The organism is Streptomyces violaceoruber (genome assembly GCF_033406955.1).
GTDB classification, from domain to species: domain Bacteria; phylum Actinomycetota; class Actinomycetes; order Streptomycetales; family Streptomycetaceae; genus Streptomyces; species Streptomyces violaceoruber.
This window is the reverse complement of record NZ_CP137734.1, coordinates 4,035,840-4,262,946: the sequence shown is the minus strand read 5'-3', so window position 1 is coordinate 4,262,946 and position 227,107 is coordinate 4,035,840. Positions and strand designations below refer to the sequence as shown.

The following is a 227,107-nucleotide window of genomic DNA, read 5'->3' as shown; positions in this document are numbered from 1 at the left end:
CGCGCGGACCGGGGGCCGGGACGGCTCACGGATCACTCGTCCTCGGCGAGCGTCAGCTCCACACCGCCGACGAAGCCGGCCGACAGGTTGTAGATGAACGCGCCCAGCGTGGCCAGGGCCGTCGCGAGGACGACGTCGATGACCGCGATGATCGTGGTGAACATCAGCACGTTGGGCAGCGACAGGAAGGACTGCAGGTCGAAGCCGTTGGACTCGTTGGAGCCGGTGGCCTCGGAGATCGTGCCGCCGACCGTCGAGAAGACGCCCATGGCGTCCATGACCATCCACAGCACGGCGGAGGCGACGATGGTGCAGATGCCCAGCGCGATGGAGAGCAGGAAGCTGACCTTCATCACCGACCACGGGTCCGCCTTCGACACGCGCAGGCGCGCCTTGCGGACGCGGGGCGTGGTGCGGGCGCCGGTGCGCGGGCGGCGCACGGCGGACGCGTTGCCGCCCTGGGTCTGGTTGCCGCCCTGGGTCTGGTAGGCCTGCGGCGGGTGGTAGGGCCCGCCGGGCTGCTGGGGCTGCCGCTCTCCCGGCAGCGGCGAGGCCGCCTGCTGAGTCCGCTGGCCTCGGGTGTCCGTCACAGTTCCCCCCTGGGATCCATGCGTTGAGGACGAGCTCCCCGAGTGCGAGTCGGTCGCTCCGTCGTCGATCTTGCGCAGTTGAGTCGTGTGCGAATCCGTCGCACGCGCGGCTGAGCCACGGCCGCCGCCGCCCGTTTCCGTACCCGAGGGGGTACCGGCCGATCCGGCGCCCGTGGCTCCGCTCACGATGACTCTCTCCTCGTGCTACTCGGCCGAGGGCGCCTCGCCCTCGTCCGTGCCGGTGGTCGCGGCACCCTCGGCGGTCTCGTCGACGGCCACATCGCCGTCGACCTCCTCCGCCTCGCGTCCCGCCTCGGCGTTGCGTGCGATGCCGACGACGGCATCGCGCTTGCCCAGATTGATCAGTTGAACGCCCATGGTGTCACGGCCGGTCTCCCTGACCCCGTTGACTCGCGTACGAATCACACCGCCCGAGAGCGTGATGGCGAGGATCTCGTCGTGCTCCTCGACCACCAGCGCGCCCACGAGCGACCCGCGGTCCTCGACGATCTTGGCGGCCTTGATGCCGAGGCCGCCGCGACCCTGGACGCGGTACTCGTCGACGGAGGTCCGCTTCGCGTAACCGCCGTCGGTGGCAGTGAACACGAACGTACCGGCTCGAACAACATTCATCGAGAGCAGCTCGTCCCCTTCGCGGAAACTCATGCCCTTGACGCCCGAGGTGGCACGCCCCATCGGACGCAGTGTGTCGTCCGACGCGGTGAACCTGATCGACTGCGCCTTCTTGCTGATCAGCAGCAGATCGTCCTCGGCGGAGACCAGTTCGGCGCCGATCAGTTCGTCGTCGCTTCCGTCCGCCTGTTCCCGCAGGTTGATCGCGATGACACCGCCCGAACGCGGCGAGTCGTAGTCCTTCAGCGGCGTCTTCTTCACCAGGCCGGCCTTCGTGGCCAGGACCAGGTAGGGCACCGCCTCGTAGTCGCGGATCGCACGGATCTGGGCGATCGTCTCGTCCGGCTGGAAGGCCAGCAGGTTCGCCACGTGCTGGCCGCGCGCGTCCCGGCCGGCGTCGGGCAGCTCGTAGGCCTTGGCGCGGTAGACGCGGCCCTTGTTGGTGAAGAACAGCAGCCAGTGGTGCGTGGTGGACACGAAGAAGTGGTTGACGATGTCGTCTTCCTTGAGCTTCGTGCCGCGCACGCCCTTGCCGCCGCGCTTCTGCGCCCGGTAGTCGTCGGTCTTGGTGCGCTTGATGTAGCCGCCACGCGTGACCGTGACGACGATGTCCTCCTCGGCGATCAGGTCCTCGATGGACATGTCGCCCTCGTACGGGATCAGCTTGGTCTTGCGGTCGTCGCCGTACTTCTCGACGAGCGCGGTCAGCTCCTCGCTGACGATGCCGCGCTGGCGGACCGGGGAGGCGAGGATCTCGTTGTACTCGGTGATCTTCGCCTGGAGCTCGTCGTGCTCCCGGACGATCTTCTGCCGCTCCAGGGCCGCCAGGCGGCGCAGCTGCATCTCCAGGATGGCGTTGGCCTGGATCTCGTCGATCTCCAGGAGGTCCATCAGGCCGCCGCGCGCGATCTCGACGGTGTCACTGCGCCGGATGAGCGCGATCACCTCGTCGATGGCGTCCAGGGCCTTGAGCAGGCCGCGCAGGATGTGCGCCCGCTCCTCCGCCTTGCGCAGCCTGAACCGCGTACGGCGGACGATGACCTCGATCTGGTGGTTCACCCAGTGGCGGATGAACGCGTCCAGGGACAGGGTGCGCGGCACGCCGTCGACCAGGGCCAGCATGTTGGCGCCGAAGTTCGACTGCAGGTCGGTGTGCTTGTACAGGTTGTTCAGGACGACCTTGGCGACCGCGTCCCGCTTGAGCACGATCACCAGGCGCTGGCCGGTGCGCGAGGACGTCTCGTCACGGACGTCCGCGATGCCGCCGACCTTCCCGTCCTTCACCAGGTCGGCGATCTTCTGCGCCAGGTTGTCCGGGTTGGTCTGGTAGGGCAGCTCCGTGACCACCAGGCACTGGCGGTTCTGGATCTCCTCGACCTCGACGACCGCGCGCATGGTGATCGAGCCGCGGCCGGTGCGGTACGCCTCCTCGATGCCCTTTCGGCCCACCACCAGGGCGCCGGTCGGGAAGTCGGGGCCCTTGATGCGCTCGATCAGCGCGTCGAGCAGTTCCTCGTGCGAGGCCTCGTAGTTCTCCAGGTACCACTGGGCGCCGGCCGCGACCTCGCGCAGGTTGTGCGGCGGGATGTTGGTCGCCATGCCGACCGCGATGCCCGCCGAGCCGTTGATCAGCAGGTTCGGGAAGCGGGCGGGCAGGACGGTCGGCTCCTGGGAGCGGCCGTCGTAGTTGTCCGTGAAGTCGACGGTCTCCTCGTCGATGTCGCGGACCATCTCCATCGACAGCGGCGCCATCTTGCACTCGGTGTACCGCATGGCCGCGGCCGGGTCGTTGCCCGGCGAGCCGAAGTTGCCGTTGGAGTCGACCAGCGGCATCCGCATCGACCAGGGCTGCGCGAGGCGGACCAGGGCGTCGTAGATGGAGGAGTCGCCGTGCGGGTGGTAGTTGCCCATGACGTCGCCGACGACGCGGGCGCACTTGTAGAAGCCGCGCTCGGGGCGGTAGCCGCCGTCGTACATGGCGTACAGCACGCGGCGGTGCACGGGCTTGAGGCCGTCGCGGACGTCCGGCAGCGCGCGCGAGACGATGACGGACATCGCGTAGTCGAGGTACGAGCGCTGCATCTCCGTCTCGAGCCCGACGGGCTCGACACGCATCGCCAGGGCATCACCCTCGGGCGTGGTCACAGGAGTGTTCTCGTCGGTCATTGCTGGTGAAGATCCTTCCTGGTGCGGTCAGCTGAGACCGACTCAGATGTCGAGGAAGCGGACGTCCTTGGCGTTGCGCTGGATGAACGCGCGCCGGGCCTCGACGTCCTCGCCCATCAGCACCGAGAACAGGTCGTCGGCCTGCGCGGCGTCGTCGAGCGTGACCTGGCCGAGCACGCGGTGCTCCTGGTCCATGGTCGTGATGCGCAGCTCCTCGGCGTTCATCTCGCCGAGACCCTTGAAGCGCTGCACCGAGTCCTCGCGGATGCGCTTGCCGGCCTGGCGGCCCATCTCGATCAGCGCGTCGCGCTCGCGGTCGGAGTACGCGTACTCGAAGTCGTCCCGGCCCCACTTGATCTTGTACAGCGGCGGGCGGGACAGGTACACGTGCCCGGACTCGACCAGCGGCCGCATGAAGCGGAACAGGAAGGTCAGCAGCAGGGTGTTGATGTGCTGGCCGTCGACGTCGGCGTCCGCCATCAGGATGATCTTGTGATAGCGGAGCTTCTCGATGTCGAAGTCCTCGTGCACCCCGGTGCCGAACGCGGAGATCATCGCCTGGATCTCCTGGTTCTGCAGGATCCGGTCGATGCGCGCCTTCTCGACGTTGAGGATCTTGCCGCGGATCGGGAGGATCGCCTGGTACTGCGGGTTCCGGCCGGACTTGGCGGAGCCGCCGGCGGAGTCGCCCTCGACGATGAAGATCTCGCACTTGGTCGGGTCGTTCGACTGGCAGTCGGACAGCTTGCCCGGCAGCGAGGCCGACTCCAGCAGGCCCTTGCGACGGGTCAGGTCGCGCGCCTTGCGGGCCGCCACGCGCGCGTGGGCCGCCTGGATGCCCTTGCGGATGATGTCCGCGGCCTCGTTGGGGTTGCGGTCGAGCCAGTCCGTCAGGTGCTCGTAGACGACCTTCTGGACGAAGGTCTTCACCTCGGTGTTGCCCAGCTTCGTCTTGGTCTGGCCCTCGAACTGCGGCTCCGCCAGCTTGACCGAGATGATCGCCGTCAGGCCCTCGCGGATGTCGTCGCCCGTGAGGTTGTCGTCCTTCTCGCGCAGCAGCTTCTTGTCGCGCGCGTACTTGTTGATCAGCGAGGTGAGCGCCGCGCGGAAGCCCTCCTCGTGCGTGCCGCCCTCGTGCGTGTGGATGATGTTGGCGAAGGAGTACACGCCCTCCGTGTAGCCGCCGTTCCACTGCATCGCGACCTCGAGGGACAGGCTCTTGTCCTTGTCCTCGGCCTCGAGGTCGATCACGGTGGGGTGCACCAGCTCTCCCTTGCGGGAGTTGAGGTACGTCACGAAGTCGACGATGCCGCCCTCGTAGTGGTACGAGACGCTCTTGACCTCGTGCTTCTCGTCCTCGCCCGCCTCGTCCGCGCCGGCGGTCGCCTTCGCCGACTCGCGCTCGTCGGTGAGGTTGATCTTCAGGCCCTTGTTGAGGAAGGCCATCTCCTGGAAGCGCCGGGAGAGCGTCTCGAAGGAGTAGTCGGTGGTCTCGAAGATGTCGCCGTCGGCCCAGAAGGTGACCGTCGTGCCGGTCTCCTCGGTGGCCTCGTGCCGGGCGAGCGACGCCGTGGGGACGCCCAGCTTGTACTCCTGCGTCCAGCGGTAGCCGTCGGTCTTGACCTCCACGGCCACCCTCGTGGAGAGGGCGTTGACGACCGAGACGCCCACGCCGTGCAGACCACCGGAGACCGCGTAGCCGCCGCCGCCGAACTTGCCGCCCGCGTGCAGCACGGTCAGCACGACCTCGACGGCCGGCTTCCCCTCGGAGGGGACGATGCCCACCGGGATGCCGCGGCCGTTGTCGACGACGCGGACACCGCCGTCGGGCAGGATCGTGACGTCGATCGTGTCCGCGTGACCGGCGAGTGCCTCGTCGACGGAGTTGTCCACGACCTCCTGCACCAGGTGGTGCAGGCCCCGCTCACCGGTTGAACCGATGTACATACCGGGTCGCTTGCGGACCGCGTCCAGACCCTCGAGGACGGTGATGGCACTGGCGTCGTACGACGCGGAAGCATCGCCGTGCGAGGTGCTCACCGCGTCGTTCACGCCGGTGTCGGTGGACGGGTTGTTCTCGTTGGGGTTGCCGGAATCGGCCACGAAGCGCCCTTTCTGGCACAGCACGAGCCGGGCTCGTCGGCAGGTTGCCGGAGCGGCTGCGGCATGTTGCGTTGGTAAGCCTTGATCAGCGTTGCTCAGCTAGTCCCGGACGGTCCCCACAGTCGGGGCGGGATTCTCTCTCATTCTACCGGTACCACTGACACTGATGGGGGTTTGCCGGTACCTGAGTCCGCATGTGCCGCCCTGAACGAGGCTCGTCCGACTCCCGATATGCGGATGGGGGCCTCAGGAGGCTCACAACGGCACTCAGCGCTTCGGGGCGTCAACCCTTTGCTACTTGGGAGTCAGATCGGGACGCGCGCTCACGCACGGGGGTACGGCGCGGCACGCGCCGACGGTTCACGCCGCCCGTCGCCGCCGTTTTTTGTGAGGTACATCACGCATCCCTGACGGGGTGCCAGAACGCCCGCACATCACCCGTAGGTGTCCCCCGGACCCTGGCTCCCGGGGGCCCGCAACGGCCCGTACCGCCGGCCCGGCCCGCCCGGGCCACCCGGTCCGAGAACCTTGATCATCCGTACCGACCCGTGCCCCAGGTCCTCGTTGAGGCGCGCCACCAGTGTCGGCGCGAGCAGCCGCAGGTTCGTCGCCCACGCCGTCGAGTCGCAGCGCACCACCAGCACCCGCTCGTCCTCGTCGTACCGCTCCGGCACACAGTGCTTCGCCACGTCCGCACCGACGATCTCCGGCCAGCGGCCCATCACCCCGCCCACCGCGGCCGGTGTCTCCCAGCCGCGCTCGGTGATCAGCCGGTTGATCGCGGAACCCAGCGCCATGGGGTCACGGCCGTCGGCCCGCGCCCCGGAGCGCAGGCCCCCGCGCCGCGCCTGCTTCTTCTGCTGGGCCGCGTCCCCACGCGCGCGTGCCGCCTCCCGCGCCGCCCTGAGCGCCACGCGCGCGAGGTCGACGCCGGACGGCTCCGGACCGCCGCTCGCGCGCTCGCCGGGGGACTGTCCGGGGCCCGGCTCCGGTGCGTCCGCGCTCATACGCGCTCCACCGTGCCCTCCGCCACCGTGAACCGCGCCCCCGCGAGCACATGCGGTACGTCGTCGTCGACCGCGGCCGTGACCAGCACCTGCTCCCCGGGCGCCACCAGCTCCGCCAGCCGCTCCCGGCGCCGCGCGTCCAGCTCGGCGAACACGTCGTCCAGCACCAGCACCGGCTCGTTCCCCTCGGCCCGCAGCAGGTCGAACGAGGCCAGCCGCAGCGCCAGCGCGTACGACCACGACTCGCCCTGGGAGGCGTAGCCCTTGGCGGGCAGCGAGCCGAGCTTGAGCAGCAGGTCGTCCCGGTGCGGACCGACCAGGGTGACGCCCCGCTCGATCTCCTGCTTGCGCGCCTCGGCGAGCGCCGCCATCAGCTGCTCGTACAGGTCCTCACGCGTGTGCGCCTCACCGGGCGCCGACGGCTTGTACTCCAGGGCGACCGGGCCCCCGCCCGGGGCCAGCTGCTCGTACGCCTTGTCGGCCAGCGGCTGCACGGACGCGATCAGGTCCAGGCGCTGGGCGAGCAGCTCGGCGCCCGCGCGCGCGAGGTGCTGGTCCCAGACGTCGAGCGTGGACAGGTCCATCGTCCGGCCGCCGTGCCGGCGGGCGAGCGCGGCCGACTTCAGCAGGGTGTTGCGCTGCTTGAGGACCCGGTCGTAGTCCGAACGCACTCCCGCCATCCGCGGGGAACGGGCGGTGATCAGCTCGTCCAGGAAACGGCGCCGCTCGCCCGGGTCGCCCTTCACCAGCGCGAGGTCCTCCGGCGCGAACAGCACGGTGCGCACGATGCCGAGCACGTCACGCGGTTTGACCTGCGAGGACCTGTTGACGCGGGCGCGGTTGGCCCGGCCCGGGTTCAGCTCCAGCTCGATCAGCTGCTGCCGCTCGCCCTGCCGGACCTGGGCCCGGATCACGGCACGCTCGGCGCCCATGCGCACCAGGGGGGCGTCGGAGGAGACCCGGTGGCTGCCGAGGGTGGCGAGGTAGCCGACCGCCTCGACCAGGTTCGTCTTGCCCTGCCCGTTCGGGCCGACGAAGGCGGTGACGCCCGGGTCCAGGGGCACCTCGACCCGGGCGTACGAACGGAAGTCGGCCAGCGACAGATGCGTGACGTGCATGGTCGTGCGCCGACCTCCCCAGCGTTCCGGTTACTTCTTCTCGACCGCGTGGCCGCCGAACTGGTTGCGCAGCGCCGCGATCATCTTCATCTGCGGCGAGTCGTCCTGGCGGGACGCGAACCGCGCGAAGAGGGAGGCCGTGATCGCGGGCAGCGGCACCGCGTTGTCGATCGCCGCCTCCACAGTCCAGCGTCCCTCACCGGAGTCCTGTGCATAACCCCGGAGCCCGTCCAGGTGCTCGTCGTCGTCGAGCGCGTTGACCGCGAGGTCGAGGAGCCAGGAGCGGATCACCGTGCCCTCCTGCCAGGACCGGAAGACCTCGCGGACGTTCTCCACGGAGTCGACCTTCTCCAGCAGCTCCCAGCCCTCGGCGTAGGCCTGCATCATGGCGTACTCGATGCCGTTGTGGACCATCTTCGCGAAGTGGCCCGCGCCCACCTTGCCGGCGTGCACGGCACCGAAGTCGCCCTCCGGCTTGAGGGCGTCGAAGACCGGCTGCACCTTGGCGACGTTCTCCGCGTCGCCGCCGTACATCAGCGCGTAGCCGTTCTCCAGGCCCCACACGCCCCCGGAGACGCCGCAGTCGACGAAGCCTATGCCCTTGGCCGCCAGCTCCTCGGCGTGCTTCTCGTCGTCCGTCCAGCGGGAGTTGCCGCCGTCCACGACCACGTCGCCGGGCTCCAGCAGCTCGCCGAGCCGGTCGACGGTGGCCTGGGTGGCCTCGCCGGCCGGGACCATCACCCACACCACGCGCGGGGCGCTGAGCTTGCCCACAAGCTCTTCCAGGCTGTGGACGTCGGCGAGGTCCGGATTGCGGTCGTATCCGACGACGGTGTGGCCCGCGCGGCGGATCCGCTCGCGCATGTTGCCGCCCATCTTGCCGAGGCCGACGAGACCGAGCTCCATCAGTTGCGTTCCTTAGGTGTGCGAGGTGGCAAGGCGGCACCTCCGAACCCGCCGGACGGGTGCCGCGGCACTTTCGTACCCGCGTCGAGCCTAAACCCGCACGCCCGTGCACAGCTGTGGGCATACGCGCTCAGACGTATGCCCCCACCTGCGGGTTCGTCCCCACCCTGTGGACAGCCGCCGACGGCGCCACCGGCCGGCGGGCGACGGTCCGCGGACTCAGCCGCTCAGCCGCTCAGCCGCTCAGCCGCACCGGCATGATCAGGTACTTGTAGGCCTCGTCCGCCTCGGCGTCCACCGCGGGCCTGCCGCTGAGCAGCGCCGGCTTCGTGGAGGTCGTGAAGGACAGCTGGGCGACCGGGGAGTCGATGGCGCTCAGACCGTCCAGCAGGAAGGTCGGGTTGAAGGCGATCGAGATGTCGTCGCCCTCCAGCTGCGCGTCGACCCTTTCCACAGCCTGTGCGTCGTCGCTGGAGCCGGCCTCCAGGATGAGCACGCCCTGCTCGAAGCTGAGCCGCACCGGGGTGTTGCGCTCGGCGACCAGGGCCACGCGCTTGACGGCCTCCACGAAGGGGGCGGTCTCGATCACGGCGACGCTGTTGAACTCGGTCGGGAACAGCGTCTTGTACTTCGGGAGGTCACCCTCCAGCAGACGCGTCGTCGTCCGGCGGCCCGCGCCCTCGAAACCGATCAGGCCCTCGCCCGCGCCCGAACCGGACAGCGCCAGGATCACCTGGTCACCGCTGGTCAGCGCCTTGGCGGTGTCCTGGAGCGTCTTGGCGGGCACCAGGGCGACCGCGGAGATGTCCGGGTTCTCCGGCTTCCACAGGAACTCGCGGACCGCGAAGCGGTAGCGGTCGGTGGAGGCCAGCGTCACCGAGTCGCCCTCGATCTCGATGCGCACACCGGTCAGGACGGGCAGCGTGTCGTCGCGGCCCGCGGCGATCGCCACCTGCTGCACGGCCGAGGCGAAGACCTCGCCGGGGACCGTGCCGGTCGCCTCCGGCATCTGCGGCAGCGCCGGGTACTCCTCCACCGGCAGGGTGTGGAGGGTGAACCGCGAGGAGCCGCAGACCACCGTCGCCCGTACACCGTCTGTGGAGATCTCCACCGGCCGGTTGGGCAGGGCGCGGGAGATGTCGGCGAGCAGACGGCCGGAGACGAGGACCGTGCCCTCCTCCTCGATCTCGGCCTCCACCGACACCCGCGCCGAGACCTCGTAGTCGAAGCTGGACAGGCTCAGCTGCCCCTCCTCGGCCTTCAGCAGCAGGCCCGCGAGGACCGGCGCCGGCGGACGGGCCGGGAGGCTGCGAGCCGCCCAGGCCACTGCCTCCGCGAGTACGTCGCGTTCCACCCGGATCTTCACTGTTGCCGCCTCCTGCTGTTGCCGGCGCTGCTCGCCCTGCTTCGCCTTCGTCGTCTGACCGGTGTCGCCCGCCGCTGTGAGGGGCAGAACACCGGGGACCAGTCTGACGCACCCCACTGACAGTAGGTGCCGTTCGGGGTCAAGTCGTGACGAGGCGCGGTCGGGCCCGAGAGGCCGAGTTGTACACAGGACCCGCTTCGAAACGAATTCCGCTCTCTCTCTAGTCGTCAGTAGTAGTAGGGCCTGTGGATACCGTGGATAACCTCGTTTGCCCAGGTCAGAGCAGGAATTTTGTCCACGGGTCCTGTGGGCGGAGCCGGTGGACAACCGGGCGTATCTGTGGAGAACAGAAAGTTCTGCACACACCGTGCACAGGGAGAGGCGACTTCTCCCCAGCGCCGTCCCCAGCTTTACCCACGTTTCCCACAGCCCAACCAGGCAGCCCGGTGTGACGGCTTTCACTCGACGCGGTGACAGGGCGCGTCACGTTGCCGAACAGTGGACAGGCATGTGGAGAAGCTGGTGATCGCTGGGGACAACACCGTCCAGCCTGTGGGTTGTCCGTGGACAACTGAATGCACAGCCTGTGGATCATTTCTTTGTCCACAGCCTGTGGAGATCCTTCGTCCACGAATCCACAGGGACCTGACCTGCCCTGATGATCCCTCACCAGGCTGGCCTGTGGACAGGATCGGGACAACTTCCCAGTCCCCAAGGTGTGGACGGAAAAAACTGGCCGAATCTGTGGAGGACGGCCGTAACCCGGCGGGGATTCGAACAGCGGACAGGACAGCCGTACGAGCCGGTGGAGACGCGGGGACGTGCGAGGGGGCATGCGAGGGGGCATCCGGGGGGACAGCCCGGGGGTTACCCAGGGGCATGGGAAAGGCGCCCCCGGGGTCCCGGAGGCGCCTTCGTGACCGGTGGGGGCGGTCGTCAGCCGTTCTTGATGCGGTTGGTCAGCTCGGTCACCTGGTTGTAGATCGAGCGCCGCTCGGCCATCAGATTGCGGATCTTGCGGTCGGCGTGCATCACCGTGGTGTGGTCCCGGCCGCCGAACAGTGCGCCGATCTTCGGCAGGGAGAGGTCCGTCAGCTCGCGGCACAGGTACATGGCGATCTGCCGGGCCGTCACGAGCGCGCGCCCCCGCGAGGTGCCGCACAGGTCCTCGACGGTCAGTCCGAAGTAGTCCGCGGTCGCGCCCATGATGGCCGTCGAGGTGATCTCGGGGGCCGAGTCCTCGCCGCCGGGGATCAGGTCCTTGAGGACGATCTCGGTGAGGCCCAGGTCCACCGGCTGCCGGTTGAGCGACGCGAACGCCGTCACCCGGATCAGCGCCCCCTCCAGCTCGCGGATGTTGCGCGAGATCCGGGAGGCGATGAACTCCAGTACCTCCGGCGGGGCGTTGAGCTGCTCCTGGACCGCCTTCTTGCGCAGGATCGCGATGCGCGTCTCCAGCTCCGGCGGCTGGACGTCGGTGATCAGGCCCCACTCGAAGCGGTTGCGGAGCCGGTCCTCCAGGGTCACCAGCTGCTTGGGCGGCCGGTCGCTGGAGAGCACGATCTGCTTGTTGGCGTTGTGGAGGGTGTTGAAGGTGTGGAAGAACTCCTCCTGCGTCGACTCCTTGTCCGCGAGGAACTGGATGTCGTCGACGAGCAGGATGTCCATCTCGCGGTAGCGCTTGCGGAAGCTGTCGCCCTTGCCGTCGCGGATGGAGTTGATGAACTCGTTGGTGAACTCCTCCGAGCTCACGTACCGCACGCGCGTGCCGGGGTAGAGGCTGCGCGCGTAGTGCCCGATGGCGTGCAGGAGGTGCGTCTTGCCGAGTCCCGACTCCCCGTAGATGAACAGGGGGTTGTAGGCCTTGGCGGGTGCCTCGGCGACGGCGACGGCCGCCGCGTGGGCGAAGCGGTTCGAGGCGCCGATGACGAAGGTGTCGAAGAGGTACTTCGGGTTCAGCCGCGCGGTCGGCTCGCCCGGGCCGGTGGCCGGCGCCGGCTGGGCCGCCAGCGGTCCGGGCGCCCCGGTGGCCGGACCGGGGCCGACGGGGCCGCCTCGGTGGACGTGTCCGGATCCCGGCGGGGGCTCGGGCAGGTCGCGGCGCGGACCGCGCTGGTCGTAGTCGCCCCGCTGCTGGTCGTAGTCGCCGCGGGGCTTGTCGTAGTCACCCCGGGGCTGCTCGTACTCACCGCGGGCCTGTTCGTAGTCGCCGCGCTGGGCGTCGTACGACGGGCGCTCCGGGGGCTGCGGCCGGTAGTCCTGCTGGTACGAGGTGCGGTTCTCGTGGGAGTACGGGGGCGGCGGCTCCTGGCCGTACGGCTCCTGGTTCGGGGACGCGTAGGGGTCCCGTTCCGGGAAGCCGAGGCGCTGCTGCTGCCAGCCGTAGTCGTCCTGCTGCGCGGGGCGGGGCCAGGAGCCGGGCTCGGGGCGCTGGTACTCCTGCGGATAGGCGGGCCGGGCGGTGGGGAGCTGGTCGGCGCGGTTGCGGCCGTATCCCTCGTACTCGTCGCGGTCGCGGTACTCCTCGCGGCCGCCCTGGCCGGGGGCGGGGAGCTCGGGCTCCTCGTAGCGGTGCTGGGGGCGGGAGGGCGGCGACTGGGGCGCCTGCGGAGCGGGGCCGGCGGGTTCGCCCGCGGTGTCGTCGACGGTGATCGCGATGCGGATCGGGCGCCCGCACTCGCGGCTCAGGGTCTCGCTGACGATCGGCGCGAGGCGGCCCTCCAGTACGCCCTTCGCAAATTCGTTCGGTACGGCGAGCAGGGCGGTGTCGGCGACCAGCGCGAGCGGCTGGCAGCGCCGGATCCAGTGCTCGTCCTTCGACTCGACGCCCTGCCCGCGGCCCTCTCCGAGAAGTTGCTCCAATACGCGTGGCCACACTGCGGCAAGATCGGCAGGTACGTCAGCCACAGGGCACGCTCTCTCACGAGTCCCTCGAAGGTGTGATTCGGGGACGGGTCGGGATGAAACTCGGGTGGGGCAGGGATAAGGGAACGAATCGGAGTCCAGTCACGGTAGTCAGCGCGACGGGTAGGGTTCAAGTTGTTGTCCCCAGCCTGTGGACAAGTGTCTCCCGGTCACCGCTGGTTTGACCGAATGGCGCAGTCGCACGTACCGTAACCAGGTCGAGTTGTCGATGGCTGCTGCCGCCTGCCTCCGATGGGCACAGGTCACGTCCAAGGTGATCGAAAAAGCGGTGCACTCGGGCGTAACGCGAGCTACTCGTGGGCGCACGGTGACAGCCAGGACGGCACCCCGCCAACACCCGAATCTTTCTGGAGCCCCCGAGTGAGCAAGCGCACCTTCCAGCCGAACAACCGTCGCCGCGCGAAGACCCACGGCTTCCGGCTGCGTATGCGTACCCGTGCCGGCCGCGCGATTCTCGCGACCCGCCGCAGCAAGGGTCGCGCCCGTCTGTCCGCCTGATCCCGGTCAGGTCATGACATCGTGCTGCCCACCGAGAACCGGCTGAGGCGGCGCGAGGACTTCGCGACCGCGGTACGACGAGGTCGCCGGGCCGGCCGCCCGACCCTCGTCGTCCACCTTCGAAGCGGTGCCACGGACCCGCACGCGCCTGGGGAGAGCGCTCCCCGGACACGTGCGGGTTTCGTCGTGAGCAAAGCCGTGGGTGTCGCGGTCGTGCGCAACAAGGTGAAGCGCAGGCTTCGCCATCTGATGCGCGACCGGATCGACCTGTTGCCCCCCGGTAGCCTGGTAGTCGTACGAGCGCTGCCCGGTGCGGGTGACGCCGACCATGCACAGCTGGCCCGAGACCTGGACGCCGCCCTGGCGCGGCTACTGGGAGGGGGCGCGCGATGAAGTACCCGCTGCTGGCTCTGATCAAGCTCTACCAGTGGACGATCAGTCCGCTGCTGGGGCCGGTGTGCAAGTACTACCCGTCGTGTTCCCACTACGGCTACACGGCCATCGACCGGCACGGAGCCGTCAAGGGCACGGCACTCACCGCTTGGCGCATCCTGCGGTGCAATCCGTGGTCGCTGGGCGGCGTGGACCATGTTCCGCCGCGCAAGCGTCCGCGGTGGCACGAAATGCTGCGTGCCGCCTGGCGGGCACGCAAGGGCGGGACCTCCGCCGCCGAACCGGCCACCGAAGGAAGGCCTGCTCATCCGAGCTCGTCCGATCCTTCGAGCCCGGCCGCAGAGACCTCGCCCCATGCCCAAGGAGCATGATTAGTGGACACGATTGCCAGCCTCTTCAGCTTTATCACCTGGCCCGTCTCCTGGGTCATCGTCCAGTTCCACACGGTGTACGGGGCGATCTTCGGACCTGACACCGGATGGGCCTGGGGCCTGTCCATCGTGTCCCTGGTGATCCTCATCCGCATCTGCCTGATCCCGCTCTTCGTGAAGCAGATCAAGGCGACGCGCGGGATGCAGACGCTCCAGCCGGAGATGAAGAAGATCCAGGAGCGCTACAAGAACGACAAGCAGCGTCAGTCCGAAGAGATGATGAAGCTGTACAAGGAGACGGGTACCAACCCGCTCTCCTCGTGCCTTCCCATCCTGGCGCAGTCCCCGTTCTTCTTCGCCCTGTACCACGTGCTCAACGGCATCGCGTCCGGCGACACCATCGGCAAGATCAACCAGCCCCTGCTGGAGAGCGCCCAGAAGGCGCACATCTTCGGTGCCCCGCTGGCCGCGAAGTTCACCGACGGCGCGTCCAAGGTGGAATCCCTCGGTGCCTCGCTGACGGACGTCCGGGTCATCACCGCGGTCATGATCGTGCTGATGTCCGCGTCGCAGTTCTTCACCCAGCGCCAGCTGATGACCAAGAACGTCGACACCTCGGTGAAGACGCCGTTCATGCAGCAGCAGAAGATGCTGATGTACGTCTTCCCGGTCATGTTCGCCGTCTTCGGTATCAACTTCCCCGTCGGTGTCCTCGTCTACTGGCTGACCACCAACGTGTGGACCATGGGCCAGCAGATGTACGTCATCCGCAACAACCCGACGCCGGGCTCCAAGGCGCAGGCCTCCTACCTGGAGCGGCTGCACAAGAGCGTCACCGAGCACGGCAGGACCCGTCGCCGGGGCGAGAAGGCCATCGTGAAGGCCATCGTCGCCAAGGGCCGGGACCGCAACGAGGCCGAGCGCAAGTTCATCAACGGTCTGAACAAGGCGGGCCTGGCCGCCCAGGCCGACGGCAACGTGGTGAAGAACGACGCCGCCGTGGCCGTCCAGAGCGAGGACGGCTCGACCGTGACAACCACGGCTCAGCCCAAGCGCCAACAGCCCAAGCGGCAGAGCAAGTCCCAGCGCCAGGCCAAGCCCGCCGGTGAGGCCGAGCCGAAGACGTCGCTGACCAAGTCGGACGAGCCGCAGGACGCCGAACCGGCCGGCAAGCAGGACGCCAAGCCTGCCGCCGGTGCCAAGAAGCCGGCTCAGAAGTCCGGCGGCGGTGGCCGCAGCAAGGCCCAGTCCGGACAGCGCAAGGGCCCGCAGCGGCCCAAGTCCCCGTCGAAGAAGTAAGAAGGAGTCCATCCCGTGACGGAAGGCACTATCTCCGCCGCTGCCGAGGGTGCAGACACCCTCACTCGCCTCGAGCAGGAGGGCGAGATCGCCGCGGACTACCTGGAGGGTCTGCTCGACATCGCCGACCTCGACGGCGACATCGACATGGACGTCGAGGCCGACCGTGCCTCCGTCTCGATCATCAGCGACAGCAAGAGCAGGGACCTGGAGAAGCTGGTCGGCCGGGACGGTGAGGTGCTGGAGGCTCTGCAGGAGCTCACACGCCTGGCCGTGCACCGCGAGACCGGTGACCGCAGCCGCCTGATGCTCGACATCGCGGGGTACCGCGCCGACAAGCGCGCCGAGCTGTCCGAGCTGGGTGCCAAGGCCGCGGCCGAGGTCAGGAGCAGCGGCGAGTCCGTGCGGCTGAAGCCGATGACGCCCTTCGAGCGCAAGGTCGTGCACGACGCGGTCAAGGCCGCGGGACTGCGCAGCGAGTCCGAGGGCGAGGAGCCGGAGCGCTTCGTCGTCGTGCTTCCCGCCTGATCGGTTCTCTCGTTCCCCGGCCCCGTCTGTTGCGCAGGCGGGGCCGAATTTTGTCAGCCTGATAGTTCTGGTGGTTCTGGTTCCGGCGCCCGGTGCGCCGGTGCCATACGGAAGGACGGTCCCCGTGTCGGAGGCAGCGGAGCTCCCCCCTGTACCCGAGCAGGCACGTGATGTGTTCGGTGATCGCTACGCGGACGCGGTCCGCTACGCGGAACTGCTTGCCGAGGCGGGGGTGAAGCGTGGTTTGATCGGCCCGCGAGAAGTACCCCGGCTCTGGGAGCGGCACCTGCTGAACTGCGCGGTGCTTTCGGAGGTTGTGCCCGAGGGAGTGACGGTGTGCGACGTCGGCTCGGGAGCCGGCCTGCCCGGTATCCCGCTGGCGCTGGTGCGGGAAGACCTGAAGATCACCCTTCTCGAGCCGTTGCTGCGCCGCACGAACTTCCTGACCGAGGTCGTGGAGCTGCTGGGCCTGGACCATGTCACCGTGGTGCGGGGCCGGGCCGAAGAGGTTATGGGCAAGCTGCCGCCGGTCCATGTGGTGACGGCCCGTGCCGTAGCTCCGCTGGACCGCCTCGCCACCTGGGGCATCCCCCTGCTGCGTCCGTACGGGGAGATGCTGGCCCTCAAGGGCGACACGGCCGAGGAGGAGCTGAAGGCGGCGACCGCGGCGCTGAGCAAACTCGGTGCGGAGCAGACGTCCATCCTCCACGTCGGAGAGGGCGTCGTGTCTCCCCTGTCCACCGTGGTGCGAGTAGAGGTGGGCGAGAGCCCCGGTGGTGTGCGCTTCGCCGCCAAGCGGGCCAAGGCCGCACGGACCGGCCGGACGCGTCGGCGCCGCGGATAGCGTCCGGCTTCGCTCGGATGGTCAGTCGTACTCCACCCGGGCCGTACTCCACCCAGGCCGTACTCCACACAAGCTGCCCTGCTCACGCATGCCGGAGTGTCGCGGCAGTTCGGCATCAGCGGCTGTGCATCGTGTTTCACGTGAAACGTCGCTCACTGCTGCACGGCATCATCAGCCGCGGCCGCGCCGCGGCCGACCCCCGCGACCGGAAGCCTCTAGGGTCGCTCGGGGAGGGCACGGAGTTGTCCACAGAGGTGGATTTCTCCACAGAAGACCAGGCCTCACTGGTTCATGACCCCAGAGGCATGGGAGGCTCTGTTCATTGCGAGCCTGAAGTCGAGGAGAGTGAATCCTTGCGGTCCGACGCCAATATCGCGGGACCGATGACCGATCCGGTCCCCGGTCCCCGTACCGAGTCGATGGGGGCGGATGTTTCACGTGAAACACCGCCTCCGATGGACGACACGCCGATCGGTCGTGCTGCCCAGCTGGCGGTGGAGGCTCTGGGCCGCGCCGGCGAGGGGCTGCCGCGACCCGAGCAGACCCGGGTCATGGTCGTAGCGAACCAGAAGGGCGGTGTGGGCAAGACGACGACGACCGTCAATCTTGCCGCGTCACTCGCCCTGCACGGTGCGAGAGTCCTGGTCGTCGACCTCGACCCGCAGGGCAATGCCTCCACCGCGCTGGGGATCGATCATCACGCCGATGTGCCTTCCATCTACGACGTGCTGGTCGAGAGCCGACCGCTCTCGGAAGTGGTCCAGCCGGTCCCCGATGTCGAGGGTCTGTTCTGTGCGCCCGCCACGATCGATCTCGCCGGTGCGGAGATCGAACTGGTCTCGCTGGTCGCTCGCGAGAGCCGCCTCCAGCGAGCGATCACGGCGTACGAGCAGCCGCTGGACTACATCCTCATCGACTGCCCGCCCTCCCTCGGTCTGCTGACCGTCAATGCCCTCGTCGCGGGCCAAGAGGTGCTGATCCCCATCCAGTGCGAGTACTACGCCCTGGAAGGGCTGGGGCAGCTGCTGCGCAACGTCGACCTGGTGCGGGGCCATCTCAACCCCACGCTGCATGTGTCGACGATCCTCCTCACCATGTACGACGGCCGGACGCGGCTCGCGTCGCAGGTCGCTGACGAGGTGCGCAGCCACTTCGGCGAGGAGGTGTTGCGGACGAGCATTCCCCGCTCGGTCCGTATCTCCGAGGCTCCGAGCTACGGGCAGACAGTACTGACCTACGATCCAGGATCAAGTGGAGCCCTCTCCTATCTGGAGGCGGCCCGTGAGATCGCGCTGAAGGGTGTGGGCGTCACCTATGACGCGACCCACGCCCACCTCGGCGCTCAGAACGATCCGAGCATGGTGGAGGGGACCCAGTGAGTGAGCGACGGAGGGGGTTGGGTCGTGGCCTCGGTGCACTGATCCCCAACGCCCCGACCGAGAAGTCGGTTGCCTCGGCGGCCTTGGGGAGCGCGGCTTCTGCGGCCCCTGGGGCGATGCCGCTGCTGCCGAACGAGCGTGGGGTGGCCGCGGCGAAGGTGGCCACGCTTCAGCATGTTTCACGTGAAACCGAAGAGCTGACGGCACCCCAGGGCGTCGAAGGGCTTCGGCCGCCCATGGGGGCGCACTTCGCCGAGGTTCCACTCGACGCCATCACGCCGAACCCGAAGCAGCCGCGCAAGGACTTCGACGACGACGCGCTGGCCGAGCTCGTCACCTCCATCCGAGAGGTAGGACTCCTCCAGCCGGTTGTCGTTCGGCCGACGGAGCCTGGGCGCTATGAGCTCATCATGGGCGAGCGCCGCTTCCGCGCCTGCCGAGAGCTGGAGCTGGACGCCATCCCGGCGATCGTGCGGGCGACGGAGGACGAGAAGCTCCTTCTGGACGCGCTCCTGGAGAACCTGCACCGCGCTCAGCTGAATCCGCTGGAGGAGGCCTTCGCCTACGACCAGTTGCTGAAGGACTTCAACTGCACGCATGACCAGCTGGCGGACCGTATCGGCCGCTCCCGCCCGCAGGTGTCCAACACCCTGCGTCTGCTGAAGCTCTCCCCGAAGGTGCAGAACCGGGTGGCCGCAGGTGTGCTCTCCGCGGGGCACGCGCGAGCCCTCCTGTCCGTCGACGACCCGGAGGAGCAGGATCGACTGGCGCATCGCATCGTGGCCGAAGGGCTCTCGGTGCGGTCGGTCGAAGAGATCGTGACCCTCATGGGGTCCCGGCCGCAGAAGCCGCAGCGAGCCAAGGGCCCGAGGGCCGGCTCTCTGGTCTCCCCAGCGCTGTCGGACCTCGCGACGCGGCTCTCGGATCGCTTCGAGACGCGTGTGAAGGTCGACCTGGGTCAGAAAAAGGGCAAGATCACCGTGGAGTTCGCCTCCATGGACGACCTTGAGCGGATCCTCGGCAGTCTCGCTCCCGGAGAGGGCCCCGTGCTGCAGAAGGGCCTTCTGGAGGGCGAGGACGAGGACGGGGACGCCGAGTCCTGACTCCGGTAGGCGGAGCGTCCAGGGGCGCTCCGACTGCCGTAGGAGCGGCACAGGGCGGACTGTGTCCGGTGCATACCGGAACACGGTCCGCCCTTTGCTTTGCGTCGGTGTCGGGTCCACCGCATCGTGGATACGATGCGAGCGGGAGAGCGTTGTCACCTGGCGGTACCTCTGGGAGGAAGGCAGGGGCCATGCGAACGATGAGCCGCACCGAATGGGTGAGCGCGGGCTTGGGGCTGGGCGCGGTCGGTGGGTTCATCGGCAGCCTGCTCAGGGAACGGAGCGCTCTGACAGCCGCCCGCGACGCGGCAGGGGAAGGAAGCGAGGAACAGCCTTCATGGGGCGCAGGCTCGTACCGCTCACGCTGGACAACCTTCAGGACCTTCCCCAGCGCTGTCGCTCGTGCGTCTTCTGGGAACTGGACCCCGTCAGCGGCGAGGCCGCGGTAGAGGCCGGTACGGCGGCCCTGGAGAAGGAGTCCTGGATCTCCGCCGTGCTGCTGGACTGGGGATCCTGCGGCCGAGTGGTCTACGTCGACGACGTGCCGGTGGGCTTCGTTCTCTACGCACCGCCCGCGTATGTGCCGCGCTCGGCCGCTTTCCCCACCAGCCCGGTCTCCTCCGACGCGGTTCAGTTGATGACCGCGTTCGTGATGCCGGGGTACCAGGGCCAAGGGCTGGGCCGGGTGATGGTCCAGACGGTCGCCAAGGATCTCCTGCGTCGTGGCTTCAAGGCCATCGAGGCGTTCGGCGATGCCCGCTGGAAGGAGCCCGCCTGCGTTCTGCCGGCGGATCATCTCCTGGCGGTGGGCTTCAAGACGGTCCGACCGCATCCCCGGCATCCGCGGCTGCGGTTGGATCTTCGCTCCACGCTGTCCTGGAAGGAAGACGTGGAGATGGCACTGGACCGCCTGCTGGGCGCCGTGCAGAAGGAGCCGGTGCTGCGGCCGCTGTAGCTCGGCACCGGAGACCGCTGTACACCAAATGGGCCGACCCGTTCGGGTCGGCCCATTCGTGTTTCACGTGAAACGTCAGTCGGCGATCGTCAGTCGGCGATGAAGTCCTCGAGGTCGCGGACGATCGCGGCCTTCGGCTTCGCACCGACGATGGTCTTGGCGACCTCGCCACCCTGGTAGACGTTCAGGGTCGGGATGGACATGACGCCGTACTTGGCGGCCGTACCCGGGTTCTCGTCGATGTTCAGCTTGACGATCTCGATCTTGTCGCCGTACTCGGCGGCGATGGCCTCGAGGGACGGCGCGATCTGGCGGCACGGACCGCACCAGGCGGCCCAGAAGTCCACCAGGACGGGCTTGTCGCTCTTGAGGACGTCCTGCTCGAAGGAGTCGTCAGTCACATGCTTCAGGGTGCCGGCCACGGCGGGCTCCTAACTGGTTGGTGCGGGGGATGGGGTGGTCAGACGGCGGTCTTCTCGGGCTCCGCCTTGTCCTCGTCGCTGAGGGCGGCGAGGAAGCGCTCGGCGTCGAGCGCGGCGGAGCAGCCGGTGCCCGCAGCGGTGATCGCCTGTCGGTAGGTGTGGTCGACCACGTCACCAGCCCCGAAGACACCCGTCAGGTTGGTGCGCGTCGAGGGCGCGTCGACCTTCAGGTAGCCCTCCGGGTCCAGGTCCAGCTGGCCCTTGAAGAGCTCGGTGCGCGGGTCGTGGCCGATCGCGATGAACAGGCCGGTCACCGGCAGATCGGAGAGCTCGCCGGTCTTGACGTTGCGCAGCTTCAGGCCCGCAAGCTTCTGGTCGCCCTGGACCTCGGCGACCTCGCTGTCCCAGACGAACGAGATCTTGGGGTCGGCGAAGGCACGCTCCTGCATCGCCTTGGAGGCGCGCAGGGTGTCCCGGCGGTGGACGATCGTCACGGACTTCGCGAAGCGGGAGAGGAAGGTGGCCTCCTCCATCGCGGTGTCCCCGCCGCCGATCACGGCGATGTCCTGGTCCTTGAAGAAGAAGCCGTCACAGGTCGCGCACCAGGAGACACCGCGACCGGACAGCGCGTCCTCGTTCGGCAGGCCGAGCTTGCGGTGCTGGGAGCCGGTGGTGACGATCACGGCCTTGGCCCGGTGGACCGTGCCCGCGGTGTCGGTGACGGTCTTGATCTCGCCGCTGAGGTCGACGGCCACGACGTCGTCCGGGATCAGCTCGGCACCGAAGCGCTCCGCCTGGGCCCGCATGTTGTCCATGAGCTCGGGGCCCATGATGCCGTCCTGGAAGCCGGGGAAGTTCTCCACCTCGGTGGTGTTCATCAGCGCTCCGCCCGCGGTGACGGCACCCTCGAACACCAGCGGCTTCAGGGACGCTCGCGCGGTGTAGAGCGCCGCCGTGTAGCCGGCGGGCCCGGAGCCGATGATGATCACGTTTCGGACGTCGCTCACGGCTTCATTCCTCGTCTCTGGACTGCGTCTTCAGGGCCGGGTGGAGCTGCACTCGGAACTCTCACCCCACCTAACGGATCCTACGGGGCGCGCATTCCCGCTGTGCCCGGGCACACGGCGGCAGGGCACAGCTCGCCTTGCGAGAGGGTGGAAGGGCCGCTACGAACGCGCGTAGGAGTGCTCGAGAAGGATCTTGGCTTTGCCCACCGCGGGCTGATCCACGCACGCCGTCTCGACGATGTAGGCGGTGACCCGGGTGTCATTGGTGGCGTCGGGCAGTACCACCAGCAAGGCTTCCCTGCCCTTGTAGACGCCCGGCTCCGTGGCGATCACAGCGTCGTCGCGGCCGATGCCCTTGCGGATGCACTCGGGGACGGTCGGCTGCTTGAAGACATGGTTCTCGGCGGTCTCGCCACCGTTCTCGGACTCCATGCCGAAGCTGCGCGGTGTGCGGGATCCGTTCTCGGCACTGCCGTCCGCGACGAGGTTGGTGACCCTGTCCCTGAGCCGGCCCTCGGAGAAGGTGTCCGCGATCGCGGTCTGCTGCTCGCGGGCGGTGTTGCCGGAGGAGCTGTCCTCGGTGAGGGAGGAGACCACGACCGAGCCGATTCCGATGGCGGCAGCGGCGGCCACGGCGCCGAGGACAGCGATCCTTCGTCGCCCGCCTCGCCGGCGGTCCTTGCGGTCGGGGCCCGTGGAGGAGGGGCGGGCGTGCCCGGCGGGCCGGTCGGCGTGCGTCGATGTTTCACGTGAAACACGTGTGCCGTCGGCGATCCCCAGCGGTGGCTCGGCTGCCAGAGCGGCGTCGATTCGGGCGGCCACGTCGTCCGGCATGGGTGCCGGGGCAGGCAGGGTGCCGAGCAGTCCTTGGATCTCCGTGAGCGAGGCGTAGACGTCCGCGCAGAGCTCGCAGCTTTCCAGGTGCTGTCGTACTTCGGTGGTCCGTGTGGTCGGGAGGAGGCCTTCGGCGAGGTCGGCGATCTCCGCGACATCCGGGTGCCCGGTCATGTCTGTCGTCGACGACGTCACGCTCGTCCACCTCCGCCCTTCACTGCGGTTGAATCGCCCGACCCTGCTTCCGACGGTCCCGCTGCGGGTGGGACGGATGCCCCGTGCGTCCGGTTCCGTTCCGGGCCGGGCTTCCTGCTCTCCCCGCTGCCGTCCGGACGCAGGTGGGTGAGCAGCGGAAGGAGCCGGGCTCTGCCCCGGGCACAGCGGCTCTTGATCGTTCCGGTCGGTACGTCGAGGATGCGGGCGGCCTCCGCGACGGGGTAGCCCTGCATGTCGACGAGGACGAGAGCGGCTCGCTGGTCGGCGGGCAAGGTACCCAGGGCCTCCAGTAGCTGGCGGTGCAGGTCGTTGCGCTCCGCGGGAGCGGAGGCCGACTCGTGCGGCTCCAGCAACTGCTCCAGGCGTTCGGTGTCGTCGACGGGCGCGGTCTTCCGCGAAGCGGCCTTGCGGGCACGGTCCAGACAGGCGTTCACCGTGATCCGGTGCAGCCAGGTGGTGACGGCCGCCTGCCCGCGGAAGGTGTGGGCGGCCCGGTAGGCGGAGACGAGGGCGTCCTGGACGGCGTCGGCGGCCTCCTCACGGTCCCCCAGCGTCCGCAGGGCCACCGCCCAGAGCCGGTCGCGGTGACGGCGCACAAGCTCACCGAAGGCGTCGGGGTCGCCCTCGACGTGGCGGGCGAGCAGCTCCTGGTCGGTCACACCGTCATGACTCGCGCCGCCCGCCATCACACCCCTCTCCCTGCGGTAGGTGCCGTCAGCTGGTCACCTTGATGTCGGCGACGCGGCCCCGGAACTGCCCGTCCGTCACCGGCAGCTTGGTCAGCCAGACCAGAAGGTAGCGGGTCTTCACCGCCTTGTCCGGCTTGAGGTCCACCGTCGTACCGTTTCCACCGGCGATCTTCTGGTAGCCCTCGAAGGACTGCGGCTCCGAGTCCGTGGCCCCGGCGGAGCGGAGCTCCACCGAAGTGTCGCCACCGAACGTCAGGGCCACCTTGCCGACCTGTTGCACTTTGCCGAGGTCGACCACGATGCCCACACCGGGCTTCAGCCGCCCGAAGTCGGCGCTCGCGTAGTGGCTCGTCTGCCAGTAGGTTCCGGGGTCGCCGTCGTAGGCCTTGCCGACGTTCTCCGGGTATTCGGACCCGTCTGATCCGAACGGGTCGTAGTCGTGCGCGCCCGCGATGCTGATCGGTCGGCTGACCGGCTCCTTCGGGCTCTTGTCGTTGTCGCCGTCCACCGTCTGCGTCTGGTTCGGGTCGTCGGCCTTGCCGCCCCGTTCCATGAGGGCGTCCGCGAGCTGCCAACTGCCGAGGCCGAGCGCGGCGATCAACAGGGCCGACACCCCCCACTTCAGGGCCTTGCCGGTACGGCTCTGCAGCGGGGGCGGCGGCGTCGGTACGGGCTGAGTGACACCGGGGTGCGGTGCAGGGCGGCTGTACCCGCCCTGCTGGTAGGGCGTGCGCTGGTACTGGGGCGGTGCGGTGTACGCCGGCTCCGGCGGGCGGATGCGCGGCATCTCGCCGATCGCCTTCACCAGTTCCTCCGGCGTGGTGCACGGGGACTCGTGCCGGGAAGCGGTGGCACCGTCGTTGGCGAGCGCCCGCATCGCCAGTTCGGACAGGCCGCGGTGGACGCCGGCGCGTACCTGGTCCGGCGGGATCAGCCCGATGTCCTTGGGCAGACCTGCCAGACCGTGCGCGTCGCTCTCGTACGGCCAGCGCTGGGTGAGCGTGGCGTACAGCAGGGCTCCGATGGCCTCGGTGTCGGTGCGCTGCGGAGTGTCGGAACTGATGCCGCGCAGTGCGGCGTTGACGGCCAGCCCGCGGATCCGCCACTGGCCCGTCGACGTACGCAGCACCGCGTTGGGGCTCAGACGAAGATGGGCGAGGCCCTCCCGGTGCGCGGCCGCCATGGCCGACGCGACCTGACTGACCATCTGGTAGGCGTCGTACACCTCCAGCGGCCCGGCGGCGAGGAGAGCGGTCAGCTCGGTGGCGTCCGGGAGCCACTCGTGCACGACGTAGACGAGGTCGTTGTCCTCGACGGCGTCCAGTACCTGGACGAAACGGGGATCGCCGAGCAGGGCGGAGGAGCGCGCCGCGGCCAGCACGGACCGGGCGCGCGCGTGGTCCGCGGGGAGGAGGTGGACTCCGACGGCGCGGCGCAGCTTCTCGTCGACGGCCCGCCAACTGCTGAAGCCGTCCAGACGGGTGACGCACTCCTCGAGGCGGTAGCGTCTGGCGAGCTTGTGCCCGCTGTGCAGTTCGGGTGGCGAGGTCTTGCCGGGTTCCTCGCTCGTGGGGTTCCCCTGTGCCTCGTCGCTGTCCGTGTCCCGCTCCCGGTTGTTGGCCACCCCGTCGGCCGTGGACTGGTCCGCCTGTGCGGTCAGCGGCTCATCGCCGCTGGTGTCTGCCACGTCGACGGCAGCTGTGCTCCGTTCCGCCACCGTCGTTCCTGCCTCCCCATTCCGTGCGCGTCGGCCGACTTCCGATCCGCGCGTCCGACGCCGAACCCAATTGTGCCCACAGTCCGCCGCTAAGCACGACACACAGCGGCGGACGATGGTTGTGCGCCTACCCCGGGTCTCAGCGTCCCAGGCGTCCGCGCACCATGCCGACCAGAGAGTTGACCTCTTCGATGCGCATGCGGCGGGCGGCGACGAAGAAGACACCGAACAGGAGCACTCCTCCGGCCAGCAGCGCGGCCAACGATCCCACGACGCCCTGGCCGAGCGAGCGGCTGATCGCGTAGCAGGCGGCGCCACCGATCAGGGCGGCCGGGACGGACGCGATGCACAGCCGGGCGTACGTGCGCAGCACCCGTGCGCCGTCCAGGTCCCCGCCGAGCCGCTTGCGCAGCCTGCGCCAGGCGATGCCCACGCCGATCACATAGGCCAGGCCGTAGGAGGCGGCCATGCCGACGACGGCCCAGCGCGAGGGCAGCAGGAGGTAACACAGGCCCGAGGCGGCGGCGTTGACCACGGCCACGATGACGGTGTTGTAGAAGGGCGTGCGGGTGTCCTCGTAGGCGTAGAAGGCGCGCAGGACGACGTACTGCACGGAGTACGGGATGAGGCCGAGACCGAAGGCCATCAGCATGTAGCCCATGTTGGTGGCTTCGCTGGTGCCCGAGGAGCCGAACATGAGCGTGCACATCGGGATGCCCAGCGCGACGAAGCCGAAGGAGACGGGAACGATGGCCACGGCTGTCGTGCGCAGGCCCTGGGAAATGTCGTCCCGGACCGCTCCCCCGTCCTCCTCGGACGCCGAGCGGGAGATCCGGGGCAGCAGGGCGGCCATCAGCGAGACGGTGATGATGGCCTGCGGCAGGCCCCAGATCAGCTGTGCGTTGGCGTAGGCCGCGAAGCCGGTGCCGTCGACGGGTGAGGCCTTGCCCGCAGCGGTGGAGAGCTGGATGACGATCATGGCGCCCGCCTGGTTGGCCAGGACGAACAGGACCGTCCACTTGGCGAGGGTGATGGCCTTGCCGAGCCCGTGCCCCCTCCAGTCGAAGCGCAGCCGGAGCCGGAAACCCGTCTCCCGCAGGTACGGGATCATGGCCAGGGACTGCACGATGAGTCCCAGCAGCACCCCGATGCCGAGCAGACGCTCGCCCTCCGGCGGGATGCTCGTCACCTTCATGCCCGAGGTTTCCGCGGTGCCGTAGACCCAGATGAACAGGCCGAGGGTCACGATGATGACGATGTTGTTCAGGACCGGGGTCCACATCATCGCGCCGAACCTGCCGCGGGCGTTGAGGACCTGCCCCATCACCACGTGCAGGCCCATGAAGAAGATGGACGGCAGGAAGTAGCGGACGAAGGTGATACCGACCTCGTTGGCGGCCGGGTCACTGGCGACGGGGTTGGACAGGAGCCGGATCAGCAGGGGCGCGGCGAAGACCGTGATGACTGTCAGCGCGCCCAGCGCGACCATGACGAGGGTCAGGAGGCGGTTGGCGAAGGCCTCGCCCCCGTCCTCGTCGTCCTTCATGGCTCGGACGAGCTGCGGCACGAAGACCGAGTTGAGACCGCCGCCGACGGTGAGGATGTAGATCATCGTGGGCAGCTGGTAGGCGACCTGGAACGTGTCGCCGAGCAGACCGACGCCGAGAGCCGAGACGATCAGCGCCGACCGGACGAACCCGGTCAGCCGCGACACCATCGTGCCGGCCGCCATCACGGCGCTCGACTTCAGCAGACCCCCCGCGCGCCCGCCCTTCTTGGGCGCGGCCTGGCTGGCCGCGGGCGCGGGCTCGGGCTCCTGGAGGGGAGCCTCGGCCGCCTCGGGTGAGGGAGCCACCGCGTACTGGCCGGGTGCGGGCGCCGCGTGCTGCCCGGGCGTCGCAGCGGAGCCGCCGTACTGGGCGGAGCCGCCGTACTGACCGTGTGTCTGAGCGTTCCCGTACGGATCGGGCCCCTGGTGCCCGCCGTACTGGCCCGGCGGCGGTGGTGGTGGCGCGCCGTACTGGCCCGGCCCCGCCGCCCCGCCGTACGGCCCCGGTGCGGGTGCGGGTGCGGGTACGGCGGCCTGGTCGTCGTACGAGGGGTGGCCGCCGCCCTGCTGCTGGTCGCGGAACAGGTGCGCGAAGGCGTCCGGCTCGTGACGCTGGTCTCCGGCCTGGCCGACCAGGTCGTCCACGCCCACGAACTGGGTGGTCCGAGGGTCGTCGCCGTACGGCAGGTACTGCGTCGGTCCCTCCGGCTCCGGGGCGGGCGTCTGGGCCCACACCCGGGGATCGGGGGCATAGGGCGACTGGGAGGGCTGGGAGTACAGCGGCTGCTGCGGCGGGTACGTGCCCGGGGGCGGCGGGGGGTGCGCGGCGCGGTCGTAGAGCGCCTCGGAGACCGGATCCTGGGCGGAGAGGTCCTGGGCCCGGTAGGGATCCTGGTCGTAGGCGTCCTGGAGGTACATGTCCGCGGGCGGCTGCGGCGGCGTCTGGCCGGGGTCCGGCGGCGGGCCCTGGGGGTGACCCGAGCCGTCCGCGGCCTGACCGCGGTCACCGTCGTACGGCGCGTTCATGGTTACCCCACCTCATCGTCCCGGGCCGACCGGCCACGACATCCTCAACGGTCCACTCTCTCACCCGTGCCGGACGGGTCGTCGCTTTCCGCTGCGGTGTCCGGTGTCGGGTCACTCGGCTGCTCCGGAGAGTCGTCGGCGTTCTCCGAAGCCTGCGACTCTCCGGAATCACCCTCGTCGCCCTCCGCGCGGTCCTCGCCCGGCTCCGCCTTCTCGGCGGCACGGGCCGCAGCGCGCTTGCGCTGCGTGTACATCCGGAAGCCGGCGAGGACGAGCAGCAGGACACCGCCTCCGATGACGAGCATCACGGTGGCCGTGATCTCGGTGACCTTCACGTCGAAGGTGACCGGCTTGCCGTACGGCCGCCCGTCCGTCGTGTACAGCTGGGCGATCACCGTCGCCCGGCCGTTGGCATTGGCTGACGTGGTGAACTTCACCGACTGGCTGTGGCCGCCGGAGACCGAGATCGGCTGCTCCTCGTAGCGGGCGCCGTCGATCTCGAGGCGGGTCGGGTTCGTCGAGGTGAGCCGCAGGACCAGGGGGCCGACGTCCTGGACCAGGTTGTTCTGCACCGTCACCGGGATGGTGGCGCTGCGGCCGGAGAGCTTCGTCTCCGACTTGTCGATCAGTCTGACCCGGCCGGTCAGCCCGTCGAGGTACGACTTCACTCCGGCGCGGAACGACTCCGCCTCGGCGGCCCGGCCGCGCCACGACACGGACAGCTCCCGGTTCAGGGCGCGTCCGAAGGGGGTCACCACCCGGGACGGGTCCGAGAGCACGACCTTGAAGCTGTCCAGCGCGTCCTGCGTCCGCGCGCTCTCCACGAACGCCGACCGGGGCAGCTCCTTCTTGCGCAGCGCCGAAGGGTAGGAAGAGATGCCCGGGACCTTGGTGGCGGCGTCCGGATCCGGCTTGGCCGCGGCGGCCGCCGCCAGCTTCTGGGACTGGGACCACGTGCCGCTCTGAAGGGCCCGCAGCCCTTCGGCCATCGCGCGCGCCTGGCTCCCGGAGGGCGTGCGCTGCGGAGCGATGACCATGCTGCGCTGCTTGTCGGTCTGCAGGCCCAGGCCCAGGCTCTGGGCGAGGAAGCGCTGCACGGCGAGCGTGGACGCGGACGCCGTCGTCAGGTCGCCCTCGAACGCCGTGGACATCCGGGCGTCGGCCACCACCGCCGTGGTGCCGCCACCGATGGGGCGGGCGGCGGACGGTGTGTACGGCAGGGCGTCGGTCTCCTGGAGGCTGTCGCTGCGCGCGATCACCTTGTCGGCGCCCGCGGAGGTGGCGACCTTGACGATCGACCGGTCGACGGCGCCTTCCACGGGCCAGGCGAACTCGGTGCTCGGCCTGACGTGGAGGATCGGCTCGACGGTGTTGGCGACGACGTCCGTCGCCTCCTTGAGCTGACTCAGCGAGCCGGTGACGTCCGTGCCGTTGTGGGCGAGGGAAGCCAGGTCGGGGTCGGCGAAGGGGAGGGCGACGACCTCCTCGTCGGCCACCGCGTCCTGCAGGTCGGCGAGCCACTGCTTGGCGACCGTCTGGTGGGTGCCGGCGGTGGTCTGGTCCCCGTCCCGGACGCGGTAGCTGCCCGTCATCGCGTCGACGGAGGCCAGCAGGTCCGGGTCGACCACCCAGGTGACGTCGAGGTCCTTGCCCAGCGTCACCATCTGGTTCAGGCGGCCGCCGGGGGAGATCTCCTTCGCCAGGTCGTCATTGAGGAAGACCGGGGTCTGCTCCTCGTTCGGTCCCGTTTCGGCGGCCATGTGCGTCGTCGAGACGAGTGGCCACAGCGCCGTGGTCTTGGTCTTGGTGTCGGCCTCGTCGGGCTGCCAGGGCAGGAAGGTCCGCCGGATGCCGAGGATCTGCTCCCACGGCTGCGCGGAGGTCTCCCCGGACAGCGAGACCGCGAATTCGTAGACGCCGTCGTTGCCGAGGTTCAGCTCGTCGACCGGCACCGAGATGTTGAAGTGCTCCGCCACGCCGGGAGTGAGCTTGGAGAACTTCTCCGTGTACTTGTTGTCGATCTCCGGGGAGATGGAGCCCTGGAGATCGTCGCTGTCCTTGGCGATCGCGTCGACGGACGAGCGGGTGTCGAGCGGTGGGCCCACGCGCAGGCCCACGTGGGCGTCGGTGACGGTCCGCTTGCCGTGGTTGGTCACGGTGCCCGACACGGTCACCGTGTCCCCGTCCGTGGGCGCGGAGGGGGTGAGCGAGTCGACGGCCACGGCCACCGAGCCCGAGTCGGAGTCGGCCAGGGCCGCGGTCGCCTCTTCGGCGTGCGCCGAGCCGGCGGCGGGCAGCTGGACCAGACCGGCCAGCAGCGGCGCCCCGGCGAGCAGCGCCGTGGTGCGCCGGAGCCACCGGCGGGCAGGTGAGGCACTGGTCCCCTGGAAGTCTGCCGCCTCGGCCACGCGCTCGCCCGTCCCTCGTCGTGATCAGTGGTCGTCGGAATGTGCGTCCACGCATGGTAACGAGGTGCGCCGAGGGGAAGTGCCGCGGACTACGTCACAAGATCCGCTGCCAGGGCCGGGCTTCCCCCTATGTGCGCCTATAAAGGGAGCGGTACGAAAGCGGGGGATTCGGTGCGCGCTCCATGGGGCGCCCGTCTCCGCCAAGGCCACGTACCCTGTTTTGTTGTGCCGAACGCCAACGAAGTCAGCCCCAGTGTCCTGAGCCAGGAGCAGCACCGCGCGGCGCGTGAGCCGCTGCGGGTCGCCCCCGTCGCCGACGATCTCGCCCGCCGTTTCCAGGAGGCCGGGTTCTCACTCGCGCTGGTCGGCGGCTCGGTCCGGGACGCCCTGCTCGGGCGGCTCGGCAACGATCTGGACTTCACCACCGACGCCCGCCCCCAGGACGTTCTGAAGATCATGCGTCCCTGGGCGGACGCGGTCTGGGAGGTCGGGATCGCCTTCGGCACGGTCGGGGGGCAGAAGGACGGCTGGCAGATCGAGGTGACCACCTACCGCTCGGAGGCGTACGACCGCACCTCGCGCAAGCCCGAGGTGTCCTACGGCGACTCCATCGAGGAGGATCTCGTCCGGCGTGACTTCACGGTGAACGCGATGGCCGTCGCGCTTCCGGAGAAGGTGTTCATCGACCCGCACGGCGGACTCGACGACCTCGCGGCCCGTGTGCTGCGCACTCCGGGTACCCCCGAGGACTCCTTCTCGGACGACCCGCTGAGGATGATGCGGGCCGCGCGCTTCGCCGCGCAGCTCGACTTCGAGGTGGCGCCGGAGGTGGTCAAGGCCATGCACGACATGGCCGGGCGCATCGACATCGTTTCCGCGGAGCGGGTCCGGGACGAGCTGAACAAGCTCATCCTCTCTCCTCACCCGCGCAAGGGACTGAGCCTGCTGGTGGAGACGGGTCTAGCCGAGCGGGTCCTGCCCGAGCTGCCGGCCCTGCGGCTGGAGCGTGACGAGCACCACCGGCACAAGGACGTCTACGACCACACCCTCATCGTCCTGGAGCAGGCGATGGCCCTGGAGAGCGAAGGACCGGACCTGACCCTTCGTCTGGCCGCCCTGCTGCACGACATCGGCAAGCCCCGCACCCGCCGCTTCGAGAAGGACGGCAGGGTCTCGTTCCATCACCACGAGGTGGTCGGGGCCAAGATGACGAAGAAGCGCATGATCGCGCTCAAGTACTCCAACGACCTGGTGAGGGACGTCTCACGCCTGGTCGAGCTGCATCTGCGCTTCCATGGCTACGGCACGGGCGAGTGGACGGACTCCGCGGTCCGCCGCTACGTCCGGGACGCCGGGCCGCTGCTCGACCGACTTCACAAACTGACGCGGTCGGACTGCACGACGCGCAACAAACGCAAGGCTTCGGCCCTCTCCCGTGCGTACGACGGTCTGGAGGATCGGATCGCGCAGCTTCAGGAGCAGGAGGAGCTCGACGCGATCCGCCCGGACCTCGACGGCAACCAGATCATGGAGGTCCTCGGTGTTCGTCCTGGGCCGGCCGTCGGGCAGGCATACAAGCACCTGCTGGAGCTTCGCCTGGAGAACGGGCCGATGGAGCACGACGCGGCGGTGGCAGCACTGAAGGAATGGTGGGCTCAGCACCCGGACAACGCATGAGAACGGGCGGCACGTTTCACGTGAAACGTGCCGCCCGCGGGTCATGTTTCACGTGAAACATGACCGTGAAGCAGAACACGGAGAGTGGTCTGTGCCTCAGGCCTCGCCGAGGCAGAGCAGGAACTCTTCACCGTCGCCGGTTTCGGCGTAGAAGCCGGTGGCTCCGTCGACCTTCCGGCACTCCGTCTCGGCGGTCACCGACGTGAAGTGGCCCTTCACCTTCGACAGCACCTTGCCCTCGGCGTCCGAGGAGGAGCAGTCCACGACCTCCATGCGGTCCGAGGACGACGACGCGGACTTCAGGCAGTCACCCACGCCGGCCTGGTCGGCGTCGTCCCGGCTGGCGATGTAACCGCCGACCGCGACACCCACGACGACCACCGCGATGACGATGTTCTTGATCGTCTTGAAGCTCGGCTTGCGGCGGGCCGGCTGCGGCGGCACCGGGGCGTACGGCGCGCCCTGCTGCGGGAAACCGGGCTGACCGGGCTGGCCGGCCTGCTGCGGGAAGCCCGGCTGCCCCTGGGCGTAGGGGTTCTGACCCTGAGGCTGCTGCGGAGCCTGCGGCTGGTTCTGCGCGAACGGGTTGCCCTGGGGCGGCGGCTGGGTGGTCACTGGGGGTCCCCCTGAAATAGGTGCGTGTCGCGGACATGCCGCGAGATAAGACGCACGTAAGCTACCGGGTCCCACTGACAACTCTGTAGTCCGGTGGGGCTCTGTGTCACTGATGTGACACTTGCCGGCTCTCAAACCGGGCCATAGCTGCCGCAACCACTCCGTAGATCGCGGCGACCGTCACGACCAGCGGCACCGACCGGCCGTCCGGCGGCAGCATGAGCGCGGCCACCCCGGCCGCGCCGACGAAGGCCACGTTGAACAGCACGTCGTAGACGGAGAAGATCCGGCCCCGGAAGGTGTCGTCGACCGAGGACTGCACGACCGTGTCGGTCGCGATCTTCGCCCCCTGTGTCGTCAGGCCCAGCACGAACGCGGCAGCGAGCAGGGGCGCCGCTGCGAACGGCAGGCCCAGTGCCGGCACCAGCACGGTGGCGACCGCCGCGCACACGGCCATCCAGCGGCCGGGCCCCAGTCGTCCCGCCGCCCAGGGGGTGACCACCGCCGCCGCGAAGAAGCCCGCCCCGGAGACCCCCAGTGCCAGCCCCAGCAGGGCGAGTCCCTCGTCCGTGTCCGAAGTCAGGGAGTACCGGCACAGCATCAGCAGCATGACCAGCAGGGCGCCATAGCAGAACCGCATCAGCGTCATGGCCGCGAGTGCCCAGGCCGCTTCCCGGCGGGCGGGGGCGGCGAGGTGACGCACGCCCGCCACCAGGTCGCGGGCGGTGCCGTTGAGCGCCGAGGTCAGCCTGGGCGGCCCGAGTGCCCGGTCGGGGCCCAGCAGTTCCACGGCGATCCGCAGCGACGCCAGGGCTCCGCACAGATAGAGGCCGGCGCCGAGCAGCACCACGGCGGCGTCGGAGTCCGAGACCACGAGGCGTACGACGAAGGCGAGGCCGCCGCCTGCCGTGGCGGCCAGGGTGCCGGCCGTCGGGGAGAGCGAGTTGGCGATCACCAGGCGTTCGGCGTCGACCACCCGTGGCAGTGCGGCGGACAGGCCCGCGAGCACGAAGCGGTTGACGGCCGTGACGCAGAGTGCCGACACGTAGAAGAGCCAGTCGGGGACGGAGGCGATCATCAAAGCCGCCGTCACCGAGGCCAGCGCGGCGCGCAGCAGGTTGCCGTACAGGAAGACCTGGCGGCGGCGCCAGCGGTCCAGCAGCACACCGGCGAACGGGCCCACCAGGGAGTACGGGAGCAGCAGGACCGCCATCGCGGAGGCGATCGCGGCGGGCGAGGTCTGCTTCTCCGGGGAGAACACGACGTAGGTGGCGAGTGCGACCTGGTAGACGCCGTCGGCGCCCTGGGAGAGCAGGCGAACGGCGAGCAGGCGCCGGAACCCCTTCAGGCGCAGCAGGACGCGCAGGTCACGGACGACGGCCATGGGGCACAGCCTCACATACGGGAAGGGTCCCCGGGTCATGCGACCCGGGGACCCTCGACAGACCGGGGTCAGCGGCTGATCAGCGCTCGACCTCACCCGCGATGAACTTCTCGACGTTGGCGCGGGCCTCGTCGTCGAAGTACTGGACCGGCGGGGACTTCATGAAGTAGCTCGACGCGGACAGGATCGGGCCGCCGATGCCGCGGTCCTTGGCGATCTTCGCGGCGCGCAGGGCGTCGATGATGACACCGGCCGAGTTCGGGGAGTCCCAGACCTCGAGCTTGTACTCCAGGTTCAGCGGGACGTCACCGAAGGCGCGGCCCTCGAGGCGGACGTAGGCCCACTTGCGGTCGTCCAGCCAGGCGACGTAGTCCGACGGGCCGATGTGGACGTTGTCCGCACCCAGGTCGCGGTCGGGGATCTGGGAGGTGACGGCCTGCGTCTTGGAGATCTTCTTGGACTCCAGGCGCTCACGCTCGAGCATGTTCTTGAAGTCCATGTTGCCGCCGACGTTCAGCTGCATCGTGCGGTCCAGGACGACGCCCCGGTCCTCGAACAGCTTCGCCATGACGCGGTGCGTGATGGTGGCGCCGACCTGCGACTTGATGTCGTCGCCGACGATCGGGACGCCCGCCTCGGTGAACTTGTCCGCCCACTCCTTGGTGCCGGCGATGAAGACCGGGAGGGCGTTGACGAAGGCGACCTTGGCGTCGATGGCGCACTGGGCGTAGTACTTCGCCGCGGCCTCGGAACCGACGGGCAGGTAGCAGACCAGAACGTCGACCTGCTTGTCCTTGAGGATCTGGACGATGTCGACCGGCGCCTCGGCGGACTCCTCGATGGTCTGGCGGTAGTACTTGCCGAGACCGTCGTGCGTGTGGCCGCGCTGGACCTGGACGCCGCTGTTCGGCACGTCGCAGATCTTGATGGTGTTGTTCTCGGAGGCGCCGATGGCGTCCGCGAGATCCAGGCCGACCTTCTTGGCGTCCACGTCGAAGGCGGCGACGAACTCGATGTCACTGACGTGGTAGTCGCCGAACTGGACGTGCATCAGGCCGGGGACCTTGGCCGCCGGGTCGGCGTCCTTGTAGTACTCGACGCCCTGCACCAGCGATGCGGCGCAGTTGCCCACACCGACGATGGCTACGCGAACCGAACCCATTCCGGTTGCTCCCTGTGTGTACGAGTGAGGCCCTGACTGGGCGCTCACGTGGCGGTGTCGCCGGGCGTATCCGGCCGGGAGTCGTCTCCCGGCCGGGGCAGGCCGCCCGTCGCTCCAGATGTCGTGTCCTGTTGAGCGGTCCCCTCGGCGGCGGAACCTCTGAGGTCCCGCCCCGCCCGCTCGCTCTCGATGAGCTCGTTCAGCCAGCGCACTTCGCGCTCCACGGACTCCATTCCGTGGCGCTGCAGCTCAAGCGTGTAGTCGTCGAGTCGCTCCCGGGTGCGGGCCAGTGAGGCCCGCATCTTCTCCAGGCGCTCCTCCAGCCGACTGCGCCGACCCTCGAGCACGCGCATGCGTACGTCTCGCGACGTCTGCCCGAAGAACGCGAAGCGGGCGGCGAAGGTCTCGTCGTCGTACGCGTCCGGGCCGGCCTGGGAGAGGAGCTGCTCGAAATGTTCCTTACCGTCGGCCGTCAACCGGTAGACGATCTTGGCGCGGCGTCCCGTGAGGGAAGCGGCGGCCTCGCCGACGTTCCCCGGTTCCTCGATCAACCAGCCGTTGGCGACCAGCGTCTTGAGGCAGGGATAGAGCGTTCCGTAGCTGAACGCCCGGAACACACCCAGTGACGTGTTGAGCCGTTTACGCAGCTCGTAGCCGTGCATCGGGGACTCGCGGAGCAGGCCGAGTACGGCGAACTCGAGGATGCCGGATCTCCGGCTCATCGTCGCCTCCTCTCGCCCTTATGCCGTGCTGATGTATCGAGTCGATACATCAGCACGATAGAACGAGCTTCTGCGTGCGACAAGAGGGGAACTGGTGAACGGGGTCACATCAGGGTTTCATCGCGAGCAAGTTGCCTGATTTGAGGTGAACTTCGGGCCGCGGGGGTTTTGACGGTGCGTAGTGTGTGCGCCATGCAAACCACCGGGAACCGAGTGACGTCTGGGGGCGTCCCTGTCCCCGGTGCAGTACGGGTGAATGCGGAAGGGGCCGCATCCGTACTTCGGGGGGACCGGAAACCAGCCGCCTTTACCAGGCGCGCAAAGGTGCGCCTGCCCGAGGAGTAGTCGTTCGATGAGCGAGCACCGTCGCAAACCGCCGCCGCCGCAGGGAGGCGGACGTGCCGCGGCCCGACGCGGTCAGTCCGGTTCGTCCTCCGGCCGCCGTGCGGCACCGCGAGGCGCCACAGGGTCTCCGTCCGGCTCGTACGGTCCGGAGAACGAGGAGAGTGCGTACGGGAGCCGCGCCGAGGCCCGGCGCGCGGCACAGCGGAACGGGGGCGGCCGTCGCAGAGCGGCCGAGCCGGGCCGCGGCGGCCGGCGAGGGGCGCCCGGCGGTCCGGCGGGGCCCGGGCGGGGCCGGGCCGCGGCGCCCGGCAAGAAGCGCATGATCGACTACCCGCGCCACAACAAGGACGGGTGGCAGCGCTGGGTGCCCTCCTGGAGGCTCGTCTCCGGGCTGTGCATCGCGTTCTTCGGCTGCCTGGTCGGCGCCGCCGGCATCGCGTACGCCATGGTGAGCGTTCCCGTCATCGACGAGAGTGCCACCGCGCAGAACAACGTCTACTACTGGGCCGACAACACCCAGATGGTGGCCACGGGCGGTGACCGCAACCGCCAGAGCGTCAATCTCTCGCAGATTCCCAAGGCGATGCGCTATGCCGTCATCTCGCAGGAGAACAAGACGTTCTACTCCGACAGCGGCATCGATCCCAAGGGCATCGCCCGCGCCGTGTTCAACATGGCCAAGGGCGGGGACACCCAGGGTGGCTCCACCATCACCCAGCAGTACGTCAAGAACGCGATGCTGAACGACCAGTCGCAGACGATCTCCCGCAAGGTCAAGGAGATCTTCGTCTCGATCAAGGTCGGAGCCGAGGAGCCGAAGGACAAGATCCTCGAGGGCTACCTCAACTCCGCCTACTACGGCCGCGGTGCCTACGGCATCCAGGCGGCCGCCCGGGCGTACTTCAACGTCGACGCCGTCGACCTCAACCCGGGACAGTGCGCCTTCCTGTCGGCGGTGCTCAAGGGCGCCACCTACTACGACCCGGCGGGCTCGATCGCGATCGACCCGGCGGCCACGCCCGACGCCAACAAGAAGCGGGCCCAGTCCCAGATGCAGGACACCCTCGACAAGATGGTGGAGTACGGGCATCTGAGCCAGGCGGATCGGGCCAAGTACACCGAGCTCCCCACCACGCAGAACCCGCAGTCGAACGCGAAGCTGGGCGGCCAGATCGGCTACCTCGTCAGGCTCGCCAAGGCCTCCGTGGTCAGGAGCGGCGCGGTGACGGAGCAGCAGCTGGAGAAGGGCGGCTACTCGATCTACACGACCTTCGACAAGAAGAAGGTCGACGAGATGGAGAAGGCGGTCCAGAAGGTCTACAAGGAGAAGATCGACCCCAAGAAGCGGCCCGAGAAGGACACGCACGTCCAGTTCGGCGGGGCGTCCATCGACACCAGGACCGGGGCCATCAAGGCCATCTACGGTGGCCAGGACGCCACCAAGCACTTCACCAACAACGCCGACGTGACCGGTGCCCAGGTCGGTTCGACGTTCAAGCCGTTCGTGCTCGCGGCCGCGATGAAGTGGGGCGTGCGCGACCCGGACCTCGGCCCGGTCCAGGCCCAGGACGAGCGCACCGTCGTCTCCCCCAAGAGCCTCTACAGCGGCAAGAACGACCTGAAGATCAATAACTATGACGGGTCGATCTGGGAGAACGAGAAGGGGGAGCAGTGGCGTCAGGAGAACGACGGTCAGGACAACGTCGGTGACCCGCCGGACTACATGATCGACCTTCGTGAGGCGATGCGGGAGTCGGTGAACTCCGCCTTCGTGCAGCTCGGCATGGACGTCGGTCTGGACAAGGTGAAGGAGTCCGCCGAAGACGCGGGACTCCTGGAGGACAGCCTGGCCGGCGCCGGCTACCCGTCCTTCTCCATCGGTGTCTCGGACCCCAGCGCCATCCGCATGGCGGGCGCGTACGCCACCTTCGCCGACAGCGGCAAGCAGCGCGAGCCGTACTCCGTCACGAAGGTGACGAACAAGGACGGCACGCTCTACACGCACAAGGTCGAGGAGAAGCAGGCGTACACGGCCAAGGTCGCGGACAACGTGACGGACGTCCTGAAGACCGTCGTCGAGAAGGGAACGGGCTCCAACGCCCAGTTGCCCGGCCGTGAGGTGGCCGGCAAGACCGGTACCACCGACGGCAACAAGTCCGCCTGGTTCGTCGGCTACACCCCGCAGCTGTCGACGGCGATCAGCATGTACCGCTACCCGGACGACGAGTCCATCAAGGACCGAACGTTCCTGGAGATGTTCGGGACCGGTGGCGAGAAGAAGATCCACGGTGCCTCCTTCCCGTCCACGATCTGGCAGGACTACATGTCCGATGCGGTCAAGGGCATGAAGGTGGAGAAGTTCCCGAAGCCGGAGCCCATCGGTGAGGTCATCAACGACGCCCCGTCGCCGACTCCGACTCCCTCCCCCTCTCCGTCCGCTTCCGAGACCGAGGAAGTCAGCCCGTCGCCGTCCCCGTCGCCCAGCGACACGCAGACCAGCCCCTCGCCTCCCGCGCCGACCGAGTCCTGCGATTTCTGGGACATCAACTGCGGCAACGGGAACAACGGCGGCAACGCCAACGGAGGCAATGGGCCGGGCGGTTCCGAGGGGAGTGAATCGCCTTCTCCCTCGGCCACCGCGACAGAAGGAGAGGGCGACGGCGGCGGAAACACGCGTGGAAACACCATCTGGGGCACGAACGGCTAGCCGAAAGGTCCCGAGCAGGGGTGTTTCACGTGAAACGCCCGCACGTTCCACGTGAAACAGGGGCCGCCGCATCCACGAGGGTGCGGCGGCCCCGTCGTGTTCTCAGCCTCGTACGGCAGGATGTGCCCCATGCCCAGTGCAGAATCGACGCCAGCGAGCGTGCACGAGCCGGACCCGGTGCGGCCGACCACGGAGGACCCGGTCGCCGCAGCCGGCAGTGAGCTGATCGGCGGCCCGCTGGGACGACGTGCCCTGCTCGGTACGTCCTGGTGGACCCCCGTCCGAGTGATCGCGCTGGTGGCGATCGGCATGTTCGCCCTCGGACTGGTCCAGAAGGCACCCTGCTACAACGGGGCCTGGTTCTTCGGAGCCAGCTCCCAGTACACGCACGCGTGCTACTCGGACATCCCGCACCTCTACCAGGGCCGCGGTTTCGTCGACGGGCTCGTGCCGTACTTCGACAAGCTCCCCGGCGACATGGAGTACCTGGAGTACCCCGTGCTGACCGGCCTGTTCATGGAGGTCGCGTCCTGGCTCACGCCGGGCAGCGGCAGCATCCAGCACCAGGAACAGTGGTACTGGATGGTCAACGCCGGGATGCTCATGGTCTGTGCGGCCGTGATCGCCGTGTGCGTGACCCGCACACACACCCGGCGCCCCTGGGACGGTCTGCTGGTCGCCCTGGCCCCCGCCTTCGCGCTGACCGCCACCGTCAACTGGGACCTGCTGGCCGTCGCCCTGACGGCCGCCGCCGTCCTCATGTGGTCCCGGGAGCGTCCGCTGGCCTTCGGTGTGCTGCTGGGCCTGGCCACGGCCGCCAAGCTCTATCCCTTCCTCATCCTCGGGCCCCTGCTCGTCCTGTGCTGGCGTGCGGGCAAATGGCGGGCGTTCGCCACTGCGCTGGGGGGTGCGGCCGGCGCCTGGCTGGTGGTGAACCTGCCGGTGATGCTCTTCGCCTTCGACGGCTGGTCGAAGTTCTACACGTTCAGCCAGGAACGGGGCGTGGACTTCGGGTCCTTCTGGCTGATCCTCGTCCAGAACTCCGACAACCCGCCCAGCACCGAGACCGTCAACACCCTCGCCACGCTTCTGATGCTGCTGTGCTGCGGCGCCGTCGCGGCGCTCACGCTGACCGCCCCTCGGCGCCCGCGGTTCGCCCAGCTCGCCTTCCTGATCGTCGCGGCGTTCATCCTCACCAACAAGGTCTACTCACCGCAGTACGTGCTCTGGCTGGTGCCGCTGGCCGCGCTGGCCCGGCCGAAGTGGCGGGACTTCCTGATCTGGCAGGCGTGCGAGGTCGCCTACTTCCTCGGTATCTGGATGTACCTCGCGTACACGACCAGTGGGGACGCCCACAAGGGATTGCCCACGGACGGCTACCACTGGGCCATCGGCCTGCACCTGCTGGGAACGCTGTTCCTCTGCGCCATGGTCGTGCGCGACATCCTGATGCCGGACCGGGACCCGGTCCGGCGGACGGGTGACGACGACCCGTCGGGCGGTGTGCTGGACGGTGCGGAGGACGTCTTCGTCCTGGGCCCCGCGGCTCGGACCGAGCGGCCCACGGCCCACTTCGAGGGGCCCCAGGTGCACTGGGGCAAGGGCCGGCAGCCGAACGGTTCGGCCTGAGCGAGCGGGTGAAGGGCCGTACACGAGGATCACAAGGACGTCGTGTACGGCCCTCTCGTCGGCGGAGCCTGCTCGCTAGCGATCGAGGATGCGGTCGAACTGCGTGGTGGTGTGCCGAAGGTGGGCCACCAGTTCGTCACCCACCTGGGGCTCCGACGCGTCCGAGGGAACGAACAGGATCGACACCTGCATGTGCGGCGGTTCCGCGAACCAGCGCTGCTTGCCGCTCCAGACGAACGGCGAGAGATTCCGGTTGACCGTGGCGAGGCCGGCCCGGGCGACCCCCTTGGCACGCGGCATGACGCCGTGCAGCGCCTTCGGGGCCTCCAGCCCCACCCCGTGCGACGTACCGCCCGCCACGACCACCAGGAAGCCGTCCGAGGCGGCCTTCTGCTGCCGGTAGCCGAACCGCTCGCCCTTGGCGACGCGCGTGACGTCCAGGACCGCCCCGCGGTACTCGGTGGCCTCGTGGTCACCCAGCCACAGCCGGGTGCCGATCCGGGCGCGGAAGCGGGTCTGCGGGAACTGCTGCTGGAGCCGGGCCAGTTCGTCGGCCTTGAGATGGCTGACGAACATGGTGTGCAGCGGCAGCCGGGCCGCGCGCAGCCGGTCCATCCAGCCGATGACCTCCTCGACGGCGTCCGAGCCGTCGGTACGGTCCAGCGGCAGGTGGATGGCGAAGCCCTCCAGCCGGACGTTCTCTATGGCGGCGTGCAGCTGCGGCAGGTCCTGCTCGCTGATGCCGTGCCGCTTCATCGAGGACATCACCTCGATGACCACGCGCGCGCCCACCAGGCCGTACACCCCGTCGATGGACGACACCGAGCGCACGACCCGGTCGGGCAGCGGAACGGGCTCCTCACCGCGGCGGTACGGCGTGAGGACCAGCAGGTCGCCGCCGAAGAAGTCCTTGATCCGGGCGGCCTCGTAGGTGGTGCCGACGGCCAGCACGTCCGAGCCCAGCCGCGTGGCCTCCTCCGCCAGCCGCTCGTGACCGAACCCGTAGCCGTTGCCCTTGCAGACCGGGACCAGTCCGGGGAACTGCTCCTGCACGTGCTTGTGGTGCGCCCGCCAGCGCGCGGTGTCGACGTAGAGCGTGAGCGCCATGGCCGGACCTGGAACCTTTCTCGTGGCTGTCAGAGGTGCGGATCGGGGATGGGCGGTGCGGTCAGCGGCGCGACATGTAGATGTCGAGCGCCTTGTGGAGCAGCTTGTTCAGCGGGAAGTCCCACTCGCCGAGGTACTCGGCCGCCTGACCGCCCGTACCCACCTTGAACTGGATCAGGCCGAAGAGGTGGTCGCTCTCGTCCAGGGAGTCGGAGATGCCGCGCAGGTCGTAGACGGTGGCGCCCAGCGCGTAGGAGTCGCGGAGCATGGCCCACTGCATGGCGTTCGACGGCCGGACCTCGCGACCGATGTTGTCGGAGGCGCCGTAGGAGTACCAGACGTGTCCGCCGACGACCAGCATGGTCGCCGCCGACAGGTTGACCCCGTTGTGCCGGGCGAAGTACAGCCGCATGCGGTTGGGGTCCTCGTTGTTGAGGGCCGCCCACATGCGCTGGAAGTACGACAGCGGGCGCGGCCGGAAGTGGTCGCGCACGGCCGTGATCTCGTACAGGCGCTGCCACTCCTCCAGGTCGTGGTAGCCGCCCTGGACGACCTCGACACCGGCCTTCTCGGCCTTCTTGATGTTGCGGCGCCACAGCTGGTTGAAGTTCTTGTGGACCTCTTCCAGGGAGCGGTTGGCCAACGGCACCTGGAAGACGTAACGGGGCTGCACGTCGCCGAAGCCGGCGCCGCCGTCCTCGCCCTGCTGCCAGCCCATGCGGCGCAGTTTGTCGGCCACTTCGAACGCGCGCGGCTCGATGTGGTCCGCCTCTATGTCCCGCAGCCGCTTGACGTCCGGGTCCTGGATGCCCTTCTTGATCGACGTCGCGTCCCAGCGCCGGATGATCACCGGCGGGCCCATCTTCACGGAGAAGGCGCCCTGCTGCTTGAGGTGCGCCAGCATCGGCTCCATCCAGTCCTGGAGGTTCGGCGCGAACCAGTTGATGACCGGGCCCTCGGGGAGGTAGGCGAGGTAACGCTTGATCTTGGGAAGCTGCCGGTACAGCACGAGACCCGCACCGACGAGCTCACCGGTCCGGTCGTCGAACCAGCCGAGGTTCTCCGAGCGCCATTCCGCCTTGACGTCCGCCCATGCCGGGACCTGCATGTGACTCGCCGCCGGCAGGCTCTGGATGTAGGCCAGATGCTGCTCGCGACTGATGGTCCTCAGGGTCAGGCTCATTCGGGGCGCTCCTCGGGCTGGTGTGTCCCCATGGGTACAGGGGCTCCGGCTCTCGCGCGAAGCCTACTGCGCCCTGTGAGCGCCCCGTCCGGCGTACGGCTGGAAGGGCTTGTCCGGCGGGCGGCCGGCGGTGCGGATCAGCCGACGAGCCCACCGTGGTAGATGCCGAAGAACAGACCGAGTGCGGACGCGCCGAGTCCGAGTACCAGGCCGAAGCGCTCCCGTGTCGTCACGGACACGTACTGGCCGTACCCGCCGGTCAGGACGCCCAGCAGCCCCGCCCAGGAGGTCAGGACGTGCAGTCCCCGGAAGCTCGCGGTGGCCAGGGCGAGCACCCCGAGCACCACGGTCACGGCCAGCAGTGCGTCCTGGAGCGGGTGTCGTTTGCCGTCGGTGGCCAGCAGGCCGGTCCGGGGCCTGGCGGGTCGCATGATCTGTGCCATGGAGAACCTCCTGCCGAAGGCAGTGTGTTTTAGCCCTCACATCCCTGACTATCGATTGTGTCCCCTCGGGGCCGGATTTCAACCGCAAGGCGACGGCCGGGTACGCTGTACCTTCCGCACCGGTGTCTGTTGCCGGCCCCGGCCGGGCCACCTCCTCGGAGGAGGCCCGACTGTCAGTGGGTCCTGGTTTACTCGTTGATGCTGGTGCGAACGCATCGCAACCCTCCTGCCACGGAACGACCGTGGCCGTTGAGTCCAAAGGAGGTGGGTTCCACATGCGTCACTACGAGGTGATGGTCATCCTCGACCCCGATCTCGAGGAGCGCTCTGTCTCCCCGCTGATCGAGAACTTCCTCTCTGTCGTCCGTGACGGCGGCGGAAAGGTCGAGAAGGTCGACACCTGGGGCCGTCGTCGTCTCTCGTACGAGATCAAGAAGAAGCCCGAGGGCATCTACTCGGTCATCGACCTGCAGGCCGAGCCTGCGGTCGTCAAGGAGCTCGACCGCCAGATGAACCTGAACGAGTCGGTCCTCCGGACCAAGGTCCTCCGTCCCGAGATGCACTGAGCCTTCCCGCTCAGCTGATCCCGGGATTCGAGTAGCAGCAACCAAGCAGCCAGAGCAGCAAACCCGCCGAGAGGTTCCCCATGGCAGGCGAGACCGTCATCACGGTCGTCGGCAATCTTGTCGACGACCCCGAGCTGCGCTTCACCCCGTCCGGTGCGGCCGTCGCGAAGTTCCGCGTCGCGTCGACTCCCCGCACCTTCGACCGCCAGACGAACGAGTGGAAGGACGGCGAAAGCCTCTTCCTGACCTGCTCGGTCTGGCGTCAGGCGGCGGAGAACGTCGCCGAGTCGCTCCAGCGAGGCATGCGCGTCATCGTGCAGGGCCGGCTGAAGCAGCGGTCCTACGAGGACCGTGAGGGCGTCAAGCGCACGGTCTACGAGCTGGACGTCGACGAGGTCGGCGCCAGCCTGCGCAGCGCCACGGCCAAGGTCACCAAGACCTCGGGCCAGGGCCGCGGCGGCCAGGGCGGTTACGGCGGCGGTGGCGGCGGCCAGGGTGGCGGCGGCTGGGGCGGCGGCCCCGGTGGCGGCCAGCAGGGCGGCGGCGCTCCGGCCGACGACCCCTGGGCGACTGGCGGGGCTCCCGCCGGTGGCCAGCAGGGTGGCGGCGGCCAGGGTGGCGGCGGCTGGGGCGGTGGCTCCGGCGGCGGTGGCGGCTACTCGGACGAGCCCCCCTTCTAAGGGACGGGCTCTACCCACACTTCTTGATCACACAGGAGAAACATCATGGCTAAGCCGCCTGTGCGCAAGCCGAAGAAGAAGGTCTGCGCGTTCTGCAAGGACAAGGTCACGTACGTGAACTACAAGGACACGAACATGCTGCGGAAGTTCATTTCCGACCGCGGCAAGATCCGTGCCCGCCGCGTGACCGGCAACTGCACCCAGCACCAGCGTGACGTCGCCACGGCCGTGAAGAACAGCCGTGAGATGGCGCTGCTGCCCTACACCTCCACCGCGCGATAAGGGAAGGGTGACCGAAACATGAAGATCATCCTCACCCACGAGGTCTCCGGCCTCGGTGCCGCGGGCGACGTCGTCGACGTCAAGGACGGTTACGCTCGCAACTACCTGATCCCGCGGAAGTTCGCTATCCGCTGGACCAAGGGTGGCGAGAAGGACGTCGAGCAGATCCGTCGTGCTCGCAAGATCCACGAGATCCAGACCATCGAGCAGGCCAACCAGGTGAAGGCCCAGCTCGAAGGTGTGAAGGTCCGTCTGGCCGTCCGCTCCGGCGACGCCGGTCGTCTCTTCGGTTCCGTCACCCCGGCCGACGTCGCTTCGGCGATCAAGGCCGCCGGTGGCCCCGAGGTCGACAAGCGCCGCATCGAGCTGGGCTCGCCGATCAAGACCCTGGGCGCCCACGAGACGTCCGTGCGTCTGCACCCCGAGGTTGACGCCAAGGTCAGCATCGAGGTCGTCGCTGCCTGAGCACTGCTCTCGCTGAAGCGATGAGAGGGGCCGCATCTCCCGTAGGGGGATGCGGCCCCTCTTCGTGACCGTGCTCGAAGCCGTGTTTCACGTGAAACGGTCAGCGCGTCGCCCCGGTGACGATCCAGCGTCCCGATCGGGTACGCAGCCACAGCGTCACCAGACGCATCGCCATCATCAGCGTCATGGCTGCCCACAGGGCGGTGAGCCCTCCGCCGAGGGTCGGGACGAGAAGCGCCGCGGGAGTGAAGACCGCCAGAGTGAGCAGCATGGCCCAGGCGAGATAGGGGCCGTCGCCCGCACCCATGAGGACCCCGTCCAGGACGAAGACCACACCGCAGACCGGTTGCGCGACGGCCACGATCACCAGCGCGGGCAGCGCGGCGTCCGTAACCATGGAGTCGCCGGTGAACAGGGGCAGGAACACCGGGCGGGACAGCACCACGAGCAGACCCAGTACGACCCCGACCGCGACGCCCCACTCCACCATCCTTCGACATGCTTCGCGCGCACCCTGGGCGTCGTCCGCGCCCAGATAGCGGCCGATGATGGCCTGCCCCGCGATCGCGATGGCGTCGAGGGCGAACGCGAGCAGGCTCCACAGGGACAGGACGATCTGATGTGCGGCGATGTCGGCGTCGCCGAGGCGGGCCGCCACGGCCGTGGCGATCATGAGGATCGCCCGCAGGGAGAGCGTGCGCACCAGCAGTGGCATCCCGGCCTGAGCGGAAGCCCTGATGCCGACCAGGTCCGGGCGCAAGGAGGCACCGTGTTGTCTGGCTCCCCGGACGACCACCCACAGGTAGACCGCGGCCATGCCGCACTGGGCGATGACGGTGCCCCAGGCGGAGCCCGCGATGCCGAGTCCGGCGCCGTAGACGAGCAGGACGTTGAGGACGGCGTTGGCGATGAAGCCGGCCACGGCTACATAGAGAGGGGTCCGGGTGTTCTGCAGTCCCCTCAGGACACCGGTCGATGCCAGCACGACGAGCATGGCGGGGATGCCGAGGGAGGAAATCCGCAGATACGTCGTGGCGTAGGGGGCCGCGGTGTCGGATGCGCCAAAAAGCTCCACGAGGGAGGGGGCCGCGGGCAGGAAGACCGCGACGACGGCGGCGCCGAGCAGCAGTGCCAGCCAGATGCCGTCCATGCCCTGACGGATCGCTGCTTGCAGGTTGCCCGCGCCGACGCGGCGCGAGACGGCCGCAGTGGTGGCGTAAGCCAGGAAGACGAACACGCTGACGGCCGTGGTGAGCAGGGCCGAGGCGATGCCGAGTCCGGCGAGCTGAGCGGTTCCGAGATGGCCGACGATGGCACTGTCGGCCATGACGAAGAGGGGCTCGGCGACGAGCGCGCCGAAGGCCGGAACGGCCAGCGCGACGATCTCTCGGTCGTGGCGGCGCCGGACGGTCCGGGTGCGCGCGGGTGCCTGTGTCATGAGCACCAATCTAATCGTCCACAGGTAAGAGATGCAAAGCTTTTGCGGCCCTTACATCCGATCTCGAACCGTGTCCTTCTGGGTACGGTTCGAAGTGATCTTGGTCCGACTGGGAAAGTTTTTCTTCTGCACAGGCGGTGGATGGTAAAGGCGCAGCTCAAGGTAGGTTTTCAGGTCGTGATGCGGGCTTGTTCACAGGGCTGTCCACCGGCTCGTGCACAGGTTTCGCGGAGTTCTCCACAGCATCTGGCCGCTCGTCCACATGGCCTGTGGATAACCAGATTGGCTGACGGTGCCCGCAGGCCTACGGTTATCCGGCGCCCGCTCCGTCCGTCGGCCGGTGAACCCTCACAAAACCGACGCGCCAGAACCGGAGTTGGGCGTCTTATTTGTCAGTGCCGTGCCGTAGAAATGAGGGGCACGGCGAGGTCCGCTCGGCGGACGGGAGGAGGTGGCTCGGTGAGCATTTCCGAGCCCTTGGACGACCCGTGGGCCGACAGCGGTCCCAGTGATCGTCTGCCTGCTTCCCGCCGCCGCACTGAGGGTGGCCGCGGCCGGGACGAACAGCACGAGCGCGGCCCGGACAGCGGGTGGGACGGCGGTGGCGCGGCCTTCGAGCGGGTGCCGCCGCAGGACCTGGACGCCGAGCAGTCCGTGCTCGGCGGGATGCTCCTGTCCAAGGACGCCATCGCCGACGTCGTCGAGATCCTCAAGGGCCACGACTTCTACAAGCCGGCCCACGAGACGGTCTACCAGGCCATCCTCGACGTCTACGCCAAGGGTGAGCCCGCCGACCCCATCACGATCGCCGCGGAACTCACCAAGCGCGGGGAGATCAACAAGGTCGGCGGCGCCTCATACCTGCACACCCTCGTCCAGACGGTGCCGACGGCCGCGAACGCCGCGTACTACGCGGAGATCGTGCACGAGCGGGCGGTGCTGCGCCGCCTGGTCGAGGCCGGCACCCGGATCACACAGATGGGGTACGCGGCCGACGACGACGTCGACGAGATCGTCAACCGCGCCCAGGCCGAGATCTACGCCGTCACCGAGCAGCGCACCAGCGAGGACTACCTGCCGCTCGGCGACATCATGGAGGGCGCGCTCGACGAGATCGAGGCGATTGGGTCGCGCAGCGGCGAGATGACCGGTGTGCCGACAGGGTTCACGGACTTCGACTCGCTGACCAACGGCCTGCACCCCGGGCAGATGGTCGTCATCGCCGCACGTCCCGCGATGGGCAAGTCCACCCTGGCACTGGACTTCGCGCGGGCCGCCTCGATCAAGAACAACCTGCCGAGCGTCATCTTCTCGCTCGAAATGGGGCGCAACGAGATCGCGATGCGTCTGCTGTCCGCCGAGGCCCGCGTCGCGCTGCACCACATGCGGTCCGGCACGATGACGGACGACGACTGGACCCGGCTGGCGCGCCGGATGCCCGACGTGTCGGCCGCCCCCCTCTACATCGACGACTCCCCCAACCTGTCGATGATGGAGATCCGCGCCAAGTGCCGTCGCCTCAAACAGCGCAACGACCTCAAGCTGGTCGTCATCGACTACCTCCAGCTGATGCAGTCCGGCGGTTCGAAGCGCGCCGAGAGCCGGCAGCAGGAGGTCTCGGACATGTCCCGTAACCTCAAGCTGCTGGCGAAGGAGCTGGAGATCCCGGTCATCGCGCTCTCCCAGCTGAACCGTGGTCCAGAACAGCGCACCGACAAGAAGCCCATGGTCTCCGACCTGCGTGAGTCCGGTTCGATCGAGCAGGACGCCGACATGGTCATCCTGCTGCACCGCGAGGACGCCTATGAGAAGGAGTCACCGCGCGCGGGCGAGGCGGACCTGATCGTGGCCAAGCACCGTAACGGTCCGACGGCGACGATCACGGTCGCCTTCCAGGGCCACTACTCGCGCTTCGTGGACATGGCACAGACCTGACAGTGGGCCGGGTGGGCTGTCGTGACCCCCGCTGCGGACGGTCCCACGGGGAAATCGGCTCGACGTGCGGTGCCCCGGTCGGTGGACTGGGCACATGACGACATCTCAGGGAGAGCTGCTCCCCACCACCCGGCGGGCGCTGACGCACCGGATCGCCGTGGCCCAGGCGGAAGGGCGAACGCCGTCACTCGTCGCGGCGGTGGTCCGGGGCGGGCGGGCCGTGTGGCACGGTGCGCGGACCTCGGTCGACGGGCACGGCCCGGACGAGAACGTGCAGTACCGGATCGGCTCGATCACCAAGACGTTCACCGCCGTCCTCGTCCTGCGGCTGCGCGACGAGGGCGTGCTCGACCTCGGGGATCCGCTGGAGAAGCACCTGCCGGGCACCGGGGCGGGGGAGGCAACGATCGCCGAACTGCTCGCGCACTCGGGCGGGCTGGCCGCCGAGTCACCGGCGCCCTGGTGGGAGCGGACACCGGGCTCGCTGCGCCCCGAACTCGCCGATGTGCTGGGCAAGCAGCCGCTCCTGCACCCGGTGGGCCGGCGGCACCACTACTCCAACCCGGGCTACACGCTGCTCGGCGCGCTGGTCGAGAAGTTGCGCGGCGCTCCGTGGGAAGAGGTGCTGCAACGGGAGGTGCTGGACCCGCTGGAGCTGCGGCGTACGGGCACCCGGCCCAGCGCCCCGCATGCCGGTGGCTGGGCGGTGCATCCATGGGCCGATGTGATGCTTGCCGAGCCTGTCGAGGACCTCGGGCGGATGGCCCCGGCCGGCCAGCTCTGGTCCACCACCGGGGACCTGGCGCGGTTCGCCGTCTTCCTGACGCTGGGGGACGACCGGGTGCTCGGGGCGGCGACCGTGCGCGAGATGCGGGCTCCCGCCGCCCCGGCCGAGTCAGCGGATGTGGTGGACGGCGCGGCCTACGGGCTGGGGCTGCAGATTCAGCACCGGGACGGACGGCTGCTCGTCGGGCATTCCGGGTCCCTGCCGGGATTCCTGGCCAACCTCACGATCGGCGTGGAGGACGACGTGGCCGCGGTGGTGCTGACCAACTGCACCTCGGGGCCACTGCTTGCCGGGGTCGGGGCCGATCTCGTGCGCATTGTCGCCGAGGCGGAGCCGCGGATTCCCGAACCGTGGCGCCCACTGCGGGAGGTCGATTCAGCCGTACTGGAGTTGGCGGGGCAGTGGTACTGGGGGACGCATGCCTTCGCCCTGCGGCTGACGCCCGACGGAGGGGTCTCGCTGGGGCCGCTGTCCGGCCAGGGGCGCCGTTCACGCTTCCGGGCGAACGGTGACGGCAGCTGGACGGGACTGGAGGGGTATTACGCGGGGGAGTCGCTGCGTGCGGTGAGGCGTCCGGACGGCACCGTCAGTCATCTGGATCTCGGGTCGTTCGTCTTCACGCGTCAGCCGTACGACGAGGGCGCTTCCGTGCCGGGTGGAGTGGACCCGGAGGGATGGCGGGGGATCGGCTAGCGGCCGTCTGAACAGAAGCGGCCCTGTTTCACGTGAAACAGGGCCGCGCGCCGCGTGTGACGGAAGTGGTGCACTCAGAGCTGGAGTTTGAAGCCCGTGTGCGAGGCCTCGAAGCCGAGGCGCTCGTAGAAGCGGTGGGCGTCGGTACGCGTCTTGTCGGAGGTGAGCTGCACCAGGTGGCAGCTCTGCCGCCGGGACTCGTCGATCGCCCACTCGATCAGCTGTGTGCCCAGTCCGCCGCCTCGTTCGTCACGGTGGATGCGTACCCCTTCGACGATCGAGCGGGTCGCGCCGCGCCGGGACAGTCCGGGGACGATCGTCAGCTGGAGCGTGCCGACGACACGACCGTCGCGCACGGCCACCACCAGATGCTGATTCGGATCAACCCTGAGGCGTTCGAAGGCGGCCAGATACGGACCCAGGTCGTCCGGTGACTCGCGCCGTGCTCCCAGCGGGTCGTCGGCGAGCATCGCGACGACCGCCGGGATGTCCTCGGCGGTGGTGGGGCGTATTTCGAGATCTCCCATGCCTGCACTCTAGAACCGGGCCGACGCCAGGTTGCCCGGACAGGCTCTAGGCGGGCACCGGTGCCTTCAGGGTCTCCACGGCCCGGACCAGTGGGGCCAGGTCGGGGTTCGCCGCCGCGTCGTCGAGGGCCTCGCGCAGGGCGGTGTCGTTGGTGGGCCGCGCCTCGTCGAGCAGTTGCAGGCCCGCCGGGGTCACGTTGGTGTAGATGCCGCGCCGGTCGGTGGGGCACAGGTAGCGCTCGAGCAGGCCGCGGTCCTCGAGCCGGGTGACCAGCCGGGTGGTGGCGCTCTGACTGAGGACGACGGCGTCGGCGACCTGCTTCATCTGCAGATGTCCCCCGTCGCCGTCGTGCTGGCGGCTGAGGACGTCGAGCAGGGAGTACTCGCGGACGCTCAGGTCGTGCCCGGTCTGCAGAGCGCGCTCGATGTGTGCCTCGATCCTCCCGTGCAGCAGGGAGAGGGCGCACCAGCCCTGGGAGAGGGCGGTGAGCGCGGGGTCCGTCGCTGTCATGTGGATCCTCCGTCCAGGAGTGGCTGAGACCAGGGTAGACCAGGCACGCGATTGTCAGCGCTTGCATATAGCCCGCGTGTGCAATTATTGTGATCGAATGCAAAGCGCTCCTGCAATCGTTTGGGAAGGTGTCCCCTCCATGCCTCTCGCGCTTCTGGCCCTCGCGATCGGGGCCTTCGGGATCGGAACGACCGAGTTCGTGATCATGGGTTTGCTGCCCGAGGTCGCGAGCGACTACGGGGTCTCCATCCCCACCGCCGGCTACCTGGTGACCGGGTACGCGCTCGGTGTGATGCTCGGCGCCCCGCTGATGACCGTGCTCGGTACCAGGGTTCCGCGCAAGCGGATGCTGATGCTGCTGATGGGCCTGTTCATCGTCGGCAACCTGCTGTCCGCCCTCGCCCCCGCCTTCTCGGTCATGCTGATCGGCCGCGTGGTCGCCTCGCTCGCCCACGGCGCCTTCTTCGGCATCGGATCGGTCGTCGCGGCCGGTCTGGTCGCTCCGCACAAGAAGGCCGGCGCGATCGCGATGATGTTCACCGGGCTGACCGTCGCCAATGTCGTCGGCGTCCCGCTGGGCACGCTGATCGGACAGACCGCCGGCTGGCGCGTCACCTTCGCCGTCGTCGCCGCGCTCGGCGTGGTCGGCCTGGCCGGAGTCGCCAAGCTGGTCCCCGACCTGCCCAGGGCCGAGGGCGTGCGACTGCGCCACGAAATGGCCGCGTTCAAGAACGTGCAGGTCCTGCTCGCGATGGCCATGACCGTCCTCGGCTTCGGCGGGGTCTTCGCGGCGATCACCTACATCGCGCCGATGATGACCCATGTCGCGGGCTTCGACGACGGCTCGGTCACCTGGCTGCTGGTCCTCTTCGGCCTCGGCATGGTCGGCGGCAACCTCGTCGGCGGCCGGTTCGCCGACCGCGCCCTGATGCCCATGCTGTACATCTCCCTGGGCGCCCTGTCCGTCGTACTCGCCCTCTTCACCCTCACCGCGCACGACAAGATCGCGTCCGCCGTGACCATCGTCCTGATCGGTGCCCTGGGCTTCTCCACCGTCCCGCCGCTGCAGAAGCGCGTACTGGACCACGCGCACGGCGCCCCGACGCTGGCCTCCGCGGTGAACATCGGCGCCTTCAACCTCGGCAACGCGCTCTCCGCCTGGCTGGGCGGGGTCGTGATCGCGGCCGGCTTCGGCTACACCGCCCCCAACTGGGTCGGCGCCGTGCTCGCCGCTGCCGCGCTGGTCCTCGCCGTCCTCTCGGCCGCCCTGGAACGGCGCGGAAGCGCTCCGGGCTCGGTCGTCGCGGCTTCCGCGTCCTCCACCGAACAGCGGGCCGCCGCCGTCCGCCACTGACCGTCGCCCCGGCCCCTGGGGGTGCGGGGCCAGGGCCGTCCCCGCACCCCCGCGGCCACCACCCCCGCGGCGCCACCGCCTCGGCGGCCACCGAGGCACCGCACCACCCGGCACGACCAAGGAGAAAGACCCATGAGCACCACCGCTGTCACCCCGCTGACGACCCAGGACGCCGAAGCGCTCGTCACCGCGGCCCACCACGCCGCCGAGGCGGCCGGTGTCACGGTCAGCGTCACCGTCCTCGACGCCGGCGGCCATCTGCTCGCCTTCCGGCGCGACGACCGGGCCGTGCTGATCTCCGGTGAGACCAGCACGCGCAAGGCCTACACGGCACTCCAGCTGAACGCTCCCACCGCCGACCTGGTCGACGCGGTGCAGCCCGGAGGCCTTTTCCACACCCTGCCCACCGCCCTGGACCGGCCGCTCCTGTTCCTCGCGGGCGGCGTGCCCGTGCACCGCGAGGGCCGGCTGATCGGAGCGATCGGGGTGGGCGGTGGCGCGCCCGACCAGGACCACGGGTTCGCCTCGGCCGCCGTGCGGGCGCTCGCCTGACCCTCGTCCGACGGCAGCGGCCGCCGCACGGACGGCGGCGCGGTCACCGACCCGACGGCCGGTTCCCGGGAGACCCGGGAACCGGCTTCGTCGTCCCGGAAGTCCTCCCTGCGGGTGTCAGCCCGCCGCGACCGTCAGCGGCGCGAAGCGCCGGGTCCAGTCCCCGGGCAGTTCGGTGATCCCGTAGGTCATGACGGCGTTGGGGGCGATGCCGGCGAGGCCGCGCTCCTTCACCCACGCCAGCAGCTCCTCGTGCCGTACGTCGATGTCCGTGCGCAGCGGTCGGTCGGTACGGGCGGCGAGCGAGCCGATCAGGGCCTTGGCCGTCTCGGTGTCACGGGCGATCAGCGGGCCCACCACGTGGGTGTCCATGTTCGGCCAGGCCGCGGCGTACCCGATGATCCGGCCGTCCTCCTCGGCGACACGCAACTGGTCGGCGAAGGCGGGCAGCCGCGTGACGATGGGAGTGCGGTCCGCACCGAAGACCTCCTCGTCGAGCCGGAGGACCGCGGCGAGGTCCTCGGCCGTGGCCGCGCGGGTGACGGTCTTCGGTTCCGGGCCGCCCGGGACGAAGCGGCCCCGCACCATCTCCGCCCCGCCCGTCACCTTGAAGCCCAGCTCCTCGTAGAGCGGCCGGCCGAACGGTGTCGCGTGCAGCGTCAGCGGAAGGGTCCCCAGCTCGGAGACGATGTGACGCATAAGACGGCGTCCGACGCCTTGGCGCGCGTGCCGCTCGGCGACCAGCACCATGCCGATGGCGGCGAGCGAGGGGCGTTCCTGCGGTCCGTACTCGGTGACGGTGCAGGCGGCGACGAGACCGCCGCCGGGGTCGTCGATGCCGTACCCCTTTCCGGCGGTGAGGAGGAACCCCCACTTGTGCTCCTCCCGCGGCCACCCCCGGTCCTCGGACAGGTCGGCGCAGGCGGTGAGATCGCGGAGCGTCAGACGGCGGATCGGAGCAGAGGCGAGGAAAGGTGTCGGCACGCAGGTCAGGCTGTCCGACGGCGGCCTCCCGCGTCCACCTCTTTCCGGTGGAACCTGCGAGCTTTCGGCCAAGTCGGTTCAGCCGAGGTCGGGTGCGTGCAGCGCACGCACACCTTCGATGTTGCCGTCCAGGTAGTGCCGCAGGGACAGCGGTACGAGGTGGACGGAGGCGATCCCGACCCTGGTGAACGGCACCCTGACGATCTCGTACTCACCGGCCGGCTCATCGATCTCGGGGCCGTGCCGCAGGGACGGGTCCATGGATTCCAGGTGGCAGACGAAGAAGTGCTGCACCTTCACTCCGGTCGCGCCACCGTCCTCGCCGATGTGCTCGACGGTGTCGACGAAGCAGGGCACCACGTCGCTGATCTTGGCGCCGAGTTCCTCGTACACCTCACGGTGCAGGGCGTCCACGACGGTGGTGTCGTCCGGTTCGACCCCGCCGCCGGGAGTGACCCAGTAGGGGTCGACACCGGGCTTGGTCCGCTTGATCAGGATCAGGTGGTCGCCGTCCAGCAGGACGGCGCGAGCGGTGCGCTTGACCACGGGTCGGACGGTCATGGGAGAAATGTGGCCCGGCTGGTTCCACGTGAAACATCGTGACGCGCGACCGGTTCGTGAGTCCGTCGGCTCAGTTCCAGTCGGCGGCCGCGCGCAGCAACCACTCGTGGGCGCGGGCGATGTGCGGCATCGCCAACGTGCCGGTGCGCACCACCAGGAAATACGTCCGCAGCGGTGGAACCGGCGGATCATGCAGGGCGACCACGTCACCGCGTTCCAGCGCCTCCGCGCACAGATAGCGCGGCAGGACGGCGAGCCCGGCGCCCGCGACCGCGCAGGCGAGAACAGCACGCAGGTCGGGGGCGACGACCGTGGCCGGTGAGGCCGGACGGGCGTCGAAGACGGAGGCCCAGTAACGGGCGACGAAGGGCAGTGACTCGTGCACTTCGACCACGGGGACGTGTTTCAGGGCGGAAGCATCGGTGTCGCGGACGTCTTCGACGCCCGCGCGCTCCGCCCAGTGCGGCGTGGCGACCAGGACGTGCACTTCGTCGCAGAGGGGAGTGGCGGTGTGCAGCGCCCCGCGTGGACGAGCGGTGCCGATGGCCAGATCGTGATGCCCGGCCGCGAGGCCCTCCAGGGTCTCCTCGGCGTTCCCGAACGAGGCGCGCAGGGCGAAGGCCTGGCCGTCCTCGCCGGTGAGCTCGCCGAGCGCGGGCAGCGCCCGTTCGGCGGTGAACTCGGGCGGTCCGGCCAGGTGCAGGGTCCGCAGGGTGGAGTCGTCCTCCAGCCCGGTCTCGGCGATCTCCACCAGGGCGTCGAGATGCGGTGCGGCCTTGTGGGCGAGTTCGTCGCCGATGGTCGTCGGGGTCACGCCGCGGGCCTGTCGAAGGAACAGCGGGCGGCCGAGCTGACGCTCCAGCGTGCGGATCTGCGAGGTGACGGCGGGTTGCGAGAGGCCGAGCAGAGCGGCCGCGCGGGTGAAGGAACCGGCCCGGTGCACGGTGACGAAGGTGCGGAGCAAGGCCAGATCCACGGAAAAACCCGCCCCTCTTCTGTTCTTCTCCAGCCCCCGCCCGTCCTCCACTATAAATAAGTCGATAGGTCGCTGTCGCTACGGTGATTGGACACTGACACTGAGTCAACTAGCCTTGTGCGCGCGGTTCTTCGCGCGCGGAACCGGAGGACGGTCCGAGCCACGAGGGGGGAGGCTCGGACCGTCCGTAGACGTCCGTAGAAGTCCGTAGACGTCCGTAGACGTCATTGGGCCGACGTCAGCGAGTCGCCGTCATTCCGTCGTTTCGTCCAGCGCGCGCAGCAGATCGGCCACCAGGTCGTCGGGGTCCTCCGCGCCGACGGAGAGCCGGATGAAGCCCTCCGGCACCGCGTCGCCGCCCCAGCGCCCGCGCCGCTCCGCCGTGGACCGCACCCCGCCGAAGCTCGTCGCGCCCTCGACGAGGCGCAGCGCGTCGAGAAAACGATCGGCACGCGCGCGCGAGGGCAGCGTGAAGGAGACGACACAGCCGTAGCGCAGCATCTGCTGCGAGGCGACCTTGTGGGACGGGTCGTCCGGCAGCCCGGGGTACCGCAGGCCGGTGATCTCGGGCCGGGTGCGGAGGGCTTCGGCCACCTTGAGCGCGGTGGAGTCCTGCCGGTCCACGCGCAGCTGGAGGGTGGCGATCGAGCGGTGCGCGAGCCAGGCCTCCATGGGGCCGGGAATCGCACCGACGATCTTGCGCCAGCGCCGAACGGCGGCCATCGCCCCGGCGTCGCGGCCGGCCACGTAGCCCAGCAGGACGTCTCCGTGGCCGGTGAGCTGCTTGGTTCCGCTGGCCACCGAGAAGTCCGCGCCGAGCTCCAGCGGGCGCTGCCCGAGCGGGGTGGCGAGGGTGTTGTCGACGGCCACCAGGGCACCGCCCGCGTGCGCCGCCTCGACGAGCCGCCGTACGTCGCACACGTCGAGCCCCGGGTTCGACGGCGTCTCGATCCACAGCAGCTTCGCCCCGTCCAGGACGTCGAGCTGCGCGTCCCGGCCGGTCGGCGCGGTGCGCACCTCGATGCCGTACGCCTCCAGCTGCGCCCGGACCAGTGGCAGCGCCTGATAGCCGTCGTCGGGCAGGACGGCCGTGTCGCCGGCGCGCAGCTGCGAGAAGAGCACGGAGGAGATCGCGGCCATGCCCGAGGCGAAGACGAGTGTCTCCACGCCGGCCTCTCCGGGCGCCTCCAGCTCGCCGATGGCGCTCTCGAGGCGGGTCCAGGTCGGGTTCTCGTCGCGGCCGTAGGTGTACGGCCCGGTCGGATCCCCCGGCAGGTGGAAGTGGGCGGCGAACACCGGGCCCGGCAGGGTGGGTTCGTGCTTGACCGGTTCGGGCAGCCCGGCCCGCACCGCGCGCGTGCCGTCACCGGGAGCGGAAGCGGATCTCTCCCCGCCCGTACCGGCGCTGTCGTTGGTAGCGGAATCGCTCATGCCGCCCGTCCTTCCACTTGCTCGCGTACCGCGGCGAGCAGTCCGGTGCTCGCCGCCTCCACCATCTCAAGGCATTCCTCGAAGCCGTCCCGGCCCCCGTAGTACGGGTCCGGGACGTCCAGGTCGCCGCCCGCGACCGCGGGGTCGTACGACCGCAGCAGATGCACCTTGGCCGCGTCCCGCTCCGTGGGGGCGAGGCGCCGCAGGGCCCTCAGATGACCGGCGTCGAGGGCGACGACCAGGTCGAGGCGGGAGAACCAGGACTGCTGGAACTGCCGGGCCGCGTGATCGAGGCCGTAACCGTGGTCCGCCAGCACGGCCTCGGTGCGCGGGTCTGCGCCCTCTCCCTCGTGCCAGCCGCCGGTACCGGCGCTGTCTGCCTCGACGAGGTGGCCGAGCCCGGCGTCTTCCACGCGCGCGCGGAAGACGGCCTCGGCCATCGGGGAGCGGCAGATGTTGCCCGTGCACACGAAACAGACGCGGTAGGTCATCGGGATCAGTCCCCGTCGGGCAGGAACGCGTTGAGGGCCCAGGAGACGATCGAGACGATCAGGCCGCCCAGGACGGCGGTCCAGAACCCGTCCACGTGGAAGCTCAGGTCGAGCTTGTCGGCCACCCACGACGTGAGCAGCAGCATCAGGGCGTTGACCACCAGCGTGAACAGGCCGAGGGTCAGGATGAACAGCGGGAAGGTCAGCACCTGCACGATCGGCTTCACGACCATGTTGACCAGGCCGAACACCAGGGCGACCACGATCAGCGTGAGGGTCTTCTCCCCGGTGCTGCCCCCGGTCAGGGTGATCTTGTCGAGCAGCCACACGGCGACGGCGAGGGCGCCGGCGTTGGCGATCGTCTTGACTAGGAAATTCTTCATGTGTCTGATCGTGGCAGACGCGATCGGACACGAACGGCGAGGCAGGGGCGGACGAGGCGATGAAGGCATTCCGGCTGGACGAACTGGAGGCGGAACGCGCCGCCAACGACGGTGCCTACCTGCAGTTCCTGCGGGAGCGGAACATGTCGGTCGGGCTGTACGCCCTCGACGCGGGCACGACCGACCCGCAGAAGCCGCACGCGCAGGACGAGGTGTACTTCGTGGTGAGCGGACGGGCGGCGATCACCGTGGGCATGGAGACCACCCAGGTCGCCCGCGGCAGCGTGGTCTACGTGCCGGCCGGCGTCGCCCACAAGTTCCATCACATCAGCGAGGACCTGCGGGTCCTGGTGGTGTTCTCTCCGCCGGAGAGCTGAGACACGGTCCCGGGATTCCCTAGGGGATCGGTCAGGGGGAGACAAGGGGCGCGGGGCCCCTGCCGTGGCGCTCGCCGCTCTAGCATCGAGGGCAGGACATCAGAGGATGCACAGGATTCCCCGAAAGGTGAGGCAAGGGCGATGCGAGAGATCTTCACGGGACTGCCGTGGTGGGTGAAGTGGATCGCGGTGCCGGTCATCGCCCTGGTCGTGTTCGGCGGACTGATCGCCAGCGTGGTCGGGTTCGTGGTCGGACTGCTGTTCAAGCTGCTGGTCTTCGTCGCGCTCGTCGGCGGACTGATTTATGTCGTACGCAAGTTCATGTCGAGCTCGTCGTCGCGCAGCGACTGGTGAGAGACGTGGGACACCGGTGGCGGTAACAGGAACCACCGGTTCCCTCGGGCGAGGGAAGTTTCCCGGACGGACCGTCGGTGAGCGGTGACCGACGGTTAGAGTCCGGAACTCCACGCGGGGGCGACTCCGCGAACGGCGCACCCCCCACCCGTGTTCGCCGCACGGGCCGCCACCTCGCGTTCCGGGAGTGATCCTTGGCCACGGCTGACACCGCATTCGCTCAGCTGCACGCCCTTCCCGTGCAGCCCTGCCCGACGTCTCGGACACCCCCCGCGTCGCCCTCTGCCGACCCGCCGTCCGCGACTCTGATCGGCTCCGTGCAGCGGGCGATGCGCCTGCTCGAACGCGTCGCCGAGCACGAGTACGGAGCCCCGGCCAAGCAACTGGCCCGCGAGACGGGGCTGGCGCTCCCCACGGCGTACCACCTGCTGCGCACCCTGGTGCACGAGGGCTATCTGCGCCGGGAGAAGGGGCTGTTCTTCCTCGGTGAGGCCGCCGAGCGGCTGAGCGGCAGCGGGGCCGAGCAGAAACGTCGCAGCACGGTGGTCGACACCATGGCGCGCTGGCGCGACGCGATCGGCGTCCCCGTGTACTACGCCACGTACCGGGACGGCGAGATCGAGGTCATGTGCGTCTCCGACACCCCGGGCACTCCGGCGGTCGAGGAATGGGCGGACTTCCGGGAGACGGGACACGCACACGCCATCGGGCAGTGCCTGCTGTCCCAGCTGGACGACGACGCGCGCCGCGACCACCTGGACCGCTACCCGGTGCAGCCCCTCACGCCGTACACGGTGCGTGACGGCCACAGTCTCCTGAAGCGGCTGGAACGCATGCGCCGGATGGCGCCGGTGGCCGAGCGCCAGGAGTACGCGCTGGGGACGGTCTGTGCGGCGATCCCGATCACCGTCGGCACCACGGCCGCCACGATGGCCATCTCACTGCCCCTTCACCAGGCGGACCGTTTGCTCCCCGCGGCTCAGCGGTTGCAGAACGAGGTGGGGCGGCGTCTGGGGTCGCTCGCGCTCTCTATCAGTATCTGAAAACTCACTCCTTGTGATCTGGTGTGTACGTTGAGCAAGATGCCATCAGTGTTAGAGGTTTGATTCCCGGACAGTCGACGGCGAATGACGGGGTAGGCGAATGGGCGAGTCCGTACAGGCAGAGGTCATGATGAGCTTTCTCGTGTCCGAGGAGCTCTCTTTCCGCATCCCGGTGGAGCTGCGCTACGAGACCCGGGATCCCTATGCCGTACGCCTGACCTTTCACCTGCCCGGAGACGCGCCGGTGACCTGGGCCTTCGGCCGGGAGCTGCTGGTCGACGGGGTGGGCCGGCCGTGCGGCGACGGTGACGTGCGCATCGCGCCGGTGGAGCCGGAGCCGCTGGCCGAGGTGCTGATCCGACTTCAGGTCGGCAGCGACCAGGCACTGTTCCGTTCCTCCGCCGCGCCCCTGGTGGCCTTCCTCGACCGCACCGACAAGCTGGTGCCGCTGGGGCAGGAGGGCGCGCTCGCCGACTTCGACAGCCACCTCGACGAGGCCCTGGACCGCATCCTGGCGGAGGAACAGAGCGCGGGCTGAACCGTTCCGGCAGCCGTGCGGTCGCCGGCGTGACGCTTCGCCGGACGCGTCAGCGCTTGCGGCGACGGCCTCGCCCGCCACGGGCCGGGGCACTGGCCCCGCCACCCGCCGTCGCCACCTGGGCCGGTCGTTCGGCCGGGCGGTCCGCCGACACGACCAGGGCGGCGAGGGCGGTGGTGACCGGCACGGAGGCCACCAGCCCGATCGAGCCGACCAGCGTCCGCACGATCTCCTCCGCGACCAGCTCGCTGTTGGCGACGGTCCCCACACCGCTCTGCGCGATCGAGAACAGCAGCAGCAGGGGCAGTGCCGCGCCCGCGTAGGCGAGGACGAGCGTGTTCACCACCGAGGCGATGTGGTCGCGGCCGATGCGGATGCCCGCGCGGTACAGGCCGCGCCAGCCCATCGTCGGGTTGGCCTCGTGCAGTTCCCACACCGCCGACGTCTGGGTGACCGTCACGTCGTCGAGGACACCGAGCGAACCGATGATGACGCCGGCGAGCAGCAGACCGCTCATGTCGATGGACGGGTACAGGCCATGGATGAGGCCGGTGTTGTCGTCCGTGTTGCCGGTGAGCGCGGCCCAGCCGATGAAGAGCGACCCGAGCACGCCGATCAGCAGCAGCGAGATCAGGGTGCCGAGCACCGCCACGGATGTACGGGCCGACAGCCCGTGGCACAGGTACAACGCGATCAGCATGATGGCGCTGGACCCGATCACCGCCACGACCAGGGGGTTCGAACCCTGCAGGATGGCGGGCAGGATGAAGAAGTTCAGGAGCAGGAAGCTGATGGCAAGCGAGACCAGCGCCATGAGTCCGCGCAGCCGTCCCACGACCACGACGGCGAGGGCGAAGATGCCGGCGAGCAGGGCCAGGGGGAGCCGGCGGTTGATGTCGGTCACCGAGTACTGCAGGTCCTTCGGCGCGGAGGGCTCGTAGGCGACCACCACCTGCTGGCCCTCGTGCAACTGCCGTGACTGGTCCGGCTGCACGATCTCCTCGAACGTGCGGCCCTTGTCGTCACCGGTGTCGACGCGGATGGTCGCCCGCTTGCAGTCGCCCTTCGCCTGCTGCACCGCGGAGGAACCCTCGGCGGTGGATGTGTCGCCGGTCGGGACACCGCCCGAGGCGTTGACGGACTGGCAGCTCAGTTCGACCACCTTGGTGACGGTGGCCTGCTGCGTCTGCCGGTCGAAGCCGACGCCGGTGCGCTCGTGCGACGGTGCGCCCCCCGGCCACAGCACCGCGAGCCCGACCAGGACGGCCGCGGTGAAGGGGATCAGGATCGCGGCGATGACCTTCCGCAGATGCCGGGAGACGGGAGCCGCCGGTCCGTGACTGTGCGAGTGCCCGTGCCCACCGCCCCCACCGTGCCCACCGCCCGCACCGTGGCCGCTGCTCGCACCGTGCCCACCGCCCGCACCATGTCCGCCGCCCGCGTCGTACCCGTGGTCCGCATCGTGGCCGTAACCCGTCTCATGTCTGCCGGCGTTCGCCTCGGAAGCGACGCCGGGGGCGTGGCCGGCCGCCCGGCCGTCGCCCTCTTCGGCGTTCGGTCCGCGGCGGGGCCGGCGCGGTGGAAAGGAGGGGGGCTGCGGTGTGGTCACCGCCCGATCATCGCAAGAACGAGGGGGGCCCTCTGTTCACCGCGCCCGAATGGGCGCTAGCGTGGAGGCACCTTTGTACACGCGGGAGCTCGGAGCACCGGGCTGAGAGGGCGCTGACCTCCGTCCCAGCGATGTTTCACGGGAAACGTCACCGAAGTCGAGTGACGTATCCCACGAAGCGTCGACGGACGGAAGCCGCTGCGTCGACCGCCGAACCTGTTACCGGGTAATGCCGGCGTAGGGAGTAGGTCTCATGACCATCAAGGACGCACGCACGCCTGCCTCCACGCAGAACACCGCCCAGGCGGACACCGCGGAGAACACGGACACCGCGGAGGACACCGAGGCCGGGAAGTCCATCGGCTGGCACAAGGCGTACGTCGAGGGCTCGCGCCCCGATCTGCGGGTGCCGGTCCGTCAGGTGCACCTCACCAACGGGCAGTCGGTCACGCTCTACGACACCTCGGGCCCGTACACCGATCCGCTCGTCGGCACCGATGTCCGCAGGGGCCTCGCACCGCTGCGGGAGAACTGGATCATCGCCCGCGGCGACACCGAGGAGTACGCGGGCCGCCCCGTCCGGCCCGAGGACGACGGAATCAAGCACACCTCGCCGCGCGGCGGCCTGCGCAACCTCGACGCCGTCTTCCCCGGCCGCCCGCGCCAGCCGCGCCGGGGCCGGGACGGCAACGCGGTCACGCAGCTCGCCTACGCGCGACGGGGCGAGATCACCCCGGAGATGGAGTACGTGGCCGTCCGGGAGAACGTCTCCCCGGAGGTGGTCCGCGAGGAGATCGCCGCGGGGCGTGCCGTGCTGCCCGCCAACATCAACCACCCCGAGATCGAGCCGATGATCATCGGCAAGCGGTTCCTGGTGAAGGTCAACGCCAACATCGGCAACTCGGCGGTGACGTCCTCCATCGAGGAGGAGGTGGACAAGATGACCTGGGCGACCCGGTGGGGTGCCGACACGGTCATGGACCTCTCCACCGGCCGCAACATCCACACCACCCGCGAGTGGGTCCTGCGCAACTCCCCCGTTCCCATCGGAACCGTGCCGCTCTACCAGGCCCTGGAGAAGGTCGACGGCCGCGCCGAGGAGCTGACCTGGGAGATCTACAAGGACACCGTCATCGAGCAGGCGGAGCAGGGCGTGGACTACATGACGGTCCACGCGGGCGTGCGCCTGCCGTACGTGCCCCTCACCGCGAACCGCAAGACCGGCATCGTCTCGCGCGGCGGCTCGATCATGGCGGCGTGGTGCCTTGCGCACCACAAGGAGTCGTTCCTCTACGAGAACTTCGAGGAACTCTGCGAGATCCTCGCTGCCTACGACGTCACCTACTCCCTCGGCGACGGCCTGCGTCCGGGGTCGATCGCGGACGCCAACGACGAGGCGCAGTTCGCCGAGCTGCGCACGCTCGGGGAACTCAACCGGATCGCCAAGCGTTGCAACGTACAGACCATGATCGAGGGCCCGGGACATGTCCCGATGCACAAGATCAAGGAGAACATCGACCTTCAGCAGGAGATCTGCGATGAAGCTCCGTTCTATACGCTCGGCCCGCTGACGACGGACGTCGCGCCGGCGTACGACCACATCACCTCCGGCATCGGTGCCGCGATGATCGCCTGGTGGGGCACGGCCATGCTCTGCTACGTCACGCCCAAGGAACACCTGGGCCTGCCCAACCGTGACGACGTCAAGACCGGCGTCATCACCTACAAGATCGCCGCCCATGCCGCCGACCTCGCCAAGGGTCACCCAGGTGCACAGGAGTGGGACGACGTGCTGTCGGACGCCCGGTTCGAGTTCCGGTGGGAGGACCAGTTCAACCTGGCCCTCGACCCCGACACGGCACGGGAGTTCCACGACGAGACACTGCCGGCCGAGCCCGCCAAGACGGCCCACTTCTGCTCGATGTGCGGGCCCAAGTTCTGCTCGATGAAGATCTCCCAGGACATCCGCCGGCAGCACGGGAGCAGCAAGGGCGAGATCGAGGAGGGCATGGCGCAGAAGTCGAAGGAGTTCGCGGCGGCGGGCAACCGCGTGTACCTGCCGATCGCGGACTGAGCGAACCGGCGCGGGAGGGGGACAGGCCGCAGGGTCGGCCCTCTCCCCGTCGGGGGGTCCTGCTCGGCAGACTGGGCGCATGACAGCCACCTCCCTGAGCAAGGGTGCCAACGTCGCCGTCGACTCCCCCGCGGTGCGCGCCGAACTCGTGTGGTCCCCCGGACCGGGCGTCCCCGAGGTCGACGCCTCCGCCCTGCTGCTCACCTCGGCCGGGCGGGTACGGGACGACGCTGACTTCGTCTTCTACAACCAGCCCCGCCACACGTCCGGCGCGGTGGGCCACCTGGGCAAGCGGGTCGGCCCCGGCGCGAACGCGGGTCTCACGACCGATGCCGTCGAGGTCGATCTGCGCGCGGTCGAGGCGGCGGTCGAACGCATCGTCCTGTGCGCCTCGGCGGACGGCGGCACCTTCGGCCGGGTTCCGGGGCTGTCGCTGCGGCTGCTGGACGCCGCTACCGGTACCGAACTGGCCCGGTTCGACATCACGGCCGACACGGAGACCGCGCTGGTCGGTGGCGAGTTGTACCGGCGCGCAGGGACGTGGAAGTTCCGTGCGGTGGGACAGGGGTACGCCTCCGGGCTGGCGGGACTGGCGACCGACTTCGGCATCACCGTGGACGACGACGCTCCCCCGACGGCGCCCGCCACCCCGGCCACCGCCCCGCCCACGGCTCCTCCGGTGCCCGCCCCGCCGACGACGGCCGTACCGCCACCGCCACCGGCCTTGGCGTCGCCACCGGTCCCGGCGCCGGCTGCCACCGGCCCCCGGCTCACCAAGGGCGAGGAGCGCCTCCCCGTGGACATGCGCAAGCGGCTGTCCCTGCGCAAGGAGCAGGTCGCGGTCAGCCTGAGCAAGCACGGGGCGGCCGGGATCACCGCGCGCGTCGTCCTCGTACTGGACGCCTCCGGGTCGATGTCCTTCCTCTACTCCAAGGGCGTCGTCGCGGACGTCGTGGAGCGGATGGCCGCCGTCGCCGCGCAGTTGGACGACGACGGGGAGATGCAGGCCTGGACCTTCGCCTCCAACCCGGCGCGCCTGCCCGACCTGCCTCTGGGTGACCTGCCCGAGTGGCTGCGGCTGCACGTGCGGGTGGGGGAGATCAGCCTGTTCCGGCGGGGCAGGAAGAAGGGCCTGCACCCCGAGCAGGTCGACATGCGGGCGGTGGGCATCCAGAACGAGGAGCAGAAGGTGATCGCCGAGGTCCGGGCCTTCGTCCGGGCCAACCCGGCACCGGTCCCGACCCTGGTGCTGTTCTTCTCCGACGGCGGTGTCTACCGCAACGCCGAGATCGAGCGGGAGTTGCGGGAAGCCGTGGAGGAACCCGTCTTCTGGCAGTTCGTCGGGCTCGGGCGCTCCAACTACGGGGTGCTGGAGCGGTTCGACACCCTGCCCGGCCGCCGCGTCGACAACGTCGGCTTCTTCGCCGTCGACGACATCGGCACCGTACCGGACCCGGAGCTGTACGACCGTCTGCTGTCCGAGTTCCCGTCCTGGGTCACTGCCGCCGGCCGGGCGGGCATCCTCTGAACCGCTGCCCGCCCGTGCCGGTGGCTACTCGGTCCGGTGTTCCGGGCCACCGAAGTCCGGGCTGCTGTAGTCCGGGCTCGAGTAGCTCGGACGCGGGCCCGCGTCGGGGCCGCCGTCGGGACTGGTGAACCCGGGACGGCCGTAGCCCAGGTGCGGCATACGGCTGCTGCCCGGGGCCGCCGGTTCCGTGCGGCGCAGTGCCGCCGTGCCCGGGTCGCTGAGCGCCTCCCGGAGGAAGGGCAGTATGCCGCGTTCCAGCAGGGCCTCGTGCCAGGCGTCCCTGGCCCGGGCCACCTCCTCGTCGCGTGCGTCGTAGAAGCCGGACTCGGCCGAGGGGCGGTTGCGCAGCGCGGTGAGCAGCAGCCCCACCGCGGCGACGAGGATCGCCACCACGGTCACGGCGCCGAACACCCATCCCGTGGTGAGCATGGTCTGCGCGAAGGTCTGCCCCGGGTCGAGCATCTTCAGGAGATAGCCGACCAGCAGGAATATGGCCGCGGCGGTGCCGGCCAGGACCGGCGCCAGGACGGCGACCACGGCGACGGCCCCCGCGCCGGTCGCCTCGGCCATCTCTCCCATGGTGGCGGCGAGTCCCCCCGCGCTCGTGCCCTGCTCCTGGGAGCCGGACTCGCGCGTGGCGGGCGACGGGCCCGAGGACGCCGGGTGGCGCAGTTCCTCGCGGACCTTCACGTAGTGCTGGTACTCGGTCGTGGCCGCCGCCGTGATGAGGGCGGTGGCGTTGAGTGCCATGGTGCGCAGTTGTTCGGAGTTGAGCCGCTGACCGACGGCGGCCAGCTCCGGGCGGTGTGGTGCGGAGCGCAGCGCCTCGTCGAGGACCCGCTCGTACTCCTGGCGGTCCTCGCTCGGCAGGTGCTGCGGAACGCTGTTCATGTGCATCCCCCGATGCTCCGTAGGGCTTGGGGCTCGCATGCCAACGAGCCGTCGGGCAGAAACGGAGGGGAGCCTGCTACGGATAAGCCGATGGTAGAGCGGTGACGGTGGAGGGTGACAGGGGGTTTCCAGAAATTGGGTGCCGCTCTGTACCGTCGGCACCCCGAAAAAGCCGCGCGGTGAACGGTCAGACGCTCAAGGGAAGTTGCTGGACCAGCAGCTTTCCGGCCATGGTCACGCCGCCGTCCATCGCGATGGCCAGGCCGTCCGCGTAGACGTGCGGTCCCTCGACCACGGTGCGGGTGTCGTCCTCGCCGTCCTCGGAGCCGACTTCGCCCAGCAGGTAGGGGATGGGGCTGTGGCCGTGAACGATCCGGGTGCCGCCGTACGTATCGAGCAGTGAGCGCACGGCGTCGGCGCCGCCCTCGTCGCGGAAGGAGAAGCGTTTGGTGAACTTGCGGAACAGGTCCCACACCTCCTCCGCGTCGTTGCGCGTGATCGTCTCGCGGACGGTGTCGTTGACCTCTTCGATGGAGCGGCCGTAGTCGAGGTAGGTCGTGGCGTCCGAGTGGACCAGGAGATGGTCGTCGACCTCCTCCATGGCGTCGAGGCGGGCCATCCACTGCAGGTGGTGGTCCTGCAGGCGGTCCATGTCGGTCTTCTGGCCGCCGTTCAGCAACCACGCGGCCTGGAAGGTGGCGGTGCCCGCGCCGGAGTTGACGGGCGTGTCGCCGAACCGCTTGGCGCCGAGCAGCAGCAGTTCGTGGTTGCCCATCAGCGCCTTGCAGTAGCCGCCGGCCGCGGCGGCCTCGGCGGACAGCCGCATCACCAGGTCGATGACGCCGATGCCGTCCGGGCCGCGGTCGGTGAAGTCGCCGAGGAACCACAGCCGGGAGGTGCCCGCGCACCACTGGCCGGCGTCGTCGACGAGGCCCTTCTCCCGCAGGGCGGCCAGCAGTTCGTCGAGGTAGCCGTGCACGTCGCCGACGACGAACAGGGGCCCCTGCCCGGTCGCGGGCTGCTGCGCCGCCGCCGGTGCGGGGTCGACCGTGACCTGGACCGTGTCACCCCGACGGATGACGGGCAGATCGCGCTGTGTGGGCGTGTAGCCCTCGGGCAGGGCCTCCTCGAGCCCCTCCTCGGAGGGCGGCGCGGACTCGCCCGCGTGCGTGCCGGGGGCAGCGTACGGAGCGGTCTCGTGGACGTACGCGGGTACCCGGAAGTCGCGCACCGTCGCCGTCCGCTCCACCTCGGGTCCCTGACCGGCCCCCTGAGTCATCGACCCCTCCACCATCGCGCCGCATCTGCACCGCTTCGGACTGCCTGGTCGCAGCGGCCCGCGGTGTGTGGGCCCATCATAGGAATGCGGATCGCGCTGTGTGATGACCCAGGGGTGGTGAATCGGGCCAGGACTCCGGTTCGCTGCGGCTTTCGCCCCGATTGGGCCCGGCTTCGCCCGTCCGCCGACCGTGGCCCGGCCGTGTTCCCGCCGTGTTCCGGAGGTGGCCCCGCCGTGTCCCGGACGTGCCGGACGTGGCCCTCGCCGCCCTGTTTCGCCGTCGTTCCGCGTTGTCGTGGTTCGCCGTTCTCCGGCTGTTCCGCCACGCCCCCCGTACCGGCCGGGTCGTGCGTACGGCCGCGACCCGGTCCCGCGTCCGGCGCCCCGGGGGACGCCGGACGCGCCCTACTCGCCCTCCGGCGACCGCGGAGGGCTGACCGTCGTACGCGGCGGGCGCCGCTGTGACGAGGTACGCACGATCAGTTCGGTCGGTATCACCTGTTCGACCGGCTGGTCGGAGTGCAGCCCCTCGATCGCGTCGATGAGGACCTGGATCACGGCGGTGCCGATGCGGCGGGGCTTCAACGACAGGGTGGTGATGGGGGGCTCGGTGCTGGCGTACACGGTGGACTCGCTGCAGCAGACCAGCAGCAGGTCCTCGGGGACGCGCAGACCGTAGCGGCGGGCGGCGGCGAGCAGGTCGGTGCCGTTGGGATCGAACAGTCCGTAGACGGCGTCGGGCCGGTCGGGGCGGGCGAGCAGCCGGTCGGCGGCGACCGCGCCGGCGCACGGGTCGTGCGCGGGGTAGGCCTCGTAGACCGGGTCCTGGCCCACGCGCTCGCACCAGCGCAGGTAGGCGGTGGTCGACAGATGGGTGTACGTGTCGGTCGTGGTGCCGGTGAGCAGGCCGATCCTGCGCGCGCCGGCGTCGGCGAGGTGGTCGAGGATGCCGAGCACGGCCGCCTCGTGATCGTTGTCGACCCAGGCGGTGACCGGCAGGGAGCCTGCCGGGCGACCGTCGGAGACCACGGGTAGTCCCTGGCGGACCAGTTCGCTGACGACCGGGTCGTGGTCGGAGGGGTCGATGACGACCGTGCCGTCGAGCGCGACGTTGGACCACACGTCGTGGCGGGACGTCGCCGGGAGGATGACGAGGGCGTAGCCGCGGGCGAGCGCGGCGGACGTGGCGGCGCGCGCCATCTCGGCGAAGTACGCGAATTCGGTGAAGGTGAAAGGTTCATCCCCGTACGTCGTCACGGTCAGGCCGATGAGTCCGGACTTGCCGGTGCGGAGCGTGCGGGCGGCGGCCGAGGGCCGGTAGCCCAGTCGGTCGGCGACCTCGCGCACATGGCGCCGGGTGGCATCCGGGAGTCGGCCCTTGCCGTTGAGGGCGTCGGAGACGGTAGTGATGGATACTCCGGCGGCGGCGGCCACGTCCCTGATACCCGCCCGGCCCGGCCGACTGCCTCGACGTGAGGTTTCCGCGCGGCTCACCTGGTGCTTCCCTGCTGCTGTCATGGCGAGCCGATAGTAGGGCTCATGGGGTGGGGTAGTGCGGACGCATATGCACGCGTTGACAGTCACGTTTCTGCAAGATCATTAATGCTTAACAGCCTTGGAAAGCAAGCCAGTTGGCCCCGCCCACCCCATTACCTGACGTGTTGGCCAGTGAGTGCCTGCGGGGTGGTGGATGTTGCGAAGAGGTCTCAACTCACCTGCACGAGGGATGCGCGCCACGGCGTGAGCCACCGGCGCGTAGATATATGTGCGGCGCGCCCCCCGAATCGTGCGCCTTCGTGCACTGATGCCCCTGATGCCAGTGTGACGGACGAGGTCTGCCCCACCCCGCCCGTCTCTCCCGCCTCTACGCAGCGGCGGTGAATCCTCATAAGGTGAGGAGTATTCGATGCCGGTGGTGGTCACGAGGAGGACTGCGGTGAGCGAGACGAGCCCCAAGCTGCGCGCCGAGCTGGAGGGGATTCCCACCTACAAGCCGGGCAAGCCCGCCGCGGCCGACGGTCCGGTGGCCTACAAGCTGTCCTCCAACGAGAACCCCTACCCACCACTGCCGGGAGTGATGGAGACGGTGACGGCCGCCGCCGCCTCCTTCAACCGCTACCCGGACATGGCCTGCACGTCGCTGATGGCCGAGCTGTCCGACCGCTTCGGCGTGCCCCTGGCCCACCTGGCCACCGGCACCGGATCGGTCGGTGTGGCCCAGCAGCTGATCCAGGCGACCTCGGGCCCCGGCGACGAGGTGATCTACGCCTGGCGCTCCTTCGAGGCGTACCCGATCATCACGCAGATCAGCGGCGCGAGGTCCGTGCAGGTACCGCTGACGCCGGGCGAGGTGCACGACCTGGACGCCATGGCGGACGCGATCACCGACCGCACACGGCTGATCTTCGTCTGCAACCCCAACAACCCCACGGGCACGGTGGTACGGCGGGCCGAGCTGGAGCGGTTCCTGGACCGGGTGCCGAGCGACGTGCTGGTGGTCCTGGACGAGGCCTACCGCGAGTTCATCCGGGACGCCGAGGTCCCGGACGGCGTCGAGTTCTACCGTGAGCGGCCCAACGTGTGCGTCCTGCGCACCTTCTCCAAGGCCTACGGCCTGGCGGGGCTGCGGGTCGGCTTCGCGATCGCCCACGAGCCGGTGGCGGCGGCGCTGCGCAAGACGGCGGTGCCCTTCGGGGTCAGCCAGATCGCGCAGGAGGCGGCGATCGCCTCGCTGCGCGCGGAGGACGAGCTGATCGGCCGGGTCGGTTCGCTGGTGTGCGAGCGCGCCCGCGTGGCCGACGCGCTGCGCGCGCAGGGCTGGACGGTGCCGGAGAGCCAGGCCAACTTCGTCTGGCTGCGACTGGGAGAACGCACGCTCGCCTTTGCGAACGCCTGCGAGCAGGCCGGCGTGGTCGTCCGCCCCTTCGCGGGCGAGGGCGTGCGCGTGACGGTCGGGGAGAGCGAGGCGAACGACATCTTCCTGAAGGTGTCGGAGGAGTTCCGCAAGGAGCTGTAGCCCCGAACGGGGCGGGACGACGAGGCGCGGGACGGCAGGTGCCGTCCCGCGCTTTCGCATGCGGAGGGGCCATCGCCCCCCGGACTCAACGGTCTGTTGAAGTTCCGGCAGAGGGGTTGACGTCACAGGGGACCCCCCTTCCGGTGTCGAAAAGCTGTAGGTCATAATTGCTTGTGAATGTGAACGCGTTCACAAGCGTGGGCCCGATTGCGCCCGCGATGGGTGTGACAAACACGCTCAAACCGCCGCTGACCACGGCGGTGTGGCGATGTGAGGAGAGTGAAGACGTGGACCTGGCTCTGGCGCCGGAGACGCTGGCGCGATGGCAGTTCGGCATCACGACCGTCTACCACTTCCTGTTCGTCCCGCTGACGATCTCGCTGGCCGCCCTCACGGCCGGACTGCAGACCGCCTGGGTCCGCACGGAGAAGGAGAAGTACCTCAGGGCGACCAAGTTCTGGGGCAAGCTCTTCCTGATCAACATCGCGATGGGTGTTGTCACCGGCATCGTGCAGGAGTTCCAGTTCGGCATGAACTGGTCCGACTACTCCCGCTTCGTCGGCGACGTCTTCGGCGCCCCGCTCGCCTTCGAGGCGCTGATCGCCTTCTTCTTCGAGTCCACCTTCATCGGCCTGTGGATCTTCGGCTGGGACAAGCTGCCCAAGAAGATCCACCTGGCCTGCATCTGGATGGTCTCGATCGGCACGCTGCTGTCGGCGTACTTCATCCTCGCGGCCAACTCCTGGATGCAGCACCCCGTGGGCTACCGGATCAACGAGGAGAAGGGCCGCGCCGAACTCACCGACTTCTGGCAGGTCCTCACCCAGAACACCACCCTCAACCAGGTCTTCCACAGCTTCTCGGCGGCCTTCCTCACGGGCGGTGCCTTCATGGTCGGCATCGCCGCCTTCCACCTGATGCGCAAGAAGCACATCCCGGTGATGCGGACCTCGCTCCGGCTCGGCCTGGTGACCCTGGCGGTCGGCGGCCTGCTCACCGCGGTCAGCGGCGACACCCTCGGCAAGGTCATGTACGAGCAGCAGCCGATGAAGATGGCCGCCGCCGAGGCCCTGTGGGACGGCGAGAAGCCGGCACCCTTCTCGGTCTTCGCCTACGGGGACGTGGACAAGGGGCACAACAAGGTCGCCCTGGAGGTCCCCGGGCTGCTGTCCTTCCTCGCGCACAGTGACTTCGAGTCCTACGTGCCCGGCATCAACGACACCAACAAGGCCCTCCAGGAGCAGTTCGGGCCCGGTGACTACAAGCCCATCGTCCCCGTCGCCTACTGGGGCTTCCGGTGGATGATCGGCTTCGGCATGGCGTCCTTCTCCCTCGGCCTGCTGGGCCTGTGGCTGACGCGGAAGCGGTTCCTGCTGCCACCGGCCCTGCGCACCGGGGAGGACGAGGTCCCGCACCTGGTGCTGTTGAAGAAGCCGCTCGGGGCGAGGCTCACCCGGATGTACTGGCTGCTGGCGCTGTGGACGATGGCGTTCCCCCTGATCGCCAACTCCTGGGGCTGGATCTTCACGGAGATGGGCCGGCAGCCCTGGGTGGTCTACGGCGTGATGCAGACCCGGGACGCGGTCTCCCCCGGCGTCTCCACGGCCGAGGTCATCATCTCGATGTCCGTCTTCACCCTGCTGTACGCCGTCCTGGCCGTCATCGAGGTCAAGCTCCTGGCGAAGTACGTGAAGGCCGGACCGCCCGAGCTGACCGAGGCCGACCTCAATCCGCCCACGAAGATCGGCGGCGATCTCCGTGACGCCGACAAGCCGATGGCCTTCTCGTACTAGGCCGAGGGAGCTGCACAGTCATGGAACTGCACGACGTCTGGTTCGTTCTGATCGCCGTCCTGTGGACCGGCTACTTCTTCCTGGAGGGCTTCGACTTCGGAGTGGGGGTGCTGACCAAGCTGCTCGCCCGGAACCGGGCCGAGAAGCGGGTGCTGATCAACACCATCGGCCCCGTGTGGGACGGCAACGAGGTCTGGCTGCTCACGGCCGGCGGTGCCACCTTCGCCGCCTTCCCCGAGTGGTACGCCACGCTCTTCTCCGGGTTCTACCTGCCACTGCTGGTCATCCTGGTCTGCCTGATCGTCCGCGGGGTCGCCTTCGAGTACCGCGTGAAGCGGCCCGAGGAGAACTGGCAGCGCAACTGGGAGACGGCGATCTTCTGGACCTCGCTGATCCCCGCGTTCCTGTGGGGCGTGGCCTTCGGCAACATCGTCCACGGCGTGGAGATCGACCGGGACCTGGAGTACGTCGGCTCGGTCTGGGACCTGCTCAACCCGTACGCCCTCCTCGGTGGTCTGGTGACGCTGACGCTGTTCACCTTCCACGGCACGGTGTTCACCGCGCTCAAGACCGTCGGTGAGATCCGTGAGCGGGCGCGGACCCTGGCGCTGCGGGTCGGCCTGGTCACGGCCGTGCTGGCCCTCGCCTTCCTGCTCTGGACGCAGGCCGACAGCGGGGACGCCAAGAGCCTGGTCGCCCTCGTGGTGGCCGTCGCCGCCCTCGTCGCCGCCCTGATGGCGAACCAGGCCGGTCGTGAGGGCTGGTCGTTCGCCCTGTCCGGCGTCACCATCGTGGCGGCCGTGGCGATGCTCTTCCTGACGCTCTTCCCGAACGTCATGCCGTCGACGCTGAACGCGGACTGGAGCCTCACCGTCACCAACGCCTCGTCCAGCGCCTACACGCTGAAGATCATGACCTGGCTGGCCGTGATCGCCACCCCGGTCGTCCTGCTCTACCAGGGCTGGACGTACTGGGTGTTCCGCAAGCGCATCGGCACCCAGCACCTCGCCGACGCCGCGCACTGAGTCCCGGGATGCGTTTCACGTGAAACGAAGCGAAACCTCGGAACGCATCCCGCCGGGCAGGAAGGCCTGTTTCACGTGAAACCCATCGATCCACGTCTTCTGCGGTACGCCCGCGCCACCAGGCTCTTCCTGGCGGCGGTCGTCGCCCTGGGTGCCGTCGGGGCCGGACTGCTCGTCGCCCAGGCCATGCTCATCGCCGAGGTGGTGGTCGGCGCCTTCCAACACGGCACGACGGCCGTCGGACTCCGCACCCCTCTGCTGCTGTTGGTGGCCGTCGCCTGCGGCCGGGCGCTGGTCGGCTGGCTCACCGAACTGGCCGCGCACCGCGCGAGCGCGGCGGTGAAGTCCGAGCTGCGGGGCCGGCTGCTGGAGCGGGCCACCGCGCTCGGCCCCGGGTGGCTGGGCGGACAGCGGACCGGCTCCCTGGTCGCCCTCGCCACCCGGGGCGTCGACGCCCTCGACGACTATTTCTCGCGCTATCTGCCGCAACTGGGCCTCGCGGTGGTCGTGCCCGTGGCGGTGCTGGCCCGCATCGTGACCGAGGACTGGGTCTCGGCGGCCATCATCGTCGGCACCCTGCCCCTCATCCCGGTGTTCATGATGCTGATCGGCTGGGCCACCCAGTCCCGGATGGACCGCCAGTGGCGGCTGCTGTCGCGGCTGTCGGGACACTTCCTGGACGTGGTCGCGGGACTGCCCACGCTGAAGGTCTTCGGCCGGGCCAAGGCGCAGGCCGAGTCGATCAAGCGCATCACCGGCGAGTACCGCCAGGCGACCATGCGGACCCTGCGGATCGCCTTCCTGTCGTCCTTCGCGCTGGAACTGCTCGCCACGCTGTCCGTCGCGCTGGTCGCCGTCACCATCGGCATGCGCCTGGTCCACGGGGACATGGCGTTGTACGACGGCCTGGTCGTGCTCGTCCTCGCGCCGGAGGCCTATCTGCCGCTGCGGCAGGTGGGGGCGCAGTACCACGCGGCGGCCGAGGGCCTCGCCGCCGCCGAGGACATCTTCTCGGTGCTGGAGCATCCGGTACCGGCGTCGGGGACCGGCCCGGTTCCGGCGGACCATGCGCTGCGCTTCGAGGGCGTGACGGTCCGCTATCCAGGACGCGCCGAGGCGGCCGTCACGGACGTGGACTTCACCGTCGAGCCCGGGGAGACGGTCGCGCTCGTCGGTCCCAGTGGAGCGGGCAAGTCGACGCTGCTGAACGCCCTGCTCGGCTTCGTTCCCCCGACCGGGGGGCGGGTCCGGGTCGGGGGAGCCGACCTCGCCTCGCTCGATGTCGCGCAGTGGCACGCCCGCGTCGCCTGGGTGCCCCAGCACCCGCACCTGTACGCCGGCACCATCGCGGAGAACGTACGGCTGGCCCGGCCCGACGCCGACGACACCGCCGTCCGCCGGGCCCTGCGGGACGCGGGCGCCCTGGAGTTCGTGGACGCGCTGCCCGAGGGCACGGCGACCGTCCTCGGGGAGGACGGAACCGGCCTGTCCGCGGGACAGCGGCAGCGGCTGGCGCTGGCCCGGGCGTTTCTCGCGGACCGGCCGGTGCTGCTGCTCGACGAGCCGACGGCGGCCCTGGACGGAGCCACCGAGGCGGAGGTCGTGGACGCCGTTCGCAGGCTGGCGCAGGGGCGTACGGTCCTGCTGGTGGTGCACCGTCCGGCACTGCTGGAGGTCGCCGACCGGGTGGTGCGGCTGGACGCGCCGGCGGGCTTCGGCCGGGCCGAGGGCACCAGCGGGTCGCCGGTCGCCGCGCAGGACGGCCCGCGCACCGCCGCTCCGGGTCCCTTCGACGAGCCGGTCACCGCGTCCGTCGAGCCCGCTGAGCCCGCAGCGAAGGCGCGGGGAGGCGTGCTGTCCCGGGTCCGCGCCATGTCCGGCGCCCGGCGCGGACGGCTCGGCCTCGCGCTGCTGCTCAGCAGTCTGGCGCTCGGCAGCGCCGTCGGCCTGATGGCGACCTCCGGGTACCTCATCTCCCGGGCTTCCGAGCAGCCGCCGGTGCTGTACCTGATGGTGGCCGTGACGGCGACCCGGGCCTTCGGCATCGGGCGGGCCGTGTTCCGCTACGCGGAGCGGCTGGTGTCGCACGACGCCGTGCTGCGGATGCTGGCCGACACGCGGGTCGCCGTGTACCGGCGGCTGGAGCGGCTGGCCCCGGCCGGGCTGCGGCACAGCCGCCGGGGCGACCTGCTGTCCCGGCTCGTCGCCGACGTCGACGCCTTGCAGGACTACTGGCTGCGCTGGCTGCTGCCCGCCGGAAGCGCACTGGTCGTCTCCGCCGCCTCGGTCGGGTTCACGTCCTGGCTGCTGCCGGAGGCGGGCGTCGTGCTCGCGGTCGGCCTGCTCGCGGCCGGTGTCGGTGTTCCGCTGCTCACCGCGGCCGTGGCACGGCGTGCGGAGCGCCGGCTGGCCCCCGCCAGGGGTGTGCTCGCCACCCGGGTGACGGAGCTGCTCACCGGTACCGCCGAGCTGACCGTCGCCGGTGCTCTGCCCGGTCGCGCCGCCGGGGCCCGGCGGGCCGACGGCACTCTCACCCGGATCGCCTCGCGCGCCGCCACGGCCACCGCGCTGGGCGACGGGCTCACCGCCCTGGTCTCCGGCCTGACCGTCGCGGGCGCCGCCCTCGTCGGAGTCCAGGCGGTCGCCGACGGCCGACTCGCCGGCGTGGCCGTGGCCGTCGTCGTCCTGACCCCGCTGGCCGCCTTCGAGGCCGTCCTCGGACTGCCGCTCGCCGTGCAGTACCGCCAGCGCGTGCGCAGGAGCGCCGAGCGCGTGTACGAGGTGCTCGACGCGCCGGAGCCCGTGCGGGAGCCTGAGGTGCCGAGGCAGGCGCCCGCCTCGCCGTTCCCGGTGGTCGTCGAAGGGCTGGCCGCGCGTCACCCCGGGCAGGACAGGGACGCGCTGGCGGGGCTGGACCTGACCTTGGAACAGGGACGCCGCGTCGCCGTGGTCGGACCGTCCGGGTCCGGCAAGACGACCCTCGCCCAGGTGCTGCTGCGCTTCCTCGACTCGGCGGCGGGCTCCTACACGCTGGCCGGTGTCGACGCCTACGCCCTGGCCGGCGACGACGTACGGCGCCTCGTCGGACTGTGCGCCCAGGACGCGCACCTCTTCGACAGCTCGGTCCGCGAGAACCTGCTGCTGGCCAGGAAGGACGCCACCGAGGCCGAGCTGCGCGACGCGCTGGGGCGGGCCCGGCTGCTGGAGTGGGCCGACAGCCTGCCCGACGGTCTGGACACGCTGGTCGGCGAGCACGGGGCCCGGTTGTCCGGTGGTCAGCGCCAGCGGCTCGCCCTGGCCCGGGCGCTGCTCGCCGACTTCCCCGTCCTCGTGCTCGACGAGCCGGCCGAGCACCTCGACCTGCCGACCGCCGACGCGCTCACCGCCGACCTGCTGGCCGCCACCGAGGGCCGTACGAGCCTGCTGATCACGCACCGGCTGGCGGGGCTGCGGGCCGTGGACGAGGTGATCGTCCTGGACCGGGGCCGGGTCGTGCAGCGCGGTACGTACGCGGAGCTGGCGGCCGTGCCGGGGCCGCTGCGGGAGATGGCCGGGCGGGAGGCGGCGGCGGAACTGCTGGTGGGAGCGGTGTGACCGGCCGACCCGGCCTCGGATCCGAGGCCGGGTCGGCCCCGGATCCGGAAAAATCTTCCGCAATACGACTTTCCTGAACAAAAAGGTCTCATTAGGCTCGGGTCATGCCCCCAGCGCCGCCTCCCGGCTCCCCGCCGCCCCGTGCGGAGGCCTCGGCCGAACTACTGGCCCGGGTGCCGAAACTGCTGGACGCCATGCGGTCCGTCGGCAGCGGACTCGAGCTGCGCTCCACGCTGCGCCGGATCTGCGAGACGGCCGCCGACCTGGCGCACGCCCGGTACGCGGCCATCGGCGTCGTCGACGAGGACGGCGACGGCCTCGCCGACTTCGTGCACCACGGCCTGGACGAGGCGACGGTACGGCGCGTCGGCCACCTCCCGGACGGCCGCAAGGGACTGCTCGGCGCGCTCATCCGCGATCCCGAGCCGGTCCGGCTGACCGACCTGACCCGGGACCCGCGCTCGTGCGGCTTTCCCGAGCACCATCCGCCGATGCGCGGTTTCCTGGGTGTCCCCATCCGCGTGCAGGGCGAGATCTTCGGCAACCTCTACGTGACCGACAAGCACGCGGGCGAACCCTTCGACGACCACGACCTCGCCATGGTCCGGGTCCTGGCCACGGAGGCCGGAATCGCCATCGGCAACGCGCGACTGTACGAGGCCGCGCAGCAGCGGGAGCGGTGGATCGACGGATCGGTCGCCGTCACCACCGCCCTGCTGTCCGGCGGCGACACGGACGACGCCCTGCAGACCGTTGCCGAGCAGGCCCGCCGCCTCTCCGGCGCGGCCGCCGGGATCGTCCTGCTGCCGGCCGACGGGGGCGGCCTGGAGATCGTGGCCGTCGACGCGCCGCATCCCACCAACGCCCTCGGCGCGGTCATTCCACCGGAGAACGGCATCGTGGCGGAACTGCTCGCCGGACGGCCCGTGTTCGTGGACGACGCCGCCACCGACCCCCGCCTGAACGCCGGCCCCGCGCGCTCCTACGGCCCGGTCATGCTGGTGCCGCTGTGCCGGGACGGGAAGGTCCTCGGGAGCCTGGTCATGCCACGCGCCCGGGGAGAGCGCCCGTTCACCCGGACGGAGCGCGCGCTCGGCGACCGGTTCGCCTCGCAGGCCGCGCTGGCGCTCACGATGGCCGAGGCCCAGCGCGACCGGGAACGGCTCGCCGTGTACGAGGACCGGGACCGGATCGCCCGGGACCTGCACGACCTCGTCATCCAGCGGCTGTTCGCGACGGGGATGATGCTGGAGAGCGCCCAGCGCGGGTCGGCCGTGCCCGAGGTGCGCGACGGGGTCGGTGGAGCCGTCGACGAACTCGACGTCACCATCCAGGAGATCCGCTCGGCGATCTTCGCGCTCCAGCAGCCGGCCGAGGCGCCCACGGGACTGCGCACCCGCGTACTGCGCGAGATCACCATGGCCGCCGCCCCGCTGGGCTTCACCCCCTCGCACCGTTTCGTCGGCCCGGTCGACACCGCCGTCGGCGACGTGACCGGCAAGAACCTCATCGCCGCGCTGCGCGAAACCCTCTCCAACGCCTTCCGGCACGCCCACGCCGAACGGATCGAGGTGGTCGTGGACGCGACGGCTACCCTGCGGGACGGCCGGCCGGGCGTCCGGCTGACCGTCGCGGACGACGGTGTCGGCGTTCCCGAGGGCGGCCGGCGCAGCGGCCTGCGCAATCTGGAGCGCCGCGCCGAGACCGTGGGCGGCGCCAGTCGGCTCGGGCCGGGCATCGGGGCGGGCGGCGGCGGCACGACGGTGCTGTGGGAGGCGCCGTACTGAGCGCCGCCGACGCCGCGTTGCCCCGTGTGCAGCAGCCGCGCTGAGCCGTGTGCAGCAACGGGTCCCCCACTCGTACGACCTGAACGAGACTCCGGACGCCGCGCAGGTCCACGATCGCTGACATGCGCTCATCCCGCCGTCGTCCGCTGCTGGTTCCGGTGCTGCTGTGCGCACTCGCCCTGCTCGCGGCCCGCCCCACCGACGGCATGGACGGGGACACCAGGCCGGGCGCCGGTCTCGGCCCGCAGGTGGCGCGGCTGTACGAGGACGCGGCGAAGGCCACCCGGCAGTACGAGGACGGGCGGCGAGAGGCCGAGGCGCAACGGTCGAAGGCCCTGGAGTACGAGCGCCGGCTCGACGGGCAACGGCAGAAGATCGACGCCATGCACGAGGACCTGGGCCGCATCGCCCGCGCCCAGTACCGCGACGGCGGCGGGCTCCCGCTCACCGCGCGGATGCTCCTCGCCGACGACCCCGAGGAGCTGATGCGCGGTCAGCGGGCCGTCTCCCGGGCGAATCTGGCCGTCGACCGGGCCATCGGGAAGAACCTGCGGGCCGAGGCGCGGCTCGCCGACCAGGAGGCCGGGGCGCGGGCGGCCTGGCAGGCGCTGGAGAAGCGCAACGCCGGCCTGGCGAAGCTGAAGAAGGAGATCGAGAGCAAGCTGGAGGTGGTGCGGTCCCGGCTGGAGGGGCAGGCGGACTCCTCCGTCGCGGCCGGCGCGTGCCCCGGCGCGGTCCGCCTCGACCAGCCGGACGTGCCCTCCGGCCCGTCCTGGGTGGCCCCGGTCGAGGCCTACGAGCTGTCGGCGTCCTTCGGCAGCGGCGGGTCTCGGTGGGCGCACCGGCACACCGGCCAGGACTTCGCGGTGCCGGTCGGGACACCGGTGCGGTCGGTCGGCACGGGCCGGGTCCTGAAGGTGTCCTGCGGCGGGGCCTTCGGCATCCAGGTCGTCATCGAGCACGCGGGCGGCTACTACACGCAGTACGCCCATCTCGCGGCCGTCGCCGTCGACCAGGGCGACCGGGTCGACGCCGGGCAGTGGATCGGCCAGTCCGGCAGCACCGGCAACTCCACCGGCCCCCACCTGCACTTCGAGGTCCGGGTCACCCCGGACATGGGCTCGGCACTGGACCCGGTGCCGTGGCTGTCACAGCGCGGGGTGCCGCTGTGACGGCGCGGGACCGGGCGGCCCGCCGGGGCGGCGGGTCAGGTCAGGTCCGCCAGCATCCGCTCGATCACGACCGCCACGCCGTCGTCGTTGTTGGCGACCGTCCGCCCCGAGGCGGCGGCGATCACGTCCGGGTGCGCGTTGCCCATCGCGTACGACCGTCCCGCCCAGGTGAGCATCTCGACGTCGTTCGGCATGTCGCCGAAGGCCACGACCTCCTCGTGCGAGATGCCGCGCTCGGCGCAGCACAGGGCGAGCGTGCTGGCCTTGGAGACGTCGGGGCCGCTGATCTCCAGCAGGGCGCTGGGGCTGGACCGGGTGACGTTGGCGCGGTCGCCGATGGCGAGGCGGGCCAGCGTGAGGAAGCCGTCGGGGTCGAGCTCCGGATGGAAGGCGAGGATCTTGAGGACGGGCTCGGTGGCGGCGCGCCCGCCCGGCGCCAGGATCTCCTCGGCGGGCAGAAGGTCGTCGGGGACCTCCATGTGCAGCTTCGGGTACGCCGGCTCCTGGTGGAAGCCGTACGTCTGCTCGACCGCGAACACCGTGCCGGGCGCCGCCTCCCGCAGCAGCCGCACGGCGTCCAGCGCGTTCTCCTGCGGCAGCTCGCGGACCTTCACGAACCTGTGACTGCCGGGGCCGCCGTGCAGGTCGACCACGGCGGCACCGTTTCCGCAGATGGCGAGGCCGTGCCCGTGGACGTGGGCGCTGACGACGTCCATCCAGCGGGCGGGGCGTCCGGTGACGAAGAAGACCTCGATGCCTGCCTTCTCCGCGGCGGCCAGCGCGGCGACCGTACGCGGCGAGACCGACTTGTCGTCGCGCAGCAGGGTGCCGTCGAGGTCGGTGGCGATGAGTCGCGGGCGGGTGGCGGCGGCCGGGGGCTCGGGCTGTCGGGTCGCTGAGGTCACCCGGTCATTGTCACGCATATGCGTGCACGCCCGTGCGCGGCTCCGCACATATGTGAGCTACGGCTCTCCTGCCCGGCTCCCGGGCCCCGGTCGATTCCAACGCCCTCATTCCTTCAGCTGAGCCAGTGCCTCCATCGCGATCCGCTCGAAGACCTTCTCGTCCGCGGCGAAGTCCGAGTCCGGGATCGGCCAGTGGACGACCAGCTCGGTGAAGCCCAGGTCGCGGTGGCGTCCGGCGAAGTCCACGAACGCGTCCACGGACTCCAGCGGGCGGCTGCGCTCCGGCGTGAAGCCGGTGAGGAGGACCCGGTCCAGCTCGCCCACCTCGCGGCCGATCGCGGCACAGGCGTCGGCCAGCCGGTCGCCCTGCTGCCGCAGCGCACGGTCCGACTGCTGGGGGGTGCCGTTCTCGAACAGTTTGGGGTCTCCGGTGGTCACCCACGCCTGGCCGTGGCGGGCGGCGAGTGCCAGTCCCCGTGGACCGGTCGCGGCCACCGCGAAGGGCAGCCGGGGCCGCTGCACACACCCCGGGATGTTGCGGGCCTCGTGCGCCGAGTAGAAGTCGCCCTCGTACGACACCGCGTCCTCGGTCAGCAGCCGGTCGAGCAGCGGCAGGAACTCGCCGAGCCGGTCCGCCCGCTCGCGCGGCGTCCACGGCTCCTGGCCCAGCGCCGTGGCGTCGAAGCCGGTGCCGCCCGCTCCTATGCCGAGGGTGATCCGCCCGCCGGAGATGTCGTCGAGGGAGATCAGTTCCTTGGCGAGCGTCACCGGATGCCGGAAGTTCGGCGAGGTGACCAGGGTGCCCAGACGCAGCCGCTCGGTGACGGACGCGGCGGCGGTCAGGGTCGGCACGGCACCGAACCACGGGCCGTCCCGGAAACTGCGCCAGGAGAGGTGGTCGTAGGTGTAGGCGGTGTGGAAGCCGAGCTGCTCGGCGCGCGTCCACGTCGAACGGCCGCCCTCGTGCCAGCGGCGGTACGGAAGGATCACGGTGCTCAGGCGCAGACTCATGACTCCGAGCCTAAGCGGCCGTCCCCCGGTTTCACGTGAAACGGCCTCCGTCGTCACCGTACGCGACTGCTCAGCCACGGGGTGAGGAGGAGCATCGACACGTGCTCCTTGTGGGCCCGGTCGCCCGGCAGCGGAACGATCAGGCGGTATCCGGGCGGGAAGCGGCGCCCCTGGACGTAGGCCAGGCCGCCGAAGACGGAGCGCAGGAACGCGGGCACGTCGTCGCGCTCGACATCGGGAAACTCCACGTTCTCGACGGTGAGCAGGGCGTCGCCCTCGTGGAAGAGCCGGACACTCACCCGGGGAACGCCGCCGAACTCGACGAACGCCTCGTGCGGGAGAGAGCCGTCGGCGTCGGTGGTCACCCCCACCCCGGCGGCGCTGTGGCGGGAAGTCTGGTCGGCGCCGATGTCGTCGGTGACCTCGATCTCCAGCGCGTACTCCTCGGCGACGGCGCGGAGGGCGGTGACGGCGGACTGGGTGGTGGGCAGGTGCTCCATGCCTTCGATCATGCGGGGTCAGTGCGGAGCGGGAAAGCGCAGATAGCGGGACGGCACGTGCTGCGTCAGCCAGACGCCGTTCGCGCTGACGTGGAAGACGTGTCCGTCGCGGTGCATGGCGGCGGCGTCCACCGGGAGGACGACCGGCCGGCCGCGACGGGCCCCGACCCGGGTCGCGGTCTCGCGGTCCGGCGAGAGGTGGACGTCGTGCCGGTTCATCGGCCGCAGGCCCTCGGCCCGGATGGCCTCCAGATGCCGGGCCACGGTCCCGTGGTAGAGGTACGGCGGCGGGGTGGCCACGGGCAGCCGCAGATCCACGTCGATGCTGTGGCCCTGGCTGGCCCGGATGCGGGTGCCCTCCACCGCGAAGCGCCGCTTGTCGTTGGTGGCGACCACGTGGTCGAGCTCTTGGCGGGTGAAGGGAAAGCCGTGCGCCGCCGCCGCGGCGACGAGTGCGTCGATCTCGACCCAGCCGCCCTCGTCGGGCGTGAGCCCGATCCTCTCCGGCTGGTGGCGCAGGTGCTTCGACAGATACTTGGACACCTTCACCGTGCGTTCTTGTTGCATGGCATCAGCTTGCCTAGTGAGACGCGCGTCACGCGATCGATTTTGCCGCCGGCGTTTGATCCACAGTCAAGTCGGGTTATCCACAGGCTGATTGCCGGAATCTGTGGAAACTACAGGGGCGGCTTCACCCGAGCGAGGCGCCGCAGCATCCGGGGTGCGAACCGGGACATGAGGTGGGCGCCGCGCGCCTCCGGCGTCACCGGGACCACCGCCCTGTTGCGCACGACCGCCTCCAGCACGGCGTCCGCCACCTTCTCCGGCGGGTAGTTGCGCGCCCCGTACAGCCGTGCGGTGCGCTGCTGCCGGCGCTTCTCCTCCTCGGCGTCCACGCCCGCGAAGTGCGCCGTGGAGGTGATGTTGGTGTTGACCAGGCCGGGGCAGATCGCCGTGACGCCGATGCCCCGGTCGGCCAGCTCGGCGCGCAGGCACTCGCTCAGCATCAGCACGGCCGCCTTCGAGGTGCCGTAGGCGGGCAGCACCCTGGAGGGCTGGAAGGCCGCCGCCGACGCGGTGTTGACGATGTGGCCGCCCTGCCCGCGCTCGGCCATCTGCCGGCCGAACAGACGGCAGCCGTGGATCACGCCCCACAGGTTGACGTCGAGGACCTTCTTCCAGTCCTCCGGCGTCGTGTCGAAGAAGGAGCCCGACAGACCGATCCCGGCGTTGTTCACGAGCACGTCCACCACGCCGTACTCGGCGGCGACCCTGGCCGCCAGCTTCTCCATGGCCTGCTCGTCGGAGACGTCGACGGCCTCCGCCCAGGCGGCCCGGGCACCGATCAGCCGGGACAGCTCCGCGGTCCGGGCGGCGGCCTCGGCGTCCCGGTCGACGGCCACCACACGCGCTCCGGCCTCGGCGAACGCGAACGCCGTCGCCCGCCCGATGCCGCTGCCCGCACCGGTGACCAGGACCAGCTGCCCGCCGAAGCGGTCCGCGTACTTCCCGTTCGCCGCCGTCTCGGACCGGCCGTCCTCGGTCGCGGTGACGAACTCCGTGATCCAGTCCGCCAGCCGGTCCGGCCGGGTGCGCGGCACCCAGTGCTTCGCGGGCAGCGTGCGCCGGGTGAGCCGCGGCGCCCACAGCTCGAGGCCGTCGTAGAGCCGCTCCGACAGGAACGCGTCGCCCAGGGGCGTGATGAGCTGCACGGGCGCGTGCGCGTAGGCGTCCTCGCGCGGCCTGCGCAGCCGGGGCCGGACGTTGTCCCGGTAGAGCCACGCCCCGTGCGCGGCGTCCGACGGCAGGGACGCGGTCGGGTAGTCGCCGCCGGGCACCTTCTCGACGCGCTCCAGGATGCCCGGCCAGCGCTTGCCGAGCGGGCCGCGCCAGGCCAGCTCCGGGAGCACGGGGGTGTGCAGCAGGTAGACGTACCAGGACTTGGCGCCCTGGCCGAGGAGCTGTCCGACCCGGCGCGGGGTGGGACGCCTGAGGCGCTTGTTGATCCAGTGCCCGAAGTGGTCGAGGGAGGGCCCGGACATCGAGGTGAAGGAGGCGATGCGCCCCTCGGTGCGCTTGACCGTGACGAACTCCCAGGACTGCACCGAGCCCCAGTCGTGGCCCACCAGGTGCACCGGGCGGTCCGGGCTGACCGCGTCGGCCACCGCCAGGAAGTCGTCCGTCAGCTTCTCCAGCGTGAAGCCGCCCCGCAGCGGGCTCGGCGCGCTCGACCGGCCGTGGCCGCGGACGTCGTAGAGGACCACGTGGAAGCGGCCGGCCAGGCGGGCGGCGACCTCGGACCAGACCTCCTTGCTGTCCGGGTAGCCGTGCACCAGGACGACCGTGGGCCGCCGCGGATCGCCCAGCTCCGCCACGCACAGCTCGACCCCGCCCGTGCGCACCCGGCGCTCCCGCGCACCCTCCAGCACCGTCATGTCTCCTCCGCCCAGCGCCGCACGTGCGGCAGATCGTCGTCCAGCCAGAAGGCGCTCTCCTCGGGATCCGCGGAGTCGGTCACGACCAGGATCTCCTCGAACTTCGCGCCCGTACCCCGGAAACCGAGGTGGGGTTCGACCGCCCACAGCCCCGGGTGGGGCGGGTGGTCGGAGAAGCGGTAGGGCGACCACAGCGGGGACCAGCCCTCGCGGTGGCCGTGCAGCGCGTCGCTCGCCAGGCCCTTGAGCGCCTGCGTGCCGAAGCCGAACAGGCGCGGGGCCGGCCGCCGTTCCCGCACCCGGTCCACTTTGTGGGCGATGACGCCGAAGGGATAGGCGCGGTGCCGGTTGGCACAGCCCTGGCGGACCATGAGCCGGTCCACGTCCTCGTAGATCTCCCGCAGCGGCCTGCGCTCGCGCACCTCGCGCAGGATCAGCTCGCGGTGCGCCGCCAGGTCGGCCGCCAGCCGGTGCTGCACCGGGTTGGGGCCAAGGGCCCCGGAGTAGCCGATGTCGGCGGTGAATCCCCGGTGCACCGGGGCCAGGTCCAGGATGAACGGCATGCCCGGCTCCAGCCGGCGGTTCGTGGGGAAGAACTGCAGCGGTACCCGGAAGCCCGTGAACGCCGTGCGGTCGCCGAACCAGGCGAACGGCAGGTGGAACCAGTCCCGCACGCCCCGCTCCCGCAGCCACGCGCGCTGCATCCGGGCCGCGTCGCGCTCGGTCACGCCCGGCTCCAGCCGGGCGGCCACGGCCTCGGCGCACTCGTAGGCGAGACGCTGCACCTCGCGGAACCCCCGCAGCTCCGCGCCCAGTCCGGCCGTCGCCGTCGCCGTCGCCGTCGCCGCCGTCGTCGTGCCATCCATGCCGTGCCACCCCCGTCCCGCCGTCCCGGCGCGGTCCGCACCGGCCGTGCTACTCGCCCGTAACTCGACGCCGCCGAATCTCCCAGTTGTTAGACCCAACGTCAATAGGGCGGCCGGCGCGGCCTCGGAAGCCGGTGCCGTGGCCCTCAGGTACGGCATCCCCTACGGGCCCGTACTACTCGAGACGGACGCCAAGACGGCTCTGCGGTCTGACGACCGCAGTGGCGGACGTCACTACTGTCATTGACGTGACTGTGATCGCGACCGAAAGCCTGAGCAAGCGGTTCCCCCGGGTGACCGCGCTCGACCGGCTCTCCGTGGACGTCGGACCCGGTGTGACCGGACTCGTCGGTGCCAACGGCGCCGGCAAGTCCACCCTGATCAAGATCCTGCTGGGTCTGTCTCCCGCCACCGAGGGCCGGGCCGAAGTGCTCGGACTCGATGTCGCCACCAAGGGCGCCGACATCCGCGAGCGGGTCGGCTACATGCCGGAGCACGACTGCCTGCCACCCGACGTCTCGGCCACCGAGTTCGTCGTCCACATGGCACGCATGTCCGGCCTGCCGCCCACCGCCGCCCGCGAGCGCACCGCCGACACCCTGCGCCACGTCGGCCTGTACGAGGAGCGCTACCGCCCCATCGGCGGCTACTCGACGGGCATGAAGCAGCGCGTGAAGCTCGCGCAGGCCCTCGTGCACGACCCCCAGCTGGTCTTCCTCGACGAGCCGACCAACGGCCTCGACCCGGTCGGCCGCGACGAGATGCTCGGCCTCATCCGCCGCATCCACACCGACTTCGGCATCTCCGTCCTGGTCACCTCGCACCTGCTGGGCGAACTGGAACGCACCTGCGACCACGTCGTCGTCGTGGACGGCGGCAAGCTGCTGCGCTCCAGCTCCACCACGGACTTCACCCAGACCACCACGACCCTCGCGATCGAGGTCACCGACACCGACGAGCACCCCGACGGCACCCGCGCGGTGCGCGAAGCGCTCGACGCGCGCGGAGTGAGCGTCCAGGACGGCAGCGGCCTGCCCGGCGCCGGCCGCGTCCTGCTGCTCACCTCGGCGGGCGAGGAGACCTACGACCTGGTCCGCGACGTCATAGCCGACCTCGGCCTCGGCCTGGTCCGCATGGAGCAGCGCCGGCACCACATCTCGGAGGTCTTCACCGACAGCGACGCAGCACGGAAGGAGGCGGTCGGCCATGGCAGCTGAACAGCCCACAGCCACGGTGCCGGGTGACCAGACCCGCATCCACAACATCGGCTACCGCAGTTACGACGGCCCCCGCCTCGGCCGCGCCTACGCCCGCCGTTCGCTGTACTCGCAGTCCCTGCGCGGTTCCTACGGCCTCGGCCGCTCGGCCAAGTCCAAGGTGCTGCCGATGCTGCTCTTCGTGGTGATGTGCCTCCCGGCGGGCATCATGGTCGCGGTCGCCGTCGCCACCAAGGCCAACGACCTGCCCGTGGACTACACGCGCTACGCGATCGTCCTGCAGGCCGTCATCAGTCTCTACGTCGCGGCCCAGGCCCCCCAGTCCGTCTCGCGCGACCTGCGCTTCAAGACCGTGCCGCTGTACTTCTCGCGGCCGATCGAGACCTCCGACTACGTGCGCGCCAAGTACGCCTCGCTGGCCTCGGCCCTGTTCATCCTCACCGCCGCACCCCTGCTGGTGCTCTACGTGGGCGCGCTGCTCGCCAAACTCGACTTCGCGGACCAGACCAAGGGGTTCGCCCAGGGACTGGTCTCCGTGGCACTGCTCTCCCTGCTCTTCGCCGGCCTCGGCCTGGTCGTCGCATCGGTCACCCCGCGCCGCGGCTTCGGCATCGCGGCCGTCATCGCCGTCCTGACGATCACCTACGGTGCGGTCTCCACGCTCCAGGCCATCGCGGACGTCCAGGGCAGCTCCGGGGCCGTCGCCTGGATAGGCCTGTTCTCGCCGATCACCCTCATCGACGGAGTGCAGTCCGCCTTCCTGGGCGCCACCTCCGCCTCCCCCGGCGGGGTGGGCCCGAGCAACGGCGAGGGCGCGGTCTACGTCCTCGTCACCCTGGGCCTGATCGCCGGTGCCTACGGCCTGCTGATGCGCCGCTACAAGAAGGTGGGACTGTGACCACGCTGAACATCGACCACGTCTCCCGCTGGTTCGGCAACGTGGTCGCCGTCAACGACATCACCATGACGATCGGCCCCGGCGTCACCGGCCTGCTCGGCCCCAACGGAGCGGGAAAGTCCACCCTCATCAACATGATGGGCGGCTTCCTGGCCCCCTCCACCGGCAGCGTCACCCTCGACGGCCAGCCGGTCTGGCGCAACGAGGACATCTACAAGCACATCGGCATCGTCCCCGAGCGGGAGGCGATGTACGACTTCCTCACCGGCCGCGAGTTCGTCCTCGCCAACGCCGAACTGCACGGGCTGGGGGCCAGGGCGGCCGACGAGGCCCTCGCGACCGTGGAGATGGCCTACGCCCAGGACCGGAAGATCGCCACGTACTCCAAGGGCATGCGCCAGCGCGTGAAGATGGCGTCCGCCCTCGTCCACCAGCCGTCGCTGCTCCTGCTCGACGAGCCGTTCAACGGCATGGACCCGCGCCAGCGCATGCAGCTGATGGACCTGCTGCGGCGGATGGGCGACGAGGGCCGCACCGTGCTGTTCTCCTCGCACATCCTGGAAGAGGTCGAGCAGCTCGCCTGGCACATCGAGGTCATCGTCGCCGGACGCCACGCGGCCAGCGGCGACTTCCGCAAGATCCGTCGCCTGATGACCGACCGGCCGCACCGCTACCTGGTGCGTTCCAGCGACGACCGGGCCCTCGCGGCCGCGCTGATCGCCGACCCGTCGACCTCCGGCATCGAGGTCGACCTCGCCGAGGGCGCCCTGCGCATCCAGGCGGTCGACTTCGGCCGGTTCACGGTCCTGCTGCCGAAGGTCGCCCGCGACCACGGCATCCGGCTGCTCACGGTCTCGCCGTCCGACGAGTCCCTCGAGTCCGTCTTCTCGTATCTCGTCGCGGCGTAGGAGGCCGAAGAATGTACGACCCCACAGTCGCCCGACTCACCTACCGGGCCCTGCTCGGCCGCCGCCGGGCCCTCATCCTGGGCGTCCTCCCCCTGCTGCTGCTCGTCATCGCCATCGCGGTGCGCGCGCTCGCCGGAGCCGACGACCAGACCTCGGTCGACGTGCTGGGCGGGTTCGCCCTCGCCACCATGGTGCCGATCATCGGCGTCATCGCCGGTACCGGCGCCATCGGCCCGGAGATCGACGACGGCTCGGTGGTGTACCTGCTGTCCAAGCCGATCAAGCGGCCGACGATCATCTTCACCAAGCTGATCGTCGCCATAGCCGTGACGATGGTCTTCTCCGCCGTGCCCACGCTGCTCGCGGGCCTGATCCTCAACGGCAACGGCCAGCAGGTCGCCGTCGCCTACACGATCGCCGCGCTGGTCGCCTCCATCGCCTACGCCGCGCTGTTCCTGCTACTGGGCACGGTGTCCCGGCACGCGGTGGTCTTCGGGCTCGTCTACGCCCTCGTCTGGGAGGCCCTGTTCGGCTCCCTGGTACCGGGGGCCCGCACGCTGAGCGTCCAGCAGTGGTCGCTGGCGGTGGCCCAGAAGGTCGCCGACGGGAATCTGGTGACCTCCGACGTCGGTCTGCCGACCGCGACGGTGCTGCTCGCCGCGGTGACCGTGCTCGCCACCTGGTACGCCGGCCAGAAGCTGCGGTCGCTGACGCTCGCCGGGGAGGAGTGACCGCGAGCCGTCGGGAACGCGGCGTACGTCCGCTTTAATCGGTGGCGCCCGGCTTCCCGTGGCGGCACTGTGGTGGATGCACGAGGACGGACGGCACCGGCGCGACGGGAGGCCGCTTCGAGCACGCGGGTCACCCCGCGTGGGCCGACCGACGGGGACGCCGGCGCCGTCCGGACCGTGTGCCGGGGCCACGTCGAGGAGCCGGGCCCCGCGTCGGCATCAGGCCGACAGACGCTCCAGGACCACCGCGATGCCGTCCTCGTCGTTGGAGGACGTCACCTCGTCGGCCACCGCCTTCAGCTCCTCGTGGGCGTTGGCCATCGCCACACCCCGGGCCGCCCAGCCGAACATGGGGACGTCATTGGGCATGTCGCCGAACGCGATGGTGTCCGCGGCCTTCAGACCGAGCCGGCGGGCAGCCAGCGACAGACCCGTGGCCTTCGACAGCCCCAGGGGCAACAGCTCGACGACGCCCGCCCCGGCCATGACGACCGTGACGAAGCCGCCCGCGGCGTGGCGGGCGGTCTCGGCCAGCTCGTCGTCCGACAGGGTCGGATGCTGGATGTAGATCTTGTTCAGCGGTGCCGACCACAGGTCGGAGGCGTCGGTGAAGGGCACGGCCGGCAGGTCGCCCCCGACCGCGTAGCCCGGGCCGACCAGCACGTCGCCCTCCAGTCCGTCCCGGCTCGCCGCCAGGTACAGCGGACCGGTCTCCGCCTCGATCTTGGCCAGCGCCACCCCGGCCAGCTGCCGGTCCAGGGTCACGGAGGTCAGCAGCCGGTGCTCCCCGGCGTGGTACACCTGCGCGCCCTGGCCGCAGACGGCCAGCCCTTCGTAACCGAGGTCGTCCAGGATGTGCCGGGTCCACGGCACCGCCCGCCCGGTGACCACGATGTGGGCCGCGCCCGCCGCGGTGGCCGCGGCGAGAGCGTCACGGGTGCGCCGCGAGATCGTGTCGTCGCCGCGCAGCAGGGTGCCGTCGAGGTCGGTGGCGATCAGCCGGTAGGGGAAGCCCCCGGCGGAACCGGTGCCGGGGACCGCGGCGGTGCCGGTGTCAGTCACTTGGCCACCGGCTCCAGGACCTCCCGGCCGCCCAGGTACGGGCGCAGCACCTCGGGAACGCGGACCGAGCCGTCGGCCTGCTGGTGGTTCTCCAGGATCGCCACGATGGTGCGCGGAACGGCGCACAGCGTGCCGTTGAGCGTGGCCAGCGGGCGCACCTTCTTGCCCTCGCGGACGCGGATCGACAGCCGGCGGGACTGGAACTCGGTGCAGTCCGAGGTCGAGGTCAGCTCGCGGTACTTGCCCTGGGTCGGGATCCACGCCTCGCAGTCGTACTTGCGCGCGGCCGAGGAGCCCAGGTCGGCCGAGGCCACGTCGATCACCCGGAACGGCAGCTCCAGCGACGTCAGCCACTGCTTCTCCCACTCCAGCAGGCGCTGGTGCTCGGCCTGCGAGTCCTCGGGGAGGACGTAGGAGAACATCTCGACCTTGTCGAACTGGTGCACGCGGAAGATGCCCCGGGTGTCCTTGCCGTGCGAGCCCGCCTCGCGGCGGAAGCAGGGCGAGAAGCCGGCGTAGCGCAGCGGCAGGCGGTCCCCGTCCAGGATCTCGTCCATGTGGTACGCGGCGAGCGGCACCTCGGACGTGCCGACCAGGTACAGGTCGTCCTTGTCGAGGTGGTAGACGTCCTGGGCGGCCTGGCCGAGGAAGCCGGTGCCGGCCATCGACTGCGGGCGCACCAGTGCCGGGGTCAGCATCGGCGTGAAGCCGGCCGCCGTGGCCTGCGCGATCGCCGCGTTGACCAGCGCCAGCTCCAGGAGGGCGCCCACGCCGGTCAGGAAGTAGAAGCGCGAGCCGGAGACCTTCGCGCCGCGCTCCACGTCGATGGCGCCGAGCAGCTGGCCCAGCTCCAGGTGGTCCCTGGGCTCGAAGCCCTCGGCGGCGAAGTCGCGGTGCGTGCCGTGCGTCTCCAGCGTGACGAAGTCCTCCTCGCCGCCGACGGGCACGTCGGGGTGGACGAGGTTGCCGAGCCGCTGGAGCAGCTCCTGGGTCTCGGCGTCGGCCGCGTCGCGCTCGGCGTCGGCGGCCTTGACGTCGGTCTTGAGCTGCTCGGCCCGCTTGAGCAGCTCGGCCTTCTCGTCTCCGGCGGCCTTGCCGATCAGCTTGCCGAGGCCCTTCTGCTCGGCGCGCAGCTCGTCGAAGCGGACGCCGGACGACCTGCGCCGTTCGTCGGCGGACAGGAGGGAGTCGACGAGCGCGACGTCCTCTCCACGGGCGCGCTGCGAGGCGCGCACACGGTCGGGGTCCTCACGGAGCAGGCGAAGGTCAATCACGCGGTCAAGGCTACCGGTGCGTGGTGTCGGGTCTCGACCCACTATTGCCGTACGCGGGCCGCACATCCCCTTCGGCGGGTCAATGAAGCGCTGCGGAATCCCCGGATCGAGGCGCCCCACGGGCGCCGGGTTGACCGGATTTCCTTGTGGAGAAAGGGACTTGGGGCGTGATTGTCCACAGGAATCCACGGTCCGGAAAAGTTATCCACAGGGTGTGCGAAAGATCTGTGGATGCACGGAAGTGATCATTCCTCAGTCCGGGAATCGGGCCGTCCAAACCCTCCAGGTCCCCACTTTCGAGTGGAAACGGGGCACCCGGTGTCACTCCGGAGAAGGGGGTGCAAGAAACAGGTGGACGAAGGGTGGCCTGTCCCCCCGTGGGCGAAGCAGGGAACTGTAGGCGGATATGTCGACTGAATGCCCCTTCGTTGTCGACTTGTCCCCAGGTCGAGAAGCGGACCTGTGGATAACTTCTGTGGACAACGAAAATCAGCCGATAGGCCCGAGGGTCAGAACCGGCCGTCCTGGCAGCGCGCCACCCAGTCCGCCGCCGCCACGAACGCCTCGTCCGAGGTGCCCGGACGCAGTGCGTCCACATCGGCGGGCGTGACCTCCGCACGCGGATACGACCCCAGATAGCGCACCTGGAGGCAGGTCCGCTTCAGGCCCATCAACGCGTCGGCCACCCGTCGGTCGGAGATGTGTCCCTCGGCGTCGATGCAGAAGCAGTAGTTGCCGATACCCGCACCGGTGGGCCGGGACTGCAGCAGCATCAGGTTGATGCCCCGGGTGGCGAACTCGCCCAGCAGATCGCGCAGGCCGCCGGGGTGGTCGTCGCGCTGCCAGAGCACGACGGACGTCTTGTCCGCCCCGGTCGGTGCCGCGGGCCGGGCCGGGCGGCCCACCAGCACGAAGCGCGTCTGGGCGTTCTCCGCGTCGTGGATGTCGGCCTCCAGCACCTCGAGGCCGTAGCGCTCCGCGGCGAACTCACCGGCAAAGGCGGCGTCGTACCGCCCCTCCTGCACCAGCCGGGCACCGTCCGCGTTGGAGGCGGCCGACTCCCAGGCGACGTCCGGGAGGTGCGCCTTGATCCAGTTGCGGACCTGGGGCTGCGCCGCCGGGTGGGCGGTGACCGTCTTGATGTCCGACAGCTTGGTGCCGGGCCGGACCAGCAGCGCGAAGGTGATGGACAGCAGCACCTCGCGGTAGATCATCAGCGGCTGGCCGGCGACCAGCTCGTCGAGGGTGGTGGTGATGCCGCCCTCGACGGAGTTCTCGATCGGCACGAACGCGGCCTCGGCCTCGCCGGTGCGCACCGCGTCGAGCGCGGACTGCACGGAGACGTACGGGACCAGTTCCCGGGTCGCCGTCTCCGGGAGAGTGCGCAGGGCGACTTCGGTGAAGGTGCCTTCAGGGCCGAGATACGCGTAACTGGCTGGCATGTCCTCACCCTAATGGGCTCTGGGACACCCGGCTCACGCCTCTCGCACAAGCCCCTCCGCGGGGTGATACGCCCCCGGATTCACCCCTCCAGCAGCCGCTGACCCACGTACTCTCCCTCCGCCGCCCCGCCCGGCACCGCGAACAGGCCGCTCGCCTCGTGCCGGATGAACTGCGACAGCGCGTCGCCCCGGTCCAGCTTGCGCTGCACGGGCACGAACCCCCGCAGCGGATCGGCCTGCCAGCAGACGAAGAGCAGGCCGGCGTCCGGGACGCCGTCGGCGTCGAAGCCGTCGTGGTACGAGAAGGGCCGGCGGACCATCGCCGCGCCGCCGTTCTGGTCGGGGCGGGTGATCCGGGCGTGGGCGTTGATCGGAACGACGAGTTCTCCGGACCCGTCCGTCTTCTCCAGGTCCATCTCCGTCGACTCGGTGGCCCCGCTCCCTCCGGACAGCGGCGCCCCGTCGGACTTCCGGCGCCCGATGACGTCCTCCTGGGCCTTGAGCGACAGCTCCTCCCAGTCGTCGAGGAGCATGCGGATGCGGCGTACGACGACGTAGGAGCCGTTCGCCATCCAGGCCGGGCCCCCCTTCCCGGCCTCGGGCTCCTCGGGGACGAAGATCCGCCGGTCGAAGTCGGCCTCGCCGGGCTTCGGGTTGCGGGTGCCGTCGACCTGGCCCATGAGGTTGCGGGCGGTCATGGGGTGGGCGGTGGCGCCGGGGGAACGGTTGAAGCCGTTCATCTGCCAGCGGACCCGGGCGGCCGCCCCGGCGTCCCGCTGGATCGCGCGCAGGGCGTGAAAGGCCACCAGCGCGTCGTCCGCGCCGATCTGTACCCACAGGTCGCCGTTGCTGCGGTTCTTGTCGAGGTGGTCGGAGGAGAAGTCGGGGAGCGGGTCGAGCGCGACCGGGCGCTGCTTTTCCAGCCCGGTCCGGCCGAAGAAGCTGTGCCCGAACCCGAAGGTGACCGTCAGCGAGGAGGGCCCGGCGTCCCGGGCCACGTCCGTGTCACGGCTGCCGGCCGGCTCGCCCGCCATCAGCCGCCGGGCCGTGTCGGACCAGCGGCGCAGCAGCGCGGCGGCCTCCTTGCGCCCGGCGCCCGCCGCGAGGTCGAAGGCGACGAGGTGCCCGCGGGCCTGCATGGGAGTGGTGATGCCGGGCTGATGTTTCCCGTGAAACATCGCCCGCTCGCTGCCGAGCGAGGTGAGGGGGGTCGCGGCGGACGAGGGGGCGGCTGCGTAGCCCGCGGCGGCGCCCGCCGCGCCGAGGACGAGCCCGGTGGCACCGGCGGTGCCGAGCAGCCGCCGGCGCGATACGCCCTCGGGGGCGGTGGCGGCCCCGGGGTTGTCGGAGTCGAGCGGTCCGGGCGTCCCGCGGGTCGCCTCGGGGGACCGGGTCTGCGGAATGGACTGGTCGGGCATGGTGCGGTTCAGCCGATCTGCGTGTTCTTGGAGATGGTGACCTGGTCGATGTCGGAGGTCCGCACGGTGACGGCGACTTCCCAGTCTCCGGCCATCGGGATCTGCACTCCGCTCGCCGACCAGTGGCCGGTGGTGATGTGGTCGGGGGCGACGGGCAGCGGCCCGATGCTCTTGGCCTTCTGCGTGAGGGCCACCTTCACCTCGGGAAGGTCGAAGGCGGTCCCGTCCGGGCGCTCGACGTAGAGGTGCATGTCGTTGGCGCCGACCCGGGCGGGGTCGAGTTCGACCCGTACGACTCCCTTGCCGTTCTGGGCGCCGGTGTCGAAGGGCATGTCCAGCGTCACCGCGCCGGTGGAGGGGGCGGAGGCGGCCGCGGAGGACCCGCCGGCGGCCTTGGCCTCCTCCTCGGTGCGGCCCGGTTCGGTCTGGGTCAGGACGGTGGTCACCACCAGCAGGACGACCGCGATGCCTGCCTCGGCGAGCACGGAGCGGCGCAGCCCGAAGCGGTTCGGATCGGCGTCCCGTTGCCGCTTCTGCCGGGCGGCGTCCACGGCCGCGCGCTGCCGGGCGAGCTGTGCGGCGCGCGGTGAGCCGCCCGACCCCTTCGCGGTGCCTGTGCCCTTCGCGGTGCCGGAGCCCTTCGTGGTGCCGGACGCCTTCTGGGCGACCTTTGCGTTCCCGGAGGCCTTCGTGCCCGCCTTCGCGGACGCTGTTCCGGAGGCCTTCGTGCCCGCCTTCGCGGACGCTGTTCCGGAGGCCTTCGTGGACGCCTTCCCGGCCCCCTTCTCCGCGCGCCGTGCAGCCGCAGCCCCGGCGACGGCGGGTGCCGCCTCCGCCAGCTGTGCCGTCCACCGCCGCGAGAAGTGGGCGACGCCGACGAGTACGGCGACGAGCCCGATCTTCACCAGGAGCAGCTGCCCGTACCGGGTGTCGGTGAAGGCCGTCCAGGAGCCGAGCTGGCGCCAGGACTGGTAGGTGCCGGTCACCACCAGCGCGATCACGCTGCCGAAGGCGACGCGCGAGAACCGGCGTACGGCGAGGGCGGGCACCGGTGTGTCCGCCGGACCGCGGTACAGGGCGACGAGCAGCGCGGTGAGCCCGCCGAGCCAGGTGGCGACGGCGATCAGGTGGACGACGTCGACCGGCATGGCGAGCCCGGCCTGGAGGCCGACGGAGGCGTGTTCGGACATCGCCCAGGTCGCCGCGAGGCCCGCCGCCACGACGCTCCCGCCGACCGCGAGCCCGAAGGTGAGGTCCCGCTTCTCCTCGTCCTCCCGTTTGTCGTACGCGCCGAAGAGCACGGCGATGAACAGCGCGGCCGCCGCGAGCAGCAGCAGCCGGGAGACCAGCGCGGCGCCGGGCTTGGTCTGCAGCACCTCGCCGAGCAGGTTGAGGTCGAAGACGTCGGCGAACTTCCCGGAACCGGTGTACGAGCCGCGCAGCAGGAGGAGCAGGAGGGTGGCGGCGGTCAGCGCGAGCCACCCGGAGACGACGACCCGTTGCAGGACGCGCACCCCGGAGCCGCGCGGCCAGCAGGCGAGGACGAAGGCCGCACCGCCCACCAGGACCGCGAACCCGGTGTAGGACACGTACCGTCCGACGCCGTACAGCCCGCCGACGAAGCCGCCGCCGGCCGACTGCCCGGAGACGGCGACCGAGGTCTCGGAGGGGGCGCCGACGGAGAAGGTGTAGGCGCCGGCGACCGGGTGGCTGTCGGCGGAGACGACCTGGTAGGTCACGGTGTACGTGCCGTCGGGCAGCCCGGCGTGCAGTTTCACGGAGTACGTGGCGCCGCCCGTGCCGGACGGCTTGCCGTCGTCGACGCGCTCGCCCCTGGGATCCAGGACGCGCAGTGAGTCGTCGTCCATGGAGACCGACTCGGAGAAGGTCAGCGACACCTGGGCCGGAGCCTTGTCGACCACCGCCCCCTCCCGGGGGTCGCTGCCGGTCAGCGCGGCGTGCGCGGAGGCCGGTCCGGCGCCGGCCAGCAGCGCGCAGGCCGCGGCCAGGAGCAGCAGCACCAGGGTCCGCAGGCGCGGGGCGATGGTCTGCGTCAAGGTGGTCCCTCCCTCAGTGTCCGGAGTCTTCGGAGTGTCCGGAGTGTCCGGCGGTGGGCTGGTAGGTGGCTGCCTTCACGGGCAGCTTGACCGCGACGGGGTCGGAGTGGGCGAAGTGCAGTTCGACGGCGACGGACTGCCCCTGCTTCGGCTGTTGCTTCAGCTTCTCGAACATCAGGTGGTTTCCGCCGCTCTTGAACACGAGTTGACCGTGCGCGGGGACCTCGATGCGGTCGACCTCCTTCATGGTCCCGTCGACGGTCTCGTGCACGGTGACCTCGCCGGCCTCGCTGGTGACGGAGGTCAGTTCGTCGGCCGAGTCGCCCTCGTTGGTGATCGTGAGGAATCCGGCCGCCATCGAGTCGGACACCGGCTGCGGTATGTAGGCGGCGTCGACCGAGAGTTCGGCGCCGGGGGACGCGGAGTCGGCGCCGGAGTCCGAGCCGCCGCACCCCGCGAGCGTGAGGGCGCCGATCACCGCGACGGCGGCTAGTGCGGGGCGTCGCCTCACGGGGCCTCCCGCGAGCCGTCTCACGGGACCTTCCGCGAGCCGCCTCACGGGTTCTCCCCCTTGATGAGCTTGGGGAGGTCCTTGGTGTAGTCGTCGACCGTGGCGTCCTCGCCGTACAGGACGTAGCCCGCGTCGGACTTCGGGGAGAAGGCGACGACCTGGGTGCCGTGGGTCGAGACGATCTTGCCGTCCTTGTCCTTGGTCGGCGGGTCGATCGAGATGCCGAGCGTGCGGGCGCCGGCCTGGATGGTGTCGAACTCGCCGGTGAGGCCGACGATCTGCGGGTCGATGCCCTTGAGCCACTTGCCGAGCGCGGCCGGGGTGTCGCGCTCCGGGTCGGTGCTGACGAACACGACGCGGAGCTTGTCCTGCTCCGCCTGGGAGAGCTGCTTCTTGGCCACGGCGATGTTGTTCATGGTCAGCGGGCAGACGTCGGGGCAGTGGGTGTAGCCGAAGTAGATCAGGGTGGGCTTGCCGGCGGTCTGCTCGCGGAGGTCGTACTTCTTGCCCTGGGTGTCGGTGAGGACCAGGTCGGGCTTCTCGAACGGCTTGTCGAGGACGGTGGCGGCCTGCTGGCTGTTGTCCTCGGAGACCACGGTCACGGGCTTGTCGCTGTCGGCGCCGCTGCCGCAGGCGGACAGCGTCAGGCAGGCGGCGGCGAGCAGGGCGGCCGTGGCGAACGTCTTCTTGCGCATAGAAAAATGTCCCAGATGTGAGGTGCTCCGGTGCGCGCCGGGGCCCGTCGGAGGACCGACGGACGGTGTCCGGCGCGCACCGGACGAGATGATGCGCCGGCGAGGTCACGCCGACGCACCGGCACGGCGCTGTTACGCCGCCGCGCCGGAGTTGCGCCGCCGGCCGGCCAGCACGCCGTACGCGACGCCCGCGGCACCGACGACGATGCCGACGATGCCGAGGACCCGGGCGGTGGTGTCACTGCCGTCACCGGAGCCGGAGTCCGACGACGAGGCGTCGGCGGCGGTGTTCTGTGCGTCCGCCCCGGTGTCCTCGGCCTTGGCGTCCGAGGAGCCCGACGCGCCGTGGGCGTCGTCCTCGGCGGCGGACAGCTTGAGCACGGGCGCCGGGGTCTCGGGCTCCTCCTGGCCCTCCTGCGGCACCTCGATCCAGCGCACGACCTCCTTGTTGGAGTACGTCTGGATCGCCTTGAACACCAGCTGGTCGGCGTCCTCGGGCAGCGCGCCGATGGAGACCGGGAACTTCTGGAAGTAGCCCGGCTCGACACCCTTGCCGTCGGCGGTCCAGGTCACCTTGGTGACGACCTCGGTGATCTGCTTGCCGTGCGACTCCAGCGGCTTGGCCGGCTTGGCCTTGGTGACCTCGGCCTTCCAGCCGGGGACCGGCTGCGGCATGACGGACGCCAGCGGGTGGTCGGTGGGGAAGTTGACCTCCAGCTTGGTGGTGGAGGCGTTGTCGCGCTCGTTGGGGACCTTGAAGTCGACGACCGCGTAGCCGCCCTTGGCGGCCGCGCCCTCCGGCTGCACGCTGACGTGCGCGAAGGCGGGGGCGGACAGGGCGAGAACGGCGATGCCGGACACGGCGCCGACGGCGGCGATACGGGAAGCCTTCATGGACGGAGTACTCCGCTTCGTGGGGACACCGGTGCTGGGCCGGTGCCGAGTGACGGGAGGAATGCGCGCATGCGCGCGTGCCGCACGACGGCGGCCCCTCCCGAAGCGGGACGGCGGTCGCGTCGTGTCAGGCGGCGAGGGCGAACGCGTCACTCGGCGGGCCGCGCCTGATGACGGTGTGCTGGAGCGCGGTGGTACGGGGCCGGGGCGGCACCCACAGGCCGGGACGCGGCGGACGCGGACCCGTGCCGGGGGCGCCGGCCAGCCCGGCGTGCAGGGCGCGCACCAGGGAGAGCGCCGCGCGCAGGGCGCGCACGAAGGCCGCTTCGGCCATGGACTGGGCCGAGTGCGCCGACAGTTCGACGAGCCGGGCCACGGCCAGGTCCCCGCGGCGCAGCAGCCAGCCGGCGGCCAGGGCGGCGAGGACGTGGACGAGCAGCATCGGCAGGGACGGCAGCAGTGCGGCGGAGGCACCCGCGGTGGACAGGGCGTCGGCGGAATGCTGCGCCGTGCCCGCGCCCGTGGGGACGTCCGGCGCGATCCGCGCGTCGGTGAGGATCCGATGGGCCTGGGTCGGGCTGATGGCCGCCGCGGTGGTTCCGCAGACCAGCCGTGCGGCCTGCTGGACCAGGGAGGCGTCGGACAGCGCGCCCGTCCCGCCGCCGGACCCGGCGGCCGCAACGGACGCGGTGGCCGCGGCGGTGCCGTGCTGGCCCAGGCCGAACAGGGTGTGCAGCGCGGTCTGTCCGACGGTGAGCAGTACCGCGATGCCGGGCAGCGAGCGCCGGCGGCCGGCGAGCGGCACGGCGACCAGGACCACCCCGAGGAACCCCGCGCCCAGCGACCACGGCGGAACGGTGGCGCAGGAGGCGAGGGTGTGCCCCGCCGCGGCCAGCACGACGCAGACCGCGGCGAACACCGCGGCCCGCAGGATCCGGAGATCGTTCCCGGAGCGCGCCGTTGGCGGGTGGGGGGCAGTCATGGCGGGCTCATCATCGCACTCACGGCCCGCACGCCGTACGGCAGGTCCGCAAGGTGCCGTACGACCGGAAAGCGGAGACAGGCACGGAAGATCACATTCTGTTCCGGGCCGCCTCGCATACACCGGTCGGCGGCGGCGACGCATCCGCCAGATGAGCGGTGTCACGGGTGCGGCGTGCTTACGCCACGCCGTGAGGGGCAATACGTATCGGTATGTCGAGCCGCGGCCGGGAGGCTGGAGCATGAGCATCTGGTGGTCACTCCATTTGCGGCGCGAGGCTGCGAGCGTGCCCCTGGCCCGCCGCCTGCTGATCGGCACCATGGAGACCGCGGGCGTGGACCCGGACATCTCCTTCGACCTCTCCGTCGCGCTGAGCGAGGCCTGCGCGAACGCCGTCGAGCACGGCGGGGACGACGGCTCCGGCGGCCCCGGCGAGGCGTACCGGGTCACGGCCTACCTGGACGGCGAGCGGTGCCGGATCGAGGTCGCCGACACGGGCCCCGGTTTTCCCGCTCCCGCCCCGGGCGGGCCGCACGGCGCGGGTCGCCCGGCGTCCCCGGAGGCGGAGAGCGGTCGCGGCCTGTGCCTCATCCGGGAGCTCGCCGACCACGTCCACATCGGCAGTGCGCCGGGGCGGACCGGTGCCGTCGTGAGCTTCGACAAGGTCCTCAAGTGGCGCGAGAACGCCCCGCTGGTGGCGGTGTGACCGCAGGGCCCGGACACGCCGACGGCCGGGCACCCGCGCGGGTGCCCGGCCGTCGTACGGCGGGTGCCGGTCAGCCCTTCAGCGCTGCCATCCACTCCTCGACCTCGTCCGACCGGCGCGGCAGCCCGGCGGACAGGTTCCGGTTGCCGTCGGCGGTGACGAGGATGTCGTCCTCGATGCGCACGCCGATGCCCCGGTACTCCTCGGGCACGGTCAGGTCGTCGGCCTGGAAGTACAGGCCCGGCTCGACGGTGAGCACCATGCCGGGCTCCAGCGTGCCGTCGACGTACGACTCGATGCGCGCGGCGGCGCAGTCGTGGACGTCCATGCCGAGCATGTGGCCGGTGCCGTGCAGCGTCCAGCGGCGCTGCAGACCCAGCTCGAGGACGCGCTCGACGGGGCCCTCGACCAGGCCCCACTCGACGAGCCGCTCGGCCAGCACGCGCTGGGACGCGTCGTGGAAGTCGCGGTACTTGGCGCCCGGCCTCACCGCCGCGATGCCGGCCTCCTGGGCGTCGTACACGGCGTCGTAGATCTTCTTCTGCAGCTCGCTGTACGTGCCGCTGATCGGGAGCGTGCGCGTCACGTCGGCGGTGTAGTACGTGTGCGTCTCCACGCCCGCGTCCAGCAGCAGCAGGTCGCCGGAGCGGACCGGGCCGTCGTTGCGGACCCAGTGCAGGGTGCAGGCGTGCGGGCCCGCGGCGCAGATGGAGCCGTAGCCGACGTCGTTGCCCTCCACACGCGCGCGGAGGAAGAAGGTGCCCTCGATGTAGCGCTCGCTGGTCGCCTCGGCCCGGTCGAGGACCTTCACGACGTCCTCGAAGCCGCGCACGGTGGAGTCGACGGCCTTCTGCAGCTCACCGATCTCGAACTCGTCCTTGACCAGGCGGGCCTCGGACAGGAAGACGCGCAGCTCCTCGTCGCGCTCGGCGGTGACCTTGTCGGTCAGGGCCGCCTCGATCCCGGCGTCGAAGCCGCGCACGACGCGCACGGGGCCGGTGGCCTCGCGCAGGCTGCCGGCCAGTTCCCGGACGTCGGAGGCGGGGATCCCGTGCAGCTCTCCGGCCTCGGCCAGGGAGTGGCGGCGGCCGACCCACAGCTCGCCCTGCCCGTCCAGCCAGAACTCGCCGTTCTCCCGGTCCGAGCGCGGCAGCAGGTAGATCGTCGCGGCGTGGCCGTCGCCCTCGGGCTCCATGACCAGGACGCCGTCCTCGGTCTGGTTGCCGGTCAGGTACGCGTACTCGACCGAGGCGCGGAAGGAGTACTCCGTGTCGTTGGAGCGGGTCTTCAGGTTGCCCGCGGGGATCACCAGGCGCTCGCCGGGGAAGCGGGCGGACAGGGCGGCGCGGCGGGCGGCGGTCTCGGCGGCCTGGGCGATGGGCTCCAGGTCGTGCAGCTCGGTGTCGGCCCAGCCGGACTGCATGTTCTCGGCCAGCTCGTCGGACACGCCCGGGTACAGGCCGTTCTTGCGCTGCTTGATGGGCTCCTCGGTCTCCTCCGGGGTCTCCGGGATCGCCGGATTCTCCGGTGTGAGCTCCTCCGCCACGGTCATCCTCCTCGATACGGCACTGGACCACCCCCCATCGTACGGTCGTACGGAAGGGGGCCCAGGGCCGAAGGGCCTGTTACGCCCCGTGCGCTACCGTCCGTTATGCGTGGCGTGCGGGGCGTCAGTGTCCGCTATTCGAACCTGACGGCCAGCAGGACGACGTCCTCCTCGGAGTCCGCCTCCGCCTTCCCGTCGGGCAGCACCGTGCGCAGCACGTGCTCGACGACCGCGTCCGGGTCCTGCCGGGCGGCCCGGGGGACGCCGGCCGCCGCGGCGTGCAGCCGGGCGAAGGCGCGGTCGGCCCGGTCGCCGGTGCGGTGCAGCAGCCCGTCGGTGTAGAGCAGAACCGTCTCTCCGGGTTCGGCCTGGAGCTCGACGCTGGGCGCCTCCCAGCAGGCGAGCATGCCGAGCGGCGCGGAGAGGGAGGTCTCGACGAACTCGGTGCGCCGCTCCCCGATCAGCAGGGGCGGGCTGTGCCCGGCGCCGGCCAGGGTGATCCGGCGCAGCGCGGGCTCGCAGTAGCCGAACAGCGCGGTGGCCGAGCGGGCCGGCTCGGTGAGCCGCAGCAGCAGCTCCAGGTCGGACAGGACGGCGACCGGGTCCTCGCCCTCCATCACGGCGTACGCCCGCAGCGAGGCGCGCAGCCGGCCCATCGCCGCGACCGCGCTGGGCCCCGACCCGGTGACGGACCCGACGGAGAGGCCGAGCGCCGCGTCCGGCAGCGGCAGCGCGTCGTACCAGTCGCCTCCGCCGAGCGGGCCGGTGCGGTGCCGGGCGGCGAGCTGCACACCGGGCACCCGGGGCAGCCGGGAGGGCAGCAGTTCCTCGGCCATTGTCGCCATGGACGTGCGGGTGCGCTCGACCTCCAGGAGGCGTGCCAGGTGCGGGGCGGCGTACCGGACGTACAGGCCGGCGAGGTGACGCTGCCGTTCTCCCGGTTCGGCGGGCTCGTCGTAGAGCCAGACGGCGGCGCCGAGGCGCGGGGTGCCCTCGGCGGACAGAGGAAGGGCGTAGCTGGCGGCGTAGCCGAGGCGGGCGGCGACCTCGCGGTGGCGGGGGTCGAGGGTCTTCTCGGCGAGCAGGTCGGGTTCGGCGATGCCGTCCTCGTCGACCGGCGGTCCGTCCAGAATCCGCCCGTGGGGCAGGGCACTTCGGGGCACGGTCTCGATGTGGCCGAGATCGGCGCGGGCGAGTCCGAGACCGACGGTGGTGTCGGGGCCGAGGCCGTCGGCCGGTTCCAGTACGACGAGCCCGCGGCGGGCCCCGACTAGGGCGGCTCCGGCGCGCAGCACTTCCTGGAGGCCCTCGGCGAGGGTGCCCGTATGGACCAGGCGTTCGGTCAGTTCGTGCAGGGTCGTGAGGTCCGAGACCCAGCCGGCGAGCCGGTCCTGGAGCAGGGCGCCGGGGGCACAAGGGGTGCCCGAGGCGTCCGTGACGGCTGCGGCGTCCGCCGTGCGGGACTCGGCCGCCGGGGAGGTGCCCGCGGCGGCGGGCGCGACAGTGTGTGCGGGAGCCGGGACCGTTGAATCGATTCCGGCCACTTTCGCAGGGTGCGGGGCGTTCATGGCGTCCGGCCTCCCGACCGGCGCTTACTGCTCAAAAGCATCGCAAACCCCCATGTCATTCTGCGCCGCCAGCAGTGTCTCCACATGTACACGCACTCGTAAGGGGATGTCCAGCATTGTCCTGCCGGGATTCCTGGTGTCCATGAGGTGCGAGCGGCCTCCTTCTCGACCCCTTGCGGAAAAGCGAAATTGGCTTGAAACTGCCCCAGAGGACACCTTGTTGCGGTCGACTGGGGGTGCTTCACGGAGCGTCACAGCGGTCGTGATGGGTACGTACTCGGAGAAGGCCGGGGGTGGTTGGGGACCACCTGGAACCCGGCGACGGACCCGGGCGTCCTATCCACCGACGACCGTGCCCCATCCTCCCGTGGCGGAGGCGAAGAGAAATACGCGCGACGGCAAAACGCCAGACTTCGCCACCCCCGCGCCACGCCGTTGCTTTTGCCAGACGCGGTGGCCGGTACCGTCACGAAGTCAGTGCTCGACCGTGCTCGACCCACAGGGGTTTCCCTTGCCCTTGGCGGAGGTGTTCCTCGTGGGAACGCCGCTCGGCAGGGGTGTGATGCGCCACCAGCAACGCACAGCGAAGTGATCGACACATGGTGTGAAGTGACCACGGTGTTGCCAGGCGTGCAACGGAAAGGAACGAGCGCTCATGCGCGAGATCCTCGGAAGGCGACGCAGGCTCCTGTCCCAGCACGACGACGGGCAGCCTGAGCTGATCGGCGCGGCCCTGACCTACGCGACACAATGGCAGTGGCCCGTACTCCCGGGCGCGGCGCCGGACCCGCGGTCGCGGTCGCGCTGCGGCTGCCCCGACCCCGAGTGCACGGTGCCGGGCGCTCATCCCTTCGACCCCGGTCTCCTCGCGGCGACCACCGATGCGCGCATGGTGCGCTGGTGGTGGGCCAACCGGCCGACCGCGCCGATCGTCCTGGCCACCGGGGGCGGCGCCCCGTGTGCCGTCTCCCTGCCCGCCCTGCCGGCCGCCCACGCCCTCGCCGCGCTCGACCGCGCCGGGCTCCGGCTCGGCCCGGTCGTCGCCTCGCCCTCGCGCTGGTCGCTGCTGGTGAGGCCCTACTCCATGGAGCAGCTGGGGGAGCTGCTCTACGCCAAGGACTTCGTCCCCGGCTCCCTGCGCTTCCACGGCGAGGGCGGCTACCTCGCGCTGCCCCCGTCCGAGACCGGCACCGGCACCGTCCGCTGGGAACGGGCGCCGTTGCCCGGCTCCGCCTCGCCCTGGGTGCCCGACGTGGAGGCCGTGGTGGACGCGGTGGTCGACGCCCTCACTCGTACGGGTGTGAGCGCGCCCGAGTTGTAGGCGTGCCCGGCGCGCGCCGGGTCCGCGCCCGCCCTCGGTCGTTATCGTCCGCCCCATGCCGCTTCATGCAGGGGAGCACCGTGCCGTCGGACCGCAGCGCGCCGGGACGTGCCGCGGTGGGCCGGACCGACGGCGGATCCGTCTGTACGGGCTCGCGGGGATCGTGGTGTGTGCGGTCGTACTGCCGTTCGCGGTGGCGTCCGCGGGGCCGCCGGGCGACGGCACGGACGGGGAGCCCGCGGTGACGGTCCCGCTCCTCGCCCGGGGCGGTGACGGCAAGGCGTCCGCGGTGCCGGCCACGGAGGGGGCCGCCCCCGTCCGTTCGCCGCTGCCGCCCGGCCCGGCGCTTGCCGCGCGCTGCGGCCCCGAACTCACCTCCCCCGCGGGCGTCGAGGCGCAGACCTGTGTCCTGGCCCGGGGTGCGGAGACCTGGGCGCGGACCTACTACCGCAACGCCACCGGCGGCCCGCTCGAGAGCGTACTGAGCCTCATGGGGCCCAACGGGCGCAGCGTGCGGATGCGCTGTGCGGTGGGCGCCGAGGACGAGCCGGGCTCCTGCGAGACGCCGCCGGAGAGCACCGGCGGCGCGGGCCGCGGCGGGTTGGCGGGGTACTCCGCGGTCGCGGAGTTCGCGCGCCTGGCCGGGTACGGGCCGCTGCTGCTGCGTGCCGGGAGCGGTGCGGAGGGTGAGAGCAACCACCCTGCGGGAACGGGGAGTTGACCGGCGACTGCGGCGCGTGTGCGACCGGGGGCAGGAAAAGACCCGGTTGCTGGCGACGGGGGATGCACCAGCAACCGGGCTACTCGAACGGTAACAAGAGATCGGCGGTTAGCAAATTCGATCTCCTGTTTTCCGGTCACCGACTGGCCTGTCTTTACCGGGAGTTGTGACCGGTGTCACCCGTCCACGGACCGCCGCTCCGGCTGACCGGTCGGTCAGCCGGGGGCGGGCGGTGCGGCTGTGCGTCAGCTGAGAGTGACCTGTCGGTTGGTCAGTCCGCCGCGCGCCCGGCGCTCGTCGTGCGTGAGCGGAGCATCCGTGGCCAGCGCCTCGGCGAGCCGCTCGGCGAACTCCGCGGCCGGCTTCTCGATGTCCTGCGCGGTGACCTCGCTCGGCAGGTCCCACACCGGCACCGTAAGACCGTGGGCGCGGAAGGAGCCGACGAGGCGGGTGCCCTCGCCGAGCGACGACCGGCCCGCCGCGTGCAGCCGGGCCAGAGCGTCCAGAAGCCGCTCCTCCTCGTGCGGCATGACCCAGCGCAGGTGGTTCTTGTCCGGGGTCTCGCACCAGTAGGCGGCGTCGACCCCTTGCAGCCGGACGGTCGGGATGGCCGCGGCGTTGGCCCGCTCCAGGGAGGCGGTGACGTCCGGCGTGGCGTTCTCCGGGTCCGGCACCCAGAACTCGAAGCCCGAGTGCACCTCCGGCTCGAAGGCACCCTCGGGGGCGAGCAGGTCCTGCAATCGCGGACCGTCGGCCGGCGCGCGGCGACCCTGCACCGGGGTGCCCGGGTCGGCGGTCAGCGCACGCGCGAGGGTGTCGGCGAGGTCGCGGCTGATGTCGCCGGACGCCGTGTCGTTCTGCAGGCCGAGCAGGACCGAGCCGTCGTCGCGGCGCAGTGCGGGCCAGGCCATCGGCAGCACCGTGGCCAGCGTGACGGAGGGGACGCCCTCGGGCAGCCCGTCCCGCAGGGTCAGCTCGACCGTGGCCGCCGGCACCAGCTCCCGCAGCGCCACCCAGTCGCACTCACCGGCCAGCCCCTCGAACGGGCGCTGCACCAGCGCGGTCGTGGCCTGTGCGGCGGTCCGGCCGTGACAGGCCTTGTACCGGCGGCCGCTGCCGCAGGGGCAGGGCTCGCGGGCACCGACGACCGGGACCTCGGCATCGTCGAGCTGGGGCCGCTTGGCCTTGGTCTGGGGTCGCTTCTTGGCCATCGTGGGTGTCTCCCGGTTACGGCTCTACTCGTACGGGCGCGAGCCTAGCCGTTCCCGCACCGGTCGACGGGACCCTATGGACGACGGGCCGCCTGTGGACAACTCGCCCCGCCCCACACGGAACGCGGGCCGCCGGGCCGGGCGGGGGCGTCGAAGAGGTCGGCCCGGACCGTCGAACGGGACGACCCCGGCCCGGCGCACGACGGGTCGGATCCGGCCGTGGAGGGGTGGGTCGTCCTCGGCCGTGGAAGGGTGGGTCGGCCTCGGCCGTGGAGAGGAGGGCGGGCCCGGGTCGCCGCACGGTGGGTCGGATCCGGCCGTCGGGGGGGGCCTCGGCCGTCGGGGGCGGGTGTGCCCCGGTCGTCGAGAGGTGGGTCGGCTCGGGCCGTCGAACGGCCGGACCGCTCGGGCTCCTGGGCAGCCGGTCGCCCTTCGCCGTCGTACGGCGGGTCGCCCTCGGGCGTCGTACGGCGGGTCGCCCTCGGGCGTCGACCGGCGGGTGGGCCCACGGGTCGTCGGTAGGCCGGTCACTCCAGGTCGTCGTGTCGGTAGGCCGGTCACCCCGGGTCGTCCCGCCGGGAGGCCGGTCGCCCCAGGTCCTCCCGTAGGGAGGCCGGTCATCCCAGGTCGTCGAAGGCGTCGGCGAAGTCCAGGCCGGGGATCTCCGACACCGCGGGTGCCGAGATCCGGGCGGCGAAGTCGTCGCGCCGGTGCCCGGCGTCGGGGTCGTGCACGTCGTCGTGGACGACGACCCAGACCGTGACTTCCCCGCGGGCGTCGTCCCGTACGCCCCAGTCGTCGGCGAGCGCCGTGATGATGTTCAGCCCCCGGCCGCCGTGCGCGGTGACCGAAGGGGTCGCCGGAGCCGGGCGGGTCGGGCCGCCTCCGTCCGTGACCTCCACGAGCAGCCGGCCGCCCGCGTCCACCTGCCACGCGGCCCGGACGTCGCCGTCCCCGGCCAGGGCGTCGCCCAGCGGGCGGCCGTGCTTGCACGCATTGCTCAGCAGTTCGGAAAGGACCAGTACGGCGTCGTCGATGACCGATTCCGCCACGCCACCCCTGCGCAACTGATCACGCATGCGGTGTCTCGCTTCCCCCACGCCCGCAGGGCCATGGGGCACGGCCATGCTCGACGACGTGGGCACTTCCTGTGCCACCACCAACGCCACCCCCGAGACCTCCTTCGCCCCACGCCACGGTGTGGATGCCCCATCGCCCTGAGCCGGAAACCGGCCGAACCCCGCACGGTGACGCATTCGACACGGTCGAACACGTACCGAACGCGCCGGAGCACTCCCTGTAGTCACCTGGCTGGATCTGGTCGGTGTGGCCGAGACCGGAGAATGGGCCAGCCGGGCCGCCGGGTCAAGAGCCGTGGACGAATCAGCGGCCGAGGTGGTCCAGGACCGCGCGCGGCCGGTTGGTGATGATGGCGTCCACGCCCAGGTCGGAGCAGAGATCCACGTCGGCGGTCTCGTTCACCGTCCACACGTGCACCTGGTGGCCGGCCCGCTTCAGGCGCTCGATGTAGGCCGGGTGATTGCGCACGATCCGCATCGAGGGGCCCGCGATCCGGACACCCGCGGGCAGCCGCCCGTCGCGCAGCCGGGGCGAGACGAACTGCATCAGATAGACCGTCGGCAGCGTCGGCGACGCGGCCCGCACCCGGTGCAGGGAGCGCGCCGAGAAGCTCATCACCCGCACCGGGGAGTCCTCGGCCGAGTCCGGGGCGTCGAGTCCGAACCGCTTCAGGAGCAGCAGCAGCCGCTCCTCCACCTGCCCCGCCCAGCGGGTCGGGTGCTTGGTCTCGATGGCCAGCTCCACGCGCCGCCCCGCGTCGGCGACCAGTTGCAGCAGGCGCTCCAGGGTCAGGACGGAGGTCTCCTCCCGGTCCTCGGGCCGGTGCTCCCAGTCGGGCTGCTCGTCGCGGGTGCGCCAGAACTCCCGGGTCCGGCGGGCGCCGAAGTCCAGGGCGGCGAGGTCGGCGAGCTCCAGCGCGGACACCGCGCCGCGGCCGTTCGACGTACGGTTGACGCGCCAGTCGTGGACGCAGACGAGGTGGCCGTCGGCGGTCAGGCGCACATCGCACTCCAGGGCGTCTGCCCCGTCCTCGATCGCCTTCCGGTATGCGGCCAGCGTGTGCTCGGGCGCCTCCTCGGAGGCACCGCGGTGGGCGACGACCTGGATCCGGTGCTGTCGTGCGTGGGTCACCGCGTCATGGTGCCACCGCGGGCGGGTAGACGTGCCATCGGCGGAAAGGACAATGTGTCCGTTTAGTCTTGGATGACCTATGTAAAGGACAGTCGGGGACCCACAGCAACCGCTTATGGTGCTCTGACGGCCCGTGGGAAAAGCTGATGGCATACAAAATCAACCAGCACATCCGCATCGCGCCGGACCGTGGAGCAGCGCGTGAGCGTGGCTGGTGAGCGCGACCAGGGTGAGCGACAAACAGCCGTGGAACGAGGAGAGAAGCTGTGAGCACCGAGAACGAGGGCACCGCGGTACCCCCCGCCCCGTCCGCACCTCCCGTGCCGGTGGATGCTCCCGCTGCCTCCGCCCAGCCCCCCGCGCCGCACCAGCCCCCGGCGGCCACACCCGAGGCCCCGGCGGCTCCCCCCGCCCAGGCCCCGGACCCGGCGTCCCACGGCTCCACGGCTCCCGACGCCTCGTGGCCCCCGCCCCAGCCGCCCGGGTCCCCGGCGCAGCCGGCCGGCACCCCGGCGCCGACCCCGACGTACGGCGCGGGCGGAGACAACGGCTACGGCGGCAGCTTCGCCGGCGACAACGGCACCGGCAGTGACAACGGCACCGGCAGTGGCAACGGCACCGGCTTCGGTGACGGCCCCGGTGAAGGGGCGGGCGGCGGAGCGGGCGGCTGGGGTGCGGGCGGCTGGGGCGCCTCGTACCAGCAGCCCGCGCCGAAGCCGGGCCGCGGACGTGGCGGTGTGCTCGCCGGTGTCCTGATCGCCGCGCTGGTCGCGGGCGGCCTGGGCGGCGGCCTCGGCTACACCCTGGCCAGGAACAACGACGAGAGCGGCTCCACGACGGTCTCCGCCTCCGACACCGGCGGCTCCGTCAGGCGCGACGCGGGCACCGTCGCAGGCGTGGCGGCCAAGGCGCTGCCCAGCACGGTCACCATCCAGGCCGAGGGAAGCAACGGCGAGGGTGGCACCGGCACCGGCTTCGTCTTCGACAAGGAAGGCCACATCGTCACCAACAACCACGTGGTGGCGGAGGCGGTCGACGGCGGCAAGCTCAGCGCGACCTTCCCCAACGGCAAGAAGTACGACGCCGAGGTGGTCGGCCACGCCCAGGGCTACGACGTCGCGGTCATCAAACTCGAGAACGCCCCCTCGGACCTGAAGCCCCTCGCCCTCGGCGACTCCGACAAGGTGGCCGTCGGCGACTCCACGATCGCCATCGGCGCCCCCTTCGGCCTGTCCAACACCGTGACCACCGGCATCATCAGCGCCAAGAACCGCCCCGTGGCCTCCAGCGACGGCAGCGCGGACAGCAAGGCGTCCTACATGAGCGCCCTGCAGACCGACGCGTCGATCAACCCGGGCAACTCCGGCGGCCCGCTGCTGGACGCGCAGGGCAACGTCATCGGCATCAACTCCGCGATCCAGTCGACCGGCAACGGCGGCTTCGGCACCGGCCAGGCCGGCTCCATCGGCCTGGGCTTCGCGATCCCGGTCAACCAGGCGAAGTTCGTCGCCCAGCAGCTGATCAAGAGCGGCAAGCCGGTGTACGCGAAGATCGGTGCCTCCGTCTCGCTGGAGGAGACGACGAACGGCGCCAAGCTCACCGAGCAGGGCGTGGGCGGCTCCGACCCGGTCGAGAAGGGCGGCCCCGCCGACGACGCGGGCCTCAAGCCCGGTGACGTCATCACCAAGCTCGACGACCGGGTGATCGACAGCGGCCCGACCCTGATCGGCGAGATCTGGACCCACAAGCCCGGCGACGAGGTCACCGTCACCTACGAGCGCGGCGGCAAGCAGCACACCGCCGAGGTCACCCTGGGTTCGAAGCTCGGCGACGACTGACGCCGCCTTCCGCACACCACGATCAACCACTTCGCCACCGGGGCCGGGCCTCCGGTGGCGAAGTGCATTCAGTGAGGCAGGCGCCCGATCCGCGCCGATCCGCGCCGCGGCGCGGGACCGGACACCGCGCTCCGGGCAGGCTCAGATCACGAGGACCCGGCGCCCGCGCGTGTGACCGGCCTGGCTGTCGATGTGCGCCGACGCGGCCTCGGCGAGTGAGTACGACTTCTCGACCGGGATGTGGAGCTTCCCGCGGGAGATCAGGTCGACGGCCTCGGCGAGCGCCGCCGGCACGCTTCCGGCCACACCGGAGAACCGGACGCCGAACTCGGGCGCCCCCAGATCGGCGATGCTGACGACCCGCTCCGGACTCCCGGTCAGCTCGACCAGCTCGCGGATCACACCCGAACCGGCCAGGTCGAGAGCGGCGTGCACCTCGCCGAGCCGCCGTACCCGCTCGACCCAGCCCTCGCCGTACGTCGTGGCGACGGCACCGAGGTCGCGCAGGTACTCCTGGTTGGCGGCACCGGCCGTACCGATCACCGTGACGCCGCGCTCGCGGGCGATCTGCAGCACCGCCGACCCGACTCCCCCCGAAGCCCCGCTGACCAGCAGCGTCTGCCCGGGCCGCACACCGACCTCCCGCATGACGCGCAGCGCGGTCTCCACCACGGAGGGGTACCCGGCCGCCTCTTCGAAGGTCAGCCCCTCCGGCATCCGCGCCCAGGCCCCGAGCACGGCGAAGTCGGCGTAGGTGTCGGCGCCCTCCCCGAACACCCGGTCCCCGACCTCGACCCCGGTGACCCCTTCGCCGACCTCGTCCACCACACCGGCGGCGTCCAGCCCGACCCCGGAGGGCAACTCGACCGGATGGGCCCCCAGCACCTGCCCTTCCCTGACCCGCCAGTCGACGGGATTCACGCCCGCCGCCCGTACGGCGATGCGTATCCGACCAGGCCCCGCGTGGGGCTCCTCGGCGTCGACCAGTTGCAGAACGTCCGGACCGCCGAACTCGGCGAAGCTCACTTTCCTCATGCCGCCGAACGTATCACTAACGGATAGCTTTTCATAACGGTTACTGTTTCCTACCTGCTAGCCTGCGCGTCATGACCGTGCAGCAGTCGGGCCGCCGTGAGCGCAAGAAGGCCGCGACCCGCCAGAAGATCGCCGACACCGCGCTGCGGCTCTTCCTGGAACGCGGGTACGACGCGGTGGGCATCCGTGACGTGGCCGCCGAGGCCGACGTCGCCGTCACCACGCTCTTCTCCCACTTCGCCTCGAAAGAGGCCCTGGTCTTCGAGCAGGACGAGGACTTCGAGCACCGCCTCACGCGGGCGGTCACCGACCGGGCCCCGCACGAGCCGCTGATCCCCGCTCTGCGCCGCGAGATCCTGGCCCTGGTCCGGCACTGCACCGCGGACAGCGCGGCCCCGATCTGGCGGATGATCGACGCGTCCCCGGCCCTGCGGAAGTACGACGAATCGGTCCGCCTGCGCCACGCGGAAGCCCTGGCCACGGCCATCGCCGCCGACCCCACCCGCACCCGGAGCGAAACCGCCGCCCGCACCCTCGCGAGGTTCGTGATCGACGCCTACTCGCTGTCCCGCGAGGCCCCCGATCCCGAGGCCGCCCTCGACGAGATCTTCCCGATGATCGAGGCAGCCTGGGCGGCGGCCCGCCCTCCCCACCCCACGTGAGCCCCGCCCGCCGCACGGGGCCGGTAGGCTGTACCCGCTCCGCCCCGGGCGGGACGGCGCGCGGGTGGGTTGCCCGAGCGGCCTAAGGGAACGGTCTTGAAAACCGTCGTGGCGCAAGTCACCGTGGGTTCAAATCCCACACCCACCGCGGTATGTGACGGCCCCTGACCAGGCGTTGTGGTCAGGGGCCGTTGTCGTTGCGGTTGTGACAGGGCTGTGACCGGAGGTGTGGCTTCCGCCATGGTCGGGGTGCGGTGGGGCTGGTGGGGTGGGGAGATGCGAATTCCCCCGTTCCACACGGCGTTGGCGGTCTCCGGTGTTCTTGTGGCCGGTCTGGTGTTGGGCGGCTGCGGTACTGAGTCCGCCGGCTCCGCGGCAGGAGGTGGCGGGGAGACGACGGGGCCGTGTGCGGGCGGTGCCGCCGCCGACGACGGGGCTTCCGGCGGCGCGAACGGCGCCGGTGAAGAGCGGGACGGGGTCCGGGTCGTCGGGACGGTGGAGCGGGACGGGGCCGGGGTGAACGCTTCGCCCAGTGGGCGGGCGAGTCAGCGGCCCGGGGTGTCGGTGACGGCGGACAGTCTGCCGGGGGCCGGGGGAGCGGCCGGGCCGTGTGTCGTCCAGTACGACGTGACCAACCCGGGGGCCGAGCCCTTCACGTACACCATCACCTTCTCCCTGATGGACGAGCAGGGCCGGGCGATGTCGAATGTCGAGGAGACGGTGGCCTCCGTGGGGGCGGGGAAGACCGTGCGGAGGACTCTTGAGCACGGTGGGTATCCGGGCGGCGGGGTGCTCGATGCCGGGCGGGTGCGGATTCTCGACGTGGAGCGGGTGCCCTCCGACGAGGCGCCGGCGCCCGCGAGTTCCTGTCCGGCGTCCGGGCTGCGGCTGACCGCCGACCAGGGCGACGCGGCGATGGGGCTGCGTGTCGTGGGGCTGCACCTGGAGAACTGCGGGAGCCGGACGTACTCCCTGGAGGGATATCCGGTGCTCCAGTTGCTCGACGCCGAGCACCAGCCGGTGGACGGGATCGAGATCCTGCGCGGCACCGACGGCATCCCGATGGCGGGCGGGGACGAGGGGCCGCCACGGCCGGTGACGCTGCGGCCCGGGGAGTCCGCCGTGTCGGGGCTGGCGTGGCGCAACACCACCGAGTTCGGCGCGGCGGTGACCGTGCCCTACGTCAGGGTCCGGGCCGAGGCCGGTGCCGACCCGGTGACGGTCGCCCCGCACCTCGACCTCGGCACCACCGGCGAGCTGGGGGTCCGGCCGTGGCGGAAGGACGAGACGGGGGCGGGCAGGGGCACGGGGGAGAGCGGCAGCGGACGGCCGGGGGCTCAGGGTCCGTACGGCATGCCTTCCAGCTCGTAGTCCTGTGCCAGGGACGTCCAGTCGACCTGCCGCAGGGCGGGGTCCGTGTCGTACGGGTCCGGGACCCGGGTCGTCGGCTGGAACCAGATGACGGTCAGGCCGGAGCGGTGGGCGACCGGGTCCTTGGCCGGGGCCAGGGGCATGGAGGAGAAACGGCCGAGGCAGGCCACGCGCGGGAGCGTCTCGACGGGACCGAAGGCGCCCGCGTACTGGTCCGGGTACTCGCGCGACGGCGGGATCAGGTGCACCGGCACGGTGGGGGACAACCCGGCGGCGGTGTGCAGCAGTGCCCGGATGCGCAGGTCGTTCACGGGACGGCACGGGTAGCCCGCCGGCATGTCGCCGTAGGTCGGGGTCAGGCGCAGCTCGGTCAGCTCGACGCTGCGGCCGCAGGACAGGACGATCCTGGTCAGCGACAGGGTCGGCACTCTGGGACGGTCGTGCATCGGGGTCTTTCGGTTGCTGTGCCGGGTGGGTCGTGTCGCGTGGGGGCGGACTGCGGACTGCGGACTGCGGACTGCGGGGCTCCGGGTCCGTCAGGGGTGTCGGCCCGTCATGCGGGCCGCCGACGCGATCGTCGCGCGGGCCTCGCGTTCGGTCAGGCCGGTGGTCCGGGCGGCGTCCAGCAAGGGGGCGAGGAGGGCCGCGCCGACGCCGTTCTCGTAGGCGCGGCAGGCCGCCCAGAAGAGGCGGGTGTTGCGCTGGCCCTCGTGGGCGGCCAGGACGAACTGGACGAGGCCGCGCCCGTCGCCCGCCGGTTCGCCGTCGGCACGCCGGACGGGGGGCGGGAGCAGCAGGCGCAGGAGCGCGGGCGGACAGGGCGCCGGCCTGAGGTGGGACGTGCCGGGGGCGATCGTGTAGGCGCCGTGGCGGGTGCGGGAGCCGGGGCCGACGAGGTAGCCGCCGGCGCCCCGGATGTCGATGCCGGGGGCGAGGCGGCCCGCCGAGTTGGGGACGACGTGGTCCGGCGGGCCGGTCAGCCAGAGGTGGCGGCCTCCGCTGGGGGTGAGGACGACGACCGTGGGCGGGATCGTGAACAGGTGGCGCAGGGCCAGTTCGCGCAGGGCGGTGGCGGAGTCCGTCTGCGCCGCCGCCGACTTCGTGTCCAGGTCGACCCCGATCAGGTGGTGCGGCGGAAGGCCGCAGGCGATGCCGTAGCCCGTGGCCCACGGGGCGGCGGCGAAGAGCGCGCGGACGCGGTCCGGGTCGGTGGAGGCGTCGTGGACACCGTGGCCGAAGCGGCCGCACTCGCCGCGGCAGGCGAAGGGCTCGGAGGCCGGGGCGTCGCGGTGCGGGGAGCGCAGCGCCGGGAGCTTCGTCCGGGCCAGCGGGATGACGGCCAGTCCGCGTTCCGCGGCTGACAGGGCGTGTGCGAGGGCCAGCGTCGTGGCCCGCCGGTCGGTGGTGGCCATGGGTCTATGTTCGTACGTATGTTCGAGAAAGGGAAGGGTGAGGGGTGCGACACGCCGGGGAGGGAGGAGTGCGGGGAGAAACTGGCGGAACGCTTCACCTCTTGCGGGGCTTGAGGTGGAGTCGTCCGTGCTGTCCCGGCATGGGGAAGAAGGGAAGCAAAGGGGTTTATCGACTTGTCCTCACGCTTGAGGGCGAATCAGGGCTTCCGGGGTGGTTCGCCGGGGATTCGGTGGGCAACTCTGATCACGCGACGTCGTGCCACAGCGTCGAGGTGGTTGGCCAACTGCCTTGACATAAGCCCTAGTTCACTTACTTCTCGCGTTGTCGGCTGGAAGCCGGTGCGCACTTGTTCTGGAGGAACAACATGGCAAGCATCCGTACCGCCCGTGTCGTCGCCGCCGTCGCCGCCCTTCCGCTCGCCGCCGCTCTCCTCGGCGGGGTGGCGACGGCGGACAACGGCGCCTTCGCGGACGACGGATCGAACGCGACCGCCGCCAGCGCCTCCGCGGGCATCATCGGCAGCGGCGTCGGCGACGACAACAACGGCAACTCGTCCACCACGCAGCAGCAGGCGGTCGGCTCGGGGGCCTCGAACCAGAGCAACACCGCGCAGGTCGACGGCTCCGCCTTCACGTCGATCAACCAGGGCAACGACAACGTGGCCGTCACCTTCTCCCCGCTGTGGTGGTGAGCTGAGGGGCCCGGCGCGGGTGCGCTGCCGCGCCGGTCCCTCGGTACTTGTGCGGGTGTGCTTCATGGGGTCGCAGTGCGTCCGGGCGACGGTACTCAGGTACCGTCGCCCGGACGTTTCTCGTGCCCGCGTCGACCAGGCCCGCGTCGGCCAGGCCCGCGTCGGCCACGCCCGTGCCGATCAGGCCCGCGTCGGCCGTGCCCGCGCCGGCCGTGCTGCGGATGCCGGGCCGTCCTCGCCGGGTGTACGCCTCGCGGGGGCATCCGGGCCCCCGGCCGGTGCACGCCCCGCGGGGGCATCCGGGCTCTCGCCGGAGCGCGCCCCGCGGGTACTCCGGGCCCCCACGGGTGCTCGCCTCGTGCGAACCCTCAGGGGTCAACCCGCAGTACCCCTCCTCCCCCACTCCACCTACAGGAGGTGGGGCCAACACCACCCCTACAACCTGAGGCGGACTCGGCTTCGGGACCTGCGGCCGATCCGCCGGGTGCCCCCTCGCTCATAGCGTTGAGCCATGACCACACCCGTCTGCACCAGCGCTTCGAACGCCGCCACAGCCATGGCGCCGGCCACGGCGAGGACCACCGCACCGGCCGCGTCCACGGCACGGACGCAGACCTTCCCGTACCCGTCGTTCTCGTCGTACGTGAAGGCGCGCCAGCCGGTGCTGCTGCGTACCGCCCGGTCGCTCACCGCGAACCCGAGCGACGCGGAGGACCTGCTGCAGACCGCGCTCACCAAGACGTACGTGGCCTGGGAGCGCATCGAGGACCATCGCGCCCTGGACGGCTACGTGCGCCGGGCGCTGCTGAACACCCGGACGTCGCAGTGGCGCAAGCGCAAGGTCGACGAGTTCGCCTGCGACGAGCTGCCCGAGCCGGAGCCCGTGTCCGGGGGCGACGACCCGGCGGAGCGGCAGGCCCTGCACGACGCGATGTGGCGGGCGATCATGAAGCTGCCCGCCCGGCAGCGCGCGATGGTCGTCCTCAGGTACTACGAGGACCTCAGCGAGGCCCGTACGGCCGAAGTGCTCGGAGTTTCCGTGGGTACGGTGAAGTCGGCCGTCTCCCGGGCCCTCGGCAAGCTCCGCGAGGACCCTGAGCTGGGGTTCGTTCGGTAATGATCCGGTATGTGAACGCCCGGTGGGATCGCGTATTCGGCGCCGCCCACTGATCGATCACCCGGGACTAGTGACATACCGCGCGGTATGTGCGCAGAATCAGCGCAACCCTTACCGCCGCGTAGGCAATGTCGCCCCGGGAGGACACCGTGCTGAGCACGATGCAGGACGTACCGCTGCTGATATCGAGGATCCTGACCCACGGGTCGGCCATCCACGGCAGCTCGCAGGTGACCACCTGGACCGGTGAGGACGAGCCGCACCGCCGCTCCTTCGCCGAGATCGGTGCCCGCGCCGCCCAGCTGGCGCACGCCCTGCGCGAGGACCTCGCCGTCGGCGACGACGAACGCGTGGCGACCCTCATGTGGAACAACGCCGAGCATGTCGAGGCCTACTTCGCGATCCCCTCCATGGGCGCGGTCCTCCACACCCTCAATCTCCGCCTCCCGCCCGAGCAGCTGGCCTGGATCGTGAACCACGCCGCCGACCGGGTCGTGCTCGCCAACGGTTCGCTGCTGCCGCTGCTCGCCCCGCTGCTGCCGCACCTGAAGACGGTCGAGCACGTCGTCGTCACCGGGCCGGGCGACCGCTCCCTGCTGGACGGGGCCGCCGTCCAGGTGCACGAGTACGAGGACCTGATCGCCGGGAAGCCGACCGCCTACGACTGGCCCGAGCTGGACGAGCGGGCCGCGGCCGCCATGTGCTACACCTCCGGCACCACCGGCGACCCCAAGGGCGTGGTCTACAGCCACCGCTCCATCTACCTGCACTCCATGCAGGTCAACATGGCCCAGTCGATGGGCCTGACCGACCAGGACACGTCGCTGGTCGTGGTCCCGCAGTTCCACGTCAACGCCTGGGGGCTGCCGCACGCCACCTTCATGACCGGCGTGAACATGCTGATGCCGGACCGCTTCCTGCAGCCCGCGCCCCTCGCCGCGATGATCGAGGGCGAGCGGCCCACGCACGCCGCCGCCGTCCCCACCATCTGGCAGGGCCTGCTGGCCGAGCTGACGGCCAGGCCCCGCGACGTCTCCTCCCTCACCCAGGTCACCATCGGCGGCTCGGCCTGTCCCCCCTCCCTCATGGAGGCGTTCGACGCGCTGGGCATGCGGGTCTGCCACGCCTGGGGCATGACGGAGACCTCGCCGCTCGGCACCATCGCCCGGCCGCCGGCCCACGTGGTCGGGACGCCGGAGGAGTTCGCCTACCGCCTCACCCAGGGGCGTTTCCCGGCCGGCGTCGAGGCCCGCCTCACCGGTCCCGGCGGCGAGCGCCTGCCCTGGGACGGCGAGTCCGCCGGTGAGCTGGAGGTGCGCGGCAACTGGATCGCCGGTGCCTACTACAACGGCCCCGGGGCCGATCCGCTGCGTCCCGACGACAAGTTCAGTGCGGACGGCTGGCTGAAGACCGGTGACGTCGGCACGATCTCCCCGGACGGGTTCCTCACCCTCACCGACCGGGCCAAGGACGTCATCAAGTCCGGCGGCGAGTGGATCTCCTCGGTCGAGCTGGAGAACGCGCTGATGGCCCACCCGGACGTCGCCGAGGCCGCGGTCGTCGCCGTACCGGACGACAAGTGGGGCGAGCGTCCGCTGGCCACCGTCGTCCTCAGGGAGGGCGCCAGCACCGACTTCGCCGCCCTGCGCACCTTCCTCGCCGAGGACGGCAAGATCGCCAAGTGGCAGCTCCCGGAACGCTGGACGGTCATCGAGACGGTGCCGAAGACGAGCGTCGGCAAGTTCGACAAGAAGGTGCTGCGCCGGCAGTACGCCGAGGGCGGTCTCGACGTCACCCGGCTCTGACCCCGCCGGTACGCTTCCCGCCGGGCGGGCCACCACGGTTCCCCGCCCGGCACCCGCCCGCCGCTTCCGTCCTTACCGAGCGGACCGCACAGATCGCGCAGATCGCGCAGATCGCGCAGACCGCGCAGGGCGTACGGCCGTGGCCGTCCACCCCAGCACCAGCCAGGCCCCCGCCACCGCGCACACGCCGCCCCAGCCCCAGTGGCCGAACGCGGGCCCCGCGAGGGCCGAGGCGAGCGCGCCGCCCGCGAAGCCGGCGACGACGTACGCCGTGTTGGCGGTGGCCGGGGCCGAGGTCGTGGTGAGGGCCAGGGTCTGGTTGGCGACGTGCGAGGCGACCAGGGCGGCGTGCACCAGGACGGCGGCCGCGCACAGTGCCGCCATCACCTGACCGCCCAGCCAGAACAGCGGCACCGAGAGGGCGGCCAGCGCGTACGCGGACCGTACGACCTTGGCCGCGCCGAACCGGTCGACCAGACCCCCGGCGAGCGGCGCGACGACACTCGCCGCCAGCCCGAACAGGCCGAACAGTCCGGCCGCGGCGGTGGTCATGCCGTACCCCTCGCCCTCCGTGAGCAGCAGGGCCAGCGAGGTCCACAGGGCGCTCCAGGCGCCGTACATCCCCGCCTGGCGCACGCACGCCCGCCACAGGTCGGGCGAGCGGCGCACCAGTCCCGGTATCGCGACGAGCCCGGCGAACAGCGGGCCCCGCCGCTGCCGCCGCTCCACCGGCAGGATGTACGCGGTCGCCAGCCCCAGTACGGCGGTGAGGACGGCGGCGCCCACGAACACCGCCCGCCAGCCGAAGGCCTGCCCGGCGAGGCCGCCGAGCACCCGGGCCGCGACGACGCCGGTGAACAGGCCCGCGATGACGGCCGCGACGTGCCGGGCCCGGCGGTCGGCGGGAGCGCGCTCGGCGACCAGCGGGACCAGCAGCTGCGGTACGACGGTGGCGGCCGAGGCGACCAGGACGGCGCCGGCGAGCGCGCCGGTCCCGGCCGACGCGGCGGCGGCGAGCAGGGCGGCGGTGGCGACCAGCGAGAGGGCGGCGACCAGGCGGCGCCGGTTCACGCTGTCCCCGAGCGGGGCGAAGAAGAGCAGGCCGGCCGCGTATCCCAGCTGGGCGACCGAGGCGAGCCAGGCGACCGCCGACGGGGTGGAGCCCATGTCGTGGGCGATGAGGGGGAGCAGCGGCGCCGCGAGGTAGATGTTGGCGGCCGTCACGGCGGTGCACAGGGCGATCAGGGGGAGGAAGAGCCGGGCGGCGGCGCCGGACGGCCCCTTCCCGGAGGGCTCCCTCCTGGCGGCCGGAGTGGACGTGGGGGCGGGAGTGGTGGAGGACGGCGAAGACGGCATGGGCGGGGCGACTCCTTCGAGCACGCACTAACAACTAACTGGTTGGTTGGAAGTAACCCGAGGAGTCTCACCCGCATTCCCGAAGTGTGTCAACCAAATAGTTGGTTACCTCGCCGGCCCGGCTACCCTGGCCCCATGGCAGCAAGGGACCCCGAGGCCACCAAGGCCCGGATCTTCGAGGCGGCGGTGGCGGAGTTCGCCCGTCACGGCATCGCCGGCGCGCGCATCGACCGCATCGCGGCCGAGGCCAGGGCCAACAAGCAGCTGATCTACGCCTACTACGGCAACAAGGGCGAGCTGTTCGCGTCCGTCCTCGAGAAGAAGATGCTCGACCTCGCGATCTCCGTCCCCGTCGACCCGGACGACATCGAGGGCTGGATCGACCGCCTCCTCGACTACCACGCCGCCCACCCCGAGCTGCTCCGCCTGCTCTTCTGGGAGGGCATGGAGTACGGCACCGCCGAGCTGCCGCACGAGGCCGAACGGCAGGAGCACTACGCCCGCAAGGTCGCCGCCGTGCGGGACGGCCAGGAGCGCGGCGTGATCACCGACGCCATCCCGGCGCCCGACCTCCTGTTCCTGCTGGTCGCGATGGCCAACTGGGCGGTCGTGGTGCCGCAGATGAAACGCATCCTGGTCGGTGGCGGGGACGCCGACACCGACGGCCTGCGCGACTCGATCAAGAAGGCGGCCCGCCGCATCGTCGACCGGTGACACGGAGGGACCCGTCGGCCGGTGCCGCCGCGGACGCCCTCAGTTGGTCCCGATCCGCGAGAGCAGCTCGACGATCCTGGACTGCACCTCAGCGCTGGTGGAACGCTCCGCCAGGAACAGCACCGTCTCGCCCGAGGCCAGCCGCGGCAGGTCGTCCTGGTCGACGGCGGCGGTGTAGACGACCAGCGGGGTGCGGTTGAGCTGTCCGTTGGCGCGCAGCCAGTCGACGATCCCGGCGGACCTCTCCTGCCGCCGCTGCACCCGCATCAGGTCCATCACGACCAGGTTCGGCCGGAACTGCCCCGCCAGCGTCACCGCGTCGGCGTCGCTCGCGGCCCGCGCCACCTGCATCCCGCGCCGCTCCAGCGTCGAGGTCAGCGCCAGCGCGATCTCCGCGTGCTCCTCGATCAGCAGGACGCGCGGCGGATGCTGCTCGCTGTCCCGCGGCGCGAGCGCCTTCAGCAGGACGGCCGGATCGGCACCGTAGGCGGCGTCCCGCGAGGCCTGCCCGAGCCCGGCCGTGACCAGCACCGGCACCTCGGCCGCCACCGCCGCCTGCCGCAGCGACTGGAGTGCCGTACGCGTGATCGGCCCGGTCAGCGGGTCCACGAACAGCGCGGCCGGGAACGCCGCGATCTGCGCGTCGACCTCCTCGCGCGAGTTCACGATCACCGGCCGGTAGCCGCGGTCGCTGAGCGCCTGCTGCGTGGAGACGTCCGGCGCGGGCCACACGAGCAGCCGGCGCGGGTTGTCCAGCGGTTCCGGCGGCAGCTCGTCGTCCATCGGCTGCGGGCGCGGCGGATCGGCCACCTCGACGGCCCCGCCGGGTCCGTCCAGCGGTTCGGGTCCCTCGGCGGCGTTCCGGTCCGGCGCCCCTATGGCGTACGACCGTCCGGCGCCCTCGGTGACCGGCGCGAGGCGTCCCTGACCGCCGGCCAGGGACGGCTGGTCCGGGGACTGCCTCGGGGGCTGCGGCGGGGCCTGCTTCTTCGGCTGCGCGCCCGGCGGCTGCTCCGCGGGCGAGTGCGGGCGGGCCGACGGCGCCGTCCCGCCGGCGGCCGGGTCGGGCGGCGTGCCCAGCTTGCGGCGCCGGCCGCCGCCGCCCGGCTGGTGCGGGGCGGGAGTGGCCGACGGCTGCTGCACCTGGACCGCCTGCCGGTTGAACGGCACGCCCTGGCCCAGGGTCCGCACGCTGATCGCCCGTCCCTGCGTCGAGTTCGGGTCGACGGGCGCGGAAGCCTCGGCGGGCAGCGGCTGCGCCGCGCGAGGGGCGGGCGCGTTCTCGGGCGGCAGCGGGGTGCCCCGGCTCGGCGTGGTGGCGGGCACGCCCTGCGGGGCGGCAGGGGCGGCAGGGGCCGCAGGCGCCGGTGCCGCACCGGGCGGTACGGGGGCGCCGGGCGGTACGGGGGCGCCGGCACCCTGGATGTCCGCGGCGGCGGGCCACGGCTGCGGCGCGGGCGCGGGCTGCCCCGGGGCGGCGGGCGCCGCGGTGTCGGCACCGGACTCGGCGGGCCGGGGTGCCTGTGCCTCGGTACCGGTCGCGGCCGGGGCGGGCACGGGGGCTCCCTGCACCGGCGGCGCTCCTTGTACCGGGATGCCCTGTGCGGGCGCACTCTGCGCCTGGCCCTGGCCCTGGCCCTGAGCCTGGCCCGGCACCGGTTCGTCGGCCGGGCGGGCGGCCCCGGCCCGTCGGCGGCGTCCCGTGGGCGCCTCGGCGGGGTGGGGCTGCGGCGGCGTGTGGTCCTCGGACTGGTCGTGCGATACGGCGTCGTGACGGCCCTCGTCGGGCACGGCGTCACCGGGAGCGGCGGGTCCCGGCACCCGGACCCGACCGGGCTGGACCTGCCCCGGTTCCTGAACCCGTCCCTGAGCCTCTGCCGTCCCCTCGGAAGGACGGTCGGCGTCGGCGCCGGCGGGCGGCAGGGCGAACACCTGGCGCGGAGCGGCCTCCTGCGCCGCGGCGCGCTCGTTGGCGGAGGCCAGGGCACGGCGTCGGCGCCCCGTCGGCCGGTCGGCGGCCTCCGGGTCTGCCGGGTTCGACTCGCCGGCCTGCGCGGGCAGCGCCGGAGGCAGGGCGTGCTGCTCACCGCCGTCCTGCCCCGCCCGGCGTCCGGAGGGCGCGGGGACGCCCTGCGGCGGCACGGTCCCGCCCAGGCCGGTGTTGGACGCCGCGGCCCCGCCGCCGTGCTCGCCGGCCATGACGACGGCACCCTCGGACACCCCGCCGAGCGCGGCCTGGGGCACCCCGGCCACCTCGGCGCCCGAAGTCTCCGCGGGCCGTCCCCGCCGACGCCCGGTACCACCGGCCCCGGCGCCCGCACCGGGCCCCGCCTGCGCGGGCACGGGCAGCGGAGCCGGTACGTCGCCGCCCTGTCCCTGTCCCTGAGCGCTGATCTCGGCCCCGGCCTCGGCCCCGGCCTCGACCCCGGCCCCAGCCTGGGCCCCGGCCTGGGCCGCGCGCCTCCTGCGCCGCCCGGTCGGTGCGGAGTTCTCCGCCTCGGGCCCGGCTCCGGCGTCGCCCGGTGCCCCGGCGACCCCGCTCTCCAGGAACGCGTCGACGGAGGCCCGACGGGCCCGCCGCCGCCCGCCCCCGGAAGCTGGTTCCCGAACGGCCACGGTGCCCTGCGCACCCACGCCACCGGCCGAGTCGGCAGCGGCGTCCGGCACGGCGGGGGCGATCTGCGCGAGCTCGGCACCCTGGGCGGTGACGGCACCCGCCCCGCCGCCGATCGGCACCTCCAGCACGAACGCGCTGCCGCTCATGCCCGGCACGTCGTGCGTCTGCAGCACGCCACCGTGCGCCCGCACGATCCCGCGCACGATCGGCTCGTGCACCGGGTCTCCCCCGGCGTACGGCCCGCGTACCTCGATGCGCACGACCTCGCCGCGCTGCGCCGCCGCGACCACGACGGTGTTGTCCAGGTAGCCGCCCGTCGCCGACACGGGCGAGTTGCCGGTGGCGTCGACACCGGCGACGTCCGCGACGAGGTGCGCGAGCGCGGTGGCCAGCAGCCGGGGATCGACCTCGGCCTCGATCGGCGGCGCGTGCACGGCGAACTGCACCCGCCCCGGGCCGATCAGCTCCACGGCGCCGTCGACACCCGCGGCGACGACGGCGTCGAGCATCACCTTCGTGCGGGCGACCTGTTCGTTGCCCACGTCCAGGCGCTGGTAGCCGAGGACGTTGTCGATGAGGGTGGTGATGCGCGAGTAGCCGGCCGACAGGTGGTGCAGCACCTGGTTGGCCTCGGGCCACAACTGCCCGGCGTCGTCCGACGCCAGCGCGGCCAGCTCCCGGCGCAGCTCGTCCAGCGGCCCGCGCAGCGAGTCGCCGAGGAGGGTGAGCAGCTGCTCGTGCCGCCCGGCGATCGCCTCGTACCGGTCCTTCTCCCGCTCGCCGAGGGCGGCGTAGCGGTCGGCGTCCGCGGCGAGCTCCTCCGCGTGCTGCTCCTTCAGCTCCTCCAGCTCGGCGGCGTGCCGCTGCCGCAGCCCGGTCAGCTCGGCGGCGTGCTCCTCGGCGAGCCGCTCCAGTTCCTCGGCGTGCCGCCGCTCCGCCTCCTCGTGCTCCTCGACGAGGGCGTCGTAGGGGCGCCGGTCGGTGAAGGTCATCACGGCGCCGACGAGCTGGTCGCCGTCGCGCACGGGTGCGGTCGTCAGGTCGACCGGCAGCTGGTCCCCGCTCTTGGCGAACAGCACCTGCCCGCGCACCCGGTGCTTGCGCCCGGAGCGCAGGGTGTCGGCGAGCGGCGACTCGTCGTACGGGAAGGGCGAGCCGTCGGCACGCGAGTGCAGGACCAGGGTGTGCAGCTCGCGCCCGCCGAGTTCACCGGCCCGGTAGCCCAGGATCTGCGCGGCGGCCGGGTTGACGAGGACGATCCGCCCGTCGGTGTCGGTGCCGACGACGCCCTCGGAGGCGGCCCGCAGGATCATCTCGGTCTGCCGCTGCGAACGGGCCAGCTCGGCCTCGGTGTCGACGGTGCCGGAGAGGTCGCGGACGACCAGCATCAGCAGCTCGTCGCCGGTGTAGCCGTAGGTGTCGTAGGCCTGCTGGCCGGTCTCCAGGTTGGCGCTGGTGACCTCGACCGGGAACTCGGAGCCGTCGGTGCGCCGCGCGACCATCCGCGTCGGCTTGGTGCGCGCCCGCGGGTCGATGTGGTCGGGGCGCCGCATGGAGCCGGGGATCAGCCGCGAGTCGAAGTGCGGCAGCAGATCCAGCAGCCCCCGCCCGACCAGCGCGGTGCCCGGCGTCTCGAACGCCTCCAGCGCGATGGTGTTCGCGTTGACCACGGTGCCGTTCGCGTTGACCAGGACCAACGCGTCCGGCAGCGCGTCCAGTATGGCTGCGAGGCGAGCAGTGCCTCGGGATGGCCTGCTGCTCACGAGACGCTTCCCTCCTGTTACCGCACTTGCCGACCGCCTGGGCCATCTTGCCAATCGGCCCGCAGCGTGTCACGCGAGGGAGTCTAAGGGTTGGGGCCCCTCGGGCGGCGTGGGATGGGACGGAGGTCGCACGAGGAAGTGACGTAGAACGTGTGACCGGTCACCGTCCGGGCCCTACGACCGGGCCGGGGCCCCCACCTCGGGCAGCAGTGGGACCATGCGGTCCCACCGGGAGATCTCGCAGCCGTCGCGCCGGTCGTACGTCGCGTCGACGGGGCGTCCGGCCCACGTGCCGGTGACGCGCGCGGTGGCGGGGCCGCCGTACTGCATGGTGCAGACGGCGCCCTCGGGTACCGGCGCGAAGACCTCCTGGCCCCACCGGGTGTCGCGGTCGACGACGGCACAGGCGCCCTCCGTGTCGGGGTGGTCGCCGCCGACGGGGTGGCAGTACAGCTCGTACGTGCCGTCCATGCCCGCGCCGGCGTCGCGGACGGTGACCGTGAGGTGGTCACCCTCCGGAGCGGCGGGACCGGCGCCCGCGACCGCGGCCGAGGGCGCGGCACAGACGGAGGCGAGGGCGGCGGCGGACAGGGCGGCGGCGCCGAGGAGGCGGGCGGCGGGGGTGCGGGTCACCTGGAACATGACCTGACCAACGCGCCGGCCGCCCGGACGTTGCGCACCGGACCGGTGGACTAGGCCGTAAGGGCTTTGCTCTGCGGCCTGCCCGCCTAGTACCGTGGGGGCCGATTGGTGACAGCGCGCTCAACTGTGTCATCATCGGCACGCGCCACTCGCGCTCGCCCGCGAGACGGTGATGTTGTCTGGAGGCGTCGCCTAGTCCGGTCTATGGCGCCGCACTGCTAATGCGGTTTGGGTCTTAAAGCCCATCGAGGGTTCAAATCCCTCCGCCTCCGCACGAACACGGAAGCCCCGGCCCACCCGGCCGGGGCTTCTGTGTTGCCGACCGCCCGCAACCGGCATTTGCCCAGGTCACAAGGGGTGCGGCCAATGGATTTCACATGACGGCGGCAGTCATGTAATGTTCTTCCTGTCGCCGCGAACGGGCCGGAAGGCACGGGAGCGGCGGTAAAACTGAACAAGACAAGCACTCGTAGCTTAACGGATAGAGCATCTGACTACGGATCAGAAGGTTGCAGGTTCGAATCCTGCCGAGTGCACAGCAGACCAGAGGCCCTAAGGATCACTCCTTAAGGCCTCTGGCTTTTGCGTTGACGGCAGTGTTTGACGGTAACCGGGTTTGCGGACCGATCAGACAGCCACTGGGACACCCGCCGAGCCGCCGTCATCGTCCGGATCGTTGCCGTCACCTCTCAGGGCATCCCCCATCCGGTCGAACGCCGAGCGCTGCGAGTCAAGGCGGCCCGCCTACGGCGGTCCGCGCGCGCTGGCGGCCGGGGGCCGCCGCCGCTCCCTGTCTCCGCCACCGCTGCGCCGGCCCCCGGCCACTCAGCGCGCAACACCGCCAAGGCAGGCAGCCAGGCCACGAAGCAACTCGCCCAGCCCGAGCACCAGGACCACGACCAGGTCCAGGCCGAGCCCGAGTAAGCACGACCCGGCCGCCCGGATGCCCGCCGTTTCAAAACCGGGAAGCGTGGCTGATGCCGGTACGGGTTGCTGGAGGCACACGTGACGGGTGCTCGTTCGGCGCACGCGCCGCCGTGGCTGACTTTCGGTGGCACCGGTCAGAACCGGGCGCCCAGTGACTGGCCTTCAACCGCTCATCCTCTCCAACTCAGGAACCGTCGAGGGGGTTGTAGCCGCACCCGAATCGGAGCACGCCGACCACCCCGGTACCATCGGCACCGGGGTCCTGATCAGGGCTTCCGCAACCGGACCACCCGGAATGCTGTCCAGGCTGAGGGTGGTCCGGTCATTTGTTGTCGGTGTCCGCGCACGTGACGCGAGATGAGTCGGGGCTTCCGGATCAGATCAGCGCTTTGCCCACCTCGTAGATGGAAGGCCGATCTCCCGGCGCATGGCTGAGCATGGCATCGACCAGTTCGCCCAGTTCACCGGGCACCTTCACGGGCCGACGCCGACCGTTGGCCACTGCCTCTCTCTGCACGGAGCGCGGAGCGTCGTCCGGGTACTCGACTGCCCGCCAGCCCGTGGCGGAGATGAGCAGCGAGGCTCCGAGCGCGTAGACGTCGGCTTGCTGTGTCGGCTCCGCTTCCCCGGTGTCGAGCACGCTGCGCGCGATCTCCGGCGCCTCGTAGTGGACGAGGCAGCCGCGGAACGGGAAGTCGTACCCGCTGGGCACCTGCCCGCCCTGGGCGAGGGCGAGGTCGATGAGGCGCGTTCGTTCTGGCCCGACGATGAAGTGCGCGGGCTGCACATCACCGTGAGCCCAGCCGCGTACATGGAGATCAGCCAGGGCTTCGACGCAGCCCAGCGCCACGCTGGTGTGAGGCTTGACGGACGAGCCCGCCCTACGGCATGGCTCCCACAGCCTGTAGAGGTCTGGCCCTTCGTGCCACGGCTGGAAGTTCCACGTGCCGCGCTCCCATTCGCCGTACGCGACAGCGTCGAGGCCGAGGCGATGCAGGACAGCGCCCTCGCGTGCGGGCGCGAGCGCGGTCCATGGCTGGGCAGGCCATTCGGCCGTGGCCGCGATCGGATAGCCGAGCTTCACCGCGAAGTGGCCCCGGTGGCTCTCCACCTCCCAGACCGTGGAGCCTCGACGATCGATGACGATGCGCTGAGTCGTGGGCATGAGCGCGTCGAGCACCATGATCGGCAGTTCAGGGGTCGGGCCGGACAAGATCTCTTCTCCCTCCGGGCGAACGCGGCCGACCCCGAGTCGAGGCCGGCCGCGCCGCTGTTGTCGTGAGCTACGCCTGACCGTACGGTCGGCCACAGTCGGAGTCGCACTGTGCGAGGTTCGTCCCGTCCACGGTCCACAGGTCGTCGAAGACCACGAACCCGGCCGCCTTCACGGCATGCGCCGAAGCAGCGACCTTCTCCAGGTCGCGGCCCCCTCCACCGGGCTTCGGGTTGTGGTGCAGGAATCGGCCGGCGTACCGCTCACACAGCCCGGCGTACTCCTTCGTGTGCAGGATGAGCGCGTGAAGCCCGAGGTCGACGTCGTCGGACGGGACCATGGGCACGGTCGCGGTGGCCGCCGTGACGAGGAACGCGACCGCCTGGTCCGCGATCCGCCCAGCGCGCTCGGGGGACTGCCCGTTGTGGACGACCACGAAGCGGGCCACGCTCTCGAACAGTTCCTCGCCAGCCACCGCGAGACCGGTCTTCTGATCGTTCGCTGTTGCCGTCATGTGCAATCTCCTCAGGTGAGGTGGTGCAGGGCATGTACAACGCGTCCCGATCGGCGAGCTCGGCTCAGAGACGATCGGGAAGCGGGCTTGGAGGCCGGCCCGGACGGGGACGGGGGAGCCGGGAGGTCGGCACCCGTCCGGGGCGGCCGGTCTACTGGCCGCCGGTCCCGAGGGCCATACCGATCACCAGGCCGCACGAACCGCTGATGCAGATGATGAACAGGACCCCGGCATACCGGCCGACGGCGCGCATCACAGCGGGACCTGACTGTCGAGGTTCCGCACCGCCAGGCGTGCGCTTAGTTCCTCCCGCGCACTGGGGGCCACCACGTCGCCCGGCATGGCCTCCCACTCCCTGCCGCCACGAACCGGCCGCATCTGCACGCGACCACTGATCTCGCCCATGACGACGCCGATGCGCCCGGTGGCACTGTCTTTCGCCAGTTCACCGATGACTGGTCTGGTCTGCTGATTGCTCGCCATGCCGACGAGCTTCCTGCCGACAGGCAGGACGTCGGAACCACGGACAAACACCACTTCGGGACGTCCCGCGTCGGGTAGAACGTCCCTAGTGCCGTCCCCGGTTGGTAGGAGAGATTGAAATGGCAAACGAGAGGTTACGTGCGGCCATGGCGGCCGGCGGCTGGACGTACAACGCCCTCGCGGACAAGGTCGAAGTCGATCCCAAGTCCGTCGAACGATGGGTCAACCTGGGGCGTACGCCACGTCGTGCCACGGCCATGTTGGCAGCAGAGACGCTAGGAGAAGACGTGCACGCTCTATGGCCATCGCTCAGGCAGGCACGCCCCGCCCGCGCCGTCAGTCCGGAACTTGTGGCCCTCTACGACCAGCGTGCGGACATCCCCGTCTCCACCTTCGTGGACATGCTGACCCCGGCACGCGAGCAGATCGACGTGCTGGTGTACGCAGCCGTGTTCCTGCACGAGGCGTACCCGCGGCTCAACGAGCTCTTGAAGGAGCGGGCGGCCGAGGGCTGCGCAGTCCGCATCGCAGTCGGCGACGCGGACAGCACCAACGTGCAACAGCGCGGCGACGAGGAGAAGTTCGGACACGGAATCCAATCCCGGTGCCGTCTCGCGCTGATGCACTACCGCCCACTCATCGGGGTACCGGGCATCGAGGTCCGGACTCACGCCACGACGCTCTACAACTCGATTTACCGGGCCGATGATCAGGCACTGGTCAACGCCCACGTCTGGGGCGTGAACGCCTACAAGGCCCCCGTGTGGCACCTGCGCCGGAACGGGGAAGGCGGCATGTTCGACACCTACGCCGACAGCTTCGACGCGGTGTGGGCAACCGCGACGCCAGTACGAGAGAAGTGATCATGGCACGCACCGAGTACTACGACGAACCAGACGCCCCCAAGCCGAACAGTCTGGTCGTCGCCGCGTCCGCAGTAGTCACCGACAACGAGGGCCGCATCCTCCTCCAGCGCCGACGGGACAACGATCTCTGGGCACTACCCGGCGGCGGCATGGAGATGACCGACTCACTCCCGGGAACGGCTGTCCGCGAGGTGAAGGAGGAAACGGGCCTGGATGTCGAGATCACCGGACTCGTGGGCACGTACACCGACCCACGCCACATCATCGCCTACTCGGACGGTGAGGTGCGCAGGCAGTTCAACGTCTGCTTCACCGCCCGTGTGGTCGGCGGCCAACTCGAGATCTCGGACGAGTCCACCGAGCTGCGGTTCGTGCAGCCAGCGGAAGTTGCACAACTGCCGATGCACCACACGCAGCGGCTCCGGATCCGTCACTTCCTGGAGCACCGTGAGCAGCCCTACCTCGGCTGATCGAGACCTGCGACACCCGCTTTAAGCGTGTAACCCCGTGTCTACGGTCGGCCCTCGTCGTACCCGTGATCAGCGCCCGCTGCGCAGTTGCCCACACGATCTGGCACGCGAAAGGCGCAGCCCGTTCGGGCCCGTGAACCCCGGGCGGAAGCTCGGTACTGGAGGTCTGAGCTCAGCCAGTGACAGGTAGCCAGGCGCGTGCGCTCTGCGACCAGGAGAGTCCGAACTACCTCAAGTCGCGGGGGAGGCTCTTCACCAAGCCGAGCGACCTAAGATCGCTCCAAATCCATCGGAACGCGATATTCGTTGCAGGTCGACTCTCCCATATGTGCAGAGCCGTCTGCGTCCAGCCATGAAAGGAAAACGGCGCTCTCTCCGGGTTGTCAATATGAAACCTCCGCAGGTATGGCTCATACTTCTCATACTCTTGCGGTATCCGCACTTCCCTTGACTGAGCAATGATAATGTCCACACGATTCTGACTCGATTCCGTATCTGCGAGCGGGATCAGGCAATAGTCAAGCACCGGACCGTCCGTGAATGAATCGCCCTCGCCTACGTGCAAGGCTCCCTTCAGAGTTGCCGGCAAGAGGGAAGCATGGTTCAGAGTGAAAGTGAAATTTCGAAATAGCGTGCTCATCATTTCAGCATACGCGTCGAGGGCGCGGGCGTAAACGAAACAGGTCAATTCATGCAGCCGCTCAGGCGTATAGAATTTCCATACCCACCCTGAGCTTGGTCTACTCACATTAATTGATGGCCACGGAGGCGTTAGCTCGCCTTCATGCTGTCGATCGAGCCATTCGCCGACAAGTATGAGATCCAAACGTGTAATTCTTTTACTGGCTCCGTACTGGTATGCATAGTCCTCCACGGGACCGTGCTCGCGAGCCTTCTCTTGGAGTTCCCGTACGAGAGCCTTTAGTTCCATTACCTCGACAGGTTCCGTACGGAGAAACGAACCCCTTCGAAGTAGGGCATAAATAACCGCCCACATATATTCAGTCTCAATAACTCCACCCAGCGGCGCACGCAGGTGCAGGGCGTTGGGCAACCGTTGCTCTATGTGGCGCCGCATATGACGGAGAGTCCAAGCCCAAACCCAGGCATCACCGGCCGGCGCCGGAGAAGACCCGACACCTATACCCCTCCCTGCTAGTTCCTGCGGGTTGGAAAGATGGTAAATATCTTTCGAACCCGAGCTTCCCTGTTCCCAAGCGTAGATGAATCTCTTACCGTTCTCTTCTACCGCCAAATGCAGTTTTAGGTGGTCGGTAGCATTCTTTCCGGCGTCGAGCACAGTCGCCACTGGGGTCAGCTCACCCACGCCTGTGCACCAACTTGCCGCAGCGCGATGAAGTCGCGCGGCTACAGATTTCCATCCAGGTAGTTCGCAAGACGACTGGTTATTACTAAAAGGCCACTCAATACCCTCGCGTACGACCCAGGCGGCAGCACCGGGATTCCACTTAGTGAGGACATGCATGATGTCATCGATATGCTCAGAACTTCCCGTTTGCAGAGAAAGAGCAAGCACATAACGCCACTTAGCGAAGGACGCTAGGTCGCTAAAGATTTGGTCCAGTTCTACTTCTCCCTGTAGTAGCGCCTCCGCAGCAAACCACTGCTCAAAGAGGCTCAGGGTGAAGGAGACTTTATGCTCAGAGAACGCCACTAGGCGAGTTTCTTGCAGACTGTGACGTATCGCTTCTCCGCCGACTTCGGCTAGTGCTACGTTGCCGTCGTTTGCGACAGAAGAAACCGCGATTCGGCGTAGCAAAGGAAAGAACTCTCGCCAAGAACCACTGCTGCGCCTAAGGGACCGAAGCGCACAGTGCTGAATGAGCCCAGCAGAAGTTTGCGGCACGCTCTCGTGCGCGCTATGGAGACTAACTACCAGCATAGCGAACAAGGGGCGCCGAACAGCTTCTACAATTTGGGGAGGAAAACTGTGTGGATAAATGTTTGAGGATCCGGCGACCTTACGGATCATCTCGAAAGCTACATCTTCCGACCAGCTTTCCAAGTGGATACATTCAACGTGGTCAGCAAAGACTCCCGGGCGCCCGGTCATCATTACTTGCGACTTAGGCCATCGGGCGACTAGAATCTGACATTCTTCAACAAGTTGGGCCCCGTTCGAGGTCTCGTCTATTCCGTCAACGACCAGAGAAATCCCCATCTCTGCTAGAGTCGATGAATCAATTCTGCTTGCTATCCACGTCTCCAGGTCGCTGGAAATATTTCTGGCCGCGATCCAAAGAGGCAGTGGTTTCCCGTCGTCTTCAGCGAAATCTCGACATCGGTTTGTTAGCCATAGGTTGGCAACGTCGGATTTTCCAGCACCCATGGGGCCGACCAGAGCCACGACCTTGCCGGAGCCGAGTGAAATAAGATCATCCGGATCATTGCAATCGAACTCTTTACTTAGGTTTGCCTGCTCTTGCGTCACCCCAGAGGCTCTACGCAAAATTGCTCGCCGCTCGGAGCATTCGCGGATCATCTGGTCTGCGATGTAAGAGCGCGGATAGGTGCTTTGCGGGCTGTCAGGGCCAGCTTCTATGGTTACGTTGACGTCACCGCCGGCACACCCGATTTGAATGTTATGACCGCCGATCTGCGAGTTTGAAACCCACAGTTGTGCACTATCCAGGTATTTCGCCATTAGGATTCCTCGATCTCCACGTCTCCTGTGGATGAACCGAGTTGCAGATTGTTCCCGGAAATTTGCGAATCTCTTACTTCCTGCCCTGTAGCTGCGGCCGTACTAGATCCGGGCGTTGAGGGAGGCTGATTTTGACTCGCAGTGGAGTGCTGCCCGGATCGCTTAATGCGTACCGACCCACCAGCTTGGCCGATCTGAATACTGCTACCGGAAACGATCGAACCGGTAACTGTTTGAGTAGTTGGTTGAGGCGTGTTCGACTTCCGAGCTTCCACTATTCCGTAAATCGAAAGTGCTAGACCTGCCAGCGCGATAAAGAGCCCCACCACACTCGCCGTCTTGTCGGCCTTGTCCAAGCCGACTTGGCTGAAGTAGTAACCCAACGCAGAAGCAGCGACGACCGTGACTGTGGTTCCTGTAGCGACCAGGACTCGCCCATTCATGTCACGATTATCTTCCCTGAGGCGTCGAGCCACCAGCGTTCGGAGCGATTGATACGAGGTCGGCGGAGCTGGTTTGGCTGGTGGCCTGCCCGGTCTGGGGTCGAGCATGACCAGGGGCCGTACGCTGGCTGGCAGCTCGGGCAGGCTTTGGGCCTGACTGCAATATGCACGAGTGGCCCCCTGATCTTGCTCAACGTAGGCCCCGGACCAGCGAGGTGGCTTAAGCCGTGGAGTCGCCGCCCCGGCCACGACGTACTGCTTACTCTGGCATCAGGCGGTTGTACGCGGGGAGCGGAGCGAGCCGCCCTGAACCTGTAGAGAAAGTTGTTACTCCCCAGCCGGGCAGGGCCTGGAGTCCGGCACATGCTGCGAGTCGCGCTGGTCGGTGCCACCGTTCAGCGCTGACGGCAACCCTGACGGCAACGACGGCACACAGAAGCCGTTGATCACGACCGTCAGCGATCAGTCGAGAGGAAGGCGGAACCTCCGCCCAACGGCCTGCCCGGTCCTACGGATCAGAAGGTTGCAAGGTTCGAATCCTGCCGAGTGCACAGTGCGGCGGAAGCCCCGTGGATCTCTCCACGGGGCTTCCGCTTTTTCTCGGGGCAGCTGAGTAGGCGTACTCATGTGCCCGTTCCGCGTGCGGGCCAGGGTGGCGGACATGGACCTGCCTGTCGCTCCACCGGCGTTCGACGCCACCACCGGCTCCGGACGTCGGCGCCGTGCCGACCTCGGCGCCGACATCGGGGCCGGGTGCGGTCTCGTGGTCCTGGAGTTGATCGCCCTGGTGGTCGTCCTCGGGCTGTGGTTCCTGTCCGGGTTCGACCTCGACCCGGCGGAGAGCGCCGCGCCCGACCCCCTGTGGAACTACGTGGCCGCCGTCGGCGGCGTCGGGGCCTTCGCCGGGGTGGCGGCCGCGGTCGCCGCGCGGGCCGGGGCCGTGGTGACGGTGGTCGGCCAGGCCGTCGTGGTCGGCCTGGTCTGTGCCGTCGTGTTCGGAGGCGTCGCGCTTCAGTCGCACCAGGACCAGCGATGCCGTGAGATGCCGGCAGCGACGGGCTGCACGGGGAGCGGTCGGGGCGGGTCGCCCCTCAGGTGACGACCCGCCGCCGCGGAACGCGACGCCCGGGGAGGAGTTCGCGCAGGGAGGGGCCGCCGCGCAGGCACCACAGGGCGATGACCGGGTCGCAGATCGCGCAGCCCAGGGACGAGTCGTGGGCGAAGGGCAGGATCGGGTTGCCCTTGAGGTGGTGGACGACGTCCCACGCGGTGTGCAGCAGCCAGCCGATGCCGATGAACGTCCAGGACGTGAGGCCCCGGTAGGCGACGTAGAGCATGAGCGCGCCGAACGGGAGCTCCCAGGCGCCCAGGCCGCCGCCCGAGAAGTAGACGCCCCCGGCACCGGCGATCCCGAGGGCGTTCAGGGGGCGGCGGTGCGGGTCCGGGACGAGGGACAGCAGCAGGACGACGAGGAGGCCGATGCCGATCGGCGTGACGTACGGGAGGAGGCCGGCGAGGTTCATGCGGGCACGCTATGCAGGGCACGGAGGGTGTCCCAGGGGCGTGAGCGACAGGTTCCGACGGATTGGCGCCGACGGGGCTCGACGGCCGTGGGCAGCGGGAGTTGGGCGACACGGCGGGTGCGGCGGCCGACCGGACGTGAGTACGGTCCGCAACTGTGTCTAGGGTGTGCGCATGTTGAGAGGACCAGTCTTCATATCCGACCGGCCGCACGTCGACGGGGGCCGACGGTGAACAAGCCGCTGAGGGCCGTGGCGATCTTCTGCGGACTGCTGGTGCTCGGCCTGCTGATCCGCGCGAACTGGCTGCAGTACGTCCGGGCCCCGGAGCTGGCCTCCGACACCAAGAACAGACGGGTGCAGATCGAGCAGTTCGCCACCCCGCGCGGCGACATCATCGTCGGCGGCCGGGCCGTCACCGGTTCCAAGGAGACCGAGACCACCGACCTCAAGTACAAGCGCACCTACGTCGACGGTCCGATGTACGCGCCGGTGACCGGGTACGCGTCGCAGGCCCAGGGCATGACCCTGCTGGAGAAGACCTACGACGGCATCCTCACCGGCAAGGACGACCGGCTGGCCTTCCAGCGGTTCGCCGACGTGGTCAGCGGTGAGGGGCGGCGGGCCGGCTCGGTGGTCACCACCATCGACCCGAAGGCGCAGAAGGCCGCCTGGGACGGGCTGACCGACCTGAAGGGCGCCCGGGGGGCCGTGGTCGCGCTCGACCCGCAGACCGGGAAGGTGCTGGCGATGGTCTCGGCGCCCTCCTACGACCCCTCCGCGTTCGCGGGCAGCACCTTCAAGGAGTCCGACCGGTTCGTCGAGCTGGACAAGAAGAAGAACAAGCCGCTGGCCAACCGCGCGCTGCGGGAGACCTATCCGCCGGGCTCCACCTTCAAGATCCTCACCGCGGCCGCCGCGCTGGAGCACGGCATCGTCACCGACGTCGACGCCCGCACCGACGCCGTCTCGCCGTACCCGCTGCCGCAGTCCACCAACAAGATCGGCAGCGAGGCCGGTGACGCGGTCTGCAACAAGGCCTCGATGAAGACCGCCATGCAGCACTCCTGCAACAACGTCTTCCTCGACGCCGCCTCCAAGCTCGGGCAGGACAAGATGCGGGAGACGGCCGAGAAGTTCGGCTTCAACGAGGACGTCTACTCCGACGACTTCGGCGACCTGCTCGCCACCAAGAGCCTCTACCCCGAGGACCTCGACAAGCCCGGCACCGCGCTCACCGGCATGGGACAGGGCAGCCTCACCAGCACACCGATGCAGATGGCCCTGGTCACCGCCGGGATCGCCAACGACGGAAAGGTGATGCAGCCCTACGTCGTCGACGAGGTCAAGGGCCCGGACCTGGACACCCTGGAGAAGACCGAGCCCGCGGTGATGAGCGAGGCGGTCTCCGCCGAGACCGCGCAGAAGGTCCAGGAGATGATGGAGTTCACCGCCAAGGAGGGCAGCGCCCGTCGCGCCCAGATCGACGGCATCACGGTCGGCGGCAAGACCGGTACCGCGCAGCGCGGTGTCGACGTCCACGACGAGGTGCCCTACGGCTGGTTCGTCTCCTACGGCAAGAAGGACGACGGGTCCTCCGTCGCGGTGGCCGTGTTCATCGACCCGACGGACATGGACATCTCCCGCGCGGACATCTCCGGTGGCGGGCTCGGCGCGCCCATCGCCAAGAGCGTCATGAAGGCGGTCCTGAAGTCGTGACGCCGTCGGGGGCGGCGGCGCGTCACACCCTGGCCGCGTCGTACGCCCCCCGGGACCGCTCGACCGCCGCCATCCGGCGCTCGGTCCAGCGCGCGAGGTCCCGGACCTGTTCGGCGGCCTCGCGGCCGAGGGCGGTGAGGGAGTAGTCCACCCGGGGTGGGATCACGGGCTTGGCGTCCCGGTGGACCAGCCCGTCGCGCTCCAGGGTCCGCAGGGTCTGGGTCAGCATCTTCTCGCTGACCGAGCCGATCTCCCGGCGCAGTTCGCCGAAGCGGTGGGGGCGGTCGAGCAGAGCGATCAGGGCCAGGGTGCCCCAGCGGCTGGTGACGTGCTCCAGGAGCAGGCGCTCGGGGCACATCGGTTCACTTTCTGCCATGGTCATACGGTACGTCCGGGCGGGCGCTCACCATGAGTGAGTGCCCGCCCGTTGTCAGTGCTGCCCCTTACTGTCGGTGGGGATGGCACAGGCATGGAAGTGCGCGGGGCTGCGGTGGGCGGCGGACGGTCCCGTGCTGACGTGGGTCGGGGGCAGGCGCAGTGCGCTGGTCCGGGGGAAGCGGGTGGCCTTCGGGGTCGCCGAGGGGGGTGTACGGACGTGCGTGGGAGCACGAGGACACGCGTGTCCGGTACGGGCCGGGGTGTCGGGGCGCAGTACGGGGGCGCGGTGCGAGGAGTGCGCGCGGCTGGACCGGGCCCACTCCGTGGCCGCCGACACCATGGCGGACGATCCGCGGCCGTACCGGGTCTATCTGGCGTGGTTCGGCCCCGGCCTCGTCAAGGTGGGGATCACCGCGTACGAACGGGGGTCCGCCCGGCTGCTCGAGCAGGGGGCCGTGTGCTTCAGCTGGCTGGGGTGCGGTCCGCTGATGGCCGCGCGCCGGACCGAGGAGCTGCTGCGGGCCGCGCTGGGCGTACCCGACCGCATCCCGTACGCCCACAAACGCGCGGTGCGGGCCGCCCTGCCCGAGTCGGAGGCGGAGCGGGCGGCCGAGATCGCCGGGCTGCACGCGCAGGCGGTGGCGCTCGGCGGCTGGCCCGAGGCGCTGACGCCGGAGCCGTTCGGGGGCGTCGACCACGCGGGGGTCTTCGGGATCGCGGGCGCGGAGCGCGGGCCGGTCGCCGTGGCGGAGGTCGCCGAGCTGGTGGCGGGCGGCGCGATCGGGGGTGAGCTGGTGGCGGCCGCCGGCCCGGATCTGCATCTGGCGACGGAGCGCGGGGTCGTCGTGCTCGACACACGGCTGATGACGGGGTGGGAGCTGGTGTCCGCCGAGGGCGAGCCGTGCGCCGTGCCCCTGCGGGAGCTCAAACGAGCGGCGGGAGTACAGGACGGGCTGTTCTGACCTCGTCCCCTCGTCCCCTCGCCCTCTCGCCCTCTTGTCTCCTCGTCCCCTCGCCCCCTTGTCCAGGTGAGCGTGGGGCGCGATCGTGGCCGCATGAGTGATCAGGAAGTCGGGCAGGTCCGCCGGTTCTGGGAGGGGCTCGGGCTGCCCGGGCTGGTCGACGTGCACACGCACTTCATGCCCGAGCGGGTGCTGCGCAAGGTCTGGGCCTACTTCGACGCCCTCGGGCCGCTGACCGGCGGGGTCGAGTGGCCGATCACCTACCGGCACGAGGAGGACGAACGCGCGGAGCTGCTGCGCCGGTTCGGGGTGCGGGCCTTCACCGCCATGCTCTATCCGCACAAGGCGGGCATGGCCCAGTGGCTGAACGACTGGGCGGTGGACTTCGCCCGCCGCACGCCCGACTGCCTGCACACCTCCACCCTCTTCCCCGAACCGGGCGTCGAGACGTACGTGCGCCGGGCCGTCGAGGCGGGGGCGCGGGTCTTCAAGGCGCATGTGCAGGTGGGGGCGTACGACCCGGCCGACGAGCTGCTCGACCCGGCGTGGGGCGTGCTCGCCGAGGCGGGGACACCGGTCGTCGTCCACTGCGGTTCGGGCCCGGCGCCCGGCAAGCACACCGGGCCCGAGCCGATCGCCCGGGTCCTGGCCCGCCACCCGCGGCTGCGGCTGGTCGTGGCACACCTGGGGATGCCCGAGTACGAGGACTTCCTGGACCTCGCCGAGCGGTACGGCGAGGTGCGGCTGGACACGACCATGGCGTTCACCGACTTCAGTGAGCGTCTCGCGCCCTTCCCGCGCCGGGCGCTGCCCCGGCTGGCGGACCTGGGCGACCGCGTCCTGCTCGGCACCGACTTCCCCAACATCCCGTATCCCTACCTGCACCAACTGCACGCCCTGGAGCGGCTGGAGCTGGGGGACGCGTGGCTGCGCGGGGTGTGCCACGACAACGCGGCCCGGCTGTTCGGGCTGCCGGAGAGCCGGCCGAGCCAGGGGAGCCCGGGGAGCCCGGGGAATCAGGAGAGCCGGGAGAGCCGGGAGAGCCGGGAGAGCTGAGGGCTGAGGTGCGTCCCCGGTGGGCACCGGCCGCCGGAACGGGCCGGTGTCCACCGGGCTCAGAGCGGGGCGACGAAGACGTGCGCGGCGGTACGTGCGGGGAGCCGGGCGGTCCGGCCGCCGCTGCCGACCGTCACACCGCCGGGCCACGGCGTGACGCTCACGACCGCGCCGGGCCGCACCCCGGCCCGCCGCAGGGTGACCAGCAGGCCGCCGTCGGCCTGGACCGGCTCCCCGATGCGCCGGACGACCGCGCTCACGCCGTCCGGCCCGGGGAGCAGGTCACCGAGGCTGACCGTGCTCCCGGCGGCGGGAGCGGGGGCGGGGGCGGACGGGCGCGGCGCCGCGGGGTTCGCCCCGCCCAGCTCCTCCAGGCCCGGGATCGGGTTGCCGTAGGGCGACTCGGTCGGGTGCCGCAGCAGGCGCAGGAGGCGGCGTTCGACGGCCTCGCTCATCACGTGCTCCCAGCGGCACGCCTCGGCGTGGACCTGCTCCCACTCCAGGCCGATCACGTCGACGAGCAGGCACTCCGCGAGCCGGTGCTTGCGCATCACGCGCGTCGCCAGCCGCCTGCCCGTGTCGGTCAGTTCCAGATGCCGGTCGGCGGCGATCCGCAGCAGGCCGTCGCGTTCCATGCGGGCGACGGTCTGGCTCACGGTGGGGCCGCTCTGGTCCAGGTGCTCGGCGATGCGGGCGCGCAGCGGGACCACGCCCTCCTCCTCGAGTTCCAGGACGGTGCGGAGGTACATCTCCGTGGTGTCGATGAGCCTGGACACGCGGTGGGTCAGGCCGGGGTCTCGGCGGTGGCGGTCAGGACCGCGCGGCCGAGGATGTGCCCGGCCATCGTGAAGCCGAGGACCGCCGGGGTGGCGTCGGCCGGGATGCCGATGGACTCGACGTCCAGGGCGTGCACCACCACGAAGTACCGGTGCGGGCCGTGCCCGGCCGGTGGCGCGGCGCCGATGTAGCGGGCGGCGCGGGCGTCGTTGGGGAGCTGGAAGGCGCCCTCGGGCAGACCCGGGCCGGTGTCGTCGCCGGCGCCCTCGGGCAGCTCGGTGACGGCGGCCGGGATGTCGGCGACCGCCCAGTGCCAGAACCCGGACCCGGTGGGGGCGTCGGGGTCGTAGACGGTGACGGCGTAGCTCCGGGTGCCCTCCGGCGCGCCGCTCCACGACAGCTGCGGGGAGACGTCCTTGCCGCCGGGGACGCCGGCGGAGCGCTGCGCGGACGGCCAGGCGGCGCCGTCGGCGACGGTCGTGCTGGTGACGGTGAAGGAGGCCGCCTCGGGGAGGCGGGCGAACGGGTTGTTGGCGCTCATCGCGTCGTTCCTTTCGGCCGGGCCGGTCCCTGTGGGCCGGCCGCTGCAATCGACCATAACACTGATAATCGATTATCCAAGCGATCGTCTATGCTGTGCTCATGACTCAGACCGCCCCCACGTCGCCCCAGTCGCCCCCGCCGGCGGGCAAGCGGATGCTCTCCGAGCAGGTCTACGCACATCTGCGGGACGCGATCATGCGCGGCGACCACGCCCCCGGTGCCGCCCTCAAGCCGCAGGACCTCGCCAAGGAGCAGGGCGTGAGCCTGGCCGTGGTGCGCGAGGCCCTCGTGCGGGTGGTCGGGGACGGGCTCGCCGACCGGCTGCCCAACCGCGGCTTCGCCGTCCCGGCCTACTCCGACCGGCGCTGGCAGGAGATCGCGGAGGCCCGCCGCACCATCGAACCGGTCCTGCTGCGCATGTCCGTCGAGCGCGGCGACGTCGACTGGGAGGCCCGGGTGCGCGCCGCCCACCACCGGCTGTCCCGCACGCCCCCGTACACGCCGGAGGAGGGCGAGTACTACAGCGAGGCGTGGTCCGAGGCGCACCGGCTCTTCCACCGCGCCCTGATGGAGGGCTGCGGCAACCCCGTGCTGCTGGAGACCTTCGACCGGCTGTGGACGGCCAGCGAACTGGCCCGCCGCTGGTCGACGCACCGCAATCCCGGCCGGGACGGCGTCGAGGAACACCGCCGGCTGGAGGAGGCGGCGCTGGCCCGCGACGCCGACACCGCCGCCGAGGTGCTGGTCCGGCACCTCACCCTCACGGCCGAGGGCCTGACCGCGGAGGGCTGAACGGCGGCGGCGGTGGGGTGACGGGCGGCGCCGGAGGGCTGACGGGCGGTGCGCGCGCGGTGCCCGTGCGTTTCTCAGAGAAATCACAGGTTGGGGAAAGGGCCTTCTCAGAGCGTCCCGACATCGTGTCCGCCATGACCACGACCTCGCCCCAGGGGCGCACCGAACTGCTGAGGCCGGACGGGAGCCCCGTCCGGGTGCTTGTAGTGGACGACGAGCAGTCCATCACCGAACTGCTGTCCATGGCCCTGCGCTACGAGGGCTGGCAGATCCGCAGCGCGGGCGACGGCCACGGCGCCGTCCAGACCGCGCGCGACTTCCGGCCCGACGCCGTCGTCCTGGACATGATGCTGCCCGACATGGACGGCCTGAGCGTGCTGGGGCGGCTGCGCCGCGACCTGCCGGACGTGCCGGTGCTGTTCCTGACCGCCAAGGACGCCGTGGAGGACCGGATCGCCGGGCTGACCGCGGGCGGCGACGACTACGTCACCAAGCCGTTCAGCCTGGAGGAGGTCGTCGCCCGGCTGCGCGGACTGATCCGCCGCTCCGGCGCCGCCGACCGGCGCTCCGACTCCGTCCTCGTCGTCGGTGACCTCACCCTCGACGAGGACAGCCACGAGGTCACCCGGAGCGGTGACGGCATCCACCTCACCGCCACCGAGTTCGAACTGCTGCGCTTCCTGATGCGCAACCCCCGCCGGGTGCTCAGCAAGGCGCAGATCCTGGACCGCGTGTGGTCCTACGACTTCGGCGGCCAGGCCAACGTCGTGGAGCTGTACATCTCCTACCTGCGCCGGAAGATCGACGCGGGGCGCGAGCCGATGATCCACACCCGGCGCGGCGCCGGATACCTGATCAAGCCCGCGGTCTCGTGAGCGGGCGGCGACGACCGCGGCCGCGCACCCTGCGGACGCGGCTCGTCGTCGCGTCCGTGGCACTGATCGCGGTGGTCTGCGCGGTGATCGGCACGGTGACGACGGTGGCGCTGCGCTCGCACCTGTACGAGCAGCTGGACGGGCAGGTGCGCGAGGTCGCGGCCCGGGTGTCCGGATTCGGGCCGCCGGGCGAACCGGGGCCCGGCGGCGGGGTGAAGCAGCGGACGGACCTCGACGACTTCGTCACGCACGGCGGCCCGCAGCCGCGCGACACGATCGTCGCCGAGATGCGCAACGGTGCCGTCGTCGACGCCAAGTACGGCGAGAAGGACGACGAGAGCACGGACCCCAGCGGGACGACGGCCGTCTCCCTCGACGAGGCCCAGCGCACCGCGCTCGCCACCGTTCCCCGGGACGGGGAGGCTCACACCGTCGAGATCCCCGGCCTCGGCGACTACCGCGTCGAGTACCACGACGGCTACTACGCCGCCCTGCCCACCTCCGACGTCGACGGCACCATCAGCACCCTGGTCCTCGTGGAGGCCAGCGTCACCGCCGCGGGCCTCGTCGCCGCCTCCCTCGCCGGGGCCGTCATCGTCGGCGTCGCCACCCGCCCCCTGCGCCGGGTCGCGGCCACCGCCGGCCGGGTCTCCGAACTCCCGCTGCACGCGGGCGAGGTGAACCTCGACGAACGGGTCCCGGAGTCCGAGTGCGACCCGCACACCGAGGTCGGCCGGGTCGGCTCCGCGCTCAACCGGCTGCTGGACCACGTGCACGGAGCCCTGCACGCACGGCAGCAGAGCGAGACGCGGGTACGGCAGTTCGTCGCCGACGCCAGCCACGAGCTGCGCACCCCGCTCGCCTCCATCCGCGGCTACGCCGAACTCACCCGCCGGGGACGCGAACAGGTCGGCCCCGACACCCGGCACGCGCTGGGCCGCATCGAGTCCGAGGCCGGGCGCATGACCCTGCTGGTCGAGGACCTGCTGCTGCTCGCCCGCCTGGACGCCGGACGCCCGCTGGAGTTCGGGCCGACCGACCTCGTACCGCTGGTCGTGGACACCGTCAGCGACGCCCGCGCGGCCGGTCTCGACCACACCTGGCGGCTTGACCTGCCCGAGGAACCGGCCCTGGTGTCGGCGGACCCGGCCCGGCTCCAGCAGGTGCTGGTCAACCTGCTGGGCAACGCCCGCAGCCACACTCCGCCGGGCACGACCGTCACCGCGCGCGTGCGGCGCGACGGGCCGTGGCTGTGCGTGGACGTGGCGGACAACGGACCGGGCATCCCCGCCGAGTTGCTGCCGCGCGTCTTCGAACGGTTCGCGCGCGGGGACTCGGCACGGTCCCGTGCGACCGGCTCGACGGGCCTCGGGCTCGCCATCGTGCAGGCCGTGACGACCGCACACGGCGGTGGAGTGACGGTGGACAGCGCGCCGGGCCGGACGGCCTTCACCGTGTATCTCCCGGCGGTCCACGACCGGTCCCTGTCCGCGGTCCACGACCGGACCCCGGCCGCGGTCCGGGCCCGGTCCCTGTCCGCGGTCCACGCCCGGCCGGACGGGCGAGCGCACTCACAGGCGCAGCACAGCACCACCACACGGGTGCGACAGGGGAGTTGAGAAGAGTCGGTCCCATGCGAACCGACCCTTCTCCCGGCTCCCTGCCGGCGCGGGAGCACCTCCCGGCCGCAGGAGCCGGTACGCCAGTCCTGGACGTAGTGGTCCCCGTCTACAACGAGGAGAAGGACCTCGGGCCGTGCGTGCGGAGACTGCACGAGCACCTCGACCGGACGTTCCCCTACGCCTTCCGCATCACGGTCGCCGACAACGCCTCCACGGACGGCACCCCGCAGGTCGCGGCCCGCCTGGCGGCCGACCTCGCGGCGGTCAGGTCGGTCCGGCTGGAGCGGAAGGGCCGCGGCCGGGCCCTGCGGACCGTCTGGTCGGCCTCGGACGCCCCGGTCCTCGCCTACATGGACGTGGACCTCTCCACCGACCTGAACGCACTGCTGCCGCTGGTGGCGCCGCTGATCTCCGGCCACTCGGACCTCGCGATCGGCTCCCGGCTCGCCCGCAGCTCGCGGGTGGTGCGCGGGGCCAAACGGGAGTTCATCTCCCGCACCTACAACCTCATCCTGCGCGGCTCCCTCCAGGCCCGCTTCTCCGACGCCCAGTGCGGCTTCAAGGCGATCCGCCGGGACGTGGCCCAGGTGCTGCTGCCGCTGGTGGAGGACACCGGCTGGTTCTTCGACACCGAGATGCTGGTGCTGGCCGAACGCGCCGGGTGCCGGATCCACGAGGTGCCCGTCGACTGGGTCGACGACCCGGACTCCACCGTGCACATCGTGCGGACGGCGACCGAGGACCTCAAGGGCGTGTGGCGGGTCGGCAGGGCCCTGGCCACCGGTTCCCTCCCACTGGACCGGCTGGCCCGCCCCTTCGGCGACGATCCGCGCGACCGCGACCTGACCGGCGTACCGCAGGGCCTGGCCCGGCAGCTCGTCGGCTTCTGCGTGGTCGGCGCCCTGTCCACCCTCTTCTACCTGCTCCTCTACAGCGGCTTCCGCCACTTCGCCGGCTCCCAGCTCGCCAACGCGCTCGCGCTGCTGGTCTCGGCGGTCGCCAACACCGCCGCCAACCGGCGGCTGACCTTCGGGGTGCGGGGCCGGGGCGGCGCCGTGCGGCACCAGGCGCAGGGGCTGGTCGTCTTCGGCATCGGCCTCGCGCTGACCAGCGGCTCGCTGGCCGCCCTGAGCGCGGCGACCGCCCATCCGGACCACTCCACCGAGCTGGCGGTGCTGATCGCCGCCAACCTCGCCGCCACCGTGCTGCGCTTCCTGCTCTTCCGCGCCTGGGTGTTCCCGGACGCGCCGCCCACGACCCACACGCCGGACCCGCACCTTCCGGACCCGCACCTTCCCGACCCGCATCGCACCTGGAGCGACGCCCGATGACGACGCACTACGACCCGACCACGCACGCCGACGGCCCGCCCACCCCCGTCGGCGAGGACGGGGGACCGCCGTCCGCGGCGCCCGCCCACCGGCAACCCCGGCCTGCACGGCGGCCCCGGCTCGGCCGGGTGTGGCGCGGCCGCCCCGAGGACCCCCGCTGGGTACGCCCCGCCTTCCTCGGCCTCCTGCTGGCCACCGCCCTCCTCTACCTCTACAACCTGAGCGCCTCCGGTTACGCCAACTCCTTCTACTCGGCGGCCGTGCAGGCGGGCAGCCAGTCCTGGAAGGCGTTCTTCTTCGGCTCGCTCGACGCGGGCAACGCCATCACCGTCGACAAGCCCCCGGCCGCGCTGTGGCCGATGGCGCTGGCCGTGCGGATCTTCGGCCTCTCCTCCTGGTCGATCCTCGTGCCCGAGGTGCTCATGGGGGTGGGCACGGTCGCCGTCGTGTACGCGGCCGTCCGCCGCCGGTTCAGCCCCGCGGCCGGACTGATCGCGGGCGCCGTGCTCGCGCTCACGCCCGTCGCCGCGCTGATGTTCCGGTTCAACAACCCGGACGCGCTCCTCGCCCTGCTGATGTCCGTCGCCTGCTACCTCGTCGTACGGGCGCTGGAGGACGGCCGGAGCAAGTGGCTGGTGTGGGCGGGTGTGGCGATCGGCTTCGCGTTCCTGGCGAAGACCCTCCAGGCCTTCCTGATCCTGCCCGCCCTCGCCCTGGTCTACGGCGTCTGCGCGCCGGTGCGGCTCAGGAAGCGCCTCGGCCAGCTCGCGCTGGCCACCGCCGCGATCGTCGTCTCCGGCGGCTGGTGGGTCGCGGTCGTCGAGCTGTGGCCGGCGTCGTCCCGCCCGTACATCGGCGGCTCGCAGAACAACAGCTTCCTGGAGCTGACCTTCGGCTACAACGGCCTCGGCCGCCTCAACGGCGAGGAGACCGGCAGCGTCGGCGGCGGGGGCGGCGGCATGGGCGGCGGCGGTGGCGGACAGTGGGGCGAGACCGGCTGGGACCGGATGTTCAACTCGGAGATCGGCGGCCAGATCTCCTGGCTGCTCCCGGCCGCCCTGATCCTGCTCGTCGCGGGCCTGGTCGCCACGCGCCGCGCCGCCCGCACGGACGGAGCACGCGCGTCCTTCCTGGTCTGGGGCGGCTCGCTGCTGATGACGGCGGCCGTCTTCAGCTACATGGCCGGCATCTTCCACCAGTACTACACGGTGGCCCTCGCGCCGTACCTGGCGGCCGTGACCGGCATGGGCGCCGCGACGCTGTGGGAACGCCGCGAGCGGCCCTGGGCGTCGATCGCCCTCGCCGCCGCCGTCACGGCGAGTGCGGCCTGGGGGTACGTGCTGCTCAACCGGACGCCCGACTACCTCCCCTGGCTGAAGGTGCCGGTCCTGGTCGGCGGCCTGGTCGCCGCGCTGGGGCTGGTCTTCGCGGGGCGGCTGGGGCGGCGGACCGCCCTCGCGGCGGCGGGCCTCGGGCTCGTGGCCTCGCTGGCCGCACCCACCGCGTACACGCTGAGCACCGTGCGGGAGGGGCACAGCGGCTCCATCGTCACGGCCGGTCCGGCCGGCGCGAGCATGGGCGGCGGCCCCGGCGGCGGCCGCGGTGGCGGCGGCTTCCCGGGCGGCGGGAACGCCCCTGGTCAGGGCCAGGGCCAGGGCCAGGGCCAGGGGCAGGGCCAGGGCGGTCCCGGTGGCGGTGGCTTCCCCGGCGGCGGCACCGCTCCGGGCGCCGGAGGCACCAACCAGAACGGCCAGGCACCGAACGGCCAGAACGGCGGTCCGGCCGGCGGTCCGTCCGGCGAGGGCGGCCGTATGGGCGCGGGCGGCGGCATGGGCGGCCTGCTCAACGGCGCCGAAGTGGGCTCCGAGGCGAAGAAGCTGCTGGAGACCGACGCCGGCGCGTACACCTGGGCCGCCGCCGCGATCGGCTCCCAGAACGCCGCGAGCTACCAGCTCGGCACCGGCGCCCCGGTGATGGCGATCGGCGGCTTCAACGGCACCGACCCGTCGCCGACCCTGGCCCAGTTCAAGAAGTACGTGGCGGACGGCCGGATCCACTACTTCATCGGTGGTGGCGCGGGGGGCGGCATGGGCGGCGGCTCCGGCACCGCGTCGCAGATCACCTCGTGGGTCGAGGCCAACTTCAAGGAGGTCACGGTCGGCTCGGCCACCTTCTACGACCTCACCTCGCCCACGGACTGATCGCTCCGGACGAGAAAGTGTTGTACAGCGTATAGGAAAGCCTTATACGCTGTACAACATGACGACGTCACCCCAGGAATCCGCCGAGGAACGGGAGCGGGAACCCGCACCCCCGGTCCAGGGCCACCCGCGGCGCTGGCTGATCCTCGGCGTCATCAGCCTCGCCCAGCTCACGGTGGTCCTGGACAACACCGTGCTGAACGTGGCCATCCCCTCGCTCACTGACGAGCTGGGCGCGGCCACCTCCGACATCCAGTGGATGATCAACGCCTACTCGCTGGTCCAGTCCGGCCTGCTGCTCACCGCGGGCAGCGCGGCGGACCGGTACGGCCGCAAGAAGATGCTGGCCACCGGCCTCGCCCTGTTCGGGATCGGCTCGCTGGCGGCCGGGCTCGCGGAGACCACCGGCCAGTTGATCGCGGCGCGGGCCGGCATGGGCGTCGGCGGCGCCCTGCTGCTGACCACCACGCTCGCCGTGGTCATGCAGATCTTCGCGCCCGCCGAGCACGCCAAGGCCATCGGCATCTGGAGTGCGGTCAGCGCGCTCGGCTTCGCCTGCGGTCCGCTGATCGGCGGCTTCATGCTGGACCACTTCTGGTGGGGCGCGATCTTCCTGATCAACCTGCCGGTGGTGGCCCTCGGCCTGGTCGCGGTCGTGACCCTGGTCCCGGAGTCGAAGAACCGGCAGGGCGACCGCCCCGACCTGCTGGGCGCCGTCCTGTCCACGGTCGGCATGGCCGCACTGGTCTACGCGATCATCTCCGGTCCCGCGCACGGCTGGACGTCGGGGCGGGTCCTGGCCACGGCCGCCGTCGCCGTGGGCGTGCTCGCGCTCTTCGCCCACTGGGAGAGCCGCGTCCCGTACCCGATGCTCGACCTCACCTTCTTCCGCGACCAGCGGTTCACCGGCGCGGTGGCCGGTCTCGTGCTGATCACCTTCGGCATGGGCGGCGCGCTGTTCCTGCTCACCCAGCACCTGCAGTTCGTGCTCGGGTACGGCCCGCTGGAGGCCGGGCTGCGGACCGCGCCGCTGGCCCTGACGGTGGTGCTGCTGAACTTCTCCGGGGTGGCGGCGAAGTGGCTGGCCAGGCTCGGCACGCCGGTGGCGGTGCTGCTGAGCATGGTGCTGATGGCGGCGGGCCTGGTGGCCATCGCCACACTGACCGGGCACGGCTACGCCGGCACGCTGCTGGGACTGCTGCTGATCGGCGTGGGGTGCGCGCTCGGCAACCCGGCCATGGCGCACGCGCTGATGAGCGCGATCCCGCCGGCCAAGGCCGGGGTCGGCGCGGGCGTCAACGGCACGCTGGCCGAGTTCGGCAACGGGCTGGGCGTGGCCGTACTGGGCGCGGTGCTGACCTCGCGGTTCGCGGCGCTGGCTCCCGTCGCGGCGACGTCGCTCCCCGCGGCGCTGGCTTCGGCACGGGGGGAGGGCGAGCGGAGGCGGGTGCTCGACGCGTTCTCCTCCGGAGTGGAGAGCAGCCAGTTGGTGGGGGCGGTGGCCGTGCTGCTGGGCGGGGTGGTGGCGGCGGTGTTGTTGCGGAGGGCGGAACGGGCAGACTCGGGGGTTGTGAGCGCCTGAGGGCTCGGGTGGCGCGGGGCGCTTCGCCGACCGGCGGGTGATGAGTCGAGGAGAGGTGCGCATGGCGAAGGCAGGGCGGGAGGGGCCGCGGGACAGCGTGTGGCTGTCGGGGGAGGGGCGGCGCGGCGGTCGCCGTGGGGGGCAGCCGTCCGGGCTCGACCGGGACCGGATCACCGGGGTCACCGTCCGGCTGCTGGACACGGAGGGCCTGACGGGGTTCTCGATGCGCCGCCTGGCCGCCGAGCTGAACGTCACCGCGATGTCCGTGTACTGGTACGTCGACACCAAGGACCAGTTGCTCGAGCTCGCCCTGGACGCCGTCTTCGGCGAGCTGCGCCACCCGGACCCGGACGCCGGGCTCGACTGGCGCGAGGAACTGCGGGCCCTGGCCCGGGAGAACCGGGCGCTGCTGGTGCGCCACCCCTGGTCGTCCCGGCTGGTCGGCACCTACCTCAACATCGGCCCGCACTCGCTGGCCTTCTCCCGCGCGGTGCAGAACGTCGTGCGCCGCAGCGGGCTGCCCGCGCACCGCCTGACCGGCGCCATCTCGGCCGTCTTCCAGTTCGTCTACGGCTACGGCACCATCGAGGGCCGCTTCCTCGCCCGGGTGGCGGACACCGGGCTGAGTCCGGAGGAGTACTTCCAGGACTCGATGACCGCGGTGACCGAGGTGCCGGACACCGCGGGCGTCATCGAGGACGCGCAGGACATCATGGCGGCCCGGGGCGGCGACACCGTGGCGGAGATGCTGGACCGGGACTTCGAGTTCGCCCTCGACCTGCTCGTCGCGGGCATCGACGCGATGGTCGAACAGGCCTGACCGACCCGGCGCCGGCCGTCCGACCCGGCGCCGGCCGTCCACCCCGGTGTGCGGCCCCCGGGACAGGCCCTAGTCGTCCGCCGCCAGCCGCGCCGGGAAACCGCCCGTCGCCACCGGTCCCCACTTCTCCGGTGTCACCCGGACGATGGACTTGCCCTGCTTGACCATGGCCCGCCGGTACTCGTCCCAGTCGGGGTGCTCGCCGGAGATGTTGCGGAAGTACTCCACGAGCGGCTCCACGGAGTCCGGCGCGTCGATGACCTCCGCGGTGCCGTCGATCTGGACCCACGGGCCGTTCCACTCGTCGCTGAGCACGATGAGGCTGACCCGCGGGTCGCGGCGCGCGTTGCGGGTCTTGGCCCGCTCGGGGTAGGTCGAGACGACGATCCGGCCGGCGTCGTCGACCCCGCAGGTCAGCGGCGAGCCCTGGGGGCTGCCGTCGGCCCGCCGGGTCAGCAGGATCGCCCGGTGCCGGGGGCGTACGAAGTCCAGCAACTCGTCCAGGGAGACACGGGTGTTCGTCGCGATGCTCGGTGCCATGCCGTCAGCCTAGGCCGCCGTCCCGCTCTCCGCGCGCAGGGCCTCCGCGACGTTGTCGTGCACCGGCACGTCACGGCGCAGGCCGGAGAGCTCCAGCACGCGGCTCGGCACGCTCTTCGGGGCGGCCACCACGCGCAGCAGGGTGCCGCCGGGCAGACGGCAGCGCACGGCGGCGATCAGGCGGACGCCCTGGGAGTCCATGAAACGGGTCCCGGACAGGTCCAGGACGAGCAGGCGCAGTCCGTCGGACCGCTGCTGCACGGCGGTCGTGATCAGGGGCAGCAGTCCCGAGGCGTTGCAGAAGTCGATCTCGCTGGGCATCGCGAGCACGGCACAGCCGGGCGGATCGCACGGCTCGCACGGCTCCCAGGGCTGGGGGCGGAAGGTCACAGCACTCACCTGACAGACGTCCGTCGGGCTTTTGGCCGGGCCGCTTCCTGACCCGGTCCCATTCCACCACGCGCCACGGCGGTGCGAAAGGCTTCCGGCCGCCCGGTGGCCCGGTCCGTCGGCCGAGCGTCACCGGCACGCAACCAAGCAGCTAAAGTGCTGTTCGTCCTGTGCTCGCAGTCGGGAATGTGCTGCGGAGCTCTCCTGCGCACGGCCGTGAGGCCGCGCTTGCCGAAGAGGTTCGTGGTGGCTGCGTCCGAATTTCCTGATTTGCCGCGTTTTCCAGTGGGTTTCGAGCTGGCCGAGGCCCTGACCGCCGCGGCCGGTGACCTGCACGCGACGGGCTCCCCCGGCGACACCATGAACACCGCCGTGGCGCTGGCGGTACGCCTGCTGCCCGAGGCCGAGCACGCGGGCATCTCGGAGATCCAGCGGGGCGGCCGGCTGCGCTCCCTCGCCTGGACGGACGAGACCGTGCGGTTCGCCGCCGAGCCCCGGCAGGGCGGCCACACCCCGCACCCGGACTGGGAGCGTTTGTGGACCACGCCCGTGGTGCGGACCGACGACAGCGAGGCCGACGGCGGCGGCAGCGTCCTGTCCGGGCTCGGCCTGCGCTCCACGCTGTCCCTGCGGCTGCGCGCCGACCGGCGCCGGCTCACCGTGCTGACCGCGTACGCCCGCAAGCCGCAGGCCTTCGACGAGGACGCCACCCGCATCGGGCGGCTGTTCACCGCGCACGTCTCCCTCGCCCTGGACTCGGCGACCGTGCGCGAGCAGCTCACCGAGGCGATGCGCACCCGGGACCTGATCGGCCAGGCCACCGGCATCCTGATGGAGCGTCTGGACATCGACGCGGGCGGCGCCTTCGAGTCCCTGGTGAAGGCCTCCCAGCGCGAGAACGTGAAGCTGCGCGACCTGGCCCGCCGCATCGTCGACGCCAACTCCGGCACGGGCGGCAGAGGCGTGACCGAGCGGTGACGGGACATCCGTACGGTCATGACCTCGCGGACCAGGGACACGGACACGGACCGGGCGACGGACACGGACACGGACCGGGCGACGGCCACGCTCGACCACGCCATGGCACGCAGCCAGGGGCTCGACACCCTGCTGCGTGATCTGACCGACCGGGCGGTCGTGCAGGTGCCCGGCGCCGTGGCCTGCTCGGTCACGGTGCGCCGCGCCGACCGGCTGATGACGCTGGCGGGCAGCACCGGCCTGCCCAGCGGCCTGGACCTGCGTCAGTACGAGAACGACTCGGGCCCCTGCGTGGACGCCGCCGAGTCGGGGGACGCGCAGTACTGCGCCGACCTGGCCGAGGAGACCCGCTGGCCCGCGTACACGGAGTACGCGCTGGCCACCGGCGTGCGCTGTGTGCTGGCGCTGCCGCTGCCCATCGAGGGCGAGACGGGTGCGGCGCTCAACCTCTACGGCCTCGTGCCCGGTTCCCTGGTCCAGGGGCTGGACGCGGCCCGCGCCTTCGCGGAGCGGGCCGCGGACGCGGTGAACGAGGCCCTGCGCATCGAACGGCGGCAGGCCTCGGCGGCCGACGTGCGCACCGCCCTGCTCTCCCGCAGCGTCATAGACCAGGCGGTCGGCATGCTCATGGCCCGGGAGCGCATCGACGCCCACCGGGCCCTGGAGCGGCTGCGCCGTGCCTCGCAGGACCGGAATGTCAAACTCCGGGACCTGTGCGCCCAGGTGGTGGCCCGGGCGTCCGGCGGGGCCTCACACCGCGGGCAGTGACTCCCCCTGGACCGCCTGGACGTCCAGCTCGACCCGGAGCGTCGTGCCGATGGCGGCGATGCCTGCCTGGACGACCTGGTTGTAGTTCATGGCGAAGTCCTCGCGGTGCAGCTCCGTCGTCGCGCGGAAGGCCGCCCGGGTGCCGCCCCAGGGGTCGGCCCCGGTCCCGAGGTAGGCCAGGTCCAGGTCGACCTCGCGGACGACCCCGTGCAGTCCCAGCTCACCGTGGACGGTCCAGCGGTCCGGGCCGGCCTCGCTCACCCCGGTGGAGCGGTAGGTGATCTCCGGGTAGCGCTCGACGTCCAGGAAGTCGGCCGAGCGCAGGTGAGTGTCGCGCATGCCGTTGCCGGTGTCGATGGAGGCCGCCTTGATCACCGCCTCCACCCGGGACTTGCCGACGTCGTCCGGGGCGATCTCGACGGTGGCGGCGAAGTCGGTGAAGCGGCCGCGCACGCTGGAGATGCCCAGATGCTGTGCGACGGCGGCCACGCTGGAGTGCGCCGGGTCGACCGTCCACGGCCCCGGCGGCGGCAGTTCGGTGCCGCCCTGGCGGGCCAGCGTCACCGTGCCGACCTCGGCGCGGCCGCTCGCGGTGACGATCGCGCTGGAGGCGGCCGGCGCGTAGCCGACCGCGGTGACGATCACGGTGTACGCCCCCGGCGTCAGCGCGGTGGTGTCCCGCACGGCGCCCTCGGTGTCCGCCTCGGCGCGCAGCACCTGCGTACCGGTCATGTCGGTCACCGTGACGACCGCGTGCGACACGGCCCATCCGTCCCGCGTTCGGATCCTCGCGGTCAGTCCCATCCCGTTTTCTCCCTGCAAAGGCTCAGAAAGTGGTCGTAAAGAAACCGGCCCGTGGTGGCGGGCGCACCTCCGCTCAGAGCGCGCACGCCACCACGGGCCGGGGTTCTGCTACTCGCCGGGGTGGGCGAGCTCGATGTCGTGGCCGTCGGCACCCGGGCCGGCGACCGTCAGGGCCGTCGCCACGGGCGGGTAGCCGGTCGCGATGACGGTGTACTCACCGGCGTCCAGGTCGGTGAAGGCGTACGCCCCGTCCGCCCCGGTGGTGGCCGTGCCGACCACGTTGCCCGCCGCGTCCACCAGGGTGACCCGGGCGTCGGCCAGCGGACCGTGCGGGGCCCGCACGACGCCCTGGACCTGGGCCCCGGCCTGGAGGTCGACCTCGACGCGGGTGACACCGGTGCCGCCGACCTCCAGGGGCAGGGCACGGGGCCGGTAGCCGGCGGCGTTGACCGCGACGGTCACCGTGCCCGGCACCAGCTCGGTGAAGGCGAACTCGCCCGCCTCACCGGTGGTGGCGCTGGCCAGCAGGTCGCCGCGCACGTCGGTGACGATCACCATGGCGTCCTTGACCGGCAGCCCGCCCTCCATGGCCCGGACCAGGCCGGTGAGCCCGCTGGTGCCGCTGAGCAGGATGTCGTAGGCGACCGGCTCGTCGTTGACGACGATGGTGGAGGCCTGCGGCTGGAAGCCGTCGGCGGAGGCGATCAGCACGTACGACCCGGCGCTCGGCGCGTCGACGGCGTAGGAGCCGTCGGCCTGCGCGACGGACCGGCCGAGCTGGCGGCCGGCCAGCGAGATCAGCGTGACCGCGGCCTGCGGGACCGGGGCGGACTCGGCGCCGCGGACGAAGCCGCGCACCGCGATGCCGCCGGAGACGGGCGCCTGCGGTTCACCGGATCCGGTCGTCGTGGCGACGGCGGCCAGCCGCTGCGTGGCGGCCGGGGAGACCGCGGCGTCCGAGACGGCCGAGGTGGCCGGGTCACCGGAAGACGCGGCCGACACGGCCGCCATCGCCCCGGCCGGAACCGGCTCGTCGGCGACACGGACGGCCTCCGCGGGGGTGCCCGCCACCGGCGGGGCGGCCTCGGCCGAGGCTTCCGACGCCTGGGCGAGGGCGCCCTTGGTGCGCAGCGGGACCTCCTTGATGAACAGCGTCACCAGGAAGGCGAGCAGGGCGATCGGGGCGACGATCAGGAAGATGTCCGCGATGCCGTGCCCGTAGGCGCTCTCCAGCCATTCACGGATGCCGGGGGGCAGCAGGTCCATGTCGGGGATGGCGCCGCTGCCGGAGGCCTTGGCGGCCCCCGCCTGCTCCTGCGGGCTGAGCTGCCCGATGGTGTCGGAGGCGTAGTGGCTGATCCGGGTCGACATTATGGAGCCGAGCACCGAGACGCCCACCGCACCGCCGAGGGACCGGAAGAAGGTGACCGTGGAGGACGCGGCGCCCAGGTCGCTCGGGTCCACCTGGTTCTGCGTGCAGAGCACCAGGTTCTGCATCATCATGCCGACGCCGAGACCCATCAGCGCCATGAAGATCGCGATGTGCCAGTACGGGGTGTCGTAACGCATGGTGCCGAGCAGCCCCAGGCCCGCGGTCAGCAGCACACCGCCGGCCAGCAGCCAGCCCTTCCACTTGCCGGTCTTGGTGATGACCTGACCGGAGACCGTGGACGAGATGAACAGACCGCCGATCATCGGGATCGTCATGACACCCGACATGGTCGGGGACTTGTCCCGGGCCAGCTGGAAGTACTGGCTGAAGTAGACGGTGCCCGCGAACATCGCGATACCGACGAACAGCGAGGCCAGCGAGGCCAGGGTGATGGTGCGGTTCCTGAACAGGCGCAGCGGGATGATCGGCTCGCTGGCCTTCGACTCGACGAGGAGGAAGATCAGCGTCAGCACGATTGCGCCGCCGACCATGGCACCGGTCTGCCACGACATCCAGGAGTACTTGTCGTCGGCGAAGGTGACCCAGACGAGCAGCAGGCAGACGGCCGCGGTGACGAAGAAGGCGCCGGCCCAGTCGACCTTGACCTTCCGCTTGAGCACCGGCAGGTGCAGCGTCTTCTGCAGCACGATCAGCGCGATGATCGCGAAGGGCACGCCGACGTAGAGGCACCAGCGCCAGCCGAGCCAGCTGGTGTCGGTGATGACGCCGCCGAGCAGCGGACCGCCGACGGTGGCGACCGCGAAGGTGGCGCCGAGGTAGCCGGAGTAGCGCCCGCGCTCACGCGGGGAGATCATCGCGGCCATGATGATCTGCGCCAGGGCGGACAGACCGCCGGCGCCCAGGCCCTGAATGCCTCGCGCGGTGATCAGCATCCCGGGGTTCTGCGCCAGACCGGCCACTACGGAGCCGATGACGTAGACGATCAGGGCTATCTGGACCAGGGCCTTCTTGCTGAACAGGTCCGCGAGCTTGCCCCACAGGGGGGTGGAGGCGGTCATCGTCAGCAGCGAGGCCGTGACGACCCAGGTGTAGGCGCTCTGGCCGCCGCCGAGGTCCCCGATGATCTCGGGCAGGGCGTTGGTGACGATGGTCGAGGACAGGATCGCGCAGAACATGCCGAGCAGCAGCCCGGACAGTGCCTCCATGATCTGCCGGTGCGTCATCGGAGCGTCTCCGGTGGAGCCTCCCCCGTGCTTGGCATGAGCCCGCACACCGGCTGGTGTGGTCGTTGCCATGGACTTCCTTTACTTACGTGGTGATCGCGGGTGTACGGGTGGACTGTTCGTCCCCGGACAGTGCGGGAGGCCGGGCCGCGGGGGCCCGGCAGTCGTCGAAGCTGGCCCTGAGTCGGGCCATGAGCCGGGAGAGCTGGCCGACCTCGTCGTCGGACCAGTCGCTCAGGCGGTGGGAGAGCAGCTGGGTGGTCCGCTCGGCGATCTCGTCGAGCTGGTCCTGTCCCGCGGACGTCAGGCGCAGGATGCGCGAGCGCTTGTCCGCCGGGTCGGGAAAACGTTCGATCCAGCCCCGCTCTGCGCCGTGGGCGACGTGGCGGCTGGTCACCGACATGTCCACCGCGAGCAGCTCCGCGAGCTTGCTCATGCGCATGTCCCCGTGGCGGCCGAGCAGTGTCAGTACGGCGACGGACCCGCCGGGACAGTCGGACGGCAACAGCCGCCCCATCTCCCGCTTCACGGCGCCGAAGGCGCTGAACTGGCGGATCAGCTCCTCGTACTGCGCCTTCTCGGCCATGCGCACCTCCCGATTCGTTGCTTAGGGCAACCATAAGGACAGTTAGTTGCTACAGGCAAACAAAAAGGGCCGGTGCGGTATAAAAAGTTGGCAAAGGCAAGTATTGCGAAAGTAAATGCGCAGGTGGTATGGGGTGGAGTGGGTCAAGAGGGCTCGGCGGCCCCGCACTTGGGCCGCACTCGCGGATTCGCTAGTGTCTCGGCCCATGGCTAACACCCAGGGCCCCCAGGGCACCAACGACCCCGCAGGCAGCACCCAGATGTTCCGCGCGTTCGTCGACGACGCCCCGCAGAGCCGGCAGGCGGCGGCTCCCGCCGCCTCCTCCGGTCCCCGCGTCGGCCTGATCGTCGGCATCGTGGCCGCCGTGATCGTCGTCGCGGCCGTGGCCTGGCTGGCGCTCGGCTAGAACCGGCACCGGGCCCTTTGGCCGGTACCGGCACATACGAAGGCGACCGCCGCGGCACCCCCGAGGTGCCACGGCGGTCGCCGTGCTGTCGTACGGGCTCTCCCGCGGCGCGGGCTCAGTCGGAGATGAGACCCTCGCGCAGCTGCGACAGGGTCCGGGTGAGCAGCCGGGAGACGTGCATCTGCGAGATGCCGACCTCCTCGCCGATCTGCGACTGCGTCATGTTGGCGAAGAAGCGCAGCATGATGATCCGCCGCTCCCGGGGCGGCAGCTTGGCCAGCAGCGGCTTCAGGGACTCGCGGTACTCCACGCCCTCCAGCGCCGTGTCCTCGTAGCCCAGGCGGTCGGCCAGCGAGCCCTCGCCGCCGTCGTCCTCCGGGGCGGGCGAGTCCAGCGAGGAGGCGGTGTAGGCGTTGCCCACGGCCAGGCCGTCGACGACGTCCTCCTCGGACACGCCGAGGACGGCGGCCAGCTCACCCACGGTCGGCGAGCGGTCCAGCTTCTGGGACAGCTCGTCGCTGGCCTTCGTCAGGGCCAGTCGCAGCTCCTGGAGGCGGCGCGGGACGCGCACCGACCACGAGGTGTCGCGGAAGAACCGCTTGATCTCGCCGACGACGGTCGGCATGGCGAACGTCGGGAACTCGACCCCCCGTTCGCAGTCGAAGCGGTCGATCGCCTTGATCAGGCCGATGGTGCCGACCTGGACGATGTCCTCCATCGGCTCGTTGCGGGACCGGAAGCGCGCGGCGGCGTAGCGCACCAGCGGGAGGTTCAGCTCGATCAGGGTGTCCCGGACGTAGGCACGCTCGGGGCTGTCCTCGCCGAGGGCGGCGAGCCGCAGGAACAGGGAGCGGGACAGGGTGCGGGTGTCGATGGCCTCGGTGGCCGGGAGGGCCTGGGCCGGCACGGCGTCGAGGTCCGGCACGGCGTCGCCGGCCTGAGTGCCGTCGACGGAGCCGACGGAGTCGATGGGGCCGACGGGCTCGACGGAGGCGAGGGCCTCGATCGAGTCGGGCGCGGTCTCGCTCTCCGCGAGCGCGAGCACCTTCGAGCTGCCCTGTTCTGCGGACATGCCACCCCCTTTGGGTCGCGGGACGGTCGCGGCACACGCTCCCACGCCGGGAACGCAGCCTTCACCTGAATACCGGAGCCGAAGCCCCGGCAAACGCGTCTCCGGCAGAATGTCACATGTCGGCAACGCGCTGTAGTGACATGTCGACATCCGAGATGCGAATACCCCCTGGAAACAGGGGGTCTGATGGGCTTTCAGCCCGATTCCGTCCGCAACGGCCCTGGTGGGCGATTCGCTCTCCCCGGTGACCCCTCGCTCGCGCTTTCGACTCCGCCCGGACTCCCGGCCGAGCTTACGCGTCGATCCGGTTCGCGGACCTCAACCGCTGGAAACTACGTGCCAGTAGCCGCGAGACGTGCATCTGGGAGACGCCGAGTTCGGCGCTGATCTGAGACTGCGTGAGGTTGCTGTAGTAGCGCAGCAGCAGGATCCGCTGCTCCCGCTCGGGGAGCTGGACGAGCAGGTGGCGCACCAGGTCCCGGTGCTCGACCCCGTCCAGCGCCGGGTCCTCGTAGCCGAGCCGGTCGAGCAGTCCGGGCAGTCCGTCGCCCTCCTGCGCGGCCTCCAGCGAGGTGGCGTGGTACGACCGCCCCGCCTCGATGCAGGACAGCACCTCCTCCTCGGTGATGCGCAGCCGCTCGGCGATCTCGGCGGTGGTCGGGGAGCGCCCGAAGGCGGTCGTCAGGTCCTCGGTGGCGCTGTTGACCTGCACCCACAGCTCGTGCAGCCGGCGCGGCACGTGCACGGTGCGCACGTTGTCGCGGAAGTACCGCTTGATCTCCCCGACCACCGTGGGCATCGCGAACGTCGGGAACTGCACGCCCCGCTCCGGGTCGAAGCGGTCGATGGCGTTGATGAGCCCGATGGTGCCGACCTGGACGACGTCCTCCATCGGCTCGTTGCGCGAGCGGAAGCGGGCGGCGGCGTAGCGCACCAGCGGGAGGTTGGCCTCGATGAGGGCCGCGCGCACCCGGTCGTGCTCCGGCGTGCCCGGGGCGAGGCCCTTCAGCTCGCCGAAGAGCACCTGGGTCAGGGCCCGGGTGTCGGCGCCCCGGCTGCGCTGCGGCGCGGGAGCCTCCTGGGCCTGGGCGGGGGCCTGGGCCTGGGCCTGGGCGGGCGGCGCGGGCGGTGCTTGAGGCGCAGTACTGGCCGGCACGGTCAACTCCACCTCGTGATCTGTCAACTCTTCCGTCAACTCATCCGTCAAAAGCGGTCATAGCATCACAAGACATGTCCACTGTGTGCAAGCACCGCATAAGGTCGTGTTGAGTGAACGCGAAAAGGCCCCGCACCGGGCAGGTGCGGGGCCGAGGGCGTCGGAGCCCGGGAGCGGGAAGGCGCGGTCGTACTAGAACTCGTAGTCGGCGATCACCCAGGTGGCGAACTCGCGCCACAGCGCGACGCCCGCCTGGTGCGCCGGATGTTCGAGGTAGCGCTTGAGCGCGTCCGCGTCGTCCACGGCCGAGTTGATGGCGAAGTCGTAGGCGATGGGCCGGTCGCTGATGTTCCAGGCGCACTCCCAGAAACGGAGGTCCTCGATCTGGCCGCCGAGCGCCCGGAAGGCCTCGACGCCCGCCAGGACGCGCGGTTCGTCGCGCCCGACGCCGTCGTTCAGCTTGAACAGCACGAGATGGCGGATCATCACTCTCCTCCGTTGGCGGCCCAGGTCATGAAGTCGCCCACGGCGCCCGCCGCGTCGGATATGCCCTGGAAACCTATCTGCACGTAGTCGGCTGCCTTGGCCGGATCAGTGATGATCACGTACAGCACGAAGACCACGACCACATAGACGGCGATCTTCTTCGAGTTCACCGCCACCGCGGCCTCCCCTGTCCCTTCGACCCACGCCTTTCGGTCGCTCATGATCGCACGAAGGGCCCCGTCTTTCGACGGGGCCCTTCAAAAGCGGTAGCGGAGGGATTTGAACCCTCGGTGACTTGCGCCACACTCGCTTTCGAGGCGAGCTCCTTCGGCCGCTCGGACACGCTACCGAGGGAGACTTTACAGCACGCGGCGGCATGCTCCGAAATCGATATCGCGGCCGACGAACAGCCGTCCGGACACCGGGTCAGCGGTCGCGGAAGAAGTCCGTGAGCAGCCGGGCGCAGTCGTCCGCGAGCACGCCCTCGATCACCTCGGGACGGTGGTTGAGGCGCCGGTCGCGCACCACGTCCCACAGCGACCCGGCCGCCCCCGCCTTGTCGTCGCGGGCGCCGTAGACCACGCGGTCCACCCGGGACTGGACGAGCGCGCCCGCGCACATCGTGCAGGGCTCCAGGGTGACGACGAGCGTGCAGCCCGACAGTCGCCACTCTCCCAGCTCCCCCGCGGCCCGCCGGATCGCGAGGACCTCGGCGTGGGCCGTCGGGTCCCCGGTGGCCTCGCGTTCGTTGTGCCCGGCGGAGAGCACGGTACGGCCGTCCGGCGCCAGTACGACGGCGCCGACGGGTACGTCCCCGCCCGCCGCGGCCCGTCCGGCCTCGGCCAGGGCGAGCCGCATCGCGGCCCGCCACCGGTCGCGCACCGGATCGGGCGGTGCCCCCTCGGGGTCCTCCTCGGCCGGCGCGGTCAGCGGACGGTCTCCAGTACGTCCAGCGCGCCCAGGGCCTCGGCGATCTCCCCGACCGCGTCCCCGGACATCGAGCGCAGCTCCTTCTCGCTCACGCCGAGGTCGTCGAGGACCTCGGCGTCGCCGACCGGTCCGTGCGGCACGGCCTCGCCCGAGCCGGCGGCCGCGTCGGAGCCGCCGCCGTCCTCGTCCTCCTCGTCGTCGGACTCGCCGTCCTCCGTGCCGTCGAGGTCGAGGGCGTCGAGGTCGTCGCCGTCGTCATCCGGCTCCCGGCCGAGCAGTTCGTCGGTGAGCAGGATCTCGCCGTAGCTGCTGCGGGCGGCCGCGGCGGCGTCCGACACATAGATACGGGGGTCCTCCTCGCCGTCCACCCGGACGACTCCGAACCACGCGTCCTCCTGCTCGATCAGCACGAGCACCGTGTCCTCGTCGGGAGAGGCCTCCCGGGCCAGGTCGGCAAGATCCGACAGGGTTTCCACATCGTCGAGCTCCGTGTCGCTCGCTTCCCACCCGTCTTCGGTGCGCGCGAGCAGTGCGGCGAAGTACACCGTGACTCTCCCACTGGTCCTAGGCGTGCCGGTTGGGGATCCCCCCGGCGGAGGCTACGGGCGGGGGAGCGGTGCTCCGAGCCCCACCCACTCGGAATCGTGGCAGAAACAAGGCACTCAGGGGACGTCTTCGGCGCCCTGTGTCCGGCTGTTTCGACCGGCGTCCCGGGAGGTGCGCACCCGGACAGCCGCCCAGCAGCGCCCTTGTCGCCGCCACGTGCGGATCGTACGCGGATTCTCGCGGTCCCCGCGTACGTCCGTCACCACCAACGTCGGCGCGGCGCGCGATCTTCCCCGGCCGGGTCAGGAAGTTCTCCCGGGCGGAGGGACCACCGAGGAACTACCAGCGGAAGGTGCGCATGCGCATCGCGTGGCGCAGCCGTGCGGTCTTGGCGCGGCGCGGCTGCACGCGGTCCCGCAACTGCCGGGCCTCCGCCAGGTCGCGCAGGAACTGGGCCCGGCGCCGACGCCGTTCGGCTTCACGCTCCCGCTCCCCCTGCGGCACCGCACTCGGCTCGGCCCCGCGCTTGGCACCCCGCTCGGCGCCGGGGGACGGCATGTCGTGGAAGTCCCGGTCAGGCACAGTCTCACCACCCAGCGTCTGTCCCTCCCACCTTCCCCCGACCGGGCGGTTTGACGCCCGCGAACGAGTGGTGCCCCGCCCCGGGCCTTGCCCGCCGCGGGGACGCCGCCCCCACGGGGCCCGGTTAATGTGGTGGACATGCGTCTCCACGTCGTCGACCACCCCCTGGTCGCCCACAAGCTCACCACGCTGCGCGACCAGCGCACCGACTCCGCGACCTTCCGCCGCCTCGCCGACGAGCTGGTCACCCTGCTCGCCTACGAGGCCACGCGGGACGTCCGCACCGAACAGGTCGACATCCACACGCCGGTCTCCCGGACCACCGGCGTCAAGCTCTCCCACCCGCGCCCGCTGGTGGTGCCGATCCTGCGGGCCGGTCTCGGCATGCTCGACGGCATGGTCCGGCTGCTGCCGACCGCCGAGGTGGGCTTCCTCGGCATGGTGCGCAACGAGGAGACGCTCCAGGCCTCCACGTACGCCACGCGCATGCCGGACGACCTGTCCGGGCGCCAGGTGTACGTCCTCGACCCCATGCTGGCCACCGGCGGCACGCTGGTCGCGTCCATCAGGGAGCTGATCAAGCGCGGCGCCGACGACGTGACGGCGGTGGTGCTGCTCGCCGCCCCCGAGGGTGTCGAGCTGATGGAGCGCGAGCTGGCCGGCACCCCGGTGACGGTCGTGACGGCCTCGGTCGACGAGCGTCTCAACGAGCAGGGCTACATCGTCCCGGGCCTCGGCGACGCGGGCGACCGCATGTACGGAGCGGCCGAATAGCGGTCGGCGGAGTCCCGGGCCCGCTCAGCAGCCCTTCTTCTCCGCAGCGGGCGTCGACCGCGGCGCGGCCAGCTCGGCCAGCGCCGTGTCGGCGTCCGCGGGCTTCGCCAGCCCCTTGAAGCCGTTGCCGATGATGAGGTCGACGGCGGCACCCTTGCGGGCCGCGTCGGCGCGATGCTCGGCGCCGGGCAACTGGGTGCCGAGCACGGTGAGCGACGTCTTGAGGGACGTGGTCGGCCCGAGCAGCAGCCCCGTGCCGGCGACCTTCTTGTCGTACTCCTTGGGCGCGTTGCTCACGTCGCCCACCCGGAAGCCGCGCTTCTTCAGCTCGTCGGCGGTCTTCTGCGCCAGACCGCCGCGGGTCGTCGCGTTGAGCACGTTGACGGTGACCTGACCGGGCTTCGGCAGCACCACGGCGGCCGGCGAGGCGCTGGCCCTCGCGGTGGTGGCACAGCCGGCGGCACCGGCCGCCGAGGCCTTGTCACCGCCGGTGAAGACGTCGATGAGCTGCAGCGTGCCCCAGCCCAGCACCCCGAGAACGGTGACGCAGGCGACGGCGACGACCGCGAACCGGCCACGTCGCCGGGCCGGGCGCATCCGCGGGTACTTGTCCCCCGTGATCTTGTACTGGCCACCCATGCCGGGAGGAGTCAGCATGCTCATGAGCGCAGCGTAGTGCGCCGGAGCAGGGATGCCTATTAGATGATCAGTCGACGTTCCGAGGTTCGACGCAAGGCAACCCGAACGGGGCAACCGAAAGCGCCGCCGGCGTCGTCAGTCGAGCTCGAGGACCCGGGCGTGCAGCACCTGGCGCTGCTGCAACGCGGCCCGCACGGCCCGGTGCAGACCGTCCTCCAGATACAGATCGCCCTGCCACTTCACGACGTGTGCGAAGAGGTCGCCGTAGAAGGTGGAGTCCTCGGCCAGGAGCGTTTCCAGGTCGAGCTGGCCCTTGGTCGTCACGAGCTGATCGAGGCGGACCGGGCGCGGCGCGACGTCCGCCCACTGCCTGGTGCTTTCCCGGCCGTGGTCGGGGTACGGCCGGCCGTTTCCGATGCGCTTGAAGATCACACGGAAAGCCTACCGGCCCCGGCGTTGCGGGCGCAGCCATGGCGCCGGAGTGCGGCGCCGGAAAAGCCGCCGCAAACCGGATCAATCGGCAGGGCCCGCGCGAGTTCGGCGACCGCGGGGCCCTCCGCGGGCGGCGGAGACGGCGCGTGACCACCCCGCCGCCCTCACGTCAGCCGCGCCGCCGTTCCCGGGCGGGCCGCTGCTGTTCGCCGGCCGCCTGCGGGGCGGTGCCGGGCCTGGGCGCACGGCGGGCCGCCTCGGCGCGCAGGAGGGCGCGCAGGACGGCGTAGGGGTCGTTGGGCATGTCGATTCCTCGTTCCTGGTTCGCGTGTCGGGTTCGCGGGGGACCGGCGGTCGGGCCGGTCCGGCGCGGTCAGCAGCGCAGAACCACGGAACGGGGGCCGCGGGGGAGGACGGCGGCCCGATCGGTACGAGCGTCGAACCGCAGGCGAGCCCGGCGGCCCGCCACGAAGGCCAGCGCAACGGGCCGGACCACGACGGCCTGCCGCCCGCTTCGCCCCGGACCCCGCAGGACGGTGTCGAGATGGTCGTACTCCCCCGCCGCGCCGACCGCTGCGGCCACCGGCGTGACCGGTGCCGCCCGGACCGCCGCGTGCGTGCACGGCACGAGCAGGACGAGCAACAGGACCAGGCCCCGCAGACAGGCGTCGCGGCGGACGGCGGCGTGCGGGGCGGGTCTCACCTCAGTCGTGTCCCCGCCCGGCGTACGCCGTCCATCGCGCCGGGGACGTAATCCGCCCGCTCGGCGTAGGCGGGGCGCCGCTCACAGCGCGCGGGGAACCTGGTGCGCCCGCCCGCGCAGCCGCACGGACGTCACGATCTCGACGACGCCGACGACGACCAGCCACCAGCCGCCGACCAGCATGAGGACGGTGGCCGACTCGACCGGCGAATCGATCAGGACGATGCCGGCGACCACGGTGACGGCGCCGAGGAAGATCTGCCAGCCGCGCGCCGGCATCGTCGGGTCGTGCGCGGCCGCCACGATCTGGGTGACGCCGCGGAACAGCCAGCCGATGCCGATCCACAGCGCGAGCAGCAGCACCGACTGCAAGGGTCCGCGGAAGCAGAACAGACCCAGCAGGATCGAAACGGCGCCGCTGATGAAGGCCAGCACCCGCAGCGAGGTCCTGCGGTGCGTACCGAAGGCCGCGGCCAGCTGGAGGACGCCGCTGATGACGAGGTAGAGGCCGAAGAGCACGCCGGCGGCGAGCAGCGAGGCGCCGGGCCAGACGAGGACCAGGACGCCCAGGATCAGCGAGGCGATGCCGGTGAACAGCACGGTCTGCCAGGCGGCGCGGGACAGGAGGTGCAACGGCCCCTCGAAGGCGGGCTCGGGCTCCTGGGGTCCGGAGGCCGGGCCGTGCGTCGTCCCATGGCGGGCGTGCACCCCGCGGTCGTCGTACGGCGTCCCGCCGGGGGACCCGCTAGGTGGTTCGGTCATGCCCCATGCTGGGAGCAGCTTCGACACGGATGCCACCTGGGTTGGGCCACGGGGCTGATCTGCGCCGCCCGGCACCCGGGGTGGGTGGGTCACACGACCCGGCGTGGTCTTGGCACCCGGGGTGGGTGCGGGCGCGGGTGGGAGCGCGGCCCGGCGTTGCGGGGTGCCGCTGCGCCCACCCGTGCCGCCCCAGCGGCACGACTGCCCGCAGCGGCGGCGGCATAGCGGTGATCCGCAGCTGCGGCGGAGTGGCGGGCGGCGGCCCGCACGGCCGCGGTGTGGCGGCTGCTCGCAGCTGCGGCGGGGGAGCCGCGTACGGCGGGGCGGGGGACGCGGGGCGTGGGCGGGGAGAGCCGCGTACGGCGAGGAGGGGGCGTGTCGGGGGGTGTCCGCCCGCAGCGGTTGGCGCGTCAACGGAGTTCGCTTCTGTGGCCGACCGATTCCGCGCCGTTCCGAGGACGGACACCCCCCGGCGCGACCCCGACCCACCCACCGCGCTACCCGCACCCCCACCACCCCGCACAGGCCGCCGCAGGCACCCGCAGCCGCACCTACTTGCCGGAGGCCTTCGCCGCCTTGGCCGCCGCCTTCATCTCCTGCTTGTGCGCGCGCACCTTGGTCAGGGACTCCGGCCCCCTGATGTCCGCGACCGACCGGAAGGAGTCAGCCTCCCCATACGCCCCCGCCGCCTCGCGCCACCCCTCGGGACGGACGCCGAGCTGTTTGCCGAGCAGCGCGAGGAAGATCTGGGCCTTCTGCTTGCCGAACCCCGGCAGTTCCTGGAGCCGTTTCAGCAGCTCCTTCCCGGTGCTCACCCCCCGCCAGACGGCCTCGGCGTCACCGTCGTACGTCTCGACGAGGTACCGGCACAGCTGCTGCACCCGCCCCGCCATCGAACCGGGGTAGCGATGGACGGCCGGCTTGTCGGACAGCAGCGCGGCGAACGACTCGGGGTCGTACGCCGCGATGTCGTGCGCGTCGAGGTCTTCCGCCCCCATGCGCCGGGCGATGGTCGAGGGACCCTTGAACGCCCACTCCATGGGCACTTGCTGGTCCAGCAGCATGCCGACCAGCGCGGCGAGCGGGCTGCGCCCGAGGAGTTCGTCGGCCTCGGGGTCCTGGGCGAGGTGAAGTGTGACGTCCATGGTCCCGATGATCGCGCGTACGGGCTCAGGTCGCGCGCCAGTACCCCAGCGCGTTCACCCGCTGCTTCGGCACCCCCAGCTCCTTGCGGACGTACGACGAGAGCGCTCGCGTGGTCGCCGTGTCGCAGGCGATCCAGACGTACGGCTCAGATGAGGCCGACAGCAGCTCCGGCAACTCCTCCTTCACCCGCGCCACCAGCCGCGCCCCCGCGTCCCGCCGCTCAACCGCCCGCACCTCGTGCCGCTCGGAGTCGGTACGAAACGGCAGGCCGTCGTCCGTATCCCCCTCGAACCAGACGGTCGCCGGCACCGGCCCGAACGCGTCGAGCAGGGAGTTGAGCGCGGGCAGGGACGCCGGGTCCGCGACCGCGAAGACACGGGAGGGAGAGGGCTGCGGCACCTCGAACCCGGTGCCCTGGACCGTCGCCTCGACGGTGTCCCCCGGCTTCGCCGCCCGCGCCCAGTCGCTCGCGCACCCCTCGTGCAGGGCGAACTCCAGGGCGAAGGTCCCGGCCGCCGGATCCGGGTCGACCAGCGTGTACCCCCGCTGGTGCGGCCGGCCCGCGTTGTCGAACCACAGCCGCACCCACATCGTGGGGTGGACCCCGGTCGCCGCCAGCATGCCGCCGTCGCTCAGCCGCAGCCGCCGGTAGTGCGGGGTCACGTCCTCCACGCCCGTCACGGTGAACTCGAAGTCCTTCGCGCGCATCAGCTTGAGGACCGCGCCCTCCCAGCCCCGCCCCTGCCCCATGTTTCCTTCACCCTTCACGTACTATTCGGCCACGACCGCCATAACTTAGGTGAGCCTAACCTAAAGGAAAGTAGAGGCACAGGGGTGAGCGCCGAGACCTACCGCGACGCCTGGGGAATCCCGCACCTGCGCGCGGACACCCCGCACGAACTCGCCCGCGCCCAGGGCCGGGTCACCGCCCGTGACCGCGCCTGGCAACTGGAGGCCGAGCGGCACCGCGCCCAGGGCACCTCCGCGTCCTTCCTCGGCCCCGAGGCCCTGTCCTGGGACCGCCTCGCCCGCCGCGCCCGCCTCGCGGACACCGCCCGCCGCTGCTTCACCGCCCTGGAGCGGAAGGACCCGGAGACGGCGGCCTGGGTGCGGGCGTACGCGGACGGCGTGAACGAGGGGCTCACCGAACCCGGGCGCCCGAACCCGGCCCCGGAGTTCGCCCGCACCGGCCTCGTCCCGGGCCGCTGGGACCCCTGGACCCCGCTCGGCGTCTGGCTCGCCACGCACATCCTCTTCGCGGGGTTCCCCGCCAAGCTCTGGCGCGAGCACATCTCCACCCACCTCGGCCCGGAAGCCGTCGCCCTGTTCGCCGCCGACGGCCCCGGCACCGCGGGGAGCAACGGCTGGCTGGTGAGCGGCGAGCGGACCACGACCGGACACGCGCTGATCGCGGGCGACCCGCACCGCTTCATCGAGGACCCCGGCGTCTACCAGCAGGTCCACCTGTCCTGCCCGGAGTTCGACGTCGTCGGCCTCGCCGTGCCCGGTGTCCCCGGCGTCGCCCACTTCGGCCACACCGGCACGGTCGCCTGGGCCATCACCAACGCGATGGCCGACTACCAGGACCTGTACCGCGAGCGCCTGCGCCGCACCGGCGCCGGGGTCGAGGCGCTCGGCCCCGACGGCATCTGGCACCGCGCCGCCCGCCACACGGAACGCATCGACGTCGCCGGGGAGGACACCGTGGAGGTCGAGATCATCGAGACCGACCGCGGCCCGGTGATCGCCGGCGGCCCCGAGGGCCTCGACGACGGCACCCCGGCCGCCCTCAGCCTGCGCTACCCGCCCCGCGTCACCGCCGACCTCGGCTTCGGCGCCCTGCTGCCGCTGCTGCGGGCCCGCCGGGTCGCCGACGTGGACCGCGCCCTGGACGCGTGGGCCGAGCCGGTCAACGTGGTGCAGGCCGCCGACACGGAGGGCGGCCTGCTGCACCGGGTCGCGGGCCGCGTCCCCGTGCGCCCGGCTGCGAACGGCCTGCGACCGGTCCCCGCCTGGGAGCCCGGCCACGAGTGGACCGGCTGGCACCCCCCGCCCCGCGCCGGCCTCACCGACGGCGTCGCGGTGATGGCCAACCAGCGCGGCCCGGCCACGCCCCTGGGCGTCGAGTTCGCCCCGCCGCACCGCGCCGACCGCATCACCGCGCTGCTCGCGGGCAAGGAGCACTGGTCAGCGGCGGACATGCCCGCGATCCACACGGACACCCACCTGGGCTCGGCCGCCCCCCTCCTGACCCACCTCGCAGCCCTGCCTTCCGAGGCCGCACTGGCTTCCGAAGCCGCACTGACGCCCGAAGCGGCACTGGCTTCCGAAGCACTGACGCCCGAAGCGGCACTGGCTTCCGAAGCCGCACCAGGGCCCAAGGCCGCACCGACACCTGAAGCGGCACCGGATCCCGAAACAGCACCGACGCCCGAGGCCGCACCGACACCCGAAGCCACCCCGACCGCCGCGCCCCCCGAGGCCCCACCGACCCCCCTCACCCCCCTCACCCCTCTCACCCCCGAGGCCGCCGCCCTGCGCGACCGCATCCTCGCCTGGGACCGGCGGATGGACGCCGACAGCACCGACGCCGCGGCGTACGCGGCCGTGCGCGCGGCGGTCGTACGCAGACTGGCGGCGCACCCGGTCCTCGCACCCGCGTCCGTGCCGCCCGCGTACCCCGAGGTGCTCCTGCCGTGGCTCGCGCTCGTGCCGCGCCTCGGCCACGCCTTGGAGCACCTGCTGCGTGCGGAGGACCTGTACGGCATCGACCGCGCCGCGGCCGTCCGCGCCGCGCTGGAGGAGGTCGCCGCTTCGCCGCCGTCCGGCACCTGGGGTGACACCCACCGCCTGGCCCCCTGGCGGGCGCTGCCGGACACCGCCACCGCCCCCGGGGGCGAGCCCGGCCTCTCAGGGGACCACGACTGCGTCCTGTGCACCTCCCCGGTGCCCGGCCTCACGGACCGCGCCGCACGCGGCCCGGCCGCGCGGTACGTCTGGGACCTGGCCGACCGCGCGAACAGCCGCTGGGTGGTGCCGCACGGCGCCTCGGGCCTCCCCGGCTCACCCCACCACCACGACCAGCAGCCCCTGTGGCTCGGCGGCGAACTCGCCCCGGTGGTCACCGACTTCGACCGGCTCACGAAGGAATCCGATGACTGACGCACCCGCGACCCCGTACGCCGCCCGCACCCCGGTCCACGAGCAGCACCTCGACGGCTTCGGCACCGTCCGCGTCCTGCCCCTGGTCCCCGCCGCGGACGCCGCGGTGGTCCACGGCTGGGTGGGCGAGGAACGGGCCGCCTTCTGGGGCATGAACGACCTGACGCGCGACCAGGTCGCCGCCGTGTACGCCCACATGGGCACCCTCGACACCCACCACGCATTCCTGGTCGTCAAGGACGGCGAGCCGGCCGCTCTGCTCCAGACCTACGATCCCGCGGCCGACCGGGTGAGCGAGTGCTACGCCGCCGAGCCGGGCGACATCGGCGTCCACCTGCTCCTCGCCCCCGCCGGAACCGAGGGCACGCGCCCCGGCTGGACCGCCGCGCTGTCGGGTGCCCTCATGGCGTACGTGCTGTTGGGCCTGGACCGGACGCGGATCGTGGTCGACCCGGACGTGGCCAACGAGAAGGCGATCGCCCGCTTCCTCAAGCAGGGCTTCACCGCCGGTCCCGCGGTGGTCCTGCCCGAGGTCGACCTGCCGGACGTGTACCTGCCGGAGAAGAAGGCGCAACTGGCCTTCCTGCGGCGGGAGGTAGCGTTCGGCGCGTGACTCCCGCGCCGACACCGACCGCCGAAGATTTGATCGCGCACTACGCACTGGAGCCCATTCCGCGCGAGGGCGGGCTGTTCCGGCGCACCTGGGCGGGCCCCGGGCGTCCGGACGGGCGCCCCGCCGGTTCCGCCATCGTCGCCCTGCTCACCGCGCGACCGGGCGACTTCTCCGCCCTGCACCGCCTGCCCGCCGACGAGGTCTGGCACTTCTACCTCGGCGATCCCCTCGAACTGCTCCTCCTCGCCCCGGACGGCAGCGCGCGTACGGCCGTGCTGGGACCGGACGTCCTGGGCGGGCAGCACGTGCAGTACACGGTGCCCGCCGGTACGTGGATGGGCGGCCGGGTGGGCGCGGGCGGCGCGTGGTCGCTCTTCGGCTGCACGATGGCGCCGGGCTTCACCTACGGGGACTACGAGCACGGCGACGCCGCCGATCTCACGGCGCGCTACCCGGCCGAGGCGGCCCGGATCGTGTCACTGTGCCGCCCATGACGCCCGCGCCCCGTTCCGCCGCCTCCACACACCTGCTCGACGGACGGATCGCCCTGGTCACCGGCGCGGGCGGCGGCATCGGCCGGGGGATCGCACTGCGCTTCGCCGAGGAGGGCGCGGCGGTGGCGGTGCACTGCCGTACGACGGTGGAGTCGGCGCGGGAGGTGGCGGAACGCATCCGCGGCCGGGGCGGACGCGCCACCGTCCTGCGCGCCGACCTCACCGACGAGGACGCCTGCCGTCGCCTGGTCGGGGAGGCCGCCGAGTGGGGCGGCGGACGGCTCGACGCGCTGGTCAACAACGCGGGCGTGCAGCCGCTGCGGGAACTGCCCGGCATGACGGCGACCGAGTGGCGGGCGGTGGTGGACACCAACCTGACCGGCGTCTTCGCGTGCACGCAGGCCGCGGCCGCCGTCATGCGCGCCCAGGACGGCGGCGGCACGGTCACCCACATCGCCTCCATCGAGGCCCGCGCCCCCGCTCCCGCGCACGCGCACTACAGCGCCTCGAAGGCGGCGGTGGTGATGCACGCCCGGTCGGCGGCGCTGGAGTACGGCCCGTGGGGCGTGCGGGTGAACTCCGTCTCCCCCGGCCTCGTCGACCGCGAGGGACTCGCCGAGGCCTGGCCGGAGGGCGTACGGCGGTGGCGGCGGGCGGCACCGACGGGACGGCTCGGACGCCCGGAGGACGTGGGCGACGCGTGCGTGTTCCTGGCCTCGCGGCTGGCGTCCTGGGTGACGGGTCACGACCTCGTGGTGGACGGCGGGGTGACGGCCCGCCCGTCGTGGTGAGGAAACACCGGGCGACCCGCTGAGCGAGACGGCCTCCGCGTCCGTACGTATCCCCGAGGCAGTGGGCCCCGACGACGGAGATACGACGTGAGCCGTGGTGACGATGCGCACGCTGGACGCCGGGGGCGAGGGGGAGGACGCGACCGGACACAGCGGTGGGACCACGGGGACCGAGGGGACGGGAGCACTTCTCGTGGTCTCCAGGGCCGGGCTGGCCGGGCCCGCCAGGCCGGCCGGGGCGGTCGGGACCTCCGGGACCGTTGGCTCCAGCGGAACCGCCGGGACGCACCGGCCAGCCGGGACCGCCGGGCCGGCCGGGGCCGGGACTGTCGCGTCCCCCTGGACGGTCAGGACGGTCGGGACCTCAGGGCCAGCCGGGACTGCCGGCCGGGCCAGGCCCGTTGGCTCCGGCGGAACCGGCGGAACCGGCGGGACCTGCCGGCCAGCCGAGGCCAGGCCTGTCGCGTCCCCCGGGACCGTCGGGACCTCAGGGCCAGCCGGGACCTCCGGGTCAGTCGGAGCCTCCCGGACCTCCCGGTCAGCCGGGCACTCCGGCGCCTGGTGCTGCTGGGCCCCCTGCTGGTCCTGCTCCTCCTCGGTGGCGCCGGACCGGCGTCCGCGCACGCCGCCCTCGGTTCCACCGACCCCGCCGACGGAACGGTCCTCCAGCGGGCCCCCGGCCACGTCACCCTGACCTTCAGCGAGTCCGTCGGCCTGCGCGACGACTCCTTCCGCGTCCTGGACCCGGGCGGTCACCGCGTCCGCACCGGAGCGGCCGGGCATGCGGACGGCCGGTCCGACACGGCCGGGGTCGCGCTGCCGGACGGCCTGGGGGAGGGCACGTACACCGTGGCCTGGCGGGTGGTGTCCGCCGACAGCCACCCGGTGTCGGGCGCGTTCACCTTCTCCGTGGGCAAGCCGTCGCAGACGTCCGCACCCGTGGACACGGGCCCCACCGAGGACCCGCTGACCGCGGGCCTCCACCAACTCGCCCGCTACCTCGCCTACCTCGCCGCCGCCCTGCTCATCGGCACCGCCGCCTTCGTCGCCCTGTGCCGTCCGCCGGACCCTGCCCCGTTGCGCCGCCCGCTGGTGGCGGGCTGGTGGACCCTGCTGGCGGCCACCGTCACCCTCCTGGTGCTGCGCGCCCCGTACGAGGCGGGTACGGGCCCGTCGTCGGCCCTGGACGCCGCCGCGCTCGCCGACACCCTCACCGCGCGCCCCGGCGTGCTGCTGCTGATCAGGCTGGCGCTGCTGGCCCCGGTCGCGCTCTTCCTCGTCCGGGCGTCCCGCGCGGACCGGCGGGGGGAGCGCACCCTCCTCGCCGGCGCGGTGGGCATCGCCCTGGCCGTCGGCCTCGCCCTGACCTGGGCCGCCGCGGAACACGCCTCCGCCGGTATCCAGGTGCCCCTCGCGATGACGTCCTTCACCCTGCACCTGCTCGCCACCGCGGTCTGGCTGGGCGGCCTCACCGCCCTGATCCTCACCCTGCGCGTCTCCGCGGACGCCGCCACCGTCACCCGCTTCTCCCGTGTCGCCTTCGCCTCCGTGACCGTCCTGGTGACCACCGGCGTCTACCAGTCATGGCGGGGCCTCGGCTCCTGGCAGGCGCTCACCGGAACGACGTACGGCAGACTGCTGCTGGTCAAGGTGCTCCTGGTGGCCGCGCTGCTGGCCGCGGCGGCGGTGTCCCGGAGGTGGACGACGGCCCTGGCGACGGAGCCTGCCGCCGTACGCGAGCCCGACCGCGTGCACGAGCGGATACCGCAACCGGCAGGCGGCCCACCCCCGGAGCCACCGCGGCCACCGCGCCCGCCCGATGCCGGCACCGGGACCGAGCCCGCCCTCCGGCGCGGCCTGTACCGGTCCGTCCTCGTCGAGGCCATCGTCGCCGCCGTCGTGCTGGGGGTCACCACCGTGCTCACCGCCACCCTGCCCGGCCGTGCGGCGGACGAGGCGGCGCGGACGGCCGTACCGGCGGGCGGTGTGCTGCCCGCGTCGGTCACCACGATCCCGTTCGAGATCGGCGCCTCGGGCCGCGGCACGGTCCAGATCACCCTGGACCCCGGCCGCACCGGCGACAACGCCGTCCAGGCCGTCGTCTTCGGCCCCGACGGCAGCCTGGCCGCCGTACCCGAACTGCGCCTCTCCTTCACCCTCCCCGACAAGGACGTCGGCCCCATCGAGGCGGACCTGGTCGACCGGGGCGGCTACTGGAGCGCCAACACCGTCACCCTGCCGCTCCCGGGCACCTGGACGATGAGGGCGACGGTCCGGGTGTCGGAGATCGACCAGGTGAGCGAGACCCGGCGGATACGGGTGGAGCGGTAGACGACGACGGACGGATTGCCGGGACACGGCAGCCGCAGACCCTCTCCGGTTGCCGTCCTGCCTCGTTGTTTTCCGGGGCCCCTTGGACGGAACCTGACCGGGAAGGGGGCGGGCGATGAGGTCGAGGGCGACGGCACCACGGGAGACGACGGCACCACCGGAGACGACGGCACCACGGGCGTGGGCCAAGGCGCGGTTCACGGACGGGCGGTCGCCTGGCCGGGCACGGCGCACAGGGGTGCTGCTGATCCTGCTGGCCCTGGCCTCGGCGGCAGCATGCTGGCTCACGTTCGCCCGGTGGCTTCCCTCCGACGGCGAGTGCTACCAGGACTACCGAGCAGCCGAGCCCTGCTCCTCCGACGCGCTGAGCCGGGGGGACACGGACTGCTTGAGCACCTGGCACCTCACCGTGCAGAAGACGGAGAACAGAACCGCCGGCAAGGAGTCCGTGCACGACGCGACCCTGACGTACCGGGACTCTTGGCGCCGGACCGTGCACCTCGACGGCTCAGGACCGCTCCTGGAGCGGCTCGTGCCCGGCGACCGGGTCACGGCCACCGCCTGGCGCGGCGAGATCATGGTGCTTGGCAAGGACGGGGTGCGACAGGACACCTTGGAGGCGCCCCGCGACGAACTCCAGATGAACGCCGCCGCCGGTGTGCTCGCAGGGCTCCTCGCCGCGCAGTGCCTCGTGTTCGGCGTGGTGCGCCTGGTCAGGCCGCTGGACCACGAACCGCTGACCTGGGAGCCCTACGGCAGGTGGTTGCTCTTCGGCCTCGTCGGCGTGAGCTTCGCGGTGGGCCTGTCAGCGGTGTGGACCGGCCTCCCGTGGGGGACGGTGCCTCTGGTCGCCGTCCCCCTGGCAGCGTGCGTGGCGCTGTGGTTCCGGCTGCGCCTGCGTCCGCGCCTGCGTCCGCGCGGCTAGGGGTGCAGGACCACCTTCGTGTAGCCCTCGATCCGCTTGTCGAACTTGTCGTAGCCGGACGGGGCCTGGTCCAGGGGCAGTTCGTGGGAGACGACGAAGCTCGGCTCCGCCCTGCCCTCGATGATCATGTCGCGCAGCTGCCGGTTGTAGCGCTTCACATTGCACTGGCCCGTCCCCACCCGCAGGCCCTTCTCGAAGAGCTTGCCGATCGCGACGAGGAGCATGCCCTGCTTGGCCTGCTCGTCCGGACCGCCCGGGTCGGCCGGGACGTAGAGCCCGGGAACGCCCAGGGCCCCGGTCGGCCGGACCGTGTTGACCAGCGAGTTCAGGACGGTCGCTGGTTCTTCCTTGCCCGTCCCGCCCGCCGTCGCCTGGTAGCCGACGGCGTCCACGCCCTTGTCCGTGCCGGCGCCCTCGGTCTGCTCCTTGATCTGCTCGACCGGGTCGCCCGCGGAGAAGTCGACGGGCACCGCTCCGATCTCCTCGGCCTTCTGCAGCCGCTCCGGGACGCGGTCGACGACGAACACCTTCTTCGCGCCGCGCAGCAGCGCCGAGTAGGCCGCCATGAGCCCGACCGGACCGGCCCCGTACACGGCGACGCTCTCGCCGGGACGGACGTCGGCGAGTTCACACCCGTGGTAGCCGGTCGGGAAGATGTCGGCGAGCAGGATGAAGTCGGTCTCGTGCGCGTCGCCCTCGGGCAGCTTCAGGCAGTTGAAGTCGGCGTACGGGACCCGCAGGTACTCGGCCTGGCCGCCCTGCCAGGGACCCATGGACACATAGCCGTACGCGCCGCCCGCGAAGCCGGGATTGACGGTCGTGCAGTAACCCGTGTAGCCCGCGGCGCAGTTGGTGCAGAAGCCGCAGGCGACGTTGAAGGGCATGACCACGCGGTCGCCCTTCTTCAGTCCCGTGACGCCCTGCCCCACCTGATCGACGATCCCCATGTTCTCGTGGCCGAAGACGATGCCGGGCTCGGCCGCGGTGCGCCCCTCGTACATGTGCAGGTCGGAGCCGCAGATCGCAGTCGAGGTGACGCGCACGATCACGTCGTTCGGATGCCGGATGTCCGGCTTCTCGACGTCCTCGACCGCGACAGAGAACGGTCCTTTGTAGACGACAGCCTTCATGGTCGTGCCTCCGTCCGCGCGCGGATTTCCGTGACCCATCTCTCATGGTTCTCCGGTCGACGCGACGGGGCAAGTCGGTAATCTCGGTAAATCCCGGGCGAACGAGACGCCCGCCGCACACCGCGAAAGGAGGCCAGAGGGTGTCAGCGCAACGACTGGGAACTCTGCTGGTTCCCGTGCCGGGTCTGTCCGGCACCACCTACCCGCCCGGCACGACGGTGACCGTCCGCGGACGCGGCGCCACCGTCGACGCCTTCGTCGACGGTGACTGGCTTCCGCTGTCGTGGTGGGAGTTCTCCGACGGGCTGCGCGAGGACATCGCCGACCGCTAGGCCCTGTCGCCGGGGTCGTCCGTCAGGAGGGCTCCTCGGTGGCCGGCCCTTCCTCGCGCTCGGTCAGCCTGGCCTTCAGCACCGGGCTGACGAGCAGGTCGTACACCAGGACCCCGACGACCCCGCCGATGAGCGGGCCGACGATGGGGATCCACCAGTAGCCGCTGAACCACTGGAAGGTGCCGGGCAGGGCGATGTCGCCCCATCCTTCGAAGAAGGTGAACAGGCGCGGGCCGAAGTCGCGGGCCGGATTGATCGCGTACCCGGCGTTGGTGCCGAAGGTGAGGCCGATCGCGACGACGACCAGCCCGATGAGGTAGGGGTGGAGGTTGGCCATCGGCGCCGTGTTGCGGGTGTCGATGAGCGCGCAGATCAGCAGGAGCAGGATCCCGGTGCCCACGATCTGGTCGAGCAGGGGGCCCCACCAGGAGTCCCCGAAGTACTCCGCGGGGAACGTGGCGAAGATGGAGTACGTGTTCAGGGACGTCTCCCGTGTCTCGCCCGCCTTGGCGATGGCCGCGTCGATCGCCCACCGGTAGCAGGCGTACACGAGCGCGGCGGCGACGAACGCGCCCACGACCTGGGCGAGCCAGTAGGGCAGCACCTTCCGCCACGGGAAGTCCCGCCGCACCGCGAACCCGAGGGTCACCGCGGGGTTGAGGTGCGCCCCGCTGATGCCGCCGGCGACGTAGACGCCGAACACGACGGCCAGGCCCCATCCCCACGAGATGATCAACCAGTTGGCGGGTCCGAAGTCCGCGGTCTGCCGGCCCGAGCCGGGCAGTCCGGCGACCGCGACGGCCACCGACCCGACCCCGAACAGGATCAGGACGAACGTCCCCAGGAACTCGGCGCACATCTCACCGCCGAGGCCCTTTCGATAACCGCGTCGATGAACAATGCGTTCGGCCACCGGCCCTCCTTCACTGGAAACGCAACAGACCAATCCGCTCCATACCCGCAAAGTGGACCCTGGGTGGCTCAATCGGGTGATAGTGCGACATATACCCGCGAGACTCCCCCTCGATGGAGCAACGCGAGGACACGAGATGCAACCGCCAGGTTGCTAATAAGCTCTCGATGTGCAACCGTTTAATTGCAGTACAGCCCGGCACTCAGCAGTACGGAGAAGGGGACGAATCATGAACGAGTCGGCACATTCCACGACCGAGGCGGCCGAGCTCGACCGGATCGCCCGGCAGATCGACATCGACGCCCCGGCCGACCGGGTGTGGGAACTGGTGGCCCGGCCCGGCTGGTACGTCAACGACGGCGCGGTCGAGGCGGACCAGGACGTGCGGTACGAGGGCGACACGGCGGTGGTGCGCCATCCGTCCCTCGGCGAGTTCCGGTTCCGGACGGTGGAGCTGGACAGGCCGCGCTACGCGGCGTTCCGGTGGATCGGCACCCCCTCCCGCGACGAGTCGGCCCCTTCGACCCTGGTCGAGTTCTGGATCGACGAGCGGGACGGCGGCGGGGTGACCCTGCGAGTGGTGGAGAGCGGCTTCTCCGGCCTCGCCGACGACCCGGCGACCTGGCTCGAGCAGCGCGAGGGCAACGACAAGGGCTGGCTCATCGAACTGGCCGCGGCGAAGGCGTACGTGGAGCAGGCCGCGCCCACCACACCCGCCACGGGGCACCGGTGACCGCCCCCGCCCTGCCCGCGGTGTGCGCGGCGCTCGGCGACCCGACGCGCTGGGAGATACTCGCCCGGCTCGGCGAAGCCCCGGTGTCGGCGTCCGAGCTGGCCAGGGCCCTGCCGGTGAGCCGGCAGGCGATCGTCAAGCACCTGGAGGTGCTGCGCGAGGTCGGCCTGGTCGAGTCCGAGCGGCGGGGACGCGAGGTGGTGCACGTCGCCGTCGGCGCCCGCCTCGGCGCACTGGCCCGCGAGCTCGACCGCATCGGCCGCTCCTGGGAGACCCGCCTGCTCCGGATCAAGACCCTGGCGGAACAGCCCGAAGCGAACCGACCGGACTGAGGACGCACGCCTCGACCGACGCGCCTCGACCGACGCGCATCAACCGACGCACCTCGGCCTACGCACCTCGGCCTACGCACCTCGTACACCGCCGAACACGTCGAAGGGCCCCCTGTTTCCAGGGGGCCCTTCGATTTCGTGCCCGGTGAGGCACTGGCGGAGGATACGAGATTCGAACTCGTGAGGGGTTGCCCCAACACGCTTTCCAAATGTTCGTACGGGGGTCCGGAGCAGGCCGTACCGTGCTGGCCTGCGGCGGTTCGTTCGGGGTGGCCCTGTTCGGACAGGGCCGGACGGGCGCGAATGAGACCAGAACTGAGACCAGCCGGAGCCTTCTCGCGCTTCCGACGGCGACTCCAATACGGCTCCAGAGCCAGTCAGGACAGGTCGTACAGCTTCAGTCCGACGTGGTTGACGATCCAGCCCTATGCCTCGCCGTCGATCGCGGAGTGGATATTCTCCGTAAGCGGTATGAGATTGCAATCCACCCGCTGGCGGCAAGGATGAGGATCGAAATCGGAGTAATGAGGGAGCCGCGCTTGGCGGCAAAAAGTAGTGCGTCAGGTGTTGTCAGGAATGCAATAAACCCGATCCACGCAAGGGAAATGAGTGCGAGGAACCCGCAAATGCGTTGCAAGGTGACCAATTTATGACTCCTCTTCTTGTTTGGTGAGAGTCGCATTGGCGCTCCTCGCCGCGCCGCAGCTCCGACGCGGGAAGTGATCCGCGCCGGAGCTGTTGTGTTCCTTGGGACTTGCGTCCTTACCTTACGAGGCCGTCGAGTACGACTTCGACCTCTTCGATGGTGGCACCGTTCGGAGCGGTCGTGAAGTGTCGCGGAGCGTTCGCCGCGGCGAGACTCTTGGCCCCGGTCGGGGCCTCCGGGAGTACCTGCGTCTCGATGAGGTTGCCCGATGCGTCGAGGGCGGGCTTCCCGTTGGAATCCGACACGGGCATGGTGTCCGGCATCGATCCTGCCGGTGCCACGTTGTCGTCGTTCACTCCAGGGGGCGCCTCGGTCGGTGCCGGCGGTGCCGCGAACGACGTGTCAGGCAGCAGGTGGGATCCAGACCACATCATGACGTCCCAGCCGTACCACGCGTTGCCGTCCTTCATACCTGCGTAGTTGCCGAGACCGTAGTAGCCGGAGCCGCACGCGCCGCCTGCCGGGGCGGTGCTGGTGATGCGCATCGTGGATGCCGGCTCGGAGTTCATGTACCACTGATCGGTCCGGTCGCAGATGAGCCAGGAGCCGTCACCCTGGGCATCGACGTACCACTTGTAGATGACGAATCCTTCTGCGAGCCACCCGGTGTTGCGCTCCCAGGGAAGGATGCAGTCGGACGGAATGGAGCTGAGTTCGGCCTGGGACATCGAGTCACCGCGGAAGTAGCCTCCGCCCGTCGAACCGTGTGACGTCTCAGACCGGTTCATGACGCATCGCGACGAATCGGCGTTCGACCAGACGAGGTCCGCGTAGTAGACGTAGTGCGCGTTCGCTGCCGTACTGGAGGCCAGGGTTATCCCAAGGGCCGCGAATAAGGCCAGCAGGCTTCTGTGGACTGCGCGTCTCAACAGTGTTCCCTTCGTGTCTGTTGTTTTCGGCGCTAGCCCCCCGTGAGGGAGTGGCTGCGAAGGGTGCTCGATGAGCCTAGGTCAGTTGTGCAATAAGGCAATGCCGACAGAACATCGGGGCTGATTATCGATGCCCTTGAGCGGTCGGCGCACCGGCAGCGGTTCCGTTGATGACCTCGGGATACGGCGAGCGAGCCCATCCCGTTAGGGCCGCAGTCTCGGCGAGGTGGTGTCGAAATATCTTCGTTGGGGTTTCCGTATTCTGGAATGAATCGAGGTGGAATACGTCTCTCCAATTGTGACCACCGGCCTGGTGCGTCGTGAGGTGGTTCCGCACGCGTGAGTGGCAGATTGAGAATTTCAGCGGCGTCGCGGTCATGCGGTTCGGACGTGTCGGGCTCTGCAGAAGACTCGCCGAGATTTCGGCGACTCCTTGTTCGAGGGGTGCGCGTGCGGCTGACAAGCCCGGCTGGCCGTCTGCTCGGTCGTGGTGAGTTCGCCTTGGTGCGGCTGGCGTTTCGGGGTGGTGACCCACTTGCCTGCACCGATGTAGGCCATGTCGGCGAGGGTGCAGTCGTGTTCAGCGCGTGAGGCTAGTAGTGCTTGGTCATGTTGGTGCGGGGTCTGGCATGTCGCGGTGACAGGTGGGGCAGGCGCCGGTCCAGATCGCGAGGAGTAACTGCAGCTCGCGAACGACTTGGTAGAGGCTCAGGCCGACGCCGTCTCTTTTGGGGAGCGGCTCAGTCGCTGCAGGGTGCAGAAGGCGTGGGCGACCGAGACGAGGGTGACGTGGTGGTGCCGGGCTGGCCAGGTTCGGCCTTCGAAGTGGGCCAAGCCCAGGGTCTGCTTCATCTCGCGGTAGTCGTTCTCGATGCGCCAGCGGAGTTTCGCGGTGCGCACGAGGGCGGGCAGGGAGGTGGCCTCGGGCAGGTTGGACAGCCAGAACTGCACGGGCTCGTCCTGGTCGGCGGGCCATTCGGCCAACAGCCAGCGGACCGGGAGCCCGGTGCCGGCCGTGGCCTTGCGGGTCTCACGTCCGGCAGGCCGGACCCGCAGGACCACGAAGCGCGAGTACATGCGTTTGTGTCCGCTGCGGCCATTGCCCGGCCTCGATCCCTCCCGCCACTGCACCGGCCGCGCGGCGCGTTTCCCGGCCGCGATGACCAGGCTCTTCACGGTCTGCGCGGGCTCGGGGTAGGCCGGGGCCGGCCGTCGGCCCAGGCCGGAGTAGGCCGGGGTGCACGGCTGTGCATGTTCGGGTTGCGCGGTGGTCGTGGTCGAGTGCCCACCACGTAGTCGAGACCGCGTTCTTCCAGGCCGAGCCGGAAGGCGGCGGTGTCCCGGTAGCCGCCGTCGGCGATGACCTGGGGTACTTCGATGCCCCAAGACCGCGTCTCGTCGATCATGTCGAGAGCCAGCTGCCACTTCTCGACATGCCCCACCTCGGCAGGAATGGCGCATCTGGCACGGCGGGCCACTTTGGCCGGATCGGCCTTCGGCGAGGCGGAGTCCCAGCTCCCGGGCAGGAACAGACGCCAGTTCACCGCCGCCGAGGCACCGTTGGAAGCCAGGTGCAGAGAGACGCCGTCCTGGCAGTCGGTGACTTTGCCCGCCGTGCCCGTGTACTGCCGGGTCACGCACGCGGAGGCATCCCCGTCCTTGAGGAACCCGGTGTCATCGATGATCAGCGCGGTGGGCTTGATGACCGGCTGCATGCGCCAGGCCAACCGGGCCCGCACATGCGCCGCATCCCACGGGCTGGAAGTGACGAAGTGGGCCAGGGCCTGCCGGTTCCCGTCCTCGCCCAGGCGGGCGGCCATCGGCTCCACCGACTTGCGCCCGCCGTCCAGCAGCAGACCCCGCAGAAAATGCCTGGCGCACCACGAGAAGCGCGAGTGCCTGTCGGAGTCAGGCGGCAAGTCGCCCTGGATGTTCATCCGCCGAGGGCGCGTAGGCGGTAGGCGACCGCTCGTCGCCTCGCACCTGCCGATCACGCACAAGGCGACGCCGGCCGAGAGTGCCCAGCACAAGGCCACCAAGGAGCGGATCGTCGAGGCTGCCGGACGGTATGGCCTGGAGGCCGAGGCCGAGGCCGAGGCCGAGGTTGCCCTGGTCAACCGGCGTAGCGTCTCGGACGCCGTCGTCACCGGTCCCAATGGGCTCAGGATCGGCCGGGAGATCCAGTACCACCACCTCAGCCCCAGCAGCGTGCGCAGACGCTCGGTCAACGCCCTGGAACACGGCGTTACCCCTCTCTGGGTGGCGAAGGATCGGACGGCTTCCTTGATCGACCGCGCTCCGTGGGCGCGGGTCGACGACATGCCATGGAAGGACATCGCCGACGGCAAAGAAATGGTGATCCGCGGCGGATATCGGCACCTCGAAGTCTGGAAGTGCGTACCGAGCAGCGAGCGCCACTGTCTCGTCAGTGACGGCGCCAGCCACTGCGGTGACATTCACGCGGACTGGTTCGTGCCCGCGCTCTGCCTCCCGCAGAGGAGACCTGTCCACATCGAGGACCTGGTCCTGCAGAGCGCCACGGGCGAGAGCGTCCCGGTCTACGTGCCCAACCGAGGGAACAGCCGGATTGGTCGGCACATGTGGGTGTCGGCTGACGACCGCGCGCTGTGGCAGGAACTTATCGGTGAGAGGACTCCTCTCCCGACGGCTCCGGACGAAGACGCAGATGACGTGATCACCTTTGCCGAGCAGGAGGTCGACCGCACTTGCCGAGCGGGGAGGAGGGCTGGTTCGTCAGCGACGGCCGCCCCGTTCGCGGTCTTGACCAGTCGACCGGTGGTTTCACCCTTCCCCGCATGCCCGTCAAGCGCTCTCGCGACCCGATGCGAATCACCACTGTGGAACGTGCCGCCGCCTCCGCCGCGCTGGGCTGTCCGCCGTGGGAGCCGGTCCGTCCTCAACGGGCGCTAGTCGGAAACTGCGACCCAAACTGCAACCTTCAACGCCGAAGGGCCCCACCGCGAACGGTGGGGCCCTTCGACATCGTGCCCGGTGAGGCACTGGCGGAGGATACGAGATTCGAACTCGTGAGGGGTTGCCCCCAACACGCTTTCCAACTGTGCGTATAGCTGTACGGAGCTGTTCATGGAGGGTTGCGCCGCAGTACAGAGCGCATGCGTGCACGCTGGTGAACGGTGGCGTCCGTAGGCGGACTGGACAACGACTAGGACAACTAGGTCATGCCCGTGGGCGAACGCGGGTGACATGCATGGAGTGACGAGTTAAGCGTCCCGCGTGGGGGATCACGGGGCAGGGCCCCGACCGTGCCCGACCATGAGTCGGTGGTGTGGTGCACTGTGACCGCGACAGTCACGGTGGGCCTCCTGAGACCAGAGGCGGATTCGTCAGGGGTGCCCACCTCCGCGGCAGGTCACGGGGGCGACTTTCAACCAAGCAGGAAGAGCTGAGCTCGTCGCACGGCGTTGATCGAAGCTCTCGTAGGCGGGTCCCATTCACGGCCAGTCGAGGGTCAGGCGGCCTGCAGTGGACTTTTACCCGATCCGCAGGCACACACCGCAGGCGCGAGAGCCTGACCAGCAGTCTTGATCGCTACCTGGCGTGAATCCGCGTCCACTGCGGTGCGTAGTTGGAACGTGAACGCTTCGCTGACCTGCCACGTAGAGAGGTTGATGGGTTCGCTAGGCACCTCGCGTTAACACTATGGAGTCATGTTCGTGCATCACCTTCACCCAGCTACGGACGGCCGCTACGGTGGCCGTCTAACCGTCTCGTGTGACTGCGTGGCGGAAGGGGAAGAAATGACAGAGAGTGACGCGCGCCCAGCATTGATCGCCTTAGGCCAACAGGCTGTAGTTGGGTGAGGAGCACTCCTCTGTCTTGTTGACCCATGGGGTGGGGGGGTACAGTCATAACTGAACTGAATCGGCAGGAGTGCACGGACTGTAGTCGGATCTACTACGAGCGCGGTCGACGGCACATGGTGGAGGCCGCTCGGACAGCAGAAGATTCATACCCATGCGATGATTTCTTTCGCGAACTGGAAACGTCGAAGAAAAAGAAAGATCGAGAGCGACTGGCGACGATCCTAATGGTTTTGGAGGATTTCGCCCATCGTGAATTGGCGTTTCCTCGAGAGATTAATAACCTCGAGGATGGGATTCGGGAATTGAAGCCGGGTGACGTCCGGCTGCCATTCTTCGACGTTCCGGAGAGTCGTGCTGGTGCAGTGCGTCTAACTCACGGCTTCATAAAAGGGACTCCATGGGCCCCCAGAGGGGAAATACGTAGGGCATTTTGGGTGCGAGAGGAGGACGCAAAGTCATGAAGAATCTTTATGAGCGATTCGCCAGCAGTGAGGACGGAGCGCAGCTATTGGCTGCGACGAGGCTGCGACGAGAAACCTTGCGCATCCTTCATAAGGCGCTTGAGGCGAGCGGTCTAACTCAATCCCAACTCGCCGAACGTCTCCGCATCAGGAAGTCTGCCGTGAACCAGGTATTCCGTGGGGACGGAAACCTTCGCGTGAATACTTTGGCGCAATATCTCAGCGCGATGGGGTTCGAGCTGGATATCCGTGCAGTCGAAGCTGGGGAGCCCCGCAAAGCCGTTGTGGAAGGCCGCGAGATGACGCCTGCGTTCAAGCAGGACTGGGTCGAGTCGGAGTCGATTAGTTCCAGTAGTGGAGCCGCGTACGGTGACGCCATCCGCCACGGCTTCGTCCATATGGCAACCTCTGTGATGCCACTTCGATTCAACTCGAACCCACTCACCGCAATGGTGGTGGAGATGCGCAGAGATCCCGAGTCCTCAGCCGGTGACTCCCTTTACGACTTCCAGGGGCAAACGGCGGAGATGCCACTACCGGAAATCGCTTCGAGTCACGAATTCCACCCGATCCGAAACGAGGTCGTTTCGTGACGGATCAGCAAGGTGAGTTCGAAAAGCTGAAAGATTTCGTGACTAGAGTTGATCTGCGTGGCATCGTCGCTCAAGAGTGCCATGCAGTCAGGCATAGCGGGACTGCTCCTGAGCGGGCTGCGGTCTCCTTGAATACGGCATTCTCATCCCGTCCTGGTGCTGTGGACTATCGCTTCACGCTGGAGTGCCAGGCGTTTGATAAGTCGGAAGAGCCCGTCGCTGACCTTTCGGTTGTTTTGCTCACCAGTTACGTCTTCAAGGGCGATGAAGTGAACGAGTCAGTGTACGAAGCGTTCGGTGCCAACGTTGCGGTTATGACGGCTTATCCGTATCTAAGGCAACACATTCACGACTTGGCGGGTCGGGTTGGGCTGGTTAACTTCACATTGGGATTGCTCAAGCAACCTAACAAGGCCCAGGGATTCTCGATAGTCGCTACTGGAACACCTTAGTAGCTTGTCGCCATGGCAGACGCCGCAGGCGAAACCTAGTGCATTGGGATCGTGGATCTCACTCGTGTGTGGGAGTCAGTCAGGTACTGTGAAGTCTGGCTCCCACGCTACTGACTCGCTGTCCGCTTCTCTTAAATTTCAGCCGAGTCGCGCGGGTGCTGCAGTTTCATCTACGAATCCGGAATCTGTGGGGCGCGTGGCCCGTTGAGCGAGCCACCCTGACACCCTCGGTCCGCCGTTCACGGCGATCCCTTGGTAAACCGTCCGCACATGCCGGAATCCCTGGCGCAGGTAGTATGCCTGCAAGTCGGTGTTCGTCGTCCAGGCGTCCAGGCGAAGCCACTTGGCACCCGCACGATGGCCTCGCTCCCCGGCCCAGTCGAGCAACCGGCCGCCGAGATCCTGGCCGGCGTGCGTACGCGCCACCGTCAGCTTGTTGATGAACAGAGAGGGTTCCCGCAGTTCATCTGCGGTCCACAGGCCCTCTTCCGCCACAGGGGTCAACGTGATTGTGGCCGCCGTGGCGTCTCCGTCGCGCACCATGAAGACCTCGCCAGCCTCAATGGTGGCGAGCAGCTTGTCAGCCGGGTAGGGACGCTGCCACTGGTCCGATCCGAGACGAGACAGCCAAGCTGCTGCCTCCTGCCGGAAGGCGAGCAGCTTGGCGAGGTCGTGCGGTTGCGCTGAGCAGATTCTCACTGAGGTTCGTTCTCTTTCCGGCCGGACAGGGTGCCGATCTCGTAGTTCATCTGGTTGAGGTCGCCCCGGAAGGTGGTGACCGTGCAGCGGATCGGCCGATCCTCCGAGTAGCCGGTGCGCGTCCAGAGCAGCACGGGCACCCCGGCGCCGATCTCCAAGAGGCGCGCCTCTTCGGGGGTCGGCATGCGGGCCGCAATCTCGTCGAAGTAGCCCACCTGCTCGATGCCGTGCGACGCGAGATACCGCGTGGTCCCCTCTTCGATGTCGCCTGGCTCTGCGAGCCGTGGTGACCGCTCTGTGAGCCAGCCCGGGTACCAGGTGGCTTGAGTCGACCACGGCACGTCATCGACGTACCGGTGGCAGAACCGCAGAACCGTGGTGGACCCCGCATCGACCTTCAACCGTTCCGCGACATCCGCCGACGCCGGAGTCATCTCGACTCGGAACGTCTGATGCGGTCGGCGGCCGGCGTTGGTCACGTCGGTGCGGTACGCGTCGCCGTTCTGTGGGAAGTCCAGGTTCTCGAACCGAGACGCGTTGAGCTTGAACACCTCGTGCGATCGGACCTCGTAGCCCAACCCCTGGCTAGACGAGACGAGACCTTGGCTGACCAGGAGGCTTAGCCCGTTCCTCACGGTGTTCCTCGAAGCGTCAAAGCGCTTCATCAGGTCGCTCTCCGACGGCAGCCGCGCGCCCGGCGCGTACGTGCCGCTGTCGATCTCTCGGCGCAGGGCATCGGCCACCTGCCGGTACTTCGGCTGCTTGCTCATGCCCCCATCATGACTCACTCGCTCAACTTGTTGGTACATGTGGGCCCCAATCCCTTGACGACTCACTGTCCGTGGGTGCAGCATCACTGCATCAGCTTGTACCAACAAGTTGAGCAAGCGGAGCAATTCCCTTGAGTTGCTATCGCCTGCGCTGATGCACAGGGCGGGGACGCTGCAATCCCGCTAAAGGCCAGGTGGAACAGGGTTTCGGCCCGTACTGGCGAGGTGGCCCGGCGACCGCGAGCAACGGCCGGAGAGTGGGGACGCGGTCCCCCTTGCAGTGCTTCACCCCCTATTGACCTCGCCGAAAGGACTGCCAGTGCGACGGCGAAGACCCTGAGTGCCGCCCGATTCGGACCGGTCGGCGGCGCTTGAACGGCTCGGGCCATCACGGCTCGCAGCACGGTTGCTGCGTCGACTGCCTCTCTCGCCCGTCCGTCCAGCGCACCGCGCGAGGACGTACGGGCGAGGGCGTGGGGAGTCGGAATCGACTTCAACGGCGAGCGGCTCCCGGGGTGCCACCCGGGAGCCGCGTTCGGGCCGTTCCTCCCTGAAAGGAACCACGACCCATGAACCCCATCGTCACTGTTCAGGACGCTGTTACCGCGTTCGCCGACTTCATGGAGCCGACGGACGCCGAGCTGGACGCGATCGAGCAGGAGATGCCCGTCATCCTCGCGGACGTCGACCTGCTGGACGCGCACATCGTCACCCTTGACCGCACGCCGACCGAGGTCGACGAGCGCCGCATCCGCCGGGCCCGCCGGCGCGCGCTCGCCGCCCGCGTCGCGCTGGTCAACCGCACGGCCGATGCGAGCCTGCCCGGGGGTGCCGCATGAGCTCCACCGACCGGAACCTGATCGCCGCGCACGCTGAGGTGAAGGCGGAGATCACGCGGACGGACACCAAGACGGCGCTGCTGCTGGCGTTCGTCGGCGCGGTCCTCGCCGGTGCCTTCACGGTCGCCCGTGACCTGCCGCTGACCGTGCCCGCCGTCGTCGTGGGCAGTCTCGGTCTGGCGCTGCTGGTCGGCGCGGCCGGTCTGCTGCTGCGGTCGGTGCGCCCGAACCTGCGCGGGCGGCACGGCTTCCCCCTGTGGGCCACGCTCACCGCCGAGGAGATCGGCGACGCCGTCGCCCGGGACTGGGCCGCCGACATCGCCGGACTGTCCCGGCTCGCCGTCGCCAAGTTCACGTGCCTGCGCCGCGCGGTCGACCTCACCCTGACCGGCGGCGCCCTGCTCATCGCTGCCGCCCTGCTCACCGCCGGGGGTGCGGCATGAACCTTCACCGCAAGGGCCGCGCCGCCCTCGTGCTCGCCCTGGTCGCCGTGGTCGGCATGGCCTTCCGGGTGTCCTGGAACGCGCTGCGGGATATCGCCGGCGCGGTCGGCGCGGACGACACGGCGGCGATGCTGTACCCGTTCGTGGTCGACGGCCTCATGGCGCTCGCCCTGATCGCCACCCTGGTACTGGCCGACCGCGACCGCACGTTCGCCCTGCGCGTGCTGGGGGCGTACACGGTCGCGTCGCTGGTCCTCAACTACGTGCACGGCCTGGTCCCGGAGCTGCACGGCCGCACGGTCGACTGGGGTCGACTGGCCGACTGGGACCCGGCGAACTGGGCCCTGGTCCTGCTCGCCACGTCGCTGCCGGTCGGATCGATCTACTTCGGTTCCGACCTCGTGGCCAAGGTGCTCCACCACCGCCCCGCCCCGATCCCAGCGACGGCCACAAATGCGGAGGAATCTACCGAGACCACAATGAAACGGTCTACGGCTGACCTGCCGGTATCGACCCCGGCACCGATCACCCCGAACGTGGTGGCTCTGCCCCGTCCGGTGGCCGTCGGCTTCCTCAAGTCGACTCTCCCGGTCAAGCCGTCCCCCTCGATCGCCCCGGCCCCCGCCGCCCCGATCGAGCGGCGCGCGGTGGCCGCCGAGTCGACCCGGCCGCGCCGTGCCACGGGCCGTGTCCCGGCGGTCGCGAAGTCGACCCGCCCGAAGCGCACGCCGGATCAGTTGCTCGCCGAAGCGCGCGCGTTGACGGCGGATTGGCCGGACGCGAAGGTGACCGCGGAGGGGATCCGGCGGGCGGTGCGCACGTCTCCGGTCAACGCGCGGGCGCTGCGGGACACCCTGCGGGCGGAGCGGGCCGAGGGAGCGGCGGCGTGAGCGGGCTGCGGATCGGTTCGCTCTGCTCGGGTTACGGCGGCCTGGACATGGCCGTCCAGGCCGTCTTCGGCGGCTCGCTGGCCTGGGTCGCGGACAACGACGCCGGAGCCTGCCGCATCCTCGCCCACCGCTACCCGCGGGTGGCGAACCTGGGCGACGTCACCGCCGCCCCTTGGGCCGATGTGGAGCCGGTCGACATCGTGACGGGCGGCTACCCGTGCCAGCCGTTCAGCTCTGCCGGCAAGAGGAAGGGAACCGCTGATGAGCGGCACATCTGGCCCGACATCGCCCGTGCCCTTGGGGTTCTACGACCCCGTCTCGCGGTGTTTGAGAACGTCGCAGGGCACCTTTCTCTCGGATTCGACTCCGTCCTCTGTGACCTTGCCGCCCTCGGGTTCGATGCGCGGTGGTGCACTCTTCGCGCATCTGACGTGGGAGCGGCTCACCAGCGCAAACGCCTCTTCGTCCTCGCCTGGCCTGCCGACTCCGGCAGCACGGGACTGGAGGGGCGGCGGGCAGCGCGGGCAGCTTCCGACCGCCGTCGGCTCGCTCCTGCCGACCCCGTCGACCTCGGAGAACACCGGAGCCGGACACGCGGCACAGGGCGGGATGAACCTGCGCCACGTCGTCTCACTGCTGCCGACCCCGCGCGCGTCGGAGAACGAGAACCGGCAGACCAGGCGCAGTCCCTCGCAGGAAGCCGGGCGGCATGGCAAGAGCCTGGCCGCCGAGATGGGCTCGCTCCTGCCGACCCCGCGGGCCACGGACGGCTCGAACGGCGCCGTCTCCCGCACGGATGCGACCGACCGACGGGTCCAGTCCGGAATGGCGGACCTCCCGGAGGTGGCGGTCAGCGCGTTCCCGGCGGTGCCGTCGGGTGGGGCGAGTACGCCGAAGCGGTCGCGCGGTGGGAAGCGGTCCTCCAGCGCGCCGCCCCCGGGCCAGTTGACGCTGTGGGACGGCTGAGCCCCGCCTTCGTCGAATGGCTCATGGGCCTGCCCGCCGGGCACGTCACCGACGTCCCCGGCCTCTCCCGCTCCGCACAGCTCAAAGCGCTGGGCAACGGCGTGGTCCCGCAACAGGCCACGGCCGCGCTGCGCTTCCTCGCCCCCGCCGCCCTCCCCGCCCGTACGGCCGCCTGACCTGAGAGGACACCGATGGCCAACCGCTTCACCTTCAACTGTGGAGGCGACTTCGCGACGCTGACCGCCGAGGCGGTCATCCTGCACGCCGGTACCGACCGTGCGGAGCCCGCCGTAGCCGTGCGGATCACCGGCGTCCAGGCGACACAGAAGAAGCTGGACGCCGTCCGCCGGGGCGAGTGGTGGCCGCTGAACGGCAGTGAGCGCCGGGCCATGGCCCGCTCGCTGGCCGTCGGCGGCTACAAGGTCGCCCGGGGCCGCAGCGCGGGCCGCGAGGAACAGCGCATGGACGCCACCGGCAACAGCGCCGAGATCCGGCTGAACGCGGAACTGACCGCCCTGCACGGCGAGCGTCAGCGCCTCCTCACCGAGGCCGCCCGGGACAAGGCCGCCAAGAAGTCGTCCGGCTGGTTCTGACCAGCCCATTTCCCGCGCCGGGGGGCCGCCTCTTTCCACGGACACGGCCACCCCGGCGCTCTCCCTTACTCCCGCCCCGCTGGGGGCAGTCAGGAGCAGTTCCAGCATGTCTGAGAACGTCGTTCACCTCCACAAGGCCACCGACCCCCCGACCGCCGACACCGCCCCGACGGTGCTCACGGTGGTGCCCGACGCGCCCCCGGCCCGCCCGGTGCCGCTGTGGGTGCGCTCCGGCCGCGCGGTGAAGTCGGCCGCCACGCACGAGACCACCCGGGCCACCGTGCGGGCGGCGGCCCGGCACGGCCTCTACACCTTCAACGGCGGCCGGATCGTGGCCCGTCGGGCGTGGGACGGCCGTACCGGCTCCCGGTACGAGCGGATGATCCGCGCGGCGGAAGCCGCCGGGAACCTCGAAGCGGCCGAGGAGTGGGAAGAGCGGTTGCAGCGCTTCCGCGCCGCCCGCCACCACCGCCGCATGGACCTCCTGCACTCCCCGGTCGAGGCCGCCAAGGGCGTCGCCGTGGGCGCGGGGATGAGCATCGGTGTCCTGGTCGCCCTCGGAGTCGTCATGGCCATCAGCACCGGCCACGTCGGGGACGTGATCACGCCGCTGTCGGCAACGGTCGACTTCATCGCCCTGCTGATCCGGATCGTGCAGGTGGTGTGGGGTCCGGCCCTGTCGATCGGCCCGTTCCTCGCCCTGCTGGCCCTGTGGTCGGTCGGCCGCAAGCAGCACGCCGCCCCCGCCTGGGCGCTGCCCGCCAACGTCCGCAACAGCGAGGGTGAGCCGATCACGCCGTCCATCGTGGTCAAGGCCCTGCGCGACCTCGGAGTCCCGGCCCTGGCCCGGGCCATCAAGGAGATGGGCGACGCCGGCGCCTCGATGCTCGGCCCGATCCGCATCGCCGGATGCGGCGTCGAGGTCGACGTGACCCTCCCCTCCGGCGTGGCCACGAACGAGGTGCAGGCCAAGCGGCGCAAGCTCGCCGAGAACCTGACCCGGCACGAACACGAGGTCTTCATCACCATCCCCCAGGCCGCCCGGACGGTGCGGCTGTGGGTCGCCGACTCCGGCGCCCTGGACGAGCCGATCGGGCCGTCCCCGCTGGTCACCGACGACACGATGACCGCCGACTACACCAAGGGCAAGGCCCCGTGGGGGCAGGACCTGCGCGGGGACGCTGCCGCCCTGTCCCTCTACCAGCGCCACCTGCTCATCACGGGTCTGTCGAACCAGGGCAAGACCGTGGCCCTGCGCTCCCTCGCCCTGTGGCTGTCCCTGGACAAGTCCGTGCAGTTCCTCATGGGCGACCTCAAGGGCGCGGGCGACTGGGCCATGTTCGACGGCCTGGCCACGACGCTGATCCAGGGGCCGACGGACGAGCACGTCATCCAGGTGACCGAGATGGTCGAGGGCGCCGTGGACGAGATGAACCGGCGTCTCCAGGCGCCGCCCGGCACGGTGTTCCCGCCGCTGATCGTGCTGGTCGACGAAGCGCAGGTCGCGTTCATGTGCCCCGCCAAGGGCACCGGCAAGGACAAGCGCCCGTACGGCGGCGCCAAGGCCGACTCCCGGTACTTCATGGCCGTCCGCAAGATCCACAACCAGGGCCGCGCGGTCAACGTGCTGATGTGGCAGGGCACACAAGACCCGACCAACGAGAACCTGCCCAAGCTCGTGCGCGAGGGCGCCCACACCCGCGCCTCCCTCGCCCTCGGCACCGAGTCGCAGGCCCGCATGGCCCTGGGGGACAAGGCCGTTGACGGCGGGGCGGCGCCGAACCTGCTGCGTCCGGGGCTGGACCGGGGAACCCTGGTCGTCGCCTCCGACGGGATCAGCATCCCGGCGGGGCAGTCGTCCATCACGGTACGCACGCACTACATCGACGACGACGCCGCCACCGCGATCACCGACCGGGCCAAGGCCCTGCGCGACGGCGTGACCACCCTGCACGCCATCGACCGCAGCGCGGAGCACGACCCGCTCGCCGACATCGCCGCCGTCATCGGCGACGCCCCGCGGGTGAGGACCAAGGACGTGCTCGCGCGGCTCGCCGCGCGGAACGCGGACGCCTACGGCGACTGGTCGTTCCTCGACCTCAAGCGCGTCCTCGACGACGCCGACGCCGGGCCGTACAAGTCCGACGGCGTCATGTGCGTGGCCCGCGACCGCGTCGCCCGCGCACTCGCCAACCGCGAAGACGAAGGTTCCGCTTCCGCCGAATGACGGCAGGGAGCCGACCGCCGCCGGGGCAGGGAGTCAGGGAGAACTCCCTGACCGCCTCCCTGCCCCGCCTCCCTGGCTCTGACCTGCGCGAATGATCGCCCAGGGAGTCAGGGAGGCGCGCAGGTCACACCCCCGAAACACCCCTCCGCAGGGCACCCGGAAGGGGGTGTCTCTGCCTCCCTGGCCCTCGGCCGGAAGGGATTCCGCATGTACCCCGAACAGGCTCCGCACGTGCCCGCACAGCGGGCGGTAGAGGTCCACCAGCCCACCCCGTACCCGCCCGCCGTGCCCGTCGCGGCGCCGGTTGTGCCGGTGCAGCCGGGCGCCGTTCCGGCGGTGGCGAGCATCGTCCTGCCGGACGGCCGCGTCGTCACCGGCTACGCCATCGAACCGACCCGCCCTGAGCCGGTCGCCGCCAAACCGGCCGTGTCCCGCACGGCCGTGAACGTCGCCCTCGGCGGCGCCGGGTTCCTCGCGGTGTGCGGCGGGCTGGTCCTGCTCACCTCGTTCATCGCCGCACTCACCGCGTTCATCACCCAGCTCATCATCCTGGCCGCCGTGATCTTCGGCGGATGGATCGCCGTGCAGCTCTTCAGCACGCGCGGCCACCAGGGCGGCACCACCGTGAACATCCGCAAGGCCGTGATCAAGCGCAACCACTTCCACGGCTAGCTACGCCAAGGGCGGCCCCCACCTTCCGCCAAGAACGCGGGGCCGCCCTTGCTCGCCAGAACCAACCAAGGAACTGGAGATACCCCAGCATGACGCAACCCACGCCCAACCCGCAGCACACGGCGCTGAGCCTTGCCGCATCCGGCGTCCCCGTGCTGCCCCTGCGCCGGGGCAAGGTCCCGTTCGGCAACTGCCCCGCCTGCGTGGACAACGCATGCGGCGGCCGACCGAACATGAAGGTGCCCGGCCCGTGCCGGTGCCCCGGCGTCTGCCACGGATGGGCTGCCGCCACCACCGACCCCGCCGTCATCGTCTCCCCCGAGTGGGCGGCGGCATGGCGACAGGCGGTGTGCGTCGCCTACCACCCCGGCGGCGGCGGACTGACCGTCCTCGACCTCGACGACGCCAACGCCATCGCCTGGGCCCGCACCGCCCTGCCCACCACCCGCACCGTGCCGACGACGCGCGGCGAACACTGGATCTACCGGGGCGCCATGGCGTCCCGCAACGCCGTGCGGCCCGGCGTCGACATCAAGTCCACCATGGCCTACGTCCGTTGGCTCGGTCCCGGCACCGGCACCATGGCCGTTCTCCCGGACGCTGTGCGCGCCCTGGCAGTGAAGGAGCCGTCCCCCGCCCCCAGGGCGCCACAGACGCTCCCAGGGCCGCTGAGGGGCGGTCAGGGGGAGTGCCCGCACCGCACGCCCGTCTTCCTGGAACGGGGTGTCGTGATGGCGGAGCAGCGCATCACGGAGGCGTCCAGCGCGGTCCACGCGACCGTGTACCGGACGTTCCTCGCGGTGCTGTCCCGGCACGGCCGGTGCGGCTGCCTCACCGACACCCACGTTGCCCGGCTGTTCACCGCCGCGCAGGCCAAGGGCGAGACGGCCCGGCACTGCACGGACGCGTGGACCAACGCCCTGACCGCTTTGGGGATGTGAGCCGTGTCCGAGGACGAGAAGACGCCGGGCCGCGAGGTCATCACCGACTACGCGCAGGCCCATTTCCGCTACTTCCGCACCGTCGACGGCACCGTCTACGCCCAGCGCAACGGCCACCCCGTGGCCCGCCCCATCCGCTCCCAGGGCACCACCGGAAGCCACCGCCAGGAACTCATGGTCGGACTGTTCCGCGACGGGGTCGGTGTATTCAACGGCACCGCCTTGAAGGAGGCACTGGACTTGATCGAAGCACTCGCCCTCTCCCAGGACGTGCAGGCCACCCACATCCGCGTCGCCCCCGGCTCGGACGGGGCCACCTGGCTGGACCTCGGCCGCGACGACGGCCAGTCCGTGCGCATCCACCCCACCGGCTGGACCATCGCCGTCCCCGACCCCGCCGAGGTCTGCTGGCGGCGCACCCAGCTCACCGGCGAACTGCCCCTGCCCGCCAAGGACACCGCCGGGCAGGGCATCGACGCCCTGCTGAGGCTGACCAACTTCGCCACCCCGGACACCGAATGCCTGGCGCTGGCCTGGCTCGTCGGCTGCCTGGAGCCGGGCGTCCCCGTCCCCGCGCCGTTCCTCACCGGCCCGCAGGGCGCGGGCAAGTCCACCGCGGGCCGCATGCTCGTGCGCATCATCGAGGGCATGAGCGGCGACCTGCGCCGCGCACCCAAGGACGAGGAAAGCCTGATCACCGCCGTGGCGGCAGGCTGGATCACCGCCCTGGACAACCTCTCCCACCTGGCCCCGGACCTGTCCGACCTCATGTGCTGCATCGTCACCGGAGCCGAGTCCATCAAGCGCGCCCTGTTCAGCGACGGCGACGTGTACCGCTCCCGCTACCGCCGCCCCCTGCTCCTGACCGGCATCGACGTGGGCGTGATCCGGCCCGACCTCGCCGAACGCCTCCTGCCGCTTCGACTGGAACGCCCGACGGTGCGGCGCACCGAAGCGGAACTGTGGGCCGACTTCACCGCCGCGCTGCCCGTGATCCTCGGCTCGCTCCTCGACCTCACCGTCAAGGTCCGGGCCGCCACCGCCCCCACCCCCACCGACCTGCGCATGGCCGACTTCGCCCACCTGTGCGCGCAGTTCGACACGGCCACCGGCCTCGCCTCCCTGCCCGCCTACCGGGCCAGCCTCGACGACCTCAACGACGACGTGATCGAGGGCGACCTGCTGGCACAGACCGTGCTGCACCACGCCGCCGGACTCGAACCGGGCGCAGAGCAGCGCATGACCTCCTCGGAATGGCTGGACTGCCTCAGCCGCCTCCACAGCGGCGAGGACTGCCGTCCCCTGCCGAAGGGCTGGCCCACCACCGGCAAAGTCCTCTCCGACCGGCTCAAGCGCCTCCAGCCCACGTTCGCCGCCCGTGGCGTGGTCATCGACTGGGGACGCACCAGCGCCGCCCGCTACATCGCCATGACCCGGCCCGTGCCCGAGCCCTTGCATCAACAGGGTTCCCTGCACTGACAGGGCGCGCTCGGCTGCACGACAAGCAAGAGGAGCACCCGGCGCCCTGGTGCTCCTCTTGCTGTTCGGCGAAAGCCGCCCCAAGAACGCGCCGCGAAGCGGCTCCTTCTTCAACACCGAAGCCGCACCACAAACAGAAACCACCCCCTCTCTTTTGTCCTAAGAGAGAGCCCCCGCGTCACCGCGTCATCCGTCACCCCCATAACGGTCCCTGACCTGCTCGAACGAGCGTGACGCAGACGCCCGAAACGTGTGTCACACCACGTCACCCGCGTCACAGCCGAGTGACACACGCATCCGGCCGTGACAGACACCCGACACCGCCGAGTCACGCAAAGGCGCAGGTCACAGGCCCGCATGACGCGTTTGACGCAGTGACGCAGAAATCCGCACCTCGGACAGAAGCGAACTCCCGAGACTCCGCCCAGAGGAGACCGTTCCATGCGCCTCGCCACCGTGGACATCGCACCTCTCGCTGACGCTGGCGAACCGGCACCCGTGCTGCTGACCGTCGAGGAGGCCGCCCGTTGCCTCCGCGTCGGGCGCACCACGTGCTACGCCCTGATCCGCGCCGGAGAGCTGGAGTCCCTGACCATCGGCGGACTCCGACGCGTCCCCGCCGACGCCCCCGCCGCCTACCTCGCCCTCCGCCGCGCTGAGCAGCGCGCCGCCTGATCTCGCTCCTTCCGGAGCGCCGCCCGACATGCGGGCGGTGCTCCGGTCTGTCTGCCTTGTACCGACCGGAGGAACTGCCAGTGGCAGAGGAGAAGAAGCGCACTCGCCGAGCCAACGGCGAATCGGCCATCTACCTGGGCAAAGACGAACGCTGGCACGCCCGTGTGCCCATGGGCTACAAGGACGACGGAACGCCCTACCGCCGACACCTGACGCGCCCTACGCGCAAGGAGCTGGTGGACGAGGTCCGACGCCTGGAGAAGCAGCGCGACGAGGGGTCCGCCCGCCAACCCGGCAAGCCGTGGACGGTCGCGAAGTGGCTTGAGCACTGGGTCGAGAACATCGCCAAGCCCGTCGTGAGCGAGAACACGTACGACGGATACGAGGTGGCTGTCCGGGTGCACCTCGTGCCCGGCATCGGTCGGCACCGCATCGACCGCCTGGAGCCCGAACACCTGGAGAGCCTGTACCGCCGAATGCAGAGCGCCGGCAGCAAAGCGGGCACCGCGCACCAGGCTCACCGGACCGCGCGTACGGCCCTGGGGGAAGCTGTGCGGCGCGGTCACGCGGCGAAGAACGCTGCTGCGCTCGCGAAGCCTCCCCGGATGGAAGAGGACGAGAACGAGGTAGAGCCCTACTCAGTCGACGAGGTGCAGAGTCTCCTGCTCGAAGTGAACAAGCGCCGGAACAGTGCCCGCTGGATGCTGGCACTGGCGCTGGGGTTGCGGCAGGGGGAGACGCTCGGCCTGCGGTGGTCCGACGTGGACCTGGACAACGAGTACCTGAAGCTTCGCCGGAACCGGTTGCGGCCGAAGTACGAGCATGGGTGTGGCGAGGCGGCGCCGTGCGGCCGGAAGGCGGGCTACTGCCCGGCCCGGGTGCAGGCGCGGCGCGAGACGAAGAACACGAAGTCACGCGCCGGGCGCCGCGCTGTGCCCCTTCCCGGCCCGCTGGTCGTGATGCTCCGCTCCCACCGGGAGGCACAGGCCCGGGAGCGTGCGGCGGCCGGGAACCTGTGGACCGAGTCCGAGTACGTGTTCACCAAGCCGTTGGGCGGGCCGCTCAGTCCGAACACGGACTACCACGACTGGAAGCGGCTGCTGGAAGACGCCGGCGTCCGGGACGGGCGTCTGCACGACGCAAGGCATACGGCGGGGACCGTGCTGATGCTGCTCGGGGTCCCGGACCGGGTCATTGACCAGATCATGGGTTGGGAGCCGGGCGGCGCCGCTCGGATGCGAGCGCGGTACCTGCACGTGACCGATCCCATGCTCAAGGAAGCGGCGCGGAAGATCTCGCACGCCATCTGGGGAGCACCGGAAAACCTCGCTGTGGACAAAGACCAGGACAACGAGGCGTAAGGACAACGACGAAGGGCCCCCTGTTTCCAGGGGGCCCTTCGACATCGTGCCCGGTGAGGCACTGGCGGAGGATACGAGATTCGAACTCGTGAGGGGTTGCCCCCAACACGCTTTCCAAGCGTGCGCCCTAGGCCACTAGGCGAATCCTCCGCGGAGAACATTACATGACTCCGAGGAGTGCTTGCGAACTCGTTCTGGGGGCCCCACATCGGGTAACGTGTGGCCCAGCCCCTCACGCGGCGCTATCTGACTGAACTCCCCCAGGGCCGGAAGGCAGCAAGGGTAGGTCGGCTCTGGCGGGTGCGTGGGGGGCGTCTCCTTTGCGGGCGGTCCGGTTGTCGGTGGGCGCCTATAACCTCGTATGCGTGTCGTCTCTCGCGCTCTACCGCCGTTACCGCCCGGAGTCCTTCGCCGAGGTCATTGGGCAGGGGCATGTCACCGACCCGCTGCAGCAGGCGCTGCGGAACAACCGGGTCAATCACGCGTACCTGTTCAGCGGTCCGCGCGGCTGCGGCAAGACGACCAGCGCCCGGATCCTGGCCCGCTGCCTGAACTGCGAGCAGGGCCCCACGCCGACCCCGTGCGGCGAGTGCCAGTCCTGCCGCGACCTCGCGCGCAACGGGCCGGGTTCGATCGACGTCATCGAGATCGACGCCGCCTCGCACGGCGGTGTGGACGACGCCCGTGACCTGCGCGAGAAGGCCTTCTTCGGGCCCGCCTCCAGCCGGTACAAGATCTACATCATCGACGAGGCCCACATGGTCTCCCCGCAGGGCTTCAACGCCCTGCTGAAGGTCGTCGAGGAGCCGCCGGAGCATCTGAAGTTCATCTTCGCGACCACCGAGCCCGAGAAGGTCATCGGGACCATCCGGTCGCGGACCCACCACTATCCGTTCCGGCTCGTGCCGCCCGGCACCCTGCGCGACTACCTCGCCGAGGTGTGCGGCCGGGAGGGCATCGCGGTCGAGGAGGGCGTGCTCCCGCTCGTGGTGCGGGCCGGCGCGGGCTCCGTGCGTGACTCCATGTCCGTCATGGACCAGCTCCTCGCGGGCGCCGGTGCCGACGGTGTGACGTACGACATGACCACCTCCCTGCTGGGCTACACGGACGGCTCGCTGCTCGACTCCGTCGTCGAGTCCTTCGTCTCCGGGGACGGCTCCGCCGCCTTCGGGGTCGTGGACCACGTGATCGAGGGGGGCCACGATCCGCGTCGCTTCGTCACCGACCTGCTGGAGCGCCTGCGTGACCTGGTGATCCTCGCCGCCGTGCCCGACGCCGCGGAGAAGGGGCTGATCGACGCCCCCGCCGACGTCGTCGAGCGGATGCAGGAGCAGGCCCGGTCCTTCGGCGCCGCCGAGCTGAGCCGTGCCGCCGACATCGTCAACGAGGGGCTCACCGAGATGCGCGGTGCCCACTCGCCGCGCCTCCAGCTGGAGCTGATCTGCGCGCGCGTGATGCTGCCCGCCGCGTACGGCGACGAGCGGTCCGTGATGGCCCGGCTGGACCGGATCGAGCGCGGGGTGCAGTTCTCGGGCGGTGCGGGCGCTCCCGCCATGGGGTACGTGCCCGGGCCCGAGGCGCACGCCGGTGCGGGGGCCGCGGCGCCCGTCGCGGCTCCGGTGCCGGGCGGCGGGCCCGCCGCGGCCCGTGCGGCGGTACGGGGGCAGGGCGCCGGGACCCCGCCGGGCGGTGACCCTTCCGCCGACGTGGCTGCCGGTGCCGGTGACGGTGCCGGCGCTGGTACCGGTCCCGCCTCCGACGCGGGTGGGGCTCCCCCCGGTGGCGGACACCCGCAGGCCGCGCCCTCTTCCGCCGACGTCGCTCCCGCGCCTGCCCCACCTTCGCCTGCGACTCCCTCACCGGCTGCCGCTCCCGCTCCGGCTCCCACTCCCGCTACGGCGTCCGCGCCCGGTGCCTGGCCGAGTGCGGCCCCCGCGGGTGGCGGGCGCCGCCCCGGTGGATGGCCCACGGCGACACCGGCGGGAGGTGGACAGCCCCGGACCCCGGCTGCCCCCGCCTCCGGCCCCGCCGCGACTCCGGCCCAGGCGCCGGCTCCCGCGGCGGCAGCCCCCGCGCCCGTCTCGCCGCCGCCGGGCGCTTCCGGGGTCGACCCCCGTTCGCTCTGGCCCAACATCCTGGAAGCGGTCAAGAACCGCCGCCGCTTCACCTGGATCCTGCTCAGCCAGAACGCCCAGGTGACCGGCTTCGACGGCACCTCCCTCCAACTCGGCTTCGTCAACGCCGGCGCCCGCGACAACTTCGTGAGCAGCGGCAGCGAGGACGTGCTGCGGCAGGCCCTGGCCGAGCAGTTCAACGTGCAGTGGAAGATCGACGCGGTCGTCGACCCGTCCGGCGGCGGCGCGGCGCCCCCGCCCGCCGGCGGTCCTTCCGGCCCCTCCGGCGGCCTCGGCGGGTCCGGGGGCGGCGGCTTCGGCGGCGGATCCGCTGGCGCTGGCGGCTTCGGTGGCGGTGGCGGCTTCGGCGGGGGCGCGCCCGCCCAGCGGCCGTCGGCGTCCGCGTCCACACCCGCCGCGCCACCGCAGGCCCCCGCGTCGGCCCCGGCGCCCGCTCCCGCCCCCCGGCCCTCGGCTCCCGAGCCGCCCCCGGTCTCCCCCGAGGACGACATCCCCGAGGACGACGACCCGGACCTCGACGAGTCGGCTCTTTCCGGCAAGGAGCTGCTGGTCCGCGAGCTGGGCGCCACGGTGGTCGAGGAGATCACGAACGAGTAGCCGCCGTCGGTCCGCCGTCGGTCCGCCGCCGGGCCTGGAGGAAGGTACGAGCCTGCGCCTCCCGTCCCTTCGGAAGCCCGCACAAACCGCACCGGCCCGCTCCCATTAGGCTTCACCCCGTGAAGGTCCTTGTCATCGGCGGCGGCGCCCGCGAACACGCCCTGTGCCGTTCCCTGTCCCTCGACCCCGACGTCACCGCGCTGCACTGCGCACCCGGCAACGCCGGTATCGCCGAGGTCGCCGAACTGCACCAGGTCGACGCCCTCGACGGCGCGGCCGTCACCGCGCTGGCCGGCCGGCTCGGCGCCGAGCTGGTCGTCGTCGGGCCCGAGGCGCCCCTGGTCGCCGGGGTCGCCGACGCCGTCCGCGAGGCGGGCATCCCGGTCTTCGGTCCCTCGGGGGAGGCGGCCCGGCTGGAGGGCTCCAAGGCCTTCGCCAAGGACGTGATGGCCGGCGCGGGCGTGCCCACGGCCCGCTCCTACGTCTGCACCAACCCCGCCGAGGTCGACGCGGCCCTCGCCGCCTTCGGCGCGCCCTACGTCGTCAAGGACGACGGGCTGGCCGCGGGCAAGGGCGTCGTCGTCACCGACGACGTCGAGGCGGCCCGCGCGCACGCGAACGCCTGCGACCGCGTCGTCGTCGAGGAGTTCCTGGACGGCCCCGAGGTCTCCCTGTTCGCCGTCACCGACGGCGAGAACGTCCGCCCGCTCCAGCCCGCCCAGGACTTCAAGCGCGCCCTCGACGGCGACGAGGGCCCGAACACCGGCGGCATGGGCGCCTACTCCCCGCTGCCCTGGGCCGACCCGAAGCTGGTCGACGAGGTCGTACAGAGCGTGCTCCAGCCGACGGTCGACGAGATGCGCCGCCGCGGCACCCCGTTCTCCGGACTTCTGTACGCCGGGCTCGCGATCACCTCGCGCGGTGTGCGCGTGATCGAGTTCAACGCCCGTTTCGGCGACCCCGAGACCCAGGTCGTGCTGGCCCGGCTGAAGACCCCGCTCGCCGGTCTGCTGATGGCCGCCGCCACCGGCAACCTCGCCGACCTCGAGCCGCTGCGCTGGAGCGACGAGGCGGCCGTCACCGTGGTCGTCGCCTCGCACAACTACCCCGGCACCCCGCGCACCGGCGACCCGATCACCGGCCTCGACGAGGTGGCCGCCCAGGACGCCCCGCACGCCTACGTACTGCACGCCGGCACCCGCGCCGAGGGCGACGCCGTCGTCAGCGCCGGGGGCCGCGTCCTCTCCGTCACGGCCACCGGCGCCGACCTGACCGAGGCCCGCGACCGGGCCTACCGGGCCGTCGCCCGTATCGGCCTCGACGGCTCGCAGCACCGCACCGACATCGCGGCGAAGGCGGCGGGCGCGTAGCCCCGCACCCCCCGGTCACCGAACCCGGCAGGCCCCGGCTCCGTCTCAGGAGTCGGGGCCTGACCTTTGCTGTCCGTCTTCACCTTTCCCCAAAGCCATTCCATCGGGTGACCGATGGGCCATACGGCTGACGGGGGCCGGGGCCCCAACTATGGTGCCGCGCAAGCGTTCCGGCACTTGGCCCACCGGCATTGCGATGTCAGTGCCGGGTGCCACAGTGGGTGGAGTGAGCAAGAGCGGAAGCACGCAAGAGCAGCAGGACGGTCCAGGACAGACAGGACAGCGATGAGGGGGTGAGGTCCGGCCGTGACCGGTATCGGTGGTGTGGAGATGGGTGCTCAGGCCGCGCGTGCCCGGGCACTGGCGGTGCTGCGGGTCCGCAGCCGCGCGCTGGCCGTGGCCCTGCTGCCCGCCGCCGTCGCCGTGATCCTCCTCGTCGGCGGCTCCACCGGGCACCTGGCGGGCGCCGCCTGGGACGTCCTGCGCTGGGTCGTGTCCGTCCTCGCGCTGCTCGTCCTGCTGGCCGCCGCCGGAGTCGCCCTGGTCGTGGCCCGCTCCCGGCCCGCCGTGACCCCCACGGTCACGGTCGCCGAGGAGTCGGCGCCCGACCTCTACCGGATGGTGCGCGACCTGGCCGACCGCCTCGACGTCCCCGCCCCCTCCGCGATAGCGCTCACCCCGGACTGCGACAGCTGGCTGGAGGACCGCACCCACCCGGCCCACGGCCCGCCCCCGGCGGAGCGGCACGACGACGACCCGGCCGGCCTGAGCGGCCCCGCCCACCGCCGGAGCCCGGCCGCCGCGCCCGTCCTGGTCATCGGCTCACCGTTCCTGTGGTGGATGCGGGTGGGCGAGCTGCGCGCCGTCCTCGCCCCGGTCGTCGCCGGTACGGGGCCCTCGGCGCACCCCGACATAGCCGCGGCCCGGCGTTTCATACGGGGCCTGGACGCCGCGGTGGCGGTGGCCTCGGCAGGCCGACGAGATCCGCTGTCCCGCGTGGCGTGCGCGGGCCTCGGCTGGGCGTCCCGGCTGCTGCTGCGCGGTTGCCGGGATCACGCGACCGAGATGGAGCGCGGGGTCGCGGCCGCGGCCGCCGAGCGTGCACAGGCTGTGGACTACGGTCTGCGGATCGTCGCGCAGGAGCAGGTCGGGCTCGCGTACGCGGGCTGGGACCGGCTGCTGACCCGGGTGGCGCTGCCGGCCTGGCGGATGGGCCGCTGGCCCTCCCGGCTGGACGTCGGTGTCGTCGCCGCCCTCACGGAGCTGTCGCGCCGGGACCGCCTGGCCGAGGGCTTCGCCTCCCGCCTCGGCGAGCGCCCCGCCTGTGACCTGCTGGAGGAGCCCGGGGTGATGGACGAGGCGGTCTCGCTCCTCGCCGCGCGTCTGTTCCACGGCGGGCCCGCCGAGACCGGCCCGGACTGGTCGCCGGTGGGGTGGGACGAGTATCCCGAGGAGGTCGTCGACCGGACCTGGCGCACGGACGCGGCCCGCCTGCACCGCGTGCTGGACACCCTGGGCGTCCGCCGCGCCGCCGGGGGCGTCGCTCCGGGCACGGACGGCCCGACCCTGGCCCGCGTCCTGGACCACCTCACGACCCCGGACAACGCGGTCACCGTCCCCCCTGTCACCGGTGCCGGCACCGGCACCGAGGCGGCCGGCGAGGCACGGACGGAGGCATCGGCCGGGGGCGGCACCCCGCATCCACACGTGCCGTACGCGGACGACGAAGCCCCGCATGCGCCGTACGCGGACGACGAAGCCCTGCACGTGCCGGACGCCGACGACGAAGCCCCACATGCGCCGTACGCCGACCACGCCGACCACGCCGCCTACGACGAGGGCGACGAGGACGACGAGGACGATCTCGCCGGCACCACCGCCCGTGGCGCCGCCCTGGCCGCCGGGCTCAGCGCGCAGCTGGCCCGCGAGGAGGCTCGGGCGCGGCCCGACGCGGCCGGGGCCACGTCGCCGACTCCGCAACCGGGAGCCGGAGCCGGTCCCGACGCGGCCCTCTGGGACGACCGCGTGCTCCCCCTCCTCCCGCTTCAGCCCCCGCGCACCGGGCGCGAGATCCTCACCGCGCACATCACCGCGATGGTGTGCTGCGCGGCGATGGACACCGCCGGGGCGGCCCCCGGCCTCGACTGGCTCGACGGGCCCTCGCTGCTGTTCGACGGCGCCCGCACCGCGGACCTGGCGCCCAGCGTGCTCAGCCTCGTCGAGACCGGCGACCCGGGGCCGCTGCGCGCCTGGATGACCGACCTCGGCATACGTCCCGAGAAGCCGGTGCGTCTGGTCTGACCCCGGGCCCCGACGAATCGGACCCTCCTATTCCACTTTCGGCCAGTTCGCGACGAACAGTGACAGCCCGCGTGCGAAATGTGATGTGCTGGGACCGATCGCGCACATGGCAAAGGCGTTCGTCATACGCACGACCACGGGGGCACGAGGGAGGGGACTGTCCCATGGGCTCCGAGCAGATCCGCCGTTGGGAGTCGGGAGCACTCGCGCACGCCGTGACGGACCCCTTCGGCCAGGGGCCGGTCCCCTGGCTGCGCGGCGGCGAGACGTACTTCGGCGACACCGGCCAGGTGGTCGCCTGGTACGCGGACCAGGACCGCACCGGCACCGGCACCGACACCACCACGGGCACCCGCACCCGCATCCCCACGGGAACCGGCACCGACTCCGACGGCGGCCCCCGCGCCGCGGACGACGTCCGCCGCCAGATCAAGGGCTTCACCGCGACGGGAGCCGCCGCCCCCGGCGAGGCCATCGACTTCCACGTCACCGTCGACCCGCCGCAGCAGTTCAGCGTCGACGTGTACCGGATCGGACACTACGGCGGCGACGGCGCCGCCAAGATCACCACCAGCCCCCGCCTGTCCGGCATCGTCCAGCCCCCGCCGCTCGCCGCCGACCGCACGGTCTCCTGCCACCACTGGTGGCTGTCCTGGCGCCTGCAGATCCCCACGTACTGGAACATCGGCGCGTACGTGGCCGTGCTCACCACCGCCGACGGCTACCGCTCCCACGTCCCCTTCACGGTCCGTGACGACCACCCGGCCGACCTGCTGCTCCTCCTGCCGGACGTCACCTGGCAGGCGTACAACCTCTATCCCGAGGACGGCCGCACGGGTGCCAGCCTCTACCACGCCTGGGACGAGGAGGGCCGGCTCCTCGGCGAGGCGGACGCCGCGACGACCGTCTCCTTCGACCGCCCGTACGCGGGCGCCGGGCTGCCCCTCCACGTGGGCCACGCCTACGACTTCATCCGCTTCGCCGAGCGCTACGGCTACGACCTCGCCTACGCCGACGCCCGCGACCTGCACTCCGGCCGGGTCGACCCGGCCCGCTACCGGGGCCTGGTCTTCCCCGGCCACGACGAGTACTGGTCCACCGCCATGCGCCGCACCGCGGAACTGGCCCGCGACCGGGGCACGTCCCTGGTCTTCCTCTCCGCCAACACCATGTACTGGCAGGTGGAGCTGGCCCCTTCCCCCTCCGGTGTCGCCGACCGCCTGCTGACCTGCCGCAAACGCAAGGGCCCCGGCCGGCCCGCGCTGTGGCGGGAGATCGACCGCCCCGAGCAGCAGCTGCTCGGCATCCAGTACGCCGGCCGCGTCCCCGAACCCCACCCGATGATCGTCCGCAACGCCGGTCACTGGCTCTGGGAGGCCACCGGAGCGCACGAGGGCGACGAGATCGAGGACCTGGTGGCGGGCGAGGCCGACCGCTACTTCCCGCGCACCGCGCTCCCCGAGCACGACGAGCGGGTCCTGCTCGCCCACTCCCCGTACGCCGACGTGGACGGCGTCCGGCGCCACCAGGAGACGTCGCTGTACCGGGCCCCGTCGGGCGCCTGGGTCTTCGCGTCCGGCACGTTCGCCTGGTCCCCGGCCCTGGACCGCCCCGGCCACGTCGACCCGCGCGTCCAGCGCGCCACGGCCAACCTCCTGGACCGCATCTGCAAACGGGACTGAGCCGCGCACCCCCGCCGCCCCGCCCGCCGCCCCGCCGGTCGCCGGGCCCGTCGCCCCGCCGCTCGCCCTCCCTCCGACGTACGGGACAATCGACGTACTGTTCAGAACCACGGGGAGGAACCGTGTCCGGATTCGTTGAAAAGCCCGAGCCGATCCAGGTTCCGGGTCTGGTGCATCTGCACACCGGCAAGGTGCGCGAGCTGTACCGGAACGAGGCGGGCGACCTCGTGATGGTCGCCAGCGACCGCATCTCCGCCTACGACTGGGTGCTGCCGACCGAGATCCCCGACAAGGGCCGGGTCCTCACCCAGCTCTCCCTGTGGTGGTTCGACCAGCTCGCCGACCTGGCCCCCAACCACGTCCTGAGCACCGAGCTGCCCCCCGGCGCCCCCGCCGACTGGGAGGGCCGCGCCCTGGTCTGCAAGTCGCTGCGGATGGTCCCCGTGGAGTGCGTGGCCCGCGGCTACCTCACCGGCTCCGGCCTGGCGGAGTACGACGAGACCCGCACCGTGTGCGGCCTCGCCCTGCCCGAGGGACTCGTCGACGGCTCGGAGCTGCCCGCCCCGATCTTCACCCCGGCCACCAAGGCCGAGGTCGGCGAGCACGACGAGAACGTCTCCTACGAGGAGGTCGCCCGCCAGGTCGGCGCGGACACCGCGGCCGCCCTGCGCCAGGCCACCCTCGCCGTCTACTCCCGCGCCCGGGACATCGCCCGCGAGCGCGGCATCGTCCTCGCGGACACCAAGTTCGAGTTCGGCTTCGACGGGGACGACCTGGTCCTCGCCGACGAGGTCCTCACCCCGGACTCCTCCCGCTTCTGGCCGGCCGACCGGTGGCAGCCGGGCCGCGCGCAGCCGTCGTACGACAAGCAGTTCGTGCGGGACTGGCTGACCTCGGCCGAGTCCGGCTGGGACCGGAAGAGCGAGCAGCCCCCGCCGCCGCTGCCGCAGCAGGTCGTGGACGCCACCCGCGCCAAGTACGTGGAGGCCTACGAGCTGCTGACCGGCCAGAGCTGGTCGTAGCGGCAGCGGCCGCAGAAGGCCGCGCACGAAGAAGCCCCCGGCTGAAAACCGGGGGCTTCTCCTCTGGAGCGAACGACGAGGTTCGAACTCGCGACCTCAACCTTGGCAAGGTTGCGCTCTACCAACTGAGCTACGTTCGCACTGCGTGCCGTGGATTTCTCCGTGGCGCGACAGCCACTATACCCAACCGCGCTCCCTCGCGAGCCGCACCGCCGCGTGCCGGTTCTCCGCTCCGAGCTTGCTCGCGGCCGACGACAGGTAGTTCCGTACGGTCCCCTCGGCGAGCGCGGCCCGCTCGGCGATCTCCGAGACGGGCGCCCCGTCGGCGGCGTGCTCCAGCACCTCGGCCTCGCGCGCGGTCAGCGGCGAGTCCCCGGCGGAGATCGCGTCGGCGGCCAACTCGGGGTCGACGTAACGGTTTCCGGCGTGCACCGTGCGGATCAGCTCGGCGAGCCGCTGGGCGCTGACCGTCTTGGGGACGAACCCGCGCACACCCGCCGCGAGCGCCCGCTTCAGATGCCCCGGACGCCCGTGACTGGTCACGATCAGCACCTTGCAGGCGGGCAGCTCGGCCCGCAGTGATGTGGCGACCTTCACACCGTCGGCGCCGGGCATCTGGAGGTCCAGTACGGCGACGTCCGGCGCGTGTGCCCGCGCCATCGCCAGTGCCTCGGGGCCGGTGGCCGCCTCGGCGACGACCACCAGGTCGTCCTCCAGGGACAGCAGGGCCGCCAGGGCCCCGCGGATGAGGTGCTCGTCGTCGGCGAGCAGAACGCGCACGGTCGTCGTCACGAGGCGGCCCCCAGCGCGGTCCCGGCAGCGGCGGCCGGCAGCGGCACCTCGGCCGTCAGCCGGAACACTCCCTTGCCGACGGGCCCCGCCTCCAGGGTCCCGTCCACCGCCGAGAGCCGCTCCCGCAGCCCCGCGAGCCCGGAGCCGCCCGGGCCGGCCGGGGGTCCCTCTCCCGTCGCCTCGGCCACCCCGTCGTTCTCCACCGTCAGCACCGCACGTCCTTCCGACATCCGCACCGTCACGGCGACCTTCCTCGCATCCCCGTGCCGCAGCACGTTTGTGGTCGCCTCCCGCACCACCCAGCCGAGCGCCGACTGCACCTCGGGGGGCAGGCCGGACGTGTCCCCGGTGACCTTCGCGGCGATGCCCGCCGCCGAGAGCACCCCCCGGGCGCCGGCCAGCTCGACCTCCAGGGCGGCCTCCCGGTAGCCGCGCACGACGTCCCGGACCTCGCGCTGCGACTCCTGGGCGATGCGCTGCACCTCGATCATCTGCTCCACCGCCTCGGGCCGCCCGCGCCGGGACAGCTGGACGGCCAGCTCGCTCTTGAGCGCGATCACCGCCAGGTTCCGGCCCATCACGTCGTGCAGGTCCCGGCCGAACCGCAGGCGCTCCTCGGCGACGGCGAGCCTGGCCCGGGTCTCCCTGGCGTCGTCGAGCGCGTAGACCGCGTTGAGCAGCCAGAGGGAGAAGATCGAGGTGATGGCGAGGAAGCCGCCGGTCACCATCACCAGGCCGGCCAGTACGACCGACGCGAGGACGGGCATCTCCAGCGGGAACGTCAGGAGCCCCGCGCCCACCGCGAAGGCACCGACCACACCGGCCATGCGCCGCCGGTCGTGCACCCCGAGCGTGATGACACCCGCGGCGAAGCACAGGACCCCGCCGTAGACCGAGCCCGCCGCGGTCTCCACCTCACCGGACGGCCCGCGCTCCGCGATCACGACCGCGGTGACCGAGACGACGGCGGAGACGACGACGAGCGCCCACATCTGCCGCACGGGCTGCGGGCGCCGCCCGCGCGTCCAGTCCAGCGCTCGGGACGAGACCAGCATGCAGACGGCGGCGTGCGCGGTGACCAGCAGGAACAGCGCGGTGGCGAGTCCGACGCCGGTCCGGCCGTAGGCGGTCACTCCCAGCGCGAGGATCTCGATGACCCCGAAGAAGTGGAACGACCACCGCGTGTACGTCTCCACCTTCTCCGGCGTGCTCTTGAGCCGCCACCATCCGCCCGGCCTGCGCATCCGTCCGCCACTCCCGCTCGACTCGCACGTCAGTGCCGCGGCTCCCACCGGAACCGCCGCCGTACAGCAAACACCGCGAGGACGGTCCAGGCCACCGCCGTCGCCGCGGCGCCCAGCGTCTCGGCCGCCGACAGGTCGCCGGTCCAGCCGCCGCGCACCAGGGTGACGACGGGGGTCAGCGGCAGCAGCTCGCACACCGAGGCCACCCGGTCGGGCAGCAGCTCCAGCGGGAAGAACAGGCCGGAGGCGAGCATCGACACGAACGTGAACGGCAGCGGCGTGACCTGCGCGCTCTCCCCCGTCTTGGTGAAGCTCGCGGTGACCGCCGCGAGCGCGGCGCACATCACCAGGCCCAGCAGCAGACCGACGACGCTCAGCAGAGGTGCCGACGGCGCCGGCAGGTCGAGCAGGACCGCGCAGCCCACCGCGAGCAGCAGGGACTGCACGAGCCCGCTGAGCACGGCCGGCAGGGCGGAGCCGGCGAGGATCTCCACGTCCCGCAGCTCGCCGGTGCGCAGCCGCTTGAGGACGAGTTCCTCGCGCCGGACGACGAAGACGCCGACGAGGGCCGAGTAGACGGCGAACAGCAGGGAGAAGCCGATCGCGGCGGGCAGCACGAGCGTGCCGATGGTCAGCCCCGCCTTGCCGAGGTCCATCTCCTCGGCTCCCGCCCGCACGCTGAACGGCATCACGAACGGGATGAACAGCGCGGCGAAGACGGTGCCCTTGTTCCGCCCGAGCAGGGTCAGCTCGGCGCGGGCGAGGGCGGTCATGCGGCTCCTCGGCGTGGTGACCGCCGTCCGGGCGGACCCCTTCGCGCGGGCCGGTGCGTCCGTGGCGCTCATGCCGCGTACTCCTTCTCCGTCGTGTCCGTCGCGGTGCCGTCCGACCTCGCCGACACCTGCTTGGCGATGCTGAGGAAGGCCTCCTCCAGGGACGCCGAGCGCACGTCCAGGCGGCGCAGCTCCACCGCGGCCTGCGCGGCCCACACCAGCAGGCCGGTGGCGGCGCGCTGGAGTTCCCGGGTGCGCAGCTTCACCGTCCGGCCGTCGGTCTCGTGGTCGCTGACGCCCAGTTCGGCCAGCGGCGGCAGGTCTCCCACGAAGTAGCCGTCGGGCAGTTCGAAGGAGATGTGGGACGGCTGCGCGGCGGTCACCTCGGCCGGGGTGCCGGTGGCGGCGATCCGGCCGTCGTGCATGATCGCGAGCCGGTCGGCGAGGTGCTCGGCCTCCTCCAGGTAGTGCGTGGTCAGCAGCACGGTCGTGCCCTGGTCGCGCAGCGCGCCCACCAACTCCCAGGTGTCCCGGCGGCCTTCGGCGTCCAGACCGGTGCTGGGCTCGTCGAGGAAGAGCACCTCGGGGTCGCCGAGCAGCGCGAGCGCCAGGTCCAGGCGGCGCCGCTGGCCCCCGGACAGCTGCTTCACGCGGGTGCCGGACTTCGCCTCCAGGCCGACCAGCGCCAGCACCTCGGCCGGCGGCCGGGCGCCGCTGACGCACCCCGCCCACATCCGTGCCGTCTCGGCGACCGTCAGCTCGGAGGGGAAGCCGCCCTCCTGGAGCATCACCCCGGTGCGGGGGCGCACGGCGGCCCGCTCGGTGTACGGGTCGTGCCCGAGGACCCGCACCCGTCCGCCGGCCGGGGCGGCCAGCCCCTCCAGGAGCTCGACCGTCGACGTCTTGCCGGCGCCGTTGGTGCCGAGCAGGGCGAAGACCTCACCGCGGCGCACGGAGAAGTCGATTCCGCGCACGGCCTCGAACCCGCCCCCGTACACACGCCGAAGGTCGGTGACCTCAATCACGTGTTCGTGCTCGTTCGTTTGCATGCTTCAAGCATTCCGGCGCACCGGGCGGGACGACAGTGCGAGCCGTCATCACCGGACATGACAAATGTCAGAGCCGCCGGGCACCCGGGCCGGACACACGAAAAGACCCCGGCCCTAAGGACCGGGGTCTGATTCCCGAGCGGACGACGAGGCTCGAACTCGCGACCTCAACCTTGGCAAGGTTGCGCTCTACCAACTGAGCTACGTCCGCAGTTGCTCCCGACCGGCGGTTCACCGATCGGTGCGAGCACCAGCCTACCTGATCCCATCGGACCATCGGTACGGCGGTGCAGAGCGGGTGACAGGAATTGCACACTGCGCCTTCCCCCTGGAAGGGGGATGTTCTACTACTGAACTACACCCGCATGTTCCGTGAGCTGGGCCTTTCGGCCTCGCCCCTCGGCGTGCTCCAGACTTTAGCTGATCACCCGGGGTGCCGCGCAAGTCGGTTGCCGCGAGGGGCGGCTGAGCGGCCGTCGGCCGCTCCCGCCGGACACCGGCTCACCTCGCGCACGGCTCACCGCGCCTCGGCGAACGCCTCGTACACCTTCTTCGGGATCCGGCCCCGCGCGGGCACGTCCATCTTGTTCGCCTGGGCCCAGGCGCGGACCGCCGCCGGATCGGGGGCGACCTCCGTCTGCCGGTAGGCCTTGCCGGACCGGGAGCGCTTGCGGCCGGCCGAGACGTACGGCTCGAGCGCCTTGCGCAGTTTCCGGGCATTGGCTTCGTTCAGGTCGATCTCGTACATCCGGCCGTCGACTCCGAAGGCGATCGTCTCCGCCGCTTCCGAGCCGTCGATGTCGTCAAAGAGAGTGACCACGACACGCTGCGCCACGAATATCGGTCCCTTCGTGCGGCATCTCCGCGATGACGTGCCCGAACGTGCCGAGACGCCGCGATGATGCCGACTGTTCGCCTGTAATTGGGCAAAGTATCGGCTAATGACATTTCATTTGTACAGTGCCCGGCATTGCAATGGGAAGACCGACTAAATCTGCCCGCGTGTCCGTCGCGCAATAGGTGTCCGCGCCCGATCCGGGATCTTTCCCGAAGCTTTTCGCGGCCGCCCCCTCCCGATGCCGAATCGTGACTGGTGTCACGTAGTTTCCTCCAAGGCTACGCGCGTAGAAATTTTGTACGGGTAGTCTGAAGGAACCTGCTCAGCACCACACACCGGGAGTGCCAGTGGCACGCGTCGTAGTCGACGTCATGCTCAAGCCGGAGATCCTCGACCCCCAGGGCCAGGCGGTGCAGCGCGCACTGCCGCGACTGGGTTTCGAAGGGATCTCGGACGTCCGCCAGGGAAAGCGATTCGAACTGGAAGTGGACGGGCCGGTCGACGACGCCGCCCTCGCCCGCATCCATGATCTTGCGGAATCCTTCCTCGCCAACACCGTGATCGAGGACTTCACCGTCAAGGTCGAGTCCGAAGACGTAGTCGCGGGAGCGGCGAAGTGACCGCTCGTATTGGCGTCGTCACTTTCCCCGGCAGTCTCGACGACCGGGACACGCAGCGCGCGATCCGTGTCGCGGGCGCCGAACCCGTCGCCCTCTGGCACAAGGACAAGGACCTCAAGCAGGTCGACGCCGTGGTGCTGTGCGGCGGTTTCTCGTACGGCGATTATCTGCGCGCCGGCGCCATCGCGCGCTTCTCGCCGGTGATGGACACCGTCATCGACCAGGCGAAGGCCGGTCTGCCGGTGCTGGGCATCTGCAACGGCTTCCAGATCCTCACCGAGGCCCACCTGCTGCCCGGCGGCATGCTGGGCAACGACCACCTGCACTTCATCTGCCGCGACCAGAAGCTGCGGGTGGAGAACGCGGACACCTCCTGGACCAGTGACTACACCGCCGGCCAGGAGATCCACATCCCGCTGAAGAACATGGACGGCCGCTACGTCGCCGACCGGCGCACGCTGGACGAGCTGGAGGCCGAGGGACGGGTGGCCTTCCGCTACCTGGACATGAACCCCAACGGCTCGCTCAACGACATCGCCGGCATCACCAACGCCGCCGGGAACGTCGTCGGCCTCATGCCGCACCCCGAGCACGCCGTCGAGTCGCTGATCGGTACGGGCCGTACCGACGGCCTGCCGTTCTTCACCTCGATCCTCAAGAAGCTGGTCAACGCATGAGCCGGACGCCTCTGGACACGGTCGAGCACGCGACCGCGACCCCCGACGTCGAGCTGCCCTGGGCCGAGCTGGGCCTGAAGAAGGACGAGTACGAGCGGGTCGTCGAGATCCTCGGCCGCCGCCCCACCGGGGCGGAGCTGGCCATGTACTCCGTCATGTGGTCCGAGCACTGCTCGTACAAGAGCAGCAAGGTGCACCTGCGCCAGTTCGGCGAGAAGGCCCCCCAGTCCGACGCCATGCTCGTCGGCATCGGCGAGAACGCCGGCGTCGTCGACGTCGGCCAGGGCTACGCGGTCACCTTCAAGGTCGAGTCGCACAACCACCCGTCGTACGTCGAGCCCTACCAGGGCGCGGCCACGGGAGTCGGCGGCATCGTCCGCGACATCATCGCGATGGGCGCGCGGCCGGTGGCCGTGGTCGACCCCCTGCGCTTCGGTGCCGCGGACCACCCCGACACCAAGCGCGTCCTGCCGGGCGTCGTGGCCGGCATCGGCGGCTACGGCAACTGCCTGGGCCTGCCCAACATCGGCGGCGAGGTCGTCTTCGACGCCTGCTACCAGGGCAACCCGCTGGTCAACGCCGGCGCCATCGGCGTCATGCGGCACGAGGACATCCACCTCGCGAAGGCGTCCGGCGCGGGCAACAAGGTCATCCTGTACGGCGCCCGCACCGGCGGCGACGGCATCGGCGGCGCGTCGATCCTGGCGAGCGAGACCTTCGACGACGCGAAGCCCTCCAAGCGCCCCGCCGTCCAGGTCGGCGACCCCTTCCAGGAGAAGCTCCTCATCGAGTGCACCCTGGAGGCGTTCGCCGAGAAGCTGGTCGTCGGCATCCAGGACCTCGGCGCGGCGGGCCTGTCCTGCGCGACCAGCGAACTGGCGTCGAACGGTTCGGGCGGCATGCGCGTCACCCTGGACGACGTCCCGCTGCGCGACTCGACCCTCTCGCCCGAGGAAATCCTCATGAGCGAGTCGCAGGAACGCATGTGTGCGGTCGTCGAGCCGGAGAAGGTCGACCGCTTCCTGGAAATCTGCGACAAGTGGGACGTCATCGCCACGGTGATCGGTGAGGTCACGGACGGCGACCGCCTCGAGATCTTCTGGCACGGCGGCAAGATCGTCGACGTCGACCCGCGCACCGTCGCCCACGACGGCCCGGTCTACGAGCGCCCCTACGCCCGACCCGACTGGCAGGACGCCCTCCAGGCCGACGACGCGAACAAGCTGCCCCGGCCGGGCACGTCCGACGAGCTGAAGGCTCAGGTCCTCAAGCTGGTCGGCTCGCCCAACCAGGCGTCCAAGCAGTGGATCACCCAGCAGTACGACCACTTCGTGCAGGGCAACACCGTCCTCGCCCAGCCCGAGGACTCGGGCATGATCCGGGTGGACGAGGAGTCCGGCCTCGGCGTCGCCATCGCCACGGACGGCAACGGCCGCTACGCCAAGCTCGACCCGTACACGGGCGCGCAGCTGGCGCTCGCGGAGGCCTACCGCAACGTGGCGACGACCGGCGCGAAGCCGCTCGCGGTCTCCGACTGCCTGAACTTCGGCTCGCCGGAGGACCCGGCGGTCATGTGGCAGTTCGCGGAGGCCGTGCGCGGCCTGGCCGACGGCTGCCTCCAGCTCGGCACCCCGGTGACCGGCGGCAACGTCTCGCTCTACAACCAGACGGGCGAGGCCGCCATCCACCCGACCCCCGTGGTCGCGGTCCTCGGCGTCATCGACGACGTGGCCCGCCGCACGCCGGTCGCCTTCCAGGAGGACGGCCAGCTGCTGTACCTGCTGGGCGACACCCGTGAGGAGTTCGGCGGCTCGGCCTGGTCCCAGGTGATCCACGACCACCTCGGCGGCCTGCCTCCGAAGGTCGACCTGGAGCGGGAGCGCCTGCTGGGCGAGATCCTGATCTCCGCCTCCCGCGACGGCATGATCGACTCCGCGCACGACCTGTCCGACGGCGGTCTGGTCCAGGCGGTCGTCGAGTCGGCGCTGCTGGGCGGCAAGGGCGCGCGCCTGGTCGTACCGGACGGGCTGGACGCCTTCACCTTCCTGTTCTCGGAGTCGGCGGGCCGCGCGGTCGTCGCCGTCCCGCGCTCGGAGGAGGTCCGGTTCAACGACATGTGCGGCGCCCGCGGCCTGCCGGTCACCCGCATCGGCGTGGTCGACGGCGACGCGGTCGAGGTCCAGGGCGAGTTCACCCTCCCCCTGACCGACCTGCGCGAGGCCCACGAGAGCACGATCCCAGGGCTGCTGGCGTAGTGGTCGCAGCTCCCTGAACGTCCGAGGTCCCGTCCGGTTCCGGGCGGGACCTCGTCGTCTCAGCGCACGTAGTTCTTGAGGATCTCCGTGTCGAGCTCGATGCCGACGGGGTCGGGGAGGACCGCGGTCTCCCCGAAATCCGTCAGGCGGATGTCGCGATAGCCACCGACCCGCCGGTCCGGGCGGCGGTGCACCGTGACCGTGCAGGCGTCCCGGTCGATCAGGAGATACACGGGGATTCCCGCCTGCCCGTACGCGGCAGGCTTCTCGTGCCGGTCACGCCGGTCCGTGTCCGAGTCGTACGACGTGACTTCGACGACCATGAGGGCGCCGTCCGGCTCGGCCCATTCGCCGTGTCCCGCGAAGTGAGCCTCTGGCGCCAGCACGGCGTCCGGTCGCGCCCTGCTCTGCCGGTAAGCGTCGACCCGTAGCCCTTGTGTTTGGTACAGGTCCAGGTCGGGCCGCGTCTGCATACAGCGTTTGGCCAGCCAGGACACGATGCTGTTGTGGTCCCCGTCGGTCACCGGCTTGACCCCGATCCGTCCGTCGATGAACTCCAACGTGACGGTCTCGGGAGCGGCGGAAGCGATCGTTTCGAACTCGTCCACCGACATCTGAGACGTGTGCTCGGCCATAACCGTCATGCTGCACCTCCTTCCAGGCGCCGACCAGTGTTTCCAGGGCCGCGGTCCTCCCGGGCCTCCTTTCGCGACCAGACACACGTACGAGTGACGCTTGCGCGGAATTTCGTAGCTACGTAATGTCGTACTCGTGGAGCAACTGGAACAACGTGTGGCCGACCTCGAGCGGCGCCTCGCCGCCCTGGAGGCCGCCGACCGGCCCGCCCCCGGGCCCAAGGAGGGCGACCTCTGGGCCCTGGAAGGCCTGAAGGAGCAGTTGGCGGAACTGAAGGCCGCGGCCGGGGGTGTCCTGTTCACCGGCTCGGTGCGGCTGCCGACCGGGGAGCAGTACGCCTGGCAGCACGGAGCGCTGACCCAAGGGCTGCTGGACGCCGACTGGGCCGAGTCCGCCGAGGTGTTCGCCGCGCTGGGGCATCCCGTGCGGCTGCGGCTGCTGCGGGAGGTGCTCGGAGGGCGGCGCACCGCCGCCGAGCTGGCGGAGCTGGACGGGATGGGCACGACCGGCCAGATCTACCACCACCTGCGCCAGCTCACCGGCGCCGGCTGGCTGCACACCACCGGCCGGGGCCGTCACGAGGTGCCGCCGGGGCGGGTCGTACCGCTGCTGGTGGCGCTGTCGACCGCACGGAACTGAACGGGACCGCCAAGACGGTCAGGACCGTCAGGAGCGTCAGGACCGTCACGAGCAAGGGGGAACGAACGATGTCCGCACGCAAGCTCGCCATGATCACCTTCCGGGTGCTCCAGCTGGTCTTCCTGGCCCTGGTGGTCGTCGGTGTCCTCTTCGACCCGGGATTCCCGTGGTGGAGCGTCTTCCTGCCGCTGGTCCTCGCCTACGCCCTGATCACGGTGGTCAACCGCTGGAACGGCGGCGCCCCGGACGCGCCCGGCAGGTCCCCCGAGCCCGTCGAGGTCGCCCCGCCCGTCACCGGCCGTTGGTCCGCGCTGAACAGCCCGGCCGACCGCACCCCGAGCCACGGCGTCCACGCCTACGGCCAGACCTTCGCCATCGACCTCGTAGCCGAGCCGGAGCCCGGCGCCCGCCCCGGCTTCCGAGCCCTGTGGCCGCTCGCCCGGCGCCCCCGCGACTTCCCGGCGTTCGGCGCCCCGATCCTCGCGGTGGCCGACGGCACGGTCGTACGCGCCGACGACGGTCAGCGCGACCACCTGAGCCGCACCTCGCTGCCCGCGCTGCTGTACCTGATGCTCGTCGAGGGCTCGGTGCGGGAACTGGCGGGGGTCCGCCGCATCGTCGGCAACCACCTGGTGCTGGAAGCAGCCGACGGTACGTACGCCCTGTACGCCCACGTCCAGCGAGGTTCCTTCACCGTCCGCGAGGGCGACCGCGTCCGCGCCGGCCAGGTCCTCGCCCGGTGCGGCAACACCGGCAACTCCACGGAGCCGCACGTCCACTTCCAGCTGATGGACGGCCCCGACCCGGACACCGCGCGGGGCGTCCCCTTCACCTGGACCGGCATCGGCGTTCCGCGCAACGGCGAGGTGTTCGACGTACCGGAACCGGTCCCCGCTTCTCCCGAGTAGGCACCTGTTGGCTTCGTCCGTGATCGTGGCGCCCAGGGGGCCGCCGGGGAAACGGGGGGAGCGGCATCGACGCGGCCTGCGGGGGACTCGTCCCCGTGGGCCGGGTGCTGGACCTCTCCGAAGCGGGCGGCACCATCACGCACCGGAAGCTCGACGACGACAGCTTCGACCCGGACACGGAGATTCCGCACGACTGCGAGATCTTCAGCACGGAGGCGGGCGAACGGGCCGGCACCGACACCGGCACCCGCTGGTTCTTCACCGGCGCGATGGGCGTCCTGCCGGCCGACCAGCCTCGGATCGCGGACGCACCGATGAACGGCCCGCTCGACATACTCGGCCGGGCCGCCTACCCACCGCAGCCTCTGGGCGGCGACATCGCCGGCCGCGTCACCGGCTCCTCGGTCACCGTGCAACTGCCCTGCGAGGAAGGGACGGCGGAGGACAAATCCGTGCGGGCCCTGTGGGCGCGGGCCGAGGTGATGCCGCGGCGCGGCAGCCAGGTGAGCGGCCGCGACCGCGACATCCTCGCCGACACGGAGGTGGAAACCGCCAACAACCTTGCCGACCGGCTCGGCTGCGCCGAGCGCCTGGCAAACGCCCCGGACCACGTGCCCGCCCTGACCGCGGGGCCCGTCCCGGCGGCGCGGGCGGAGGGAACCTGCGCCTGGTACGGGAAGACCGGCCTCGCCGACCGGTCGCCCTACCCGGACGAGGTCGGCGAAAGCCGCACGGACGGCCGGGTGTGGGACGAGAGCCGCGGTCTCGTGCTCTCCCTCGGCCACGCCAACAGGGTGTACGAGAAGCTGGCCGACGCGCACGACTGGCTCCCCACCCCGGACATGCCGGGCGAGTGGTTCGCCTCCCTCCACACCTACACCGGCCCGGTCGCCGAGAACCTCCGGCTCACCAGCGCCGACGACGGCGAGACCCCGGAACCGGCGGTCCCGGGGAAGGCGGGCCGCGGCGCCACGGACCCGATCTGGTGGGCCTCCTCCGTCTGCGACGGCCGTCCCCAGGTCCACACCATGACCCTCGGCCACCCCGGTTACGCCAAGCTCGTGGCCTCGCGGATGGAGGACGTCTTCCGCGCCTACGTCGACGACGTCACGACCCGCCGCCACTGCACGGACGTCGTCCGTCCCGGCCACGCCACGTTCCGCGCCGACTGGGGCGAGTCCCAGAGAGCCGACTGGGGCGGAGTCCGGGAGAACGGACTGGCTAGGCTCACCGCCATGCCGCCCGCCAGGAAACGCCCCCGCGCCTACGACCCCGCCCGCACCCGTGCCGCCGTCCTCGCCCAGTTCGGCCACGTACGGGCGGCCGTCCGCGCCCTCACCCCCGAGCAGCTCGGCCTGCCGACCCGGCTCGGGGGCTGGACCGTGCGGGAGCTGGTCGCGCACGTCGGGATGGCGCTGACCGCCGTGGACCGGCTGCTGGGGGAGCCCGAGCCGGTGCGGCAGGACGGCCGGCTGCTCGACTGGCCGTTCGCCATCGCCGCCGACGCGGACGCCATCGCCGGGACGGCCCGGCGGCTCGCCGCCGAGCACTCCGACCTGGACGCCCACCTCGCCGAGGTGGAGCGGCGCTTCACCGAGCGGCTCGACACCCACCCCGGGAGCAGGCTGCTCCCGACCAGCGCGGGCGCCCTGCCGCTGGCCGACTACGTCGTCACCCGCACCGTCGAGCTGGTCGTGCACACCGACGACCTGAACGCCGCGGTCCCCGGCCTCGATATCCCGTACGACCGGCAGGCGCTGGCCGCCGCCACCCGGCTGCTGGCCGACGCGCTCGCCGTGAAGGCTCCCGGCGGCTCGACGGAGGTGCGGGTCCCGCCGTACGCGGTCGTGCAGTGCGTCGAGGGCCCCCGGCACACCCGGGGCACCCCGCCCAACGTCGTCGAGACCGACCCGCTGACCTGGATCCGGCTCGCCACCGGACGGCTGGCCTGGAAGGACGCCCTGGACGGGGCGAAGGTGAGCGCGAGTGGGGAGCGGGCCGATCTCGGGCCGCTGCTGCCGCTGCTGAGCTGAGCGCGGGCCGGGGAGAGGGGGGAGGAGGCGGAGCACCGGACGGACGACGGAACCGGACCCTCCTCGTCTCCGTCGAATCGGCATGTACAGGCAGAAGCAGCAGCGCAGCATGACCCTCACCGCGGCGGCCGTCGTCGCGCTCGTCCCGCTCGCCGCGGCCTGCGGGAGCGAGAAGGCCGACGGCACCGGCAGCGGTTCCGTCGGCGCGGACGGAGCGCGCGTCACCGGCGTCCGCTGGAGCATCGACAGCGTCACCGTCGACGGCACCACCCACCGGGCGCCGGACGCGGCACACGTACGGATCGACGACGGCGGCGAGGCCGCGGGCAGCACCGGCTGCAACAGCTTCAGCGCCCGCGCCGCCGTCGAGGGCGACGGCGACGGCGGCGGCGGCGAGGGCGACGGTCGACGGGTCCGGCTCAGCGACGCCGTGTTCACCGAGAAGGCCTGCGCCAAGACGCCCGCCGACTTCGAGAAGTCACTCGGCCGCGCCCTCACCGCCGGCCCCCTCACCACCGGGAGCGAGGGCGACCGCCTGACCCTCACCACCGCCGACGGCGACACGGTCCGGCTCAGCAGGCCGGAGGACGCGCCGCTGCACGGCACGAAGTGGGCCTTGGACGTCCCGGGCCAGAAGGGCGGCAAGGGCCGCGCCCGGCTCACCTTCGACCAGGACGCGAAGACCGTCTCCGGGCGGCTCCCCTGCAACCACGTCAACGCCAGGGCCACCGTCAGCGACGGACGTATCACCCTCGGCGCCCCGTCCACCACCCGAATGATGTGCGAAGGCTCACTCATGGACGCCGAGAAGCGGCTGCTGGGCCTCTTCGACGGCAAGATCGACTATCGGATCGATCATGAAACCCTCACGCTGACCAGCTAAGACGGTGTCACGGTCCACGCCGTCGCCGATCGGTGATCCATGAGTGGGCCCGCATCCCCAATTCGGACCAGTGGTCGATCTCGCCTACACTCGAAGGCGTGCCACGTGGTGACGGTCGACTCAATCACGATCTGCTTCCCGGCGAGAAGGGCCCCCAGGACGCTTGCGGCGTCTTCGGTGTCTGGGCTCCGGGCGAAGAGGTCGCAAAGCTCACGTACTTCGGGCTGTACGCCCTCCAGCATCGGGGCCAGGAATCCGCGGGAATCGCGGTCAGCAACGGCTCCCAGATCCTCGTCTTCAAGGACATGGGCCTGGTGTCCCAGGTCTTCGACGAGACCTCGCTCGGTTCGCTCCAGGGTCACATCGCGGTCGGTCACGCCCGCTACTCGACCACCGGTGCCTCCGTGTGGGAGAACGCCCAGCCGACGTTCCGTGCCACCGCGCAGGGTTCCATCGCGCTCGGGCACAACGGCAACCTCGTCAACACCGCCCAGCTCGCCGGGCTGGTGGCCGACCTGCCGAAGCAGGACGGCCGCTCCACCCGGGTCGCGGCGACCAACGACACCGACCTGATCACCGCGCTGCTCGCGGGCCAGGTCGACGACGACGGCAAGCCGCTGACCGTCGAGGAGGCGGCCGGCAAGGTGCTGCCCCAGGTGCGCGGCGCCTTCTCCCTCGTCTTCATGGACGAGCACACCCTCTACGCCGCCCGCGACCCGCAGGGCATCCGCCCGCTGGTCCTCGGCCGCCTGGAGCGCGGCTGGGTGGTCGCCTCCGAGTCCGCCGCCCTGGACATCTGCGGCGCCTCCTACGTCCGGGAGATCGAGCCGGGCGAGTTCGTCGCCATCGACGAGAACGGCCTGCGGACATCGCGATTCGCAGAAGCGAAGCCCAAGGGCTGTGTCTTCGAGTACGTGTACCTGGCCCGCCCGGACACCGACATCGCCGGCCGCAACGTCTACCTCTCGCGTGTCGAGATGGGCCGCAAGCTGGCGAAGGAGGCCCCCGCGGAGGCCGATCTGGTCATAGCGACCCCGGAATCCGGCACCCCCGCCGCGATCGGCTACGCCGAGGCCTCCGGCATCCCCTTCGGCAACGGCCTGGTGAAGAACGCCTATGTCGGCCGGACCTTCATCCAGCCCTCACAGACCATCCGCCAGCTGGGCATCCGCCTGAAGCTGAATCCCCTGAAGGAAGTCATCAAGGGCAAGCGGCTGGTCGTCGTCGACGACTCCATCGTCCGCGGCAACACCCAGCGGGCCCTGGTCCGCATGCTCCGCGAGGCGGGCGCCGCCGAGATCCACATCCGGATCTCGTCCCCGCCCGTGAAGTGGCCCTGCTTCTTCGGCATCGACTTCGCCACCCGCGCCGAGCTGATCGCCAACGGCATGAGCGTCGAGGAGATCGGCACCTCGATGGGCGCCGACTCCCTGGCGTACATCTCCATCGACGGCATGATCGAGGCGACCACCATCGCCAAGCCCAACCTGTGCCGCGCCTGCTTCGACGGCGAGTACCCGATGGAGCTTCCCGACCCCGAGCTGCTCGGCAAGCAGCTCCTGGAGACCGAGCTGGCCGCCGGGCCCGCCGGTACGGCCGCCGCCGACGCCATCCGTCGCCCGTAGCCGTCCGTTTCCCCGGATCGCCCGGCTCCCCATGGTTTCCAAGGCCTCCCTGCCGTACGACACGAAGGTTCACATCGTCATGCCTGACACAACTGGTGCCAGCTACGCAGCAGCCGGCGTCGACATCGAGGCGGGCGACCGCGCCGTCGAGCTCATGAAGGAATGGGTCAAGAAGACGCGGCGCCCCGAGGTCCTCGGCGGCCTCGGCGGCTTCGCCGGCCTCTTCGACGCCTCCGCCCTCAAGAACTACGAGCGCCCGCTGCTCGCCTCCGCCACCGACGGCGTCGGCACCAAGGTCGACATCGCCCGTCAGCTGGGCGTCTACGACACCATCGGTCACGACCTGGTCGCGATGGTCATGGACGACATCGTGGTGTGCGGCGCCGAGCCGCTGTTCATGACCGACTACATCTGCGTCGGCAAGGTGCACCCCGAGCGCGTCGCCGCGATCGTCAAGGGCATCGCCGAGGGCTGTGTGCTGGCGGGATGCGCCCTGGTGGGCGGCGAGACGGCCGAGCACCCCGGCCTGCTGGGCGCGGACGACTTCGACGTCGCCGGCGCCGGTACGGGCGTCGTGGAGGCAGACCGCCTGCTCGGACCGGATCGCATCCGTACGGGTGACGCGGTGATCGCCATGGCGTCCTCCGGGCTTCACTCGAACGGGTACTCGCTGGTCCGCCACGTCCTGCTGAACGAGGGCGGCCTGGCGCTCGACGCCCACCTGGACGGTCTCGGCCGCACCCTCGGCGAGGAGCTGCTGGAGCCGACCAAGATCTACTCCCTGGACTGCCTGGCCCTCATGCGCACCGCCGAGGTCCACGCCTTCAGCCACGTCACCGGCGGCGGACTCGCGGCCAACCTGGCCCGCGTGATCCCCGACGGCCTGCACGCCGTGGTCGACCGGTCCACCTGGACCCCGGGCGCGATCTTCGACCTCGTCGGCCGGACCGGCAAGGTGGAGCGCCTGGAGCTGGAGAAGACCCTGAACATGGGCGTGGGCATGATCGCGATCGTGCCCGAGGAGTCGACGGACGTCGCCCTGACGGCCCTCGCCGACCGCGGTGTGGACGCCTGGGTGGCCGGCGAGATCACCGACCGCGCAGACCACGAGAGCGGCGCGGCACTGGTGGGCGACTACGCCGCCTGAGGTGCCCCGATGCCGCGGGTAGCACAGAACCCGGTCGGTGACAGAGGTCACCGACCGGGAAGGTGTTCAGTGCAAGGTCAAGCGCCGCGTCGCTGTTGGGAAGGGGACTGGCCGTCCTCGTCCTCGTCGTCGTCCTCATAGAGGTCGGCGTACTTTGCGTACACGTCGTCGTCCTGCTCATCGTCCTCGAATTGCTCGCCATTCGGCGGTTGCGAATTCGACGGCGATGCGCCCAGCTCCTCGGCCAGGCGGGAGAGATCAGTCCCACCGCTGTTGTACTTCAGCTGGCGGGCGACCTTCGTCTGCTTGGCCTTGGCCCGGCCGCGCCCCATGGCTCGACCCCCTCAACGACGGGGCTCGACGGCCCCAGAGTCTTGACACGCGTTCATGGTCCGGAACGGGCTCTCCGCAGAGAGACCGGTCCGTAGGGCTTCCACGGTACCTGAGCCCACGCCCATACGGTACGTCGCCCGCAGCACGTGGCCCTGCCCAGGACCGCCGAGGCGCCCCGTCCTCGCTGGTCAAAGGCGATTTTAACCACCTTTCGACGGTCGACCCGCCGGGATAAGTGAGAGTTCTCTCCAACTGGCCCCCGACGGGTACCGGTCAAACCCCGGGAAGACCCCGCCGGCCCACCGTCCGTGACCGCCGGATCACGGCCGGGGACGGGCCTCCGCCATCCGCTGCTCGGCGATCCGGTCGGCCGCCGCGGCCGGCGGAATACCGTCCTTCTTCGCACGTGCGAATATGGCCAGCGTGGTGTCGTAGATCTTCGAGGCCTTCGCCTTGCACCGGTCGAAGTCGAACCCGTGCAGCTCGTCGGCGACCTGGATGACACCGCCGGCGTTCACCACGTAGTCCGGCGCGTAGAGGATCCCGCGGTCGGCGAGGTCCTTCTCGACGCCCGGGTGGGCGAGCTGGTTGTTGGCCGCGCCGCACACCACCTTGGCGGTCAGCACCGGCACGGTGTCGTCGTTCAGCGCGCCGCCGAGCGCGCAGGGCGCGTAGATGTCCAGGTTCTCCACCCGGATCAGCGCGTCGGTGTCGGCGACGGCGACCACCGACGGGTGCCGCTCCGTGATCCCGCGCACGACGTCCTTGCGCACGTCCGTGACGACGACGTGGGCGCCCTCGGCGAGCAGGTGCTCGACCAGGTGGTGGCCGACCTTGCCGACGCCCGCGATGCCGACGGTGCGGTCGCGCAGCGTCGGGTCGCCCCACAGGTGCTGGGCGGCGGCCCGCATGCCCTGGTAGACGCCGAAGGAGGTGAGCACGGAGGAGTCGCCCGCGCCGCCGTTCTCCGGGGAGCGCCCGGTCGTCCAGCGGCACTCGCGGGCCACGACGTCCATGTCGGCGACGTAGGTGCCGACGTCGCACGCGGTGACGTAGCGGCCGCCCAGCGAGGCGACGAACCGGCCGTAGGCGAGGAGCAGCTCCTCGCTCTTGATCTGCTCCGGATCGCCGATGATCACGGCCTTGCCGCCACCGTGGTCCAGACCGGCCATGGCGTTCTTGTACGACATCCCGCGGGCGAGGTTCAACGCGTCGGCGACGGCCTCCGCCTCGCTCGCGTACGGGTAGAAGCGGGTACCGCCGAGCGCCGGGCCCAGGGCGGTGGAGTGGAGGGCGATCACGGCCTTGAGGCCGCTGGCACGGTCCTGGCAGAGCACGACTTGCTCATGTCCCCCCTGATCCGAGTGGAACAGGGTGTGCAGTACATCAGCAGGTGCGCCGTTTACGTCGGTCACGGTGGTGACTCCTGTGTAGGTGCGGCGATGGGTGGCAGGCCCCGTGAAGGTGGCGGGGACTGTGGCACGAGATTAGAGCCTGGGTGTACCGGCCCGCCGCACAGTGCTCAGGATCACCTCCGCACGGAGTACGGGCGTGCGACGATTTGCAGAGATTCCCGCGCCTTTGTGATCCGTTTCCACGGGTTTCCACAGGTTTTCGCGTCGGTGCGCGGGGGAGGGAGCAGGCGTGCCCAAGGTGTCCTCGGTGATCGTCCCGTACGCGGCGTACCTGCGCGTGTACGAGCCGCTGGCGGCCTTCCCCGACGAGGAGCGCGCCCACTGGACCCGCTACGCCCGCCGCCCCGGCCGGCCCTCCTACCAGGACGAGCTGCGCCGCTCGCTGGCCGACCTGCTGCCCACCCCGCCGGTGGCGGTGCCGGTGCACGAGAGCGCCGACGCCTTCGTGACCGAGGTGGACGGCGTGGTCTGCGTCTGCCCCTGGCGGACCCGGCTGCGCGGCTGGCAGGCCCTGGGCGAGGTGGCCGAGGACTTCCCGGAGCCGGTCCTGGACGCCCTGATCCCACCCGTCGTACGCCGCCAGAGCGCGCAGGACTACGAGCGCTGGCTGGAGCGCAACCCGGACGCCCGGCCCTGGATCCGCACGGCCACCTGGCAGGTGCCGATCAACTGGTTCGTGCTGGTCTCCGACGCGGAGCGGGAGTACGACGAGGGCGGCGGCGACGAGGCGGCGACCGCACCGGTGCTGCGCTACCGCACACCCATGGTGCAGGCCCGCCGGCGGGTGGCCCGGGGGCTGCGGGCCCTGCGGGAGGCCGTGGACGAGGGGCCGCTCATCGACGGCCTGGTGGATGTGGGGCGCTGGCTGGAGGAGTTCCACCCGCGTTCCCTGGTCGAGCTGGACTACGGCGGACTGGTGCACGCCCTGCCGGCCGGCGAGTTGGAGGCGGACCACTCCGCGGCGGACGTGGCCGAGGGGATCGAGGCGCTGCGCCACGGCGACGGGGTTGCCGCGGGGGCGGCGTACGGGCGGCTGGTGGAGCGCTGGCGGGCGGTCCGGGACCGGCGCTCGGCGAACTGACGTTTGACGTACCGCCCGATGTGGGGTTTCGTCTTCCGCTCCGACACCCGCCCGGTGTGGGCTGATCTCTTGCCGACAAGGGACGTAGGTCCCGATCCGGGCGTTTGAGTCAAGCGTGACGGACCGCACGTACATCACTCTTGCGCCGCTTCCCCCTCCTCATGCCAAAATAGGACAAGGAGCCCGGGGAGGGCTCCTTCCGTCCTGCCGTGATGCACTGTGGGTGGAATCTCAGCATTGCACGCTTTGGGGGGTCTGGTGACTCCTGAGCGCCCCTGTGACTGATCGTCACAGAGGCGTGACTGTCCGCTATGGCATGGTCCATCGGCTTCCGTCGCTGATGAACACCTGGGAGGGCAATTCCATCGGTTTGGCCGACGCGGCTGGACAGATGGTGTAGTTGTAGTGCCGAGGACAAGCCGTTCGTCCTATAACCGACTCGACTCGCGTCCGCCATTTCGGGCAACGCGGGTCAAGGTGCAGAATTTAGAGGAATGAACCGAGAAGGTTCGGTTCTCCCGAGGAGGCCGCTCATGACCGCTCGCACCCCTGATGCCGAGCCGCTGCTGACCCCGGCTGAGGTCGCCACCATGTTCCGCGTCGACCCGAAGACGGTCACGCGCTGGGCGAAGGCCGGCAAGCTCACGTCGATCCGCACGCTCGGCGGGCATCGCCGCTACCGCGAAGCCGAGGTCCGCGCTCTGCTCGCGGGCATTCCGCAGCAGCGCAGCGAGGCCTGAACAACTGAATAACCGGGCAGAACGGCGGGTCCCCCAACCTGTCGCGGCGCCCGGAACCACAGCTCCAAGCGACGCCGTCCCTGCCCCAACAGAGGTGCGTCGTTGATCGCGCTGGACTCCGCCGGGTCCAGCGCGATTTTTTTGTGCCCGGGCCCGAGCCCGGGTCGGTGTCCGGGGCAGTGTGGGGGGCAGTGTGCGGGTCCGTGTCCTGTCCTGTGTCCGGGCTTGTCGGAGTCTGGGGAGGGGTGTCGGATCGGCTGTGCGGGCACTGCGAAGGTGGTGCAATTGCACATATTAAATTGATCAGTTGTAGGGGAGTCGTAAGTGCCACGGTTCCAAAAACTCATACGGTGACACCCGTCACACGCCACGGCGGTTGTTGGATCCGGCGCCGGTGCGCTAATGGAGGCGTGGCCTCCAGGAGGTCTGCGGGGCAAGGGTGTTGGGGCCGCGCGGTTTCATGCCGTGGGCGCGCTCCCGTCGTCGACGCCCTCTTGACGGCCTGTCGGAGACTGTGGGGCCGGCGAGTCCAGTGCGAGCCGCAGGAGCCGGTGGCAGATCGGACAGTGCCGCGTCACGTGACCGTACGACGACGCGGCCGACAGATGCGCGCGGAGCAGGGCCCGCGTCTCGTGCCTGACCGATGCCGCCATACGCCACCTCCAGGGGCCACACGGGGGTTGTGCCCTGCCTTTGGAGTACCGAGCGAAAGTGACGCCGTCAAGGCCGCGAGAGGCGCCCTGAGGGTCACTCAGGGCGTTTGCCGGTCCCGGACCGGTCCAGGACCGGCCCCGGCAATGAAGAGGCCCCGCACCGATTGCCCGGTGCGGGGCGTTCACTGCGGTCCCGACGGGACACGAAGAAGCCCCGCGCCGATTGCTCGGGCGGGGCTTCTTCACTGCGGTCCTGACGGGATTTGAACCCGCGGCCTCCACCTTGACAGGGTGGCGAGCACTCCAAACTGCTCCACAGGACCAGGTTTCGCGGCGCTTTTTCTGCGTTGCGCTGCGAGAAGAGACTGTACAGGAGGGTGGGCCGCCGGTCGAACTCACCCTCCGTACGGGCCTCGTCACGGCGCGAGGGCGTCGATGGCCTTCACGATCCGCTTGTCGGAGACGGGGTAGGCCGTGCCCAGCGCGTGGGCGAAATAGCTGACCCGCAGCT

Annotated in this window: 208 protein-coding genes, 9 tRNA genes, 1 other RNA gene and 1 pseudogene (1 of these 219 running past the window's edge); 108 read left to right on the top strand and 111 right to left on the bottom strand. The window is 70.9% G+C overall.

Translation table 11 applies throughout. The features are described from left to right. Positions 1–32 precede the first annotated feature (32 nt). The 8 genes from R2E43_RS19065 to dnaA all read right to left on the bottom strand — a co-directional run bounded on the left by R2E43_RS19065 (position 33) and on the right by dnaA (position 12,796). Positions 33–776 carry a DUF3566 domain-containing protein gene (locus R2E43_RS19065; RefSeq protein ID WP_016326689.1) on the bottom strand — a complete coding sequence of 248 codons (744 nt, stop codon included), beginning with the start codon at positions 774–776 and terminating at the stop codon, positions 33–35. Positions 777–794: 18 nt separating this feature from the next. Beyond that, complete coding sequence (gene gyrA / locus R2E43_RS19060; protein ID WP_016326690.1) at positions 795–3,389, bottom strand: DNA gyrase subunit A; 2,595 nt, start codon at positions 3,387–3,389, stop codon at positions 795–797. Between the two features lie 42 nt (positions 3,390–3,431). Next, complete coding sequence (gene gyrB, locus R2E43_RS19055; RefSeq protein ID WP_011029285.1) at positions 3,432–5,492, bottom strand: DNA topoisomerase (ATP-hydrolyzing) subunit B; 2,061 nt, start codon at positions 5,490–5,492, stop codon at positions 3,432–3,434. Positions 5,493–5,926: 434 nt separating this feature from the next. Further along, positions 5,927–6,499, bottom strand: a complete 573-nt coding sequence (locus tag R2E43_RS19050; RefSeq protein WP_003975057.1) for a DUF721 domain-containing protein — start codon at positions 6,497–6,499, stop codon at positions 5,927–5,929. Further along, positions 6,496–7,617 (bottom strand): DNA replication/repair protein RecF, encoded by a 1,122-nt coding sequence (gene recF / locus R2E43_RS19045; RefSeq protein WP_332056394.1) that lies wholly within the window; start codon positions 7,615–7,617, stop codon positions 6,496–6,498. Before recF ends, R2E43_RS19050 begins: the two co-directional genes overlap by 4 nt. 30 nt (positions 7,618–7,647) lie before the next feature. After that, complete coding sequence (gene gnd, locus R2E43_RS19040; protein WP_011029286.1) at positions 7,648–8,523, bottom strand: phosphogluconate dehydrogenase (NAD(+)-dependent, decarboxylating); 876 nt, start codon at positions 8,521–8,523, stop codon at positions 7,648–7,650. A 235-nt stretch (positions 8,524–8,758) separates the two neighbouring features. Further along, positions 8,759–9,889, bottom strand: coding sequence for a DNA polymerase III subunit beta (dnaN, locus tag R2E43_RS19035; protein ID WP_003975054.1), 1,131 nt, complete (start codon positions 9,887–9,889; stop codon positions 8,759–8,761). A 936-nt stretch (positions 9,890–10,825) separates the two neighbouring features. Beyond that, the gene (gene dnaA, locus R2E43_RS19030; protein ID WP_011029287.1) at positions 10,826–12,796 is read right to left on the bottom strand and encodes a chromosomal replication initiator protein DnaA; all 1,971 of its coding nucleotides are present in this window, start codon (positions 12,794–12,796) and stop codon (positions 10,826–10,828) included. 378 nt (positions 12,797–13,174) lie between these two features. Between dnaA and rpmH the strand changes: the two genes are divergently transcribed. The 9 genes from rpmH to R2E43_RS18985 all read left to right on the top strand — a co-directional run bounded on the left by rpmH (position 13,175) and on the right by R2E43_RS18985 (position 20,184). Continuing rightward, positions 13,175–13,312, top strand: coding sequence for a 50S ribosomal protein L34 (gene rpmH / locus R2E43_RS19025; protein WP_003975051.1), 138 nt, complete (start codon positions 13,175–13,177; stop codon positions 13,310–13,312). A gap of 21 nt (positions 13,313–13,333) precedes the next feature. Further along, positions 13,334–13,705, top strand: coding sequence for a ribonuclease P protein component (gene rnpA, locus R2E43_RS19020; protein ID WP_003975050.1), 372 nt, complete (start codon positions 13,334–13,336; stop codon positions 13,703–13,705). Beyond that, complete coding sequence (gene yidD / locus R2E43_RS19015) at positions 13,702–14,076, top strand: membrane protein insertion efficiency factor YidD (protein WP_003975049.1); 375 nt, start codon at positions 13,702–13,704, stop codon at positions 14,074–14,076. The genes rnpA and yidD overlap by 4 nt, the downstream gene beginning before the upstream one ends. Before the next feature lie 3 nt (positions 14,077–14,079). Then, a complete protein-coding gene (yidC, locus tag R2E43_RS19010) occupies positions 14,080–15,375 on the top strand; it encodes a membrane protein insertase YidC (RefSeq protein ID WP_189283209.1) in 1,296 nt (431 codons plus the stop codon). Between the two features lie 15 nt (positions 15,376–15,390). Beyond that, the gene (locus R2E43_RS19005) at positions 15,391–15,903 is read left to right on the top strand and encodes a Jag family protein (protein WP_030863460.1); all 513 of its coding nucleotides are present in this window, start codon (positions 15,391–15,393) and stop codon (positions 15,901–15,903) included. A gap of 124 nt (positions 15,904–16,027) precedes the next feature. Next, complete coding sequence (rsmG, locus tag R2E43_RS19000; RefSeq protein WP_011029291.1) at positions 16,028–16,747, top strand: 16S rRNA (guanine(527)-N(7))-methyltransferase RsmG; 720 nt, start codon at positions 16,028–16,030, stop codon at positions 16,745–16,747. Between the two features lie 305 nt (positions 16,748–17,052). Next, positions 17,053–18,126, top strand: coding sequence for a ParA family protein (locus R2E43_RS18995; RefSeq protein ID WP_003975045.1), 1,074 nt, complete (start codon positions 17,053–17,055; stop codon positions 18,124–18,126). Beyond that, positions 18,123–19,229, top strand: coding sequence for a ParB/RepB/Spo0J family partition protein (locus tag R2E43_RS18990; protein WP_030863476.1), 1,107 nt, complete (start codon positions 18,123–18,125; stop codon positions 19,227–19,229). Before R2E43_RS18995 ends, R2E43_RS18990 begins: the two co-directional genes overlap by 4 nt. Positions 19,230–19,566: 337 nt before the next feature. After that, positions 19,567–20,184 carry a GNAT family N-acetyltransferase gene (locus R2E43_RS18985; protein WP_003975043.1) on the top strand — a complete coding sequence of 206 codons (618 nt, stop codon included), beginning with the start codon at positions 19,567–19,569 and terminating at the stop codon, positions 20,182–20,184. Between the two features lie 89 nt (positions 20,185–20,273). Here R2E43_RS18985 and trxA read toward each other — a convergent pair whose 3' ends face one another. The 7 genes from trxA to R2E43_RS18950 all read right to left on the bottom strand — a co-directional run bounded on the left by trxA (position 20,274) and on the right by R2E43_RS18950 (position 30,052). Further along, a complete protein-coding gene (trxA, locus tag R2E43_RS18980; RefSeq protein ID WP_122616554.1) occupies positions 20,274–20,606 on the bottom strand; it encodes a thioredoxin in 333 nt (110 codons plus the stop codon). A 38-nt stretch (positions 20,607–20,644) separates the two neighbouring features. Next, on the bottom strand, positions 20,645–21,613 hold the full coding sequence (trxB, locus tag R2E43_RS18975) for a thioredoxin-disulfide reductase (protein ID WP_003975041.1): 969 nt from the start codon (positions 21,611–21,613) through the stop codon (positions 20,645–20,647). A gap of 159 nt (positions 21,614–21,772) precedes the next feature. Then, the gene (locus R2E43_RS18970) at positions 21,773–22,621 is read right to left on the bottom strand and encodes an anti-sigma factor family protein (protein WP_332057122.1); all 849 of its coding nucleotides are present in this window, start codon (positions 22,619–22,621) and stop codon (positions 21,773–21,775) included. Positions 22,622–22,638: 17 nt separating this feature from the next. Continuing rightward, the gene (sigM, locus tag R2E43_RS18965; RefSeq protein ID WP_332056393.1) at positions 22,639–23,349 is read right to left on the bottom strand and encodes an RNA polymerase sigma factor SigM; all 711 of its coding nucleotides are present in this window, start codon (positions 23,347–23,349) and stop codon (positions 22,639–22,641) included. Positions 23,350–23,377: 28 nt separating this feature from the next. Further along, complete coding sequence (locus R2E43_RS18960; protein WP_011029296.1) at positions 23,378–25,069, bottom strand: protein kinase family protein; 1,692 nt, start codon at positions 25,067–25,069, stop codon at positions 23,378–23,380. Positions 25,070–25,208: 139 nt separating this feature from the next. Then, complete coding sequence (murJ, locus tag R2E43_RS18955) at positions 25,209–27,644, bottom strand: murein biosynthesis integral membrane protein MurJ (protein ID WP_003975037.1); 2,436 nt, start codon at positions 27,642–27,644, stop codon at positions 25,209–25,211. Positions 27,645–27,688: 44 nt separating this feature from the next. Further along, complete coding sequence (locus R2E43_RS18950; RefSeq protein ID WP_332056392.1) at positions 27,689–30,052, bottom strand: DUF6049 family protein; 2,364 nt, start codon at positions 30,050–30,052, stop codon at positions 27,689–27,691. Positions 30,053–30,277: 225 nt separating this feature from the next. Between R2E43_RS18950 and R2E43_RS18945 the strand changes: the two genes are divergently transcribed. Next, entirely contained in the window at positions 30,278–31,729 is a 1,452-nt protein-coding gene (locus R2E43_RS18945; RefSeq protein ID WP_003975035.1) for a CCA tRNA nucleotidyltransferase, read from the top strand. A gap of 96 nt (positions 31,730–31,825) precedes the next feature. Here R2E43_RS18945 and R2E43_RS18940 read toward each other — a convergent pair whose 3' ends face one another. From R2E43_RS18940 to R2E43_RS18925, 4 genes are all read right to left on the bottom strand, one after another. Beyond that, positions 31,826–32,419, bottom strand: coding sequence for an LppU/SCO3897 family protein (locus R2E43_RS18940; protein WP_003975034.1), 594 nt, complete (start codon positions 32,417–32,419; stop codon positions 31,826–31,828). Positions 32,420–32,450: 31 nt separating this feature from the next. Beyond that, positions 32,451–33,728, bottom strand: a complete 1,278-nt coding sequence (locus R2E43_RS18935; protein WP_011029300.1) for an MFS transporter — start codon at positions 33,726–33,728, stop codon at positions 32,451–32,453. Between the two features lie 79 nt (positions 33,729–33,807). Continuing rightward, on the bottom strand, positions 33,808–34,890 hold the full coding sequence (locus R2E43_RS18930) for an inositol-3-phosphate synthase (protein ID WP_003975032.1): 1,083 nt from the start codon (positions 34,888–34,890) through the stop codon (positions 33,808–33,810). A 44-nt stretch (positions 34,891–34,934) separates the two neighbouring features. Then, the gene (locus tag R2E43_RS18925; RefSeq protein ID WP_003975031.1) at positions 34,935–35,612 is read right to left on the bottom strand and encodes a PadR family transcriptional regulator; all 678 of its coding nucleotides are present in this window, start codon (positions 35,610–35,612) and stop codon (positions 34,935–34,937) included. A gap of 664 nt (positions 35,613–36,276) precedes the next feature. Here R2E43_RS18925 and R2E43_RS18920 point away from each other — a divergent pair. Together R2E43_RS18920 and R2E43_RS18915 are read left to right on the top strand one after the other, a co-directional pair. Continuing rightward, positions 36,277–38,664, top strand: coding sequence for a transglycosylase domain-containing protein (locus R2E43_RS18920; RefSeq protein WP_003975030.1), 2,388 nt, complete (start codon positions 36,277–36,279; stop codon positions 38,662–38,664). 120 nt (positions 38,665–38,784) lie between these two features. After that, positions 38,785–40,293 carry a glycosyltransferase family 87 protein gene (locus R2E43_RS18915; RefSeq protein ID WP_011029301.1) on the top strand — a complete coding sequence of 503 codons (1,509 nt, stop codon included), beginning with the start codon at positions 38,785–38,787 and terminating at the stop codon, positions 40,291–40,293. Between the two features lie 75 nt (positions 40,294–40,368). Here the strand turns inward: R2E43_RS18915 and R2E43_RS18910 are convergent, their stop codons facing one another. From R2E43_RS18910 to R2E43_RS18900, 3 genes are all read right to left on the bottom strand, one after another. Further along, a complete protein-coding gene (locus R2E43_RS18910; protein ID WP_003975028.1) occupies positions 40,369–41,400 on the bottom strand; it encodes an alanine racemase in 1,032 nt (343 codons plus the stop codon). A 61-nt stretch (positions 41,401–41,461) separates the two neighbouring features. After that, positions 41,462–42,583 carry a peptidoglycan bridge formation glycyltransferase FemX gene (femX, locus tag R2E43_RS18905; protein ID WP_011029302.1) on the bottom strand — a complete coding sequence of 374 codons (1,122 nt, stop codon included), beginning with the start codon at positions 42,581–42,583 and terminating at the stop codon, positions 41,462–41,464. A 137-nt stretch (positions 42,584–42,720) separates the two neighbouring features. Continuing rightward, on the bottom strand, positions 42,721–43,026 hold the full coding sequence (locus R2E43_RS18900; RefSeq protein WP_003975026.1) for a hypothetical protein: 306 nt from the start codon (positions 43,024–43,026) through the stop codon (positions 42,721–42,723). A 275-nt stretch (positions 43,027–43,301) separates the two neighbouring features. Here R2E43_RS18900 and rpsF point away from each other — a divergent pair, with 275 nt between their 5' ends. From rpsF to rplI, 4 genes are all read left to right on the top strand, one after another. After that, on the top strand, positions 43,302–43,592 hold the full coding sequence (gene rpsF, locus R2E43_RS18895) for a 30S ribosomal protein S6 (RefSeq protein ID WP_003975025.1): 291 nt from the start codon (positions 43,302–43,304) through the stop codon (positions 43,590–43,592). 80 nt (positions 43,593–43,672) lie between these two features. Next, positions 43,673–44,272 carry a single-stranded DNA-binding protein gene (locus R2E43_RS18890; RefSeq protein ID WP_011029303.1) on the top strand — a complete coding sequence of 200 codons (600 nt, stop codon included), beginning with the start codon at positions 43,673–43,675 and terminating at the stop codon, positions 44,270–44,272. A 45-nt stretch (positions 44,273–44,317) separates the two neighbouring features. Continuing rightward, positions 44,318–44,554 carry a 30S ribosomal protein S18 gene (gene rpsR / locus R2E43_RS18885; protein ID WP_332056391.1) on the top strand — a complete coding sequence of 79 codons (237 nt, stop codon included), beginning with the start codon at positions 44,318–44,320 and terminating at the stop codon, positions 44,552–44,554. Positions 44,555–44,572: 18 nt separating this feature from the next. After that, entirely contained in the window at positions 44,573–45,019 is a 447-nt protein-coding gene (gene rplI / locus R2E43_RS18880; protein ID WP_003975023.1) for a 50S ribosomal protein L9, read from the top strand. 100 nt (positions 45,020–45,119) lie between these two features. On the opposite strand, the gene R2E43_RS18875 is transcribed toward rplI, so the two are convergent. Further along, positions 45,120–46,457, bottom strand: a complete 1,338-nt coding sequence (locus R2E43_RS18875; RefSeq protein WP_161270125.1) for an MATE family efflux transporter — start codon at positions 46,455–46,457, stop codon at positions 45,120–45,122. Between the two features lie 459 nt (positions 46,458–46,916). On the opposite strand from R2E43_RS18875, the gene dnaB reads away from it, so the two are divergent. Both dnaB and R2E43_RS18865 read left to right on the top strand, forming a co-directional pair. After that, entirely contained in the window at positions 46,917–48,392 is a 1,476-nt protein-coding gene (gene dnaB / locus R2E43_RS18870) for a replicative DNA helicase (protein ID WP_003975021.1), read from the top strand. A 94-nt stretch (positions 48,393–48,486) separates the two neighbouring features. Continuing rightward, a complete protein-coding gene (locus R2E43_RS18865; RefSeq protein WP_003975020.1) occupies positions 48,487–49,872 on the top strand; it encodes a serine hydrolase domain-containing protein in 1,386 nt (461 codons plus the stop codon). 74 nt (positions 49,873–49,946) lie between these two features. Here the strand turns inward: R2E43_RS18865 and R2E43_RS18860 are convergent, their stop codons facing one another. After that, positions 49,947–50,399 (bottom strand): GNAT family N-acetyltransferase, encoded by a 453-nt coding sequence (locus R2E43_RS18860; RefSeq protein ID WP_003975019.1) that lies wholly within the window; start codon positions 50,397–50,399, stop codon positions 49,947–49,949. A gap of 46 nt (positions 50,400–50,445) precedes the next feature. Further along, positions 50,446–50,910, bottom strand: a complete 465-nt coding sequence (locus R2E43_RS18855) for a MarR family winged helix-turn-helix transcriptional regulator (protein ID WP_003975018.1) — start codon at positions 50,908–50,910, stop codon at positions 50,446–50,448. A gap of 139 nt (positions 50,911–51,049) precedes the next feature. Between R2E43_RS18855 and R2E43_RS18850 the strand changes: the two genes are divergently transcribed. Both R2E43_RS18850 and R2E43_RS18845 read left to right on the top strand, forming a co-directional pair. Continuing rightward, complete coding sequence (locus R2E43_RS18850; RefSeq protein ID WP_332056390.1) at positions 51,050–52,264, top strand: MFS transporter; 1,215 nt, start codon at positions 51,050–51,052, stop codon at positions 52,262–52,264. Positions 52,265–52,396: 132 nt separating this feature from the next. After that, entirely contained in the window at positions 52,397–52,816 is a 420-nt protein-coding gene (locus R2E43_RS18845) for a GlcG/HbpS family heme-binding protein (protein ID WP_003975016.1), read from the top strand. A 117-nt stretch (positions 52,817–52,933) separates the two neighbouring features. On the opposite strand, the gene R2E43_RS18840 is transcribed toward R2E43_RS18845, so the two are convergent. The 6 genes from R2E43_RS18840 to R2E43_RS18815 all read right to left on the bottom strand — a co-directional run bounded on the left by R2E43_RS18840 (position 52,934) and on the right by R2E43_RS18815 (position 57,642). After that, positions 52,934–53,800 (bottom strand): GNAT family N-acetyltransferase, encoded by an 867-nt coding sequence (locus tag R2E43_RS18840; protein WP_136208067.1) that lies wholly within the window; start codon positions 53,798–53,800, stop codon positions 52,934–52,936. A gap of 78 nt (positions 53,801–53,878) precedes the next feature. Next, a complete protein-coding gene (locus R2E43_RS18835) occupies positions 53,879–54,361 on the bottom strand; it encodes an NUDIX domain-containing protein (protein WP_003975014.1) in 483 nt (160 codons plus the stop codon). 70 nt (positions 54,362–54,431) lie between these two features. After that, complete coding sequence (locus R2E43_RS18830; protein WP_189283220.1) at positions 54,432–55,337, bottom strand: LysR family transcriptional regulator; 906 nt, start codon at positions 55,335–55,337, stop codon at positions 54,432–54,434. A gap of 252 nt (positions 55,338–55,589) precedes the next feature. Continuing rightward, complete coding sequence (locus R2E43_RS18825; RefSeq protein ID WP_003975012.1) at positions 55,590–56,768, bottom strand: cystathionine gamma-lyase; 1,179 nt, start codon at positions 56,766–56,768, stop codon at positions 55,590–55,592. Continuing rightward, positions 56,765–57,259 (bottom strand): low molecular weight protein-tyrosine-phosphatase, encoded by a 495-nt coding sequence (locus tag R2E43_RS18820; RefSeq protein ID WP_106517194.1) that lies wholly within the window; start codon positions 57,257–57,259, stop codon positions 56,765–56,767. The genes R2E43_RS18825 and R2E43_RS18820 overlap by 4 nt, the downstream gene beginning before the upstream one ends. 5 nt (positions 57,260–57,264) lie before the next feature. After that, positions 57,265–57,642: a phage holin family protein gene (locus R2E43_RS18815; protein WP_003975010.1), complete on the bottom strand. Its 378-nt coding sequence runs from the start codon at positions 57,640–57,642 to the stop codon at positions 57,265–57,267. A gap of 59 nt (positions 57,643–57,701) precedes the next feature. Between R2E43_RS18815 and R2E43_RS18810 the strand changes: the two genes are divergently transcribed. The 4 genes from R2E43_RS18810 to R2E43_RS18795 all read left to right on the top strand — a co-directional run bounded on the left by R2E43_RS18810 (position 57,702) and on the right by R2E43_RS18795 (position 59,954). After that, entirely contained in the window at positions 57,702–58,019 is a 318-nt protein-coding gene (locus R2E43_RS18810) for a cupin domain-containing protein (protein ID WP_003975009.1), read from the top strand. Between the two features lie 141 nt (positions 58,020–58,160). Next, complete coding sequence (locus R2E43_RS18805; protein ID WP_003975008.1) at positions 58,161–58,373, top strand: DUF5326 family protein; 213 nt, start codon at positions 58,161–58,163, stop codon at positions 58,371–58,373. Positions 58,374–58,690: 317 nt separating this feature from the next. After that, entirely contained in the window at positions 58,691–59,416 is a 726-nt protein-coding gene (locus tag R2E43_RS18800) for an IclR family transcriptional regulator (RefSeq protein ID WP_259332678.1), read from the top strand. A gap of 100 nt (positions 59,417–59,516) precedes the next feature. Beyond that, positions 59,517–59,954: an SsgA family sporulation/cell division regulator gene (locus tag R2E43_RS18795; RefSeq protein ID WP_003975006.1), complete on the top strand. Its 438-nt coding sequence runs from the start codon at positions 59,517–59,519 to the stop codon at positions 59,952–59,954. A 49-nt stretch (positions 59,955–60,003) separates the two neighbouring features. Here the strand turns inward: R2E43_RS18795 and R2E43_RS18790 are convergent, their stop codons facing one another. Further along, on the bottom strand, positions 60,004–61,563 hold the full coding sequence (locus R2E43_RS18790) for a YibE/F family protein (protein WP_332056389.1): 1,560 nt from the start codon (positions 61,561–61,563) through the stop codon (positions 60,004–60,006). A gap of 253 nt (positions 61,564–61,816) precedes the next feature. On the opposite strand from R2E43_RS18790, the gene thiC reads away from it, so the two are divergent. Beyond that, entirely contained in the window at positions 61,817–63,637 is a 1,821-nt protein-coding gene (gene thiC, locus R2E43_RS18785; protein WP_332056388.1) for a phosphomethylpyrimidine synthase ThiC, read from the top strand. 79 nt (positions 63,638–63,716) lie between these two features. Further along, complete coding sequence (locus R2E43_RS18780; protein ID WP_189283223.1) at positions 63,717–65,165, top strand: VWA domain-containing protein; 1,449 nt, start codon at positions 63,717–63,719, stop codon at positions 65,163–65,165. Between the two features lie 24 nt (positions 65,166–65,189). Here the strand turns inward: R2E43_RS18780 and R2E43_RS18775 are convergent, their stop codons facing one another. From R2E43_RS18775 to R2E43_RS18765, 3 genes are all read right to left on the bottom strand, one after another. Continuing rightward, positions 65,190–66,062, bottom strand: coding sequence for a hypothetical protein (locus R2E43_RS18775; protein ID WP_016326705.1), 873 nt, complete (start codon positions 66,060–66,062; stop codon positions 65,190–65,192). Positions 66,063–66,243: 181 nt separating this feature from the next. Next, positions 66,244–67,350, bottom strand: coding sequence for a Ser/Thr/Tyr protein phosphatase SppA (gene sppA, locus R2E43_RS18770; protein WP_078653000.1), 1,107 nt, complete (start codon positions 67,348–67,350; stop codon positions 66,244–66,246). Positions 67,351–67,740: 390 nt separating this feature from the next. After that, complete coding sequence (locus R2E43_RS18765; protein WP_003975000.1) at positions 67,741–68,853, bottom strand: LacI family DNA-binding transcriptional regulator; 1,113 nt, start codon at positions 68,851–68,853, stop codon at positions 67,741–67,743. A gap of 418 nt (positions 68,854–69,271) precedes the next feature. On the opposite strand from R2E43_RS18765, the gene hisC reads away from it, so the two are divergent. The 6 genes from hisC (at position 69,272) to R2E43_RS18735 (ending at position 79,722) form a co-directional block, all read left to right on the top strand. After that, the gene (gene hisC / locus R2E43_RS18760; protein WP_011029330.1) at positions 69,272–70,351 is read left to right on the top strand and encodes a histidinol-phosphate transaminase; all 1,080 of its coding nucleotides are present in this window, start codon (positions 69,272–69,274) and stop codon (positions 70,349–70,351) included. A gap of 287 nt (positions 70,352–70,638) precedes the next feature. Continuing rightward, positions 70,639–72,144, top strand: a complete 1,506-nt coding sequence (locus R2E43_RS18755; protein ID WP_003974998.1) for a cytochrome ubiquinol oxidase subunit I — start codon at positions 70,639–70,641, stop codon at positions 72,142–72,144. A gap of 20 nt (positions 72,145–72,164) precedes the next feature. After that, complete coding sequence (gene cydB, locus R2E43_RS18750) at positions 72,165–73,169, top strand: cytochrome d ubiquinol oxidase subunit II (protein ID WP_003974997.1); 1,005 nt, start codon at positions 72,165–72,167, stop codon at positions 73,167–73,169. Between the two features lie 75 nt (positions 73,170–73,244). Continuing rightward, positions 73,245–76,763: a thiol reductant ABC exporter subunit CydD gene (cydD, locus tag R2E43_RS18745; RefSeq protein WP_189283224.1), complete on the top strand. Its 3,519-nt coding sequence runs from the start codon at positions 73,245–73,247 to the stop codon at positions 76,761–76,763. A gap of 104 nt (positions 76,764–76,867) precedes the next feature. Continuing rightward, complete coding sequence (locus R2E43_RS18740) at positions 76,868–78,550, top strand: sensor histidine kinase (protein ID WP_332056387.1); 1,683 nt, start codon at positions 76,868–76,870, stop codon at positions 78,548–78,550. 122 nt (positions 78,551–78,672) lie between these two features. Beyond that, positions 78,673–79,722, top strand: coding sequence for a M23 family metallopeptidase (locus R2E43_RS18735; protein ID WP_003974994.1), 1,050 nt, complete (start codon positions 78,673–78,675; stop codon positions 79,720–79,722). A gap of 35 nt (positions 79,723–79,757) precedes the next feature. Here R2E43_RS18735 and R2E43_RS18730 read toward each other — a convergent pair whose 3' ends face one another. The 6 genes from R2E43_RS18730 to R2E43_RS18705 all read right to left on the bottom strand — a co-directional run bounded on the left by R2E43_RS18730 (position 79,758) and on the right by R2E43_RS18705 (position 85,439). Further along, entirely contained in the window at positions 79,758–80,645 is an 888-nt protein-coding gene (locus R2E43_RS18730; protein ID WP_003974993.1) for an HAD family hydrolase, read from the bottom strand. Between the two features lie 87 nt (positions 80,646–80,732). Beyond that, positions 80,733–81,638, bottom strand: coding sequence for an LLM class flavin-dependent oxidoreductase (locus tag R2E43_RS18725; protein WP_016326709.1), 906 nt, complete (start codon positions 81,636–81,638; stop codon positions 80,733–80,735). A gap of 53 nt (positions 81,639–81,691) precedes the next feature. Then, entirely contained in the window at positions 81,692–82,150 is a 459-nt protein-coding gene (locus R2E43_RS18720) for a hypothetical protein (protein WP_003974991.1), read from the bottom strand. A 6-nt stretch (positions 82,151–82,156) separates the two neighbouring features. Beyond that, positions 82,157–82,705: an RNA 2'-phosphotransferase gene (locus R2E43_RS18715; protein WP_003974990.1), complete on the bottom strand. Its 549-nt coding sequence runs from the start codon at positions 82,703–82,705 to the stop codon at positions 82,157–82,159. 110 nt (positions 82,706–82,815) lie between these two features. Continuing rightward, on the bottom strand, positions 82,816–84,573 hold the full coding sequence (locus R2E43_RS18710) for an SDR family oxidoreductase (protein WP_011029339.1): 1,758 nt from the start codon (positions 84,571–84,573) through the stop codon (positions 82,816–82,818). Continuing rightward, complete coding sequence (locus R2E43_RS18705; protein ID WP_332056386.1) at positions 84,570–85,439, bottom strand: M24 family metallopeptidase; 870 nt, start codon at positions 85,437–85,439, stop codon at positions 84,570–84,572. The genes R2E43_RS18710 and R2E43_RS18705 overlap by 4 nt, the downstream gene beginning before the upstream one ends. A 254-nt stretch (positions 85,440–85,693) precedes the next feature. Here R2E43_RS18705 and R2E43_RS18700 point away from each other — a divergent pair, with 254 nt between their 5' ends. From R2E43_RS18700 to R2E43_RS18685, 4 genes are read left to right on the top strand one after another with little or no spacing between them, the layout of a single operon-like run. Then, the gene (locus R2E43_RS18700; protein ID WP_003974987.1) at positions 85,694–86,656 is read left to right on the top strand and encodes an ABC transporter ATP-binding protein; all 963 of its coding nucleotides are present in this window, start codon (positions 85,694–85,696) and stop codon (positions 86,654–86,656) included. Further along, a complete protein-coding gene (locus R2E43_RS18695) occupies positions 86,646–87,554 on the top strand; it encodes an ABC transporter permease (protein ID WP_003974986.1) in 909 nt (302 codons plus the stop codon). Before R2E43_RS18700 ends, R2E43_RS18695 begins: the two co-directional genes overlap by 11 nt. Further along, on the top strand, positions 87,551–88,462 hold the full coding sequence (locus R2E43_RS18690) for an ABC transporter ATP-binding protein (RefSeq protein ID WP_003974985.1): 912 nt from the start codon (positions 87,551–87,553) through the stop codon (positions 88,460–88,462). Before R2E43_RS18695 ends, R2E43_RS18690 begins: the two co-directional genes overlap by 4 nt. 11 nt (positions 88,463–88,473) lie before the next feature. Next, positions 88,474–89,193, top strand: coding sequence for an ABC transporter permease (locus R2E43_RS18685; protein WP_319707194.1), 720 nt, complete (start codon positions 88,474–88,476; stop codon positions 89,191–89,193). Positions 89,194–89,412: 219 nt separating this feature from the next. Here the strand turns inward: R2E43_RS18685 and R2E43_RS18680 are convergent, their stop codons facing one another. From R2E43_RS18680 to R2E43_RS18640, 9 genes are all read right to left on the bottom strand, one after another. Next, the gene (locus R2E43_RS18680; RefSeq protein ID WP_011029342.1) at positions 89,413–90,255 is read right to left on the bottom strand and encodes an HAD family hydrolase; all 843 of its coding nucleotides are present in this window, start codon (positions 90,253–90,255) and stop codon (positions 89,413–89,415) included. Continuing rightward, positions 90,252–91,529, bottom strand: coding sequence for a serine--tRNA ligase (gene serS / locus R2E43_RS18675; RefSeq protein WP_003974982.1), 1,278 nt, complete (start codon positions 91,527–91,529; stop codon positions 90,252–90,254). The genes R2E43_RS18680 and serS overlap by 4 nt, the downstream gene beginning before the upstream one ends. 509 nt (positions 91,530–92,038) lie before the next feature. Beyond that, complete coding sequence (pheA, locus tag R2E43_RS18670) at positions 92,039–92,971, bottom strand: prephenate dehydratase (RefSeq protein ID WP_003974981.1); 933 nt, start codon at positions 92,969–92,971, stop codon at positions 92,039–92,041. Between the two features lie 80 nt (positions 92,972–93,051). Further along, a complete protein-coding gene (efeB, locus tag R2E43_RS18665) occupies positions 93,052–94,389 on the bottom strand; it encodes an iron uptake transporter deferrochelatase/peroxidase subunit (protein ID WP_030863539.1) in 1,338 nt (445 codons plus the stop codon). Between the two features lie 8 nt (positions 94,390–94,397). Further along, entirely contained in the window at positions 94,398–96,446 is a 2,049-nt protein-coding gene (locus tag R2E43_RS18660; RefSeq protein ID WP_332056385.1) for a copper resistance CopC/CopD family protein, read from the bottom strand. A gap of 13 nt (positions 96,447–96,459) precedes the next feature. Then, positions 96,460–97,005 carry a copper chaperone PCu(A)C gene (locus R2E43_RS18655; protein ID WP_030863546.1) on the bottom strand — a complete coding sequence of 182 codons (546 nt, stop codon included), beginning with the start codon at positions 97,003–97,005 and terminating at the stop codon, positions 96,460–96,462. Continuing rightward, positions 97,002–97,652, bottom strand: coding sequence for an SCO family protein (locus tag R2E43_RS18650; RefSeq protein ID WP_003974978.1), 651 nt, complete (start codon positions 97,650–97,652; stop codon positions 97,002–97,004). The genes R2E43_RS18655 and R2E43_RS18650 overlap by 4 nt, the downstream gene beginning before the upstream one ends. 132 nt (positions 97,653–97,784) lie before the next feature. Next, positions 97,785–98,546 carry a YcnI family copper-binding membrane protein gene (locus tag R2E43_RS18645; RefSeq protein ID WP_003974977.1) on the bottom strand — a complete coding sequence of 254 codons (762 nt, stop codon included), beginning with the start codon at positions 98,544–98,546 and terminating at the stop codon, positions 97,785–97,787. Positions 98,547–98,673: 127 nt separating this feature from the next. Continuing rightward, on the bottom strand, positions 98,674–99,528 hold the full coding sequence (locus R2E43_RS18640) for a hypothetical protein (protein ID WP_011029346.1): 855 nt from the start codon (positions 99,526–99,528) through the stop codon (positions 98,674–98,676). A gap of 241 nt (positions 99,529–99,769) precedes the next feature. On the opposite strand from R2E43_RS18640, the gene R2E43_RS18635 reads away from it, so the two are divergent. After that, on the top strand, positions 99,770–100,234 hold the full coding sequence (locus R2E43_RS18635; RefSeq protein ID WP_030863553.1) for an ATP-binding protein: 465 nt from the start codon (positions 99,770–99,772) through the stop codon (positions 100,232–100,234). 70 nt (positions 100,235–100,304) lie between these two features. Here the strand turns inward: R2E43_RS18635 and R2E43_RS18630 are convergent, their stop codons facing one another. Both R2E43_RS18630 and R2E43_RS18625 read right to left on the bottom strand, forming a co-directional pair. Then, the gene (locus R2E43_RS18630; protein WP_332056384.1) at positions 100,305–101,780 is read right to left on the bottom strand and encodes an aminopeptidase P family protein; all 1,476 of its coding nucleotides are present in this window, start codon (positions 101,778–101,780) and stop codon (positions 100,305–100,307) included. Between the two features lie 134 nt (positions 101,781–101,914). Then, positions 101,915–103,348: a PP2C family protein-serine/threonine phosphatase gene (locus R2E43_RS18625; RefSeq protein ID WP_003974972.1), complete on the bottom strand. Its 1,434-nt coding sequence runs from the start codon at positions 103,346–103,348 to the stop codon at positions 101,915–101,917. A 655-nt stretch (positions 103,349–104,003) separates the two neighbouring features. Between R2E43_RS18625 and R2E43_RS18620 the strand changes: the two genes are divergently transcribed. Next, positions 104,004–104,669, top strand: coding sequence for a bifunctional DNA primase/polymerase (locus tag R2E43_RS18620; protein WP_003974971.1), 666 nt, complete (start codon positions 104,004–104,006; stop codon positions 104,667–104,669). A 55-nt stretch (positions 104,670–104,724) separates the two neighbouring features. Next, entirely contained in the window at positions 104,725–105,390 is a 666-nt protein-coding gene (locus R2E43_RS18615; RefSeq protein ID WP_011029349.1) for a hypothetical protein, read from the top strand. A 245-nt stretch (positions 105,391–105,635) separates the two neighbouring features. Here R2E43_RS18615 and R2E43_RS18610 read toward each other — a convergent pair whose 3' ends face one another. From R2E43_RS18610 to R2E43_RS18600, 3 genes are all read right to left on the bottom strand, one after another. Next, positions 105,636–106,601: a DUF5926 family protein gene (locus tag R2E43_RS18610; protein WP_003974969.1), complete on the bottom strand. Its 966-nt coding sequence runs from the start codon at positions 106,599–106,601 to the stop codon at positions 105,636–105,638. Positions 106,602–107,218: 617 nt separating this feature from the next. Further along, positions 107,219–107,857 (bottom strand): ATP-binding protein, encoded by a 639-nt coding sequence (locus R2E43_RS18605; protein ID WP_003974968.1) that lies wholly within the window; start codon positions 107,855–107,857, stop codon positions 107,219–107,221. Between the two features lie 127 nt (positions 107,858–107,984). Next, entirely contained in the window at positions 107,985–108,812 is an 828-nt protein-coding gene (locus tag R2E43_RS18600) for a glycerophosphodiester phosphodiesterase (RefSeq protein WP_003974967.1), read from the bottom strand. A gap of 266 nt (positions 108,813–109,078) precedes the next feature. On the opposite strand from R2E43_RS18600, the gene R2E43_RS18595 reads away from it, so the two are divergent. Further along, a complete protein-coding gene (locus R2E43_RS18595) occupies positions 109,079–110,650 on the top strand; it encodes a S1C family serine protease (protein ID WP_319349400.1) in 1,572 nt (523 codons plus the stop codon). Positions 110,651–110,791: 141 nt separating this feature from the next. Here the strand turns inward: R2E43_RS18595 and R2E43_RS18590 are convergent, their stop codons facing one another. Next, positions 110,792–111,685 carry an NADP-dependent oxidoreductase gene (locus tag R2E43_RS18590; RefSeq protein WP_168715296.1) on the bottom strand — a complete coding sequence of 298 codons (894 nt, stop codon included), beginning with the start codon at positions 111,683–111,685 and terminating at the stop codon, positions 110,792–110,794. A gap of 71 nt (positions 111,686–111,756) precedes the next feature. Here R2E43_RS18590 and R2E43_RS18585 point away from each other — a divergent pair, with 71 nt between their 5' ends. From R2E43_RS18585 to R2E43_RS18575, 3 genes are all read left to right on the top strand, one after another. Further along, a complete protein-coding gene (locus tag R2E43_RS18585) occupies positions 111,757–112,347 on the top strand; it encodes a TetR/AcrR family transcriptional regulator (protein WP_003974964.1) in 591 nt (196 codons plus the stop codon). 63 nt (positions 112,348–112,410) lie between these two features. After that, positions 112,411–112,495 (top strand) — tRNA-Ser (locus tag R2E43_RS18580). A 416-nt stretch (positions 112,496–112,911) separates the two neighbouring features. Beyond that, positions 112,912–113,718 (top strand): DUF4232 domain-containing protein, encoded by an 807-nt coding sequence (locus tag R2E43_RS18575; protein ID WP_332056383.1) that lies wholly within the window; start codon positions 112,912–112,914, stop codon positions 113,716–113,718. Here R2E43_RS18575 and R2E43_RS18570 read toward each other — a convergent pair. Next, a complete protein-coding gene (locus tag R2E43_RS18570) occupies positions 113,685–114,164 on the bottom strand; it encodes a hypothetical protein (RefSeq protein WP_136208053.1) in 480 nt (159 codons plus the stop codon). The genes R2E43_RS18575 and R2E43_RS18570 overlap by 34 nt on opposite strands. 90 nt (positions 114,165–114,254) lie before the next feature. Then, positions 114,255–115,130, bottom strand: a complete 876-nt coding sequence (locus R2E43_RS18565) for a bifunctional DNA primase/polymerase (protein ID WP_030863604.1) — start codon at positions 115,128–115,130, stop codon at positions 114,255–114,257. Between the two features lie 365 nt (positions 115,131–115,495). Here R2E43_RS18565 and R2E43_RS18560 point away from each other — a divergent pair, with 365 nt between their 5' ends. The 3 genes from R2E43_RS18560 (at position 115,496) to R2E43_RS18550 (ending at position 118,744) form a co-directional block, all read left to right on the top strand. Next, positions 115,496–115,822, top strand: a complete 327-nt coding sequence (locus R2E43_RS18560; RefSeq protein WP_003974960.1) for a hypothetical protein — start codon at positions 115,496–115,498, stop codon at positions 115,820–115,822. A 511-nt stretch (positions 115,823–116,333) separates the two neighbouring features. Continuing rightward, a complete protein-coding gene (locus R2E43_RS18555) occupies positions 116,334–116,939 on the top strand; it encodes a SigE family RNA polymerase sigma factor (protein WP_162495205.1) in 606 nt (201 codons plus the stop codon). Positions 116,940–117,067: 128 nt separating this feature from the next. Next, the gene (locus R2E43_RS18550) at positions 117,068–118,744 is read left to right on the top strand and encodes a long-chain fatty acid--CoA ligase (RefSeq protein WP_136208050.1); all 1,677 of its coding nucleotides are present in this window, start codon (positions 117,068–117,070) and stop codon (positions 118,742–118,744) included. 72 nt (positions 118,745–118,816) lie between these two features. Here R2E43_RS18550 and R2E43_RS18545 read toward each other — a convergent pair whose 3' ends face one another. Beyond that, complete coding sequence (locus R2E43_RS18545; RefSeq protein ID WP_189283266.1) at positions 118,817–120,100, bottom strand: MFS transporter; 1,284 nt, start codon at positions 120,098–120,100, stop codon at positions 118,817–118,819. Positions 120,101–120,235: 135 nt separating this feature from the next. On the opposite strand from R2E43_RS18545, the gene R2E43_RS18540 reads away from it, so the two are divergent. Beyond that, positions 120,236–120,814 (top strand): TetR family transcriptional regulator, encoded by a 579-nt coding sequence (locus tag R2E43_RS18540; protein WP_003974955.1) that lies wholly within the window; start codon positions 120,236–120,238, stop codon positions 120,812–120,814. A gap of 39 nt (positions 120,815–120,853) precedes the next feature. On the opposite strand, the gene R2E43_RS18535 is transcribed toward R2E43_RS18540, so the two are convergent. Continuing rightward, complete coding sequence (locus R2E43_RS18535; protein WP_332056382.1) at positions 120,854–125,194, bottom strand: hybrid sensor histidine kinase/response regulator; 4,341 nt, start codon at positions 125,192–125,194, stop codon at positions 120,854–120,856. A gap of 174 nt (positions 125,195–125,368) precedes the next feature. After that, a complete protein-coding gene (locus tag R2E43_RS18530) occupies positions 125,369–125,836 on the bottom strand; it encodes an SSI family serine proteinase inhibitor (RefSeq protein ID WP_037666506.1) in 468 nt (155 codons plus the stop codon). A 181-nt stretch (positions 125,837–126,017) separates the two neighbouring features. Between R2E43_RS18530 and R2E43_RS18525 the strand changes: the two genes are divergently transcribed. Together R2E43_RS18525 and R2E43_RS18520 are read left to right on the top strand one after the other, a co-directional pair. Then, positions 126,018–126,108 (top strand) — tRNA-Ser (locus tag R2E43_RS18525). Between the two features lie 191 nt (positions 126,109–126,299). Then, positions 126,300–126,372 (top strand) — tRNA-Arg (locus R2E43_RS18520). 767 nt (positions 126,373–127,139) lie between these two features. Here R2E43_RS18520 and R2E43_RS18515 read toward each other — a convergent pair. The 3 genes from R2E43_RS18515 to R2E43_RS18505 form a co-directional block, all read right to left on the bottom strand. Continuing rightward, a complete protein-coding gene (locus R2E43_RS18515) occupies positions 127,140–127,976 on the bottom strand; it encodes a protein kinase family protein (protein ID WP_265696362.1) in 837 nt (278 codons plus the stop codon). Positions 127,977–128,046: 70 nt separating this feature from the next. Beyond that, on the bottom strand, positions 128,047–128,490 hold the full coding sequence (locus R2E43_RS18510; RefSeq protein WP_265696364.1) for a glycine-rich domain-containing protein: 444 nt from the start codon (positions 128,488–128,490) through the stop codon (positions 128,047–128,049). A 252-nt stretch (positions 128,491–128,742) separates the two neighbouring features. Continuing rightward, positions 128,743–128,973, bottom strand: a complete 231-nt coding sequence (locus R2E43_RS18505; RefSeq protein ID WP_265696365.1) for a hypothetical protein — start codon at positions 128,971–128,973, stop codon at positions 128,743–128,745. A 119-nt stretch (positions 128,974–129,092) separates the two neighbouring features. Between R2E43_RS18505 and R2E43_RS18500 the strand changes: the two genes are divergently transcribed. Together R2E43_RS18500 and R2E43_RS18495 are read left to right on the top strand one after the other, a co-directional pair. After that, complete coding sequence (locus tag R2E43_RS18500) at positions 129,093–129,836, top strand: XRE family transcriptional regulator (protein ID WP_265696367.1); 744 nt, start codon at positions 129,093–129,095, stop codon at positions 129,834–129,836. Between the two features lie 2 nt (positions 129,837–129,838). Further along, positions 129,839–130,309, top strand: a complete 471-nt coding sequence (locus tag R2E43_RS18495) for an NUDIX hydrolase (RefSeq protein ID WP_265696369.1) — start codon at positions 129,839–129,841, stop codon at positions 130,307–130,309. Positions 130,310–130,535: 226 nt separating this feature from the next. Here R2E43_RS18495 and R2E43_RS18490 read toward each other — a convergent pair whose 3' ends face one another. Beyond that, a complete protein-coding gene (locus R2E43_RS18490) occupies positions 130,536–132,974 on the bottom strand; it encodes an NACHT domain-containing protein (protein ID WP_319123799.1) in 2,439 nt (812 codons plus the stop codon). A 1,104-nt stretch (positions 132,975–134,078) separates the two neighbouring features. On the opposite strand from R2E43_RS18490, the gene R2E43_RS18485 reads away from it, so the two are divergent. Continuing rightward, positions 134,079–134,516, top strand: a complete 438-nt coding sequence (locus tag R2E43_RS18485) for a DUF6234 family protein (protein WP_329431407.1) — start codon at positions 134,079–134,081, stop codon at positions 134,514–134,516. On the opposite strand, the gene R2E43_RS18480 is transcribed toward R2E43_RS18485, so the two are convergent. Further along, a complete protein-coding gene (locus tag R2E43_RS18480; RefSeq protein ID WP_332056381.1) occupies positions 134,509–134,940 on the bottom strand; it encodes a DUF6010 family protein in 432 nt (143 codons plus the stop codon). The two genes, R2E43_RS18485 and R2E43_RS18480, sit on opposite strands and share 8 nt — an antisense overlap. Before the next feature lie 228 nt (positions 134,941–135,168). On the opposite strand from R2E43_RS18480, the gene R2E43_RS18475 reads away from it, so the two are divergent. Further along, positions 135,169–136,656: a peptidoglycan D,D-transpeptidase FtsI family protein gene (locus R2E43_RS18475; RefSeq protein ID WP_332056380.1), complete on the top strand. Its 1,488-nt coding sequence runs from the start codon at positions 135,169–135,171 to the stop codon at positions 136,654–136,656. Between the two features lie 22 nt (positions 136,657–136,678). Here R2E43_RS18475 and R2E43_RS18470 read toward each other — a convergent pair whose 3' ends face one another. Continuing rightward, positions 136,679–137,038, bottom strand: a complete 360-nt coding sequence (locus R2E43_RS18470) for a winged helix-turn-helix transcriptional regulator (protein WP_003974949.1) — start codon at positions 137,036–137,038, stop codon at positions 136,679–136,681. Positions 137,039–137,114: 76 nt separating this feature from the next. Between R2E43_RS18470 and R2E43_RS18465 the strand changes: the two genes are divergently transcribed. Both R2E43_RS18465 and R2E43_RS18460 read left to right on the top strand, forming a co-directional pair. Continuing rightward, entirely contained in the window at positions 137,115–137,996 is an 882-nt protein-coding gene (locus R2E43_RS18465; RefSeq protein ID WP_063628631.1) for a DUF2797 domain-containing protein, read from the top strand. A gap of 93 nt (positions 137,997–138,089) precedes the next feature. Then, a complete protein-coding gene (locus tag R2E43_RS18460; protein ID WP_193485286.1) occupies positions 138,090–139,052 on the top strand; it encodes an amidohydrolase family protein in 963 nt (320 codons plus the stop codon). A 59-nt stretch (positions 139,053–139,111) separates the two neighbouring features. On the opposite strand, the gene R2E43_RS18455 is transcribed toward R2E43_RS18460, so the two are convergent. Both R2E43_RS18455 and R2E43_RS18450 read right to left on the bottom strand, forming a co-directional pair. Further along, positions 139,112–139,828, bottom strand: a complete 717-nt coding sequence (locus R2E43_RS18455) for a metal-dependent transcriptional regulator (RefSeq protein WP_003974946.1) — start codon at positions 139,826–139,828, stop codon at positions 139,112–139,114. 8 nt (positions 139,829–139,836) lie between these two features. Then, entirely contained in the window at positions 139,837–140,370 is a 534-nt protein-coding gene (locus R2E43_RS18450) for a YbhB/YbcL family Raf kinase inhibitor-like protein (RefSeq protein ID WP_003974945.1), read from the bottom strand. Positions 140,371–140,471: 101 nt separating this feature from the next. Here R2E43_RS18450 and R2E43_RS18445 point away from each other — a divergent pair, with 101 nt between their 5' ends. The 7 genes from R2E43_RS18445 to R2E43_RS18415 all read left to right on the top strand — a co-directional run bounded on the left by R2E43_RS18445 (position 140,472) and on the right by R2E43_RS18415 (position 149,595). After that, positions 140,472–141,164, top strand: coding sequence for a GntR family transcriptional regulator (locus tag R2E43_RS18445; protein ID WP_003974944.1), 693 nt, complete (start codon positions 140,472–140,474; stop codon positions 141,162–141,164). A 134-nt stretch (positions 141,165–141,298) separates the two neighbouring features. Then, positions 141,299–142,039 (top strand): response regulator transcription factor, encoded by a 741-nt coding sequence (locus tag R2E43_RS18440; protein WP_030863629.1) that lies wholly within the window; start codon positions 141,299–141,301, stop codon positions 142,037–142,039. Beyond that, positions 142,036–143,658, top strand: a complete 1,623-nt coding sequence (locus R2E43_RS18435; RefSeq protein WP_030863633.1) for a sensor histidine kinase — start codon at positions 142,036–142,038, stop codon at positions 143,656–143,658. Before R2E43_RS18440 ends, R2E43_RS18435 begins: the two co-directional genes overlap by 4 nt. Positions 143,659–143,672: 14 nt before the next feature. After that, the gene (locus R2E43_RS18430) at positions 143,673–144,992 is read left to right on the top strand and encodes a bifunctional glycosyltransferase family 2/GtrA family protein (RefSeq protein ID WP_332056379.1); all 1,320 of its coding nucleotides are present in this window, start codon (positions 143,673–143,675) and stop codon (positions 144,990–144,992) included. Beyond that, complete coding sequence (locus tag R2E43_RS18425; protein WP_319128853.1) at positions 144,989–147,193, top strand: ArnT family glycosyltransferase; 2,205 nt, start codon at positions 144,989–144,991, stop codon at positions 147,191–147,193. The genes R2E43_RS18430 and R2E43_RS18425 overlap by 4 nt, the downstream gene beginning before the upstream one ends. A gap of 58 nt (positions 147,194–147,251) precedes the next feature. After that, on the top strand, positions 147,252–148,775 hold the full coding sequence (locus tag R2E43_RS18420) for an MFS transporter (protein WP_003974938.1): 1,524 nt from the start codon (positions 147,252–147,254) through the stop codon (positions 148,773–148,775). A gap of 61 nt (positions 148,776–148,836) precedes the next feature. Beyond that, positions 148,837–149,595 (top strand): TetR/AcrR family transcriptional regulator, encoded by a 759-nt coding sequence (locus tag R2E43_RS18415; RefSeq protein ID WP_011029392.1) that lies wholly within the window; start codon positions 148,837–148,839, stop codon positions 149,593–149,595. A gap of 69 nt (positions 149,596–149,664) precedes the next feature. Here R2E43_RS18415 and R2E43_RS18410 read toward each other — a convergent pair whose 3' ends face one another. After that, on the bottom strand, positions 149,665–150,135 hold the full coding sequence (locus R2E43_RS18410; RefSeq protein WP_003974936.1) for a PPOX class F420-dependent oxidoreductase: 471 nt from the start codon (positions 150,133–150,135) through the stop codon (positions 149,665–149,667). 9 nt (positions 150,136–150,144) lie between these two features. Beyond that, positions 150,145–150,525 carry an STAS domain-containing protein gene (locus tag R2E43_RS18405; RefSeq protein ID WP_003974935.1) on the bottom strand — a complete coding sequence of 127 codons (381 nt, stop codon included), beginning with the start codon at positions 150,523–150,525 and terminating at the stop codon, positions 150,145–150,147. Positions 150,526–150,753: 228 nt separating this feature from the next. Here R2E43_RS18405 and R2E43_RS18400 point away from each other — a divergent pair, with 228 nt between their 5' ends. Together R2E43_RS18400 and R2E43_RS18395 are read left to right on the top strand one after the other, a co-directional pair. Further along, on the top strand, positions 150,754–151,503 hold the full coding sequence (locus tag R2E43_RS18400) for an ANTAR domain-containing protein (protein ID WP_168715398.1): 750 nt from the start codon (positions 150,754–150,756) through the stop codon (positions 151,501–151,503). Positions 151,504–151,521: 18 nt separating this feature from the next. After that, positions 151,522–152,271, top strand: a complete 750-nt coding sequence (locus R2E43_RS18395; protein WP_210984714.1) for a GAF and ANTAR domain-containing protein — start codon at positions 151,522–151,524, stop codon at positions 152,269–152,271. Here R2E43_RS18395 and R2E43_RS18390 read toward each other — a convergent pair. The 3 genes from R2E43_RS18390 to R2E43_RS18380 form a co-directional block, all read right to left on the bottom strand. Continuing rightward, positions 152,254–153,075, bottom strand: a complete 822-nt coding sequence (locus R2E43_RS18390; RefSeq protein ID WP_003974932.1) for a YceI family protein — start codon at positions 153,073–153,075, stop codon at positions 152,254–152,256. The two genes, R2E43_RS18395 and R2E43_RS18390, sit on opposite strands and share 18 nt — an antisense overlap. Before the next feature lie 108 nt (positions 153,076–153,183). After that, positions 153,184–155,763, bottom strand: a complete 2,580-nt coding sequence (locus R2E43_RS18385; protein ID WP_332056378.1) for an MFS transporter — start codon at positions 155,761–155,763, stop codon at positions 153,184–153,186. Between the two features lie 13 nt (positions 155,764–155,776). Beyond that, positions 155,777–156,277: a MarR family winged helix-turn-helix transcriptional regulator gene (locus R2E43_RS18380; RefSeq protein ID WP_011029397.1), complete on the bottom strand. Its 501-nt coding sequence runs from the start codon at positions 156,275–156,277 to the stop codon at positions 155,777–155,779. Between the two features lie 205 nt (positions 156,278–156,482). On the opposite strand from R2E43_RS18380, the gene R2E43_RS18375 reads away from it, so the two are divergent. Next, positions 156,483–156,683: a hypothetical protein gene (locus tag R2E43_RS18375; RefSeq protein ID WP_007451180.1), complete on the top strand. Its 201-nt coding sequence runs from the start codon at positions 156,483–156,485 to the stop codon at positions 156,681–156,683. Between the two features lie 115 nt (positions 156,684–156,798). On the opposite strand, the gene R2E43_RS18370 is transcribed toward R2E43_RS18375, so the two are convergent. From R2E43_RS18370 to R2E43_RS18335, 8 genes are all read right to left on the bottom strand, one after another. After that, positions 156,799–157,755 carry an RNA polymerase sigma factor SigF gene (locus R2E43_RS18370; RefSeq protein WP_003974928.1) on the bottom strand — a complete coding sequence of 319 codons (957 nt, stop codon included), beginning with the start codon at positions 157,753–157,755 and terminating at the stop codon, positions 156,799–156,801. Between the two features lie 292 nt (positions 157,756–158,047). Beyond that, positions 158,048–158,911 carry an RNA polymerase sigma factor SigF gene (locus R2E43_RS18365; RefSeq protein ID WP_011029398.1) on the bottom strand — a complete coding sequence of 288 codons (864 nt, stop codon included), beginning with the start codon at positions 158,909–158,911 and terminating at the stop codon, positions 158,048–158,050. A 192-nt stretch (positions 158,912–159,103) separates the two neighbouring features. Continuing rightward, positions 159,104–159,397 (bottom strand): Dabb family protein, encoded by a 294-nt coding sequence (locus R2E43_RS18360; protein ID WP_003974926.1) that lies wholly within the window; start codon positions 159,395–159,397, stop codon positions 159,104–159,106. Further along, positions 159,397–159,618, bottom strand: a complete 222-nt coding sequence (locus tag R2E43_RS18355) for a hypothetical protein (RefSeq protein ID WP_003974925.1) — start codon at positions 159,616–159,618, stop codon at positions 159,397–159,399. Before R2E43_RS18355 ends, R2E43_RS18360 begins: the two co-directional genes overlap by 1 nt. Positions 159,619–159,661: 43 nt before the next feature. Beyond that, a tRNA-Ser gene (locus R2E43_RS18350) sits at positions 159,662–159,746 on the bottom strand. Positions 159,747–159,823: 77 nt separating this feature from the next. Further along, positions 159,824–160,255, bottom strand: coding sequence for a tRNA adenosine(34) deaminase TadA (gene tadA / locus R2E43_RS18345; RefSeq protein ID WP_003974924.1), 432 nt, complete (start codon positions 160,253–160,255; stop codon positions 159,824–159,826). A 68-nt stretch (positions 160,256–160,323) separates the two neighbouring features. After that, entirely contained in the window at positions 160,324–160,872 is a 549-nt protein-coding gene (locus R2E43_RS18340; RefSeq protein ID WP_003974923.1) for a tRNA adenosine deaminase-associated protein, read from the bottom strand. Positions 160,873–161,212: 340 nt separating this feature from the next. Then, positions 161,213–161,455 (bottom strand): hypothetical protein, encoded by a 243-nt coding sequence (locus R2E43_RS18335; protein WP_168715397.1) that lies wholly within the window; start codon positions 161,453–161,455, stop codon positions 161,213–161,215. A 138-nt stretch (positions 161,456–161,593) separates the two neighbouring features. Between R2E43_RS18335 and upp the strand changes: the two genes are divergently transcribed. Continuing rightward, positions 161,594–162,229, top strand: coding sequence for a uracil phosphoribosyltransferase (gene upp, locus R2E43_RS18330; RefSeq protein WP_003974921.1), 636 nt, complete (start codon positions 161,594–161,596; stop codon positions 162,227–162,229). A 24-nt stretch (positions 162,230–162,253) separates the two neighbouring features. Here upp and R2E43_RS18325 read toward each other — a convergent pair whose 3' ends face one another. The 7 genes from R2E43_RS18325 to R2E43_RS18295 form a co-directional block, all read right to left on the bottom strand. Further along, positions 162,254–162,868 carry a LytR C-terminal domain-containing protein gene (locus R2E43_RS18325; RefSeq protein WP_003974920.1) on the bottom strand — a complete coding sequence of 205 codons (615 nt, stop codon included), beginning with the start codon at positions 162,866–162,868 and terminating at the stop codon, positions 162,254–162,256. A 135-nt stretch (positions 162,869–163,003) separates the two neighbouring features. Further along, entirely contained in the window at positions 163,004–163,300 is a 297-nt protein-coding gene (locus R2E43_RS18320; protein ID WP_003999914.1) for a type II toxin-antitoxin system VapB family antitoxin, read from the bottom strand. Positions 163,301–163,469: 169 nt separating this feature from the next. After that, on the bottom strand, positions 163,470–163,604 hold the full coding sequence (locus R2E43_RS18315) for a hypothetical protein (protein WP_016326745.1): 135 nt from the start codon (positions 163,602–163,604) through the stop codon (positions 163,470–163,472). Positions 163,605–163,673: 69 nt separating this feature from the next. Then, the gene (locus R2E43_RS18310) at positions 163,674–164,003 is read right to left on the bottom strand and encodes a hypothetical protein (RefSeq protein ID WP_332056377.1); all 330 of its coding nucleotides are present in this window, start codon (positions 164,001–164,003) and stop codon (positions 163,674–163,676) included. Positions 164,004–164,084: 81 nt separating this feature from the next. Then, complete coding sequence (locus R2E43_RS18305; protein ID WP_011029402.1) at positions 164,085–164,765, bottom strand: HdeD family acid-resistance protein; 681 nt, start codon at positions 164,763–164,765, stop codon at positions 164,085–164,087. 551 nt (positions 164,766–165,316) lie between these two features. Then, positions 165,317–165,910, bottom strand: coding sequence for an HhH-GPD-type base excision DNA repair protein (locus R2E43_RS18300; protein WP_003974916.1), 594 nt, complete (start codon positions 165,908–165,910; stop codon positions 165,317–165,319). A 25-nt stretch (positions 165,911–165,935) separates the two neighbouring features. Beyond that, positions 165,936–166,661 carry a siderophore-interacting protein gene (locus tag R2E43_RS18295; protein ID WP_003974915.1) on the bottom strand — a complete coding sequence of 242 codons (726 nt, stop codon included), beginning with the start codon at positions 166,659–166,661 and terminating at the stop codon, positions 165,936–165,938. An 84-nt stretch (positions 166,662–166,745) separates the two neighbouring features. On the opposite strand from R2E43_RS18295, the gene R2E43_RS18290 reads away from it, so the two are divergent. The 6 genes from R2E43_RS18290 (at position 166,746) to R2E43_RS18265 (ending at position 174,227) form a co-directional block, all read left to right on the top strand. Further along, positions 166,746–169,073, top strand: a complete 2,328-nt coding sequence (locus tag R2E43_RS18290) for a penicillin acylase family protein (RefSeq protein WP_332056376.1) — start codon at positions 166,746–166,748, stop codon at positions 169,071–169,073. Further along, positions 169,066–169,686 carry a GNAT family N-acetyltransferase gene (locus R2E43_RS18285; RefSeq protein WP_030872424.1) on the top strand — a complete coding sequence of 207 codons (621 nt, stop codon included), beginning with the start codon at positions 169,066–169,068 and terminating at the stop codon, positions 169,684–169,686. Before R2E43_RS18290 ends, R2E43_RS18285 begins: the two co-directional genes overlap by 8 nt. Continuing rightward, entirely contained in the window at positions 169,683–170,180 is a 498-nt protein-coding gene (locus tag R2E43_RS18280) for a cupin domain-containing protein (protein ID WP_003974912.1), read from the top strand. Before R2E43_RS18285 ends, R2E43_RS18280 begins: the two co-directional genes overlap by 4 nt. Next, complete coding sequence (locus tag R2E43_RS18275) at positions 170,177–170,971, top strand: SDR family NAD(P)-dependent oxidoreductase (protein ID WP_003974911.1); 795 nt, start codon at positions 170,177–170,179, stop codon at positions 170,969–170,971. Before R2E43_RS18280 ends, R2E43_RS18275 begins: the two co-directional genes overlap by 4 nt. Before the next feature lie 561 nt (positions 170,972–171,532). Beyond that, on the top strand, positions 171,533–173,302 hold the full coding sequence (locus tag R2E43_RS18270) for a copper resistance CopC/CopD family protein (protein ID WP_332056375.1): 1,770 nt from the start codon (positions 171,533–171,535) through the stop codon (positions 173,300–173,302). 115 nt (positions 173,303–173,417) lie between these two features. Continuing rightward, entirely contained in the window at positions 173,418–174,227 is an 810-nt protein-coding gene (locus tag R2E43_RS18265; protein WP_332056374.1) for a hypothetical protein, read from the top strand. On the opposite strand, the gene R2E43_RS18260 is transcribed toward R2E43_RS18265, so the two are convergent. After that, positions 174,224–175,357 (bottom strand): glutathione-independent formaldehyde dehydrogenase, encoded by a 1,134-nt coding sequence (locus R2E43_RS18260; protein ID WP_003974908.1) that lies wholly within the window; start codon positions 175,355–175,357, stop codon positions 174,224–174,226. The genes R2E43_RS18265 and R2E43_RS18260 overlap by 4 nt on opposite strands. Positions 175,358–175,497: 140 nt before the next feature. On the opposite strand from R2E43_RS18260, the gene R2E43_RS18255 reads away from it, so the two are divergent. After that, positions 175,498–175,689: a hypothetical protein gene (locus R2E43_RS18255; protein ID WP_003974907.1), complete on the top strand. Its 192-nt coding sequence runs from the start codon at positions 175,498–175,500 to the stop codon at positions 175,687–175,689. 22 nt (positions 175,690–175,711) lie between these two features. Here R2E43_RS18255 and R2E43_RS18250 read toward each other — a convergent pair whose 3' ends face one another. Next, a complete protein-coding gene (locus R2E43_RS18250) occupies positions 175,712–176,548 on the bottom strand; it encodes an MIP/aquaporin family protein (RefSeq protein WP_173668747.1) in 837 nt (278 codons plus the stop codon). Positions 176,549–176,831: 283 nt separating this feature from the next. Here R2E43_RS18250 and R2E43_RS18245 point away from each other — a divergent pair, with 283 nt between their 5' ends. Together R2E43_RS18245 and R2E43_RS18240 are read left to right on the top strand one after the other, a co-directional pair. Beyond that, on the top strand, positions 176,832–177,335 hold the full coding sequence (locus tag R2E43_RS18245; protein ID WP_011029408.1) for an SRPBCC family protein: 504 nt from the start codon (positions 176,832–176,834) through the stop codon (positions 177,333–177,335). Further along, positions 177,332–177,667 (top strand): ArsR/SmtB family transcription factor, encoded by a 336-nt coding sequence (locus R2E43_RS18240; RefSeq protein ID WP_003974904.1) that lies wholly within the window; start codon positions 177,332–177,334, stop codon positions 177,665–177,667. Before R2E43_RS18245 ends, R2E43_RS18240 begins: the two co-directional genes overlap by 4 nt. A 762-nt stretch (positions 177,668–178,429) precedes the next feature. Here the strand turns inward: R2E43_RS18240 and R2E43_RS18235 are convergent. The 3 genes from R2E43_RS18235 to R2E43_RS39000 form a co-directional block, all read right to left on the bottom strand. Next, the gene (locus tag R2E43_RS18235) at positions 178,430–179,041 is read right to left on the bottom strand and encodes a hypothetical protein (RefSeq protein WP_231908923.1); all 612 of its coding nucleotides are present in this window, start codon (positions 179,039–179,041) and stop codon (positions 178,430–178,432) included. A 909-nt stretch (positions 179,042–179,950) separates the two neighbouring features. After that, complete coding sequence (locus R2E43_RS39005; protein ID WP_265701131.1) at positions 179,951–180,319, bottom strand: transposase; 369 nt, start codon at positions 180,317–180,319, stop codon at positions 179,951–179,953. 95 nt (positions 180,320–180,414) lie between these two features. Beyond that, positions 180,415–181,179, bottom strand: a complete 765-nt coding sequence (locus tag R2E43_RS39000) for an IS701 family transposase (protein WP_265701132.1) — start codon at positions 181,177–181,179, stop codon at positions 180,415–180,417. On the opposite strand from R2E43_RS39000, the gene R2E43_RS18220 reads away from it, so the two are divergent. From R2E43_RS18220 to R2E43_RS18210, 3 genes are all read left to right on the top strand, one after another. Further along, entirely contained in the window at positions 181,172–182,173 is a 1,002-nt protein-coding gene (locus tag R2E43_RS18220; protein ID WP_332056373.1) for a hypothetical protein, read from the top strand. The two genes, R2E43_RS39000 and R2E43_RS18220, sit on opposite strands and share 8 nt — an antisense overlap. Positions 182,174–183,544: 1,371 nt before the next feature. Continuing rightward, positions 183,545–184,141 (top strand): helix-turn-helix domain-containing protein, encoded by a 597-nt coding sequence (locus tag R2E43_RS18215; RefSeq protein ID WP_332056372.1) that lies wholly within the window; start codon positions 183,545–183,547, stop codon positions 184,139–184,141. Further along, positions 184,138–184,593, top strand: coding sequence for a hypothetical protein (locus R2E43_RS18210; RefSeq protein ID WP_332056371.1), 456 nt, complete (start codon positions 184,138–184,140; stop codon positions 184,591–184,593). Before R2E43_RS18215 ends, R2E43_RS18210 begins: the two co-directional genes overlap by 4 nt. Positions 184,594–184,731: 138 nt before the next feature. Here the strand turns inward: R2E43_RS18210 and R2E43_RS18205 are convergent, their stop codons facing one another. Together R2E43_RS18205 and R2E43_RS18200 are read right to left on the bottom strand one after the other, a co-directional pair. Further along, positions 184,732–185,292 carry a GNAT family N-acetyltransferase gene (locus R2E43_RS18205; RefSeq protein ID WP_332056370.1) on the bottom strand — a complete coding sequence of 187 codons (561 nt, stop codon included), beginning with the start codon at positions 185,290–185,292 and terminating at the stop codon, positions 184,732–184,734. Next, on the bottom strand, positions 185,289–186,062 hold the full coding sequence (locus R2E43_RS18200; RefSeq protein WP_332056369.1) for a GntR family transcriptional regulator: 774 nt from the start codon (positions 186,060–186,062) through the stop codon (positions 185,289–185,291). The genes R2E43_RS18205 and R2E43_RS18200 overlap by 4 nt, the downstream gene beginning before the upstream one ends. A 569-nt stretch (positions 186,063–186,631) precedes the next feature. On the opposite strand from R2E43_RS18200, the gene R2E43_RS18195 reads away from it, so the two are divergent. From R2E43_RS18195 to R2E43_RS18135, 13 genes and pseudogenes are all read left to right on the top strand, one after another. After that, complete coding sequence (locus R2E43_RS18195; RefSeq protein ID WP_332056368.1) at positions 186,632–186,901, top strand: DUF6284 family protein; 270 nt, start codon at positions 186,632–186,634, stop codon at positions 186,899–186,901. Next, on the top strand, positions 186,898–187,344 hold the full coding sequence (locus tag R2E43_RS18190; protein ID WP_332056367.1) for a Pycsar system effector family protein: 447 nt from the start codon (positions 186,898–186,900) through the stop codon (positions 187,342–187,344). Before R2E43_RS18195 ends, R2E43_RS18190 begins: the two co-directional genes overlap by 4 nt. Beyond that, positions 187,341–188,234 carry a DUF2637 domain-containing protein gene (locus tag R2E43_RS18185; RefSeq protein ID WP_332056366.1) on the top strand — a complete coding sequence of 298 codons (894 nt, stop codon included), beginning with the start codon at positions 187,341–187,343 and terminating at the stop codon, positions 188,232–188,234. Before R2E43_RS18190 ends, R2E43_RS18185 begins: the two co-directional genes overlap by 4 nt. A 47-nt stretch (positions 188,235–188,281) precedes the next feature. Next, positions 188,282–188,659 (top strand): annotated as a pseudogene (locus tag R2E43_RS18180) (DNA cytosine methyltransferase); the annotation flags it as partial. 184 nt (positions 188,660–188,843) lie between these two features. Beyond that, positions 188,844–189,200, top strand: coding sequence for a hypothetical protein (locus R2E43_RS18175; protein ID WP_332057152.1), 357 nt, complete (start codon positions 188,844–188,846; stop codon positions 189,198–189,200). Further along, positions 189,188–189,376, top strand: coding sequence for a hypothetical protein (locus R2E43_RS18170; protein ID WP_224227776.1), 189 nt, complete (start codon positions 189,188–189,190; stop codon positions 189,374–189,376). The genes R2E43_RS18175 and R2E43_RS18170 overlap by 13 nt, the downstream gene beginning before the upstream one ends. Positions 189,377–189,391: 15 nt before the next feature. Next, entirely contained in the window at positions 189,392–189,793 is a 402-nt protein-coding gene (locus R2E43_RS18165) for a hypothetical protein (protein ID WP_332056365.1), read from the top strand. 106 nt (positions 189,794–189,899) lie between these two features. Next, entirely contained in the window at positions 189,900–192,020 is a 2,121-nt protein-coding gene (locus tag R2E43_RS18160; protein ID WP_332056364.1) for a P-loop NTPase family protein, read from the top strand. Positions 192,021–192,227: 207 nt separating this feature from the next. Beyond that, positions 192,228–192,692: a hypothetical protein gene (locus tag R2E43_RS18155; RefSeq protein WP_332056363.1), complete on the top strand. Its 465-nt coding sequence runs from the start codon at positions 192,228–192,230 to the stop codon at positions 192,690–192,692. Positions 192,693–192,781: 89 nt separating this feature from the next. Further along, positions 192,782–193,633, top strand: a complete 852-nt coding sequence (locus R2E43_RS18150) for a bifunctional DNA primase/polymerase (protein ID WP_332056362.1) — start codon at positions 192,782–192,784, stop codon at positions 193,631–193,633. Positions 193,634–193,636: 3 nt separating this feature from the next. After that, positions 193,637–195,112 (top strand): ATP-binding protein, encoded by a 1,476-nt coding sequence (locus tag R2E43_RS18145; protein ID WP_332056361.1) that lies wholly within the window; start codon positions 193,637–193,639, stop codon positions 195,110–195,112. A gap of 441 nt (positions 195,113–195,553) precedes the next feature. After that, positions 195,554–195,787: a helix-turn-helix domain-containing protein gene (locus R2E43_RS18140; protein WP_332056360.1), complete on the top strand. Its 234-nt coding sequence runs from the start codon at positions 195,554–195,556 to the stop codon at positions 195,785–195,787. A gap of 80 nt (positions 195,788–195,867) precedes the next feature. Then, positions 195,868–197,148, top strand: a complete 1,281-nt coding sequence (locus R2E43_RS18135; protein WP_332056359.1) for a tyrosine-type recombinase/integrase — start codon at positions 195,868–195,870, stop codon at positions 197,146–197,148. A gap of 62 nt (positions 197,149–197,210) precedes the next feature. Here the strand turns inward: R2E43_RS18135 and R2E43_RS18130 are convergent. Continuing rightward, positions 197,211–197,298, bottom strand: a tRNA-Ser gene (locus R2E43_RS18130). A gap of 74 nt (positions 197,299–197,372) precedes the next feature. On the opposite strand from R2E43_RS18130, the gene ffs reads away from it, so the two are divergent. From ffs to R2E43_RS18100, 6 genes are all read left to right on the top strand, one after another. Beyond that, an RNA gene (gene ffs / locus R2E43_RS18125) (signal recognition particle sRNA small type) lies at positions 197,373–197,467 on the top strand. Positions 197,468–197,513: 46 nt separating this feature from the next. Then, positions 197,514–199,880 carry a DNA polymerase III subunit gamma and tau gene (locus tag R2E43_RS18120; protein ID WP_332056358.1) on the top strand — a complete coding sequence of 789 codons (2,367 nt, stop codon included), beginning with the start codon at positions 197,514–197,516 and terminating at the stop codon, positions 199,878–199,880. 119 nt (positions 199,881–199,999) lie between these two features. Continuing rightward, a complete protein-coding gene (gene purD, locus R2E43_RS18115) occupies positions 200,000–201,250 on the top strand; it encodes a phosphoribosylamine--glycine ligase (RefSeq protein WP_016326753.1) in 1,251 nt (416 codons plus the stop codon). Between the two features lie 306 nt (positions 201,251–201,556). Beyond that, positions 201,557–203,551, top strand: coding sequence for a hypothetical protein (locus R2E43_RS18110; protein WP_332056357.1), 1,995 nt, complete (start codon positions 201,557–201,559; stop codon positions 203,549–203,551). Positions 203,552–203,715: 164 nt separating this feature from the next. Further along, the gene (locus tag R2E43_RS18105) at positions 203,716–205,233 is read left to right on the top strand and encodes a N,N-dimethylformamidase beta subunit family domain-containing protein (protein WP_332056356.1); all 1,518 of its coding nucleotides are present in this window, start codon (positions 203,716–203,718) and stop codon (positions 205,231–205,233) included. Between the two features lie 122 nt (positions 205,234–205,355). Then, positions 205,356–206,255: a phosphoribosylaminoimidazolesuccinocarboxamide synthase gene (locus R2E43_RS18100; RefSeq protein WP_003974901.1), complete on the top strand. Its 900-nt coding sequence runs from the start codon at positions 205,356–205,358 to the stop codon at positions 206,253–206,255. A 64-nt stretch (positions 206,256–206,319) separates the two neighbouring features. On the opposite strand, the gene R2E43_RS18095 is transcribed toward R2E43_RS18100, so the two are convergent. The 8 genes from R2E43_RS18095 to R2E43_RS18060 all read right to left on the bottom strand — a co-directional run bounded on the left by R2E43_RS18095 (position 206,320) and on the right by R2E43_RS18060 (position 210,948). After that, positions 206,320–206,395: transfer RNA gene (locus tag R2E43_RS18095), tRNA-Gly, on the bottom strand. Between the two features lie 37 nt (positions 206,396–206,432). After that, positions 206,433–207,047, bottom strand: a complete 615-nt coding sequence (locus tag R2E43_RS18090; protein WP_016326755.1) for a response regulator transcription factor — start codon at positions 207,045–207,047, stop codon at positions 206,433–206,435. Continuing rightward, the gene (locus R2E43_RS18085) at positions 207,044–208,291 is read right to left on the bottom strand and encodes a sensor histidine kinase (RefSeq protein ID WP_011029419.1); all 1,248 of its coding nucleotides are present in this window, start codon (positions 208,289–208,291) and stop codon (positions 207,044–207,046) included. The genes R2E43_RS18090 and R2E43_RS18085 overlap by 4 nt, the downstream gene beginning before the upstream one ends. A 29-nt stretch (positions 208,292–208,320) precedes the next feature. Next, the gene (locus tag R2E43_RS18080) at positions 208,321–209,136 is read right to left on the bottom strand and encodes an ABC transporter permease (RefSeq protein WP_003974898.1); all 816 of its coding nucleotides are present in this window, start codon (positions 209,134–209,136) and stop codon (positions 208,321–208,323) included. Continuing rightward, positions 209,133–210,113, bottom strand: coding sequence for an ABC transporter ATP-binding protein (locus R2E43_RS18075; RefSeq protein WP_003974897.1), 981 nt, complete (start codon positions 210,111–210,113; stop codon positions 209,133–209,135). Before R2E43_RS18075 ends, R2E43_RS18080 begins: the two co-directional genes overlap by 4 nt. Positions 210,114–210,251: 138 nt before the next feature. Further along, a tRNA-Gly gene (locus R2E43_RS18070) sits at positions 210,252–210,324 on the bottom strand. An 82-nt stretch (positions 210,325–210,406) separates the two neighbouring features. After that, a tRNA-Gly gene (locus tag R2E43_RS18065) sits at positions 210,407–210,478 on the bottom strand. A 152-nt stretch (positions 210,479–210,630) separates the two neighbouring features. Next, entirely contained in the window at positions 210,631–210,948 is a 318-nt protein-coding gene (locus tag R2E43_RS18060; protein ID WP_003974896.1) for a histone-like nucleoid-structuring protein Lsr2, read from the bottom strand. Between the two features lie 350 nt (positions 210,949–211,298). On the opposite strand from R2E43_RS18060, the gene purS reads away from it, so the two are divergent. Genes purS through purL form a run of 3 tightly spaced genes read left to right on the top strand, consistent with a single transcriptional unit; the run spans position 211,299 to position 214,503 of the window. Further along, entirely contained in the window at positions 211,299–211,571 is a 273-nt protein-coding gene (purS, locus tag R2E43_RS18055; RefSeq protein ID WP_003974895.1) for a phosphoribosylformylglycinamidine synthase subunit PurS, read from the top strand. Beyond that, the gene (gene purQ / locus R2E43_RS18050; protein ID WP_003974894.1) at positions 211,568–212,248 is read left to right on the top strand and encodes a phosphoribosylformylglycinamidine synthase subunit PurQ; all 681 of its coding nucleotides are present in this window, start codon (positions 211,568–211,570) and stop codon (positions 212,246–212,248) included. Before purS ends, purQ begins: the two co-directional genes overlap by 4 nt. After that, entirely contained in the window at positions 212,245–214,503 is a 2,259-nt protein-coding gene (gene purL / locus R2E43_RS18045; protein WP_003974893.1) for a phosphoribosylformylglycinamidine synthase subunit PurL, read from the top strand. Before purQ ends, purL begins: the two co-directional genes overlap by 4 nt. A 59-nt stretch (positions 214,504–214,562) precedes the next feature. Here the strand turns inward: purL and R2E43_RS18040 are convergent, their stop codons facing one another. Then, positions 214,563–215,147 (bottom strand): Uma2 family endonuclease, encoded by a 585-nt coding sequence (locus R2E43_RS18040; protein ID WP_332056355.1) that lies wholly within the window; start codon positions 215,145–215,147, stop codon positions 214,563–214,565. A 148-nt stretch (positions 215,148–215,295) separates the two neighbouring features. Between R2E43_RS18040 and R2E43_RS18035 the strand changes: the two genes are divergently transcribed. The 6 genes from R2E43_RS18035 (at position 215,296) to purM (ending at position 222,374) form a co-directional block, all read left to right on the top strand. Continuing rightward, positions 215,296–215,778, top strand: coding sequence for an ArsR/SmtB family transcription factor (locus R2E43_RS18035; RefSeq protein WP_016326757.1), 483 nt, complete (start codon positions 215,296–215,298; stop codon positions 215,776–215,778). A 68-nt stretch (positions 215,779–215,846) separates the two neighbouring features. After that, the gene (locus tag R2E43_RS18030; protein WP_030872456.1) at positions 215,847–216,686 is read left to right on the top strand and encodes a M23 family metallopeptidase; all 840 of its coding nucleotides are present in this window, start codon (positions 215,847–215,849) and stop codon (positions 216,684–216,686) included. A 1,235-nt stretch (positions 216,687–217,921) separates the two neighbouring features. Next, the gene (locus tag R2E43_RS18025; protein ID WP_003974888.1) at positions 217,922–218,719 is read left to right on the top strand and encodes a maleylpyruvate isomerase family mycothiol-dependent enzyme; all 798 of its coding nucleotides are present in this window, start codon (positions 217,922–217,924) and stop codon (positions 218,717–218,719) included. Between the two features lie 82 nt (positions 218,720–218,801). Continuing rightward, positions 218,802–219,602: an META domain-containing protein gene (locus R2E43_RS18020; protein WP_332056354.1), complete on the top strand. Its 801-nt coding sequence runs from the start codon at positions 218,802–218,804 to the stop codon at positions 219,600–219,602. Positions 219,603–219,700: 98 nt separating this feature from the next. Continuing rightward, entirely contained in the window at positions 219,701–221,227 is a 1,527-nt protein-coding gene (purF, locus tag R2E43_RS18015; RefSeq protein WP_030872463.1) for an amidophosphoribosyltransferase, read from the top strand. 79 nt (positions 221,228–221,306) lie between these two features. After that, positions 221,307–222,374, top strand: a complete 1,068-nt coding sequence (purM, locus tag R2E43_RS18010; protein ID WP_003974885.1) for a phosphoribosylformylglycinamidine cyclo-ligase — start codon at positions 221,307–221,309, stop codon at positions 222,372–222,374. A 77-nt stretch (positions 222,375–222,451) separates the two neighbouring features. Here purM and R2E43_RS18005 read toward each other — a convergent pair whose 3' ends face one another. Both R2E43_RS18005 and R2E43_RS18000 read right to left on the bottom strand, forming a co-directional pair. After that, a complete protein-coding gene (locus R2E43_RS18005) occupies positions 222,452–222,706 on the bottom strand; it encodes a DUF3073 domain-containing protein (protein WP_003974884.1) in 255 nt (84 codons plus the stop codon). Positions 222,707–223,027: 321 nt separating this feature from the next. Further along, entirely contained in the window at positions 223,028–224,122 is a 1,095-nt protein-coding gene (locus R2E43_RS18000; RefSeq protein ID WP_191851076.1) for a Leu/Phe/Val dehydrogenase, read from the bottom strand. 229 nt (positions 224,123–224,351) lie between these two features. Between R2E43_RS18000 and R2E43_RS17995 the strand changes: the two genes are divergently transcribed. Together R2E43_RS17995 and bldC are read left to right on the top strand one after the other, a co-directional pair. Beyond that, complete coding sequence (locus R2E43_RS17995; RefSeq protein WP_003974882.1) at positions 224,352–225,203, top strand: hypothetical protein; 852 nt, start codon at positions 224,352–224,354, stop codon at positions 225,201–225,203. 533 nt (positions 225,204–225,736) lie between these two features. Next, on the top strand, positions 225,737–225,943 hold the full coding sequence (gene bldC, locus R2E43_RS17990; protein WP_003949541.1) for a developmental transcriptional regulator BldC: 207 nt from the start codon (positions 225,737–225,739) through the stop codon (positions 225,941–225,943). 458 nt (positions 225,944–226,401) lie between these two features. Here the strand turns inward: bldC and R2E43_RS17985 are convergent, their stop codons facing one another. The 3 genes from R2E43_RS17985 to hrpA all read right to left on the bottom strand — a co-directional run. Next, positions 226,402–226,596 carry a DUF6274 family protein gene (locus R2E43_RS17985; RefSeq protein WP_136209034.1) on the bottom strand — a complete coding sequence of 65 codons (195 nt, stop codon included), beginning with the start codon at positions 226,594–226,596 and terminating at the stop codon, positions 226,402–226,404. A gap of 248 nt (positions 226,597–226,844) precedes the next feature. Beyond that, positions 226,845–226,919 (bottom strand) — tRNA-Asp (locus tag R2E43_RS17980). Positions 226,920–227,012: 93 nt separating this feature from the next. Continuing rightward, positions 227,013–227,107 carry the 3' portion of an ATP-dependent RNA helicase HrpA gene (gene hrpA, locus R2E43_RS17975; RefSeq protein WP_016326762.1) on the bottom strand. The gene runs 3,889 nt beyond the window's last position, so 95 of the gene's 3,984 nt are visible here — the last part of the coding sequence; the start codon falls outside the window, past its right edge; the stop codon is at positions 227,013–227,015.

Bases quoted from the DNA above. Each gene is read 5' to 3' on its own strand.
- R2E43_RS18395 (WP_210984714.1), top strand. From the start codon at position 151,522: ATGACCTCGCGGACCAGGGACACGGACACGGACCGGGCGACGGACACG.
- R2E43_RS18140 (WP_332056360.1), top strand. From the start codon at position 195,554: ATGCGCCTCGCCACCGTGGACATCGCACCTCTCGCTGACGCTGGCGAA.
- R2E43_RS18820 (WP_106517194.1), bottom strand. From the start codon at position 57,259: ATGACCTACCGCGTCTGTTTCGTGTGCACGGGCAACATCTGCCGCTCC.
- R2E43_RS18195 (WP_332056368.1), top strand. From the start codon at position 186,632: ATGAACCCCATCGTCACTGTTCAGGACGCTGTTACCGCGTTCGCCGAC.
- R2E43_RS18645 (WP_003974977.1), bottom strand. From the start codon at position 98,546: ATGAAGGCTTCCCGTATCGCCGCCGTCGGCGCCGTGTCCGGCATCGCC.
- R2E43_RS18935 (WP_011029300.1), bottom strand. From the start codon at position 33,728: ATGGCCGTCGTCCGTGACCTGCGCGTCCTGCTGCGCCTGAAGGGGTTC.
- R2E43_RS18765 (WP_003975000.1), bottom strand. From the start codon at position 68,853: ATGACAGCAGCAGGGAAGCACCAGGTGAGCCGCGCGGAAACCTCACGT.
- R2E43_RS18835 (WP_003975014.1), bottom strand. From the start codon at position 54,361: ATGACCGTCCGACCCGTGGTCAAGCGCACCGCTCGCGCCGTCCTGCTG.
- R2E43_RS18245 (WP_011029408.1), top strand. From the start codon at position 176,832: ATGAACGAGTCGGCACATTCCACGACCGAGGCGGCCGAGCTCGACCGG.
- R2E43_RS18865 (WP_003975020.1), top strand. From the start codon at position 48,487: ATGACGACATCTCAGGGAGAGCTGCTCCCCACCACCCGGCGGGCGCTG.
- R2E43_RS18570 (WP_136208053.1), bottom strand. From the start codon at position 114,164: ATGCACGACCGTCCCAGAGTGCCGACCCTGTCGCTGACCAGGATCGTC.
- R2E43_RS18285 (WP_030872424.1), top strand. From the start codon at position 169,066: ATGACTGACGCACCCGCGACCCCGTACGCCGCCCGCACCCCGGTCCAC.
- R2E43_RS18385 (WP_332056378.1), bottom strand. From the start codon at position 155,763: ATGGCAACGACCACACCAGCCGGTGTGCGGGCTCATGCCAAGCACGGG.
- R2E43_RS18300 (WP_003974916.1), bottom strand. From the start codon at position 165,910: ATGGACGTCACACTTCACCTCGCCCAGGACCCCGAGGCCGACGAACTC.
- R2E43_RS18740 (WP_332056387.1), top strand. From the start codon at position 76,868: ATGCCCCCAGCGCCGCCTCCCGGCTCCCCGCCGCCCCGTGCGGAGGCC.
- R2E43_RS18890 (WP_011029303.1), top strand. From the start codon at position 43,673: ATGGCAGGCGAGACCGTCATCACGGTCGTCGGCAATCTTGTCGACGAC.
- R2E43_RS18795 (WP_003975006.1), top strand. From the start codon at position 59,517: ATGGGCGAGTCCGTACAGGCAGAGGTCATGATGAGCTTTCTCGTGTCC.
- rpsR (WP_332056391.1), top strand. From the start codon at position 44,318: ATGGCTAAGCCGCCTGTGCGCAAGCCGAAGAAGAAGGTCTGCGCGTTC.
- R2E43_RS18155 (WP_332056363.1), top strand. From the start codon at position 192,228: ATGTACCCCGAACAGGCTCCGCACGTGCCCGCACAGCGGGCGGTAGAG.
- R2E43_RS18505 (WP_265696365.1), bottom strand. From the start codon at position 128,973: ATGGCGAGCAATCAGCAGACCAGACCAGTCATCGGTGAACTGGCGAAA.
- R2E43_RS18715 (WP_003974990.1), bottom strand. From the start codon at position 82,705: ATGCAACAAGAACGCACGGTGAAGGTGTCCAAGTATCTGTCGAAGCAC.
- R2E43_RS18265 (WP_332056374.1), top strand. From the start codon at position 173,418: ATGAGGTCGAGGGCGACGGCACCACGGGAGACGACGGCACCACCGGAG.
- R2E43_RS18305 (WP_011029402.1), bottom strand. From the start codon at position 164,765: ATGACCGAACCACCTAGCGGGTCCCCCGGCGGGACGCCGTACGACGAC.
- R2E43_RS18175 (WP_332057152.1), top strand. From the start codon at position 188,844: ATGAACCTGCGCCACGTCGTCTCACTGCTGCCGACCCCGCGCGCGTCG.
- R2E43_RS18105 (WP_332056356.1), top strand. From the start codon at position 203,716: ATGGGCTCCGAGCAGATCCGCCGTTGGGAGTCGGGAGCACTCGCGCAC.
- R2E43_RS18530 (WP_037666506.1), bottom strand. From the start codon at position 125,836: ATGTTCCAGGTGACCCGCACCCCCGCCGCCCGCCTCCTCGGCGCCGCC.
- R2E43_RS18555 (WP_162495205.1), top strand. From the start codon at position 116,334: ATGACCACACCCGTCTGCACCAGCGCTTCGAACGCCGCCACAGCCATG.
- R2E43_RS18430 (WP_332056379.1), top strand. From the start codon at position 143,673: ATGCGAACCGACCCTTCTCCCGGCTCCCTGCCGGCGCGGGAGCACCTC.
- R2E43_RS19050 (WP_003975057.1), bottom strand. From the start codon at position 6,499: ATGAGCGCGGACGCACCGGAGCCGGGCCCCGGACAGTCCCCCGGCGAG.
- R2E43_RS18360 (WP_003974926.1), bottom strand. From the start codon at position 159,397: ATGATCCGCCATCTCGTGCTGTTCAAGCTGAACGACGGCGTCGGGCGC.
- R2E43_RS18560 (WP_003974960.1), top strand. From the start codon at position 115,496: ATGGCAAGCATCCGTACCGCCCGTGTCGTCGCCGCCGTCGCCGCCCTT.
- R2E43_RS18160 (WP_332056364.1), top strand. From the start codon at position 189,900: ATGTCTGAGAACGTCGTTCACCTCCACAAGGCCACCGACCCCCCGACC.
- purM (WP_003974885.1), top strand. From the start codon at position 221,307: ATGCCTGACACAACTGGTGCCAGCTACGCAGCAGCCGGCGTCGACATC.
- R2E43_RS18260 (WP_003974908.1), bottom strand. From the start codon at position 175,357: ATGAAGGCTGTCGTCTACAAAGGACCGTTCTCTGTCGCGGTCGAGGAC.
- R2E43_RS18855 (WP_003975018.1), bottom strand. From the start codon at position 50,910: ATGACAGCGACGGACCCCGCGCTCACCGCCCTCTCCCAGGGCTGGTGC.
- R2E43_RS18565 (WP_030863604.1), bottom strand. From the start codon at position 115,130: ATGGCCACCACCGACCGGCGGGCCACGACGCTGGCCCTCGCACACGCC.
- R2E43_RS18075 (WP_003974897.1), bottom strand. From the start codon at position 210,113: ATGCAAACGAACGAGCACGAACACGTGATTGAGGTCACCGACCTTCGG.
- cydB (WP_003974997.1), top strand. From the start codon at position 72,165: ATGGAACTGCACGACGTCTGGTTCGTTCTGATCGCCGTCCTGTGGACC.
- purL (WP_003974893.1), top strand. From the start codon at position 212,245: ATGAGCCGGACGCCTCTGGACACGGTCGAGCACGCGACCGCGACCCCC.
- R2E43_RS18190 (WP_332056367.1), top strand. From the start codon at position 186,898: ATGAGCTCCACCGACCGGAACCTGATCGCCGCGCACGCTGAGGTGAAG.
- gnd (WP_011029286.1), bottom strand. From the start codon at position 8,523: ATGGAGCTCGGTCTCGTCGGCCTCGGCAAGATGGGCGGCAACATGCGC.
- R2E43_RS18375 (WP_007451180.1), top strand. From the start codon at position 156,483: ATGGCTAACACCCAGGGCCCCCAGGGCACCAACGACCCCGCAGGCAGC.
- sigM (WP_332056393.1), bottom strand. From the start codon at position 23,349: ATGGCGGGCGGCGCGAGTCATGACGGTGTGACCGACCAGGAGCTGCTC.
- R2E43_RS18540 (WP_003974955.1), top strand. From the start codon at position 120,236: ATGGCAGCAAGGGACCCCGAGGCCACCAAGGCCCGGATCTTCGAGGCG.
- R2E43_RS18420 (WP_003974938.1), top strand. From the start codon at position 147,252: ATGACGACGTCACCCCAGGAATCCGCCGAGGAACGGGAGCGGGAACCC.
- R2E43_RS18425 (WP_319128853.1), top strand. From the start codon at position 144,989: ATGACGACGCACTACGACCCGACCACGCACGCCGACGGCCCGCCCACC.
- R2E43_RS18500 (WP_265696367.1), top strand. From the start codon at position 129,093: ATGGCAAACGAGAGGTTACGTGCGGCCATGGCGGCCGGCGGCTGGACG.
- R2E43_RS18415 (WP_011029392.1), top strand. From the start codon at position 148,837: ATGGCGAAGGCAGGGCGGGAGGGGCCGCGGGACAGCGTGTGGCTGTCG.
- R2E43_RS18495 (WP_265696369.1), top strand. From the start codon at position 129,839: ATGGCACGCACCGAGTACTACGACGAACCAGACGCCCCCAAGCCGAAC.
- gyrA (WP_016326690.1), bottom strand. From the start codon at position 3,389: ATGACCGACGAGAACACTCCTGTGACCACGCCCGAGGGTGATGCCCTG.
- R2E43_RS18445 (WP_003974944.1), top strand. From the start codon at position 140,472: ATGACTCAGACCGCCCCCACGTCGCCCCAGTCGCCCCCGCCGGCGGGC.
- R2E43_RS18685 (WP_319707194.1), top strand. From the start codon at position 88,474: ATGTACGACCCCACAGTCGCCCGACTCACCTACCGGGCCCTGCTCGGC.
- R2E43_RS18545 (WP_189283266.1), bottom strand. From the start codon at position 120,100: ATGCCGTCTTCGCCGTCCTCCACCACTCCCGCCCCCACGTCCACTCCG.
- R2E43_RS39000 (WP_265701132.1), bottom strand. From the start codon at position 181,179: ATGAACATCCAGGGCGACTTGCCGCCTGACTCCGACAGGCACTCGCGC.
- R2E43_RS18845 (WP_003975016.1), top strand. From the start codon at position 52,397: ATGAGCACCACCGCTGTCACCCCGCTGACGACCCAGGACGCCGAAGCG.
- recF (WP_332056394.1), bottom strand. From the start codon at position 7,617: ATGCACGTCACGCATCTGTCGCTGGCCGACTTCCGTTCGTACGCCCGG.
- R2E43_RS18150 (WP_332056362.1), top strand. From the start codon at position 192,782: ATGACGCAACCCACGCCCAACCCGCAGCACACGGCGCTGAGCCTTGCC.
- R2E43_RS18380 (WP_011029397.1), bottom strand. From the start codon at position 156,277: ATGGCCGAGAAGGCGCAGTACGAGGAGCTGATCCGCCAGTTCAGCGCC.
- R2E43_RS18930 (WP_003975032.1), bottom strand. From the start codon at position 34,890: ATGGGTTCGGTTCGCGTAGCCATCGTCGGTGTGGGCAACTGCGCCGCA.
- R2E43_RS18325 (WP_003974920.1), bottom strand. From the start codon at position 162,868: ATGGGTGGCCAGTACAAGATCACGGGGGACAAGTACCCGCGGATGCGC.
- R2E43_RS18085 (WP_011029419.1), bottom strand. From the start codon at position 208,291: ATGCGCAGGCCGGGCGGATGGTGGCGGCTCAAGAGCACGCCGGAGAAG.
- R2E43_RS18995 (WP_003975045.1), top strand. From the start codon at position 17,053: ATGGGAGGCTCTGTTCATTGCGAGCCTGAAGTCGAGGAGAGTGAATCC.
- R2E43_RS18910 (WP_003975028.1), bottom strand. From the start codon at position 41,400: ATGGCGCTCACGCTCTACGTCGACACCGCGCGCTGGCGGGCGCACCAC.
- R2E43_RS18250 (WP_173668747.1), bottom strand. From the start codon at position 176,548: ATGTGCGCCGAGTTCCTGGGGACGTTCGTCCTGATCCTGTTCGGGGTC.
- thiC (WP_332056388.1), top strand. From the start codon at position 61,817: ATGACCATCAAGGACGCACGCACGCCTGCCTCCACGCAGAACACCGCC.
- R2E43_RS18080 (WP_003974898.1), bottom strand. From the start codon at position 209,136: ATGAGCGCCACGGACGCACCGGCCCGCGCGAAGGGGTCCGCCCGGACG.
- R2E43_RS18625 (WP_003974972.1), bottom strand. From the start codon at position 103,348: ATGAACGCCCCGCACCCTGCGAAAGTGGCCGGAATCGATTCAACGGTC.
- R2E43_RS18640 (WP_011029346.1), bottom strand. From the start codon at position 99,528: ATGACTGCCCCCCACCCGCCAACGGCGCGCTCCGGGAACGATCTCCGG.
- R2E43_RS18825 (WP_003975012.1), bottom strand. From the start codon at position 56,768: ATGAGCGATTCCGCTACCAACGACAGCGCCGGTACGGGCGGGGAGAGA.
- R2E43_RS18390 (WP_003974932.1), bottom strand. From the start codon at position 153,075: ATGGGACTGACCGCGAGGATCCGAACGCGGGACGGATGGGCCGTGTCG.
- R2E43_RS18780 (WP_189283223.1), top strand. From the start codon at position 63,717: ATGACAGCCACCTCCCTGAGCAAGGGTGCCAACGTCGCCGTCGACTCC.
- R2E43_RS18720 (WP_003974991.1), bottom strand. From the start codon at position 82,150: ATGATCGAAGGCATGGAGCACCTGCCCACCACCCAGTCCGCCGTCACC.
- rpsF (WP_003975025.1), top strand. From the start codon at position 43,302: ATGCGTCACTACGAGGTGATGGTCATCCTCGACCCCGATCTCGAGGAG.
- R2E43_RS17985 (WP_136209034.1), bottom strand. From the start codon at position 226,596: ATGGCGGCATCGGTCAGGCACGAGACGCGGGCCCTGCTCCGCGCGCAT.
- sppA (WP_078653000.1), bottom strand. From the start codon at position 67,350: ATGGTGGAGGGGTCGATGACTCAGGGGGCCGGTCAGGGACCCGAGGTG.
- R2E43_RS18925 (WP_003975031.1), bottom strand. From the start codon at position 35,612: ATGAGCCGGAGATCCGGCATCCTCGAGTTCGCCGTACTCGGCCTGCTC.
- R2E43_RS18040 (WP_332056355.1), bottom strand. From the start codon at position 215,147: ATGACGGTTATGGCCGAGCACACGTCTCAGATGTCGGTGGACGAGTTC.
- R2E43_RS39005 (WP_265701131.1), bottom strand. From the start codon at position 180,319: ATGTACTCGCGCTTCGTGGTCCTGCGGGTCCGGCCTGCCGGACGTGAG.
- R2E43_RS18450 (WP_003974945.1), bottom strand. From the start codon at position 140,370: ATGAGCGCCAACAACCCGTTCGCCCGCCTCCCCGAGGCGGCCTCCTTC.
- R2E43_RS18875 (WP_161270125.1), bottom strand. From the start codon at position 46,457: ATGACACAGGCACCCGCGCGCACCCGGACCGTCCGGCGCCGCCACGAC.
- R2E43_RS18215 (WP_332056372.1), top strand. From the start codon at position 183,545: ATGAAGAATCTTTATGAGCGATTCGCCAGCAGTGAGGACGGAGCGCAG.
- R2E43_RS18185 (WP_332056366.1), top strand. From the start codon at position 187,341: ATGAACCTTCACCGCAAGGGCCGCGCCGCCCTCGTGCTCGCCCTGGTC.
- rplI (WP_003975023.1), top strand. From the start codon at position 44,573: ATGAAGATCATCCTCACCCACGAGGTCTCCGGCCTCGGTGCCGCGGGC.
- R2E43_RS18030 (WP_030872456.1), top strand. From the start codon at position 215,847: ATGTCCGCACGCAAGCTCGCCATGATCACCTTCCGGGTGCTCCAGCTG.
- R2E43_RS18005 (WP_003974884.1), bottom strand. From the start codon at position 222,706: ATGGGGCGCGGCCGGGCCAAGGCCAAGCAGACGAAGGTCGCCCGCCAG.
- R2E43_RS18460 (WP_193485286.1), top strand. From the start codon at position 138,090: ATGAGTGATCAGGAAGTCGGGCAGGTCCGCCGGTTCTGGGAGGGGCTC.
- R2E43_RS18850 (WP_332056390.1), top strand. From the start codon at position 51,050: ATGCCTCTCGCGCTTCTGGCCCTCGCGATCGGGGCCTTCGGGATCGGA.
- R2E43_RS18735 (WP_003974994.1), top strand. From the start codon at position 78,673: ATGCGCTCATCCCGCCGTCGTCCGCTGCTGGTTCCGGTGCTGCTGTGC.
- upp (WP_003974921.1), top strand. From the start codon at position 161,594: ATGCGTCTCCACGTCGTCGACCACCCCCTGGTCGCCCACAAGCTCACC.
- bldC (WP_003949541.1), top strand. From the start codon at position 225,737: ATGACCGCTCGCACCCCTGATGCCGAGCCGCTGCTGACCCCGGCTGAG.
- R2E43_RS18730 (WP_003974993.1), bottom strand. From the start codon at position 80,645: ATGCGTGACAATGACCGGGTGACCTCAGCGACCCGACAGCCCGAGCCC.
- R2E43_RS18620 (WP_003974971.1), top strand. From the start codon at position 104,004: ATGCGCGAGATCCTCGGAAGGCGACGCAGGCTCCTGTCCCAGCACGAC.
- pheA (WP_003974981.1), bottom strand. From the start codon at position 92,971: ATGCCAGCCAGTTACGCGTATCTCGGCCCTGAAGGCACCTTCACCGAA.
- R2E43_RS18470 (WP_003974949.1), bottom strand. From the start codon at position 137,038: ATGACCATGGCAGAAAGTGAACCGATGTGCCCCGAGCGCCTGCTCCTG.
- R2E43_RS18220 (WP_332056373.1), top strand. From the start codon at position 181,172: ATGTTCATCCGCCGAGGGCGCGTAGGCGGTAGGCGACCGCTCGTCGCC.
- femX (WP_011029302.1), bottom strand. From the start codon at position 42,583: ATGAGCCTGACCCTGAGGACCATCAGTCGCGAGCAGCATCTGGCCTAC.
- R2E43_RS18550 (WP_136208050.1), top strand. From the start codon at position 117,068: ATGTCGCCCCGGGAGGACACCGTGCTGAGCACGATGCAGGACGTACCG.
- R2E43_RS18465 (WP_063628631.1), top strand. From the start codon at position 137,115: ATGGCACAGGCATGGAAGTGCGCGGGGCTGCGGTGGGCGGCGGACGGT.
- R2E43_RS18695 (WP_003974986.1), top strand. From the start codon at position 86,646: ATGGCAGCTGAACAGCCCACAGCCACGGTGCCGGGTGACCAGACCCGC.
- R2E43_RS18315 (WP_016326745.1), bottom strand. From the start codon at position 163,604: ATGCCCAACGACCCCTACGCCGTCCTGCGCGCCCTCCTGCGCGCCGAG.
- R2E43_RS18510 (WP_265696364.1), bottom strand. From the start codon at position 128,490: ATGACGGCAACAGCGAACGATCAGAAGACCGGTCTCGCGGTGGCTGGC.
- R2E43_RS18025 (WP_003974888.1), top strand. From the start codon at position 217,922: ATGCCGCCCGCCAGGAAACGCCCCCGCGCCTACGACCCCGCCCGCACC.
- R2E43_RS18440 (WP_030863629.1), top strand. From the start codon at position 141,299: ATGACCACGACCTCGCCCCAGGGGCGCACCGAACTGCTGAGGCCGGAC.
- R2E43_RS18705 (WP_332056386.1), bottom strand. From the start codon at position 85,439: ATGGATGGCACGACGACGGCGGCGACGGCGACGGCGACGGCGACGGCC.
- R2E43_RS18805 (WP_003975008.1), top strand. From the start codon at position 58,161: ATGCGAGAGATCTTCACGGGACTGCCGTGGTGGGTGAAGTGGATCGCG.
- R2E43_RS18615 (WP_011029349.1), top strand. From the start codon at position 104,725: ATGCCGCTTCATGCAGGGGAGCACCGTGCCGTCGGACCGCAGCGCGCC.
- R2E43_RS18915 (WP_011029301.1), top strand. From the start codon at position 38,785: ATGTGCCCCATGCCCAGTGCAGAATCGACGCCAGCGAGCGTGCACGAG.
- R2E43_RS18020 (WP_332056354.1), top strand. From the start codon at position 218,802: ATGTACAGGCAGAAGCAGCAGCGCAGCATGACCCTCACCGCGGCGGCC.
- R2E43_RS18605 (WP_003974968.1), bottom strand. From the start codon at position 107,857: ATGCGTCACCGTGCGGGGTTCGGCCGGTTTCCGGCTCAGGGCGATGGG.
- tadA (WP_003974924.1), bottom strand. From the start codon at position 160,255: ATGCGGCTCGCCCTGGCCGAGGCCGGACGGGCCGCGGCGGGCGGGGAC.
- R2E43_RS18775 (WP_016326705.1), bottom strand. From the start codon at position 66,062: ATGCACATGAACAGCGTTCCGCAGCACCTGCCGAGCGAGGACCGCCAG.
- R2E43_RS18355 (WP_003974925.1), bottom strand. From the start codon at position 159,618: ATGAGCGACCGAAAGGCGTGGGTCGAAGGGACAGGGGAGGCCGCGGTG.
- R2E43_RS18650 (WP_003974978.1), bottom strand. From the start codon at position 97,652: ATGCGCAAGAAGACGTTCGCCACGGCCGCCCTGCTCGCCGCCGCCTGC.
- R2E43_RS18370 (WP_003974928.1), bottom strand. From the start codon at position 157,755: ATGTCCGCAGAACAGGGCAGCTCGAAGGTGCTCGCGCTCGCGGAGAGC.
- murJ (WP_003975037.1), bottom strand. From the start codon at position 27,644: ATGAACGCGCCGTACGACGGTGACCGCGGTCAGGCCGCGGACGGCTCG.
- R2E43_RS18860 (WP_003975019.1), bottom strand. From the start codon at position 50,399: ATGGGAGATCTCGAAATACGCCCCACCACCGCCGAGGACATCCCGGCG.
- R2E43_RS18165 (WP_332056365.1), top strand. From the start codon at position 189,392: ATGGCCAACCGCTTCACCTTCAACTGTGGAGGCGACTTCGCGACGCTG.
- R2E43_RS18410 (WP_003974936.1), bottom strand. From the start codon at position 150,135: ATGGCACCGAGCATCGCGACGAACACCCGTGTCTCCCTGGACGAGTTG.
- R2E43_RS18635 (WP_030863553.1), top strand. From the start codon at position 99,770: ATGAGCATCTGGTGGTCACTCCATTTGCGGCGCGAGGCTGCGAGCGTG.
- R2E43_RS18815 (WP_003975010.1), bottom strand. From the start codon at position 57,642: ATGAAGAATTTCCTAGTCAAGACGATCGCCAACGCCGGCGCCCTCGCC.
- R2E43_RS18920 (WP_003975030.1), top strand. From the start codon at position 36,277: ATGATCGACTACCCGCGCCACAACAAGGACGGGTGGCAGCGCTGGGTG.
- R2E43_RS18900 (WP_003975026.1), bottom strand. From the start codon at position 43,026: ATGGCACAGATCATGCGACCCGCCAGGCCCCGGACCGGCCTGCTGGCC.
- R2E43_RS18485 (WP_329431407.1), top strand. From the start codon at position 134,079: ATGGACCTGCCTGTCGCTCCACCGGCGTTCGACGCCACCACCGGCTCC.
- R2E43_RS18585 (WP_003974964.1), top strand. From the start codon at position 111,757: ATGACCGTGCAGCAGTCGGGCCGCCGTGAGCGCAAGAAGGCCGCGACC.
- R2E43_RS18725 (WP_016326709.1), bottom strand. From the start codon at position 81,638: ATGAGTCTGCGCCTGAGCACCGTGATCCTTCCGTACCGCCGCTGGCAC.
- R2E43_RS18200 (WP_332056369.1), bottom strand. From the start codon at position 186,062: ATGAGCAAGCAGCCGAAGTACCGGCAGGTGGCCGATGCCCTGCGCCGA.
- R2E43_RS18985 (WP_003975043.1), top strand. From the start codon at position 19,567: ATGGGGCGCAGGCTCGTACCGCTCACGCTGGACAACCTTCAGGACCTT.
- R2E43_RS18235 (WP_231908923.1), bottom strand. From the start codon at position 179,041: ATGTCCCAGGCCGAACTCAGCTCCATTCCGTCCGACTGCATCCTTCCC.
- R2E43_RS18810 (WP_003975009.1), top strand. From the start codon at position 57,702: ATGAAGGCATTCCGGCTGGACGAACTGGAGGCGGAACGCGCCGCCAAC.
- R2E43_RS18295 (WP_003974915.1), bottom strand. From the start codon at position 166,661: ATGGGGCAGGGGCGGGGCTGGGAGGGCGCGGTCCTCAAGCTGATGCGC.
- R2E43_RS18590 (WP_168715296.1), bottom strand. From the start codon at position 111,685: ATGAGGAAAGTGAGCTTCGCCGAGTTCGGCGGTCCGGACGTTCTGCAA.
- R2E43_RS18710 (WP_011029339.1), bottom strand. From the start codon at position 84,573: ATGACGGTGCTGGAGGGTGCGCGGGAGCGCCGGGTGCGCACGGGCGGG.
- R2E43_RS18610 (WP_003974969.1), bottom strand. From the start codon at position 106,601: ATGGCCAAGAAGCGACCCCAGACCAAGGCCAAGCGGCCCCAGCTCGAC.
- yidD (WP_003975049.1), top strand. From the start codon at position 13,702: ATGAAGTACCCGCTGCTGGCTCTGATCAAGCTCTACCAGTGGACGATC.
- R2E43_RS18275 (WP_003974911.1), top strand. From the start codon at position 170,177: ATGACGCCCGCGCCCCGTTCCGCCGCCTCCACACACCTGCTCGACGGA.
- R2E43_RS18490 (WP_319123799.1), bottom strand. From the start codon at position 132,974: ATGGCGAAATACCTGGATAGTGCACAACTGTGGGTTTCAAACTCGCAG.
- R2E43_RS18480 (WP_332056381.1), bottom strand. From the start codon at position 134,940: ATGAACCTCGCCGGCCTCCTCCCGTACGTCACGCCGATCGGCATCGGC.
- efeB (WP_030863539.1), bottom strand. From the start codon at position 94,389: ATGCCCGACCAGTCCATTCCGCAGACCCGGTCCCCCGAGGCGACCCGC.
- R2E43_RS18970 (WP_332057122.1), bottom strand. From the start codon at position 22,621: ATGACCGGGCACCCGGATGTCGCGGAGATCGCCGACCTCGCCGAAGGC.